Source organism: Candidatus Sulfotelmatobacter sp. (assembly GCA_036500765.1).
Taxonomy (GTDB): Bacteria; Acidobacteriota; Terriglobia; order Terriglobales; family Acidobacteriaceae; genus Sulfotelmatobacter.
The window spans coordinates 57,672-288,357 of the sequence record DASYBM010000002.1; the positions used below are offsets into that span (position 1 = coordinate 57,672).

The 230,686-nt window shown below is 58.1% G+C and carries 172 protein-coding genes and 1 tRNA gene (2 of these 173 only partly in view); 94 read left to right on the top strand and 79 right to left on the bottom strand.

What is annotated here, in order from left to right; genetic code table 11:
• From VGM18_01495 to VGM18_01515, 5 genes are all read right to left on the bottom strand, one after another.
• Positions 1-756 carry the beginning of a tetratricopeptide repeat protein gene (locus VGM18_01495; GenBank protein HEY3971643.1) on the bottom strand. The gene continues 1,875 nt to the left of window position 1, outside the view, so 756 of the gene's 2,631 nt are visible here — the first part of the coding sequence; the start codon lies at positions 754-756; its stop codon lies off the left edge, out of view.
• A gap of 243 nt (positions 757-999) precedes the next feature.
• Positions 1,000-3,360, bottom strand: coding sequence for a response regulator (locus VGM18_01500; GenBank protein ID HEY3971644.1), 2,361 nt, complete (start codon positions 3,358-3,360; stop codon positions 1,000-1,002).
• A gap of 176 nt (positions 3,361-3,536) precedes the next feature.
• Positions 3,537-5,003 (bottom strand): outer membrane protein assembly factor BamD, encoded by a 1,467-nt coding sequence (bamD, locus tag VGM18_01505; protein ID HEY3971645.1) that lies wholly within the window; start codon positions 5,001-5,003, stop codon positions 3,537-3,539.
• Positions 5,004-5,126: 123 nt separating this feature from the next.
• Positions 5,127-5,801 carry a ribulose-phosphate 3-epimerase gene (gene rpe / locus VGM18_01510; protein HEY3971646.1) on the bottom strand — a complete coding sequence of 225 codons (675 nt, stop codon included), beginning with the start codon at positions 5,799-5,801 and terminating at the stop codon, positions 5,127-5,129.
• Between the two features lie 158 nt (positions 5,802-5,959).
• A complete protein-coding gene (locus VGM18_01515; GenBank protein ID HEY3971647.1) occupies positions 5,960-6,502 on the bottom strand; it encodes a DUF2059 domain-containing protein in 543 nt (180 codons plus the stop codon).
• 101 nt (positions 6,503-6,603) lie between these two features.
• On the opposite strand from VGM18_01515, the gene VGM18_01520 reads away from it, so the two are divergent.
• The 3 genes from VGM18_01520 (at position 6,604) to VGM18_01530 (ending at position 9,117) form a co-directional block, all read left to right on the top strand.
• Complete coding sequence (locus tag VGM18_01520) at positions 6,604-7,464, top strand: EamA family transporter (protein HEY3971648.1); 861 nt, start codon at positions 6,604-6,606, stop codon at positions 7,462-7,464.
• Between the two features lie 108 nt (positions 7,465-7,572).
• Positions 7,573-8,334 (top strand): ATP-binding cassette domain-containing protein, encoded by a 762-nt coding sequence (locus VGM18_01525; GenBank protein HEY3971649.1) that lies wholly within the window; start codon positions 7,573-7,575, stop codon positions 8,332-8,334.
• A gap of 108 nt (positions 8,335-8,442) precedes the next feature.
• The gene (locus VGM18_01530; protein ID HEY3971650.1) at positions 8,443-9,117 is read left to right on the top strand and encodes a CPBP family glutamic-type intramembrane protease; all 675 of its coding nucleotides are present in this window, start codon (positions 8,443-8,445) and stop codon (positions 9,115-9,117) included.
• Positions 9,118-9,158: 41 nt separating this feature from the next.
• Here VGM18_01530 and VGM18_01535 read toward each other — a convergent pair whose 3' ends face one another.
• Together VGM18_01535 and VGM18_01540 are read right to left on the bottom strand one after the other, a co-directional pair.
• Positions 9,159-10,037, bottom strand: a complete 879-nt coding sequence (locus tag VGM18_01535; protein ID HEY3971651.1) for a CPBP family intramembrane glutamic endopeptidase — start codon at positions 10,035-10,037, stop codon at positions 9,159-9,161.
• 272 nt (positions 10,038-10,309) lie between these two features.
• Entirely contained in the window at positions 10,310-11,197 is an 888-nt protein-coding gene (locus tag VGM18_01540; protein ID HEY3971652.1) for an alpha/beta hydrolase, read from the bottom strand.
• Between the two features lie 177 nt (positions 11,198-11,374).
• Here VGM18_01540 and VGM18_01545 point away from each other — a divergent pair, with 177 nt between their 5' ends.
• Positions 11,375-12,136 (top strand): YIP1 family protein, encoded by a 762-nt coding sequence (locus VGM18_01545; protein HEY3971653.1) that lies wholly within the window; start codon positions 11,375-11,377, stop codon positions 12,134-12,136.
• A 40-nt stretch (positions 12,137-12,176) separates the two neighbouring features.
• Here VGM18_01545 and VGM18_01550 read toward each other — a convergent pair whose 3' ends face one another.
• Positions 12,177-12,998: an aldo/keto reductase gene (locus VGM18_01550; protein HEY3971654.1), complete on the bottom strand. Its 822-nt coding sequence runs from the start codon at positions 12,996-12,998 to the stop codon at positions 12,177-12,179.
• A 138-nt stretch (positions 12,999-13,136) separates the two neighbouring features.
• Between VGM18_01550 and VGM18_01555 the strand changes: the two genes are divergently transcribed.
• Positions 13,137-13,712: a DinB family protein gene (locus tag VGM18_01555; GenBank protein HEY3971655.1), complete on the top strand. Its 576-nt coding sequence runs from the start codon at positions 13,137-13,139 to the stop codon at positions 13,710-13,712.
• Between the two features lie 79 nt (positions 13,713-13,791).
• Here the strand turns inward: VGM18_01555 and VGM18_01560 are convergent, their stop codons facing one another.
• The 6 genes from VGM18_01560 to add form a co-directional block, all read right to left on the bottom strand.
• Entirely contained in the window at positions 13,792-14,751 is a 960-nt protein-coding gene (locus VGM18_01560) for a radical SAM protein (protein ID HEY3971656.1), read from the bottom strand.
• A gap of 173 nt (positions 14,752-14,924) precedes the next feature.
• On the bottom strand, positions 14,925-15,365 hold the full coding sequence (locus tag VGM18_01565; GenBank protein ID HEY3971657.1) for an ACT domain-containing protein: 441 nt from the start codon (positions 15,363-15,365) through the stop codon (positions 14,925-14,927).
• Between the two features lie 4 nt (positions 15,366-15,369).
• Positions 15,370-16,059, bottom strand: a complete 690-nt coding sequence (locus VGM18_01570; protein HEY3971658.1) for an amino acid racemase — start codon at positions 16,057-16,059, stop codon at positions 15,370-15,372.
• A gap of 42 nt (positions 16,060-16,101) precedes the next feature.
• Positions 16,102-16,659, bottom strand: coding sequence for a peptide deformylase (gene def / locus VGM18_01575; protein ID HEY3971659.1), 558 nt, complete (start codon positions 16,657-16,659; stop codon positions 16,102-16,104).
• Positions 16,660-16,696: 37 nt separating this feature from the next.
• Positions 16,697-16,873 carry a hypothetical protein gene (locus VGM18_01580; protein HEY3971660.1) on the bottom strand — a complete coding sequence of 59 codons (177 nt, stop codon included), beginning with the start codon at positions 16,871-16,873 and terminating at the stop codon, positions 16,697-16,699.
• Between the two features lies 1 nt (position 16,874).
• Positions 16,875-17,885 (bottom strand): adenosine deaminase, encoded by a 1,011-nt coding sequence (add, locus tag VGM18_01585; GenBank protein HEY3971661.1) that lies wholly within the window; start codon positions 17,883-17,885, stop codon positions 16,875-16,877.
• 151 nt (positions 17,886-18,036) lie between these two features.
• Between add and VGM18_01590 the strand changes: the two genes are divergently transcribed.
• On the top strand, positions 18,037-19,632 hold the full coding sequence (locus VGM18_01590; protein ID HEY3971662.1) for a carboxylesterase/lipase family protein: 1,596 nt from the start codon (positions 18,037-18,039) through the stop codon (positions 19,630-19,632).
• 80 nt (positions 19,633-19,712) lie between these two features.
• On the opposite strand, the gene VGM18_01595 is transcribed toward VGM18_01590, so the two are convergent.
• From VGM18_01595 to VGM18_01610, 4 genes are all read right to left on the bottom strand, one after another.
• Complete coding sequence (locus VGM18_01595; GenBank protein ID HEY3971663.1) at positions 19,713-21,296, bottom strand: amino acid permease; 1,584 nt, start codon at positions 21,294-21,296, stop codon at positions 19,713-19,715.
• A gap of 119 nt (positions 21,297-21,415) precedes the next feature.
• Entirely contained in the window at positions 21,416-21,577 is a 162-nt protein-coding gene (locus VGM18_01600; GenBank protein ID HEY3971664.1) for a hypothetical protein, read from the bottom strand.
• 112 nt (positions 21,578-21,689) lie between these two features.
• The gene (locus VGM18_01605; GenBank protein HEY3971665.1) at positions 21,690-24,407 is read right to left on the bottom strand and encodes a UvrD-helicase domain-containing protein; all 2,718 of its coding nucleotides are present in this window, start codon (positions 24,405-24,407) and stop codon (positions 21,690-21,692) included.
• Between the two features lie 339 nt (positions 24,408-24,746).
• The gene (locus tag VGM18_01610) at positions 24,747-25,784 is read right to left on the bottom strand and encodes a HEAT repeat domain-containing protein (protein HEY3971666.1); all 1,038 of its coding nucleotides are present in this window, start codon (positions 25,782-25,784) and stop codon (positions 24,747-24,749) included.
• Positions 25,785-25,955: 171 nt separating this feature from the next.
• On the opposite strand from VGM18_01610, the gene VGM18_01615 reads away from it, so the two are divergent.
• Both VGM18_01615 and VGM18_01620 read left to right on the top strand, forming a co-directional pair.
• Entirely contained in the window at positions 25,956-26,996 is a 1,041-nt protein-coding gene (locus VGM18_01615) for a YncE family protein (GenBank protein HEY3971667.1), read from the top strand.
• Between the two features lie 95 nt (positions 26,997-27,091).
• Complete coding sequence (locus VGM18_01620) at positions 27,092-27,862, top strand: FAD-binding oxidoreductase (protein ID HEY3971668.1); 771 nt, start codon at positions 27,092-27,094, stop codon at positions 27,860-27,862.
• Between the two features lie 30 nt (positions 27,863-27,892).
• Here VGM18_01620 and VGM18_01625 read toward each other — a convergent pair whose 3' ends face one another.
• A complete protein-coding gene (locus VGM18_01625; protein HEY3971669.1) occupies positions 27,893-28,534 on the bottom strand; it encodes a TetR/AcrR family transcriptional regulator in 642 nt (213 codons plus the stop codon).
• A gap of 607 nt (positions 28,535-29,141) precedes the next feature.
• Here VGM18_01625 and VGM18_01630 point away from each other — a divergent pair.
• Positions 29,142-29,579, top strand: a complete 438-nt coding sequence (locus VGM18_01630) for a hypothetical protein (protein HEY3971670.1) — start codon at positions 29,142-29,144, stop codon at positions 29,577-29,579.
• Here VGM18_01630 and VGM18_01635 read toward each other — a convergent pair.
• Positions 29,545-30,024, bottom strand: a complete 480-nt coding sequence (locus VGM18_01635) for a DUF433 domain-containing protein (GenBank protein HEY3971671.1) — start codon at positions 30,022-30,024, stop codon at positions 29,545-29,547. The two genes, VGM18_01630 and VGM18_01635, sit on opposite strands and share 35 nt — an antisense overlap.
• A gap of 481 nt (positions 30,025-30,505) precedes the next feature.
• Between VGM18_01635 and ilvC the strand changes: the two genes are divergently transcribed.
• The 13 genes from ilvC (at position 30,506) to VGM18_01700 (ending at position 50,685) form a co-directional block, all read left to right on the top strand.
• Positions 30,506-31,534, top strand: a complete 1,029-nt coding sequence (ilvC, locus tag VGM18_01640; GenBank protein HEY3971672.1) for a ketol-acid reductoisomerase — start codon at positions 30,506-30,508, stop codon at positions 31,532-31,534.
• Between the two features lie 171 nt (positions 31,535-31,705).
• Positions 31,706-33,415, top strand: a complete 1,710-nt coding sequence (ilvB, locus tag VGM18_01645; GenBank protein HEY3971673.1) for a biosynthetic-type acetolactate synthase large subunit — start codon at positions 31,706-31,708, stop codon at positions 33,413-33,415.
• Positions 33,416-33,529: 114 nt separating this feature from the next.
• Positions 33,530-33,835, top strand: a complete 306-nt coding sequence (locus VGM18_01650) for a hypothetical protein (protein ID HEY3971674.1) — start codon at positions 33,530-33,532, stop codon at positions 33,833-33,835.
• A gap of 291 nt (positions 33,836-34,126) precedes the next feature.
• A complete protein-coding gene (gene ilvD / locus VGM18_01655; GenBank protein HEY3971675.1) occupies positions 34,127-35,800 on the top strand; it encodes a dihydroxy-acid dehydratase in 1,674 nt (557 codons plus the stop codon).
• A 95-nt stretch (positions 35,801-35,895) separates the two neighbouring features.
• Positions 35,896-37,305: a 3-isopropylmalate dehydratase large subunit gene (leuC, locus tag VGM18_01660; protein ID HEY3971676.1), complete on the top strand. Its 1,410-nt coding sequence runs from the start codon at positions 35,896-35,898 to the stop codon at positions 37,303-37,305.
• A gap of 120 nt (positions 37,306-37,425) precedes the next feature.
• Complete coding sequence (gene leuD / locus VGM18_01665) at positions 37,426-38,034, top strand: 3-isopropylmalate dehydratase small subunit (protein HEY3971677.1); 609 nt, start codon at positions 37,426-37,428, stop codon at positions 38,032-38,034.
• 397 nt (positions 38,035-38,431) lie between these two features.
• Positions 38,432-39,814 carry an MdtA/MuxA family multidrug efflux RND transporter periplasmic adaptor subunit gene (locus tag VGM18_01670; GenBank protein ID HEY3971678.1) on the top strand — a complete coding sequence of 461 codons (1,383 nt, stop codon included), beginning with the start codon at positions 38,432-38,434 and terminating at the stop codon, positions 39,812-39,814.
• The gene (locus tag VGM18_01675; protein HEY3971679.1) at positions 39,811-42,978 is read left to right on the top strand and encodes a multidrug efflux RND transporter permease subunit; all 3,168 of its coding nucleotides are present in this window, start codon (positions 39,811-39,813) and stop codon (positions 42,976-42,978) included. Before VGM18_01670 ends, VGM18_01675 begins: the two co-directional genes overlap by 4 nt.
• Positions 42,979-43,109: 131 nt before the next feature.
• The gene (locus tag VGM18_01680; protein HEY3971680.1) at positions 43,110-46,271 is read left to right on the top strand and encodes a multidrug efflux RND transporter permease subunit; all 3,162 of its coding nucleotides are present in this window, start codon (positions 43,110-43,112) and stop codon (positions 46,269-46,271) included.
• A 383-nt stretch (positions 46,272-46,654) separates the two neighbouring features.
• A complete protein-coding gene (locus VGM18_01685) occupies positions 46,655-47,725 on the top strand; it encodes a beta-propeller fold lactonase family protein (GenBank protein ID HEY3971681.1) in 1,071 nt (356 codons plus the stop codon).
• Positions 47,726-47,872: 147 nt separating this feature from the next.
• On the top strand, positions 47,873-48,922 hold the full coding sequence (locus tag VGM18_01690) for a 3-oxoacyl-[acyl-carrier-protein] synthase III C-terminal domain-containing protein (GenBank protein ID HEY3971682.1): 1,050 nt from the start codon (positions 47,873-47,875) through the stop codon (positions 48,920-48,922).
• Between the two features lie 9 nt (positions 48,923-48,931).
• Entirely contained in the window at positions 48,932-50,056 is a 1,125-nt protein-coding gene (locus VGM18_01695; GenBank protein ID HEY3971683.1) for an FAD-dependent monooxygenase, read from the top strand.
• Between the two features lie 2 nt (positions 50,057-50,058).
• Complete coding sequence (locus VGM18_01700; protein ID HEY3971684.1) at positions 50,059-50,685, top strand: YceI family protein; 627 nt, start codon at positions 50,059-50,061, stop codon at positions 50,683-50,685.
• A gap of 83 nt (positions 50,686-50,768) precedes the next feature.
• On the opposite strand, the gene VGM18_01705 is transcribed toward VGM18_01700, so the two are convergent.
• Genes VGM18_01705 through VGM18_01715 form a run of 3 tightly spaced genes read right to left on the bottom strand, consistent with a single transcriptional unit; the run spans position 50,769 to position 54,419 of the window.
• The gene (locus tag VGM18_01705; protein ID HEY3971685.1) at positions 50,769-52,493 is read right to left on the bottom strand and encodes a CRTAC1 family protein; all 1,725 of its coding nucleotides are present in this window, start codon (positions 52,491-52,493) and stop codon (positions 50,769-50,771) included.
• An 8-nt stretch (positions 52,494-52,501) separates the two neighbouring features.
• Positions 52,502-53,131, bottom strand: coding sequence for a response regulator transcription factor (locus VGM18_01710; protein HEY3971686.1), 630 nt, complete (start codon positions 53,129-53,131; stop codon positions 52,502-52,504).
• Positions 53,097-54,419, bottom strand: a complete 1,323-nt coding sequence (locus VGM18_01715; GenBank protein ID HEY3971687.1) for an ATP-binding protein — start codon at positions 54,417-54,419, stop codon at positions 53,097-53,099. Before VGM18_01715 ends, VGM18_01710 begins: the two co-directional genes overlap by 35 nt.
• A 184-nt stretch (positions 54,420-54,603) precedes the next feature.
• On the opposite strand from VGM18_01715, the gene VGM18_01720 reads away from it, so the two are divergent.
• From VGM18_01720 to VGM18_01740, 5 genes are all read left to right on the top strand, one after another.
• Positions 54,604-56,502, top strand: coding sequence for an ABC transporter ATP-binding protein (locus tag VGM18_01720; GenBank protein ID HEY3971688.1), 1,899 nt, complete (start codon positions 54,604-54,606; stop codon positions 56,500-56,502).
• A gap of 15 nt (positions 56,503-56,517) precedes the next feature.
• Positions 56,518-57,297 (top strand): ABC transporter ATP-binding protein, encoded by a 780-nt coding sequence (locus VGM18_01725; GenBank protein ID HEY3971689.1) that lies wholly within the window; start codon positions 56,518-56,520, stop codon positions 57,295-57,297.
• Entirely contained in the window at positions 57,294-58,703 is a 1,410-nt protein-coding gene (locus tag VGM18_01730; GenBank protein HEY3971690.1) for an FtsX-like permease family protein, read from the top strand. Before VGM18_01725 ends, VGM18_01730 begins: the two co-directional genes overlap by 4 nt.
• 10 nt (positions 58,704-58,713) lie before the next feature.
• Positions 58,714-59,628: an alpha/beta hydrolase family protein gene (locus tag VGM18_01735; protein HEY3971691.1), complete on the top strand. Its 915-nt coding sequence runs from the start codon at positions 58,714-58,716 to the stop codon at positions 59,626-59,628.
• A 92-nt stretch (positions 59,629-59,720) separates the two neighbouring features.
• Positions 59,721-59,810: transfer RNA gene (locus tag VGM18_01740), tRNA-Ser, on the top strand.
• A 184-nt stretch (positions 59,811-59,994) separates the two neighbouring features.
• Here the strand turns inward: VGM18_01740 and VGM18_01745 are convergent.
• Positions 59,995-60,549 (bottom strand): dihydrofolate reductase family protein, encoded by a 555-nt coding sequence (locus tag VGM18_01745; protein ID HEY3971692.1) that lies wholly within the window; start codon positions 60,547-60,549, stop codon positions 59,995-59,997.
• A gap of 402 nt (positions 60,550-60,951) precedes the next feature.
• On the opposite strand from VGM18_01745, the gene zwf reads away from it, so the two are divergent.
• From zwf to fucP, 4 genes are all read left to right on the top strand, one after another.
• The gene (gene zwf / locus VGM18_01750) at positions 60,952-62,487 is read left to right on the top strand and encodes a glucose-6-phosphate dehydrogenase (protein ID HEY3971693.1); all 1,536 of its coding nucleotides are present in this window, start codon (positions 60,952-60,954) and stop codon (positions 62,485-62,487) included.
• Positions 62,484-63,491, top strand: a complete 1,008-nt coding sequence (gene glk, locus VGM18_01755) for a glucokinase (GenBank protein HEY3971694.1) — start codon at positions 62,484-62,486, stop codon at positions 63,489-63,491. Before zwf ends, glk begins: the two co-directional genes overlap by 4 nt.
• 186 nt (positions 63,492-63,677) lie before the next feature.
• A complete protein-coding gene (locus VGM18_01760; protein HEY3971695.1) occupies positions 63,678-65,471 on the top strand; it encodes a CocE/NonD family hydrolase in 1,794 nt (597 codons plus the stop codon).
• A 16-nt stretch (positions 65,472-65,487) separates the two neighbouring features.
• Entirely contained in the window at positions 65,488-66,804 is a 1,317-nt protein-coding gene (fucP, locus tag VGM18_01765) for an L-fucose:H+ symporter permease (GenBank protein HEY3971696.1), read from the top strand.
• Here fucP and VGM18_01770 read toward each other — a convergent pair.
• From VGM18_01770 to VGM18_01785, 4 genes are all read right to left on the bottom strand, one after another.
• Positions 66,801-69,953, bottom strand: a complete 3,153-nt coding sequence (locus VGM18_01770; GenBank protein HEY3971697.1) for a CusA/CzcA family heavy metal efflux RND transporter — start codon at positions 69,951-69,953, stop codon at positions 66,801-66,803. The two genes, fucP and VGM18_01770, sit on opposite strands and share 4 nt — an antisense overlap.
• A gap of 12 nt (positions 69,954-69,965) precedes the next feature.
• A complete protein-coding gene (locus tag VGM18_01775; GenBank protein HEY3971698.1) occupies positions 69,966-71,102 on the bottom strand; it encodes an efflux RND transporter periplasmic adaptor subunit in 1,137 nt (378 codons plus the stop codon).
• A complete protein-coding gene (locus VGM18_01780; protein ID HEY3971699.1) occupies positions 71,099-72,310 on the bottom strand; it encodes a TolC family protein in 1,212 nt (403 codons plus the stop codon). Before VGM18_01780 ends, VGM18_01775 begins: the two co-directional genes overlap by 4 nt.
• Before the next feature lie 306 nt (positions 72,311-72,616).
• Positions 72,617-78,835 carry a choice-of-anchor D domain-containing protein gene (locus VGM18_01785; GenBank protein ID HEY3971700.1) on the bottom strand — a complete coding sequence of 2,073 codons (6,219 nt, stop codon included), beginning with the start codon at positions 78,833-78,835 and terminating at the stop codon, positions 72,617-72,619.
• Between the two features lie 857 nt (positions 78,836-79,692).
• Between VGM18_01785 and VGM18_01790 the strand changes: the two genes are divergently transcribed.
• From VGM18_01790 to wecB, 5 genes are all read left to right on the top strand, one after another.
• Positions 79,693-80,307: a sigma-70 family RNA polymerase sigma factor gene (locus VGM18_01790; GenBank protein ID HEY3971701.1), complete on the top strand. Its 615-nt coding sequence runs from the start codon at positions 79,693-79,695 to the stop codon at positions 80,305-80,307.
• Between the two features lie 55 nt (positions 80,308-80,362).
• Positions 80,363-81,052, top strand: a complete 690-nt coding sequence (locus VGM18_01795; protein HEY3971702.1) for a zf-HC2 domain-containing protein — start codon at positions 80,363-80,365, stop codon at positions 81,050-81,052.
• 31 nt (positions 81,053-81,083) lie between these two features.
• Positions 81,084-81,995, top strand: coding sequence for a hypothetical protein (locus VGM18_01800; protein ID HEY3971703.1), 912 nt, complete (start codon positions 81,084-81,086; stop codon positions 81,993-81,995).
• A gap of 281 nt (positions 81,996-82,276) precedes the next feature.
• Positions 82,277-84,523, top strand: coding sequence for a CHAT domain-containing protein (locus VGM18_01805; GenBank protein HEY3971704.1), 2,247 nt, complete (start codon positions 82,277-82,279; stop codon positions 84,521-84,523).
• Positions 84,524-84,653: 130 nt separating this feature from the next.
• A complete protein-coding gene (gene wecB, locus VGM18_01810; GenBank protein ID HEY3971705.1) occupies positions 84,654-85,736 on the top strand; it encodes a UDP-N-acetylglucosamine 2-epimerase (non-hydrolyzing) in 1,083 nt (360 codons plus the stop codon).
• 79 nt (positions 85,737-85,815) lie between these two features.
• On the opposite strand, the gene VGM18_01815 is transcribed toward wecB, so the two are convergent.
• Genes VGM18_01815 through VGM18_01840 form a run of 6 tightly spaced genes read right to left on the bottom strand, consistent with a single transcriptional unit; the run spans position 85,816 to position 93,082 of the window.
• Positions 85,816-86,946: a hypothetical protein gene (locus VGM18_01815; protein HEY3971706.1), complete on the bottom strand. Its 1,131-nt coding sequence runs from the start codon at positions 86,944-86,946 to the stop codon at positions 85,816-85,818.
• Entirely contained in the window at positions 86,943-87,893 is a 951-nt protein-coding gene (locus VGM18_01820) for an ABC transporter ATP-binding protein (GenBank protein ID HEY3971707.1), read from the bottom strand. Before VGM18_01820 ends, VGM18_01815 begins: the two co-directional genes overlap by 4 nt.
• Before the next feature lie 38 nt (positions 87,894-87,931).
• Positions 87,932-88,789, bottom strand: coding sequence for a hypothetical protein (locus VGM18_01825; GenBank protein HEY3971708.1), 858 nt, complete (start codon positions 88,787-88,789; stop codon positions 87,932-87,934).
• 3 nt (positions 88,790-88,792) lie between these two features.
• Entirely contained in the window at positions 88,793-89,776 is a 984-nt protein-coding gene (locus VGM18_01830) for an ABC transporter ATP-binding protein (GenBank protein HEY3971709.1), read from the bottom strand.
• The gene (locus VGM18_01835; GenBank protein HEY3971710.1) at positions 89,773-92,493 is read right to left on the bottom strand and encodes a FecR domain-containing protein; all 2,721 of its coding nucleotides are present in this window, start codon (positions 92,491-92,493) and stop codon (positions 89,773-89,775) included. The genes VGM18_01830 and VGM18_01835 overlap by 4 nt, the downstream gene beginning before the upstream one ends.
• Before the next feature lie 52 nt (positions 92,494-92,545).
• Positions 92,546-93,082 (bottom strand): sigma-70 family RNA polymerase sigma factor, encoded by a 537-nt coding sequence (locus VGM18_01840; protein ID HEY3971711.1) that lies wholly within the window; start codon positions 93,080-93,082, stop codon positions 92,546-92,548.
• 154 nt (positions 93,083-93,236) lie between these two features.
• On the opposite strand from VGM18_01840, the gene VGM18_01845 reads away from it, so the two are divergent.
• Positions 93,237-94,352, top strand: a complete 1,116-nt coding sequence (locus VGM18_01845) for a sugar kinase (GenBank protein HEY3971712.1) — start codon at positions 93,237-93,239, stop codon at positions 94,350-94,352.
• A 22-nt stretch (positions 94,353-94,374) separates the two neighbouring features.
• The gene (gene eda, locus VGM18_01850) at positions 94,375-95,046 is read left to right on the top strand and encodes a bifunctional 4-hydroxy-2-oxoglutarate aldolase/2-dehydro-3-deoxy-phosphogluconate aldolase (GenBank protein HEY3971713.1); all 672 of its coding nucleotides are present in this window, start codon (positions 94,375-94,377) and stop codon (positions 95,044-95,046) included.
• Positions 95,047-95,360: 314 nt separating this feature from the next.
• Here eda and VGM18_01855 read toward each other — a convergent pair whose 3' ends face one another.
• The 5 genes from VGM18_01855 to VGM18_01875 all read right to left on the bottom strand — a co-directional run bounded on the left by VGM18_01855 (position 95,361) and on the right by VGM18_01875 (position 101,153).
• Positions 95,361-96,137 (bottom strand): glucose 1-dehydrogenase, encoded by a 777-nt coding sequence (locus tag VGM18_01855; protein ID HEY3971714.1) that lies wholly within the window; start codon positions 96,135-96,137, stop codon positions 95,361-95,363.
• 103 nt (positions 96,138-96,240) lie between these two features.
• The gene (manD, locus tag VGM18_01860) at positions 96,241-97,449 is read right to left on the bottom strand and encodes a D-mannonate dehydratase ManD (protein ID HEY3971715.1); all 1,209 of its coding nucleotides are present in this window, start codon (positions 97,447-97,449) and stop codon (positions 96,241-96,243) included.
• Between the two features lie 174 nt (positions 97,450-97,623).
• Complete coding sequence (locus tag VGM18_01865; GenBank protein ID HEY3971716.1) at positions 97,624-98,943, bottom strand: MFS transporter; 1,320 nt, start codon at positions 98,941-98,943, stop codon at positions 97,624-97,626.
• Positions 98,944-98,960: 17 nt separating this feature from the next.
• Positions 98,961-99,746 carry a 6-phosphogluconolactonase gene (locus VGM18_01870; GenBank protein HEY3971717.1) on the bottom strand — a complete coding sequence of 262 codons (786 nt, stop codon included), beginning with the start codon at positions 99,744-99,746 and terminating at the stop codon, positions 98,961-98,963.
• A 132-nt stretch (positions 99,747-99,878) separates the two neighbouring features.
• A complete protein-coding gene (locus VGM18_01875) occupies positions 99,879-101,153 on the bottom strand; it encodes an MFS transporter (GenBank protein HEY3971718.1) in 1,275 nt (424 codons plus the stop codon).
• 356 nt (positions 101,154-101,509) lie between these two features.
• On the opposite strand from VGM18_01875, the gene uxaC reads away from it, so the two are divergent.
• The 5 genes from uxaC to VGM18_01900 all read left to right on the top strand — a co-directional run bounded on the left by uxaC (position 101,510) and on the right by VGM18_01900 (position 106,920).
• A complete protein-coding gene (uxaC, locus tag VGM18_01880; protein HEY3971719.1) occupies positions 101,510-102,946 on the top strand; it encodes a glucuronate isomerase in 1,437 nt (478 codons plus the stop codon).
• Positions 102,947-103,056: 110 nt separating this feature from the next.
• Complete coding sequence (locus VGM18_01885; GenBank protein ID HEY3971720.1) at positions 103,057-103,203, top strand: hypothetical protein; 147 nt, start codon at positions 103,057-103,059, stop codon at positions 103,201-103,203.
• Between the two features lie 160 nt (positions 103,204-103,363).
• Entirely contained in the window at positions 103,364-103,741 is a 378-nt protein-coding gene (locus VGM18_01890) for a BlaI/MecI/CopY family transcriptional regulator (protein ID HEY3971721.1), read from the top strand.
• On the top strand, positions 103,738-105,231 hold the full coding sequence (locus VGM18_01895) for a M56 family metallopeptidase (protein ID HEY3971722.1): 1,494 nt from the start codon (positions 103,738-103,740) through the stop codon (positions 105,229-105,231). The genes VGM18_01890 and VGM18_01895 overlap by 4 nt, the downstream gene beginning before the upstream one ends.
• Positions 105,232-105,342: 111 nt before the next feature.
• Positions 105,343-106,920 carry a Do family serine endopeptidase gene (locus VGM18_01900; protein HEY3971723.1) on the top strand — a complete coding sequence of 526 codons (1,578 nt, stop codon included), beginning with the start codon at positions 105,343-105,345 and terminating at the stop codon, positions 106,918-106,920.
• Between the two features lie 99 nt (positions 106,921-107,019).
• Here VGM18_01900 and VGM18_01905 read toward each other — a convergent pair whose 3' ends face one another.
• The 3 genes from VGM18_01905 to VGM18_01915 form a co-directional block, all read right to left on the bottom strand.
• On the bottom strand, positions 107,020-108,975 hold the full coding sequence (locus tag VGM18_01905) for a hypothetical protein (protein HEY3971724.1): 1,956 nt from the start codon (positions 108,973-108,975) through the stop codon (positions 107,020-107,022).
• A gap of 63 nt (positions 108,976-109,038) precedes the next feature.
• Entirely contained in the window at positions 109,039-110,652 is a 1,614-nt protein-coding gene (locus VGM18_01910) for an AsmA-like C-terminal region-containing protein (protein HEY3971725.1), read from the bottom strand.
• 206 nt (positions 110,653-110,858) lie between these two features.
• Positions 110,859-112,106 carry a hypothetical protein gene (locus VGM18_01915; protein HEY3971726.1) on the bottom strand — a complete coding sequence of 416 codons (1,248 nt, stop codon included), beginning with the start codon at positions 112,104-112,106 and terminating at the stop codon, positions 110,859-110,861.
• A gap of 202 nt (positions 112,107-112,308) precedes the next feature.
• Here VGM18_01915 and VGM18_01920 point away from each other — a divergent pair, with 202 nt between their 5' ends.
• The 3 genes from VGM18_01920 to VGM18_01930 all read left to right on the top strand — a co-directional run bounded on the left by VGM18_01920 (position 112,309) and on the right by VGM18_01930 (position 117,207).
• Positions 112,309-113,322 (top strand): type II CAAX endopeptidase family protein, encoded by a 1,014-nt coding sequence (locus tag VGM18_01920; GenBank protein ID HEY3971727.1) that lies wholly within the window; start codon positions 112,309-112,311, stop codon positions 113,320-113,322.
• Positions 113,323-113,396: 74 nt separating this feature from the next.
• Entirely contained in the window at positions 113,397-115,331 is a 1,935-nt protein-coding gene (locus VGM18_01925) for a RecQ family ATP-dependent DNA helicase (protein HEY3971728.1), read from the top strand.
• 304 nt (positions 115,332-115,635) lie between these two features.
• Entirely contained in the window at positions 115,636-117,207 is a 1,572-nt protein-coding gene (locus tag VGM18_01930) for a radical SAM protein (GenBank protein HEY3971729.1), read from the top strand.
• Here the strand turns inward: VGM18_01930 and hemG are convergent.
• Complete coding sequence (gene hemG, locus VGM18_01935) at positions 117,191-118,618, bottom strand: protoporphyrinogen oxidase (GenBank protein HEY3971730.1); 1,428 nt, start codon at positions 118,616-118,618, stop codon at positions 117,191-117,193. The two genes, VGM18_01930 and hemG, sit on opposite strands and share 17 nt — an antisense overlap.
• Positions 118,615-119,706, bottom strand: a complete 1,092-nt coding sequence (gene hemE / locus VGM18_01940) for a uroporphyrinogen decarboxylase (protein HEY3971731.1) — start codon at positions 119,704-119,706, stop codon at positions 118,615-118,617. The genes hemG and hemE overlap by 4 nt, the downstream gene beginning before the upstream one ends.
• Positions 119,707-119,822: 116 nt before the next feature.
• Here hemE and VGM18_01945 point away from each other — a divergent pair, with 116 nt between their 5' ends.
• Positions 119,823-121,142, top strand: a complete 1,320-nt coding sequence (locus VGM18_01945; GenBank protein ID HEY3971732.1) for a thiol-disulfide isomerase — start codon at positions 119,823-119,825, stop codon at positions 121,140-121,142.
• Positions 121,143-121,185: 43 nt separating this feature from the next.
• On the top strand, positions 121,186-122,379 hold the full coding sequence (locus VGM18_01950) for a c-type cytochrome (GenBank protein ID HEY3971733.1): 1,194 nt from the start codon (positions 121,186-121,188) through the stop codon (positions 122,377-122,379).
• A 33-nt stretch (positions 122,380-122,412) separates the two neighbouring features.
• On the opposite strand, the gene VGM18_01955 is transcribed toward VGM18_01950, so the two are convergent.
• Entirely contained in the window at positions 122,413-122,697 is a 285-nt protein-coding gene (locus VGM18_01955; GenBank protein HEY3971734.1) for a hypothetical protein, read from the bottom strand.
• A 422-nt stretch (positions 122,698-123,119) separates the two neighbouring features.
• Here VGM18_01955 and VGM18_01960 point away from each other — a divergent pair, with 422 nt between their 5' ends.
• From VGM18_01960 to VGM18_01970, 3 genes are read left to right on the top strand one after another with little or no spacing between them, the layout of a single operon-like run.
• Positions 123,120-123,458 (top strand): P-II family nitrogen regulator, encoded by a 339-nt coding sequence (locus VGM18_01960; protein HEY3971735.1) that lies wholly within the window; start codon positions 123,120-123,122, stop codon positions 123,456-123,458.
• 33 nt (positions 123,459-123,491) lie between these two features.
• Entirely contained in the window at positions 123,492-126,116 is a 2,625-nt protein-coding gene (gene glnD / locus VGM18_01965) for a [protein-PII] uridylyltransferase (GenBank protein ID HEY3971736.1), read from the top strand.
• Positions 126,117-126,151: 35 nt separating this feature from the next.
• A complete protein-coding gene (locus VGM18_01970; protein HEY3971737.1) occupies positions 126,152-126,322 on the top strand; it encodes a hypothetical protein in 171 nt (56 codons plus the stop codon).
• Between the two features lie 6 nt (positions 126,323-126,328).
• Here the strand turns inward: VGM18_01970 and VGM18_01975 are convergent, their stop codons facing one another.
• Together VGM18_01975 and VGM18_01980 are read right to left on the bottom strand one after the other, a co-directional pair.
• Positions 126,329-127,483: an aldose epimerase family protein gene (locus tag VGM18_01975; protein HEY3971738.1), complete on the bottom strand. Its 1,155-nt coding sequence runs from the start codon at positions 127,481-127,483 to the stop codon at positions 126,329-126,331.
• Between the two features lie 57 nt (positions 127,484-127,540).
• Positions 127,541-128,338: an SDR family NAD(P)-dependent oxidoreductase gene (locus VGM18_01980; GenBank protein HEY3971739.1), complete on the bottom strand. Its 798-nt coding sequence runs from the start codon at positions 128,336-128,338 to the stop codon at positions 127,541-127,543.
• Between the two features lie 167 nt (positions 128,339-128,505).
• Between VGM18_01980 and VGM18_01985 the strand changes: the two genes are divergently transcribed.
• From VGM18_01985 to epsC, 4 genes are all read left to right on the top strand, one after another.
• Entirely contained in the window at positions 128,506-129,807 is a 1,302-nt protein-coding gene (locus tag VGM18_01985) for an amidohydrolase family protein (GenBank protein ID HEY3971740.1), read from the top strand.
• A gap of 261 nt (positions 129,808-130,068) precedes the next feature.
• Positions 130,069-130,494: a hypothetical protein gene (locus VGM18_01990; protein HEY3971741.1), complete on the top strand. Its 426-nt coding sequence runs from the start codon at positions 130,069-130,071 to the stop codon at positions 130,492-130,494.
• Positions 130,495-130,654: 160 nt separating this feature from the next.
• A complete protein-coding gene (gene cysK, locus VGM18_01995; protein HEY3971742.1) occupies positions 130,655-131,629 on the top strand; it encodes a cysteine synthase A in 975 nt (324 codons plus the stop codon).
• Between the two features lie 44 nt (positions 131,630-131,673).
• A complete protein-coding gene (gene epsC, locus VGM18_02000; GenBank protein HEY3971743.1) occupies positions 131,674-132,384 on the top strand; it encodes a serine O-acetyltransferase EpsC in 711 nt (236 codons plus the stop codon).
• 14 nt (positions 132,385-132,398) lie between these two features.
• Here epsC and VGM18_02005 read toward each other — a convergent pair whose 3' ends face one another.
• The 3 genes from VGM18_02005 to VGM18_02015 form a co-directional block, all read right to left on the bottom strand.
• Positions 132,399-133,985: an aldehyde dehydrogenase (NADP(+)) gene (locus VGM18_02005; protein ID HEY3971744.1), complete on the bottom strand. Its 1,587-nt coding sequence runs from the start codon at positions 133,983-133,985 to the stop codon at positions 132,399-132,401.
• Positions 133,986-134,034: 49 nt separating this feature from the next.
• Complete coding sequence (locus VGM18_02010; GenBank protein ID HEY3971745.1) at positions 134,035-134,949, bottom strand: dihydrodipicolinate synthase family protein; 915 nt, start codon at positions 134,947-134,949, stop codon at positions 134,035-134,037.
• Between the two features lie 89 nt (positions 134,950-135,038).
• A complete protein-coding gene (locus VGM18_02015) occupies positions 135,039-136,163 on the bottom strand; it encodes an FAD-dependent oxidoreductase (GenBank protein HEY3971746.1) in 1,125 nt (374 codons plus the stop codon).
• 164 nt (positions 136,164-136,327) lie between these two features.
• Here VGM18_02015 and rsfS point away from each other — a divergent pair, with 164 nt between their 5' ends.
• Both rsfS and VGM18_02025 read left to right on the top strand, forming a co-directional pair.
• Positions 136,328-136,774 (top strand): ribosome silencing factor, encoded by a 447-nt coding sequence (gene rsfS, locus VGM18_02020; GenBank protein ID HEY3971747.1) that lies wholly within the window; start codon positions 136,328-136,330, stop codon positions 136,772-136,774.
• A 157-nt stretch (positions 136,775-136,931) separates the two neighbouring features.
• On the top strand, positions 136,932-137,396 hold the full coding sequence (locus VGM18_02025; GenBank protein ID HEY3971748.1) for a 23S rRNA (pseudouridine(1915)-N(3))-methyltransferase RlmH: 465 nt from the start codon (positions 136,932-136,934) through the stop codon (positions 137,394-137,396).
• 55 nt (positions 137,397-137,451) lie between these two features.
• Here VGM18_02025 and VGM18_02030 read toward each other — a convergent pair whose 3' ends face one another.
• The gene (locus VGM18_02030; GenBank protein HEY3971749.1) at positions 137,452-138,594 is read right to left on the bottom strand and encodes a serine hydrolase domain-containing protein; all 1,143 of its coding nucleotides are present in this window, start codon (positions 138,592-138,594) and stop codon (positions 137,452-137,454) included.
• An 89-nt stretch (positions 138,595-138,683) separates the two neighbouring features.
• Complete coding sequence (locus VGM18_02035; protein HEY3971750.1) at positions 138,684-139,172, bottom strand: nuclear transport factor 2 family protein; 489 nt, start codon at positions 139,170-139,172, stop codon at positions 138,684-138,686.
• 317 nt (positions 139,173-139,489) lie between these two features.
• On the opposite strand from VGM18_02035, the gene cobO reads away from it, so the two are divergent.
• From cobO to VGM18_02055, 4 genes are all read left to right on the top strand, one after another.
• Positions 139,490-140,026: a cob(I)yrinic acid a,c-diamide adenosyltransferase gene (cobO, locus tag VGM18_02040; protein HEY3971751.1), complete on the top strand. Its 537-nt coding sequence runs from the start codon at positions 139,490-139,492 to the stop codon at positions 140,024-140,026.
• Between the two features lie 98 nt (positions 140,027-140,124).
• Positions 140,125-140,964: an acetyl-CoA carboxylase, carboxyltransferase subunit beta gene (gene accD, locus VGM18_02045; GenBank protein HEY3971752.1), complete on the top strand. Its 840-nt coding sequence runs from the start codon at positions 140,125-140,127 to the stop codon at positions 140,962-140,964.
• 158 nt (positions 140,965-141,122) lie between these two features.
• Complete coding sequence (locus tag VGM18_02050; GenBank protein ID HEY3971753.1) at positions 141,123-142,529, top strand: folylpolyglutamate synthase/dihydrofolate synthase family protein; 1,407 nt, start codon at positions 141,123-141,125, stop codon at positions 142,527-142,529.
• A 23-nt stretch (positions 142,530-142,552) separates the two neighbouring features.
• Positions 142,553-143,419: a lysophospholipid acyltransferase family protein gene (locus VGM18_02055; GenBank protein ID HEY3971754.1), complete on the top strand. Its 867-nt coding sequence runs from the start codon at positions 142,553-142,555 to the stop codon at positions 143,417-143,419.
• A 25-nt stretch (positions 143,420-143,444) separates the two neighbouring features.
• Here VGM18_02055 and VGM18_02060 read toward each other — a convergent pair whose 3' ends face one another.
• Positions 143,445-144,245 (bottom strand): hypothetical protein, encoded by an 801-nt coding sequence (locus VGM18_02060; protein ID HEY3971755.1) that lies wholly within the window; start codon positions 144,243-144,245, stop codon positions 143,445-143,447.
• 182 nt (positions 144,246-144,427) lie between these two features.
• Between VGM18_02060 and VGM18_02065 the strand changes: the two genes are divergently transcribed.
• Both VGM18_02065 and VGM18_02070 read left to right on the top strand, forming a co-directional pair.
• Positions 144,428-144,976, top strand: coding sequence for a sigma-70 family RNA polymerase sigma factor (locus VGM18_02065; GenBank protein ID HEY3971756.1), 549 nt, complete (start codon positions 144,428-144,430; stop codon positions 144,974-144,976).
• Positions 144,969-146,516 (top strand): VOC family protein, encoded by a 1,548-nt coding sequence (locus tag VGM18_02070; protein ID HEY3971757.1) that lies wholly within the window; start codon positions 144,969-144,971, stop codon positions 146,514-146,516. The genes VGM18_02065 and VGM18_02070 overlap by 8 nt, the downstream gene beginning before the upstream one ends.
• Positions 146,517-146,628: 112 nt before the next feature.
• On the opposite strand, the gene VGM18_02075 is transcribed toward VGM18_02070, so the two are convergent.
• The 3 genes from VGM18_02075 to VGM18_02085 all read right to left on the bottom strand — a co-directional run bounded on the left by VGM18_02075 (position 146,629) and on the right by VGM18_02085 (position 149,790).
• Entirely contained in the window at positions 146,629-147,573 is a 945-nt protein-coding gene (locus VGM18_02075) for a sigma 54-interacting transcriptional regulator (protein ID HEY3971758.1), read from the bottom strand.
• 126 nt (positions 147,574-147,699) lie between these two features.
• Positions 147,700-148,074: a response regulator gene (locus tag VGM18_02080; GenBank protein HEY3971759.1), complete on the bottom strand. Its 375-nt coding sequence runs from the start codon at positions 148,072-148,074 to the stop codon at positions 147,700-147,702.
• Between the two features lie 288 nt (positions 148,075-148,362).
• Entirely contained in the window at positions 148,363-149,790 is a 1,428-nt protein-coding gene (locus VGM18_02085) for a helix-turn-helix domain-containing protein (protein HEY3971760.1), read from the bottom strand.
• Between the two features lie 73 nt (positions 149,791-149,863).
• On the opposite strand from VGM18_02085, the gene thrS reads away from it, so the two are divergent.
• The gene (thrS, locus tag VGM18_02090; GenBank protein ID HEY3971761.1) at positions 149,864-151,813 is read left to right on the top strand and encodes a threonine--tRNA ligase; all 1,950 of its coding nucleotides are present in this window, start codon (positions 149,864-149,866) and stop codon (positions 151,811-151,813) included.
• A 30-nt stretch (positions 151,814-151,843) separates the two neighbouring features.
• Here the strand turns inward: thrS and VGM18_02095 are convergent, their stop codons facing one another.
• Positions 151,844-152,176: a type II toxin-antitoxin system PemK/MazF family toxin gene (locus VGM18_02095; GenBank protein HEY3971762.1), complete on the bottom strand. Its 333-nt coding sequence runs from the start codon at positions 152,174-152,176 to the stop codon at positions 151,844-151,846.
• A 370-nt stretch (positions 152,177-152,546) separates the two neighbouring features.
• Here VGM18_02095 and tilS point away from each other — a divergent pair, with 370 nt between their 5' ends.
• The 4 genes from tilS (at position 152,547) to gyrB (ending at position 160,077) form a co-directional block, all read left to right on the top strand.
• Positions 152,547-154,244, top strand: a complete 1,698-nt coding sequence (tilS, locus tag VGM18_02100; protein HEY3971763.1) for a tRNA lysidine(34) synthetase TilS — start codon at positions 152,547-152,549, stop codon at positions 154,242-154,244.
• Between the two features lie 120 nt (positions 154,245-154,364).
• A complete protein-coding gene (locus VGM18_02105; protein HEY3971764.1) occupies positions 154,365-154,934 on the top strand; it encodes a phosphoribosyltransferase family protein in 570 nt (189 codons plus the stop codon).
• Positions 154,935-155,102: 168 nt separating this feature from the next.
• Entirely contained in the window at positions 155,103-157,013 is a 1,911-nt protein-coding gene (gene ftsH, locus VGM18_02110; GenBank protein HEY3971765.1) for an ATP-dependent zinc metalloprotease FtsH, read from the top strand.
• 409 nt (positions 157,014-157,422) lie between these two features.
• Entirely contained in the window at positions 157,423-160,077 is a 2,655-nt protein-coding gene (gene gyrB / locus VGM18_02115) for a DNA topoisomerase (ATP-hydrolyzing) subunit B (protein HEY3971766.1), read from the top strand.
• 149 nt (positions 160,078-160,226) lie between these two features.
• On the opposite strand, the gene VGM18_02120 is transcribed toward gyrB, so the two are convergent.
• Complete coding sequence (locus VGM18_02120) at positions 160,227-162,896, bottom strand: protein kinase (GenBank protein HEY3971767.1); 2,670 nt, start codon at positions 162,894-162,896, stop codon at positions 160,227-160,229.
• 201 nt (positions 162,897-163,097) lie between these two features.
• The gene (locus VGM18_02125) at positions 163,098-164,621 is read right to left on the bottom strand and encodes a winged helix-turn-helix domain-containing protein (protein ID HEY3971768.1); all 1,524 of its coding nucleotides are present in this window, start codon (positions 164,619-164,621) and stop codon (positions 163,098-163,100) included.
• 356 nt (positions 164,622-164,977) lie between these two features.
• Here VGM18_02125 and VGM18_02130 point away from each other — a divergent pair, with 356 nt between their 5' ends.
• Complete coding sequence (locus VGM18_02130) at positions 164,978-166,648, top strand: choice-of-anchor tandem repeat GloVer-containing protein (GenBank protein ID HEY3971769.1); 1,671 nt, start codon at positions 164,978-164,980, stop codon at positions 166,646-166,648.
• A 78-nt stretch (positions 166,649-166,726) separates the two neighbouring features.
• Here the strand turns inward: VGM18_02130 and VGM18_02135 are convergent, their stop codons facing one another.
• Together VGM18_02135 and VGM18_02140 are read right to left on the bottom strand one after the other, a co-directional pair.
• Positions 166,727-167,899: a hypothetical protein gene (locus VGM18_02135; GenBank protein HEY3971770.1), complete on the bottom strand. Its 1,173-nt coding sequence runs from the start codon at positions 167,897-167,899 to the stop codon at positions 166,727-166,729.
• Positions 167,900-167,960: 61 nt separating this feature from the next.
• Entirely contained in the window at positions 167,961-168,788 is an 828-nt protein-coding gene (locus VGM18_02140; GenBank protein ID HEY3971771.1) for an ATP-binding protein, read from the bottom strand.
• Between the two features lie 311 nt (positions 168,789-169,099).
• On the opposite strand from VGM18_02140, the gene VGM18_02145 reads away from it, so the two are divergent.
• Both VGM18_02145 and VGM18_02150 read left to right on the top strand, forming a co-directional pair.
• Positions 169,100-169,393 carry an HU family DNA-binding protein gene (locus VGM18_02145; protein ID HEY3971772.1) on the top strand — a complete coding sequence of 98 codons (294 nt, stop codon included), beginning with the start codon at positions 169,100-169,102 and terminating at the stop codon, positions 169,391-169,393.
• 88 nt (positions 169,394-169,481) lie between these two features.
• Positions 169,482-171,227: a CRTAC1 family protein gene (locus tag VGM18_02150; GenBank protein ID HEY3971773.1), complete on the top strand. Its 1,746-nt coding sequence runs from the start codon at positions 169,482-169,484 to the stop codon at positions 171,225-171,227.
• Here the strand turns inward: VGM18_02150 and VGM18_02155 are convergent, their stop codons facing one another.
• Complete coding sequence (locus VGM18_02155) at positions 171,228-172,970, bottom strand: CRTAC1 family protein (GenBank protein HEY3971774.1); 1,743 nt, start codon at positions 172,968-172,970, stop codon at positions 171,228-171,230.
• Between the two features lie 308 nt (positions 172,971-173,278).
• Between VGM18_02155 and VGM18_02160 the strand changes: the two genes are divergently transcribed.
• From VGM18_02160 to VGM18_02190, 7 genes are all read left to right on the top strand, one after another.
• Complete coding sequence (locus VGM18_02160) at positions 173,279-175,795, top strand: amylo-alpha-1,6-glucosidase (protein ID HEY3971775.1); 2,517 nt, start codon at positions 173,279-173,281, stop codon at positions 175,793-175,795.
• A 79-nt stretch (positions 175,796-175,874) separates the two neighbouring features.
• A complete protein-coding gene (locus VGM18_02165; GenBank protein HEY3971776.1) occupies positions 175,875-177,575 on the top strand; it encodes an alpha-glucosidase in 1,701 nt (566 codons plus the stop codon).
• 49 nt (positions 177,576-177,624) lie between these two features.
• Positions 177,625-177,984: a hydrogenase maturation nickel metallochaperone HypA gene (locus tag VGM18_02170; protein ID HEY3971777.1), complete on the top strand. Its 360-nt coding sequence runs from the start codon at positions 177,625-177,627 to the stop codon at positions 177,982-177,984.
• Positions 177,981-178,661 (top strand): hydrogenase nickel incorporation protein HypB, encoded by a 681-nt coding sequence (hypB, locus tag VGM18_02175; GenBank protein HEY3971778.1) that lies wholly within the window; start codon positions 177,981-177,983, stop codon positions 178,659-178,661. The genes VGM18_02170 and hypB overlap by 4 nt, the downstream gene beginning before the upstream one ends.
• A 289-nt stretch (positions 178,662-178,950) precedes the next feature.
• Positions 178,951-180,258: a sugar MFS transporter gene (locus tag VGM18_02180; GenBank protein ID HEY3971779.1), complete on the top strand. Its 1,308-nt coding sequence runs from the start codon at positions 178,951-178,953 to the stop codon at positions 180,256-180,258.
• A gap of 111 nt (positions 180,259-180,369) precedes the next feature.
• Positions 180,370-181,401 carry a LacI family DNA-binding transcriptional regulator gene (locus tag VGM18_02185; protein HEY3971780.1) on the top strand — a complete coding sequence of 344 codons (1,032 nt, stop codon included), beginning with the start codon at positions 180,370-180,372 and terminating at the stop codon, positions 181,399-181,401.
• A 46-nt stretch (positions 181,402-181,447) separates the two neighbouring features.
• Positions 181,448-182,647 (top strand): MFS transporter, encoded by a 1,200-nt coding sequence (locus tag VGM18_02190; GenBank protein HEY3971781.1) that lies wholly within the window; start codon positions 181,448-181,450, stop codon positions 182,645-182,647.
• Between the two features lie 112 nt (positions 182,648-182,759).
• Here the strand turns inward: VGM18_02190 and VGM18_02195 are convergent, their stop codons facing one another.
• Genes VGM18_02195 through VGM18_02210 form a run of 4 tightly spaced genes read right to left on the bottom strand, consistent with a single transcriptional unit; the run spans position 182,760 to position 186,300 of the window.
• Positions 182,760-183,914, bottom strand: a complete 1,155-nt coding sequence (locus tag VGM18_02195; protein ID HEY3971782.1) for a nucleotidyltransferase family protein — start codon at positions 183,912-183,914, stop codon at positions 182,760-182,762.
• Positions 183,915-183,944: 30 nt separating this feature from the next.
• On the bottom strand, positions 183,945-185,105 hold the full coding sequence (locus tag VGM18_02200) for a radical SAM protein (protein ID HEY3971783.1): 1,161 nt from the start codon (positions 185,103-185,105) through the stop codon (positions 183,945-183,947).
• Positions 185,102-185,434, bottom strand: a complete 333-nt coding sequence (locus tag VGM18_02205) for a PqqD family protein (protein ID HEY3971784.1) — start codon at positions 185,432-185,434, stop codon at positions 185,102-185,104. Before VGM18_02205 ends, VGM18_02200 begins: the two co-directional genes overlap by 4 nt.
• Positions 185,431-186,300: a hypothetical protein gene (locus tag VGM18_02210; protein HEY3971785.1), complete on the bottom strand. Its 870-nt coding sequence runs from the start codon at positions 186,298-186,300 to the stop codon at positions 185,431-185,433. Before VGM18_02210 ends, VGM18_02205 begins: the two co-directional genes overlap by 4 nt.
• Before the next feature lie 44 nt (positions 186,301-186,344).
• Between VGM18_02210 and VGM18_02215 the strand changes: the two genes are divergently transcribed.
• Positions 186,345-186,638 (top strand): hypothetical protein, encoded by a 294-nt coding sequence (locus VGM18_02215; GenBank protein HEY3971786.1) that lies wholly within the window; start codon positions 186,345-186,347, stop codon positions 186,636-186,638.
• Positions 186,639-186,811: 173 nt separating this feature from the next.
• Here the strand turns inward: VGM18_02215 and VGM18_02220 are convergent, their stop codons facing one another.
• Both VGM18_02220 and VGM18_02225 read right to left on the bottom strand, forming a co-directional pair.
• Positions 186,812-186,982 (bottom strand): hypothetical protein, encoded by a 171-nt coding sequence (locus VGM18_02220; protein HEY3971787.1) that lies wholly within the window; start codon positions 186,980-186,982, stop codon positions 186,812-186,814.
• A 24-nt stretch (positions 186,983-187,006) separates the two neighbouring features.
• Positions 187,007-189,127: a hypothetical protein gene (locus VGM18_02225; GenBank protein ID HEY3971788.1), complete on the bottom strand. Its 2,121-nt coding sequence runs from the start codon at positions 189,125-189,127 to the stop codon at positions 187,007-187,009.
• A gap of 450 nt (positions 189,128-189,577) precedes the next feature.
• Here VGM18_02225 and glgP point away from each other — a divergent pair, with 450 nt between their 5' ends.
• From glgP to VGM18_02240, 3 genes are read left to right on the top strand one after another with little or no spacing between them, the layout of a single operon-like run.
• The gene (gene glgP / locus VGM18_02230; GenBank protein ID HEY3971789.1) at positions 189,578-192,226 is read left to right on the top strand and encodes an alpha-glucan family phosphorylase; all 2,649 of its coding nucleotides are present in this window, start codon (positions 189,578-189,580) and stop codon (positions 192,224-192,226) included.
• Positions 192,227-192,239: 13 nt separating this feature from the next.
• Entirely contained in the window at positions 192,240-193,319 is a 1,080-nt protein-coding gene (locus VGM18_02235) for an adenosine deaminase (protein ID HEY3971790.1), read from the top strand.
• On the top strand, positions 193,288-193,803 hold the full coding sequence (locus VGM18_02240; GenBank protein ID HEY3971791.1) for a nucleoside deaminase: 516 nt from the start codon (positions 193,288-193,290) through the stop codon (positions 193,801-193,803). Before VGM18_02235 ends, VGM18_02240 begins: the two co-directional genes overlap by 32 nt.
• Positions 193,804-193,838: 35 nt before the next feature.
• Here the strand turns inward: VGM18_02240 and VGM18_02245 are convergent, their stop codons facing one another.
• Positions 193,839-194,822 carry a hypothetical protein gene (locus VGM18_02245; protein HEY3971792.1) on the bottom strand — a complete coding sequence of 328 codons (984 nt, stop codon included), beginning with the start codon at positions 194,820-194,822 and terminating at the stop codon, positions 193,839-193,841.
• A 187-nt stretch (positions 194,823-195,009) separates the two neighbouring features.
• On the opposite strand from VGM18_02245, the gene VGM18_02250 reads away from it, so the two are divergent.
• From VGM18_02250 to VGM18_02275, 6 genes are all read left to right on the top strand, one after another.
• Positions 195,010-196,329 (top strand): glucoamylase family protein, encoded by a 1,320-nt coding sequence (locus tag VGM18_02250; protein HEY3971793.1) that lies wholly within the window; start codon positions 195,010-195,012, stop codon positions 196,327-196,329.
• Positions 196,330-196,616: 287 nt separating this feature from the next.
• Positions 196,617-197,381, top strand: coding sequence for a Crp/Fnr family transcriptional regulator (locus tag VGM18_02255; GenBank protein HEY3971794.1), 765 nt, complete (start codon positions 196,617-196,619; stop codon positions 197,379-197,381).
• A gap of 251 nt (positions 197,382-197,632) precedes the next feature.
• The gene (locus VGM18_02260) at positions 197,633-199,453 is read left to right on the top strand and encodes an ABC transporter ATP-binding protein (protein ID HEY3971795.1); all 1,821 of its coding nucleotides are present in this window, start codon (positions 197,633-197,635) and stop codon (positions 199,451-199,453) included.
• A gap of 8 nt (positions 199,454-199,461) precedes the next feature.
• A complete protein-coding gene (locus VGM18_02265) occupies positions 199,462-203,946 on the top strand; it encodes a glucoamylase family protein (protein ID HEY3971796.1) in 4,485 nt (1,494 codons plus the stop codon).
• A gap of 94 nt (positions 203,947-204,040) precedes the next feature.
• The gene (locus VGM18_02270; GenBank protein ID HEY3971797.1) at positions 204,041-205,558 is read left to right on the top strand and encodes a glycosyl hydrolase family 39; all 1,518 of its coding nucleotides are present in this window, start codon (positions 204,041-204,043) and stop codon (positions 205,556-205,558) included.
• A 208-nt stretch (positions 205,559-205,766) separates the two neighbouring features.
• Positions 205,767-206,789, top strand: coding sequence for a VWA domain-containing protein (locus VGM18_02275; protein ID HEY3971798.1), 1,023 nt, complete (start codon positions 205,767-205,769; stop codon positions 206,787-206,789).
• A gap of 278 nt (positions 206,790-207,067) precedes the next feature.
• Here VGM18_02275 and VGM18_02280 read toward each other — a convergent pair whose 3' ends face one another.
• Positions 207,068-207,274 carry a hypothetical protein gene (locus VGM18_02280; GenBank protein ID HEY3971799.1) on the bottom strand — a complete coding sequence of 69 codons (207 nt, stop codon included), beginning with the start codon at positions 207,272-207,274 and terminating at the stop codon, positions 207,068-207,070.
• A gap of 120 nt (positions 207,275-207,394) precedes the next feature.
• On the bottom strand, positions 207,395-208,690 hold the full coding sequence (locus VGM18_02285) for a zinc dependent phospholipase C family protein (GenBank protein ID HEY3971800.1): 1,296 nt from the start codon (positions 208,688-208,690) through the stop codon (positions 207,395-207,397).
• A 256-nt stretch (positions 208,691-208,946) separates the two neighbouring features.
• Here VGM18_02285 and VGM18_02290 point away from each other — a divergent pair, with 256 nt between their 5' ends.
• The gene (locus tag VGM18_02290) at positions 208,947-209,102 is read left to right on the top strand and encodes a lmo0937 family membrane protein (GenBank protein HEY3971801.1); all 156 of its coding nucleotides are present in this window, start codon (positions 208,947-208,949) and stop codon (positions 209,100-209,102) included.
• A 93-nt stretch (positions 209,103-209,195) separates the two neighbouring features.
• Entirely contained in the window at positions 209,196-209,507 is a 312-nt protein-coding gene (locus VGM18_02295; protein HEY3971802.1) for a YtxH domain-containing protein, read from the top strand.
• 138 nt (positions 209,508-209,645) lie between these two features.
• Here the strand turns inward: VGM18_02295 and VGM18_02300 are convergent, their stop codons facing one another.
• Positions 209,646-209,978, bottom strand: a complete 333-nt coding sequence (locus VGM18_02300) for a hypothetical protein (GenBank protein HEY3971803.1) — start codon at positions 209,976-209,978, stop codon at positions 209,646-209,648.
• Positions 209,979-210,399: 421 nt separating this feature from the next.
• Between VGM18_02300 and VGM18_02305 the strand changes: the two genes are divergently transcribed.
• Positions 210,400-211,563 (top strand): hypothetical protein, encoded by a 1,164-nt coding sequence (locus tag VGM18_02305; GenBank protein HEY3971804.1) that lies wholly within the window; start codon positions 210,400-210,402, stop codon positions 211,561-211,563.
• 70 nt (positions 211,564-211,633) lie between these two features.
• On the opposite strand, the gene VGM18_02310 is transcribed toward VGM18_02305, so the two are convergent.
• From VGM18_02310 to speB, 5 genes are all read right to left on the bottom strand, one after another.
• On the bottom strand, positions 211,634-214,249 hold the full coding sequence (locus VGM18_02310; GenBank protein ID HEY3971805.1) for a PEGA domain-containing protein: 2,616 nt from the start codon (positions 214,247-214,249) through the stop codon (positions 211,634-211,636).
• 258 nt (positions 214,250-214,507) lie between these two features.
• Positions 214,508-217,636 (bottom strand): multidrug efflux RND transporter permease subunit, encoded by a 3,129-nt coding sequence (locus VGM18_02315; protein ID HEY3971806.1) that lies wholly within the window; start codon positions 217,634-217,636, stop codon positions 214,508-214,510.
• A 164-nt stretch (positions 217,637-217,800) separates the two neighbouring features.
• Positions 217,801-218,910 carry an efflux RND transporter periplasmic adaptor subunit gene (locus tag VGM18_02320; protein ID HEY3971807.1) on the bottom strand — a complete coding sequence of 370 codons (1,110 nt, stop codon included), beginning with the start codon at positions 218,908-218,910 and terminating at the stop codon, positions 217,801-217,803.
• Between the two features lie 291 nt (positions 218,911-219,201).
• Positions 219,202-220,710 (bottom strand): glycosyl hydrolase, encoded by a 1,509-nt coding sequence (locus tag VGM18_02325; protein ID HEY3971808.1) that lies wholly within the window; start codon positions 220,708-220,710, stop codon positions 219,202-219,204.
• A gap of 110 nt (positions 220,711-220,820) precedes the next feature.
• Positions 220,821-221,663, bottom strand: a complete 843-nt coding sequence (speB, locus tag VGM18_02330) for an agmatinase (GenBank protein HEY3971809.1) — start codon at positions 221,661-221,663, stop codon at positions 220,821-220,823.
• 250 nt (positions 221,664-221,913) lie between these two features.
• Here speB and VGM18_02335 point away from each other — a divergent pair, with 250 nt between their 5' ends.
• From VGM18_02335 to VGM18_02345, 3 genes are all read left to right on the top strand, one after another.
• Positions 221,914-223,944 carry an alkaline phosphatase family protein gene (locus VGM18_02335; protein HEY3971810.1) on the top strand — a complete coding sequence of 677 codons (2,031 nt, stop codon included), beginning with the start codon at positions 221,914-221,916 and terminating at the stop codon, positions 223,942-223,944.
• Positions 223,945-224,154: 210 nt separating this feature from the next.
• Complete coding sequence (locus VGM18_02340) at positions 224,155-226,668, top strand: choice-of-anchor tandem repeat GloVer-containing protein (protein HEY3971811.1); 2,514 nt, start codon at positions 224,155-224,157, stop codon at positions 226,666-226,668.
• Positions 226,669-226,886: 218 nt separating this feature from the next.
• A complete protein-coding gene (locus VGM18_02345) occupies positions 226,887-229,454 on the top strand; it encodes a 2-oxoglutarate dehydrogenase E1 component (GenBank protein HEY3971812.1) in 2,568 nt (855 codons plus the stop codon).
• A 26-nt stretch (positions 229,455-229,480) separates the two neighbouring features.
• Here the strand turns inward: VGM18_02345 and VGM18_02350 are convergent, their stop codons facing one another.
• Positions 229,481-230,254: a hypothetical protein gene (locus VGM18_02350; protein ID HEY3971813.1), complete on the bottom strand. Its 774-nt coding sequence runs from the start codon at positions 230,252-230,254 to the stop codon at positions 229,481-229,483.
• A 45-nt stretch (positions 230,255-230,299) separates the two neighbouring features.
• On the bottom strand, positions 230,300-230,686 hold the 3' end of the coding sequence (locus tag VGM18_02355) for a DUF5671 domain-containing protein (GenBank protein ID HEY3971814.1). It continues 696 nt past the right edge of the window; 387 of the gene's 1,083 nt are visible here — the last part of the coding sequence; its start codon lies beyond the right edge, outside the window; the stop codon is at positions 230,300-230,302.

Genomic DNA, 230,686 nt, shown 5'->3' on the forward strand with positions numbered 1-230,686 from the left:
CTGAAGTCGCTGCGGCAGTCCGGGGACCGACTCGTTGAGCGAGACCGGAGCCTGGCCAAGAATGGCATGAACTGTCACCGCCCATGTCGGCCCTGAAAAAGCCTGCCTGCCGGTAGCCATTTCGTAGAGCAACACGCCAAAAGAAAATAGATCGGTGCGGGCGTCGAGCTGTTCTCCGCGGGCCTGCTCAGGCGACATGTAGGCGACTGTGCCGATTGCGGCGCCGGTGTGGGTGAGCGGTCCGGTCGCCGACAGAGTGGCGTCGCTCGAACTCATCAGGTCGGGCGCCGTTAGCTTGGCCAGGCCGAAGTCGAGAATCTTGGCCTGTCCGCGTTCCGTGATGAAAATGTTGGCCGGCTTGATGTCGCGATGCATGATGCCCTTGGCATGGGCGGCGTGCAAGGCATCGCTGATCTGCAAGGCCCAATCCAGCAGCGTTCCCAGGGGAACGGGTTGATCGCCGATGCGATCGCGCAGCGTGTGCCCCTCCAGCAACTGCATGGCGATGAAAGGGCGGCCCTGGTCGTCGTCGATCTCGTAAATCGTGCAGATGTTAGGGTGGTCGAGCGCCGAAGCGGTTCGGGCTTCACGCTTGAAGCGATCGAGGGCCCGTGGGTCGCGTACGGAATTATCGGGAAGAAATTTCAGGGCGACCATGCGGCCCAGGCGGATGTCTTCGGCTTTGTAGACCACGCCCATGCCGCCCGCACCAAGCTTCTCCTGGATGCGATAGTGGGAGACGATCTGGTCGTTCATTGTACTGCAACTCCGTACTGCAACTCCGCGGCGCGCGACTCTGGCCAGGGCCCCGATAGCTGGCATGGTACTCAAGTTAGACGGAACGGTGCAATAGCACTTAGGGTTTATGCGGAGGACGATTCCTGTTTTAGCCCGGTGACGGCGTAAGCGATGCGCAACAATGATCGATGATTCAGCGATCATTGATCATTGATCGTAGGCGGTGGGGCGCAGGATGAGACTTGGCTGAACCAGGGCCGGCTATTTCTTCTTGCCCATTTTGCGAGAAATTTCTTCGAAGATCTTGGGGCGCAGGTCGGCGAGGACGCTGTCGACAATGTTGGCGATGCCTTCGGAATCGGGCTCGCTCGCAGATTCGGCGCGATGATTTTCAGCGCCGGCAGCGACGGCCATGGCAGCGGTGTCCTGTGTATGCAGCGTTTCTTCTGCGGCCTTGGGCGACGATTCGAACGATGCGCTCTGAGATGCTGCGGGTGTAGAGGATCCAGATTCGATGATCCCTGAGTCGGGCGCTCCAGATTCGGATGTCCCAGATTCGGATGCCCCAGACTCGCGAATCTGACGCCAACTGGCCCATGCCGCAGCGGTGGTTGCCACTATATCGGAATCTTTTGTGAGATCGGACGCGGCGGGTGCAGGGGCGCTGGTCGCCGGGTTTTCCCAAGCTCGGGTCGCGGGCGCCTCGTGGGCAGAAGTCAATTCCTTAGAATCCGGTTCTGCCGGAACGTTAGTGTCGAGAGTTGGCGCTGCCATCTCCGCGGTCCCGGCCATTGACGGGTCTGGCGGCGCGGGGGCATCGATTTTCGCTTCTGACGTAATGTCTGGCGCCCCCGAAGGTGCTTCCGACGGGGAAATTAACGCCGTCAGTTGTTCGGTTGAGGCGGCTGGAATCTCTTCGAGCTTGGCTTCCGGTTGCGGCAATGCCGACGCGACCTCAGGCTGCGCCGCGATCGCCACTTTACTCGCCGCTGGGGCTGCAACTTCGGCGTTTTCAAGCGGAACAGACTCGGGCTCAGCCGGGGCAGGAGTTTTCGGCGCGAGATAGGATTCGGCGACCGCTTCTAATTCTTTCACGGCAGCGCCGATGGCGGCGGTGGCAGCGCTGGCCATCGCACTCAGCGTGTGCGCCGCTTCAGGCGCGGGCGTCGCGGGAACCGTGAGCGCCGGTGTCGGCGTGGCTGCGGCTGTTGGTTCGGACACCGGCGGCTGGGTTTCCGCGAGCGCCTTGGCCGATCCCCCATGAGCGGTTTCTGCCGCGGCAAAGGCGGCGTAGGCCTTCTGCATTTCGAGCTCGAGAGAAAGCGCAGCTTCTTCGGGGGCAACCGCTACGGAAACAGCCGTCCAGCGCGATGCGAAGGCGGCCGACTCGGCTCCGGCCGCTGCGGCCATGGTTACCGGCTCGTCAGCTACCGGCTCATCGTTTACCGGTACATCCTGAGCACGGCGATCCGCAATGCGGCGGTCTGCCCCGTTTGTCCGTGAACCATTGGCGGAATTCGGGCTGTCCGACGAAACAGAATCGACTTCCAGGCCAGCGATGGCGGCCATTACATCGGCACGACTGGGGGCGATGGCCTCGGCCGTTTGATTTTGCGTTGCAGGCGAGCTCTGGGCCCACTCTTCGATCTTTTTTTCCAGCTTCTCCTCATCCAGCCCTGGCCTGGCATCGATCTCTATATTCTGCCGGGATTCCGGCTCTGTCGGGGACGCTGCCGCGACTACCTGCGCCGGCGCCGCTGGCGAAGTCTCTCTCGTCTCTGGCTTCGGTTCGAGGTTCGGTTCGACGTTCGGTTCGGTCTTGCCGTCGGCTTTGACTTCGGCGCGAGCCCGCTCGGAGGGCTGATTCTCGACCGCCTTGCTTTCCTCGATCTTGCCCTTCACCTGCGCCGCAGCTGCCGCTAATGCGGCGATCTCTTCCGCGGTCACATCCTTGGGCAAGCCCTCCGGGGCCAGCGCACTCACGTCGACTCGGGTTGCTTCTGCCTTGGCCGCGCGCAGCTCGGTAGTGCTTTTGCGCTCGACCACGGTGCGCAAATCCTTATTCATGGCGTTATAAATGTCAGCATCATCGCCATCGTTTTGCGCGGAGTTTTCTTTCTTCTTCGGAAATTGGATGCGGTTCTTCCAGCCTGAATCTTCGTCGATAGCTACGGTCTTGTCATAGCGGCCTTCGTCGAGCGCGGCGGTTACGCGGGCGAAGCGTCCTGGCTTCGCAGTCTCTGCGCGGGGCACAATCTTGTCTTCCAGTTTGCTCAGAGCGCTGAGTAATTCGCTGGCTTCGAAGGGTTTTACGATGAAGGCGTCGGCCCGCACCCGCTTGGCTTCTTCGGGCTTGAAGGGCTCGAGTTTCCCTACTGTAAGCAGAACGGGAACGCGCGAAGTCTCGTTCGCCTCTTTCAGCCGCTGGCAAACTTCGAGTCCGCTGTAGCCGGGCATGTAGACGTCGAGCACGATGAGGTCGGGCTTCTGCTCGGCGATCTTTTTCAGCGCGGCGGAGCCGTTGTTGACCGTAACGACTTCATATCCCGCATCCGCGAGGATCTTCCGCCCCATATTTTGAGCGGTCACACTGTCATCCGCGAGCAATATCTTCCTGGCCAAGGGTTTCCTCTAGTGCGGGGAGATAACGCGAAGGTAACCCGAGCCACACCCTAAGTCAATGATCCAGAAGGGAAGTAACCGGTTACCAGTGGCCAACACCTAGTAGAGCCGTCAGGCGGCAGGCCTGGTCTTCGAGTCTTCGGTCTGGGTTTCTGCCTGACGCCTAGCGCCCGCTTTTAGAATGGAACCAGCTTTTTCAACCCTTTCTTCTTCTTTTTCTTGCTGGTGGAGAGATCTTCGTCGCTGGCCGGAGCCGAGTTGTCGGCGCTGGCCGTGGCCGTGGAGGATGATGACGCTTGGCCTTGTTGAATTTCGTTGACCTGCGGTGGCGGGGGGAGCGCCTGGTCGCTGGCGCTGTCGGTCGGTTTCAGTTCGTTGGGATCGGCAGGGACATTTGGCTTCAGTTCGTTGGGATCAGGAGTTGCCGGAGGAGCGGTTGTGCCTGCCGTTCCAAAGGGCGTTGTATTCGGAGCAGCCGTGTCCGATGGGGGCGCGGTTGCACCACCGTTGGGATTGATGATGTCCACTCCCACGCTTCCCTTTTCCGGCATGCCCATCAGATGTGCCGCTCCCTGGGTCTCATCCTTGATAAGGGTATTTGCAGCCACAGGTTCGGGATCGGCCAACGAGGGTTCGCCCGTCTTGGAGGCCGCAGAAACGTCTGGCCCTTTCTTGACGAGTCCCATTAACATCTGAATTTTGGTGGACTCACTGCGACTCTCGATTTCCTTCCGGTTCTGCGCGACCGCCGCTTTCGTTGGCCGGGGAATCGGCTGGTGCAGCGCGGCGAGACGTTTCCTGGCGTCGTCGGAGCGATCCATTAGCGGATAACGGGTCAGGATGGTCTTGTAATTGGTGGCGGCTTTCTCGGTAAACTCCTGGATGTAGGCGCCCTTTACCTTTTCCCCAGCGCAACCGCGCGGCAGGCCGTGAGCGTCACAAGCGGGAGCATTTCGCAAGCGCGTGATCTGCCCCTCGTAGTCCTGTCCCAGGAGGAACAGCGCCTCATCGGCGCGGCTGTAGAGCGGATACTTTTCCACCAGCGATTGCAGGCGTGCGATCGACGCCGGATAGGACTCGCGGAGATTGTAAAAGCGTCCGATTTCAAATTCGCGTTCGGCCAGCACTTCCTGCACTTCCAGCAGGCGCTGCTTGGCCTCGGGTACGAGTTTGTTGTCGGGATATTGCAGAATCAGCTTACGATATTCATCCTCGGCGCGCTTGGCGTTGGTGTAGTCGCGATCTGCCTTCTCCATCTGCTGGTAATGGATGTTGGCGATTTTGAGCTGCGCTTCGGCCGCTTCCGGCATGTTGGGGAAGAAGATCTGAAAATCGTTGTACTCCTGTTCGGCCTGGGCGAGTGCCGCTGCGCCGCCCTCGGCATACCAGGAGTCGCCGACCGCCAGTTTGGCTCGGGCAATGAATTCGGAATCGGGATAAGTATTGATCAAGGTCTGCAACGTCAGCCGGGCCACATCGAAGCGGTTGTGCCGCATGGCCTCCATGGCTTTGTCGAACAGGACTTTATCGGGCTGCTTGGAGCCCACATTAGCCAGGGGGTTCACGGACTTCTTGTTGGTACAGGCTACGGTGAGCACGAGCAGCATGCTCAGGAACGCGATCGACGGGTTTCTACGTGACATTGGGAGAATCCTAGGGTCTTAAGGTTTCTAAGGTTTCAAGGTTCCACGAATCTCGTAATCCGAACGGTTCAAGGGTTAAACATCGAAACCTTTCAACCTTGAAACGTTGAAACCTTGCCGTTACTACACTTTCTGCATGGCCGCCTCGGTGGCGGCTTTCAAGAGTTGCTGCGCATTCTTGCTTGGATCGCCATTCCCGAACACCGCGTTGCCCGCGACCAGAATTTCTGCACCGGCGCGAACCACGTCGGCGACGGTGTCGAGTGAAACTCCGCCATCGACTTCAATGCGATAGTGGCAACCGCGCTCGCCGCGAATCTCCGCTAACCGCCGCATTTTGTGCAGCGTGGACGGAATGAACTTCTGCGCCCCGAAGCCCGGATTCACTGACATGACAAGCACATAGTCAACAATGTCGAGCACCTCCGACAGCATTTCAACCGGAGTCGCGGGATTAATCACGACGCCGGCCATGCAGTCGTGGCTCTTAATCAGGTGCAGCGTGCGGTTGAGATGGCGGCACGCTTCCTGATGTACTGAGATCCAGTCGGCGCCGGCCTCGGCGAATGCAGGGATGAACTCATCCGGGTTCTCGATCATGAGGTGGCAATCGAGAGGGAGCTTCGTAGCCTTGCGCAGCGACTTCACGACCGGAGGCCCCAGCGTAAGATTGGGGACGAAATGTCCATCCATGATATCGACGTGGATGACAGTTGCGCCACCCTCGCCGGCAGCGCGCACCTGCTCGCCCAGCCGGGCAAAATCAGCCGAAAGAATTGACGGTGCAAGGTCGATCAACCGAAGGCCTCAGAACCTGATTCTCAGAAGCGGGAGCGCGCGCTTGCAAGGATATCGCTGGTCCAAATTCTAACACGCGGAATGCTGTACTAGCTGTCGAATCGCGGGCGATGTAAGTGCTCCAGCCCGCGACACTGGCGAAGGCATTAGGGCTGGGTTCAGTTTTGCGGCGCTGGAGTGTCTGGAGCTTTAGTGGAAGATCCCTTTCGCATTTGAGCGACTTCCTGCTGCGCGCGCGCGTTCATCTTCTCAACACTTCTCTGCATGATCGGCATCATAGACTCCATAGCTTCTCCCATAATTGCCGGCATTTCCTGCAATACTTTTTGTCCGGTAGGCGCGGAATAGAAGGTGATGAGCGCGTCCATGTCGCCCTTAGTGAAGTGCTTTTGGTATGCGGGTACCATCGCCTGCATCATTTCATCGATGGGCAGCGCTTTGAACGTGTCGTCCATCGACTTGTTGATCCGTGCTTCGCAATCCGCAGGAAGCTTCTCTTTATCCTTGGCACACTGGTCGTGCGCCATCTGATGAATAGGCTTCGACATGGCCTCTAATATTTTCATCGTCATTTCATGTGAGTGAACAGCCTCGAAATATTTCTCGACGTCTTCCCTGGTAGCCGGAGAATCGGCTGCGGTTTGCGCCAGGCCAGTACAACTGACAGCACACAAAATAGCAGAGATTAGAAAGTACTTCATGGCGGTACCCCTTCAATTCGATCTAACGGTAGTGCATCGCCGCCCGTTAGTCCAGCGGTTTTACCGGGTCTGAGTGATTCCACGTGCTACTCTCGTGCGGCGTGTCTCCGATCACCCAACTCGCCCCCGCTGTTTGCAGCGTGACCGCGGTATTTCTCTGGGGTGCATCCGACTTTGCGGGAGGCTACGCCTCGCGCCGCGCCAACGCGTTCGTTCTCACCGCTTTCTCGCATGTTTGCGCGTGCGCTCTGATGTTCGGGATCGCATTCGCTGTGCATCCGGCATTTCCGCCGCCCGCCAGCATTCTTTGGGGGCTGGCGGCGGGAGGCATGGGAGGATTCGCTCTGGCTATTTTCTACCGCGCTCTCGCCTCGGGACAAATGGGGCTTACCGCGCCGATCGCGGCATTAATAGGCGCGGCCATCCCGACTATGGCCGACATCGCGATGGAGGGCGCGCCGAGTCGCTGGACCATTGCCGGATTCGCGCTCGCCATAGTTGCCATTTGGTTGATTGCGCGGCCCGAAGGGTCGAGCCAGAGCGACAACGCCAGCCACCCGAAGGGCGTGGCGATGGCGGCTCTCGCGGGCGTGGGATTCGCCGGATTTTATTTGTGTGTGCACCAGGCGACAGGTTCGCCGCTGTGGATTGCGGCGACCTCCCGCGTGGCCTCGTTCACGACCACGGCGGTCGCCGTGCTGGTCACGCGCGCCTCGTGGACGCTGGACCGTCCCCGTGCCCTGCTGGGCATGTTCGCCGGCTTTTTCGACATCTCGGCCAGCGCGCTTTTCATCTTCGCCAGCCAGCGCGGGAGGCTCGATGAGGCCGTCGTGATCACATCGCTCTATCCGGCCGTGACGGTGCTGTTGGCCCGCCTTGTCCTGAAAGAGCATTTCAGCCGCTGGAAATTCATCGGATTGCTGGCGGCACTGGCGGCGGTGCCGATGATTGCGGCGGGGTAGGCACGGATTTGCACGGATCTACACGAATAGATCGAAAACATTTCCCGCCAATTCCCTCTCCGTGAGAATCCGTGCAAATCCGTGGCCCGGTCCTGTTAGCATCGCAGCGTGGCGCTGCTGGAAGTTCGCAATCTGACAAAAGTCTTCCCGCATGGCGTGCGCGCGGTCGACGACGTTTCGCTCGATATTCATGCCGGAGAGACGCTGGGCCTGGTCGGAGAATCGGGTTCGGGCAAGAGCACGCTGGGACGGTTAATTCTGCGGCTGATTGAGCCTACGTCGGGGATGATTCGCCTCGGCGGACAAGATCTGCTCGCTGCGAGCCGCGGGGAAATGCGCGGCCTGCGCCGCGACTTGCAGATCATTTTTCAAGACCCTTTCGCTTCGCTCGACCCACGCTTTCGTGTCGAGGACATCGTTGCCGAGCCGCTTGTTATCCACGGTAACGGTCGGAAGAAGATGGACATACGGCCGCGGGTTGCAGAACTGCTGCGTGCCGTGGGCCTCGATGAATCTGCGCGCTCGCGTTATCCGCACGAGTTTTCCGGGGGACAGCGGCAGCGCATCGGCATCGCCCGCGCGCTGGCGCTGCGGCCGAAGTTCATCGTGTGCGACGAACCGGTCTCCGCGCTCGACGTGAGCGTGGGGGCGCAGATTGTCAACCTGTTGGCACAGTTGCAGCGCGATTTCGGGCTGACCTACCTGTTTATTTCGCACTCGATGCCGGTGGTGCGCTATCTCTCGACGCGCATCGCTGTGATGTATCAAGGAAAGATAGTAGAAGTCGGGGAAACCGACAGTATTACCAGGGCACCGACTCATGCCTATACCCGCAGTCTGTTGCAAGCTACGCCGCAACTTCTGGCATGATGGCTGCGGACTCGTCTTTATTTGGCTCTATTCATTTGCCTCCCGACTAAATTCGTACAACCAATTGGGCAGCGAATTGCTCTTAGATTTTTTGAGGCGAAAAAGGCATTGGCAAGCACAACTCAGACGACTTTCACGTTGGCTGCTCCACCGGTCGGCATTTCCTGCCGCAATCTGGCGGAATTATTTTTCGGCTTCAGTTTGATCATCGTCGTATTGTGGCTGCCCACGAGCGAACAACTGATTGCCGGTCCTTTAGTGCTGTTAGCGCCCTTGGCACTGGAGCTTTCGAAGCGGCCCAGTCTGGACCAACTCGGCCTGGGCTGGCGCGGATTCGTTTCTTCGTTATGGATTCTGCCGGCCGCGGTAGGAGTGACGGTACTAGGCATAGTCCTCGCTCAGACCGCCGGAACCTTCCATGCTCTCTACAAAGGTGACCTCGCCCACGTTGGCGGCTACGTCCTCTGGACGATTTATCAGCAATTTCTAATGCAGGATTTCTTCATGCCACGCCTGACGCGTGTTCTCGCGACCGACACCGCGATTGCCGTGGCAGCCGTGCTGTTCGCAGCGGCGCATTTGCCGAATCTTCCGCTTACTGCCGCGACACTGGTGTGGGGCGTTACTTCGTGCGCCTTGTTCCGCCGTTACCGCAGTCTCTACGTGCTTGGTCTCGCCCAGGGATTGCTGGGTTTATGCTTTGCCGTATGTATTCCGGACGCGCTTCACCACCATATGCGGGTGGGCTTGGGATTTCTCAATTATCACCCGATCCCAAAATGAACCGGATGAAGAATCGGGGATGAAGTGGCAAGCGAAACTGGCTAGAACCACCACGACCACAACCAATCCACGCAACTGTGAGTAATGGTCGAGGCCGCCAGGCGGCGCTGCTCGCGCCAGGCCCGGCCATAGAAAATCCCTGCCACCGTCGCCAGCAATACATATCTCCAGTTGAAAGTTGCCGACCGTTTGTTGAAATGAGACAAGCCGAACAGGACTGAAGCGATTACCAGCGCGGCTCGGCGGCCCACGCGCCGCTCCAACAGATTTTGCACCCAGGCGCGAAAGAATAGTTCTTCCGGGACGGCAACGAATACAAAGATTCCCGCCCACGTTAGAATTGCCTTCCCCGCCGCGGGCAGATTGACATGAGGATGGATGAAGCCGAGCGCCAATCCCAGCGCAAGCACGGCGGGCGCGAAGAACACAAGTTCGCGCAGGCCTGTTTTCCAGTCGCTCCAGCGCAGATGAAAATCAAATCCGGTCCCAGTCAAGCGGCGGATCCCGAGAAAACCGTAGAGCCCGGCATCGACGAGCAGCAGATTCCCTAACCCGCGCAGGCCCGCGGGCCAGGCAACATCGAACCAGCGTAAATCTACCGCCAGGCCAAGCGTGAGAAGAATCACCGCGTCGCGCCAGTTGCCGCGTTGTTCCGGATCGGCCTCACTAGCCCGGGCCAACAGCCATGCCATTACGACCGGCAGTGCGGCATACAGGGCAAACCACGGCCAGAGAAACATGTGATGCGTGGCGGCAAGGATGACGTACGGCGCCACCAACAGTGACGGCAGCGCCAGACGCATTGCCAGTGGCAGACGCGCAATAGCGCGTGCTGTGCGCTCGGTGCCGAATCCGAAGGTGGCCGCGGGCACAAGTTCGGCGACCAGGACTGCAACCACAACCGGCGTTACATTCGACATTCGCACCATCTTAACCGGGTCGCATGACTGCCCGGCAGACGAGCGATGAAGGTGTAACGCCGGCGCCCCCTCAACCGCGACGGGGAACTCTATTTCTCGGAAACATGCTTTCCAGAACTAAAGCACCTCCCGCGACTCCCGAAGCTATTTTTCTAAGCGCTGGCGAGGGGGCTTTGTTCCATCGGATAGTGAAATGGACAGTAACTTCGTTACAGGGATTGCGCGGAGGGCAGATCGCCTGAGCAGTTTACTTCGTCATTTCTGGCCTGCCGCTAATTTGCCGAGGCAAGATAGCGATTGAAGAATGCCAGCGACTCCATCGCCAGTTGACGACGGGCTTCGGGAGTCTGGAAGGTATGGACATCGTCGACTTTGATGAAAGATGCGGGCACTCCCGCCGATTGCAACTTCTCGAATAGTTCCTGGGCCTGCGCGATGGGCACGCTTTGGTCCTTAGTGCCGTGCACGATCAAGAACGGAGCATTGTCTTTTGAAACATGAAACACCGGCGAGGCTTCGCGCCACACCTCAGGATGTTTGGAGAAGTCCGCCCCCAGAAAATTCGTCAGAAATGCGACGTCATCCGGATCGCTGTGCGTAGTGAAGTCCGTCGGCCCGCTGACGTCAACAACCGCCTGCACTTTGCTGGAATACTTCGCGAGGGCGGGATCGGAATTGTCGCGCGTATCTTCCATGCCGAGCAGGGCGGCGAGTTGCGCGCCGGCGGAGTGGCCGAAAGCGCCGATGCGCGCGGGGTTCACGCCATACTTGGCGGCATTCGCCCGCACCCAGCGCACCGCGCGTTGCACATCGTCGAGTTGCGCGGGCCAACGGTTGTCCTTGCCTTTCAGGAGGCGATAGTCCACCGAGAACGCCACGAAGCCGGAGCGCGCCAGAAACTGCCCCATGCCGCGCATGGTGCTCTTATCGAAGCTGCTCCATCCGCCGCCGTGGATGAGTAGCACCGCGGGACGAGTCTGAGGCCCGCGGTCGGCGGGTTGGTAGACGTCGAGACGAAGTTCTGTTCCGTTCACGGTCGCGTACGGAACATTTTCCTCGACAGTCGTTCCAGTGGCTGACGGCGAAGTAAAAGTAGACGTAGGCGCGGTTTGCGTCGCGGCGCCGTGCTCTTGGGGAAGCGCAACGGCGACTGCTGCCACGAGGCACAAGAACCGCAGTAATGCAATTTTCCGGTTCACTTCTGAAATTGTACTACCGCGCGAAAGGCTGGCGCGCGTAGAGGAGTGGCCCTGTCAAGCCTTATCCCTTGTCTGGACGGCCTCGCCCGACTAGAATTCCCTCGAATCTTTGTTGAGTAACTTTCGTAGGAGGCATTCATGGCCGCTGCTCCGGTCCTGCCCACATCGTCTACGCCCGAACCTGCACCAGCGCCGCTTTCCGAAGGCGCGCGCATCGTCAATACATTCATCGCCCCCTCGAAGACTTTCGCCGATTTGCGTCGCAACGCGAGCTGGTGGGGACCGTGGCTTCTGATTTCTATCTTCTCGATTGTGTTCATCTACGCGATTGGGAAGCAAGTGGGCTTCGAGCAGGTCGCCAAGAATCAGGTCGCGCGCTCTTCGCGTGCCGATCAATTCGACAAGCTGCCGCCTGACCAGCAGGCTAAGCAGATTCAGCTTTCCAGCAAGATCATCGGCATCTTTGCTTACGGCAGCCCGCTGATGATTCTGTTCTATGTGCTGATTGAGACGGCGGTGTTATGGGGCACTTTCAAAGTGGCCGCCGGGGCAGAGACCTCATTTAAGCAAGCCTATGCCATCATGTTTTATGCGGGACTTCCGGGCATAATTGGCGCGATTCTGGGTACGATTTCCCTGTTCGCGGGGGTGAATCCCGAAGGCTTCGACATTAATAATCCGGTGGGCACGAACCTGGCGTATTATCTCGATCCGGAAACGACGGGCAAGTTCGTGCGTGCAATGGCATCATCGCTCGACGTGCTGAGCATCTGGTCGATTATTCTCATCGGAATCGGCTTCAGCTGCACCAGCAAGGTGAAACGAACGAATGCCATCGTCATCGTCGCCGTCTGGTTTCTGATCTTTAAACTGGTGACCTCGGGACTCGCAGCGATGTAGTTTGGAGTTAATTCTTAGATGCGAACAGAAATACCTGAGTTCATCCCGCCATCGCTTCGATCGCGCTGATGACTTCTGCCGGGAGCGTAACATTGAGGCTGGCCAGATCTTCTTTCATGTGCTGAGCGTCGGATGTGCCAGTTAGTGGCAGCATTCCGACTGCGCGGGCGAAACTGAATATCAGTTGCGCAGAAGTCGCGTTCAACTGCGCCGCGAGTGCCATGAGCGGCGGATGCTGCACCACCTCAGGATTCGCGGTAAGTAGCGAGAAACCCTGATACGCGATCTGGTGCTGGCGGCAGAATACTCGAATTTCGCGATCCCACCCCAGGCGAGCAAAGCAGCGGTTCTGCACGTAGGCCGGGAGTTCCGCACCGGTGGCCGCCAGTTCTTTCATTTGTTGCAGTGACACATTGCTGATACCGAGCAGGCGCGTGCGGCCGGCATCGCGCTCTTTGTGCATCGCCTCCCACACTTGGCTGTCGGCTTCGGCCCATTCATAACCGGATGACGGTCCATGCAGCACGAAGCTGTCGACGTGGTCGGTGCCAAGATGTTCCAGCGAACTCGTCAAAGACTGAGCGACCTGAACCGCGAGGCGCGCGGCAGGATCGTAGGGCAGGCGATGGTCCTGTCCGCGCTGGTAGGTGAATTTCGTCTGCAGAAAAAGATCGGCGCGCGTCACCACGCCGGCGCGATAGGCTGCGGCAAGTCCCTCGCCGACTCCGGCTTCGAAATAGTGCCGGCGCTGGTTCGCCGTGTCGATGCCGCGAAAACCCGTGCGCAGGGCGAGTTCGGTGAGTGCGGCGGTGCGGTCTTCTTTCCAGGCGGTACCGTACAGAAAATCGGGAGCGGGGAGCATCGCGTTATTGTGTCATGAAAACTCTTCACCACAGAGGACACCGAGGATCGCAGAGTTTGGCTCCGCGTTCCTCTAGCGCCCTTTGTGGTTAAGAATCCTGCTTCCGGTATATGCTGGTAGCTCTCAGGAGGCTTCTCGATGAAACGCATTCTTGCGATCAGCTGTCTTTTCGTTTTCGCGACCCTAAGTTCCGCCTACGCTCAATCCGCGGCTCCCGCCGCAAAAACTCCAGCACCCGCCGCGGGCCCAACCAAAGACCCCGTGACCGCGTCGTTGCGCATGCTGATCCAGCGTTCGCAAAACAATACTGTCGGAGCCATTGAGGCGATGCCCGCCGACAAGTTTTCTTACAAGCCTACTCCGGATCAAATTACTTTCGCGCATCTGGCCGCGCACATCGCCGAGGCCAACAATTTTCTTTGCGCCAAGGCCGCCGACGTTCCCGCGCCCAAAGTGGACGAAGCCAAAGATACCGATTCCAAAGACGTGTTGCTGGCGGCGGTGAAAGCCTCCTACAGCTTTTGCAGCGATGCTCTGAGCAAAATGGACGACTCGAAGCTGGGCGACTCGGTTGAACTCTTCGGTGGCCGCCAGTTCCCGCGCGCCATGGCGGCGCTCGGCCTCGCCAGCGGCTGGGCGGATCATTACGCTGCGGCTGCAATGTATTTGCGGCTGAACAATATTTTGCCGCCTTCGGCGCAACCGAAGAAGTAGCGATCGGCACTCAGCACTTAGCAGTTGGCACTTGGCATTTAGCCGGGATCGACAATCTCATCTGGCCAAATGCTAAATGCTATTTGATTTGCACGAGTTCATCGTTCATCGCAACCGCGGGGGTCGTCTCCGCGGGATGCTGCGGAGCGCGCCAGGAATCGAAGATAGAAACCTGATGCACGCACGAAACCGTGCAGTGCGGCGCGCAGGATTTCTCCGTGAGGTATTCGCGGCGCAGGTCCTCGCGCCTGTAGGTTTCGAGTGGAACGCCCGGATATCCACGCTGCTGCGAGCAGTAGTGCACCAAGCCATTCTCGCAGATGTAGAGATAGCGGCCGCCGGCGCGGCATCGCCAATCATTAGGCAGGCCCTTGGCGATATTGTCTTGAAAGGCATTCACGCGCGTGAAGCTGCTCTTTTCCATCGCCTGCATCTCGTGATAAATGCGGCGCTCTTCGTCATTCAGCGGCTGTAGTTGTCCGCCGCCGTCGTGGATGATGCCGATCGTCGACGTGAAGCCGAGTTCAATCGCACGCTTGCCGATGGTGAGCGCGTCCTGCGGATAGCAAATTCCGCCGCCCACCACGGAATTAATATTCACGTGAAAGTCGGCGTGCTCGGCGAGCAACTGCAATTTCTTGTCGAGAACCTTCAGGCTCTTCTTCGATACTTCGTCCGGGTTCACGTTGTCGATGGAAATTTGGAGCCATTCGAGGCCGGCACGGTTCAAGCGCCGAATGCGCTCGGCCACCAGCAGATAGCCGTTAGTGATGAGTCCCGCGATCATCCCATTGGCGCGAATGCGGCGAATCACATCGTCGAGCTCGGGATGCATGAGCGGCTCGCCGCCCGAAATTGTCACGACCGCGGTGCCCAACGAACCCAGCTTGTCGATGCGGCGATACATTTCCTCGAGCGGCACCGGCTTCGAAAAATCGTCGAACTCGTTGCAATATGTGCAGGCCAGATTGCACCGGCGCATGGGAATAATGTGCGCCAGCAAAGGATGGTCGGTCGAGGCCAGCGCGCGAATGGCCATGTTAGCTCCGCGCAGGTTGCGGTGCAGGGCTTTAGCGCGGCGGCGCAGGGTTGTGAGGAGAGAAGGCATGTGTTCCAGTAACTTCTATTACAACACAGGCGTTCGGCTGGATGCATGCGGCGCGACAGCATTCGGCGAAATTGGCGGCCTGAACGGCTGAAAAAGCGTGGCCGTCAGGCGTCGAGATTCCTGGCAACGGGGCGGAAACCTGCTTCCGAGGCTTCAGGGAGGAGTTCGTGGCCAGCATGCTGCAGCAAGTCGATTGCACGCTCCGCCCATTTTTCCTCGACCAGCACGTAATCTGTGTCATAGGTGGAGATCGCAAAGATCGGAACCGCGTTGTATGAGAGCGGTTCGATGAACGACAGCAGCACCCCGGTCAGCGAGAAGGGAAAGGGGCCTTTGAGTTTCAGGCACACCCAACGGTGCGGAAAGTGCACGTGGCTGGGAACGCTGTCCGCCGGGCAGACGATGGAGAGTTCGTCGGCGGACCGGGTGATCGAAGTGAATTCGCCGCTCGTGGCCCAGGCCGGGACGGGCGCATCCGGGCCTAAACGCACGACGGCATAGGTACCGGGCAACTGGCGGAATTTGAATTCCCGGCGTTGTCCCATCGCATTATCCTTCGATCGCCTTGCGAAGCGCCGCTCCGGCAAGGATGCGCGTCGAGTCTAACATCGGCAAAGGCGATAACTCCGGTGTCATCAGCAACGGTATTTCGGTGCACGCCAATGCCACCGCGTCGCAGCCACCATCTTTCAGGCTGCGAATTACTTCGGTGAAATATGTTTGCGTGCCAGGCCGGAACACTCCCTGCACCAGTTCGTCGAAGATGAGGCGGTGAATGCGCTCGCGCTGCTCCGCCGGCGGCACGCGGTGCTCGATGCCCGCGGCCTTCAGCGTTTCGCGGTAGACGGGGCCATCCATCAACGAGCGCGTGCCCAAAACGCCGATGCGTTTGTAGCCGTGCCGCCGGGCTTCGTTAGCGACCTCGATCGCAATGTGCAGCCAGGGACGCGGCGACCGGTGCTCGACCAAATCGAAAGCCTGATGCACGGTGTTGACGGGTGCAATCAGGAAGTCGGCGCCGGCGCGCGCCAGCTTTTCCGCAGAGGAGAGCATGAGTTCCGCGACACCGACCCAATCATTGGCGTCGATGTAATTCTTGTAGAGAATGAAGGGATGGCCGTGGAGCGACACTTCGGGATGATTGTAAGCGCCGAGCAACTCCGCGCCCTCGACGCAGATGGTGCGATAGCAGAGCGCGGCGCCTTCCGCGCTCGACGCGACGATGCCAATGTGTAACATAGTTGCTGGTAGCCACTCGCCAGTTTCGTTCGGCAACGCGACTCAGGCTTTGTTTGTAGCCGGAGCGGCCGCATACGGGCTCGCGTCGCGATAGCGCATTTCAAATTCTTCTCGCGTACAGATGGTCTTCAAATCCACGACTCGATCGATCGCGAGGATGCCGTTGAGGTGATCGATTTCATGCTGGAGAAGTTCGGAGAGATTGCGATCCTCGCCGGCTTGGAATATAAGAGTCGCGCCCCGGAGATCCTGATAGCGGACCGTGATCTGCCGGTGGCGTTCGACCTGCATGAAGATCGAAAGAAAACTCAGACAGGCATCCCAGACGATAACTTTCTCTTCGCTGTGCTTGATGATCTCGGGATTGATCAGCGGCCAGGGTTTGTTCTCAGGAAGTTTGAGGAAAATTACACGTTGCAACACTCCGACCTGTGGCGCTGCAATGCCGCGTCCGTAGCCCGTGGCGGCCCGCCAATGCGCTAGTGTGTCGGTCATATCCTGGATCAAAGTTTGAATCTCAGGCATCGCGGGATCTTCCACTGCGACCGCCTTTTTCCGGAGGATCGGGTCGCCGAGTTGCAGGATGGGGCGGATGGGCATGAATTGATGCTTTCAATTCTCAGTCAGTAATCAGTGTTCATTTCGCTTCAGGTTTCGGATCTGTCCATACGGATTGCAGCACAAAACACAGAACTAAAGCCATCAGGAAATCCGCGAAATAGGGATGCGCCGGCCAGATTCTGCGCGGAAAACCCAACCACCAGGCCAGCGTGCATGCGACAGTTGCGACCAGGCTGATCTTCAGAGTTTTCATTCTAGCGGGCCGCCGCGGCATCAAACAGACTGAGCAGTTCCAGTTTCTTCTCCGCGGGCAGGAACGACGCCTCGAAAGAATTGCGGGCCAGTTCGCGCAGGTGCTCATCGGTAAATCCGAAAGTATCCTGGGCAAGCTGATATTCGCGCGACAGCGTGGTGCCGAACAGCGCCGGGTCGTCGGTATTCAGCGTGATCATCACGCCCTGATCGAAATAGTTTTTCACGGGATGCTCGGCGATCGTTTTACAGACTCCAGTGCGCAGGTTGCTGGTAATGCAGAGTTCGACCGGAATCTGGCGCTGAGCCAGTTCTTCGACCAGATCCGGATCCTGGGCGGCGGTGAAGCCGTGCCCAATCCGCTCGGCGCGCAAGTTGAGCGCTCCCCAAATCGATTCGGCGGGACCGGTCTCGCCGGCGTGCGCGGTCAGGCGCAAGCCCTCATCGGCCGCGTAAGAATAAACTCCCCGAAAAAGTTCCGGCGGAGCTTTTTGTTCGTCGCCGCCAATACCGACCCCGACGACGTGGCGGTCGCGGAATCGGGCCGCCAGTTCGAAGACTTTTTGCGCTTCCTCGATTCCGAAGTGGCGTGTGGCGTCGAAGATCCACAACAGAGACACACCGAAATCGCGTGCCCCGCGGGCGCGTCCGCGTTCCAGACCTTCGAAGATCGCGGGGAAATCCTGCTTGCGGAATAGGCATACGCCGACCGCGACATAGACTTCCGCGTGCAGCACGTTGTCTTCCTTCAGTCGCTGCATCAAGCGGTACGCGATGAGTTCATAGTCGTCCGGTCCGCGCAGGTGCGCGCTGACCGCCTTGAAAGCCATCAAGAAACTCTGGAAGTCGGTGTAGCCGTAAAGCGACTCGACCTCGGCCAGCGTGGAGTGTTCGCCATGCAATTTCCGCAGTTCGAAAAGCGTGGCTGGATCGACCGCGCCCTCAAGGTGCAGGTGCAGTTCCGCCTTGGGCAATTGACGAATAAAGGAATTGGGCGGGCGGTCCGACGGCATTTTCCGATTGTAGTTTCTTGGGAGAGGATTTGCGAGTGAGCGCCTTCAATGCCCAGACAGGGAAGCAAATCGGAAGCACGGAACTCTGTCATGGATGCACCAACACTTCCGGTACAATTCCCTGTTCTCATCTCAGACTAAGGGACAACGCATGAAGGCGAAGAGCGTCCAGAGCAGGAAACTCCCCAGATCGTTGGTTGCGTGCGCAACGCTGGCTGTGCCGCTGGCCTTGTTCGGCGCGGCTTCCGGACCTCAGGTGCAAACCGGCTCGGGCATCGTCGAGGGCAAAAACGATGGAACGGTGCGCGTGTTTCTAGGAATCCCGTACGCCGCGCCGCCAGTTGGCGATCTGCGCTGGAAGCCGCCTGCACCCGCGGCGAAGTGGAACGGCGTGCGCAAGGCCACTGGGTTCGGTTCGCACTGCATGCAGGGGCGTGTGTATGGCGACATGAACTTTCGCGACGCCGGCGGCGGCGAAGATTGTTTGACGTTGAATGTCTGGGTTCCGGCAAAAGCGGCGACCTCCAACGCGAAGCTGCCGGTCATGGTGTGGATTTATGGCGGAGGATTCGCCGCCGGAACCACTTCCGAGGCGCGTCAGGATGGCGCGCATCTGGCGCAGCAGGGAGTGATCGTAGTTTCCATGAACTATCGTCTCGGCATTTTCGGATTTCTCGTCCATCCCGAACTGGCGAAAGAGTCTGGGCGAAATGCCGCCGGAAATTACGGCTTGCTCGACCAGACCGCCGCGCTGCACTGGGTGCATGACAACATTGCGGCATTCGGCGGAGATCCCGGCAACGTTACTATTTTCGGCGAAAGCGCCGGATCGTTCTCGGTGAGCGCGCAGATAGCTTCGCCATTGGCGAAGGGACTGTTTCAGAAAGCGATCGGCGAAAGCGGTGCAGCATTCTTCAGTGGAGGTTTGTCGTTCGACCCTCGATTGGTACGCGAGGTCCACGATCCGAAAAAGCTGCGCGACAAGTTGGGGGTGGCCACGCTGGCCGAGCTGCGCGCCATCCCGGCGCAGAAATTGCTCGAGGCCTTCTCGCCGCCGCAGTCGGACGGTTTCGATTTCGGTCCCGACGTAGACGGATATTTTCTGCCAGAGTCGGTTCCGTCCATTTTTGCAGCAGGGAAACAGAATGACGTGCCGCTTCTGGCGGGCTGGAACCATGACGAAGGCAGCTACGAGATCGCTTTCAATCCGCAAAAGCCGACCGCTGACACTCTGAAAGCCACCGCACAAAAAGAATTCGGCGACAAGGCTCCGGAGTTTCTGCGGCTTTATCCCTCCACTACGCCCGAGCAGACTCTGCGCTCCGCGCTGGATTTCGCGGGTGACAAGTTCATCGCGTTTTCGACGTGGGAGTGGCTGGAGATGCAATCCAAAACTGGCAAGCAGCCGATCTATCGGTTTCGCTTCGACCTCGGTCCGCCCTCCGATCCCAAGGGCCCGCAGTTGGGCGCATACCACTCGGCCGAGATTGAGTATGTGTTTGGACAACTCGATTCTAAAGCTGGGGTCGCGTGGCGTCCCGAAGACCGTCAGCTCAGCGAAATGATGCAAAAGTATTGGGCGAACTTCGCCCGCAGCGGCGACCCGAATGGCCCGGGATTGCCGAAGTGGCCGGTGTATTCGGCGAGCGATGGCTGGCCGATGATGTTTCTGGATGCGCAATCCGCAGCGCGCAAGGATGATTTGCGGGATCGATATTTATTTCTAGCAGGCGCGTGGGCGAAATAAATTCGCCATACGCAATCGTGAGCATGCCTGCTTCGTTCAGCAAGACAGTGCGGTTTTTACTGAAGGCTGATAGCTGAGAGCTACTTCTTCGCAAACTCGCTGCGATGCCGGCTGTAGAAGACATAAATCAGAAGACCGAGACCGAGCCAAATCACGAAGCGGAGCCAGGTAATCAGCGTCAGGCCGAACATCAGCCCGCCGCATAAAAGCACAGACAGCAGCGGGAACCACGGCACAAAAGGCACGCGGAATGCGCGCTTTCGATGGGGCTGCTTGCGTCGCAACAAAATCACTCCCAGCGAAACCAGCACGAAGGCGAATAGCGTACCAATATTAGCCAGATCCGCGGCATCGCCAATATCCACGAGCCCGGCGGGAATGCCCACGGCAAAGCAGGCGATCCAGGTGGACCAGTGCGGCGTTTTGTATTTCGGGTGTACGGCGGAGAACAGCTTGGGCAACAAGCCGTCGCGGGACATGGCGTACCAGATGCGGGCCTGCCCATACTGAAACACCAGCAACGACGAAATCATGCCCGTCAGCGCGCCGATGACGATCACCGAGCGAAAGAAGGGATGCACCCCCAGATACTTCATGGCGTAGGCGACGGGAGCTTCGGCGGCCGCTCCGGAAACGAACGTGGTGTACTTCATCATGCCAAGCAGCACCACGGCGACCCCGACGTACAGCAAAGTGCAGATGATCAGGGACATGATGATGCCGAAGGGCAAGTCTTTTTGCGGATTGCGCGACTCCTCCGCCGCGGTCGAGACAGAATCGAATCCGATGTAGGTAAAGAAAACGATGGCCCCGCCGGTCACGATTCCACCAAAGCCCGAGGGCGCAAAAGGACTCCAGTTCGCCGGCTTCACCAGCATTCCCCCCACCACCAGGAACGTGAGGATTGCGCCAATCTTGATCGTGACCATAATGTTATTGGTCCCGGCCGATTCCTTTATGCCGCGCACCAGCAGCAGCGTGAGCAAAAACACAATAAGAAATCCAGGCAGGTTGAAATAGGCGCCCGTCCATTGGCCCGAAGCCCATACGGGGCTGGCCCATTTGTCCGGCAAGTTGAGGCCGAACGCCGCCAGTTGAGCTTTCGTATAGCCGGCAAAACCCACGGCCACGGCAACATTACTGACCACGTATTCAAGAATCAGATCCCAGCCAATGATCCAGGCAAAGATTTCGCCGAGCGTTGCGTACGAGTAGGTGTAGGCGCTCCCGGCGATAGGAATCATCGACGCAAGCTCCGCGTAGCACAGGCCGGCGAAACTGCACGCAATCGCAACCAGAAAAAACGAAATGGCTATCGATGGCCCGGCCGGAGGCCGTCCATGCATCAGAGCTCCGGCAACGTGGCCGGTGCGCAGGAGATTTACGATCACGTCGAGCGCCTGCGCGTGCAGGATGGACGGCGCCTGAAAATACTCTCCGGCAGCCGCGGTGCCGGTAAGTACGAAGATCCCAGAGCCGATAATTGCACCAATGCCGAGCGCCGTTAGCGACCAGGGCCCCAGAGTCTTGCTGAGCCGGCTATGCGGATTCTCCGAGTCCGAGATCAGCTTGTCGATCGACTTGCAGCAGAACAGTTGGTTTTCGGAGGTGCGAATCACTTCTCCGGGTTTTGCCGGAGGCTCGGTAGCGGTCGGTTGTGCCAAAGGTTGATTTCTCCTGAACCAGATAGCGCTTAGCGATTGGCACTTAACCTTTAGCCGGCACGCTTCTCAACTCGACAAACGAGTGGCTAACTGCCAAATGCTCAACGCCAAATGCCGCCCTACCGCTTCGCCTGGCCGCGAGCCAGTTTCTTGACCTTGGGCTTCTTCGATCCGCGGGCGTAGTCGCGGGGTTTGAGCGGCTTTTCCGCCTTGCGCTTCTTGCGTGCGGTGCGTTTGGCTTTCTTGCGTTCGTCTTTGCTGAGAGTCGATGTGTTGGCCATGAATCCTTTTGAATTGGGTAATTTTGTAATTGAGTAATTGGGTAATTCAAACCAACGAAAATCCGGCTGGGTAAATTTCCCAATTACGCAATTTCCCAATTACTCAATGCGTTCAGGCCCGTTCCAGCTGGGCGTACTTCTCCACCAGCTTCTTCAAGCCGAAGCGAGGAAATTGTACCGTAATCTTGGCTTCTTCGCCTTCTCCTTCGCGCTGGTAAACGGTTCCCTCGCCATATTTGGGATGGCGAACTTTCTGGCCGGGACGGAATCCGCGCTTCCCGGTGGGTTCCTCGACGGGCGTTTTCGGCAAGGAAAACTTCTTGCCGCGGCTGGCAAAGAACTCGGCGATGTTCTCGATGGAGTTATACTCCCGGGCTGGCGCCGAGGGCTTGGCGGCGCGGCCGGCCTGGGCGCGATCGCCCGAATGCCACGCTGTGCTCTGGTCTTCGTCTTCGTAGGAGTAGTGCGTGCTCTCCGCATAGGCGGGGCTGCGTCCCGCCGGACGGGCGAATGCGCCCGTCCCCACGTGAGCCGTGCTGCTCCGCCGCGTTCCCAATTCTTCCAGCAGCGGAGCCGGGACTTCCTCCAAAAAGCGCGACGGAACGCTGGCTTCTGGCAAATCGGTGCCGTAGCGGCGGCGATAGACGGCGCGCGTCAGGATCAGTTGGTCCATAGCGCGGGTCATCCCCACGTAGCAGAGGCGGCGCTCTTCCTCAATGTCTTCAGGAACGAGCATGGTGCGCGAATGCGGAAACAGTCCCTCTTCCAGGCCGCTGAGAAAGACCAGCGGAAATTCCAGTCCCTTGGCGGCGTGCAGGCTCATCAGTGTGATCTGAGCGCGGGCGTCGTAATCGTCCGCATCGGCCACGAGAGCAGCATGGTCAAGGAACTGATCAAGAGTTTCGCCGCGGTCGCGCGAATCCATGGCGGCGTTCACCAATTCGCGCAGATTCTCAATCCGCGAGAAAGCTTCCGGCGTATCCTCTTCTTCCAGCAGCTTGATATATCCAGTGCGGTCGATGAGAAATTTCAGGATGTCGGCGGTGCTGACGGTGGGGGCCGGAAAAGAATCGGGAACCGATCCAATCTCGGGCTCGGCAGGCCGCTCGCCGTCCGTAGCGCCGGCGTCCCGCCGGCTGTCGTGGAAGCGTCCCGCCTCCACGTCTGAATCACCCTCGGTAGTCGGAGGTTCCGAATCCGCAGCGCCGAAATCAAATGAGAAATTCTCAAATTCATTGGGATCGAAAGCCGTCGCGTCTTCCGGTTGCGACTCGTCTTCGGAGTCCGTGATAGTGTCGGCAGGCACGGGCGAGAGCGCCCGCGCCACACCTTCTTGAAGTCCTTCCTCGAATGTTCCGGCCAGCATGGCGCGGCCGTCGTTGATCAACTGCTGAAAACTTTGCAGCGAGGCCAATGCCCGCTGCGGCAGCAATTGCCTTCGAATCGCCTCGCCAAGCGCGCCCCACAGCGACAGCCCCGTTTCGAGCGCAAGCCGCTCCAGAGTATCGAGCGTCCCTTTGCCAATGCCGCGGGTCGGTGTGTTAATCACGCGCAATAGCGAAATCGAGTCGTCGGGATTCTGGATCGCTTTCAGATACGAGATCATGTCTTTGATCTCGGCGCGCTCGTAGAAAGAGAATCCCCCCACCACGTGATATTTCATCCCGTAACGCCGCATGGCTTCTTCGAACAATCGCGACTGCGAATTCGTGCGATAGAGCACCGCCGCGCGCGGGGTTTCGCCGCGTTCGTTTTCAGTTCGACCGGCTTCCCGCAGATATTTCGCGATGTGATCTGCGATGAACAGCGCCTCGTTCTCCCCATCGGGCGCTTCGTAATAGCCGATTTTTGTGCCGCCTTGGCGCGAAGTCCACAGGTTCTTGCCCTTGCGCCGAACGTTGTTCGCCACCACCGAAGACGCTGCCTCCAAAATATTCTGCGTCGATCGGTAGTTCTGTTCGAGCCGAATAATCTTAGCCTCGGGAAAGTCCTGCTCGAATTCGAGAATGTTGCGAATATCCGCGCCGCGCCAGGAATAAATCGACTGATCTTCATCGCCCACCGCGCACACATTGTGCCGATCTCCGGCCAGCATGCGCATCAGTTCGTACTGCGGACGGTTCGTGTCCTGATACTCGTCAATCAGCACGTATTGAAAGCGCCGATTGTAATATTCACGCACCTGCGCCGCCGATTTCAGCAGCCGCACGGCTTCCAGCAGCAGATCGTCGAAATCGAGCGCGTTCGCCTTGCGTAACTCCTTGCGATACTCCTCATACAAATGTGCAATACGCTCGGTCTTGGGATCGGCCGATTGCAGGTAAAGTTCCTGCGGATCGAGCATGTGATTCTTCGCCCACGAAATGCGCCCCAGCACGGTGCGCGGCGTGAGTTGCTTGTCGTCGAGGCCCAGGCGCCGCATCACACTCTTAACCACGGCCTGCTGGTCGCTCTCGTCGTAGATCACAAAATTTTTCGTGTGCCCAATCGGCGGCTGCCCCGGCGTCGAGGAAAGGATCCGCATCGCCTCAATATCGCGCCGCAGCATGCGCACGCAAAACGAATGAAACGTCGAAATGACCGGCTTCGCTATACTCAGCCCGCCCACTAGTTTTTCAACGCGCTCTCCCATTTCCGCGGCCGCTTTGTTGGTAAAGGTCATCGCCAGAATCGACTCCGGCATCACGCTCTTGTGCTCGATCAGATACGCGATGCGATACGTGATCACACGCGTCTTGCCGCTGCCCGCGCCGGCGAGGATCAGCACCGGCCCCTCGGTAGTTTCGACGGCCTCGCGCTGCTGCGGATTCAGTTGGTCCAGGAAAGACAATGCGGATGAGGCTCCAGTGGCGATAACTCAATTTTACAGGGGAATGAAGAATAGCGGGATTGAGGAATTGCACACTGAGCTTCGAGATTAAGGGCCGATTATTTAAGGGAGTGGAAGTCGGCCCCAGCCAGGCGCAAGCCTTTCTTGCGGACATGGAAGGAGGGCGGGAGACGATTGAAAGCGAACCCGGAGCGTATCGACACGCAGAGACCGCTGGCGATGGATTCAAAGCCTGCGCGCTGACTGCCGCTGCTGCCGAAGACCCGCTTCGAAGTGCATTTGGCGAAGGATGGCAGAGTGGAGGAGAGTGGCCAGTGGCCACTGAACACTGACCTCTAGCTACTCGCCCTTCGTCGAATCGTACCAATTCCGCCAGGCGTTTGAGTCACGGGGTAGCCGCTGATGGGTAATGTCACTGAGGGCTTGAAAAGCCCAATCGTGAGTTTGGGCATCGAGAGCCGGATCGTCGGAGTAGTTTAGCAATTGTGGGATTGCCGTCTGGCGCTGCTCCAGGGTAAACATGCCCGATTCTGCCAGGCTGCACGCCGCTCTCTCGCGCACCAACGCGGAAGGATCGTCGTGCATGGTCTTCAATAGGGGCGCGATCGTTTGCCCAGAGCCGGCCAGCGCAAGGCCTTCGACGGCCCAGCGTCGCGAATCTTCGTCGGAATCCTTCAGGTGCGCGGTTAACTCCTGAACGATTCGTTCCGTCTGGACTCCGCGATTCGCCATCAATCCAAGCGCCCACAGTGCCCAAATCTTGCGCGCATGATCGGAAGATTCCGTGGTCCGCAGCAAATAGTCGAGGCTGGCGGAATTCTTGCCAAGTCCATAGGCGGCGAGTTCCACTTCAATACCCGATTCACGCACCCGCAGGTCGCTGGAGTTCAGCGCAGCGGTCGTGAGCGTGGCGATTTGCGAATCCCACTTCACTTTTCCCTGCCACCGGTTCACCCGAGAGGATATCTGTTCCGCGGCGCCCGCCTGCTGGCCAACCGCCAGTTCAAGCAGCGCCTCGGCCTGCTTCTGCGGCTTCATGCGATCCAGTTGTCGCGCATCTTTGACGGCCGTGGGTTGGTCTCGAGCCGGCGAGGAGGAGGGCGATGGCGATGATACCAAAAAAATTCCGGCCAATTTTGGCCAGGCGGCCCGGGCGCTTCCTATGCCGGCCACCAGCACCGCCGCAAGCACTCCAATCGCCGCGGCAAGAATCGGTGCGAACCGAATCGCGTTCGCCGGCCGCTGCACCGCGTCGGGTGTCTGAGTGTTTACCGCGATATCCGAACCGGGACCCAGCTTTCCATAATCCGGCAAACCAGGATCGACGGATTTTGGCGCCGGAACTTGTCCTCGAAAAGTTTTGGAGAATAAAGCCATATAATGAAGAGTCTAGGATCGTCGGCGAAATAAGGTAAAGTTACTTCGGTTCGAAACCTATCGAGTTTGATGCAGGAGTGCGCTTCCGCGGCCTGGGGAATCGCGTCTGAGGCCCGAAACCGCGCCTCCGAAGTTACCTGGAGTAGCGAGAGAATCGCTAAGGAGAAGAAGATGCGAATGAGATTCACCCGGTTGCTAGCAATCATTAGCGTGTCAATCAGTTTTTCCTTTGCGGGAATAGCGTGGGCAGCGGCGGCTTCGGGATATCACGTAGTCACCACCTATAAAATCGGCGGCGAGGGCGGCTGGGATTATCTGACCGCCGATGCCAACGCGCGCCGCATTTACATCTCACGCGGAACGCACGTCATGGTGCTGGATGCGGATTCGGGCAAAGTTGTCGGCGACATCGCGGATACGCAAGGAGTACACGGCATCGCGTTGGCGCCGGAACTGGGCCGCGGTTTCACCAGCAACGGCCGCGAAGGCACGGTCAGCATTTTCGATCTGAAGTCCCTGGCGACCAGCAGCAAGGTAAAAGTAGGCGATAATCCCGACGCGATTCTCTACGATCCCGCGACCAAACGTGTCTTCACTTTCAACGGGCGCAGCCAGGATTCGACGGCGATTGACGCGGCCAGCGGAAAAGTTCTGGGAACGATCAAACTCGATGGTAAGCCGGAGTTCGCGGCCAGCGACGCCAAGGGCGAAATCTTCGTCAACATCGAAGACAAGAGCGAGTTGGTCGCGATCGATCCCAACAAGCTCGAAGTAAAATCGAAGTGGCCGCTCGCCCCGTGCGAGGAACCGAGCGGGTTGTCGATAGATCGCAAGAAGCGGCGCTTGTTCGTCGGCTGCGGCAATAAGATGATGGCTGTAGTCGACGCAGATAGCGGCAAAGTGTTAGCCACTCCGCCGATCGGCGATGGCGTCGACGCGACTGCGTTCGATGAAGGAACTGGTTTGGCCTTCGCTTCCTGCGGTCAGGACGCGGTGCTCACGGTGGTGAAAGAGGAATCTGCCGGCAAGTTCAGCGCCGAAAACGTTCCCACGCAAAAGGGAGCGCGAACCTTAGCGCTCGACGCCAAGACGCACAACGTATTCGTGGTGACAGCGCAGTTCGGTCCTAAACCCGAACCCACCGCCGACAATCCGCGCGCGCGGCCGCCGATGCTGCCAGACAGTTTCGTGGTGCTGGTGGTCGGAAGATAGAACAAGGCCTTCACAAATCCGCCGATTCCCGCTAGGATAAGCAACTCTCGCGGTCCGTACGACCGTTCGGTAGGACATTGAGGCCCAAGGAAACGATGACTATTGCCGACGAAAAATTCTTCCATGCGGAGATTACCAAGCGCGTGGACTTCGCTCCGGACCTCTGGATGGTCCGCATTCGCAGCGGAGGCGAGTTCAAATTCATCCCCGGTCAGTACGCCACGCTCGGAGTCGAGGCGAATGGCAAGCGCGTCGAGCGGCCGTACTCGATCGTGTCCTCGCCGGCGGAAGAGGAGATTGAATTCTTTTTCGAACTTGTGCCCGAAGGCGCGCTGACTCCTCTGCTGCACAAGCTTCAACCCGGCGATCGCTTGCTCATGCGCAGGGTGCCGAAGGGAAGGTTCACGCTCGACATGCAGAACGTCCGCACGAACCATCTGCTGATCTCAACCGTCACCGGCGTGGCTCCATTTGTCAGCTTCGTGCGCACGCTCTCCAAAGAGTGGAAAGAAGGACGATTCGACGGCAATCACAAACTTTTTCTGCTGAATGGCGCAAGCCGTCCGTGGGAATTTGGATATCTCGACGAACTCAACCAATTCGACCGTGAATTGCCGTGGTTCAAATATGTGCCGACGGTGAGCCGTCCGTGGGATCATGCCGATTGGTCGGGCGAAATCGGACGCGCGGACGATATTCTTCGAAAATACGCTGATCACTGGGAGTTGGAGCCTAGTAATACGCTGGCTTACATCTGCGGACATCCCGAGATGATCGAGCACAGCAAGGCCATCCTGAAGCGGCGCGGATTTACCGATCGAGGCCATGTGAGGGAAGAAGTTTACTGGGTTCCGGCGCACAAATAAATCGGCGGCGCAACTCGCTGAGATTCGCGTTCAGGCCAGAATTCCGCCGAATAAAAGCTCGGTGAACTGCGGGATCAGATTGCTGGCTTGCAGTTCGCCTTCGGGCTTATACCACTGATAAATCCAGTTGATCATGCCGAGCAGGGCGAAGGCGGCGGCGCGCGGGGTGACGGCGGCTTTTGCCGGGCGCGTGCGGTGCGGCTCTTTTTGCGACTCCCTTTTTTGTGCGTCTTTTTTTTGCGCGTCTTTTTGAAACTCGGCGATCAGGCTCTCGACGAAGTGGACGTACTCTTTCTTGCGCTGATTGATGCGCTTGCGCAGGGCGGGCGGCAGGGGATGGTTTTCGTGCAGCATCACCGTGATCTCGCGGTCGCGCGGGCTGAGCACGACTTCCATGTGCAGGCGAATCAGGGCGCGCAGCCGCTCTTCGGGATTGGCGATGCTACGCACCGGAGCCAGAACGCGCTCCTGGGTGATCTCCATGGCGTGGTCCATGATCTCGAACAGGATTTCGTCCTTGCTCTGAAAGTGGTGATAGAGGCCGCCTTTGCTGAGCTTGAGCGCGGCGGCGACATCGTTCATGGAAGTCGCGTCATAGCCGCGCTGCTGAAACAGGCGGGCAGCGGTGCGCAGAATTTCCTGCCGGGAATCGACCACAGTCTCGCGGGCCATCGCGGAGACATGTTAAACACTTGCGGCCGGGAATGCCACTTGGCGAGTCCCGAGTCGCGAGTGGCGAGTCGCGAGTCCGGAGTCCCGAGTCCCAAGTTGCGAGTCCCTGGTTGCGACGGCGTTCCTTTCGTCGCGAAGAATTGTCATCCCGGCCGGAGCATCGCGTTCCCGAAGGGAACGGGATGCGGAGTGGAGAGCCTGCCCTGAGCGAAGTCGAAGGGGACCTGCTGTTTCTTGTGGTCGTTTCCGCTTCTGGATTTCTCACCGAAATAAATTTGCATCGAGCATTTCCTGACGCACGATTACTTGGCTGCCGACCAGCTCTTTGAAGGGGTACCCCCCCTCCCCCTCCCCCCTCTGAAACCCTTGCCTGGCGCGGGTTTTGCAAAACGGCGTGCGCAAAATCCTGATGTCAAAGAACTTAGATACCAAAATCTAGAGAACAAAGAACTTAGAGCCGGGCGATTCGGCCTCTCGGGACCGTTCCGACCTCGGCGATGATTACAGAGTTTTGTGGTTGAAGTAAAGGTTGGATGTCACAAGGTTGGGCTGTGGATTTCTTCGGCGATGTCGACAGGCCGGTCGGCTATCTTGCTTTGCGCCTCTCGTGCGTCGAACCCTTTTCGTCGTAAACAACGGTAATCGCTCCGGAACGCGTTATGCTTCCGACGATAGGCGCGTTGTAACTTCGACAGACATTCTTCATTTCGGGCAGGGCCAGTTGCAAAGCGTGTGCCATTTCGCTTCCGTTGAAGTCTCCGCGGCTAAAATAGAATTCCCGAACCTTGAAGCGCCTAACCGATTCTCGCTCGAACTCGTTATAGCGATTCCTCTTGTCCTTCGTGAGCACGACCCAAGATCGCTCGGCAGCAAAAGTAAGCCAAGCCTCATCAGCAGCGCCACGCTCAAAGTGATCGCGGTGGCGCACAAATCTTACATTGCCATCCGTCAGGGCTTCCACGATTGGTTTGCAGTTGTCCAGGTTCTCATCCAAGAAGAGGATGAAATCGTCAAGCTGCAACTGCTCTGGTTTCCCATCGGATAGCCTCTTCGATTTGTTTCTCTTCGAGGCCATACTCCTGGGCGAGATCAGGGACCGATTCCCGGGCGTTGAATCGCGACGCGATCACTGACGTCGAAATGCCAGTTCCAGCAATCACAGGCTTGCCGAATCCAATAGAGGGATTAATAACGATGTATTTCGGTTCGTCAGCTCTTCGTTCTCGAACGAACGGATAGAACTTGAACTTGCCTTTGTCGTACTCAATTCGTTGAAGATGAACGCCCACGATCTCCGGGATTGCGAACTGACCACCGCGGGATATGTTCAGGATGCTGTCGATCTCTTTCAAAAGAATGTCCGCCCCGTCTGTGTACAGAGGTTGCTCAACAAGGGGGTGACGAAAGGACGATGTCGCCGAAAGATGCGCCACAGCGCGCCGGATTTTTGGGAGGCGCAGATCGTAGATTGTGCGCATGGCGGCGAGCATGTGACACTCCAACAGATTCATGAAGGATAGGGTCCGAGGATGGCTCCCAGCCGCCCTGATCATGGGTCGAATTTTGTTCTGCCCGAACACCCAGTACTCCAGTGTCTTTATCGGTACGCGCAGATAGAGTGCGGCCTCCGAAAGACCATACATCGGGAGTTCAAGGCCAGCGTCTTTTACAAGGGTATTCATTGCCGTAGTAGAAATGGCGGCCCACCACGTCGCCAACAAGCGGCGGGCACTCCCGAGAAACATCATTCCTGTTACTGAATCTTACATGCGTGGCGAAGGAAAAGCGACCTTGCGCCAACAGGGGGAGTGTAACAAGCGTGATCCATGGTCGAAACTCATGGCTTGACGGCGGAATCCCGATCCGATAGCATTGGTGAACCGACCGACCGGTCGGTTTTTTGGATCTGGACTGACGCAATCTTATACTTACGCACTCGAACTATTCTTCCGCACTCTGAGAGGAGCACCGGTGGTCACTATTTTTTATGAACGCGACGCCAAGCCTGAGGTTTTAAAGGGGAAGACGATCGCCGTTATTGGCTACGGCAGCCAGGGGCATGCGCAGGCGCAGAATTTGCGGGACAGCGGGTTCAAGGTGATCGTGGGGCTCGATCCCGCGCGGAAGTCGGCGGTGCAGGCGCGGGCGGACGGGATGGTGGTTGTTGCCCCGGATGAGGCGGCGAAGCGGGCGGACTGGATCCAGATTCTTACTCCAGATGAGACTCAGGCGGAGACTTATGAGCAGTTCATCAAGCCGTATCTGCATCCGGGGAAGGTGCTGGGGGTATCGCACGGGTTCAGCATTCATTTCAAGACGATCGTTCCGCCGACGGATGTTGATGTGGTGATGATTGCGCCGAAGAGTCCGGGGCACCTGGTGCGGCGGGTTTATACGGAAGGGCGGGGGGTGCCGTCGCTGATTGCGATTCAGCAGGATGCCAGCGGGCACGCGCATGAACTGGCGCTGGCTTATGCGGATGGGATTGGGTCGACGCGGGCGGGCGTGCTGCAAACGTCGTTCAAAGAGGAAACGGAATCCGATTTGTTTGGCGAGCAGTCCGTGCTGTGCGGCGGGCTGACGTCGCTGATCAAGAAGGGATTCGAGACGCTGGTCGAGGCCGGGTACGCGCCGGAGATTGCGTATTTTGAATGCCTGCACGAGGTGAAGTTGATTGTCGATTTGATTTATGAAGGCGGGCTGAGTCGGATGCGCGATTCGATTTCGAACACGGCGGAGTATGGCGATCTGACGCGCGGAGAGCAGGTTGTCGGCGATGCGACGCGGGCGGCGATGAAGAAGACGCTGGCGCAGATTCAGAGTGGGGAGTTTGCGCGGGAGTGGATTGCGGAGAACAAGGCCGGGTGTCCGAACTTCAATGCGCTGCGGGATAAAGAGAAGAAGCATCCGATTGAGATTGTGGGGGAGCAGTTGCGGGGGATGATGAGTTGGCTGCCGGGTAAGAAGGCGGAGACGCCGAAGGACGTGGTCAACGCTTAGGCTTCGTGAGAATTCCTTGCGAGGCCGCGGGTGCTTCTGGCTGACATGGGGTCCTTCGACTGCGGTTGTTCTTTGCGCTTTGCGCAAAGAACAATCCTCGCTCAGGATGACAAACTTTATTTACAGCCCGTAATTACAGCCAGGACTATTTAAATAAGGACTGTTTAGAAAATGAATAAGGGAGCGGAGATCGTTTTGCGGTGCTTGCGCGCTGAAGGGGTGGAGTTGGCGTTTGGGTATCCCGGGGGGGCGATCATGCCTCTTTATGACGCGCTGGAGGGCAGTGGCGTGCGGCATATTCTGACGCGGCATGAGCAGGGGGCGGTGTTTGCGGCGGAGGGGTATGCGCGGGTAACCGGCGAAGTGGGCGTCGCGATGGCGACGAGCGGGCCGGGGGCGACGAATCTGGTGACGGGGATTGCCGACGCGAAGATGGATTCGGTGCCGCTGGTGTGCATTACGGGGCAGGTGCGGAGTGCGTTGATTGGGACGGATGCGTTTCAGGAGACGGACGTTTTCGGCGTGACGTTGTCGTTGACGAAATGGAGCCGGCTAGTGCGGACGATTGACGAGATTCCGGAGGCGATCGCCGAGGGATTTTATTGGGCTCGCAGCGGAAGGCCAGGGCCGGTCGTAATTGATATTCCGACCGATTTGCTGAAGGCGAAGAAAGAGTTTGCCGGGGCGGTGAAGTTTACGCCGCATGCGCGGCCTGCCGACGCGAAGGCCGACGGCGGGTTCACGGACACGATTGTGGCGTTGCTGCAACGGGCGTCGAAGCCGGTGGCGCTGGTGGGGGCGGGGGCGAAACTTTCGGGAGCGATTCGGGCGTTGCGGCAGTTGCTCGATGAGCTGAATGTTCCGACATTTGCGACGGTGCATGGGCTGGGCGCGGTTCCGGCCGATGCTTCCTATTATCTGGGCATGGTCGGCATGCATGGGACGCGGGCGGCTAACACGGCTTTGAACGAGACCGATCTGCTGATGGTATTTGGAGCGCGGCTGGACGATCGCGTGACGGGCGAGCCGACGCGGTTTGCGCCGCACGCGAAGATTGTGCACTTTGAAATCGATCCGGCGCAATTGGACCGGGTGCGTCCGTGTGAAGTGGCGGTGATAGGGAATTTGGCGGAGACGATTCCGGCGTTTCAGGCGGAGTTGCGGCGGCATACTTCATCCCTTCCGGATTTTTCTGATTGGCGCGCGGTGGCTTGCGGGGAGGAACGCGCGGAGTTGGATCCGCGAGGGCTGGCGCAGCCGACGATTCGATTTCTGGACGAACTTTTTTCGCGGCTGCCGCAGGATTCGGTCGTGATTGCCGATGTGGGGCAACATCAGATGTGGGCGGCGCAGCGGTATCGGTCATCGTCGCCGCGCGGGTTTATTACATCCGGCGGATTGGGAGCGATGGGCTTCGCTTTGCCGGCGGCGGTGGGCGCGCAGTTGGCCAAGCCGGAGACTTGCGTGCTGTGCGTCTCGGGCGATGGCGGATTCCAGATGAATATTCAGGAACTGGCGACCGTGCATCGGCTGGGGCTGCCGGTGAAGATGGTAATCATCGACAACAAATATCTGGGCATGGTGCGGCAGTGGCAGCAGCTGTTTTATCAGCGGAATTATGCGGAGACGGATTTGAGCGACAATCCGGATTTTGTGGAGATCGCGAAGGCGTACAAGATACATGGCTTTCGGCTGAATGAAGATGCGATGCGGGAGTTTCCGGTGTCGTTGGAGACTGGCGATCAGATCGATCGCTTCTTGCGATCGCCGGAGCCGGAGTTGCTGGTGTTTGATTGTGCGCCGGAGGCGAATGTGTTTCCGATGGTTCCGGCGGGTGCGGCGTTGTCGGAGATGATGTTGGAAGAGGAACCGGCGCTGTAGAAATCCCCGGAATCGTTCTTGCTCGAAGACGCTCATGATGGGATGGAGATCCTTCGCTCCGCCTGAAAAACGGCTGCGCTCAGGATGACAAGTTAGAAATGGGGAGATAGACACATGCAGACGTTTCACATTCGGTATCGCAATACGCAGGGGACGCTGATGCGGATTTTGAATGCGGCTTCGCGGCGGGCGCTGGATTTGCCGGTGGTGCAGGCGGAGGCGGCGGAAGACGATCACCAGGTCACGCTGGCGCTGGATGTGAATCACAAGCAGGTGGGTCAGCTTTATCGCGAGTGGAATTCGATCGCCGATGTGGTCAAAGTCAGCTCGGGCGCGGCGCGGGCGGCGGAGTGGACGGGGCCGCATCCGCCGGCAGGCGCGGCCATTGATGATTCGCGCGCGGCTGCGGCGCGGGCGTAGGGACGAATTTGTGAGTGGGCAAGCATGACGGCTTCCTGGGCAGCGTCATGCAACTTGGGGGAGCTTGCTGCTAGGCGGGCTCCCCGTTTTTAATGGAAAGTTGCGGTATTGGTGCAGTTTGGCTGGCGCGCGAGGCTGGTTCAGCGGGAGATCCTTCCCCTTCGACTGAGCTCAGGGCTGAAAAACGGCTACGCTCAGGATGACATCGCTATTTAGAAAGCCAAAAGCATTTGAAACCTTGAAACTATGAAACTTTGAAACCTCACTTCTCTGTCCTGTAATCTTCTGACTATGGATCTCAAGCACATTAGCCGCGGAATTACTGAGGGGCGCGACCGGGCGGGGGCGCGCTCGATGTTCAAGGCCGTTGGATACACCGATGCGGATCTGGCGCGTCCGCTGATCGGCGTGGCCAATACGTGGATCGAGACTATGCCGTGCAATTTTCATCTGCGGCGGTTGTCGGCGAAGGTGAAGGAAGGGATTCGCGAGGCGGGCGGCACGCCGATGGAGTTCAACACCATTGCGATTTCCGATGGCGAGACGATGGGGACGGAGGGGATGCGGGCGTCGCTGGTGAGCCGCGAGTTGATTGCGGACTCGATTGAGCTGGTCTGCCGCGGGCAGATGTTTGACGCCGTCGTGTGCGTGGTGGGATGCGACAAGACGATTCCGGCGGCGGCGATGGCGCTGGCGCGCATCAATCTGCCGGGGATGGTTCTTTATGGTGGCACGATCGCACCGGGAAGTTATCGCGGGAAAGACGTCACTATACAGGACGTGTACGAGGCGATCGGCGCAAACATGGCTGGCAAGATGAGCGAGACGGAGCTGCGTGAGTTGGAAAATGCGGCGTGTCCGGGCGCGGGTGCGTGTGGTGGGCAGTACACGGCGAATACGATGTCGACGGTGATGGAAGTGATTGGGCTCTCGCCGATGGGATTCAACAGCGTGCCGGCGATGGATCCGCAGAAGGATCAGGTTTCGTTCGCGTGCGGCAAAGTTGTGATGAACGTGCTGCAAAAGGGAATCAAGCCGCGCGACATTCTGACGCGGGAGGCGTTCGAGAATGCGATCGCGTCGGTCGCGGCTTCGGGCGGATCGACGAATGCGGTGCTGCATCTCCTGGCGATTGCGCGCGAGGCCGGGATCGAGTTGGAGATTGACGATTTTCAGACCGTGAGCGAGCGCACTCCGTTGCTTGCCGATCTGAAACCTTCGGGGCGATTTGTGGCCGCAGATATGCATCGCGCAGGAGGCATTGGTTTGCTGGCGCAGCGGTTGCTGAAGGGAAAGAAGCTGCATGCTTCGCCGATCACCGTTACTGGGCTTTCCGTTGGAGCCGAGGCGGAGAAAGCAACAGAGACTCCAGGGCAGGAAGTGATCGTGCCGTTCGACAAGCCTTTGAAGGCGACGGGCGGGCTCGTGATTCTCAAAGGAAATCTTGCGCCGGAGGGATGCGTGGCGAAGATCAGCGGGCATGAACGGCTGGAGCATCGCGGTCCGGCGCGGGTGTTTGACTGCGAGGAAGATGCCATGGCTGCGGTCACGGCGAAGAAGATTCAGGCCGGCGACGTAGTTGTGATTCGCAATGAGGGTCCGAAGGGCGGTCCGGGGATGCGGGAGATGCTGGGCGTGACAGCCGCGATTGTGGGCGAAGGGCTCGGCGGTTCAGTGGCGCTGCTGACTGATGGACGATTCAGCGGGGCGACGCGCGGGCTAATGGCGGGACATGTTTCTCCGGAGGCAGCGCTGGGCGGGCCGATTTGTGCGGTGCGCGATGGCGACATGATTCGCTTCGACGTTGGAGCGCGTGTGCTGGAGGTTGAGATCAGCGTGGCCGAATTGCGGCAGCGGATGGCGGCGTGGAAGGCACCGGCGCCGCGGTATCCGAAGGGCGTGTTTGCGAAGTATGCGGCGCTGGTTTCGTCGGCGTCGCAGGGGGCGATTACGGGGCCGCGGTAAAAATTCGGACAGAGAAAGGCAATCTCGGCGGCGAGGGCGGGACGCCCTCGCGACAGCCGGCAAGATGCCGGCGCTACGGTTCGGGAAGATTTGAAATGGCAGAGAAGAAAACTTTATTCGAGAAGATTTGGAACGCCCACCTGGTGGCGGAGCCGGCGGGGCGGTCGCCTATTCTTTATATCGATTTGCATCTGGTGCATGAGGTGACTTCGCCGCAGGCTTTTGATGGATTACGAGTTGCTGGAAGAAAGGTGCGGCAGCCGGCGCGGACTGTGGCGACGGTGGATCACAATATTCCGACCGAACCGCGTGGAACTCCGATCACCGATTTGATTGCGGCCAGGCAGATTGCGGCGTTGCAGGCGAACTGCCAGGAGTTCGGCATCCGGCTGTTTGATATGGATTCGCCGGAGCAGGGGATCGTGCATGTGATTGGTCCGGAGTTGGGGCTGACGCAGCCGGGGATGACGATTGTTTGCGGGGACAGCCATACCAGCACGCACGGAGCTTTAGGCTCACTGGCTTTCGGGATTGGGACGTCGGAAGTGGAGCATGTTCTGGCGACACAGTGCCTGGCGCAGCAGACGCCGAAGACGATGAAGATCGACGTGCGCGGCAACCTAGCGGACGGAGTAACGGCGAAAGATCTGGCGCTGGGGATCATTGGGCAGATTGGGACCGATGGTGCGACTGGGCACGTGATCGAATACGCTGGGTCGGCGGTGCGTGCACTCTCGATGGAAGGGCGCATGACGCTATGCAATATGAGCATTGAGGCGGGAGCGCGGGCCGGGATGGTGGCGCCGGATGAGACGACCTTCGCGTATGTGAAGGGGAAGCGATTCGCTCCGCGAAATGGGGAGTGGGAAAAGGCCGTCGAATACTGGCATAGTTTGCCGACCGATGAAGGCGCAACTTTCGATAAAGTGGTGGAGATCGATGGGGCGCAGCTTTGTCCGTTTGTGACCTGGGGGACCAATCCCGGGATGGTTGCGCCGGTGACGGGGCGGGTGCCGGACGTGGGGGAATTGGCGGATTCCGAACGGCGGGCTTCGGAATTGGCTTTGCAGTATATGGGGCTGGAACCGGGGCGGCGGATTGCGGATATTGAAATTGACCGGGTGTTTATTGGGTCGTGCACGAATTCTCGGATTGAAGATTTGCGGGCGGCAGCGCGCGTGGCGCGAGGACATCATGTCAGCTCGAAAGTGCGGGCAATGGTGGTGCCGGGATCGCAGGCGGTGAAGCGGACGGCGGAGCAGGAAGGGCTGGATCGGGTTTTTCTCGACGCGGGATTTGAGTGGCGGGAGTCGGGATGCTCGATGTGCCTGGGAATGAATCCGGATATTTTACAGCCGGGGGAACGTTGCGCTTCGACCAGCAACCGGAATTTTGAGGGGCGGCAGGGGCGCGGAGGACGGACGCATCTGGTGAGTCCGATGATGGCGGCGGCGGCGGCGATTGCTGGGCATTTTACGGATATTCGGGAGTGGAAGTTTCGGTGAGGATTTGATTCGTGCTCGAGGCGGGTGTCGGAGCCATTGAGATCCCTCGCTTCGCCTGAAGAACGGCTCCGCTCGGCATGACAACCTCAATGCAACAACGACAATGATTGGGAAATCAAAATGAAGGTATTCACTGTGCATCGCGGGCGCGTGGCGCCGCTGGATCGAGTCAATGTGGACACGGACCAGATCATCCCGAAGCAGTTTTTGAAAAGGATTGAACGGACGGGCTTTGGACAGTTTTTGTTTTACGACTGGCGGTTCGACGCCGATGGCAAGAAGAACGCCGAGTTTGTGCTCGACGATCCGCGCTACGAAGGCGCGAGCATTCTGGTGGCGGGGAAGAATTTCGGGTGCGGGTCGTCGCGCGAGCATGCGGTGTGGGCGCTGGCCGACTTCGGATTCCGGGCGGTGATCTCGTCGTCGTTCGCGGATATTTTCGCCAACAACAGCGCGAAGAATGGATTCCTGGCGGTGCGGGTGGGTGAAGATGAAGTTGCGCAGGTGATGCGGCGGGCGCAGGAGATCGACGACTATCAGATCACGATTGATCTGGAGCAGTGCGAAGTGAGCGACGATAAAGGATTTTGCGCGAAGTTTGCCATCGACGAGTTTGTCCGCCATTGCCTGTTGAACGGGCTCGACGATATTGGGCTCACGCAACAGCATGAAGCGGAGATTGCTGCGTATGAAGCGGGGCATCCGACGCCGGCGGGGCTGAGGTCGTGATTGGCCGTCGTATTACGGGCGTCTCATCAAAGCTCGCCTAAGGCCAAACCGGTCGCGAAAGTTAAGAGCGAAAGTTAAAAGTTGAGAGCGAAAGTTAAAAGAAAGTCATAGCCGGTAAAGATTTGTAAAACCTTCGCCACGGCCTTGACCTCCCGCGGGGCTGCGGTTGATGCTGGTAAGGCGTGCTTTGACGCGGGCAACCGCGTTTCTGGTTCCTACCTCAGCCGACCTATTTTGAGCCAAGCTTCCTCGGTCAACCCCAGGGGCCTCTGGCAGAGAGATTTCCAGTGTGCCGGGGGTAGACTAGCGCAACCGATCTACAATGCTAACGTCTAATACTGCATCCCGGCCAGTGCCAGAAGAGCGGCGGGCAATCCTTTAGAAACACCCTTTGAATATGAATGATCTCTTAGATCGCAAGCGGACTGCCACCAAACGGCGCGTAACCGGAATCTGGGACGCACGCGTTCCTACGATTCTCATCCTGGCGGCAGTTTGCGCTTTTTTCGTTGGCTGTAGCAGCGGCGCGGACCCGAAACAGCAGAAGGCGCAGGCGGCCGGTCCGCACGCCGTCTCGGTGGCGACTGCGCCGGTGCAGCAGAAGGACGTGCCCGTCTACCTGTCGGGGCTGGGAGCGGTGACGGCGTTCAATACCGCCAACATCAAGAGCCGCGTCGACGGGCAGATCATGAAGGTGAATTTCCAGGAGGGGCAAACCGTCAAAGAAGGAGACTTGTTAATCGAGATCGATCCTCGTCCCTACCAGGCGTCGCTGGATCAGATGCAGGCGCAGTTGTTTCGCGACCAGGCGCAACTGCGCGACGCCAAGCTGAATCTGGAGCGTTATACGACGCTGATTCCCTCGGGCAGCATCGCGCAGCAGCAGGTGGATACACAGAAGGCGCTGGTGGACCAACTGGACGGCACGGTGCGGACGGATCAGGCGCAGATTGAAACCGCGAAATTGAATATCGTTTATTGCCACATCACGGCGCCATTCACGGGGCGAGTAGGACTGCGGCAAGTGGATCCGGGAAATATTATTCACGCGACCGACACGAATCCGATGCTGATCCTGACGCAGTTGCAGCCGATTGCCGTGATCTTCACGTTGCCAGAGGACGTGCTCTCGAATGTGTCGAAGAAGATGCATCAGGGAACACTTGAGGTGGATGCGTTCAGCCGCGACGATCAGACCAAGCTGGCCACGGGCAAGTTGTTGACCATCGACAATGAGATCGATCCGACGACGGGCACGGCGAAACTGAAGGCAGTGTTTGACAACAAAGACAACCAGCTCTGGCCGAATCAGTTTGTGAATGCAGATCTGCTTCTCGAGACGCGAAAGAAAAGCACCGTGGTGCCCACGGCTGCGATTCTACGGGGGCCGCAGGGGACATTTGTTTACACGGTGAATCCCGATAAGACAGTGCAGGATAAAGCCGTGACCATATCGCTGACACAGGGCGATACGACGGTGATTACCGAGGGAGTCAATCCCGGCGACATGGTGGTGACCGACGGGCAGGACAAACTGCAACGAGGCAGCAAGATCGAGATGCGGGGTGCGACTCCGAGCGCGCGGCTGAGCGGCGGGCGGGGCGTATCGCCGATTATGCCCCCGACCGTATTTTCGGGCAACAGCGACGAACACGGGGACGCGGAGGAAGGGTCGGAGGTGGGCGCGCCGGATTCAGAAACTCCTTCCAATCATCATGCGGCCGGTCATGGCGACGATCGGCCGGCTACGGGTTCGGCTTCAGGTAGTTCAGGTTCATGAGTCCTTCACGGATATTCATTCTCCGGCCGGTTGCGACGACGCTGCTCATGCTGGGCGTGCTGCTGATCGGCTGGGTTGCGTTCCTTCAGTTGCCGGTGTCGGCTCTGCCCGAGGTCGACTATCCAACCATTCAGGTGGTCACGTTTTATCCGGGGGCCGATCCCGACGTGATGGCGTCGTCGGTGACGTCTCCGCTGGAGCGTCAGTTCGGCCAGGTGCCGGGGCTGAGCCAGATGACCTCGACCAGTTCGTTTGGCAGTTCGGTAATTACGCTGCAATTCGGCCTCGATCAGAACATCGACGTGGAAGAGCAGCAGGTGCAGGCCGCAATCAACTCCGGCTCGACGTATTTGCCGGCGGACCTGCCGAATCCTCCCATCTATAACAAGGTAAATCCTGCCGACGCGCCGATTCTGACGCTGGCGCTGACCTCGGATTCGCTGCCACTATCGAAAGTGGAAGATCTTGCGGACACGTCGCTGGCGCAAAAGATTTCGCAGTTGCCAGGCGTGGGATTGGTTTCGATCAGTGGCGGGCAGAAACCGGCAGTGCGCATTCAGGCGAATCCGACGGCGTTGGCTTCTTATGGTTTGAGCCTGGAAGACCTGCGGGCGGCGCTGGCCCAGGCCAACGTGGATCAAGCCAAGGGCGTGATCGATGGAGCGCGGCAATCGTACACGATTGGGGCCAACGATCAGCTTTTCTCCAGCGGGCAGTACAAGCCCATTGTGATTGCGTATCACAACGGGGCGCCGGTGCGGGTGAGCGATGTCGCGAACGTGATTGACGGGACCGAGAACGTCCGCCTGGCGGCATGGATGAATCTGATGCCGGCGGTCATTGTGAACATCCAGCGCCAGCCGGGCGCCAACATCATCAGCGTGGTGGACCGGATCAAGAAACTCCTGCCCCAGTTGCAGGCGTCGCTGCCGCTGGCGGTCAAAGTGGAGATTCTTACCGACCGGACGAGCACGATTCGGGCTTCCGTCAAAGATGTCGAATTTGAATTGATGCTGTCGATCGGCCTGGTGGTATTGGTGGTGTTCCTATTTCTGAGGAACCTGGCTGCGACATTGATTCCCAGCGTGGCCGTACCGCTATCGCTGATCGGCACGTTCGGCGTGATGTATTTGCTGGGCTACAGCCTGAACAATCTGACGCTGATGGCGCTGACGATCTCCACGGGTTTCGTGGTGGATGACGCCATTGTGATGATCGAAAACATCGACCGCTATCTCGAAGCGGGAGACTCGCCGCTGGATGCGGCGTTGAAGGGCGCGGGGCAGATTGGCTTTACCATCGTTTCGCTGACGGTTTCGCTGATCGCGGTGCTGATTCCGCTGCTGTTCATGGGCGACATTGTGGGTCGGCTGTTCCGCGAGTTTGCGGTGACGCTGGCGGTGACGATTCTGGTTTCGGCGGGAGTTTCGCTGAGCCTGACGCCGATGATGTGCGCCAAGCTGCTGAAACATCGCAAGGAGGGCGAAAAGGGACGCTTCTACGAGGTTACCGAGGATTACTACAACCGCATCATCGCGTTTTACGGGCGCACCGTGAAATTTGTGCTGAAACATCAGACGGCCACTCTGCTGGTTACGGTGGGGACTCTGGCACTGACGTTGTTCTTATATGTCATCGTTCCGAAGGGATTTTTTCCGGTACAGGACACGGGTGTAATTCTGGGAGTTTCGGAAGCTCCCGACTACATTTCGTTCGACGCCATGGCGCAACGCCAGCAGGAACTGGCCAAAGTGATTTTGCAGGACAAAGCGGTCGACAGCCTGTCGTCGTTCATTGGCGTGGATGGCACGAATACCACGCCGAACGAGGGCCGTATCCAGATCAATCTGAAACCGCGGGACGAGCGCGCGGACGACGCCTCGGCGATCATTCGTAGACTGCAACCGCAACTGGAGAAGGTGGACGGCATCACTCTCTACATGCAACCGGTGCAGGATCTCACGGTGGAAGACCGCGTAAGCCGGACCCAATTTCAATATTCGATTGAAGATGCCGACGCGCAGGAACTGGCGCAGTGGACGCCGAAGCTGGTGGCCAAACTGCAAACCTTGCCGGCTTTGCGCGATGTGGCGACGGACCAGCTCAACAATGGGCTCAAGACGAACGTCACGATCGACCGGGACACGGCATCGCGGCTGGGAATTTTCCCGCAAGCCATCGACAACACTTTGTATGACGCCTTCGGGCAGCGGCAAGTCTCGACCATGTTCACGCAGTTGAATCAGTATCACGTGATCCTGGAAGTGCTGCCGAATTTCGCGCAGAGTCCGGATAATTTGAAGGACATTTATATCCGGCCGAGCACGGTCACCGCCAACACGGGCGCGCCGAGCGCCAACGGCGCGAGCGTGGCCACCAGCGGCGCTCCGGTGCCGATCTCGACCTTTACCCACATGCAGCGGACCAGCGCCTCGCTGGCCAACAACCACCAGGGGCAGTTTCCGGTGGTGACGCTGTCGTTCAACCTGGCGCCGGGGGCCTCACTGGGCGATGCCACCAAGCAGATTCAGCAGGCGGAGAAAGACATTCAGTTGCCGCCAAGTATTCACGCCGCCTTTCAGGGGACGGCGGCGGCATTTCAAAACTCGCTGGCGTCGGAACCCTATCTGATTCTGGCCGCGGTCATCACGGTTTACATTGTGCTCGGCGTTTTGTATGAGAGCTACATTCACCCGATCACGATTCTTTCGACGTTGCCATCGGCGGGCGTGGGCGCGATTCTGGCGCTGATGATTACCGGAAACGATTTAACCGTGGTGGCGCTGATTGGCATTATTCTGCTGATCGGAATCGTGAAGAAGAACGCCATCATGATGATCGACTTCGCGCTGGAGGCGGAACGGGTCGAGCATAAGGCGCCAGAGGAAGCGATTTTTCAGGCTTGCCTGTTGCGCTTCCGTCCGATCATGATGACGACCATGGCGGCGCTGCTGGGCGGCTTGCCGCTGGCGTTGGGCTCGGGGACGGGCGCAGAACTGCGACGGCCGCTGGGCATAACCATTGTCGGCGGACTGCTGCTCAGTCAATTGCTTACGCTGTATACGACGCCGGTGGTTTATCTGTGGTTTGACCGGGTCGCGCAGAGACTGTCGCGGTACAGAATCGGAAACCCGATTCCCCAGGAGCCTATGTCGGCAGACTAGAGCGAACCCTTTGGAGGCAAGACAAGCAGGTTTCTCGACTTCGCAAAATGGCGCGACAAACGCGCCCTGTTGCTACGCTCGAAATGACAAGTGTGGGGGAGCAGACCTTCCCCGGATGTGCTGAGAAGAAAATGAGTATTTCGGCTCCCTTCATTCGGCGCCCGATTGGCACGTCGCTGCTGGCGGCGGCGCTGTTGCTGTCGGGAATTCTCGCCTTCAATTTTCTTCCGGTGGCTTCCCTGCCGAAAATGGACTTCCCGGTGATCAGTGTGGGAGCGTCGCTGCCGGGTGCGGACCCGCAGACGATGGCGTCGGCCGTCGCCACGCCGTTGGAACGCCAGTTCGGCCGGATTGCGGCGGTGAATCAGATGACTTCCTCGAGCCAACTGGGAAGCACCGGAATCGCGATGCAATTCGATCTGAACCGGAACATCGACGCTGCGGCTCGCGACGTACAGGCGTCCATCAATGCGGCGCGCAGCCAGCTTCCATCGAACCTGCCGAGCAATCCGACTTACCGCAAAGTAAATCCGGCGGACTCGCCCATTCTTCTGCTGGCTTTGACTTCGGACACGCAGACGGTGCCGCAAATGTACGACGCCGCCGACTCGATCCTGTCACAAAAGCTGGCGCAGGTGAACGGAGTGGGGCAAGTTTTTGTGTGGGGAGCGTCGCAGCCGGCGGTGCGCGCAGAGGTCAATCCAACCCTTCTCAACAAGCTTGGGGTTGGGCTCGACACGGTTCGAAACGCTCTCAATGCCGCGAACGCCAACGCTCCCAAGGGCCAGGTTTCCAACGGCACGACGTCTTCCTCCTTCACCGATACGGACCAACTGTTCACCGCGGACCAGTACCGCCCGCTGATCATGTCTTACAACAATGGAGCGCCGGTGCGACTCGGGGATGTGGCGCAGGTTGAGGACTCGGTGGCGGACGTGCGAAACCTTGCCTTGATCAACGGCAAACCGGGCATCATCATACCTGTGTTCCGGCAGCCAGGCGCCAACATCATCGACACGGTGGACCGGGTGCGGGCATTGATGCCCTATCTGCAATCCTCGATCTCGCCGGCACTCAAACTTTCGATTGCGAGCGACCGAACGATCACGGTGCGAGCCTCGGTAAAGGAAATCGAGCGGACCCTGCTGATTTCGATACTGCTCGTGATTTTGGTCGTATTCGTGTTTCTGCGTACGATACGCTCGACGATCATTCCAAGCATCTCCGTGCCGCTTTCGCTGGTGGGCACCTTCGGCGGGATGTATCTGCTGGGCTACAGCCTGGATAATCTGTCGCTGATGGCGCTGGCGATTTCGACCGGATTCGTGGTGGATGACGCGATCGTGGTGCTGGAGAACATCACACGTTACATCGAGCGCGGCATGGACGTTGTGCAAGCAACGTTCAAAGGGGCGGCGGAGATCGGATTCACGGTGGTCTCGATGAGCACGTCGCTGGTGGCCGTGTTCATTCCGCTGCTGATGATGGGCGGAATTGTAGGACGGCTGTTCCGCGAGTTCGCGGTGACGCTAAGCATGGCCATTGGAGTTTCGCTGGTGGTTTCGCTAACCACCACGCCGACTATGTGTGCGAAGTTCCTGCGGCCATCGAAGTCGGAAAAACACAACGTCTTTTACCGCGCCGGCGAGTGGTTTTTCGACGGGCTTCTGCGAGTCTATTCCCATGCCCTGAGGTGGGTGCTGGCGCACCAGCCGCTAACCGGGGTGGTAACGGTCGGAGTAGCCGTGCTGAGCATTTACCTTTACACCAAGGTGCCCACAGGATTCTTTCCGCAGCAGGACACCGGCCGCATTCAGGGCACGCTGATCGGAGCGCAGGACATTTCGTTCCAGTCCATGAGCGACAAGGTCAAGCGCTACTCCGGCATTGTGCTGAAAGATCCCGCAGTCGACACGATGGCTGGTTTTACGGGTGGGGGGTCCGCTCTGAACCAGGGCCGGTTTTTCATATCGCTGAAACCGCTGGAGCAGCGCGGCCCATGCCATAAGCAACATTTCTGGGAAGCCTGCCACTACGTGACTGCCGACGATGTAATCAATCGCCTGCGCGGTAAACTGGCGGTGGTGCCGGGGGCAACACTAATCTTGCAGTCGCAACAGGAGCTCAGCATTGGCGGACGTTGGGGTAACGCACAGTATCAATACACTCTACAGAGTGCGAACCTCGACGACCTGAACAACTGGGCGCCGCGCTTGCTGCTGAAACTCAAGACCCTGCCGGAACTGCGCGACCAGAATTCAGACCAGCAGGATAAAGGATTGCAGGCTAAGCTGGTGATTGACCGCGACACCGCCAGCCGGCTGGGCATCAACGCTGCAACTCTGGACAATGCGCTCTACGATGCATTCGGACAACGGCAGGTTTCGACCATGTACCGGCCGCTGAATCAGTATCACGTTGTCATGGAGGTTGCACCGCAATTCCAGCAGACTCCCGAGGCGCTGCAGAATATCTATTTGCGGTCGACGGCTGGGACGCCGGTTCCGCTGGCGGCGTTTACACATTACGAGCCGTCGAATACGCCCCTGGCGGTGAATCATCAGGGTCAGCTGCCTTCAGTTACCATCTCGTTCAATCTGGCGCCGGGGATTTCTCTCGGGCAAGCGACGGATGCCATTGAGCAAGCGGAACGCACGATCGGCTTTCCGCCGAGCATCCAAGCTAGTTTTCAAGGAACGGCGGCGGCATTCCAGGATTCGCGCTCCAATATGCTGATCCTGATCCTCACCGCACTGGGCGCCGTCTACATTGTGCTGGGCATGCTTTACGAGAGCTATATTCATCCCATTACGATCCTGTCGACGATACCGTCTGCGGGCGTAGGTGCGCTGCTGGCGCTGCTCTTGACGCATAACGAGCTCAACGTGATTGGCATGATCGGCATCATCCTGCTGATTGGGCTGGTGAAGAAGAACGCCATCATGATGATCGATGTAGCGCTCGATGTGGAGCGCTCGCAGGGAAAAAAACCAGTGGAGGCGATTTATGACGCCTGCATTTTGCGTTTCCGACCGATCATGATGACGACGATGGCAGCGCTGCTGGGCGGGCTGCCGCTGGCTCTGGGCACTGGCACCGGCTCGGAACTGCATCGCCCTTTGGGAATCACGATTGTCGGGGGATTGGCGGTGAGTCAACTGTTGACGTTGTTCACCACGCCGGTGGTTTATGTGTATCTGGACCGGCTCAGATTGGCCTTGCGGGGGGGCAAGGAGAACTTGAGGCCGGAAGCGTCGACGCATGGCGATGTGCATCCCAGTCCGGCGGTTTGAGAGGTGTAGCAGCGGACCCATTCGTCCGCTCGGCGCAGTTGCGGATGGCCCCGGACGAATGCGTCCGGGGCTACGCGTTCGTCCGGGGCTACGGATGCGTCCGGGGCTATGCGTTTAAGCTTCTTCACCCGAAGGAGCAAGTCGATTACACTTGCAGGTTTGTGCAACCTGTATGCGGAAATCATGCATCCCAGCAGCAAAAGAACGCATGCCTGCTGCGCTGGAGACGGCTTGTCCCGTATGATAGGTGTTCAACATAGGTGTTCGACATAGATGTTCACACTCGAGTCAACCTGGTTGAGACTATTGCACCGTCCCGGTGAATGACGGGAGCCGGCGATTTCCCAATTTTCGTTTCGACAAATTTTCCTCAGGAGTCACGGATGCTAAAGAAAGCGGCGGCTGTGCTTGCGATTTGCGCAAGCATGGCCACATGGGTAGGATGTGCTTCGACCAGCAGTCATTACCTGTATGCTTCTTCCCCCACGGCGAATCAGATTTTCGCTTATCGTGAGGATCCGAATGCGGGTGTGCTCACACAGTTAGCGGGAAGTCCCATAAGCGCGGGGCAGTCCGTGTCAGCGCTCGCGATGCATCCCTCGGGAAAATTCCTGTATGCCGTGAATTCAGGCGAGGACGATGTGTCGGTGTACGCAATTTCAGCCAGCGGCGCTTTGACGGAAGCGGCGGGACGCACGCCGGTAGGCACGGCTCCGACGCTGCTGGCCCTGGACGGCGCGAACGGGTTTCTTTACGTAGGCAATTCCGGCTCCTTCAGCATTTCCGTTTTTTCCATCAATTCGAGCACAGGCCTTCTGACCGCCGTGGGCAATCCTTTTCCGATTGGCCTGGTTCCGATTAACATGAAACTGTCGCCTTCGGGCGGAGTTCTCTATGTCGCGGGCGGTGGGAACCCGGGGATCATTGAAGCCTTCGGCCTGAGCCAAGGTGTGCCGTGCACGGTGGGATCAGCTTGTTACGTGCCGAATTCGCCGTTCTATACAGGAAATAGCCCCTACGGAATGGCGGTCTCGGCAAGCGGTGGGTTTCTCTACACTGCCAATAAGGTGGACGCTTCTATTTCGGAATTCGCAATCAACTCCGATGGATCGCTCACTGAAATTTCGGGTTCTCCGATCGGAGAGACTTACGGAGGTCCGATTTCACTTCTCATCGATAAGTCGGGAACGTATCTGTACGTAGCCAATCAGGGATCGACGAACCTTGGAGGCTATTCGATCGGCGCCGATGGCACCATCACCCTGCTGACAACTTCGCCGTTTGGTACGGGGGCGAGTCCGAGTGTATTGGCCACCGACCCAGGCGGGAAATTCCTGTTTGTCGGTAGCGGCTCGTCAATTCAATCGTTTAGTCTCGATACCAGCGACGGAGTGCTGACTTCGGTGGAAACCTATTCGGTGACGAGTCCGAATTCCATTGCGATTACGCCTTAGTCAGGAGGCGGCATTCTTGGCTTCAGCTTTCGATTTAACATGCGGGTGACAATTTAAGGCACCGGCATTGGAACAATAGGCTCGACGGCGCACGATATGCGGAGCGCAACCAGTTGATCGGGTGCCGGGACCAGGAACTTCACATCGATGAAAATTGCCAGCGCCGCGAGCGCCTTCCCTAAACATTATTTTTCCCAGAAATTCCTGCTGGAAAAGCTACAGGAGTACTGGGGCGAGCAACTGAAAAGTCCGCAACTGCTGGCGCGGTTGCATCGCAACGTCACGGTGGAAGGCCGCTATCTCGCGATGCTTCCCGAGAAATATTACGAGATCACCAATTGGGGACGGGCGAATGACATCTGGATCGAGGTGGCGCAGGAGTTGGGAGAGCAGGCGCTCTGCCGCGCTCTGCACCATGCGGGGCTGGATGCAAGCGCGCTGGGCGCGCTCTTTTTTACCTCCGTCACGGGAATCTCGAGCCCCTCGATTGACGCGTTGCTCATCAATCGCATGGGGCTGCCGGCAAATATCAAGCGGGTGCCGATTTTTGGATTGGGTTGCGTGGCCGGGGCGGCGGGAATTGCCCGCGCGGCGGATTATGTGCGCGCTTATCCCTCGCAGGCGGCGGCACTGGTTTCGGTCGAACTGTGCTCCCTCACCATTCAACGCGACGATCTCTCGGTGGCGAACCTGATTTCTTCGGGACTGTTCGCCGACGGCTCGGCGGCGGTGATTGTTACGGGGGACGATCTGAAGGCGACCGGACCGGAGATTGTGGCGACGCGATCGGTTTTTTACCCCGGCACCGAAGAAATGATGGGATGGAAAGTGACTGAGAAGGGATTTCGCATCACGCTCTCGCCGGAAGTGCCGACGCTGATTCGCGAACACCTCGGGCATGACATGGACGCATTTCTTGCCGACCACGGCCACCAGCGCGCCGACATTGGAAGCTGGGTGCTGCACACGGGGGGGCCGAAGGTGCTGGAAGCGACAGCTGCAGCGCTCGATCTGCATGACGGGCAACTCGATGCTTCCTGGGATTGTCTGAAGAGAGTCGGGAACCTGTCGTCGGCGTCGGTGCTGGTGGTGCTGGAAGATGTGATGAAGAACCGGCGTCCGGAACCGGGGACGCTGGGCGTGTTGGCGGCAATGGGTCCGGGATTCTGCTCGGAGCTGGTACTTTTGCGATGGTGAGGCAGGCTGGTGCTGGAATCGACTGAAGAAAATTCGACCGATGTATTCGTGATTGGCGGCGGACCGGCGGGACTGGCCGCGGCAATCGCGGCGCGACAGCAGGGATTTCGCGTGATGGTTGCCGATGGCGCGCAGCCGCCGATCGATAAGGCATGCGGCGAAGGCCTGATGCCGGACGGATTGGCGGCACTGGAGCGACTGGGGGTCCGGTTGCCGATGAGCGACGCCTTTCCATTTCGCGGCATTCGATTTCTAAATGCGAGACTGTCGGCGGATGCGGCCTTCCCTGCCGGTGAGCGCGGTCTGGCGGTGCGCCGCACTTCCCTGCATCGCGTGATGATCGAACGTGCGGAACAGATGGGCGCCGAGTTGCTGTGGCGAACGGCGGTGACTGGAATCCCGCCGCATGGAGTTCAGCTCGGGAAGAGGATCGTGCGCGCGCGCTGGATCGTGGGAGCGGATGGGAGCAATTCGCGAGTGCGGCGCTGGGCGGGCCTTGACCGTTTTTCTGGGCCTCGACTTCGATATGCATTTCGACGGCATTATCGCGTGGCACCGTGGAGCGATCACATGGAGGTCTATTGGGGCGATCGCTGCCAGGGATACGCCACGGGTGTGGGCCCGGAGCAGGTCTGCGTGGCGCTGGCTTCGCACGATCCGAGTCTGCGCATGGAGGAGGGTCTGCGGGGGCTGCCGGAACTCGGTGCGCGGTTGCGCGGAGCTGAGACCGTTTCTGCCGAGCAAGGCGCCATCACGGGAAACCGCCGGCTGAAGCGCATCTGGAGAGGCAACGTCGCGCTGATTGGAGATGCGTCGGGGACGGTGGATGCGATTGCCGGCGAGGGGCTCGGATTGGCGTTCACTCAGGCCGTTGTGCTGACGGAATCTTTACGGAGTGGAAATTTGGCGAGCTACGAGAGTGCGCATCGCCGGCTGGCATTGCGGCCGCGAATCATGGCGCGACTGATGCTTACGCTGGATGGGCGTCCGTGGCTCCAGCAGCGCACGCTGCGGGTATTCCAGAAGCATCCGGAGACCTTTCAGCGGTTGGTGGCGATGCATGTGGGGGCCTTGCCACCCCGGCAACTGGTCTGGGACGGGCTGACACTGGGGTGGGGGCTATTGTCGGCATAGCCATGAAGGCGACCACTGGCTTGAACGTGCGCGGGTTCATGGCTGCGCTTCTGCTCAGCGTCAGCGTGATTTCGGCAACTGGCAGTTTAGCCGCGGCGCAGGACGCCGGGTTTCAGTTTGATCCCGCTCAAAGTTCAGTCAAGTTTACCCTGGGGGATGTGCTGCACACTGTGCGGGGAAATTTTCATTTGAAACGTGGAGCATTGCAACTCGATTCGGTTTCGGGAAAAATCTCCGGCGAGATTGTAGTCGACGCCGCCAGCGGCGAGAGTGGCAGCGGCATGCGCGACCGGAAGATGCACAAAGAAGTCTTGGAGAGCGAACGCTACCCCGATATTTCCTTTCGGCCCGATAAGATTGAAGGCGCCGTCGCGAACCCGGGAAAGTCTGCGGTGAGAGTGCACGGCGTGTTCAACATTCACGGGATGGATCGCGAGATTACGGTGCCGGCTGAGGTGGAAATGTCTGGCGATCATTGGGCAGCCAACGTTCACTTCACCGTTCCGTACGAAAAGTGGGGGATGAAAAATCCCAGCACGTTGTTTTTGCGAGTCAGCGACTCCGTGGAAATCGATCTGCACGCTGCGGGAGATGTCGTGAAGCCGGGCGTCGCCAAGCCGCCGCAGTAATCGCCTCGGTCGCTATTCATCGGAATTCATCGCCTTCAATATCCGTCCTCCTTAATATTGATCATGCTTAATATTGATTATCCTTAATATCCATCCTGCGGGACGATTCCCTTGCCTTCGGTACACTCGTAGGTGCGGCCAGCAGCGAGATTCTTGTACTCTTCGGTTCGCCCGCTGGGCCAGTCGATGACGACGCGCTCAACTCGATCGCGCTTTTCGAGGCCAAAGGTCACGGGAAGTTCGGATTGCGACAAGTAGCTGGAACCGCCCTTCACCATTCGAGACTGCGTCAAACCGCCCGCAAAAACGCGCACCATCGCGCCGATGCCGTCGCGGTTGGATTTGGTTCCGGCCAAACGGAAACGGATGCTGCGATTCCCGCTCCGCTGATCGTTGCGATACAGGTAAGCCGGACCGTTATTGGTAGTAAGAAGAAGGTCGAGATCGCCGTCGCGGTCGAAGTCGGCGTAGGCCAGGCCGCGGCCGACTTTCGGCTGCTCGAAGCCTCCGCCAACTTGCGCCGCAACCTCGCGAAAGGTTCCTTTACCGCTGTTGAGAAAAAGCTGGGGCGGTTGCGCGTAGCCGACGTTGCCGCGAATGTTGCGCACGGTGTCGTCGATGTGGCCATTGGCCACGGCGAAGTCGAGCCAGCCGTCGAGATTGACGTCGAGAAATGCGCAGCCGAAACCGAGACTGTTTCTGGAAGCCATGCCTACTCCGGATTGCGGGGCGATGTCTTCGAAAGCCTTGCCGCTCGAACGATAGAGACCGATCATTTCATTGTCGAAGTTGGTGATGGCGACGCCCGGTGCGCCGGAATTATCGAAATCGGCCACGTCGACACCCATGCCCGCGCGGGCTTTGCCTTCGCTGCTGAAGGCGAGTCCGGCCTCGACCGCGGAATCTTTGAAAGTGCCGTTGTGCTGGTTGCGATACAGCTTGTTGGGCTGCGTATCGTTGGCCACGAGCAGATCGGGCCAGCCGTCGTTCCTGTCTTCAAACAGCGCGACTCCGAGCGATTTCGAACTGCTGTCGAAAATTCCGCTGGCCGCGGTGACATCTTCAAAGGTTCCGTCGCCGCGATTGTGAAAAAGCCAGCAAGTCGCGCCGCGATAGGCTTCGGGGGTGCAATACGATTTATGTTTGCCGTCGAGGCTGCAAAATACGTCGTGCTGGGGCGACCATTTCACGTAGTTGCAAACGAAGAGGTCGAGCAGGCCGTCGCGGTCGTAGTCGAACCATAATGCGGATGTGCTGAATCCCTCACGTTTCCCGAGGCCGCAGGTTGCCGTCACGTCCACGAACTTGCCTTTGCCGGTGTTGCGAAACAGGCGATTTTGTCCGACGCAGGTAATCAGTATGTCGGGAAAACCGTCATTGTTGTAATCGCCCACGGCCACGCCCATACCATACATTTCGATGTCGAGTCCGGCACGGGTTGTGACGTCGGTGAACGTGCCGTTGCCGTTGTTGCGATAGAGGCGCAAGGTGGAACGTTGTTTCTTGTGCCCTGGCCAATCGGCGCCATTGATCAGGAGAATGTCCTGCCATCCGTCATGATCGTAATCGAGAAAGGCGCAGCCGGAGCCGAGAGTTTCGGGCAGAAACTTTCCGCCGAAGGCTCCGCTGTTGTGCTGGAAATGAATTCCCGCCTGGATGGTCACGTCGCTGAAACGAAAGCCGGCGACCGGGGCTTCCGCCTGCGCTTGCGGCGTTATAGCCTGCAACCAAGGCAACTGCGATGACGAGGTCAGCCCGGCCGCGCCCGCCATGATCGCCATTCTTGCCAGAAATGCCCGACGATTCACGGAAGATGTCACCGAACGTTCACCAGCCCGGCGCGAATCGCGTATACGACCAACTCCGCAGTTTTATGGATTCCCAGCGAGTTCATAATGTTCGCGCGATGAACCGCGATGGTGTTGGCGCTGAGATCGAGCGCGGTCGCAATTTCTTTGTTGGACTTGCCGTCGACGATCATCTGCAAGACTTCCAGTTCGCGCTGCGTCAGGGCCGCGCTGCGCTCGCCTCTGAGCGTTTCTCGCTGCTCAACCTGAGGATCGAATACTGTTTCTCCGGCGGCAACCTTGCGGATTGCCGCGCCCAGTTCGAGGTCCATGGCGTTTTTCAGAATGTAGCCTTTGGCGCCGGCTTCAACGGCCTGTCGCACCCACGTGCTTTCGCTATGCATGCTGAGCATGAGAACGGCGGTGGCGGGTGAATCCTGGATGATCTGGCGCGTCGCGTCCAGGCCGTTCATGCCGGGCAGCGCGCAATCCATTACGACGACGCGAGGACGAAGTTGTTTCGCCAGTTGAACGGAATCTTCGCCATTGCCGGCTTCGCCGACGACTTCCATGTCGGCCTCATCTTCGAGCATGCGGCGGAAACCGCGCCGCACCAGGCTGTGATCATCCACCAGCAACACTGTGATCTTCTTTTCCATAAGACTCCGCTTTTTCCCTGGGGACGGCGAGATGCACGCGGGTTCCGCCTTCGGCGGGGCGCGAAAAAATAATTTGTCCGCCCATCAGTTCGGAACGCTCGCGCATCGCGACCAGCCCGATGCCGTGTTTCCCTGGCCGCTCGGCAAATCCGACGCCATGATCTTCGACTTCCAGTTCCAGCGCATCCGGCAAGAAACGCAGGCGCACCCACGCGGTTTTAGCGCCGGAGTGCCGCGCCACATTATTCAAAGCTTCCTGCACGACACGGTAAACGTGCACGCCAGCCGCCCCATCCACGGGGAACGCCGCGCCCTGCTTGTCATAGGATATGGCAATTCCGGTTTGTCGTTCCACAGTGGGGATATACCAATCGAGCGTACTCTCCAGGCCGGCTTCATCGAGCATTACCGGATGCAGGGCCTGCGAGAGGCTGCGAACACTGTCAAGCGTGGTCTGCACAATCTGGAGCACCTCTTTCAAATCCGCTCGCAGCGGCGATCCTTCGGGCGCGTGAGTTCCGGCGCGGCGGAGCATGGAGCCCACCGCGGTAAGGATCTGACCGAACTCATCATGGAGTTCGCGTGAAATATAGCGCAGCGTGGATTCCTGTGTGGCGATCAGCTTCTGCGCCAGTTCGCTGCGCCGCTCCGAAACCTCGGCCAGACGCGCGAACAGCCGCCGGTTCCGGCGGATCACGGAAAGGCCGCTCAGCAGGACGGCCAGGAGGGTTGCCGCAAGAAAAACATAGACCTGCTTCTGCACGCGATCGTAGATCTGCACGATGCGTTGTCCGGCCTGCTCTTCGTTTTCGCTGTTCTGCACCAGCAATCGGGCCACGGCCGTGCTCAGCGCGGCTTGCCGTTCCTGCAATGAGAGCTGGGTTTGCTCGCGCGCATCCTTGTCTTTGCCGGCGCGGGCAAGCTCGAACACGCGATCGACGGCATCCCAGAACTGGTTAAAATTTGCGGTCAGAAAGGCGCTCTGCTCGGGAGTGCGGCTGGTGGCGGCGAAGCCCGCTTCCAGGCGCATCGCATCGTCGAGATCGGTTCGAATTCGCCGGAACTGCGCCGACCATGCCGTCAAAGGATAATTTTCGTCTCCGCTCACCATGTCCCGCATGGCGACGGCGAGCACATTGAGGTCGTTCTGAATTCTGAGCAATTGCAGGGAATCCTTGCGGTTGCGGTCAACCAATCCAGTCTGCAGACTGCGCAGGCCATTCACCTGCCAGGTGATGTAGGCGGAGTAGGCCACAACCGCCGACAGCGTAATCAGCAGTCCGAGCAATAAGCCCAGGGTCGGGGAACGGTCCGGCGATCGGTTCGATGATCGTTCCGGGGATGACGGGCGGGACACGCCCCGAGCATACAACGTTGACTGGCCGCCTGTCACAGTCGGCACGGGCACGCAGGATGTGTGACAATGCGGTATTAATGAAGCGAATCCGGGCCTAAGTGAGTCAAAGAATAGATTGAGTTCTCCATCCAAAGATGGCGTGAAGCCCCCAAAGATCCAACGACTGAAGGCCATTTGGCCGGAAGTCTGGAAATTGATGCGCCCCCGCCGCGGGTTGCTGGCGCTGGGTTTTGTGCTGATGGTCATCAACAAAATCGCGGGCTTCGTGCTGCCGTATTCCTCGAAATTTCTGATCGATAACGTCGTTGGCAAACATCAGACGGGACTGCTGCGGCCTCTGGTTTTTTCCGTTTTGCTGGCTACGGTGGTACAGGGAATAACTTCGTTTTCGCTGACCCAGTTGCTGTCAAAAGCGGCGCAGCGGCTGATCGCCGATCTGCGCGAAGAGGTGCAATCGCACATCTCCCGTTTGCCTGTAGCCTTTTACGATACCAATAAGACCGGCGCGCTGGTCTCGCGCATCATGAGCGATGTGGAGGGGGTGCGCAATCTGCTGGGAACCGGGCTGGTGGATTTTGCCGGAGGCCTGGTCGCCGCGAGCATCGCACTGGTGCTGCTGCTTCGAATCAGCGCGCCCCTCACGCTGATTGCGGTGGGATCACTTGGTTGTTTTGCTTTTGCCTTGAACCGGGCGTTCTCGGTGATTCGCCCGATTTTTCGCGAGCGCGGCAAGATTAACGCGGAGGTGACCGGGCGACTGACGGAGTCTCTGGGCGGCGTGCGAGTGGTCAAGGGCTATCACGCGGAAGAGCGCGAAGAAAAGATTTTCGCGGCTGGCGTGCGACGACTGCTCGATAACGTCATGCGCACGCTGACGGCGACGTCGCTGATGGGACTTTCCGCCAGCGTGCTGCTGGGCGTGGTGGGCGCGGCCACGATGTTCATTGGCGGCCGACAGATGGTGGCGCACACTCTAAGTCCCGGAAGTTATTTTTCCTACAATTTCCTGCTGGTTTTTCTGGTTGCCCCAGTCATGCAGGTAGTGCAAATCGGCACGCAACTGACCGAGGCGATTGCCGGCTTGGAGCGGACGCAGGAAATCATGCGCGAACACCAGGAGGATCGGGACCCGAAACGTTCCGTGCAACTGCGCGACATCGTCGGCACGGTCGAGTTTCAAAACGTGACGTTCAGCTACGACGGAGTCCACGACGTTCTGCGGAATATTTCGTTCCGCTCGGAGCCGGGAACGGTGACGGCGCTTGTGGGGTCTTCGGGATCTGGAAAGTCGACGACGATCGGACTAATCTCGGCATTTTACGTGCCCTCGAAGGGCGCGGTACGCGTCGACGGCGCGGACTTGAGCGAGGTGCGGCTCGATTCTTTCCGCACGCGGCTGGGCGTAGTGCTGCAAGAATCGTTTCTGTTCGATGGAACGATCCGGCAGAACGTTGCGTTCTCGCGCCCGAACGCGACCGATGAGGAAGTGTTGCGCGCGTGCCGCATCGCGCGCGTGGACGAGTTCGCCGAGTCGTTTGCCGACAAGTACGAAACCATCGTAGGGGAGCGCGGCGTTAAACTCTCGGGCGGGCAGCGGCAACGAATTTCGATTGCCCGCGCGATTCTGGCGGAGCCGCGCATCCTGATTCTGGATGAGGCAACTTCCAGCCTCGACTCGGAATCGGAACAGATGATTCAGCAGGGGCTCTCCTATCTGATGCAGGGGCGGACGACGTTCGTGATCGCGCACCGGCTTTCGACGATTCGCCGGGCCGACCAAATCATGGTGATGGAACAGGGGCAGATTGTGGAGCGCGGGACGCACGCGCAACTCTATGCCGCACGCGGGCGCTACTACGACCTGTATACGCGGCAACACGGGGTGGAAGAAAATCTATTTCTCGCTCCGGGCGAGGGCGATGCCGTCACGGTGACTGGGAACGGCAAGGACTCGAAAAACGGTGACGTAAGAGCAGCGGATGCTTTGCGCGTGCTGCGGGGAGAGATGCGCTAGCGACTTAGCGAAATTATGACGAGTGCTCCTGTAATTGCGGAGGCGCGTGGAACCATCGCGATCCGCAGTGAAAACCTTTGCCGCCATTACCGCATGGGCGAAGCTGTGATTCGCGCTGTCGATGGCGTCTCGCTTGAAGTTCGCGCCGGAGAGTTCGTTGCGCTGCTCGGCAGCTCCGGCTCGGGGAAGTCTTCTGTATTGAATTTGATCGCCGGGCTGGATCGACCGACCTCGGGCAGCGTAGTCGTGCAGGATCGCAACTTGGCCAAGCTCTCGCGCGAGGAACTGGCCAAGTATCGATTGCATGTCGTGGGAATGGTGTTTCAGTCGTTCAATCTGATCGCCAGCATGACGCTCGCGGAGAACGTGGAACTTCCTTTGCGCTTTGCCGAGATCGATCGCAGCAATCGTGCCGCGTTGGCGCGCGAAGCTTTGGAGCGGGTTGGATTGCGGGCGCGCATGGATCATCGTCCCAGCGAACTTTCGGGCGGGGAGCAGCAGCGGGCGGCGCTGGCCCGCGCGCTCATCAACCGGCCGAAGTTGCTATTGGCTGATGAGCCAACCGGAAATCTCGACAGCCACACGGGAACCGGGATCATGAATATGATTCGCGACTTCAATCGGGAGTTAGGAATGACTGTGGTGATGGTCACGCACGAGCGGGCGCTGGCAGAGCGTTACGCGCAACGCATGATCTTTCTGGCGGACGGAAAACTGGTCGATGATCGTATGAACGGCGATCGGACTAATGACGACCGGCCAAATACGAGGGATCTGCCGGGAGGTCTGTCGTGAAACTTCCCGATCTGGCAGAACTCGCCTTGCGGAATCTGCGCGAGTCGCTGTTGCGAAACTCGCTGACCACAGTCGGAATCTCGGTGGGCGTGGCCTCGCTGGTGGCGATGCTCTCGCTGGGAATCGGGCTGCAACAGTTGTTTTCGCGGCGGCTGGCGAAATCGGGCTTATTTGATACTGTTCTGGTCACATCTCACCGCGATTTGCGCGGGATGGGGCGCGAAGATGAACGCAATGCGCCGGCGCCGGGCGAAAGCCGCGTGCTGGACGAACCTGCGCGGCAGGAAATCGAGCGACTGCCAAATGTCGTCGAGGCGTATCCGGATATTCGTTTCATCACCGAACTGCGATTCGACGACAAGCCTCATCTGACCATGATCTCAGCCCTGCCCGACTCGGCAAAATCCAATGATGCGTTCGATGGCATGCAGGGCAGCTTTTTCTCTTCGGACACCGCTCCAGAAGTGATCCTGCAAAAATCGTTCGCCGAGGAGTTACTGGGAAAGACTCCGGCGCGCGGAGCGGATGAGCCGAATGTCGCCGAGCTGGCGAAGCCTTTGCTCGGCAAAGAATTGATCATGCGGTACGCGCAGCGCGATGCCAGCCCCGCAGCGGCTCCCGCGCCCAGCACCGATACGGCAAAGTTCGCCGACAGCAGTCTGGCGGCAGCCGCATATTCCGTGGTTTCGCGAGAGCAGAAACTTAAAATTGTCGGCGTCGCCGATCTCGATCTGGAAAGCATGCGCGGTCCGACGCGAGCGAAAGTGTTCCTGCCGTTAATGCTGGCGGAAAGTCTCCACGTGATGCAGCCCACCGATCTGCGTGAAATTTCTCAGGCGGCCAGCGGCCAGCCGGTTTATTCCTCAATCAGCGTGCGCGTGAAAGATCCGGCGAAAGTGCAAATGGTCGAAGACGCGGTCAAGAAAAAGGGGTTCGGCACGTTCTCGATTCTCGACGCCAGCCGCGGCCTGCAACAAGTGTTCAAAATCTTATACGCATTCCTGGGAATTTTCGGGAGCTTAGCATTGATCGTGTCGTCGATTGGAATTGTAAATACGCTGGTGATGGCGATTCTGGAACGGCGCCGAGAAATCGGCATCATGAAGGCCATCGGCGCCAGCGACGTCGACATCATGAAGCTTTTCTTCGCGGAAGCCGGCGGCATGGGAATTCTCGGCGGGATGGTGGGCGTGGCGCTCGGGTGGACGATCGGCCAGTTGATCAACTTCGGCACCAATATCTATCTCAAGAGCCAGTCGTTTCCGCCTGAACATTTCTGGGCGGTACCATGGTGGCTGGTAGTGGGAGCCATTGTATTTTCGTTCGCCGTCAGCATGGTTTCGGGCTTATACCCCGCGGGACGAGCCGCCCGGCTTGATCCTGTGCAGGCGCTGCGCTACGAGTAAACTGATTTGCATGATCGGGGCCGCAATCCTGCGCCGCACCTCCGGTGTCGTTTGTTTGTTCGTATTGATCGTTGGCAGTTTGGCCACCGCGCAGAGCCGCATCGACTGCAACGCGATGAAGAGCCGTATCCTGCAGCAGGTGGTTCATTACTGCGTCTATTTGCCGCCAGGCTACGATGCGGGCGGGACGCAGCATGCTCCTGCGCGATATCCTGTGCTCTATTTTCTGCATGGCCTCGGCGACAACGAACGAACTTTGTTCAATAGCGGCGGCTGGACTCTGCTCGACGATCTGCGCAACCAGCACAAGATGGGAGATTTTCTCATCGTCGCGCCCGAGGGCCGCCGCAGCTTCTACATCAACTCCGCCGACGGCGCCGTGCGTTACAACGACTTCTTTTTGCAGGAATTTATGACCCGCATCGAGAGCGCGTACCGAATTCGGCCAGGCCGCTCCGGACGCGCGCTTGCCGGAATTTCCATGGGTGGTTATGGGGCGCTGCGGCTCGCGTTCGCGCATCCTGAATTGTTCTCCGCCGTCAGCGCACAGAGTGCCGCGCTCATTACTGAGTCGCCGCATGATCTGGACTCCGCTTCGCGAACCGGCGCGCCGCTTGCCGGCGTGCTTGCTCCAGTCTTCGGAAATCCGATTAACGTTGTCCACTGGAATGAAAACAGTCCGTTCGTGCTGGCGAAGAAAAATGCCGCCGCGCTGCGCAAGGTCGCCATCTATTTCAACTGCGGCCAGGATGACAATTACGGTTTTGAAAAAGGGGCCGCGGCACTGCACGAGGAACTGCAAAAAGAAGGGGTAAAACACGAATATCACGCCTATCCCGGCGATCACAGCCTGACCTATTTCATTTCTCACTTCGACGAAGTGATGGAGTTTCATTCGAGGGCCTTCGGCCTGCTCGATCGTTGACTGACGAATAGCACTAGTCTTTGAGTTCAGTGTCGCTGTTGTAAACTAGTGAAGCGGCTGGATCACGCACCGTACGTAAGCTTTTAGAAGCCGGAGAGTTGGCCGAGCGGTTGATGGCACCGGTCTTGAAAACCGGCATACCTTAACGGGTATCGGGGGTTCGAATCCCTCACTCTCCGCCAGAAATCTAAACCCATCGTAAATAGGGAGCATTTCTTCCGGCTACCCTGATGTCGGCATATCCGGCCACCTAATAGAAGCGGCATATTGAACCCCACCAAAACCACCCGGCATGGCGAAGATTCTGCTTCAAGCCGTGGTCGCCCGATATGGCGACTTCGATGTCGTCATCGGCTGAGTTTTCGGTCACTGTTTCAAGTAACGGAGCGCAACGCATCCTGATTCGAAAGTCTTGGACTCAACGAGTTTTAGTTGGAATTTCTCCGGCAGGCTGACGCCTTCCAACAACCTTGTTCCTTCTCCTGCAATGATAGGCCCAACGACAAAAATAAATTCATCGACCAGGCCCAGCTCTATGAGTTGTGAAGGAACACTTACACCGCCGACTAAAATATTCTTACCTTGTTCTTGTTTCAGCTTCAGTATTTCGTCGCGCAGGTCGGTACGAACGATTGTTGTGTTTGTATCTTCAGCGCTGCCTAGCGATCGCGAAAAAACAATTTTGTGCGTGGAGATAAAGGCGCGAGCAAATTCGATCGAGGCTTTTGTCTCAGAATGGTTTTTTGCGACATCAGGCCAATAGGGAACCATCAATTGATAAGTCTTACGCCCAAAGACCTGCACGTCAACCTCTCGCAAAAGGTGCGTAAAATATTCGAGGATTTCGTCATCGGCTAATTGTTTGGTGTGGTCGACGCAGCCATCCAGCGTGATGTTGATTGCGTAGATTACGTTTCTCATTGGATTATTCTGTCGCCTTTAATGTACCAAAGCTTGTGTGAGAGGCTGGGGCTTTGCGGGCGGTCTTTCGATCCCGCCCGGCCGCAGGCTCTCATCTACGAGCCAGACGACGGCAGGATGACCCTCGTCGGCGTCGAGTTCATCCTCGACTCGGCGAGTTGGCTAGCTGCCAACAATAACACTGCTCCGGCGCTCGATGGGCAGGTTGTCAACTTCGTTCCCGCGCCGAATCGGTTCGCCATCACGTCGTTCTTCGAGCTCCACGTCTGGGCCTGGCGCGACAATCCGCAAGGCTCCAGACTCTTGCGCCACCCGCCGTCACGGTTTGGGAAATCACTCCCTCGTAGCCTAAAATGCTGGCACCCTCCCATTGCATTGGGGATCCATCATTGAGAGTGAAGTATGTCGAGTGCGACTCCAGCCATCTCCGATCCTGACATTCCGTTCGCCGGAAAAACCGCCGCGCCTTGTGTGTTCGTGCTGTTCGGGGCGGCGGGCGATCTCACCAAACGCAAGCTGGTTCCCGCCCTGTTTAATCTGGTGAAAGCGAAATTGCTGCCGGACAATTTCGCCATCTTGGGCGTGTCCGTCGATGACTTGAGTGTGGATGCGTTTCGCAATCAGGTCGGCGAATTTCTTCCCAACGGCGATGGCGACGCTGAGCATCTGAAGTGGCTGCGGGAGCGGCTGTCGTACGAGCGCGGCGACTTTGGCGATCCCGCGACATTCTCTAAACTTCACGAGCGGCTGGCGGCGATCGACATCGAACGCCAGACTCAGGCCAACTATCTTTTTTATCTGGCGACGGCTCCCAAGTTTTTCGCATCGATTGTTCAGCAGTTGGGCCGGGCCGGCTTATTGAAGCAAGAAAATCAATTCTGGCGGCGGGTTGTGATCGAGAAGCCGTTCGGGCAGGATCTGGAGTCGGCGAAGGCTTTGAATCGCGATATCAAGAGCGTGTTGCAAGAAAACCAGATCTATCGCATCGACCATTATCTGGGCAAAGAGACGGTGCAGAACATCATGGTGTTTCGGTTCGATAACGCCATCTTCGAGCCGATCTGGAATCGCCGCTATATCGACCATGTGCAGATCACGAATGCCGAGACGGTTGGAGTGGAGCGCCGCGGACCGTATTTCGACAATGCGGGAACGCTGCGCGACATGGTGCCCAATCATGTGATGCAGTTGCTGAGCCTGACCGCCATGGAATCTCCGGTGTCGTTTCAAGCCGATGCGGTGCGGAATGAGCAGGCCAAAGTCTTGCATTCGCTTCTGCCGCTCGACTCCGAACTGGTGTTGCAGCGCAGCGTGCGGGGACAGTATGGCGAGGGGACGCTGGGCGAAGAAAAAGTTCCGCGTTACCGATCGGAGGCTGGAGTCGCTCCCGAGTCGCGCACCGAAACCTTCGTGGCGCTCAAGCTCAACATCGACAACTGGCGTTGGGCGGGCGTGCCTTTTTATTTGCGCACCGGAAAGCGGCTGGCCAAACGCCACACCGAGATCGCGATCCGTTTCAAGCGCACGCCGTTCGAATTATTCCGCAATGCACCCCTTCACAAACTGCATACCAACACGCTCGTGATACAGATCCAACCTGTGGAAGGAATCTCGTTGAGCTTCGGCGCGAAGATTCCCGGCCCTGTGCTGCGCGTGGGATCGGTCGACATGAGTTTCGAGTACTCGAAATATTTTGGAGCCGATGCCTACACCGGCTACGAAGTTCTGCTGTACGACTGCATGATGGGGGACGCGACTTTGTTCCAACGGGCGGACATGGTCGAAGCGGGATGGAGCGTGGTCGATCCGGTGCTGGATGTGTGGCGCGCCTTGCCTCCGCGCAAGTTTCCCAATTACGCATCCGGTAGCTGGGGCCCCGCGGAGGCCGACCAATTACTGGAACTCGACGACCGGCAATGGAGGAAGATTGAGCCATGATTCTTGCAGGCGACATCGGCGCAACTCGTACGCGGCTGGCGGCCTTCGACACCGAAGGGAGCCGGCTGCAACGCGTGGTCGAGAAAACTTACATGAGCCAGGAACACGACGGCTTGCCGGAAATCCTTACGCAGTTCGTCCGAACTGAAGGCATTCCCGTGCATAGCGCATGCTTTGGTGTGGCCGGGCCAGTGCGCTCGGGACGAAGCAAGATTTCCAATCTTCCGTGGACCATCGATTCGCGCGAACTGGCGAAACAACTCAAACTCAATTCCGTCGGACTGCTTAACGATCTGGAAGCCTACGCCTATGGAATCGATGCGCTCGACTCCAAGGATTTCGTTACGTTGAGTGAAGGCTCGGAAGACGCCGAAGGCAACCGCGCCGTCATCTCCGCCCGCACCGGCCTCGGCGTTGCCGGACTCTATTGGGACGGTTTTCGGCATCATCCCTTTGCGTGCGAGGGCGGCCACGCCGACTTCGCTCCCAGGAATGAGCTCCAGATGGAATTGCTGGCTTATCTTCTGAAAAAATATGGACGCATCAGTTGTGAGCGCATTCTTTCCGGCCCCGGGATCAGGAACATCTATGAATTCCTGCGCGATAGCAAGAGGGCAGAGGAGCCTGCCTGGCTCGGAGAACAGATCAATACTGCGCCGGACGTACCAGCGTTGATTTCGCAGATTGCTCTGGAAGGCACCGCCGCGATCTGCAATGAAGCGCTGACCATCTTCGTGAGCGCCTTTGGAGCGGAGACGGGCAACTGCGCCCTGCACTACATGACACTGGGCGGCATTTTCATCGGCGGGAGCATCGCGGCAAAGATCGTCCCTAGAATGAAAGATCCTGTGTTCATGCAGTCGTTTCTCGACAAAGGACGCCTGGAGACGGTTCTGCGCGACATGCCGGTGAAGATCATTTTGAACGACGACTGCGGACTGATCGGCGCGGCGCGCTACACGCTGGTGCAAAAGGCATTCCGCAGCCGTACGAACGAATCCTGAAATCGAGAAGACAAAATCTTTAACCACAGAGGGCACCGAGAATCACAGAGTCTTGGGATTTTCTCTGTAATCCTCGGTATCCTCTGTGGTTAAGGGTTTTGAGCTGCCTCTGCCCCGCTTCCCTATCGTGCTCTCGCCGCGTATGATTTCGCTCCAAGACACTCTACTCTCAGTCACCGAGGCCAAATGATCCGCAGGCTGAACTTCGAAAAACTAATCGCGTCCGCCGTAATCCTCTGCGCCTTTCTTACCAGCGGCATCGTCCACGCTGCCGACATGTATGAAGTAACGATCGAGCGCAATGTCGCTGCCAAGATGCGCGATGGCGTCATCCTGCGGGCGGACGTTTACCGCCCGAAAGCGGACGGCAAGTTCCCCGTGCTGTTGCAGCGAACTCCATACAACAAGAGTAATGGAGTGAACTTCGGCGTGCGGGCTGCGGCCCGCGGATTCGTTGTGATCTTTCAGGATGTGCGCGGACGCTATTCCTCGGAAGGCGAATGGTACACATTCAAACATGAATCCGACGATGGCTACGATTCAGTGGAGTGGGCCGCCGCGTTGCCGTATTCCAACGGCAAGGTCGGAATGTTTGGCGGCTCCTATGTCGGCGCAACTCAGATGCTGGCAGCGATCATGCATCCGCCGCATCTGGCAGGCATTTGTCCCGTCGTCACCGCCAGCAATTATCACGATGGATGGACGTATCAGGGCGGAGCCTTTGAGCAATGGTTCGATGAATCGTGGACGTCCGGCCTGGCTGAGGACACGCTCGATCGCGAGATGGGAAAGAATGTCAATGCGCTGCAAGGAATTTGGAAGCTGCCGCTAACGACCTATCCTTTGTTCAATGTGTCTGACCCGCCCGCGGAACTAACTGCGACCAGCGAACTCGCGCCTTACTTCCTCGACTGGCTGGCTCATCCCAGCTATGACGACTACTGGAAAAAAGTATCGATCGAGGAGCACTATGCCGACATTCAGGTTCCTGCGCTACACGTGGCGGCATGGTATGACATTTTTCAGGGTGGATCGCTGCGCAACTTTTCCGGAATCCGCGCTCACGGCGGCGATGGAGCTCGCGCGGGCCAGCGCCTGCTGGTGATCATCGGCGGCCACGCCGGTGACGGACAGAAGATCGGCGACGTCGACTTCGGACCAGCCGCGGCGCAATGGAATGAAGACGACGTCACTCTAAGCTGGTACGAGTTCCTGCTGAAAGGAATCCAGAACGATTTCGCGAAGCAGAAGCCGGTCAGGATTTTCGTGATGGGGCGAAACGAATGGCGCGAAGAGGACGATTGGCCACTGGCGCGGGCTCAGAGCGTGAAGTACTATTTGCATTCGGCGGGAGCCGCGAATTCGCTGCGTGGGAACGGCGGTTTATCCACAACGGTGCCGCGCGCGGAAGCGCCCGATCATTACCTCTACGATCCTTCGAATCCCGCGCCGACCGTCGGAGGGCCTTTGTGCTGCGATAGCTGGCACCTTCCGCCCGGACCCCGCGATCAGCGAGCAGTAGAAAATCGGGACGACGTTTTGATCTATTCCACTCCTGCGTTCACGCAGGACACCGAAGTGACCGGCCCCGTCAGCCTGGAACTGTTCGCCAAGTCCTCGGCGGTGGACACCGACTTTACCGCCAAACTGGTCGACGTTGCGCCCGACGGTTTTGCTCAGAATCTTACCGAGGGGATTTTGCGGGCACGCTATCGCGACTCGCAAGCGAAGCCGTCGCTGATGAATCCCGGGCAGATTTACAAATTCATGATTGATCTTTGGTCGACGAGCAATCTGTTTCTCAAAGGGCACGTGTTGCGGCTGGAGGTTTCCAGCAGCAACTTTCCGCGCTTCGACCGAAATCTGAATACCGGGGAGGCGGCGGGTGCGGCGCGGAACTATGTGTCCACCACCAACACCATCTATCACGATGTCGAGCATCCTTCAGCTCTGATTCTGCCGATGGTGGGAGCGCACTAGATAGAAGCGCGCAATTATGAATGTCTTGAGCTCAACACAACCTGCCGTTTCAAATCCCGGCCCGCGCCATCCCCTTTTTCCTTCCGGCCATCTGGTCCCCTTCATTCTCGTGACGGCCTTATTTTTTCTCTGGGGAATTCCGAACAACCTGAACGACGTTCTGATTCGTCAGTTCATGAAATCGTTTACTCTGACGCGCACACAGGCCGGATTGGTGCAGTCTGCGTTTTATATGGGCTACTTCCTGCTGGCCATGCCCGCCGCGTTGCTGATGAGAAAAGCCGGCTACAAAGCCGGATTCGTAATCGGCCTCTTGCTATATGGCAGCGGCTGCTTTCTATTCTGGCCCGCCGCCGTGGCGGGAAGCTATGGCTTCTTTCTGTTCGCGCTGTTTGTGATTGCCAGCGGATTATCGTTTCTGGAGACGGCCTCCAATCCCTTCATCGCACAACTGGGCGATCCGGATACGTCGGAGAGACGGTTGAATTTTTCGCAGGCGTTTAATCCTCTGGGGGCAATCTCGGGCGCGCTGATCGGAACCGTATTTATTTTCTCCGGCGTGGAACTCTCCCCGCAGGAAGTCGCGTCACGCAAGGCCCAGGGACTCTACGAAGCTTACCTGCGAATGGAAACCCTGCGCGTGATCAAGCCTTATCTCGTGATTGGCGCAGTCGCAATTTTCTGGGCGCTGCTTATCCTGCGCACGAAGTTTCCCGCCATTCAGAGCGAGCACGAGAGCAGCCGGGGCGACCACGGCCACTTCAGAGAACTCCTGCACTATCCGCATTTCTTGTGGGCTGTTGCCGCACAATTTCTATATGTCGGCGCACAGGTCGGCACCTGGAGCTACTTCATCCAGTACGTTCAGGAATCCACTCATCAAACCGAAAAAATTGCCGGCTATTTTTTGACCGGGACGCTCGCGGCCTTCGGGCTGGGCCGATTCGCCTCGGCTTACCTGATGCGCACGATCGCTCCGAACAAGCTGATGGGAGCGTATAGCATTGCGAACATCGTCCTGGTTTCTTTGGGCGTGCTGTTTCCGGGATGGTTCGGTTTGTGGTGCGTATTTCTTACCAGCTTTTTCATGTCGCTGATGTTCCCGACAATATTTGCCCTTGGATTAAAAGGATTGGGTCCGAACACAAAAATCGGCGGATCGCTGCTGGTGATGGCGATCGTGGGCGGCGCAGCTTTGACGCCGATGATGGGATTCATTTCCGAAGCAGCCCACAGCATTGCCGTGGCCTATCTGGTTCCGCTCGTCTCTTATATCTTTATCGCGATTTATTCTTTCTTCGGGTCAAAGCCGCGAACAGCGTCGGCGAGTTAATCGACGTGCTCGCCCTCTTCGAACTGTCCCTCGGCGGCCGGCAGCACGTCGCGCTCCCCGGCGATCCAGACGTAGAGCGTGGGCAGAAGGAAGATACTCATCACCAGGGCCGCGATCAGGCCGCCGACGATCACAATGGCAAAGGGACGTTGAGAATCCGAACCGATGGCGTGCGAGAGCGCGGCGGGCAGCAGTCCTAAAGTCGCCACCAGCATGGTCATCATGATCGGGCGCAGTCGCAACACCGCGCCTTCGACCGCAGCATCTTCGATGGTGTAGCGGCGCACGCGCAACTGATTGATGTATTCCAGCATGATCACGCCGGTTTGTACCGACACGCCGAACAGCGCCAGGAACCCGACTCCCGAAGAGACGCTGAAGTTCGTGCCCGTGAAAAGAAGCGCCAGCAGGCCGCCGACGGGAGCGATCGCGATATTCGCCATGATCAGCATCGCCCACTTAAATGACTTGAACATCGTATAAAGAATGATAAAGATGATGAGGATCGTGATGGGCAGCACGATCAGCAGGCGCGCATTGGCTCGCTTCTGGCTGGCATATTCGCCCTCCCATTTCAGGTGATAGCCGATGGGCAGTTTCACCTGTTGCGTCACTTTGGCGATGGCTTCTTCGACCGCGCTCCCCAGATCGCGCCCGCGGACGCTGTATTTGATGGCGATATAGCGCTCGTTGCCCTCGCGATAGATTTCACTGCCGCCGTCCTCCACCTGAATCCGGCAGAGTTGCGCTAGCGAAACGCGCTCTCCCGTGGGCGATAGCAGCCGAATATTTTCGATGGCTTCTTTGGTGTCGCGGAACTGCGGGAGATAGCGCAGGACGAGATCAAAGCGCGCTTCGCCTTGCAGCACCTGGGTAAGGGCATTGCCGCCGACGGCAGTCTGGACCGCGTCCTGCACGTCGGCCACGTTGATCTGATGGCGGGCCGCGGCACTGCGGTCCACCGTTACATTCAGGTTCGGCTGGCCGAGTACTCGAAAGACTCCGAGATCTTCAATTCCCTTGACGCCGCGCATGACGGCCACAATCTCATCCGCTTTGCCTTCGAGCGTTTTCAAATCATCGCCATAGATCTTAGTGGCCAGTTCGCCCTTTACGCCGCTGACGGCTTCTTCCATGTTGTCTTCGATGGGTTGCGAAAAGCCCCAGAGGACGCCGGGAATTTTGTCGAGTTCGCGCTGCATGGCGGCGATCAGTTCATCTTTGTCTTCGTGGAATACCGGACGCCAGTCTTCTTTAGGCTTGAGATCGACGAAGAACTCGGTATTGAAAAAACCGGTATTGTCGGTTCCGTCGTCGGGACGGCCCACCTGGCTGGTGCATTGCGGGACTTCCGGAAAGGAGCAGAGTACGATGCGAGCCTGGTTGGCGACGCGAATGCCTTCGTCCGGCCCAGTGCTGGGAGCAAGCGTGCCCCGGACCCAAAGCGCTCCCTCGTCGAGGTGCGGCAGAAATTCGGAGCCAATCGCGCCGCCGAAGGCCAGATAACCTCCCACAGCCAACGCAAACACGCACGCGCCAACCGTGATTACGCGATGATGAATGGCCCACCGAAGGGCGCTCCGGTAATATTTTGCTATGGCGGTCATTACCGGGTTGTGCCATTCTTTCGCTCCTTTGGCGAAGGCGAAGCTGGCCAGAACCGGCGCAATCACGATCGAAAAAAGCAGCGCCCCCAGCAGCGCAAAGGCGACGGTCCAGGCCATGGGCTTGAACAAACGGCCTTCCACCCGCTGGAGCGTGAAGATCGGCAAAAATGCGGTGATCGTGATGATAATGGCGTAGAACACCGGACGCTGCACTTCATGCGAGGCATCGCTGATTTTTTCGATGGAGGTCTTGGTGCCGCTGCCGACGCCACTGAGACTACGCACAATATTTTCCAGCAACACAATCGCGCCTTCCACCAGTACGCCAAAATCCAATGCGCCGATGGACAAAAGGTTGGCGGGAATGCGGCTCAGATCCAGGCAAATCGACGCAAAAAGCAGCGAGAACGGAATGGTCGCGGCGACGATGAGCGCGCCTCGCACATTCCCCAGAAACAGGAATAGGACGATTGAGACCAGGATCATGCCTTCGGTCAGGTTGTGCAGCACGGTGTGGCTGGTCAGCTTCACGAGAACGGTGCGATCGAGGAAAGGGACGATCTTCACTCCGGGCGGCAGGATGTGATCGTTCATCTCCTGGATTTTCTCGTGGAGATTTTTCAAGGCCGTATCCGCGGCCGCGCCTTTCCGCAGCAGGACGATGCCGGAGATCACATCGTCGTTGTCAATGATCTTTCCGTCGTCGCGGTGAATCGCGCGCGCAAATTGACCCAGCCTGATTTTCGGGCCCTGCGACACGACCGCAATATCTTTCACGCGCAGCGGCGTGCCGTTCCTGGTCAGGATGACCGTCTGTTCAATGTCGCGAACATGACCGACCAGGCCAACCTCGCGAACGTTAATCTGTTGCAGACCCTCTTGAATGAAACTGCCGCCCGCATTGGCGTTATTGTTGGTCAGTTGCTGCTCGACCTGAGCCAGACTCAGGCCATAGGCGATCAACTTATTGGGATCGACGCGAACCTGGTACTCGCGCGTTTGGCCGCCGAAGCTGGCGACGTCGACGATGTCGGGAACCGACTTGAGGTTCTTCTCGATGACCCAGTCCTCGAGGTACTTCAGTTCCATCGGGTCGTACCTGGGATTGGTACTGCGCAGGGTGAAGAAATAAATCTGGCCGACCGGACTCCAGTCTGTGCCCATCTGCGGCACCACGCCAGTCGGCAACGTCACTTGGGCAAGGCGCTCGAGCACCCGCTCGCGATTCCAGGCGTTGTCGGTTCCGTCCTCGAATATGAGCTTCAGGTCGGACAGGCCGAACAAGGAAAAGGATCGCAGATGAACGATTCCGGGAATGCCGTTCATCGCCGTTTCCAGCGGAATTGTGACCTGCTGCTCGATTTGTTCCGCAGAAATTCCCGGCCACTGCGTGATGATTTCGACGTAATTGTCGGCAACATCTGGATAAGCTTCGATCGGCAGGTTTCGAAATGAAAGAATGCCCCAGGCAAATAACAAAAGTGCCATGCCCAGGACGAGCAGGCGGTTATCGAGCGCGAAATCGACGACGCGGCGGATCATCTATCGCTGCACCTATTGTTCCACCGTGTTTTGCAGATCGAGCGCGTTCGACACGACCTGATCGCCGGGCTTGATACCGGAAACGACCTCCTGCTGCTTATCGGGCAGCATGTTTCCGGTTACCACTTCGAGGCGTTTGAAGCGCCCGTTGCCCAGCGGGGCATAAACCCACTCGCGGTCGTGCAAGTGCAGGATCGCCGACGCCGGAATCGTGGAATGGGTTTCGGCTTGCTTGCCGTAGAACGTGGCCGTAACGAACATTCCGACCCGCATCTGTCCTGGATTCTTTACCTCCAGCCGAACTTTTGCGGTACGCAGGTTGGGGTCGAGGATGGGCAGAATGTTATCCACGCGGGCTTTGAATACTTCCTTGGGATAGGCGTTCAGATGGATGTCGGCCGTATCGCCGACTTTCACTGCGTCCAGATCGTTCTCGTAAACGTCACAGAGAATCCAGACGTACGATAGATCGGAAATCGTAAACGGATTCGGTCCCGAGAGACCCTGAACTCCCGAAGCATTCGTAATCTGTTGGTCGGTGATAACTCCCGAGATGGGCGCGGCGATGTCGACGATGCCCGAGGGATGGTCTTTGTCGATGCCGAGAACACGCAACTGTTCAGTGGCGGCGTTCAGGTCGGTCTTGGCATCGGCTGCCGTCGCCTGAGCGATCTCCAGGGCACTTTTGGCGATCGCTCCTTTTTCGTAGAGCAACTGGGAGCGATCCAACTGCAAGCGAGCCAGGCGCTCCCCATTTTCGGCCTTCAGATAAGTCTGGTAGGCGCCGGAAACATCGTTGCTGCGGACTCTCAACAGCACCTGGCCCTTTTCCACGACATCGCCGAGCCTGGCCTTAACTTCAACGACACGTCCGGCAGCCAACGAAATCACCGGCACGGCGCGCGAGATGTCGGGTTGCACGACGCCGGTTGCGTTGAGCGCCGGGACCGCTTTGTGCTCGACCGCCGCCACCAGGGGGAACTGCTCCGGATGATCGACTTTGAAGTTGTTGGCATCGAGATCCGGCTGAACGACTGCCTTGGGTGGCGCCTCCGATTTGGGGTCCCCCTTGCTTTCGCTGCAACCGGTGAACCCAAGGGTCACCACGATGCAAAGAATAGTTTCTAAGAGGACCAAGCGTCGTTTCACTGAATGACCTCGCGACCCACGGCAAGATTGAGCTGGCTGGCCGCGTTCAGATAAGAACCTACCAGGTTCAGATAATTGAGCTGCACCGAGCGGTAATCGCTTTGCGCGTTCAAAAGATCAAGCAACGAAGCCCCGCCGTGCTGATATGAAAACGTTACGGTGTCCCGCACGTGTACCGCCTGTTGCAGATATTTCTGTTTGTAGGGCTGCAAGAGGAGCACATTACTGTTCAGGGTTGCGTAGGCGGAATCCACATCGCTGAAAACCTGTGCCTGGGCGGCGTCCAGGAGCCGCTGGTTGCGTTCGATGTCGAGTTGGGTGCGCTTCTTTTCACCTTGATTTCGGTCGAAAATCCGGAGCGGAATGCTTACATTCACCCCGAAATAAAGGTCGATCGGAGGATTGCGCGCTACGTCCAACCCAAAAGTTGGATCCGTCGACCCGTTCGCGACTGCCAGTTTATAGTCGGTCTTGGCTTTATCCAGGGATTGCGTTGCCGCTTTCAGATCCGGCCGGGTGTCGAGCGCCGTCTGCCGCACATCGTCCAAAGCCGGAAGCTGATCCTTGAAATCGAATTCGCCGGTAACGTCAAATTTCTCGATCGGGGTGCGGTCGTTCAACAGCATCAGCAGCTGAATTTTCGCCGTGCGCAGGTTCACATCCGCGGTCTGCACATCCGATTGGTATTGCACTCGCTGCAACTCCAGACGGTCGAGATCGATCTCTGCAATGTCCCCCGCCTTGAATCGTTCGCGACTCACATCGAGCAAATGGTCGTAGTAGGTTAGATTCTCCTTGGCCAGGTCGAACACGGCCTTGGCTTGCATGATATTCACAAAGGCCGTGCGGAGATTGAACAGCAAGGTCCGTTCCAGATCGGCCTGGGTTGAAATTGCGATCCCCGTTGCCTTCCTGGCGCTTTCGTAGCGGAGATCGCGTTTGTGATCGCGCTCATACAGGTAACTGAACGAGGCGGATGGAAAGAAATAGGCTAAGGGACCGTGATTCGGGCCGGCACCGAAGGGATCGATCTGGTCGCCGGAGAGCGTCAGTCCCGGATTCGGCCGCAGGTGAGCCGTGATTTCCTGTGCCTTGGACTCGTCTATGTTTAAGGCGCCGGCTCGGAGAGTAGGGTTACTTGCCTCAAACCGCTGTTGGACTTTCTGCCAGGTCCAGGGCTCCTGGGCCTGAGCGGCAAGGCAAAGCATGAGGAGGAGACCGAAAATCCGGCCCGTGCCGTTCCCGGTGGACAATCCGGGCGGTCGCCGGTCGCAGCTCCGCCGTCGCCCAGACAGGCCTGCGCTTATATCCCACAAGTGCGAAAAGATGGCTGGCATTAAAGCAGACTCATCGACCGCCGGTCGGACTAAGCATGCCAGCGGCACAACAACCCTAAATGAGGATTGTACGGAATTGAGGAGATCGCCGGGAACTATCTTTCGAGTATAGCCCGCCAATCTTCCGATTACCAAGGGCTATTGATTCACGGAAGCTTAAATCGACTCACTCGAAAACTAGGGCAGCAAGCCGTAAACATCAAGTTCGGTCGCGGTCCCGACGTACACCTTTCCGTTGGCCACGGTGGGGACGGCAAACTTCACTGCCAAGCCGGCTTGATCGCGGGTTGCGTTTTGGCCTGTGTTGTAAAGTTCCCGCGCAAGGTTCGTAGCGTCGTAGGCATGCAGAACGGCATTGGTGCTTTTTACCGTCGCCAACACCCACAGCACTCCGTTGGTTGACCCATTGGCCGAGATGACCGGTGTCGCGCCCGGATAAGCATAGAGGAGTGACGACTTTGACGTGGGCGAGGTCGACAGCTGCGCGTTGAAGAGCAAGTAAGACTTGGCATAATCCCCGACGCCACAGAAATACACGTTGTTCTGCCAATACGCGGGCATACTATGCGCCGTGGGGACTGTTCCGGCCGGCAAGACTTGCAGCACCTGATTGCCGTTCGCGTTGTACTGGCCGAGATTGGTGCGATCGATAAGATACACCATTCCCTGTTTGCCCGCGGCGACCAGCATTTGGGTCGGCGGCGTGGGTTGGTCCGGAATCAAAAGAGGCCCGCCCGATCCCAGGTCGAGATCCGAGCTGTTGAGCACACTGAAATTCGAGGGCAGAAAATAATCTGCAACCGATAAATCGCCGGCGTTGGCCTTCACCAGAGCTTCGCCGTAATCGCTGCCGTCGGCATTCACGTCGGTCGTCCCGTTGCCGATCGCGAAATAAATATATCCATTCTCGTCGACGGCCGGGGCGCCACCGCTCTGCCAGATTCCGGCTTGCAGGCCGTTGGGAGTGGAGACGTAGGTCGCTGTCTGCTGCAAGGTGCTTTCCGAATAGCCCATCAGCCAGCCGTGGTAAGGCAGAATGTCGCAGTGGGAACCAAACCCAATGTAAACGACGCCGTTATCCAGGAACAAGCCGGCGCGCTGGTTTTGCATCTGGGGATTGAACTTCACGGTTCCGTTGTTGGAGTTGGACGAACCTTGAATGGCCACCGGGCTGCCGGCCCGTTCCATCCCGGAGGTAATGTCAATCGCATGCAGATATTGATAATACGTAGTCACTCCGCCGTTGACGATCTTGCTGCGGGCGACTACGAACAATGTATTGGTTGCCGGATCGATGACGGGGGTCCCAGTGATGCCGATCAGCGGCGAAATGTTCGAGCAGCCCCCGATGTCCGCCGCACTCAGCACCTGGCCGCCGGCAGGAATAAGGCTCACTTGCCACAGCGGTGCGGTCGTACTTCCATCGGCGTCGAAGGCATAGAGGCTGTCATTTTCAGTGGCCGCATACACCACGTTGCGCACGCCCGCGCCGGCGACGTTGACGCCTTGCACATAGAGCGGCTCGGCGTAAAGCTGACCGTCAACGGGATAACTGACGAGCTTGCCGAATTGGGTTGAGTTCACATTGCCAGTGGTGAGAACGGTTTCCGATAGATTTTGACCTGTACGCCCGTTGTCATTGTGATAGACCAGAGTGCCTGCAAAGCTGGTGATCACGACGGGCACCGTTGCACTCTGCGTCGTTTTTGCGGTGCTGGTGGCCGTGACCTGGTGTGAGCCCGCCATGGCCGGTCCCGTGTAAAGACCGGAAGTCGAAATCGTCCCAGTCGTAGTGTTGCCGCCGGCAATTCCGTCCACGGCCCACGTAACATTCGAACTGGCCACGCCGCTGATGTAGGCCTGGAACTGCGCGCTCTGTCCGGCAGTCATAGAGGCCTGCACGGGCGTAATCGAAACCGTGGTGGTCGGCGAGGAGCCCGTGCCAGTCAGGGATACAGTTTGCACCGTCGTAGGATCGGTATCGCTGAAGGTAATATAGCCGGCGCGAGTGCCGGTCGCCGACGGAGAGAACGTGACGTGAACCGTGCAACTCGCCGCCGCGGACAGGGACGAGCCGCAGTTGTTGGTCTCAGCATAATCGCCGCTGGCGACGATGCCGATCACGCTCAAAGAGGAAGCCCCGCTGTTGGTCAACGTGATCGCTTGAGCTGCGCTCGTAGTCAGCACGTTCTGCGAAGCGAAGGTCAGAGTCGTGGGCGAGATCGACGCTAAGGGTCCGCCGGTCGTTCCAGTTCCATTCAGCGTGATGGACTGGGGAGTTCCAGCCACATTGTCTGAGACCGAGATTGTCGCTGTCCGCGCGCCGGCAACCGTGGGGCTGAATACTGCGTTGATATTGCAATTCCCTCCGGCAGGCACCGTAAGACCGCAATTGTTCGACTGGGAAAAGTCGCCGGAATTCGCGCCCATGATCGTCACGCTCGAAATGGTCAAGGTGGCATTTCCGGTATTGAACAACGTCACTCCACCGGTGGCGCTGGAGGACCCAACCGCGGTGTTGGCAAATGCGATCGTGGACGAACTGAAGCTCACTACGGGCGCGGTTCCCACGCCGGTAAGGGGCGCGGTGTGCGGGCTGCCGGCGGCATTATCGATGACCGACACGCTGGCCTGGCGCGTGCCTACTGCGCTGGGGACAAAAGTCACGCTGATGGCACAACTCGTTCCCTCAGCCAGTGAGGGCCCGCAGTTGTTGGTCTGCGAGAAATCTGTGCTATTGGTTCCCGTGATGCCGATTGAAGTAATCGTCAAAGCAGCGTTGCCCGAATTGCTGAACGTGAGCACGCTTGCGGAACTGGTCGTGCCCACGGCTCGGTTGGCAAACGTGAGGCTGCTGGGGGAAAGGCCGACAACCGGTGCGATCCCTGTTCCCGTCAGAGCCGTGCTCTGAGGGCTGCCACTGGCGCTATCGCTGACCGAGATGCTGGCCGTGCGCAGGCCTGAGGCAGTGGGCGTGAAGGTCGCAGTAATGGAGCAAAACGCCCCCGCCGCGAGCGAGGTGCCGCAGCTATTTGTCTGGGCGAAATCGCCGCTGTTGCTTCCGGTAATACTCATGCCAGTAATGGTCAGCGTCGCCGTGCCCGAATTGGTCAGCGTAACGGCAGTCGACGGACTGGTTGTGCCAACCGTCTGATCGGCAAAAGTAACGCCGGCGGGCGAGAATACGACCGCAGCCGCGATGCCCGTCCCCGTGAGCGGCACAGTCTGAACCGTTGAGTTGCTGTCAGCAATGGTCACGACTCCCGGGATCGAGCCGGCAGAAGTTGGAGTAAATGTGACGCTGATCGTGCACGACCTTCCGGCAGCGACACTGGCGCCACAACTATTCGTCTCAGAATAATTGGCGGAAGCTGCGATGCTTGAAATGCCGAGTGCCGCCCCGCTGTTGTTCGTAAGCGTGATGGCCTTGGCCGCACTGCTTGTATTGACCGCTTGGTTGGCGAAGGCCACACCAGTCGGTGAAAACGCGATTGTCTGAGTAACTCCCGTGCCCGTTAGATTCTCGATCTGCGGACTGTTGGTCGCGTCGTCGGTCACTACAACCGTGCCGTGGCGGCTGCCGGTGACCGTGGGCGTGAAGAATACAGTGATGATGCAATTTGCTCCCGCAGGTACCGAAGTGCCGCAAGTGTTGGTCTCGGTGTAATTCCCAGTGGCCGTCAGGCTGCTGATGGTAAGCGGGCCGCTGCCGGTATTGGTGAGCGTAATTGTTTTCGGCGCGCTGGTGGAATCAAGGGCCTGGCTGCCAAAGGTGAGCGAGATGGGCGACAAACTGACCGTCGGCGCGCCCGCGCCAGTCCCCGACAAACTGACCGTCTGCGAACCAGCGGCGGCGCTGTCCGCGATTGTGATGGTTCCAGTCTGCGTGCCGGTTGAGGTGGGCGTGAAACTGACGGTAATGCTGCACGCGGCGCCGGCGGCAACCGACGATCCGCAGTTATTCGTCTGCGCGTACTCGGCGCTGGCGGTGATCGAAGTAACCGCCAGCGCCTCGCTCCCCAGGTTGGTCAGCGTAACCAGCTGGGCCGCGCTGGTCGTGTTCACGGTCTGAGTCGCAAACGTCAAGCTTGCCGGCGAGAGAACTACTGAAGCCGCGATGCCGGCTCCGAGCAGAGAGACGGTTTGCGGGCTGCCTGGGGCGCTATCGGTAATCGTGACGTTGGCCGAGTCGGAGCCTGCGACGGTCGGGATAAACGTCACGTTGATGGTGCAATTCGCTCCCGCCGCAAGCGTGCTCGGACTCGTAGGACAATTGTTGGTCTGGCTGAATTGCGAGCTGTTCACCCCACCGACGGCAATACTGCCGATGGCCAGAGTTGCGCTTCCTGAGTTCGTCACTACCACCGATTGGGAAGCACTTGAACTGCCCGCGTTTTCTGCGCCGAACGACAGACTAGAGTTGGAAAGCGTGACGGCCGGCGCCTGCAACAATATCGAGACAGTATCGTCATCGGCATTTGAAACCACCAGGTCGGCTCTGCCATCGCCGTTAAAATCGCCCACGGCCATCGCCAGACTTTCGTCGCCGATACTGAATGTTAAGGCTCCTGCGGTATTGAATGTGCCGTCGCCATTGCCTGGCAGAATGGAAACTGTATTGTCGCCGGAGTTGACGACCGCCACATCGATTTGTCCGTTGCCATAAAAGTCGCCCGCGCTAATGGCGAAGGGCAGAGTCCCCACCGCATAAGGAACCCCGGTGGCAAACGTTCCCGCGCCGCTGTTCATCAGCACGGCAATGTTGTTGCCCCCATTGTTCGCGGCTATCAGGTCAAGCTTTCCATCCCCGTTCAGATCGGCGGCAACCAATCCGTCGGGATCGGCGGGGGTCGCGTAATAGGCTGTGCTTATAAACGTGCCATCCCCTTTGCCAAAGAGCACGGCGATATTGTTGGATCCAGAATCGGCTACAGCGAGATCAAGGTTTCCGTCAGCGTTGAAGTCGCCGCTGACCACCGCGATCGGACCGGCTCCCACCGAGTAACTCACGGGAGTTTGAAATGTGCCGTTGCCCAGGCCCAGATAAATGGAGACCGTATCGTCGGCGTTATTGGCCTCGACCACGTCCAGAAAACCGTCGGCGTTGAAGTCTCCGACCGCGACCGCCATGGGTTCGGTACCGGTGGCGTAGTCCACGTGGCTGCCGAATGTGCCGTCGCCGTTGCCCAGGAGAATCGAAATCGTATACGCCGCCCGATTGGCGGTGACCAGATCAAGTTTGCCGTCGCCATTAAAGTCCCCGACAGCGATAGCGATGGGATCGAAGCCGGTGGCGTAGATGACTGGCGCGGCGAATGTGCCGTCGCCATTGCCCAGAAGAATCGAAATCGTATTGTCAGCCCGGTTCACCACGGCGACATCGGGTTTGCCGTCGCGATTGAAGTCGGCAATCACAATGCCCCGCGGATCGGTACCCACGCCAAGATCGGTTCTTCCAAGCGAAACCGTTGCCGTCGGATTCGTAATCTGGAATGTCTGCGGATTGGAAGTCCCGCCTCCGGGAGTGGGATTGGTGACGACGACTTGCGCTGTACCCGCCGCAACCAGACTGGCAGACGGAACCGCGGCGCTCAACTGCGTTGAACTGACGAAGGTCGTCACCAGGCCACTGCCGTTCCACAGCACCGATGACGCGGAGCCGAAACCGGTGCCGTGCAAGGTCAGCGTAGAGCCCGATCCTCCCGGAACCGCCGTCATAGGGCTTAGCGGTTGCTGAACCGAAGGGATGGGCAATGCCGCACTCACCCCCGTACCACTCAGTGTGGCCGGTATGGGCGCGACCGAAGATGCGAAGGTTACGTTGACTGTGGCTGTGAAATTTCCCAGGGCAGCCGGGGTGAAGCTAATGTTGATCGTGCAGTTTCCGCCGGCGGTGATTGTTCCGCAGGCATTGCTCTGGGAAAAATCTGCCGAACTCGCGCCCTGGATGGTCACTGCCGAAACCTGCGCGCTGTAAGAGCCGAGGTTCGAAAGGGTCAGGACCTGGGATGAACTGGTTGTTCCGATCGCCTGCCCGGCGAAAGTCAGCGTGCCGGGAGAGAAACTGGCAACCGTCCCCGCGCCCGTGAGGGCAACGGTTTGCGGGCTTCCAGTCGCATTGTCGGTCAGAGAGATCGTCCCCGTGACCATGCCGTTCGCAACCGGAGTGAAGGTCACAGAGATCGTACAACTCGCTCCCGCGGCGATGGTGGCGGTACAGTTATTGGTCTCAGCAAAATGTAAACTCGGTTTAATACTGGAAATATTAAGGGTGGCGGTTCCAGTGTTCGTCAGAGTAATGTTCTGAGCCGGGCTGGTGGTATTGCGAAGTTGCGTGCCGAAGGTAAGGCTGGTTGGTGACAGCGTAACTGCCGGACTCCCCGCGAGCGCGGGCACACAATATACGGGAATAACACTGAGTGCTGCGCACACACCAACGAGCGCGCGCAACGGTGCAGCACACCGACGCAAGCGGTTGGGCCAGACGCAGCCTAGCCTTGGAATACCAGGCACCAGCCTTCTCCTTACTGATGATCAGCGATGATGTTGATTCGAACCTGAGGGGGGAGCGCTATTATCTCACGAAACAAACTTCACGCAACGAGACTATTCTCAACTTGGCGAGGTTGCAGATTCTTGCATACCAACTTATTGCATGCCGTGTCTGATGACGCTTCGTATCAGGGCATGTCTTTAGACATGCCGTGAGCGGGCGCGCAACGCCCAGGCTTTAGCCGCTGGCCCTTGTCGGGCCCCGCCCAGCGGCTGAAGCCGATCCCTGGGGACGCTGTCGGACGGCATCGCTGAAGCGACGCCCTGATACGAATCGTAAAACCACCGATACGAATCGCTAAAACCGCCGAGACCAATCGCTAAAACCGCGGATAAGAACCCTGAACCCCTATGAAACGTTTCGAGCCCTGACTGCACTATCTCTATACGTGGAAGACATTGGCTCGTAGAGCCGATGGGCCACAGTTCAGAGGCTCGGCTTGGCAAACACCGGCCGCAGTTCTCGTAAGCGCCGGAGTCGAATCCGGGGGGAAGCGGCTCCGGCGCTTCTGAATTCAGGCTTCCCCAGCCGGCTGAAGGTATTTCGAGTTCGCAGGAGATTGTTCCTCCCCGTGCAGAACGCTCGTCCCAATCCGCCCGCAGTTTGCCGTCGTCCTGGTCCCTCGCTCGTAAAGCGCCTCGCGTCATCCGCCCCGGCTTCCAAAGGCGGCAGCGCTGCGCCAGCCCCGGTGCTAAACTTTGTGACACTTCACAACGTGCGGGGCAAGTTTTTGCAATTCCAGTCTTTTGATGAAGCCTATCTCAGCCGCTTGCGGTCGGGTGACTACCGCACGCAGGAGCACTTTTCCGCCTATTTCAGCGCGCTCATCAAAATCAAGTTAGGTTCCAGGCTCAACGCGCCCGAAGCCATCGAAGATGTGCGCCAGGAGACATTCGCCCGGTTTTTTGTGGCTTTACGCGACGGCAAGATTCTGCAACCCGACCGCCTGGGCGCTTTCGTAAATTCCATTTGTAACAACGTCCTGCTGGAGCACTATCGGTCCTCGACTCGCAGCACTTCGCTGGACGAGGATGAAGAGAAGAATTTTCCGGCCCTGAACGTCGACTTCGTGGGCGCCCTCAGCGCCAAAGAACGAGAAAAGAAAGTCCGCGAAATCCTGGAGAAACTGTCAGAACGCGACCGCCGCCTGTTGCGCGAAGTCTTCCTCGAAGAGCGAGACAAGGATCAAGTGTGCCGCGACTTCGGCGTCGATCGCGAATATTTACGCGTGCTGTTACACCGTGCCAAGCAAGCTTTCAAGTCATCGTATCTGAAGCATTCGGGAGAGAATCCCCCAGATTTTGCTCCAGCTTAGGAATACGCAGACCAGAAGCGGCCAGGCGCCTAACTTTTTACGAGGGGGAACGGCCATGGACCACACAGACGTGGTTCGAGACAAAACGACGGAACGATATCTGCTCAACGAACTTTCTCCCGACATTCGGGATGAATTTGAAGAGCACTACTTCGACTGCCCGGAATGCGCGCAGGATGTGAGCGCGGCGGCTCAGTTTGTGAAGCATAGCAAGAGCGTCCTGGCGGAAAAGACCGAGACTGTTTCTCTCCCGACCACGGCTGATCGGGGAGTGGCGCGGGGACCGTGGTCCTTCTGGTTCCGGCCCGCATTTGCCGCTCCGGCTCTCGCCCTGCTGTTAGCCATCGTCGGTTATCAGAACTTCGTGACGTACCCGAGGTTGCGGTCAGAGCTCAGGCAGCCTCAGATTTTGCCGGCGGTTTCAGTCAACCTGGGAACTTACGGCGCGCGTGAGACTTCTGTACCGGAGGGCAAAGGTCTGCTTCTATTCGTGCGAATCCCGCCGGACCCCATTTTTGCGCGCTACACGGGCGAGTTATATAATCCCGCGGGAAAGCCGGAGGGCTCGTTCACGATCGACCCGGCAGCCGGTCAAGATCAGTGGCCGGTGACGGTTCCAGCCGTCTCTCGCGAAGCCGGAACCTACACCCTGGCAGTGCACGGCGTCACCGCGACCGGCGAGACCAAAGACCTGGGCAGTACGTCCTTCGAATTACAAATTCGTGAAACACAAAATTCTAAATGAAAGATGAGCTCTGACCGAGCGGAGGTACACGATGGCCACTATGACAGAAACACCCAACACCACCAGCACCACCACGCCCTCGCACGAGTATCACGCTGAGGCGCACGTGCTCAGCGGCGAGCTGCAACGCCCCATCGAACAGAAAATCGAACGTCAGGCCCCGGCCAAATTAATCGGCCGCAGAGGCGGTCATTTCACGCGTTCTCTGCAAGAATCCAGCATCGAAGGTCTGGTTTCCTTTGCCAAAGGCGAGACTCGCGTCTCCGGATCGCGCAGCCTGAAAAATAACGGCTGGGTCACGCTCTCCACCTCGATTCTGGAACGCCTCAACCTGTTCGAAGTGATTACCATTGACCGCCTGGTCTCGCAGGTCTCCACCGATCACGCTTACAAAGATGGCCACATTCCGCATGTCACCTTTCTCGGCACGCAGTTTACGAACTTCCGCGTGAGCGGCTTTCCGGTCGAACTTACCCTCGATCTCGGCATCTGCGGCGACATCCCCGCCGGAGGCCAGACGTATCTCCAGGACCGCGCATTCCTGGCGCGGGCGGCAGCGCAGACCCAGGCCATTGCGAATGCGACCGGCCTTCCCAAAGAGATCAAGGATGACTACGATAAGAAGCTCGCCCACATCAACGGGCTCATGCGCACGAGCGATTCGGTCGACACAAGCGCCCGCGCTCCCATCACATGTTCCCTGATTCAGAGCATCGGCCCGATTCCCATCCCCGGGGTGCAGATCTTCGGGCACATCCTGGTGATTCCGGAATTTGGCTCCGTTGCCCTGGGCGAAGTCGAAGTGGGCGAAAAACTGTACGAAGGCGAGACCCGTCCGAGCCCCTACTTCGAAGTCACCGGCATCAAGAGCAAGATGGGCTGCCTGGCCGAGGGAACCACGAACGCCGGAACCGCCACTGCCAACGGCGCTCACAAACCCTAGGGTTTACTCTGCTCCTGGCTGCGCTTGCGAGCACGCTGTCGTGTGCTCGTAGAGATGAGTCGCCGCAAGCCGCGTTCGAAAACGCGAATCAGGCGTTCATTCACGGCGAACTGCAGGAGACCAAGAGCGAGGCGAAAAGAAGATACGAAGAGCTTCGAGATTCCAGCCCCCTTTGGGCCTGGAAATTTAAGATCCTTGAAGCCAAGGCGGCCTTGTGGCAAGGCCTTTTCGAAGAAGCGCTCACGGACCTCAAGTCAGATCCGCAGCCCAGCCGGGCGGACATGGCTATTCCCGTGCTCACAGTTCGCGGCGTTGCCCACACGCATCTCCGAGAATACCCGGAAGCCGAACAAGCCCTGAAGGAAGCCACCGAACTGTGCGGCGCTCACCTCGACTCCGGATGTGGAGAAGTTCTCCAGGCACGCGGCCTGCTGGCAAGCGAGCAAGGCGATTCCATTTCGGCGGAAGAGCTATACAAGCGAACTCTTGCCTTCGCTCGCGGCCACGACGATCACCTCCTGGAGTCCACTGCTCTCCTCAACTTGGGTGCTGAATTACTCGCGGAAGGCCGCTTCGATGAGGCATTCGATCAGTCGGAGGCCTCATATCGGGCTGCAAAATCGATAGACGCCCGAGTCGTCGAACCCATTGCCCAAGGCAACACAGGTTGGTCCTCTTACCGCTTGGGAGATTCGGACAAAGCTCTTGAAATATTTCTCGCGGCCGAGCGGCGCGCCAGCGACCTGCAAGACTACGTAGACCAGGGAATCTGGCTCACCGACGCCGGCTACGTTTACATGGATAAGCGCAACTTCCCGCTTGCTGAACAAGTGTTTCAGCGAGCGCTGCTATTGGAGAAGCAGGTCGAGAGCAAAGAAAACATTTATAACGCTCTGCGGGTCTTGGCGCGTCTCTCCGTCCAAACTGGCAACCTCGATAATGCAAGCGCTTACGCCGAGCAAGCTCTAACCGTCGCGCGCGAAAGCCATAACCACGTCGACGAACTTTATCCCATGCTGGTTCAGGGACAGATCGCAGCCCATCGAGGCGACGCCGTAAAAGCGCGACAGATTCTGGAAACCGTCGAGCGCGATCCACTCTCCCCCGTATTTCTGAAGTGGGAGGCCCAGCACTCGCTGGCGCGTCTCTACGAAGAGGAAAAGCAGACAGATGCGGCAGATCGCGAATACCGCAGTGCGCTGGCCACATTCGAAGCCGCTCGCGCTTCCGTGCAGCGTGAGGACTTCCAGCTTTCGTTCCTGACCAACGCCGCCCGCATCTACGACGACTACGTACACTTTCTGGTAGCCCAAGGAAAAATCGACGAAGCCCTGCGCTGGGCCGATTACAGCCGCGCTCGAACTCTGGCGGAAGGACTGGGCCTGTTGTCGAAAAGCTCTCGTGCCGACATTCACGCCGCGCCTTCAGCCCTGAATCCGCGCGAGATTTCCCGCAAAGCGAAGAGCACGCTGTTGTTTTACTGGCTGGGCGAGAAGCAGTCGTACCTGTGGACGATCACTCCGCAGAAGGCCAGCCTGTTCCCATTGCCGCCCGGCCCGGATGTCGATTCACTGGTTGAACGATATCGCAGAGCACTGGGCAGTCCGCAGGATGTTCTCGAATCCCAAAATGAAGAGGGGCGCGCGCTCTATCGCACCCTCATCGCCCCGGCGAAAGAGTTGTTAGCCAGCGACGCGAAAGTAATCATCATCCCCGACGGCAGCCTGAATAATCTGAACTTCGAAACGCTGGTCGTCGCCGAACCCCTGCCCCACTTCTGGATCGAAGACGCCGATGTTGCGAACGCCAGCTCACTGCGCGTACTGGCCGCATCTTTGTCGCGCTACGATGCGCGCGGCAAAGCTCAAGACCATGCCCGAGAGAATGTCCAAGTAAAGAAACGCCGGCTGCTCTTGATCGGCGACAGCGTCGCCCCCAGCCGGGAATATCCCGAACTGCCGCGCGCGGCGCAACAAATGGCCAACGTCGCGAAACATTTCCCATCTGCCCAGGAACAGGTTTATCGGCGGGACCAAGCAAACCCGGCGGCATATGCGGCCAGCGATCCCGGCAAGTTTTCTCACATCCATTTTGTCGCGCATGGCACTGCCAGCCGTCTCAGTCCGCTCGACTCCGCGATTGTGTTGTCCAAGATTGTGTTGTCGAAGGAAGATGCCGGCGACGACTCATTCAAACTTTATGCCCGCGACATTATTCGGCATCCCCTGCACGCCGATCTGGTGACCATCTCCGCATGTTACGGCGCGGGCGAGCGCGCCTACTCGGGCGAAGGCTTGGTCGGCCTGGCCTGGGCCTTTCTGCGAGCCGGGGCCCACAACGTGATCGCCGGTCTCTGGGAAGTTACCGACGCGTCCACCGAACAATTGATGGATCGCTTCTACGACGAACTCGACAAGGGCGCCGCTCCCGATGCCGCCCTGCGCGCGGCGAAGCTTTCGCTGCTGCACGGCGGCCAATTCCGCAACCCTTTTTACTGGGCACCCTTTCAACTCTATACCGGCTCTTGACGCGCGCCGATTTTCTCCTAACGGCGTCATCCCGAGCGGAGCCGTTCTTCAGGCGAAGCGAGGGATCTCCCAGCATAGGAATCGGAGCCCCTATCCTGCACGCCGGGAACTGCTAAGCTCATTCAAAGCCATGCAGATTCTCCACGTGGTCGGTGCACGACCAAATTTTATGAAAGCCGCACCAGTCCTGCATGCGCTGCGCGAGCGGCCCGGCATGCGGCAAACACTCGTGCATACCGGCCAGCACTACGACAAAAATCTCTCGGACATTTTCTTCTCCCAACTCGAAATGCCGCTTCCCGACGTGAATCTCGGCGTGGGCTCCGCCTCGCACGCGCGCCAGACCGCGGAAATCATGACCGGTCTTGAGCCCGTCCTGCTCGAGCGTAAACCGGACGTTGTACTTGTCTACGGGGATGTGAACTCAACCGTCGCCGCTGCCCTGGTGTGCGCTAAATTGCTGATTCCGATTGCGCACGTCGAAGCCGGACTGCGCTCCTTCGATCGCACCATGCCCGAGGAAGTAAATCGTATCGTCACCGACCGCCTGGCCGACTTGCTGTTCACGCCCTCAGAAGACGGCGACGAAAATCTGCTGCGCGAAGGCATCTCGCCGGAAAAGATTCATCGCGTTGGGAATGTCATGATCGACTCGCTCGTGCGCCTGCTCCCGGCCGCGGCCAACTGTCCAGCCAACGGCCTTCCCAACCGCTTCGCGCTGGTCACGCTGCACCGCCCCTCCAATGTGGATGACGGCGAAACCTTGAAGAACATTCTGCAATCCCTGCTCGCCGTGAGCGAGCAACTGGATGTCGTGTTCCCAGTCCATCCCCGCACGCGCTCCCGCATTAAACAGTTTGACCAGTTCAGCACCAGCCTCGATCGTATCCGCCTGCTCGAACCCGTACCCTATATCGAATTCCTTGCCATGCAGAAGCGCGCCACCGCCGTCATCACCGATTCGGGCGGCATCCAGGAAGAGACGACGTACCTGCAAGTGCCGTGCCTGACGCTGCGTGAGAACACCGAACGGCCAATCACGGTCACCATGGGAACGAATACCCTGGTGGGTCAGGACAGCCGGAAGCTTTCGTCAGAATTGTCGGCGATTCTCGCAGGCCGAGCGAAACGTGGCGCCATTCCGCCGCTTTGGGATGGCCACGCCGCCGATCGCATCGCGGATATCCTTCAGAGATTCTCCGATCAACCCTAGCCATGTCATTTCGAGCGCAGCAGAGTGGCGCGGTTACGCGCGCCATTTTTGTTGAAGTCGAGAAACCTGCTGTCCGCCCCTACTCGGTGGTGTAGTTGATCTCCATCCGCCGTACCTGCACGCTTGAAGCGTAGAGCGCGATCATCGCCACGATCACAATTCCCAGCACTGCCACTGGAGCCGACACCGGATCCGAGTTCGAGATCAATAAGGCCAGCAAAGGCGGCGTCCCCGCCGCACTTGGAAGATCCACCGGGCACAGCGACTTAAGATAGTAGATTACGCTGAACTGCTTGAGCATCCCCGGCAGAAATGGATTGATCGCTTCCCATATCAAGATCGCCGCCGCCGGCAGAATCGGATTCCGGAACATCATCCCCGCAACCAGAAAGAACGCTCCGTATCCCACGCAGGCGAGCATGGTCACTCCCACATACACCGCCGCATTCTCCAGGCCGTGATTGTGATAGAGGTAGAGATCCCGAGTACTGGGAGGAAAGTGCCACAAGAAAGCAACGGTCTGCAATATTTCGCTGGTCACAAAAATCGTGCACGTCGCCAGCAACCCCGCGAGAAACTTGCCCACCATCAGAACTTCGCGCCGGATCGGCGCCAGAAAATAAAAATGCAGGCTGCGGTCGAGGATCTCTCCGCGGAACAGGTTCATGAAAATCCCCAGGCATCCGAAAAAAATCGCCAGCCGCAGAAAGAAGAATTGAAACACGCCGGCGAACATGATCGAATCCTGCCCGAGATTGTTGCCTTCCTGAAGATTGATGAAATCGACTTTCCCGTCCGTCAGGTTTATGTACAGATCGTTCTGTCCATCGGAGTAGTGATAGTTCTCATGAGCAACATGAACCGTCGCCTGGCTCTCGGTCGGCCGATTTTCGTTCCAATGAAATTGGACTGGCGGCTTTCCCAGGATTGCCATTACTTCCGCGCGCGTCATGCCCGGCTTCACCGCCCGCAAGTCGTGGTAGCTCAGCGGCCGCTCGCCGCGCCGCGCGATGCCCTCGCGCCCATGCTGCTGGTTCGACATGGCCGCGGCATATGCCATGAACAGCACCACCGGCAGCGCGGCCAGCACGTAAATCCAAAGCCCGCGTCTGGCGAAAAATGTTTTCTTCATTTCCAGGCGAATGACGGCCCTGATCTGCGCCCACCACAGCCTGGTCGTCGCTACGTTCATCATTGCGTCCGTCGTCATCGCACGACCTCTTCATTCCCGATCAAATATTCGTAAACGGACAATACGTCGTCATCCGCCGGCGCGATGGACTCAATGTCGATCCCGTTTTCATTTCCGTTCAATGCCATCTGATTCAAAGCCAGATAAAAGCCATCGGCATCCCGCGTTTTCACCAGCAGGCCGCGCTCATCTTTATGAATGGAAATTTCAATGGTGTGATCGTCCTCAATCAACCTTGCGGCCAGTTCCCGCGGCCGCGTGCAGCGAATCAAAATCTGCGTGGGATGTTCCTGAATCTCGCTGCGCACGGTCGAGATCTGTCCCTCCGCAACAACGTAGCCGTTGCTGAGCAAAATCACCTGATCGGAAATTACATCCACTTCATGCAGAATGTGGCTGGAAATGATCACCGAACAACCTTGCTCCGCCGTAGCGCGAAACAACGCGATCATTTCCGAGCGCGCCAGCGGGTCCAACCCGTTCAGCGGCTCATCGAGCACCAGCACCTTCGGATCGTGCGCCAAAGCCTGCGCCAGCCGAATGCGCTGCCGCATTCCCTTGCTGTAAGCGGCGACGTTGCGCTTGCCGTCCTCGACCAGATTCACGCGTTCGAGCGCGCGCCAAGCCAGTCGTTCCGCGGTCTCTGTATCGCGCCCGGCCAACCGCAGATAGGAATTCACAAACTGAAATCCAGTCAGGCCTTTGGGAAATGCGTCGAATTGCGTGCTGTATCCCAAAATCCTGAAAAGGTTTTCCGGATCGTCAGTCTTATATCCGAGCACTTCGACCCGCCCGCGTGTGGGACGGATCAATCCCGTCATCAGGTTCATCAGCGTCGTCTTGCCCGAACCATTCGGGCCCACCAGGCTGGTAATCCCCGGCGGAATCGAGAGATTCACCCGGTTCACGCCCAGGATTTCTCCGTAGAACTTCGACACATCTTCGAAGACGACGCGGTCTTTCATTCGATGGCGCTCATCCGATCACCCACATCTCGTAAGGCTCATTTGATCACTTCATACGCGCGCACCTTGCGCAGCAGCAGCCACAGGCAGATCGCGCAATAGACGAGCAGCGCGATCCACGCTTGCTCGACCGGGATCGCATGCTCCGTATCCACGCGGAACAGCGAGTTCCATACTGTGCCCATGAGGTAAGCCACGTTGAAAAAATGTCCCGCCTCAGTTCGCATCACGGCATTGATGGCTTGTGCGAAGCCGGCGCCAAAGAACATTACGGCGAGCAGCAGCGCGCCCGCCACGATTCTCCACTTCACCCACGCCGAGAGCGCCATAGCCAGCAGCGACAGAATCGCGATCCAAATCAGTGAAGAAAGCACAAGGCTGCCGGCAATCCACAAATTCTCCCAGGCCCAGGTTGGCCCCGCGAGACTGGCCTGCATCGCGAAAAGAACTAATCCCGGAATCCAGGTGATTTGCGAAAGCAAAATTGCCAGCACCGACGACTTGCCCAGCACATAATCCGCTCGCGAAAACGGGCGGCAGAAATATAGCGGCAGCGCGCCGTTGGCGAGGTCGGGCGAAATCAATCCCGGCCCAGCAAATGCGGTCAGAAGAAACGCGAACACTCCCTGCGCGCTGATAAACTTGAAAAAGAATGTGTTATCGATTGAGATGAATCCTCGCGGCAGGCCGATCTGCTGAAGAAAACTCGCGCTGTGCGCTACGTAGATCATCAACAGGAAGGCCAGCGGAGAAAAGAAGCAGACCACAAAAAACCCGAGCATGAACCTGGAACTGAACAACCGGCGCCGCGAGTAACGAAAAAGCACAAACCACCGCGACCACGCCGGCGTCAACGCCCCTGCATACGGTTTGTAGTTGCGCCGGTACACCGCCATTCGTCAGCTCTCCATCGCCTTCAGGAAAATATCTTCCAGCGTGTCCCGCCGGAAATTCATGCGCCGGATGCGAACCTGCCGCTCCGCCGCTATACGAAAGATGTCGCGGGTCTCGACCCCCTCCGCCAGAACCATCTTCATGCGGTTCGCCGTCACCGCGCATTCGCAGCCGAGTTTTTCAATCGCCTCGGTGAAATCGCCGTTCGCGCCGTAGGTTTCGAGCTCTAGAAATCGCTTGTTCGCGCGGCGCTCTTCATCCAGATTCGAGTAATGCGCGATCCGCCCCTGCTTCAGAATCAACACTTCATCGCAGGTGTCTTCCACATCGCGCAGCAAATGCGAGCACAACACGATCCGCATCTCTTTCCCATCGCGAATCTCGCGGATCATGCGAATCATGCGTTGCCGCGCCGAAGGATCCAGGCCGTTGGTCGGCTCATCGAGAATCAACAGCTTCGGTCCATGCACAATCGCCTGCGCCAGCTTCGCCAGTTGCTTCATGCCCAGCGAATACGTTCCCAATTGCCGATAACGCGCCTCCGCCAGGCCAACATAGAACAGCGCCTCGTGCGCCCGTTCCAGAGCCATGTCTGCGGGCAAGCCCGAGAGTTCTCCCATCATCTGCACAAAAGAAACCGCGCTCATCTTCGAGATGAACGCGTCGTTCTCGGGCATGTAGCCCACCAGCCCGCGAATTTTCTGGATGTCGGTGGCGACGTCGTAGCCAAACACCCGAGCCGAGCCGGCGGAGGATTTGTAGAAGCCGAGAAGAGTATTGATCAGCGTCGATTTGCCCGCGCCATTCGGTCCCAGCAATCCAATCGAGCACCCGCGCAACGTGGTCGTAAGCCCGCGCAGGATCTCCCGATTTCCGAAACGAACCGAGAGACCCTGGAGTTCCACCAGCGGCGGAAGCGGAGCGGCGGGCGGCGCCGGCGCCAATTCGCGCTCGCCGTCTGCCGCCCCGCGTTGAACGGTTGTGCTCACTCAGTTTGAAGTGCTGGGTGACTCGAATCTCCACCCACGAACATATCCCCGCCGATAAACATCTGCGGCAGGAACGGCCCCCGGTGGCCCATCGTCAAAAGCGTGCCCAGGTCAAACCCCATGAAGCCGGTGTTGCTCGCCACTGTAATCCGATCGCTCTCGCCATAGGCGTAAATCAAGCCCGGCGCGGAGTTGGCCTTGAGCGCATCCACCGACGCCTGTTGCTGCCGGTTGAGCGCTCCACTGGATTTCAGTTGATCGGCCAGCGGACCCACGACCGGGCCGATGTTGTGATAAAAGATCCCCGAAAAATTCGTATAGCCATCGCTCGGCAACAGCGCCTGAAAGGTCGGCGAATGCGTCAGCGTATATCCTGCCGCGCGAGATTGAATCGCTCGCGACAGAGTAGCCGCATCGGGCGCGGCGATCAGATAGTTGTCGACGAAAGTGTAATCGATTTCAGGATTCACCCTGCTGGTGCCGCTGATCACGTAGTAAGTCCTGGAGTTGACCTGCCGCTGCGTCAATTGCACAGCATGCCCCTGCGCGCCGGGCTCCCGATTGTAGCTGTCGACGAGCTTCGCGAGGGTCGACTGCAACGTTGCCGGATCGTAGACTTCGACGATCAGTTTCCACCGCGGCGTGGGCAGCATCGGCCCGTCGAAGGCCATGGTAAATTCCCCGCCCAGCGGCGCGGCCAGGTCGTTCAGCACATTCACGCCCGTCTTCGATTCGAATTCGTTCAGGTGCTGCTGAAAGTTCACATCCCCGGCGCCGATCATCTTGAAGATTTCTTCCATGATGGTTTTCGGATTCTTGATGACCGCCGAGGTCACCATGCTGGCCTCGGGCGAAACGAATTCCAGCGATCCCATCGGCGCAGGCGCGGCCAGCCACGATGCCACGCCTTGCCGCTCCGCCGCAAACATCAGATCGGCGCGGCTCTCGGTCTTACCGGCAACGTAGCGGTGTTCCATGGTCAGGTAGCGCACGTCGCCAATCCCCGGCGGCAGGGCATTGGCCGGCTTGTTATTCGCGCTGCCACTAGCTGGTACGTTGTGCACGATAATTTGTTCCATGTCGGCGCAGAAAAGCCACTCTGCCCCTTGCTCGTAAGACCGCGCGATCTGCTGATAAAAGGGCGTGCCGGAAAATGTACTCGGGCTCTGCTGCTGGGCCCGCGTCGCCGCCTGCTGTAGTTCCGTCAGATCGGGACTGGCGATCATCATATTGTCGCTCACATAAACCAGCAGCGGCCGCCCGGCGATCGGCGTCGCCGTCCACGGATTATGTACGGTCTGCAAGGCAGCTGGCGAAGAATTCGAACTCAATTTGCGATTCGCCTTTTGCAGGAAGCCCTCCAGTCCGCCCTGCTTCACCTTCGCCAGCACCACCGGAGCGCCGTATTCCGTTCCGTTTTTAGACACCGCAAATACAATCTCGTCGCCCAGATAGCCGCTAAAAGTCTGCACCTGGTTCAGCACGTCCTGCAACTTCGGTCCGCTGCCTTTTTGCTGCTGCTTCCACCAATCGCGCAGTTCCGGGCTCTGTTGCAGCCGGTCCCGGAATAACTGGCTCGCCTCGGCCAAAGTATCGGCAAGATTGGGAATCGCCGCGTAAATCACGGTGTGATCCGGAACGTAGGGCAGAAGTTCGGAGCTGTAGCGTAATCCCGGCCCCGGAATCGCCGCAAACTGCTTCTGCAACACGGCAAAGTCGCCCAGCAGCGCCAAATATTTTGCGGAATCTTTGCTCCACGCGATGTCGTTTTGAATCGGAACTTTCGATACCGTGGAGTTCGAGGTCGCTTCCTCGCCGGCGCTCAGATCCGTCGTGCGATCGCCGTAGTCAACGCGGACCACGCCTTCGATCACAGCCACGCGCGAGCCTTTGGTTCCATGATTCACGGAAAAAATAGTTCCCTTCACCGAAACCAGCCCGTCGTCGGTCGCGAGATACAACCGGCCCGACTTCTGCTTCGCCGCTTGCACGATCACCCTTCCGCCGTCCAGATGAATAGTGGTGCCCCGCCACTCCCGCGATACCGAAAGATCGGAGCGTTCGCCCATCTCAAGCAAAGATCCATCGAGCAAGCGCACCACCGCCCGCGAGCCTTTTGCGGTGCGCACCTGGTCTCCATTTCGAATTTCATAACCCGCCGGGATCAATCGCATCTCGGCGCCCGATCCCGTATAGAGCGCGCCGTCTACCGTTTGAACCGACGCGCGCACGACGTGCTGGCCGGGCAGCACTCCGAGGTTGAACGCGACGGTAGCGACTGCCACGGCGGCGACCGCGGCTGCGCTCAGCGCCCATCGCCAGGCCACCGAAGCCGATGCGCTTGGCCTTGAACCGGCGCGCGAACGAATGCTCCTGGATTCCACTCGCAGAACCATTTGCGATTCGCCTGCCCGGGCGCGGTCGACTGCGTGACGGCACTCCACGCAGGCATGCACGTGATCCTCAAACAGCATCGTCCGCGCCGGAGCCAATTGCTTGCCCAGATATGCCGGGATGAGCGCCTGAAAATCCGCGCAGCCGCGCAAGGTGGACGTTCGCGAGCCGATTTCCAAAGTGGGGGCCGACCCGGCAATCGACTTCCAGACCCGTTCGCCGGCCTGCGCGACTGCCTGGCCGTCGATCTGCTCACTTCGAATCTCCGAGATCATCCGGTCAAAGATCATGCGGTCGAACTTTTCATTCTTTTCATTCTTCATGGCCTGCCTCCTGATTATGCGGCTGCTTCGCGAGCATGCTTTGCGCCCGGTTTTATGCTTTAAGATATGCGCCCAATTCCTTGCGGAGTTGTTGTCTGCTGCGATGGACAATCACCGCCACGAACACCTGGGAAATTCCAAGCATCCGCGCCACTTCCGGATTACTGAAGCCCTCGATAAATCGCAATACGAAAATCTCCGCCCAGCGCGGCTTGAGTTGAGCCATTGCTCGCCCCAGCGCCTGGCGCAACTCGCGAGAGTCGCGATGGGAGGACTCGGGCATGTCTGTAAGTTCTACGGTTCGGTCGCTCTGTCGCGACCGAATGACGTCAAGAGCCGCGTTGATGGCCGCGCGCCGTAAATAACTCTCTTCGTTTTCCAGGGCATCCGCTCCGGCCTCGCGCCGGAACAGCCGCAGAAACACGGTCTGCGATACATCCTCGGCATCCGCGGCATTGCCGGTAATCCGGTAGGCCGTGCGGAAAACCAAGGCGTGATGCGCCCGAAAGACCCGGTCGAATTCGTCCGGAATTACGATTGCCGATTCCTCTGCCAATGCGCTTTGCAGGGTACGCCTCCCGTTGCTCACTCTTCTTACGCAAGTAAAGACGGCCTTGGGAAACGGTTCTTACAGCTTTGCCATTTATATTTTTGAGCGCTCATTTTCGAACCGTAGGATTCCGTTCCTGCAGCCCGGCCCGCAACCTGTATCATATTCGGGTTTAACGGGTTAGCCGGAAATCATGCCGAAACTCAACATTAGGCCAACGTCCGACTGCAAGTGGGATCTGGTGAGCCTGGGCGAAGTCATGCTGCGGCTCGATCCCGGCGACGAGCGCATTTCGACCACGCGCCATTTTCGCGCCTGGGAGGGCGGTGGTGAATATAACGTGGCTCGCGGCCTCCGGCGTTGTTTTGGCATGGATACGGCAATCGTCACCGCGCTCGCCGACAATCCGGTAGGCCGGCTCGTCGAAGACCTCATGTTGCAAGGCGGCGTCAGTCAGGAATACGTCCGCTGGTCGCCGTATGACGGAGTCGGCCGCACCGTGCGCAACGGATTGAATTTTACCGAGCGCGGCTTCGGCATCCGCGCCGCTGTGGGCTGTTCCGATCGCGGGCATACTGCCGCGGCGCAGCTGAAACCGGGCGAGATTGATTGGGACCGGATCTTTTCGAAGGATGGCGCGCGCTGGTTTCATACCGGCGGAATTTTCTCTGCGCTGTCAGAAACCACTCCGCTGGTCGCGCAGGAAGCGATGGAGGCCGCCCGGCGCGCCGGAACCATTGTCTCTTACGATCTGAATTACCGCGCGTCGCTGTGGAAGTCGATCGGCGGAAAAGCGAAAGCCCAGGAAGTGAACCGCCGATTAGCCCCGCTGGTTGACGTCATGCTCGGCAATGAAGAAGATTTCACCGCCGCTTTAGGATTTCCTGTCGCCGGACTTGACCTCGCAGGGAACGATGCGCAACATTCCAAGCTTGAGTCCGCCGGCTTTAAGCAGATGATTAAAACCGTGGTGACGGAATATCCGAAGCTTGCCGTGATTGCGACGACGCTGCGCCACGCCACGACCGCGACCCGGAATGATTGGGGCGCGCTGTGCTATTGCCATGGCGATTTCTACGAAGCGCCCGTGCGCGAGAATCTGGAAATCTACGACCGCGTCGGCGGCGGCGATTCATTCGCTTCGGGCTTGATCTATGGATTTCTGTCCGGCAAAGATCCGCAGTGGTGCGTCGAATGCGGCGCGGCGCACGGCGCACTGGCGATGACCACGCCCGGCGATACTACGATGGCGACGCTGGCGGAGGTGATGCAAGCGATGTCGTCGCGCACCGCCCGCATCGAACGATAAAATTTCACGCCGGCACGAAATTATGACCATTGACGATGTCATCCGCAGAATCGAAGAAGTTGGAATTGTCCCGGTCGTGCGCGCGGCGTCGGTGAAAGAGGCCACTCGCGCGGTAGAAGCCATCTGCGCCGGCGGCATTCCGGTGATTGAAATCACGATGACCGTTCCCAATGCCGTGTCTGTTATTCGGGAAGTTGCACAGCAATACCGCGACCAAGTGCTTATCGGAGCAGGCACCGTGACGACCGCCGATCAGGCCGAAGAGTGCATTCACGCGGGAGCGGAATTCTTAGTCAGCCCGGGATTTGCCGCGCCCGTGCTTGCCGTAGCGCACGCCGGCAAAATATTGGCGATCCCCGGCGCGCTCACTCCGACTGAACTGATGACCGCGCAGGCGCACGGCGCGCAACTGATTAAGATTTTTCCGTGCGGGAATGTCGGTGGAGCAAAATATCTGCGTTCGCTCAAAGCGCCGTTCCCCCACGCCCGATTGATTCCCACTGGCGGAGTCAACGCCGCGAACGCGGCGGAGTTCATCGTGGCGGGGGCCTTTGCCTTGGGTGTAGGAGCGGATTTGGTCGACGCGGCTGCCTTGCGGGAAGGGAATCTGGAGAAAATTACAAGAGCTGCCCAAGAATTGGTGCAAGCCGTATCTTCTGCCCGCGCCGCGCTTGGCGAGAAGCAAGGGCGCTGAAGCATGTTCTGTGCTAAGTCATTGAACTTCCGTGCAAGTCGTTGAGTTCCGGTGGAAGTGATTGAAACGTCGTACAGCGCACCACGGAGCCGGTACGCGAGGAATTTTGCGTGCGGTAATGCTTCCCCCGCCCGAACATCCGATCGTCGATGCTGGGGCCCTTTCCGGCTCCGCAAATGGCATTCGAGAGAAGGGCCGGAATGCCCTCATTCCCTCCTGCGCCTTTGGATTTGTCATACGTACAAATATGGATACGTTTATGTACGTACATTCTGGTATGTTATATGTAATTCCGTAGACTCCCGGCGTTAGTCCTATTGATTCGCGCCGCTCGCCAGAACTCCACCGTCCACGGGCAGCACGATCCCGGTTACGAAGCTGGCCGCATCCGAGGCCAGGAACACCGCGGCGCCTACGAGTTCTTCCAGTTCGCCGAAGCGCTTCATGGGCGTCCGCATCATGACTTCCGCCCCACGGCCCGTCCCTACCAGCAGCTTTTCGCTGAGCGGAGTGCGGAAGTAGCCGGGCGCAATCGCGTTCACGCAAATTCCGTGCTGCGCCCATTCGATGGCGAGCGATTTGGTCAGCGACGCCAGCGCCGCCTTGCTGGCCGAGTACGCCGCCACTTCGAATAGCGCCAGAAACGTCCCCATGGATGCGATGTTGATGATGCGTCCGTATTTGCGCTCGATCATATGGCGTCCGAAGACCTGGCAGGCGCGCAGCGTGCCGGTGAGATTCGTGTCCATGATGCGATTCCAGTCGGCTTCGGGAAAATCCAGCGTGGGGGCGCGTTTGGTAATTCCCGCGGCATTGACCATGATGTCCACTTTCCCGAATGCATCCACGCAAGCCTTCAGCAGCGCCTCTAAAGAGGCACGGTCAGCTACGTCGCACGTCACGCGCAACGAGCGCCGGTCCAAGGCTTCGATCTCTTCGGCCAGCGTCTTGACCAGTTCCATTCGCCTCGCACTTGCTACTACGTCGGCGCCCGCCTGTGCCAGACCGAGGGCGAGCGTCTTGCCAATTCCGGAGCTGCCGCCGACGACGACCGCGACTTTGCCCGCAAGATCAAGCTGCTTATAAGCCATAGTTCCTCGAAGTGTGAACACGTGGCGGCGGACGCATTCGTCCGCGCGCGCCAAATTCTATTGCATGGGCCCCGGACGAATGCGTCCGGGGCTACGCGATTTGCTACCAGTTAAACATCGTGCCGTCGAGTTTGCGGTTTACTGGCAGGTAGGCCCGTTCGTAGGGAAACTTCTCCGCCAACTTCTCGTCATAGTCCACGCCCAATCCTGCCGCGTCGCCCGGATGCAAATATCCATTCTTGAATGAATACGCGTGCGGGAAGACTTCGTCGGTTTCTTTCGTATGCCGCATATATTCCTGGATGCCGAAATTGTTGATGGAAATATCGAAGTGCAGCGCTGCTGCCATCGCCACGGGAGAAAGATCGGTGGCGCCGTGGCATCCCGTGCGCACGTGATAGATCTCCGCCAGGGCGGCGATTTTCTTGAGATGCGTCAACCCGCCACCATGCACCACCGTCATGCGCAGATAGTCGATCAATTGTTCCTGAATCAGAATATGCGCATCCCAAATCGAATTGAAAATTTCGCCAACCGCCAGCGGCGTAGTGGTGTGCTGGCGGATGATGCGGAAGCCCTCCTGCAACTCGGCCGTGACCGCATCTTCGAGCCAGAACAGGTGATACGGTTCCAGGCTTTTTCCCAGCCGCCCCGCTTCGATCGGAGTGAGCCGGTGATGCACGTCGTGCAGCAGGTGCAGATCCTCGCCAAATTTTAGCCGCAGCGCTTCGAAGAGTTTAGGCACATGCAGAAGATATTTTTCCGTCGACCACACATTTTCAGGCGGCAAACCTTTTTCCGCCGGCTCGTAGTACAACTTGTCGCGGGCCACGCCGTAAGTCGAAGGCAGCCCCGGGATGCCCGACTGCGCCCGCACCGCCAGATATCCCATGTCTTGATATCTCGCAACTTCGTCCGACGTCTCTTCAATGTCGCGACCGTTGGCGTGGCCGTAGACCATCACGCCGGTGCGGCTCTGGCCGCCGAGCAGATTGTAGACGGGCGTATTCAGCGCTTTGCCTTTGATGTCCCATAGCGCCATATCGACGGCGGCGATCGCGGTCATGGTCACGGGGCCGCGACGCCAGTAGGCTCCGCGGTATAGGTATTGCCAGACATCTTCAGTCTGAAAGGGATCGCGCCCAACTAGGCAGGGAACCAGGTGGTCCGAAAGATACGAAGCCACCGCCAACTCGCGGCCATTGAGCGTGGCATCGCCCAGCCCATAAATTCCTTCGTCCGTGGAGATTTTTAGTGTGACGAAGTTTCGTCCCGGGCAGGTGACGAATATTTTGGCATCCGTGATCTTCACCGGTGTCTCCTCGTAGTGCGATCCAAACTCAATCCAGAGAGTGTATCGAAAGCTTCGGTAGTGTGGCAGTTTGGCTTACCCGTCACTCCGGTCGAGCGTGAGATCCTTCGCTTCGCCTGAAAAACGGCTACGCTCAGGATGACAATCCTGGTCTAAACTGCACCACCACCAGCTTCAGATTCTGCGCACGAGTCCTTGATCGGTCGCCGCTGTGTTGCGCACCAACAGCAGCACTAGAACCATGCCCACCAGCGGGACCAGTCCCGCCAGAATGATGATGGGATCGAACGAATGCGTGCCCGTTGCCTGCCGGGCGTCGGAAAAATATCCGATAAGCTTGAATGCGACGATCGTGCCGATGCCCGCGCCGGTCCCGCTCAGTCCGCTGACGGACGCGACTGACTCGCTGCCGAACAGGTCCGACGGCAACACGTTGGCCATGGTCGTGAAACCTGCGTAGGTGAACGTCACGAGGCCGAATAAGAATGCGATGAGGTAAAGATTCGTTGTGAAGATGGTGGGGATGATCAGCGTCATGCCGATACCGCCGTAAATAATCGGCGCCTTGCGGGCGGCTCCCAGAGACCATCCGCGCTTGATCAGGTAACCGGAAAGGCCGCCCGCGAAGAAGCTTCCCACATCGGCGGCGATGAACGGAATCCATACGGCGATCAGCCCGCTGCGTAGTTCAATACCCTTCGCGACCAGATAGATCGGAAACCATTCTGCAATGAAGAAAAAGACCGGGTCGGTAAAGGCGCGGGCGATGATCGCTCCCCAGGTCTGCGGGAGTTTTAAGAGTTCGCTCCAGCGCGGGCGAGTTTCACTTCGAGCTTGGCCGTCTTGTGATGCGTTCGACTCGCGCTTGTCGGCGACAATCATTGCGAGTTCAGACTGACTGAGGCGGCGGTGGGATTCCGGCGGATAGTACAGCCAGCGCCAGAACATCAGCCAGATAAAGCCAAGTGCGCCGGGAACCATGAAGGCAGGCCGCCATCCCCAGCGAAAGTAAATCCACAACACGATGAAGGGAGCGACTGCGCCGCCGATAGAAGAACCGCTGTCGAAGAGCGCCGTCGCCAATGCGCGCTCGCGCTTGGGAAACCATTCCGAGACTGCTTTCGTCGCAGCGGGCCAGTTCGCGGATTCGCCCGTGCCCAGCAGAAAGCGAAATGTAGCGAAGCTGTAGAAGCCGCCGGCCAGCGATGTGAGCATGGAGATCAGCGAATACCAGATCACGCTGAGGGTGAGGCCGCGCCGCGTGCCGATGCGGTCCATCAGGCGGCCAAAGGCGCTTTGCCCGATCGAATACGCGACGCGGAAGGCGATGGCGATATTCGCGTAATCGGAATTGGTCCAGTGATATTGGAGTTTGAGATAAGGCGCCAGCAGGGAAAGCGTTTGCCGGTCGATGTAGTTGATGACTGTGGAAGCGAACAGCAGACCGCCAATCCACCAACGCAACGACGGAATCGGCTTCCGGGCGATCGCCATGGGGGATGTTCAGATGATTAAGAGCTCACCGTAATCTGCGAGTCGGCCGCGAGCGCGCGTTGCAGTGCGGGACTTAGCAACGACGCCGAGCCCGCATCCAGATAAACGGTCGCATGGGGATGCTGGCGCAGAATCGACGCCGGCGCCATCGGGCTGATCTCGCCTTCGAGGCAAGCCTTCACGGCTCGGGCCTTGCGTTCCTCGGGAACGACTACGAGAAGTTCTCTGGCTTTGAGAATTTGCCGCGGCGACATGGAGATGGCTCGCGTGGGGACTTTGGAAATGTCGGCGAACCAGCCTTCGCCCACTTGCTGCCTGCGACAGGCTTCGTCGAGTTCCACGATGATGTACGGATCTTCCGTGGTGAAATCGGCGGGCGGATCGTTGAAGGCGATGTGGGCGTTTTCACCGATGCCGAGGAAGGCAACATCGATCGGCGCGGAGGCAAGTTGCATGCCCACCTCGCGAATGACCGAAGCTACGTCGGCGGCATCGCCCTCGAGGGCATGAAAGCGAACGATGTCCGTCTTCCTCACCAGGCGTTCGATCAGGATCTTGCGGAAGCTGGCCGGATGCGCGATGGGCAGGCTGATGTATTCGTCGAGGTGAAAGGCTTCGACTTTGGTCCAATCGATATCCGGCGTACTGGTCAGAGCATTCAGGAATTCGAACTGCGAAGTGCCGGTGGCGGCGATGATGCGCGCGCGACCTCGCTCGGCAAGCGCGCGCCGGATCGCTGCGGCAGCCTGAACGGCGGCGGCGCGGCCTAGCGAGATTTTGTCGTCGAAGAGTCTGATGAGCAAGGCATCACTCCGTTCAAGCATGATCGGGCCGGCAGATTATACGAAATCACGTAGCCCCGGACGCATTCGTCCGGGGGCGGCATCCCGAATCCAGCGCGGGCGGACGAATGCGTCCGCCGCCACGTGGTTTTATCAGACCTGCGCCGGTTGGAGGCGGGGGGCCAGCAGGTGTACGAAGGCGAATGCCACCAGATACGCAAGGCCTGCCATGATGAATATCGGAACGTACGATCCGGTGCGTTCTAAAATGTATCCCACAATCTTGGCGACGAACATTCCGCTGATCGATCCGGCCATGGTGGCGAAGCCCACGACCGACCCAACGGCGCTGCGCGGAAGCATATCGGAAGTCAGGGTGTAGATATTGGCCGACCAGCCCTGATGCGCGCCCGCGGCGAGCGCAATGAGGAAGACGGCCAGCCAGGCATCGTTGGTGCGCGCCGCAATCATGATGGGCGTCACCGCCAGGGCGCAGGCCAGCAGCGCCGTTTTGCGGCTGGCGTTCACCGACCATCCTCGTTTTAAGAGCCAAGACGAGAGGCTGCCGCCGCTGACACTGCCGATGCTGGCTCCGGTATAAATCACAAACAGGGGCAGGGCCATGCCGCGCAAATTTAGGCCGAGATTGCGGCTCAGAAAGTCCGGCATCCAGAAAAGATAGACCCACCAGATTGGGTCGGTGAAGAACTTGCCCATCGTCACCGCCCACACCTGGCGGTGCCTGAGCAGAGTTCTCAACGGAATTCGCGCGGACTCTTCTTCGCGATCACTCTGGATGTGGGCGAGTTCAGCTGGCGAAACGCGATTACTTTCTTCCGGCCTGCGATATATTGCAAGCCAAGACGAGATCCAGACGAATCCCATTGCGCCGGTGGCGATGAAAGCCATGCGCCAGCCAAAGCGATAGGTCAGCCAGGGAACCACCAGCGGGGTCACAATCGCGCCGACGTTGGCCCCGGAATTGAACAGGCCGGTGGCGAGCGCGCGCTCCCGTTTGGGAAACCACTCGGCGACTGCCTTGATTGATGCCGGGAAGCTGCCCGCTTCGCCGATCCCGAGGCTGAAGCGCGCCACTGCGAATTGAAATACGGAACCGGCGGCGGCATGGGCCATGGCGGCCAGGCTCCATACGAACACCGCCAGGGAGAACCCGCGGCGTGTTCCCAGCCAGTCGATCAACTTGCCGACGAAGAGCGAGCCTGCGGCGTAGGCCAACTGAAAGGCGAAGACGATGTTGCTGTATCCGATCTCGGTCCAACCGAATTGAAGTTGCAGGGTCGGTTTCAGCAGAGCGATGACCTGGCGATCCATGTAGTTGACGGTCGCGGCAAAGAACAGAAGGCCGCAGATGAGCCAGCGCCGGCCTCCGATGTGAGTCACCGGCGTGTTTTCCGAAACTGATGGCATGGGACGTAGGTTCATCGGATTGGGAGTACGCGACGTGCACCGCTGCACGTGGTTCACTAGACATGCAGCAAGGCCTCTGCGTCAAGGCGCGGATGACAAGGGTCGTGGTCGTTTTGCAGGTTCGTATCAGGGCACGCCTTCAGGCGTGCCGCAGTGGTGCCACTCCGTGTCGGCTTTAGCCGCTGGGATTCTGCGACGGGCCCAGCGGCTAAAGCCGTTCAAAATTTCGGATGCGAACAACGGCATCGCTGAAGCGATGCCCTAATACGAATCGTTGTTCTGACAGAACCGCCTCGATGAACTGATATCATTCAGGCTTTACTGACTGATGTCATCCGTGGCTTGAATCAGCGCTCATGACCGGCTTTCTTAGCGAAGACTTTCTGCTGTCGAATGCAGTTGCCCGGCGTCTGTACTCGGAATTTGCCGCGGCGCAGCCCATTCTTGATTACCACTGCCATCTCTCGCCGCGGGATATTGCGGAAAATCGACGGTTCGGCAATCTCTTTGAAATCTGGCTGGAAGGGGACCATTACAAGTGGCGGGCCATGCGAGCCAACGGCATTGCCGAAAAATACATTACTGGCGACGCGGCTCCTTACGAGAAATTTCTGGCCTGGGCGCGAACCGTTCCCTTTACGCTGCGCAATCCGCTCTATCATTGGACGCATCTCGAACTGCAACGCTATTTCGGCACCACGGAGTTGCTGGATGAGCGCTCAGCTGCGGCAATCTGGGAGCGGGCGAATGCGGCGCTTGAGGATTTGACCGCGCATGCAATTCTGCAAAAATTTCGCGTCGAGGTAGTATGCACCACGGACGATCCGGTCGATGATCTCCGGCATCATCAGGCCATAGCGGAATCGAATCTGACAACGAAGGTATTTCCCGCCTTTCGTCCCGACAAGGCGCTGGCGATCGACTACGCGGGGTTTCTGCCTTGGGTCGAGCAGCTTGCGCAGGCTGCGAATGTCGACATCCGGGATTTGAGCAGCTTTTTAGAAGCGCTGAAGAAACGTCACGACTATTTTCATTCGCTGGGCTGCCGGCTCTCCGATCACGGACTGGAGCGTTGCTATGCGACTCCTTGTTCCGAACGGGAGGCTGCGGCGATCTTCTTGAAAGTAATCTCGGCCGCGGCGATCTCTGCGAAAGCGCGCGAAGGCCACAGCATTAGCTCGGATGAGCGCGAACGTTTCGCTTCGTTCCTGATGCTTTTCTTCGGCCGCCTCGATGCCGAAAAAGGATGGACCAAGCAACTGCATCTGGGAGCGCTGCGCAACGTGAATACGGCGGCACGCGCGAAATTTGGCGCGGATGCCGGCTTCGATTCTATCGGCGATTTCTCGCAGAGCGGGCCGCTGGCGGCTTACCTTGATCTGCTGGCGCGGGAAAACGCGCTGCCGAAGATGATTCTGTATAACGTCAATCCCGCGGACACGTTCCAGTTCGCCACTCTGATCGGCAGCTTTCAAGATGGCGAGACGCCGGGAAAAATCCAGTATGGCAGCGCCTGGTGGTTCCTCGATCAGAAGCAGGGGATCACGGCGCAGCTCGATGCCTTATCTAACGTGGGGCTGCTGTCACGGTTTATTGGCATGGTTACGGACTCGCGGTCGTTTATGTCGTATCCGCGACACGAATATTTCCGGCGTGTGCTTTGCGATGTCGTCGGACAAGATGTGATGCGCGGGGAACTGCCGGAAGACGATGCGCTGCTGGGGAGACTCATTCAGGACATCTGCTACCGGAACGCCAAAGAGTATTTGCAGTTGCCGGCGAGCCATACCTAAGCCTCGCCGGAAGCGGCAAGCACAGATAATCGCCTGATAACAACTTCCCGCTTCACTGACTTGCGTAATATTGCGCCTCCTCGGCGGAAGTGTTCTCCTAAACACTCCCAATGCAGAAAAAAATATTCTGGATGGTCTTCACGATCCTCGGCCTCTTGGCCGATTTTCTGCTCCCGCTGTGGTGGGCCGTCGCCGCCACCATCCCCATACTCTTTTTTGCTTGGTGGGTAGCCTACCGCAGTGACTGGTTCTACTGACCCTTAACTCGCCTTTAGGTATCAATGCTTTAGAGAGGCAGCCCGCGCGTTGGTTAGGTCAGGCATCTTAACGCAGGCTTTGCGCAACTAACAAATTAGTTGACCTTTTTCACCCACATCCGTCTGAATCATTGACGGCGAGGTATCCGAGGAGAAAGCATTGGCGCGTAGCAAGTCCACAACCTTGACGGAAGCTGAGTTGCGCATCATGAATGTGCTGTGGGATCGGCACGCGGCGACCGTCCATGAGGTGCTGGAGGCTCTCCCGGCCAAGCCTGCGCTGGCTTACAACTCGGTGCTGACGATCATCCGCATCCTTGAGAAAAAGGGATACGTCAAACATGTCAAAGATAAGCGCGCGCATGTCTACACCCCGCAAGTTGATCGCAAGGATGCGACGCGCTTTGAAGTGAGGCACCTGGTCAGCCGGTTCTTTGGCAACTCGCATGAAATGCTTGCGCTGAACGTTCTCGAGGAGACCAGCATCGACGCGGAAGAACTCAGCCGGCTGCGTCAGTTATTGGAGAGGAGCAAGTGACCGAAATTTTTACGATGGCGATGAAGGCGATCCTGGCGATGGCGGCAATTCCAATGACGCTCGCAACTTTCGACCTGAATGCGGTCGCGCGCATTGCAACCCTGCGGAGTATCGACTGCCTCATCGAAGGCACGCTGATCGCGATGTTTGCGGTTGTGGTTTTGCGGGTGGCGCGGCGGCAGAGTTCGGCCACGCGATTCGCAGTGTGGTTTGCTGCGCTGGTGGCGATAGCGGCGTTGCCGCTGGTCGGTGGGGCCGGTTGGTTGTCATCGTTGCAAGCTGGGCAGCAGGCTGGCATTTCCAGCGGGGCCCTGAACAAAGCCGCTATCGTCCTGCCGGCTTCGTGGCCGCTTTACTTGTTGGTGGCATGGGCAGGGATCGCGGGATTCTTGCTGCTCCGGGTCGCGCGAGGAGTCTGGCATCTGCATGTGCTGCGTAAGAGCTGCGTTCCCGTCGATGTGGCAGCGTTGGATGAGCGCGTGAAGGAAACTCTGGCTCGTAGTCAGGCAGCGCGGCGCGTGGATTTTTGCACGTCTGACCGTGTGCAGGTTCCCACTGCCATCGGTTTGGTGAAGCCGGCAGTGGTGGTGCCAACGTGGGTGATGCAGGAATTATCCTCCGAGGAACTGAATCAGATCGTGCTGCATGAACTCGCCCACCTGAATCGGTGGGACGATTGGACGAATCTTGCCCAGAAAATCGTGGGTGCGCTTTTCTTTTTTCATCCGGCAGTGTGGTGGATCGAGAAGCAGGTTTCGCTGGAGCGGGAAATGGCCTGCGACGACGCGGTAGTGGAAGCGACCGCCAGTCCGCGGGCCTATGCCGAGTGCCTGGCGCATCTGGCGGAAAAAACTCTGATTCAGCGCAGCGTGGCTTTGGCGCAAGCTGCTCTGGGACGCGTTCGGCAGACTTCGTTGCGGGTGGCGCAGATTCTGGATGCAAATCGGAACGCGAATCGGTCGTTGGGAACGGGACGCGGCTGGAGGCCCGCTGTAGCGATGGTCGGAGCTTTCGCGCTGGCGTGTGTGGTTGGTGTTTCGAGGGCGCCGCGACTGGTGGCGTTTAGCGATAGCGTGCCGGATCGTCCGGCTATTTCTGCGAACGCAGTGGCGGTTTCCGACTTCGGCATCAGCCCAGGCTCGACCCAGATGCATCTCGTAAAGGCTAGCGCATCGCAGGCGGGGGCGGACGAATGCGTCCGCCGCCACGTGGGTCCGGTCTCTCGCGGACAGCAGAATTTCGTACGTGCTGAGGCGAAGCGGGCACGCACTTCGATCATTCAGGCGAATCTTCGCCGAAGTCAAGCCAGTGAAGAGATTCCTGTTGCTATCCCCGTTACTTTTACGACCGAAACGCTTTTTGTTGTCGTTCAAGGCAATGAGAATGGTTCCCCCAGCCGTCCTTTGTTTCAGATCGAAATGTGGCGGGTAATGGTTCTTCATTCTGTCGTAAATGCCGACAGCAACCGAATTCCAGCAAAACAAACATAAAAACATTTCATGAAAAGCAGCAGGCAGAGTCGAGAAAGTGCAGTCGTAATAACTAACGAATTAGTTGGAAATCAAAACTCTAATCAAAACTCTCGAAAGGAAGTTAACTCAATGAACTTTGACAACGATACTCGCACGAAACCCTTAACCAAATGGATGCGGCGGCTTGCTATGCCAGTGCTGGCTCTGGCGCTGGTCGCCTCGTTCGTAACCTACGAAGTTGCGAAGCCGGCAACGGCACGAGCCGCAGCTGCGGCTCCCGCGGTCGCGCCGCTCGATACCGATAGCGTCGGCGCTTTGCTGGCGCTCGACAAGGCGATGGAGACCCTGGCGGCGCGGGTTACACCGGCGGTCGTCAACGTAACCGTTACGTCTCGCACGAAGGCGGATAATGCTGGCAATCAGCAAATGCCGGATGGCATGCAGCAGTTCTTTGGCCAGCAAGGGGGCCAGCAGGGCCCGTTCGGGCAATTTTTCGGTCCGGGAGGCCCCGGCATGCGGCAGCGCCAGCCCGAGATTGAACACGGCATGGGCAGCGGTGTGGTCATCTCGCCGGACGGCTATATCGTCACCAACAACCACGTCATCGATGGCGCGGTCGACATTCGCGTTACGACCAGCAATCGACGCGTGCTCAAAGCCAAGCTCGTGGGCGCCGACCCGCTCACCGATCTGGCAGTACTCAAGGTGAACGCGACCGATCTCGCCAGCGCTCCGTGGGGCGATTCGAAAGAAGTGCGGCCGGGCCAGACCGTGCTTGCATTCGGGAATCCTTATGGATTTCGCTTCACCGTAACCCGCGGCATCGTCAGCGCGATCAACCGCGCCAATCCCGATGCTTCGGACCGCAGCAAGCCGGGTGAGTTCATCCAGACGGATGCGGCCATTAATCCGGGCAACTCGGGCGGACCGCTGGTGGATGCGCGGGGCGAAGTTGTGGGCATTAACACGTTCCTGATTTCATCTTCTGGCAGCTTCTCGGGGATGGGATTTGCGATCCCCTCGCAGATCGTCAGGCCAACGGTTGAAACCTTGATCCGCGACGGGAAAGTCAGTCATGGCCATATCGGAATCGGAATCGCCGACGTTACGCCGGAGAATGCCAAGTTCTTCGACGAATCGAATGCGACGGGCGGCGTGGTCACGCAAGTCGACCCCGGTTCGCCGGGAGCCAAAGCTGGTCTGGAAATTGGCGATGTCATTACGGAAATCGATGGCCAGAAGGTCAGCGATGCGGGCGAACTTCAGGTGCTAGTGGGGCAGAAACAGCCGGGATCGAAGATCACGCTTAAAGTTTTCCGTGACGGAAAGAGCATGAGCGTTCCGGTGACTCTTGAGGCGCTGGGCGCTCACGGTGCCGAAGCCGGCGATCAATCCGGCAACGGCCAGGGGAAGATGCGCTGGGGCATTGGCCTGAGTAATCTGACTCCGGACCTGCGCGAGCAGATTCAGGCCCCGAAAGACATCCACGGGGCCGTGATTCAGCAGGTGCAGCCGGGCAGCTCGGCGGATAATGCCGGACTGCAACAAGGCGACATCATCCTCGAAGTGAATCGCCACAAAGTGCAGTCGGCGGCGGATGTGCAGCAGGCTCTGTCGAATGTGGCCAAGGGGCAAGATGCGCTGCTGCTGGTGTGGTCGAACGGCGGGAACAGCTTCCGGGTGCTGCATGCGCCTGAAGGCGCCTGAGTGCTTCAATCAATCGCGTGGCCCCGGACGCATTCGGTCCGGGGCTATGCGTTCAGGTTCTTGGTACGGGTACTGCTTGGCGGACGAATGCGTCCGCCGCTACGTGGGCGGAGGTGAAAAATAGCGCTTTGCGAACTCGAGGAACGTGGGCCAGTTCGGGGCGGGCGTATGGCCGCCGCTGTGTTGGCGGAAGGCGATGTCGCCGCCGATCAGCGCAGTTTCGATCGGCGGAAATTCGGTGGTTCCGAGATCTTTCTTTCCTAAGAGGTTGTACACGGGGCCCGCGCCGACTGCGGCGAGGAACATGCCCTTGGCGTCGACCCAGCCGTCGCCTTTAGCGATTGCTCCGGCGCCGATGAATACCGGACGCGGGGCGCATAGTGCGATTAGCTCATGAGCGTCGATGGGTAAATCATTCTCCGTCAGCGGCCCGGCATATTTTAGGAAGTTGCCGGCCATCCAGTGATACTCGCCGGTGCCTGCGATGTTTCCGATCTGCTCGCCGAAGTTGCGGCGGAAGAGCTTCGCTCCAGCTTCTCCGGAGGAACTGATATAGGCAATAGCAAATCGCGCATCATTGGCCATTGCGACCAGCGCCGCTTTCCCGTAACGAGAGTGGCCTTCGATTCCGACGCGCTTCGCGTCCACCGCCGGGTCGGTTTCAAAGTAATCGAGGGCGCGGCTCGCGCCCCAGGCCCATGCTCGCAGTGCGCCCCAGTCGTCGAGTTGGCGCGGCTGGCCTTTATTCACCAGGCCGATCACGCCCTGCGTCAGTCCTTCGCCATTGTCGGGCTGGACGGTTGTGGGAATGTAAATCGCATAGCCCCAACCCTGCGCGAGCACTTGCTGCCGCCAGGTGGGTCCGGCGGGCGGGCGCATCATCTCCGGATAACGCTTGATCAACATTGCCAGGACTTCCGGGCTCAACCCTAATTCCATCATCATCGGCACCGGACCGGGCGCGGTCGCCGGCGTGGTCAGGGTTAGATCGATGTCGACCTTCACCTGCGGGCAGGCCGAGTTGTCGACGTGGCCGGTTAACTTCTTCGTGATGACGGGAACGTCTCCGACCATCTCTTTGGTCGTGCTCACGACGTCCCAACGGACGCTGGGTGTTTTTCGGGGTACGCGGCCGTAGATTTCCCGGTCGAAGTCTTCTACGATCTCGGGGCGTCGATCATGCCACCACATTTTCGCCGTCGTAACTTTGTTCCCGCTTTTTGTGAGCAGGGGATCGGGAAGTTTGGGATACGGATTGGCCTTGGACTCATCGTAATTGGCGGCGTTCGGAGATTTCGGATCTCCGTCGGCGCCGCGTCGCAGGGCGGTGATGTGCAGCAGATCCATGATGCGCTGATGGTCCTGCTCGGCAGTCAGCGGCCCCGGAGCTGGGGCTGTCGCGGCGGCGGGCATCTCTTCAATCTTGACATTTGAAAAGATCGCCGTCTCCAAAGTGGTAGCCACATGCGAACAGACGCCCAGGCCCACGTAGACGGGATCCTGCAATCCCACATATTCCACCGGACCCACGATCTTCAGTTCCTCGCTGGGTTTCCCGGCGTACATCGTGAACCGGCTGCCTTTTCTCTCGAGACGCAGCCGCACCGTACCCTCGACCTGCGTCGGGAGTTGATAAGTCTGTTCATTCGCCGCCCCTCGAAACTGCAACGAGGTTAGTCCGTTGCCATGCGATACCGCGTCGGCATACGCCGATCCGGGGTCGAGGCCCTGACGGATCATCAGCAGTGCCTTACGATGCTCGGCGTCGCTGGCGCCCACCCATTGCACGTCGGCACTGAGTGTCATATCTCCGGATGCCTTTTTCCACACAAAGTAGAATGCATCGGCAGTGCCCCACACGTTGGCGCCGCCCCCGGTAATCCGGTACTCGCCCGTCGCGGCGTCGTAATGGGCGGTGCTTCCGGCCGGCGTCTGCCCCACACTGCTTTGATTCGTGAAGATGCCGAGAGCGCTGGTCTGGGCCAGGCTCATGCCGGCGCCGACGATGAGACAGATTGCGAACCTGAACACCGTGATTTCGAGTCTCGCGAACATGGCTCTCTCCCGGGAATATCGGCTATCACTGTATCGCAGCGCCGCGGAGGGTTCGCTCTATTTTTACAACGGGGCTGGGTGTTCGCCCGGCGCTTTCGCGGGAGGCTTGTTTTTGTGGTCGAAGTCCAGTCCGAAGTGGGGTTCGTCGCGCGTGCCACTAATCTTGAAAGGAATTTCAGCTCCCGCCCCATGCTTTTCGAAGAACGGATCGATGGGCTTCAGCAAAATGGACTTCCAACCGGTCGTCATCTGCGAGAGCCTGGCAGTCAGTCTGAGCACTCCATGAAAATCGAAGGTATTGCCGTCCAGGCTGTACTGCCCGATTGCGTCGGCATGGGTTCCCGGAATCTGGAAATGCAGGAACGAGAAAGAAAGCACTCCCTGGTCGAGCTTGAAGGTGCCTTGTAAATCGGAAGTGACCAGCGCCGCGCTTTGACCTTTGGGCGCAGAGCCTTGCCCGAGACTGCGCATGCTCAACGAGTCGATCCGGTTCTGAACTTTGTCGTTCGTGAAGTGAGCCTCAGGAATGTGGAAGTTGCCGGCGAGCTTGAGTCGATTGGCAACATCCGCTGTTCCGGCGGGAATACTCAGCTTGGTCTTCATGGAGACGGTTCCGGTCATGATCGGGGGGTCGGTCTTGACGCCGAGTTTCAGCAGGTCTTCGATGTGGGCGCGGCCCAGATTAACGTCGAGTTCCACATCGTGACCCTGCGGATTGTTCATGCGCACGACCTTGCCCCGGGCCGTAAAAGTGGAGTTCAGCACTTTGGCATTGACTGGGTCAAGATAGGTATCGCCGTCGGTGCCATCCACGATCGCATGAAAATCGGTGTGGAGAGGGACGCGGTGACCGCTGACGGCAATCTGAAAGTCCGGTGTGTCCGTCTGACCCTGGACTTCGATGTGGCCCAGCGTCCCAGAGTATTTCCCCGTGGACGTCAGAATGCCGCCGATCCCGGCGATCGTCCCGAGGTCAGCGTGGGTGAAGTCATAGCTTCCCCCGACGGCGGTGTCGCGTGGGCTTTCTTCATGCAGCGGTCCGAACACGCCCGTAGATTGGATATTGCCGGTCGGCTTGGGATTGGTCAGCGTTGCCTCAAAGCGCAGTGGCTGGCCGGGACCAATATCCTTCATTTTCAAACTGCCAATGTCGAACTCGAGCGGCGGCTTGCCTGGCTTGGTGGTGTTGATAATCAATTTTGCGTTGGCGCAAACGAAGTGGTCGACGGCAATGCTTATTTTCCCGCCGCGCCGGCGCATGTTGCTCATCTGCTGACGATCGTTTTTTGGCGGGATGTTCATGGTCAAGCCGCTCACGTAGACAGTGTCGACGTGCATGGGAACTCGAAACAAGCTGCGGACGGCGGTTTGGAAGCGGAATTCTTCAATCTCCAGTAAGGGCTGCACTCCGGCTTGCCACGGATTGGGATCGGTGGCGCCGAAAATCTTCAGGCCTTTGCCGTCCACGTGTATTCCGTTCGCGATCCACACGTGAAGGTCCGCGAGTTCGACCCGGCTCTTGAAACGTGTCGCGAGTGTTTCGATCACGCGGGCGCGCAGAATGGGTTGCGCCCGCGCAATCACGATACGGATAGAGATGCCCGCCACAATCAGAAGTGCGAGGAAGAATCCGGCGATCCAGCGCCATCGGTGCGGGTGCCGACGACGCGTGGGCACGACCCCAGCGGAATGGTTGTTGACTGGAGCTGGAGGGGATATAGGGGCGCTCACGCTATATTGTTATGCCGCGAAGGCAAGTAATAAAATCAGGGCTTTCCCTCAGAAGTGTAGTTTGGCTTACGCAGTCGCCGGAAGATCCTTCGGTCCGGCTGAAGTACGGCTGCGCTCAGCATGACAGTTTCTGTCTGGGAGACTGCACCCGTTTACCCCTGGGGCACTTGCGCCAGATTTACGAGGCTCCAAACCACATAGGCTGCCATCATTCCGACGAGGCAGGCCGTTACCAGCGGGCGATAAGCGGTTTCCAGCAAGTCCGCGAGCACGCCCGAGACGAAAATAAATAGAAACGGGACCGCGGCGAGCAGAAAGCCCTCGCCCGCGGCGTGGGGATGCGCCATCCCCAAGACGAGAAACGCAACCGAAACCAGCAGAGGAGCCGTATTGCCAAAGTAACGCGTGCGCGGCCAGGCAGCATAAGTTGCCAGGGCGACCGGGAGCGCCAACGCCAGCGCGGGACAGGCGCGGCCGATCCTCACCGCGACTTGCTTGTAGACTCCGGGCACGGTGAATCCGCGCCACGTCGCTGCCCAGAACATAGCGCGGCGCATGCTTTCCGCGAAGGCTTGGGCGTGAAAGAAGTAAAACGCGAAGAGCAGAATAAACCCTACCAGGCACGCTGCGATCCAGATGACAAACCCTGCCTCTCGTCTCACAGGAGCGACGTACAACAGAAATCCTAAAGCCATGGGAAGAAGCACGATTAGAGAGAACTGCGATCCCACGGCTATGCCAAGCGACACGCCTAACAGTACGATGCGCCGCCAGTTCCACAGTATGACTTCGCGCGGAGCGTATAGCGTGTGGGCGACGGCGATGGCAGTGAAAATGGCGCCAAAGGCTCCCCAAACCGCGACAATCTCCGGTTCGGTATGCCACACGGCGCTGGCCTGGATGAGCGAGGGAGAGAAACAGTAGAACGTGAGCGCGACGAATCCTCCGGTGTTGCCGCAAAGACGTCTGGCCACGTACCACAACGATGCGCCCAGGAATAGACCGCAAGCGAGGAAGGGGATTCGCGGAAGCCAGCCCCAATAGGCGACTGAGCCGCCGTCGAAGCCGCGCGGCCAGGCAAGCAGCGGAGCCGCCGATACGATGGAAAGCAATGGCGAGTGCTCGGCGTCAAAACCGCCGTTGTCGGCGCGGAACAATTCTTGAGGAGGCACAAGGGAGTCGAGGAAGGGAGCTCCGGCAACGCCTCGGCCATGCCATTGTTTCCATCCTTCGCTGATTCGCGCCGCTTCAGCATCGCCGATCTCGTGAGTGCCGCGTAATTCGGAGTGCATCAGTTCCGAATGAACCAGCCATAGAGCCTGCGTCAGAAAGGCGAGCAGCAGCAGTCCGGCGAGAAACTGCGGACGTCCGAAGCGTTCGCGCGTGAAATATGGCCCCATAAGGTCGAGCCGAGTGTTTTACCATGTCGGAGACGGTTTGCGGGATATTTGCAGGAAACGGCACGGATGCGGTTTCGCTGGCGCGCCGGGCCGGTTGAGCGGGAGATCCTTCGCTCCGCCTGAAGTACGGCTACGCTCAGGATGACATTGGCAATTAATTTAATAGCCCAAAACCGAGACGTTTCTGCGAGAAAGTTACGGAATGAGTGAACTCGATACCAACTCGGAAGCGAGTCCGGCGGTGAATCCCATGCCCACGCCGTCAGGGCCGGGGTTTGCTGCCGCAAACCAGCCATCGTATGCCCACACGCTATTTATGTCCGTGGACGGGCTGCGTCCGGGGTGGGGATTGCTTTTTTATGTGCTGATGTTTCTTCCGTTACAGTGGCTGGCCGCGGAGTTAGCGGGATCGCGCGATTGGGGGGGGAGTGGGTTATGGGCGCTGATGCTGCAAGAGGCAGGAAGCCTGGCGGCAGCGGCGATTCCCGCCGTGGCGCTGATGCGAATCGAGCGTCGGCTCTGGAGTATCTACGGATTGCCCGGAAGGCAAGCCTTCGGGCGGCTGTTCTGGGTGGGGGCGCTGTGGGGATTCGCCGCGATCAGCCTGCTGATGGCCGCGCTCTACGGCATTCACCTGTTTTCGCTGGGTCATATTGTTCTGCATGGAGCGCGGGTGGCCAGGTTCGCGGCGTTCTGGGCGGCGATGTTTGTCTTGGTCGGATTGTTCGAGGAGTTCCTGCTGCGCGGCTACTCGCAGTTCACCTTATCGCGCGGCATTGGATTCTGGCCGGCGGCCTTGGTGCTGTCATGCGTGTTCGGCCTGATTCATCTTCGGAATGGCGGCGAGCAGTGGAGAGGCCTGCTGGCCGCGGCGTTTATCGGCTTTTTCTTCTGTTTGACGCTGCGCCGCACCGGCAGTCTTTGGTTTGCCGTGGGCTTTCATGCCGCATGGGATTGGGGCGAGACTTTTTTCTACTCCGTGCCCGACAGCGGCATGCTCGCTCCCGGACATTTGCTGAGTTCGTCATTGCGTGGATCGGAGTGGCTCAGTGGGGGATCGGTGGGACCGGAGGGCAGCGTGCTGTGTCTGGTGGTGATTGCGGTGGTGTGGGTGGCATTCGACCGGATCTATCCGCGGGCCGTTGTGCGCGGCGGCCATGCGACATCGGCGCTGCCGGCGACAGCAGGTTCCTCGTCGCGGCGCTCCTCGGAATGACAAAAGCTGTGGAGCGTAGCGTGAGCATCACGCTACCATTCGCCTTCCTCGCCGCACGTCCTATACTGACTGCTATGTCCTCAGAAGCTGACCTGCTGACCCCGTTGCGGCGCTACTGGGGATACAGCTCGTTCCGGCCTTTGCAGGAGCGGATCGTACGCAGCTTGCTGGTCGGACATGACACGTGCGTCGTCATGCCCACCGGCGGGGGCAAGTCCCTGTGCTACCAGTTGCCCGCGGTGATCTCGGAGCGAACCACGGTGGTGATTTCTCCGCTGATTGCGCTGATGCAGGATCAGGCGGCGCAACTGAAGCAGATGGGGATTCCGGCGGCGGTTCTGAATAGCTCAGTCAGCAATGAAGAACAGCGGCAGATTATTCGGCAAGTGCAACAAGGCGCGTTCCGGTTGCTCTATCTTTCGCCGGAGCGGCTGCAACGCGGCGATACGCTGGGCTGGCTGCAGCAGGCGCCGATTTCGTTTTTTGCTATTGACGAGGCCCACTGCATTTCCGAGTGGGGACATGAATTCCGTCCGGAGTATCGGCAATTGAGCAGCCTGCGCGGGAAGTTTCCCGATCGTCCGATAGCGGCGTTTACGGCGAGCGCCACGCGCCACGTGCGGCACGACATTCTGGCGCAGTTGCAGTTGCGCAATCCCGACAAGTACATTGCCAGCTTCCATCGCCCCAATCTTCGATACCTGGTGCGCGAGTGCGACAGCATGGAGCACATCGCATTGCTGGTGGCCGCGTTGCGGCATTACAACGAAGGGAATGTGATCGTCTACTCGCCTACCATCAAGGAAGTGGAGTGGACGGTGGATGCCCTGCAAAACCAGGACATCGCAGCGGTGGGTTATCACGCCAAGATGGATAATGGCGACCGGCGGCGCAATCAGGAACGATGGATGTCGGATGAAGTTCGCGTGCTGGTGGGGACGATTGCGTTTGGGCTGGGGATCAATAAAGCGAATGTGCGGGCGGTGATTCACATGGCGCTGCCGAAATCGATTGAGCAGTACTACCAGGAGGCGGGACGGGCGGGGCGCGACGGAAAACCCGCGGATTGCGTGATGCTGTGGCAGCAGAAAGATGCGGGGTTGCTGGCATATTTCGCGAACAATATCCTCGATGCGGCGGAACGGGAGCGGGCGTGGCAGCGCTACCACGTCGTTCGCGATTTCGTGGAATCCAAGGCGTGCCGGCATCGCAGGATTTGTACACATTTCGGGGAAACGCCGAAGTGGACGGCGTGCGGGGCGTGCGATGTTTGTAGTCAGGTTCCGGCGTGGATGGTCGAGGAGTTCTTCCCGGAGCCAAGGAAGCGGCGTAAGTCAGTCGAGAGTGTGGCCCGGCAGCTGGCAGCGCCGGCCTCCGGCAGAGAGGGTTCCGGGAGCGAACCGGTGGTTACGCTGGCGGGCGAGGACGCCGAGTTACGCGAGTACTTACGGGAATGGCGGCGGACGGAGGCGAAAGAGCGGGGAATGGCGGCGTTCGTGGTGATGCACGATACAACTCTGGAAGAGATTTGCCGGAGGAAGCCGAAGTTCTTCGCCGAGCTGTTGCAGATCACGGGAATTGGCGAGCGCAAGGCGGAAATGTTCGGGCAAAAATTATTGGAAGCGCTGGCCCGCTTCCGGGGCGGGGCGCGGGCGGCCGCGCCGGCGCAGATGAAGACTTCTCCCGCGCTGGAGACGTTGCAGCTTCTGGCGGAGGGCAAGAGTTTCGAGGAGATTGCGAAGATACGCGGGCGACAGATTTCAACCGTGGTGAATGCGGTGGCCGGGCTGGTAGAACTGGGGCAAGTGGAATTTCGTCCGGAATGGATCGAGCGAAATAAGCTGGCGGTGATCGAGGCGGCATTGACTGGTCTGGATTTGGAGAAGCTGGAACGTCTCAAGCCGGTGAAGGAAGCGCTGCCGCCCGAGGTCACGTACGATGAAATCAGGCTGGTGGTGGCGCGGCTTCGGCGCGAGGGGAGCCGAAATAAAACCGAAATCTCAGCATAGCTGCGGTCGTCGATTGAGCCAGGTGTGCCTTCGCTGTCGATTAAGGCGAGTGCCAATATGGCGCTTGAGGTATGAACTTCCGATGCACCAAAGGATACTCTTAAGCCTTAGCACCCGGGCTTCAGGTGTACAATCTGTTGGGTTCAAATTCCCATCAATCTTCATCACGAAATATAAGTAAGAATTCCAGTAAGAAGTTGCCATTTTTGGCATCGCTCGTGACGCTTCCGTGCGGTGAAGCACGTTGGTACGTACGGTCATGGACTGTACGGTCCGGTACGTTCGCCCCGAGGAGGGAGCAGTCATGAAAATTCTTTTGTATAACCCCGACAATGGTGTCACCCGCAACTTCATGCCGCACCTGTGGATGTTTCTACTCCAGTCGCTGACTCCGCCTGGGCATGAGGTGGTGCTGATCGACGGCAATGCCAAGCCGATGGACGAAGTTCAGATCGCGCAATATGTCCGCGACGAGAAAATCGATCTGGTCGGCATTGGCGCGATGACTCGCATGATCGCCAAGGCCTACAGGATCGCCGACGCGATTCGCGCTACGGGAGTGAAAGTGGTGATGGGCGGGCCGCATGTTACCGAGTTGGCCGATGAAGCGTTGGGACGTGACGGCGGTCCGCGTCATGCCGATGCTGTGGCTCTGGGCGAAGCCGACGATACCTGGCCGCAGATCGTGAATGACGCCGCGCGCGGCGAACTCAAGGAAATCTATACGCCGGTCGACGAGACAGGCAAAGAGCGCAAGCCTTCGCTCAAGCAATATCCGGTGATTCCGTGGCAGTCGATTGACCTGGCTCAATTCAATCTGGTGCCGAGCGTATTCACGTCGACTCTGCAAAAGGTCGGAGAAGGTTGGGGAACGTTTCGCATTATCCCGGTCGAGTCGGGAAGAGGGTGTCCCTATGGCTGCGAGTTCTGCACGGTGACGGGATTTTTCGGCGACTCGATTCGCTTTCGTACTAATGAGAGCGTGGTCAATGAGTTGCTGCTGTTGAAGGCGCGCGCGCGGAAGGAAAAAGGGCAGATCGCGGTATTTTTCATCGACGATAATTTCGCCATCAATGTGAAGCGGACGAAGTCGCTGTTGAAGGACATTATTGCGGCCGGGGCGCAGGTGCATTGGGTAGCGCAAATCAGCGCCAATCTTTTGCGCGATGAAGAACTGGTCGACCTGATCGCGGCTTCCGGCGGGAAGTGGGTGTTTATCGGCATGGAGTCGATTGATCCGACGAATCTGAAAGACGTGAACAAGGGATTCAACAAGCCCGGCGAGTATGCCGAGGTGCTGGAGCGTCTGGCGAAGCGTAACGTGTATGCGATTACGTCGTTTATTTTCGGCATGGATAACGACACGGTTGGCGTGGGGGAGCGGACGCTGTCGCAAGTGCGCACTTGGCCGCCGGGGTTGCCGATTTTCGGGTTGCTGACCCCGTTGCCGGCGACGCCGCTGTACAAACGGCTCGAAACGGCGGGTCGGCTGACGCGGGCGAAACATTGGCAGGAGTTTATCCCGTTTGCTATGGCGCATACGCCGCTGAAGATGAGTATCGACGAGGCCCACGCCGAAGTGAAATATGGATGGGCGCACGCCTATAGCGCGGAAGCTGTGGCTCATGCCGTCGATTCGCTCGACGATCAACCGCTGGGATATCGCATCAACATCTTGATTGCGCGGCTCTGCTTCCGTGGGATTTATTTCCCCATGATGGGCAAGTTTGCGTGGGTCAGAGTTGTGGCGGAGAATCGGCGCACGATTTTCAAGCTGGTGAAGGAAGCGGTGTTTGGGCGCAAGGCGCGGCCGCGGAGGCCTGAGGGTGCGTATGTTGAGGCGGCTACGGAGACGCAGGTCAGCGCTGGTGATTGAGGTTGATGGTCTCCGCTAACAGGTTTTTGACCGCTTCGCTGCCCGAGCGGATACAATCTGGCACGCCGATGCCGCGGAACGCGTTTCCCGCTAGCGCGATGCCGGGCAACTGCTGGCGGAGGTTTTCGATGCGGTCGAGGCGATCGAGATGGCCTACGCCGTATTGCGCCATGGCGGACTTCCATTTGTAAACGCGAGCGAAGAGCGGCTCGGCGCGCAGGCCGAGAATTTGTTGCAGTTCGTTGCGAACAATGCCGACGATCCGATCGTCGGGGAGCGCCCAAACGTTCTCGGCATTTTTCCCCGCGAAAAAACAACGCAGCAGAGCGCGGTCGTCGGGAGCGCGATGGGGAAATTTTTTGTGGACGAAAGTTGCGGCCAGCAGGCGTTTGCCTTCGCTGCGCGGCACGAGGAATCCAAAGCCGGGCGGCAGCGTCTGGCGGACCTGGTGATCGTAGCCGAGGGCCACCGTGATCGATGAAGTGTATTGGATGGCGTCGAGTTCGGCGGAGAGCTCGGGACTGGCAATGCGCAGCACCTGGGCCGCTGCGGGCGCGGGAAGCGCGATGATGATGGCGTCGAATTGGTCTGATTTCATTCCCGCGGAAACGACCCAACTGTCGGCCTCGCGTTGAATGGTTTCTACCGGAGCGCTGGTGAATAGGGAGTCCGGCGTCAGGCGCGACACTACCGTCTCCGGCAGTTGCTGCATGCCGTTCTTGAGTGACGTGAAGAGCGGCGGAGTTGGCTTGCCCGGTCGGTTCGACATTTTCTTTCGTGCGGCGAGAATGGCGCGGCCGAGACTTCCGTGGGTGCGCTCCATCTCAACGAATCGCGGGAGAACGGCGCGCACGCTGAGGTTGGCGGCTTCTCCGCCGTAGATGCCGGAGAGCAGCGGGTCGGCGAGGCGGTCGATCATTTCAGAACCATAGTGGCGCTCGACAAAGGCGGCGACGGATTCATCATGATCTTCCTTGCGCATTCCGCCGCGCGGCGGGTGGAACAGCTCTTGCGCCATGCGCAGCTTGGTCTTCCACGAAAAAAGAGGAGAGAGACCGGTCGGCAGAATTTTCGTGGGGACCATAAACATCAGCCCATCGGGCATTACGACGAGGCGACCATTGGTCAGAATGTATGTCTTACGGTCGGCATCGTTGGAGGCGATGAGTTGCTCGCCCAAGCCTAACGCGCGGCAGAGATCGCTGGCCCAAGGCTTTTCGGTGAGGAAGGAATCGGGACCGGCCTCGACGATGCATCTGTCAACGTAGTCGCTGCGCAGCACGCCGCCGAGACGCGGGGAAGATTCGTAGAGAATGTATTCGACATCGGCACCGGCGCGGCGTCGCTCTTCAAGGGCGTATGCGGCGGCGAGGCCGGAGATGCCTCCGCCGATGATGGCGATGCGGGTCACGGCTTCCGGCTTCCGGCTTTCGGCTCTCGGCTTCGGGAAATCGGATTGTGGGGGCTGGACGCCGCATAATCCTGCACGAAGCGCGCGAGATTTCTCACATTCTCTACCGGCGTTTCGGGCAGGATGCCGTGGCCGAGGTTGAAGATGTGCCCAGGGCGTCCGGCGGCGCGGCGGAGAATGTTTTCCGCCCGCGATTTCAATTCCTTCCAGCCGGCGAAGAGCAGCACGGGATCGAGGTTGCCCTGCACGGCGCATTGATGATCAAGGCGCGCCCAGCCTTCGTCGAGCGGAATGCGCCAGTCGAGTCCGATGACGTCGGCTCCGGTTTCTTTCATGGCTGGCAGCAGGGTAGCGCTGTCGGTGCCGAAATAAATAATCGGCGCGCCGGTTGTCTGCAACTGCTTCACCATGCCGGTGACGTGGGGAAGAACGTAGCGGCGATAGTCTTCCACGCTCAGGCATCCAACCCAGCTATCGAAAATCTGGATGACGTCGGCGCCAGCACGCACTTGCTCGGAGGCGTAAGTTGTCGTCACCGCGACCAGTTTTGCCATCAAGACATCCCAGTCGGCGGGGGAGTTGTACATCATTTTCTTGGCGTGAATATAGTTGCGCGAGCTGCCGCCTTCGATCATGTAGCTGGCGAGAGTGAAGGGAGCGCCGCAGAATCCGATCACGGGCAGGCGGTCGCCGAAATGTTTCGCGACCAGGCCTACAGCTTCGGAAACATAACCCAACTCGGCAGCACGATCGGTGCGCAGATTCGCGATGTGTTCCATTGTGCGAACCGGCTTCTCGATGATCGGACCCTCGCCGGCGGAAAAATGAAAAGGCAGGCCCATGACTTCGAGGGGAAGCAGGAGGTCGGCGAAAATAATGGCGGCGTCGACTCTGAGGAATTCCGCGGCGGCGATGGTGACTTCGGCGGCGAGCGCGGGCTTCTTGCAGATTTCGAGCAGCGAATGTTGCTTGCGAACCGCACGATACTCGGGCATGTAGCGCCCCGCCTGGCGCATGAACCACACCGGTGTGCGGTCAACAGGTTGGGACTTGCAGGCGCGCACGAAATTGGAATTGGGAGCCGACATGAACGTTTGAATTTAGCATCTTTTGGCCGGGAACGCTGTGATCGAGAACTTCAACGGCTTAACCACAGAGAACACGGGAGGACACAGAGGCAAAACTGGGCTTGTAAAATCTCGATATGGGCTACAGAGCGTTTGTGTTGGCTAGTCAGGCGGGACTGGCGATCATTCTTTTCGGGGCTGCATTTCAGAATCCGGGAACATCTGCGCCGCCTACATTTTATAAAGACGTGTTGCCAATTTTGCAGAATCATTGCCAGAGTTGTCATCGTCCGGGCGAAGTCGCGCCCATGCCGCTGGTGACTTATGAGCAGACGCGGCCGTGGGCTGCGGCGATGGCGCATGCGGTCGAGATGAAGATGATGCCGCCCTGGTTTGCCGATCCGCGGTACGGGCACTTTGCCAATGATGCATCGTTGACTGAACGGCAGATTGCGACGATGGTCGCGTGGTCCGCGGCGGGAGCGCCGGCGGGCGATCCGCACGATGCGCCTGGGGCGCGAAATTGGGTTGAGGGATGGAATATCCCGCGGCCCGATGTCGTGGTGAAGATGCCGAAGGCGGTTGAAATTCCGTCGCGCGGTGAGATCGAATATACGTACGAAATTGTGCCGACGCATTTTGCCCAGGACCGTTGGGTGCAGATGTCGGAATTCCGGCCGGGGAGTCCGGCGCATGTGCATCACGCGGTGGTTTATATTCGTCCGCCGAACTCGGAATGGTTGCGGCATGCGCCGATAGGCGAGCCTTTCACGGCGTCGACGCTGGGCGATCCGCTGGAGCGGCGCGAGGCGCATGAGACCACCAGCGACCTGTTGCTGGTATATGCGCCGGGAAGTTCGCCAGACGAGTGGCCGGACGGGATGGCGAAGTTCGTGCCTGCGGGAGCGGACTTAGTATTCCAGATGCACTACACAACCAATGGATCGGCAGATAAGGACCAGACCAGCATCGGGCTGGTGTTTGCGAAGGTACCCCCAAAGCAGAAGGTAATCACGCTGCAATTAAATAATCATGCGCTGATCATTCCGCCCGGAGCGGACGACTTTCGCGTGGACGTGCAAGGCACGCTGCCGAACGATGCGACTTTGCTAAGCCTGTTTCCGCATATGCATCTGCGCGGGAAGCGCTTCGAATACGATATTGTGCACGATGACGGCAGCGTGGAGGTTTTGCTGCGAGTGAATTATCACTTTCACTGGCAGTTGAGTTACAAACTGGCCGAGCCGCGGTTTTTGAAAGCGGGTACGAAGCTGCGGGCGATTGCGTGGTACGACAATTCGAAAAATAATCCGCACAATCCCGATCCGGAGAAAACGGTGACGTGGGGCGATCAGACTTCCGATGAGATGATGGTGGGATTTTTCGACGTGGCGATACCGGCAGGGATGGATAAATGGAAATTCTTCGAGCGGCATCAGGAAGCGAAATCGCAATAGAATCGCGGTACTCTAGGGCTGTAATTCCAATTGAGGGGAATTGATGAACGCAAAACAAATCGTTCTGGCGTGTAGTGTGCTTCTTGTGGCAACTGGATTCGCAACATTGGGGACTCGGGCTCAATCGGCGCACGACGCCACTCAGGGCCAGGCTCCCACTCAAGCTGCGGCGCCGAAGAAGGCTGAGGAGCAGTTCAAGAATATTCAGGTGCTGAAGGGAATTCCTGCGGATCAACTCATTCCTACGATGGAGTTCATCCGGGCGTCACTGGGCGTCGGCTGCGAGTATTGCCACGAGCATGACGCGTTCGATAAGGACGACAAGAAGCCCAAGCAGATTGCGCGCAAAATGATGGAGATGATGATTGCCATCAATGCGGATAATTTCGACGGGCATCGCATGGTTACTTGCAATTCCTGTCACAACGGTAATGCGAAACCGCAGTCGATTCCGGCAGTGATGGGCGAGGAGCCGAAAGAATCGGCGGGCGGAGGCATGATGAATGCGCCCCCAATGGGCGGGCCCGGCGGGTCAGCCCCCGCCGATGCGAAAGGAAATACCGCTGTGTCAGCCGACCAACTGCTCGATAAATATGTGCAGGCTGCGGGCGGAGCGGCGGCGATCGACAAGGTTACCAGCCGCATCATGAAGGGTACGATCGACTTTGGCGGAAAGTCGTTCCCCATAGATATTTATGGGAAGGATCCGGACGAGCGGATATCGTTCACTCACATGCCTGAAGGCGACAGTATCACTGCCTTTAACGGGCGCGAGGGATGGCTGGCGTCGCCGGGGCGTCCAGGGATCCGCGAAATGCACGGAAGCGAACTAGACGCGGCGTCGATGGACGCCGACGTGCAGTTGGCGACGCACCTGAAGGGGATGTTCAGCGAATTGCAGGCGCAAGGGACGGAGAAAGTTGGCGACCGCAAAGCCTACGTGGTGGTCGGCATGCGCACCGGGAATACTCCGATCCGGTTGTATTTCGACGAACAATCGGGATTGCTGGTGCGGCTGGTGCGGTTCGCGGACACCGCGCTGGGCTGGCTACCGACGCAGATCGATTACGCCGATTACCGCGACGCGAATGGCGTGAAGATTCCCTATCGCTGGACGCTGGCGCGGCCGAGTGGACGATTCACGATCCAAGTGAGCGACGTGAAGCAGAATGTTCCCGTGGAGGACGCAAAATTCGTCAAGCCTGCCGCGGAGCAGCCCAAAGCGCCCAGCAAGTAACAGTTGTACCGAAAGAATGAGGCGGAGATCGAATCAGGGAGTCGACGGGCGACTGATGCCGGCAGAATGGTGAGCCCCCGTCGTTACAACCGCGTCAGCTTCGATTTTAACGTCGACCTCAGCGCCCTCTTTGAGCTTCACTTTCCGGCCATGATCATCGGTGAGAGTGTTGGGCACGCGAATTTCGCGGTAGAGATGGTCGGCGCCGTCTACCGCGATCTGAGCCTTTTCAGGTTCGCCCGATTCGGGATGGGAATTAATAATCTTTTCGACCTTGCCTGGGAGTGTAGTGGTTGCTTTGGCTTTTTCGTTCGACACGACTAGCCCTCGCTTTCTGAAACTCGACAGGTTAGATCATCTGCATAAAACCCTCTACCGGCCATCGGGGAAACACCGTATGCCTTGTCCTGACTTCTTTCACCGGGGTGATCCGCGGGATGCCGCAGCTTCTCTTCACGATCTGAACCGACTTCAATAACAAAACCTGATAGAGACGATAAATAGTTTCGATTTCCGCCAAGCTGCCGGGGACGGTAGAGTGAGGCCGGTCTGACGCGGCGAAAAACCGATGGGAAAAGACCGAACAGTTTTGACGAGGACAAAGTTCAAGGACTGGATCACTCTCAAGTGGAAACAGAGATACTATTTAGGAGGTCTTTGCGCAGGGGGCAGATCAGGATTCGCTGAAGCTTCCTGGCGGGCGATCGTGTGAAGAATGCAAAACAGGACTTGACGACATTATGACGAAGATTGAGGCGGTCATTCAAAACTCCAAGCTGGAAGCGGTGAAAACTGCACTGCACGAAATCGGGGTCGAAGGCATGACGGTGCTTGAGGTACGCGGCCACGGCCGGCAGAAGGGGCACACCGAGGTCTATCGCGGCCGCGAGTATAGCGTGGATCTTATTCCGAAGACGAAGATCGAGATGGTGCTGCCGGACAATATGGTCGAGAAAGCGGAGCAGGCGATTCTGAACGCGGCACGCACTGGGAAAATCGGCGACGGAAAAATCTTTCGTTCCCGGGTGGATGAGGCGATCCGCATTCGCAATGACGAGCGCGGAGAGGGAGCGCTGTAAAGCAGGACGATTCCCGCTGGTGAATGAACTTTCATGAATGCAGCGTCCTCATTGATCAGTGAGCTGCGGAGTTCTCTGAGCGACGAATCGGCACGCATTCAACAAGAGTTCGAGACAAGCGGGAACGGCCGCGCGGCCGTGGCGCAACGCACGCGGCTGGTAGAAGAAATTCTGGGCCGGCTGTGGCGCGACATTGTTGCTTCGGAACAAACCAAGCCCGCCAACTTCGCGCTGGTCGCCACCGGTGGGTTCGGGCGGGGATGGATGTTCCCCTATTCCGATATCGACCTGTTATTTCTTTTTGGGGATCGCAACGCGGAGCAGGTGTTCAAAGAACCCGTCCGCCGCTTTTCGCAGGAGTTGTGGGATCTGCGGCTGAAGCTCAGTCCGGCGTCGCGAACACTGGGCGAGTGCGATCGCTACGATCCGAACAATACCGAGTTCACGATTTCTCTTCTCGACAGCCGCTTTCTTGCCGGCGACCACGATCTGTTCCGGCGGCTGCACGATAAGGTGATCCCCAAGCTGCTGATGCGCGAGTCGAAGGGCCTGCTTCAGGGCCTGGCGGAAGTTACGCGCGAACGGCACGCGAAGTATGGGATGACGCTGTATCATCTCGAGCCCAATTTGAAAGAGTCGCCGGGCGGCTTGCGGGACTGCAACGTCGCGTCGTGGCTGGCGCTGATTTCAGCGATGGACAAGCTGCACGACTGGCCCGATGCGAGTTCGTTGCGGGCTCCGGTGCGCCGGCAGCTCGACGCAGCGCTGGAGTTTCTGATGTCGGCGCGCTGCTTTCTTCACTTTCGGCATGGGCGCGACGACAATACGCTGAGCTGGGAGGCACAAGACGAAGCGGCGGCGCGCAAAGTCGGAACTCAGATGAGCGAATCGCCGGCGGAGGATCGAGTCGAGATCTCAGCCGCCGACTGGATGCGGATTTATTTTGGGCACGCCCGCGCGGTGCAGCGCACCGTGACGCAATTGCTCGAGGAGATTCCGGAAGCATGGTCCGCGCTGTACCGGCAGGTGCAAAGCTGGCGTTCGCGGCTGACCACACCCGATTTTTCGGTGGTCGATGGTCTTATTTTCTTGCAGCAGCCCTCGGCCTTGCAGGATCCGGAAGTGTTGTTGCGCCTGTTCCATTTCATGGCGCACCACGGACTGAGGTTGAGCGCCACCACGGAGTACCGCATTGAGCAGGCGCTTCCGGCACTGGCGTCGATGCCGCCCCGCGGCGCGGAACTCTGGCTCTATTTGCAGGAGACGCTGCTGCAACCCCATGCCGCTGACGCGCTGCGCGCCATGCACTCACTGCGTTTGCTGACTTTGCTGTTGCCTGAGCTGAAAGTCATCGACTCGCTGGTGGTGCGGGATTTCTATCACCGCTTCACGGTGGACGAACATTCTTTTCTGGCGATCGAGAGCCTGCACCGGCTGAAGCAGTCGCAGTCGGAGTGGGACAAGCGCTATGCCGAGTTGCTCGGCGAGTTGGAAAACCCGGAATTGTTGTACCTGGCGTTGCTGCTGCACGACACGGGCAAAGGCGTGCCCGGCGGCAATCATGTGGTCGCAAGCCTGGAGATTGCCGGCCGCGCCATGGATCGGCTGGACGTGGACCCGAGGGAAAGAGCGGAGGTGCTGTTCTTGATCGGCAGTCATCTGGAACTTTCGGCGGCGTTGCGGCGCGACATTTTCAATCCGGACACGGTCGCGGCGTTTGCAGAAAAGATGGGAACTCCGGAGCGGCTGAAGATGCTCGCGCTGCTGACTTATGCCGACATTAAGGCGGTGAATCCTGAGGCGCTTACACCGTGGAAGGCAGAGAACGTCTGGCAACTCTACATGGGAGCCGATAATTATCTGAATCGGAGCGCCGATCGCCGCCTGCATACCAGCGTGCATGCGGACGTGAATGATGAAAAGCTGGCCCGACTGCGGTCTTTGGCGCCGGTAACCCGCAGCAAGTTCAAAGGTTTTCTGGAAGGATTCCCGCAACGCTATTTGTTAGTGCATTCCGCCGAGGAAGTGATGCGTCACATGGCGATGGCGGAGGAACTGGGCAACAATCCGGTACAGGTGGACTTGAAGCGCGGGCGGCATTGGTACGAGTTGGCGCTGGTCACGCGCGATCGTCCATTTCTGTTCGCAAGATTGTCAGGCGTGCTGGCGGCGTGGGGGATGAATATTGTGAAGGCGAACGCGTTTTCGAACCAGGCCGGCACGGTCGTCGACACACTTTACTTCACCGATCGATTCCGCACTCTCGAGCTGAATCTTTCCGAGTGGGAGCGCTTCAAGCGCAGCGTGGCGGATGTGCTGCTGGGCCATGCCGATCTCGACAAAATGCTGCGTGACCGGCAGCGGGCGGAGAAGGGCGCCATTGCGAAAGTCAAAGTTGAAACGAAAATTGAGTTCGACGACTCGTGTTCATCGACGAGCACGCTGGTGCAAGTCATCGCGCAGGATCGTCCCCGGCTGCTGCATCGGATTGCTTCGTGCCTTTCGCATCAGGAATGCAACATTGAAATCGCATTGATCGATACCGAGGGACAGATGGCGATTGATACGTTTTATCTGACGTCGGGTGGAAAGAAACTCAAACCGGAACATTTCCGGCGGGTGGAGAAGGCGTTGGTGGAGGAGTTGCGCGGGGAATAGGATGAAGATCCTAACGCTTGAAAATGAGGGAATCGATGAACTGGAAAAGTAGATTTGCTTTAGGAGTGCTCACCGCCCTAGCCATGATGCTGGCGACGTATGCGCTTCCACGAGGCGGCGCGATGCGCGATGCTTCGCTGGTGCAGTTTCCCATGACGGCCGGAATATGGGCGATTTTCGTGCTGCTCTTCGTGAAGCTGAAATAACCCTTCTTACTTCGCCGAGAACCTGAACACCGTCTCGGATCTGAACGTCTCGCCAGGCCTCAGGATCGTGCTGGGGAAGTCTGGATGGTTCGGTGAATCCGGAAAATGCTGCGTCTCCAGGCAGAAGCCGTAGCGGCGCTTATAGACGTGGCCTTTTTTCCCAGTGACGGTGCCGTCGAGAAAATTTCCGGTGTAGAACTGAACGCCGGGCTGCGTGGTCGAAACTTCCAGCACGCGACCGCTCGTGGGTTCGTACATGCGCGCGGCCAACACCAGGCCGTTGTCGCCATCCCTACGATTGATGACCCAGTTGTGATCGTACCCGTGGCCGAGGACTAGCTGATCGTAGTTGTCGTCGATGCGGGCGCCAACCTTCGTCGACGTGGTGAAATCCATCGGCGTGCCTTTCACCGGACGAAGTTCGCCGGTGGGGATCAGATTCTTGTCGACGGGCGTGAAGCGGTCAGCATTCAGTGTAAGTTCGTGATTCAGGATGTCACCTGTTCCCTCTCCGGCCAGATTGAAATAACTGTGCTGGCTGAGATTGATCGGCGTGGCCTTGTCGGTGGTGGCTTCGTAATCGATAACGAGTTCGTTCTCGTTGGTCAAGGTGTACGTAACTCGCACCTTCAGATTGCCGGGGAAGCCGTCGTCGCCATCATGGCTGAGGTAGGTGTAAGTAATGCCCGCCTTGCCTTTCAGCGGCTCGCCGTCCCACACGACTTTGTTGAAAGTCTTGTCGGTGCCGCCATGCAGAGTGTTGGGGCCGTCGTTCTTGGGCAACGTGTAGGTCTTGCCGTCGAGGGTGAAAGTGCCGTTGGCGATGCGGTTGGCGTAACGTCCGACGACCGCGCCGATATACGGAGGATTCGGAATGTAGCCCTTGAGATCTTCGTGGCCGAGAACGATGTCGGCGAATTGACCTTTGCGGTCGGGAACGCGAATAGAAGTGATGATGCCGCCGTAATTCATGGTGTCGATCTCAACGCCGTTTGCATTGGTGAGCGTGTACAAGGTGACGGGCCTCCCATCCTGCGTGCCAAAGGGCTTTTGCTGAACCGGTTGCTCATGTCTCTTGCCAGCCTGTGCTAAGGCAAGGCCGCCGATACACAAGCCGATCAGAAACCTACCGCATACATTCACGAGTTGTCTTGGAATCATGCGGGAGAGTTTACTACGCGCGGCAAATTCGTGCCGGAATCGCGCGGATAAGACTTTTCATTTCCGATACGGCCACTGTGCTTTGGTGAACAGGGCGCCGTCGATCCAGATGGTCTGCCCGCTGATAAAGGCCGCTCCCTTACTGGCGAGAAAAACTACCGTTGGTGCAATGTCGGCGGCCGTACCGACGCGGCCTAATGGGGTCAGTTTCGACCACGTTCCGGCGTAGTCCGGATCTTCGGTTCGAGTGCGTTCCGATTCGATCGAGCCGGGAGCGATGCAGTTCACGCGAATTCCGTAGCGACCCAGCTCTACCGCCGCTTCTTTGGTGAACATTTCGATTCCGCCTTTGCTCGCGGTGTAGGCGACTAGCGAAGGAAACGCGAGCTTGTTGCAACCCGAGCCGAGATTGACAATGGCGCCTCCGCCATGATCTTTCATGTAACGCGCGGCTTGCTGCGTGCACAGGAAGCAGCCTTTCAGATTCGTGTCGATGACCAGATCCCATTCCTCTTCGGTCACATCGAGCAGAGGCTTCCAGGTCTGCACGCCGGCATTGTTGACCAGCAGGTCGAGGCGGCCGAAGGTGGCGATTACGCGTTCGAACATGGCGGTGACCTGACTGCTGGAACGGATATCGGCTTTGATGGGCAATACGTTATTTTCCGCAGGAGCCTGGTTATCTGCCGGAGCCTGGAGCGCGCGAATCTCCGCTACGGTCGCATCGACCAAAGGCGCTGGATCGTTGTAGTAATTCACCGCGACGCGATATCCGTTTCGCGCCAGCTCAAGAGCGATTTCTTTCCCGATCCCGCGACTGGCGCCTGTGACCAGAGCTACGTGGCTGTGTCGCATAGTTACCTCTAGCACATTCACCTCGACAGAGAGATTGATTGGAAGATTACAGCGAAGCGATCATAACGAAACGCGGGCGGGGATGTCCGCACCCATGTGATTCGCAGCACAAAATTGCGGTTGCGATCTGGCTGCAATCGATTCGGAGTGTTACTATCGCGGGCGATATGACTACGCGATGTCTTGCTCTCGCCTATATATCCTTCCTGTTCGCTTTGGTGGTGAATGTCGCGGGCCAGTCTCAGCCCGCAGCACCTGAGTCGCACCCGATCGTGCTGCGCGCAGCGCGGCTGCTGGATGTTAAGGCTGGCCGCATTGTGAAACCCGGCGAAATTCTTGTCCAGGGCGATCGCATCGCAGAAGTAGGCAGTTCGGTCAGGCGTCCGGCGGGAGCGGAGGTGATCGACGTGGGCGATTGCACGCTACTTCCAGGACTCATCGATGCGCACGTCCATCTTTTTCTTCATCCCGGCGCGGCGGAAGACCTGCAGACGGTGCAGGAATCGGTGCCGCAACGCACCATCACGGCGACGCTCCAGGCCCGCGACGACCTGATGGCGGGATTCACTGCCGAGCGCGACATGGGAACCGAAGGCGCCGGCTCCGCCGATACGGCGGTGCGCAACGCGATCAATGAAGGCGCTATTCCCGGCCCTCGCCTGCGCATCAGCGGCAATGCGATCAACATCGTCGGCGGACATGAGGACGCGATTGGCTACAACCCTGCGCAGCATGTTCTTCCGAATGCCGACTACGCCAACAACGCCGACGAACTAGTGGCTGTGATGCGGCAGCAATACAAGGAAGGCGCGGATTTCACCAAGATTTACGAGACCGGGCAGGATTCGATTCGAGACGGAATGCTGGCGACTCCGTATCAATACAACGAAGCTCAACTGGAAGCCGCCGTCAAGGAGGCGGCGCGGGTTGGCAAACATGTCGCCGTGCATGCCACGGGAGAACCAGGAACGCTTTTCGCCGCGCAGGCGGGCGTGGTTTCTATCGATCATGCCAATCAACTCAGCGACGAGACGATGCGCCTGATGCGGGAGAAGCAGATTTTCGCGGTGCCGACACTTACGGTCTTCGAATATTTCGGTGAACACGCGGCCACTCCGGAGCAAGCCGCGCGCGAGCATCAGTTGCTAGATGCAAAAGTGCACGAGTTCAAAAAGCAGATCGCGGCGGGAGTGCCGATGGCGGTCGGCTCTGACGTGGGTCCATTTCCCCACGGCACGCAGGCGCGGGAGTTCGTGCTGATGGTGAAGTTTGGCATGTCGCCGCTAGCGGTGTTACAGGCCGATCTCTTGAACGGAGCAAAATTGCTGGGCTGGGATGGACAGATCGGTTCTTTAGAGCCGGGATATTTTGCGGACGTGGTCGCCGTCCCCGGCGATCCCTTGCAGGATATTGGCGCGCTGCGAAATGTCGCCTTCGTGATGAAAGGGGGCGTCATTTATAAGAAATAAAAGGCGAAAATAAGACGGCGCGACTGCAAAAGAATGCACAGCGGCCTGCCGATTCTCATTCGGATTACTAACGTCACCTGCACGAAACAGCTGATTGCAAGCCGCTTGCCGCCCTTCTAATGCTGGCTGCCTGGTCTGCCGATTGCCCCTCCGTCAGTGCTACGTCGCACGCGGCGGGCGCCTATGACTTTCCGCAGGGTCCTTCGCTTCATCACTTTATGTACCATCGCAATAGTCTTGAGCGCCGCTTTGTGTACCAGTTTGCGAGCCCAAGTTCAGCAGGCGCAGGCTCTGGTCGCGGACGCTCCTCTTCCGGACGCGCCGATTCCGTTTGTCGAGGCGGCGCCGCCGGTTGCGATCGTTCGGCCGCACGGGAGCTCCGAACACAAGTTCTGGGATCGGCAGAATTGCGTGTTGTTAGTCGCCGCTGCCGCATCGAATGGCGCTGACTTTGTCGTGACTCGCGCTAATCTGCAAAGCGGGGGGCAAGAACTGAATCCAGTGGTCCGCATGTTCGGGCGCTCCACGCCGGGATTGGCGGCGAATTTCATCGGAGAAACCGCGGGAGTGGTCAGCCTTTCCTACTTCTTTCACAGGACCGGCCATCACAGGCTGGAACGTGCCGTCCTGATGTTCAACCTCGCAGGCTCCATGGGCGCAGTGGCCTTTGGCTTGATGCATCGCTAAGGTATCGTCCCGCTCGGATAACCGTGTCCGCTGGCGACGAAACCGCACATCCAACTCTTCCTAGCAGTCCAACGCGCATGTACTCTGGATGTTGGTACTATTACTGGATTCATGGGCGCCGGGCTATCGCGGCCCAGGTCGCGGGAAGGAAAGGTTCGCGATGAAGATCGCCAAAGACGTCACCGAATTGATCGGCCACACGCCGCTGGTGCGGCTGAACAAAGTCACCGAAGGCTGCGTCGCCGAAGTGGTTGCGAAACTGGAGAGCCAGAATCCTCTGGCCAGCGTGAAGGATCGCATCGGCGTCAGCATGATTGCCGAGGCGGAGCGGCAGGGAAAAATTCATCCCGGCAAAACCGTGCTCATCGAGCCGACCAGCGGGAACACTGGAATCGGCCTGGCTTTTGTCGCCGCAGTAAAGGGGTACAAGCTGATTCTCACCATGCCCGAAACCATGAGCCTGGAGCGGCGTGTGCTGCTGCTGGCCTTTGGCGCGGAGATCGTGCTCACCCCAGGGCCACGCGGGATGCCGGGCGCCATCCTCAAGGCCAAAGAAATTCTGGCCGGCAATCCCAACGGCTATATGCTCCAACAGTTCGACAATCCTGCGAATCCGAAAATTCATTTCGAGACCACGGGCCCGGAGATTTGGAACGATACCGATGGCCGCGCCGATATTCTGATTTCGGGCGTTGGCACCGGCGGCACGCTGACCGGAGTCTGCGAGTACATCAAGCCGAAGAAGCCCTCCTTCAAAGCCGTGGCGGTCGAGCCCGCGGACAGCGCGGTGCTCTCTGGCGGCAAGCCCGCACCGCACAAGATTCAAGGCATCGGGGGCGGATTTATTCCTAGCATTCTGCGTCGCGACTACATCGACGAAGTCATCACGGTCACCAACGACGAGGCCATCGCGATGGCGCGGCGGCTTCCGCTGGAAGAAGGACTGTTTGTCGGGATTTCTTCGGGAGCGGCCATGGTTGCGGCACTAAAGGTGGCGAAGCGGCAGGAAAATGCCGGCAAGCTGATCGTCGTGATCATGCCCTCGTTCGGCGAACGTTATTTGAGCAGCGTCCTGTTTCAGGAACTGCGAGACCAGGCCCTCAAGATTCCTACGGTAGAGCTGCCGCCGGCCTGATCGTTATTCGCGATATTAGTAATCATATTGCGCTCCAGATCTTTATGCCGCAGCTGTTCTCGCTAATTCGCGAAGACGTGGCCAATGTGGCGGAACACGATCCCGCGGCCAAGTCCCGCCTGGAAGTATTTCTCTGTTACGCGGGCCTGCATGCCGTCTGGTTCTACCGCTTGAATCATTGGATGTGGAATCATGGCCTGCTCTTGCTGGCGCGAATGTCGTCGCAGTTCGCTCGCTTCCTGACCGGAATTGAAATCCATCCGGGCGCGGAAATTGGCCGGCGGCTCTTTATCGATCACGGCCTCGGCGTGGTCATCGGTGAGACGGCAGTGGTTGGGGACGACGTGACCCTCTATCAGGATGTGACCCTTGGAGGCACCGGCAAAGATCGCGGAAAGCGCCATCCCACCATTGAAGACGGCGTAGTGGTTGGAGGCGGGGCGAGGATCCTGGGCAACATTACGATTGGAAAAAACTGCCGTATCGGCGCCGGTTCGGTCGTTCTCCGCAATGTTCCTGAAGACTCCACGGTGGTAGGCGTACCCGGGCATATTATTTTCCGCGAAGGCAAGCGCGTGGTGATTACCGATCCCAAGCAGATCAACGACCCGCTGTCGGAAGCGCTGGCAGCGGTGGCGAACGAAGTACACAAACTTCAAGAGCGAGTGCGGCAACTGGAAGGAGCAGAGGCGGTGCACGAACCTGCGTCTGCTTCACTTCAGAGAATTATGGACGATATCGATTATCAGATTTAGCGTTGCTTCGGTCATTACTCGCGCGACATTTTCCCATCGACCATCCGCCAGATGCCAAGCGGGTTGCCGTTCTTGAGCGCGTCGGGCAGAGCGCTATCTGGAAATCCCTGATAACAGACCGGCCGCGCGAAGCGGAAAATCGCCTGACTTCCGACTGACGTGGAGCGTCCATCGGAGGTTGCGGGATACGGGCCCCCATGGACCATGGCGTGAGTAACTTCGACGCCGGTCGGAAAGCCGTTGAAGACGATTCGGCCAACTTTGTTCTCGAGAATTGCGATCAAGTCCGCAAAGTGGAGCAGATCTTCTTCAGTGCCGTGAATCGTCGCGGTTAAGTGTCCTTCGAGGGCGCGGGCGATGGCCAGAAGCCGATCGCGGCTGGAATGTTGCACGAGCAGAGTCGTGGGGCCGAAGATTTCCGCACCCAGACCGGATGAAAGAAATGAATCGGCGTCGGTTTCAAAAAGGGCGACGTGCGCTGCGAAACCCGCATCTGCTTTTCCTGGCTTACCCAAGGCCGCCTGCACGACAGATGCGTCCGCCTTGCGCGCGGTAATCGCCTGGTCATACGAAGACTGGATGGTTTTCGTCAAGAGATGGAAGGGAGCCGATTCGGCAACGAGCCGTTGCAGCTTTTGTGAGAACGCCGTTGCCTCGGCAGCCTCCGGCAGGAACACTAATCCAGGCTTGGTACAGAATTGGCCCGCGCCCATAGTGAACGAGGCGTGCAGTCCGGCGGCAATATTTTCGCCGCGCTCGTGCAAGGCGCCGGGCAAAATGAATACGGGATTCGTGCTGCTCATCTCCGCGTAAAAGGGAATCGGCTCGGGCCGCGCTGCCGCCAAGTCCATCAAAGTTCGCCCCGCCGAGCGCGAGCCCGTGAACCCACCGGCTTTCACTAGCGGATGTTTCACCAGTTCGGTGCCGACTCCTGTGCCCGCGTCGAACAGAAGCGAAAAAATTCCTTCGGGAAGATTGCACTCTCGCAGACTTTGTTGGATCGCTCGTCCGACTAACTCGCTTGTGCCGGGATGAGCCGGATGCGCCTTGAAGATCACGGTATTGCCGCCAGCGAGCGCGGAGGCGGTGTCACCTCCAGCGACCGAAAAGGCCAACGGAAAATTGCTGGCGCCGAAAACTACCACTGGCCCCAGCGGGCGCAACATGGATCGAATGTCTTGCTTGGGGGCGGGCTGGCGCTCGGGATTGCCGGGGTCGATGCGCGCCTGCACCCACGATCCCTCTTCCGCGACCTCCGCAAACAATCGAAGCTGGGCGCAGGTGCGCAGGGTTTCGGCTTGCAGTCGCGCCGGCGGCAGAGCCGTTTCCAGGCCGGCGCGCTCAATCAGATCGGCGCCAATCGATTCGATCTTCGCAGCAATCGTGCGTAAGAACTCGCCACGCTTACGGCCCGACACGCGCCGATAGGAATCGAACGCTTCTGCCGACAATCGCGCTGCGAGTTCCACTTCTTCCGTGGTTGCCGAAATGAAGGCGGGCTGCAGGCGTTGGCCGGTCGCGGGATTGGTGGCGTAAATCGGCTCTCCCGCGCCGATGCCTTCTCGAAATCCGATCAACGAGCGCCCTGAGAGCTTTTCCATAAATTAACGACGTGAAGACGAAGGTGGAAGAGTGCCGACGGTCCTGATTTTATTGGCGATGCCGCGCGGCTACCGGTTCCGGCCGGGACTGCAACGCTTCACGAATAATCCTGCGAGCCTGCTCGAGTTCTTCTCCCACCAACTCGAGCCGAGGCGGCCGCACTCGCGAGTTCCCTTTTCCCACTTCCGTCTGCACTAACTTAATCAGTTGAACGAATTTTGGAACCGTATCCAGGCGGAGCAGCGGCAGAAACCAGCGGTACAACTCGAAGGCTTTTTCACTATCTCCGCTTAAACCAGCGTGAAACAGTTCAACAGATTCGCCCGGCAGAGCGTTGGCCAGGCCGGCGATCCATCCCGTTGCGCCAACTGAAATAGCTTCCAGCACCGCGTCATCGACGCCCACGCAAATCTCCAGCCGCCGATCAAGCAGTGCACGAATCGCGGAAACTCGCCGAACATCGGCGCTCGATTCCTTCACCGCCGCAAGGTTAAGGTGTTCCTCCGCCAACTCGCGAATTTGTTCCGGCAAGAAATCGGTTTCGTAGGCCACGGGATTGTTATAGAGCATGCAGGGCAGCGGCGTCGCTTGGAATACGGCCGCGACGTGCGCTTTCATCTCGCGCCAGTCCCCTTTGTATACATAAGGAGGCAGAAGCATCAACCCATCGCAGCCCAGGTTCGCGGCGGCCTTCGCCAGCAGCACAGCGTCGGACGTCGAAAGCGCCGAGACCGCGGCCACGACCGGACCGCGCCCGTGCACCGCTTTCACGCATGTGCGCAGGATTGCAAGCTTCTCTTCATGCGACAATGTCGCGCCTTCGCCCAGCGACCCGAGCGCAACAATGCCGGTGCATCCATTGTCGAGAAGTCGGCGGCAGTGCTCCACCATGAAGGCGTAATCAATGCTGAGGTCGAGATTGAAGCACGTGGTGATTGCGGGCATTACGCCCTTCCAGTTCATCGAAGCCCTCCTGTCTTTCGGTGGTCGGTGGCCGGTGGCTAGTCGCCAGCGATCAATTCTATGGTCGACATTTTACGGACCACTCGCCACTAACTGCCGATGGTCGACGGTCGGGCCGGAGAGTACGGCTCAATCGGAATCTCAGGCTCCGCCCCGGTGATTGAGTCCGCCAGAATTCTCGCCGTCCCCAGTGATGTTGTGATGCCCAACCCTTCGTGTCCCGTCGCTAGAAAAACGGATTTATCCGTCGCACTGGGACCGATCAGCGGCAACTTGTCGGGCGTGGCTGGACGAAACCCAGTCCACATGCGTAACGCGGGCATTGCAGCCAGTCCCGGCATATATTCGTACGCGCGCTGCAACATCCGCTGGAGAATTTTCCGATCCACATCGTTGTGCTCCGCGCCGTATTGTCGCGAAGAGCCGATCAAAATCTGTCCTGACCGCCGCGGCTGCACATTGAATGCGACCGAATCGCTCTCGACCGAGTGCGCGCTCTTCAGGTAGCCCAGTTCCACTACCTCATGCCGCACGAACCCAGGATGGCGGTCGGTAAGGACCAGGTGTCCTTTGCGCTTCCTGACTTCAATTCCGCTTGTCAGTTCCGGCGACCGGACTCCGGCGGCGTTCACAATAATCTTACTGGCAATCTCGACTCCATCCGTCAACCGGACTCGACCCTGCCCGAGGTGGACAACGGCGGCGCCGGGCCGAAGTTGCGCTCCATTTTTCTGCGCGCGCTGCATCAGATATTGTGCCGCACGCGGCGGATAGAGCACCGCATCCTCAGGTACGAGCAGGCCGCCTGCCAGCCCGTCTCGCAGATTTGGTTCCAATTGGCGCAATGCTTTCGGGTCGAGTACGGTCGCGGGCACTCCGCGTTGCGAATAGTAGCCGTGCTTGCGATGAACCTCGGCCATTTCCTCGTCGTCAGCCGCGATCCAGATTGTTCCGCACTGCTCATATTCACAGTCGTCGGGCAATTCCGGCCGCAGCGCGTGCCACAATTGTTGCGAATAGCGGGTCAAGGCAAACTGCGCCTCGGAATCATCCATCACAACGATGTGGCCCATGCCGGTGGCAGTGGCGCCGCTTCCCACCGACTCGCGTTCGGCGACCAGCACGCGCATGCCGCCGCGAGTAAATTCGTCGGCGCAGGCCGCGCCCACTATTCCAGCGCCGACAATGACCACATCATAGGATTCAATGCTCATGCGGTTGGGCAAATTCGACGATTAGTGTAGAACAAAATCGCGATTGCGCCAGCGAGCACCCGCGCGCCCGAGAGCAGATGGTATAGGTCGCCATTCGGTTACAATGGAGCCGCCAACACTGCCTCGAATAATTTAATAGTCGACGACGAACGATCTAGATACGAATGACCAAGAAGAGCGAACTCAAACAGCAAGTTTCCGCCGCTATCCAGGCTTGCCTCGAAAAAAAGGCAGAAGAACTAAGCATTCTCGAAATGGAAAAAGGGTCGGGAGCGTTCACCGACTACTTTGTGCTGTGCAGCGGGACGAATCCGCGGCAAGTGCAGGCGATCGCCGACGAAGTGGAGATGCGCCTGAAGGCCGCGAACATCCGACCCGCACATGTCGAGGGCTATAAGCAGGCCGAATGGGTATTGCTGGACTACACGGACTTTGTTGTGCACGTGTTCTCGGAGAAGGCGCGTAAGTTTTATGATTTGGAGCGCCTGTGGAAGACGGCCAAGCGCCTGGAAGTCGGCGAGTTGAAGGCGGCTCCGAAGAAGCACAAGGCCGCGGCCAAGCAGGCCTCCTCCAAGACCAGCGCGCCCAAGAAGACTAAAAAAAAGGCATAAGGTCTGCGGAAAGCCTTGGCTGCATCGCAAGTTTGCGGCGGCTGCTATAAAGCGGCCGGCGGGTTGCGGAGTCGCGGCGCGGCTGGAAACCGCGCTCTTTCAAACGCGGATCAAGTCGATCCCGGAAATTCCGAACCCTTCCGCAAAGATCAAGCCCTTGAAGATAAAGATTGCATGGATCGGGAAGACGAAAGCGCCTGCAATGCAGGAGCTGACCGAGGAATATCTCAAGCGCATTTCCCGTTATGTGCAGATCGAAGGTATTGCGCTGCGCGACGAAGCCGCGTTACTCGAAATGAGCGGATGCCCGCAGGGAAAGAATACGAGAGCGAAGGCGGCGTCGAAATCGACGCTGGTTCTGATGGATTCCCGGGGCAAGGAATTCTCCTCAGAACAGTTTGCCAAGTTTCTGGGAGATTATCAGGACCGCAATCCTTTGCCGCTGATCTTGGCCATCGGCAGCGCTGACGGCTTCACGCAACAGGCCAAAGCCGCCGCGCAGCAGACGATCTCACTGGGGAAGATGACTCTTGCGCATGAACTGGCGCGGGTGGTTCTGCTGGAGCAGGTCTACCGAGGGTTTGCGATTCTTAAAGGGCATCCGTATCACTCGGGACATTAGGTGCGCTTTCAGACTGTTGGATTTCCGATTGCTACGTCGAAAACCTGCTCGGCGGTTACTTCTTCGGCGCGTTTGCCGGGGCTTCCACCAGCGCCTTCAGAATCTCGTGTGCGAGTTTGTTCGGATCGATACCTTCCATGTTGCTCAGCACAACCACTCCAGCGCGCCGGGCGGGCGCGATCAGGAAGGAAGTGCTCGTGCCCTGTTGTCCACCATCGTGTCCGACCGTAACCCAGCCTGCTTCAGTACCTACGCCCCAACCCAGGCCGTAATCGTCCTTCGAGCCGTCGGAGGGTTTCAACGGAGTCCACATCAGGTCGCGCGTGGCGGGCTTGATGAGCTTGTCGTTCAGAATCGCAACTTCGAAGCGCGCCATGTCTTCGGCCGACGACAACCAGCCGCCACCGGGAATCTTGTAACTGGAGTCGAGGAAGTCGGCGTTCTGCACCGTGCCTGACTCCGTCTTCCGATAGAAGCGGGTTCGGTAGGGAATGATCGCGAAGCGATCATCAGCCTGAGTGTGCTCCATATCGGCCGGCGCGAAGACATTCTGCCGCATGAAGTCGACGTACCTGGCCTGGGAAGCTGCTTCGATGACGCAGCCCACCAGCGTGTACCCTTGGGTCGAGTAATGAAAGTGTGTTCCCGGCGGCGCCACGAGGGGATCGTTCTTAAAGAAATCGAGCCCAGCCTGGATGGGGTTTTCGAAGTGCTTCGTATTACCGGTTTCCTGCTCGTCCGGACCGCTGGGTTTGTAGTGGCGAATTCCGCCGAGATGACCCATCACCTCGCGGGTCGTAATCGGCCAGGGCTTCGGTGGAAAAGCCGGGCAGTATTTCTGGACGGGAGCGTCCAGATCGAGTTGTCCCCGCTCCCAAAGCTCCATCGCGCCAACCGCCGTCAAAGACTTGGAAATCGAGGCGAGGCGAAACAGAGTGTGTTCGCTGGCAGGGGCATTGTTTTCCACGTCGGCCAGGCCGAAGCCATCTCCCCACTCGTATTCCCCATTTTCAACCACCGCAACGGAGACACCGGGAACGTGGGTGTCGGCCATGAACCTGGCGACGGCTGCCTCGATTTGCGCGCGCTTCTCCGGAGCCAGCTGGCGTTCCTGGGCTGGCGAATACGACGTTAAGATTGCGCACCACAGGACTGTGGCAACTACGCGAAGATGCGGACTCCTTTCAGTCGAGTTCATGAAGTACCTTTCAGGGCTTACGGCTTGCAGGCTGGTATTGAACAGACTCGATTTAACTACACAAGAAGCTCAGAATAACACTGCGACATCTACTGCGTGACTGTGGCCTGGTAGCTAACGGCCTGCCAATGGCCAGTACGGCGAACCCAGACTCGGGTATAGCGGTAGGGACCGCTGAAATCTTCCCCAAGCTGGTGGCCCTTCACGTCGGCGCGGGCCGTGACCACGGCCGTATCGCCGTAAACGCGCACAACCATGTCACTGACATTGATGGTGTCATAACGAAGCTGACCGCTCTTGCGAGTCGAGACTGTATCTTGTTTCGTGGTCACCTGCCCAAGAGGCGTAATGGCGACGTAATCCTCGGCGAGGGTGCGCTGGGAAAACTCGGCGTCGCGGCGGATTTGAGCCTCGCGGGCCTGCCGCTCCATTTCAACGATTTCTCGAATCGTCGATTCTTCGCCCGACTCAATGGACGATCGCGGATGCACCGCGACATGCTGGGCTGAAAAGGCAGGTAGAGCTACGAGCAGCGACAATAAAAACACTGCACATTTGTAGACACATCCATTGATCACGATGAGACCTCCGCAGTTTGCGAGGGGGACAGAGATCCGCCTGACCGAGCTACGCAACGTAGGATGCTAGAGTTCCGTGAAAAAGTTAGCTATTGCAAAGATTTCCCGAGACCCACTTTCAGGATGCCATAAGCAGTGGCAAAGCCTGCTGAAATATATGACGGATCAGAAACGCGATTCATTACACTTTTCTTTTGCATTCAGTGTTCTTTCGCGTCCGGTCGTCTCATATTGAGTCACTGAGCAATGGTTTCACGCGAGCTGCGCGGCGCTTCTAGTAGAATCAAACGTCCGGATTTGAAGCTTCGATCGAAGGCATGGCCGACATCCGACGTGGTCTGATCATCGTGAACACGGGGCCGGGCAAAGGCAAGACCACCGCGGCCATGGGAACGGCCTTGCGAGCGGTCGGCCAAGGCATGCGTGTGCTGATGCTCCAGTTCCTGAAAGGTTCGTGGCACTACGGCGAGCTCGATGCCGTAAAGGCCTTCGGCGACAGGTTTGTGATGAAGCAAATGGGCCGCGGATTCGTAAAGGTTGGCGCCGAGAAGCCTGACCCGGAAGATGTACGCATGGTCGAAGAAGCCTGGGTCGAAGCCGGCCGGGCGATTCAGTCCGGAGAGTGGGACCTGATCGTTCTCGATGAGATTAATTACGCGATCAGCTACGGGATGCTCGATCCGGCGATAGTGGTTGAGAGCCTGAAGAAGAAGCCGGAGATGGTTCACGTCATCTTGACGGGCAGGAATGCGCACCCCACAATTGTCGAGGCCGCCGACACGGTGACCGAGATGCGCCAGGTCAAGCACGCGTACGAGAAAGGCGTAATGGCGCAGAGGGGGATTGAGTACTGAATCGAGCAATTGGGAAATTTAGTAATTGAGTAATTTGAAGAGGCGGCTCTGGTTTCCAATTACACAATTACAAAATTGCTCAATTACCAATTTCCTTTATGGCTTGGTTTAAGCGCGAATCCGGTGAGCTCGACAACTCGGGGGAGAAAACCGTCCGGACCGAGGGGTTGTGGGTGAAGTGTGAGGGCTGCCGCCAGATTATCTGGAAAAAAGATCTGGCGGAGAACATGAACGTGTGTCCCAAATGCGACAAGCATTTCCGCATCGATGCTCGGACCCGGCTGTCTCTGCTGCTCGACGATAATCAATATGAAACCTTTGACGGCGACATCGGCTCGACCGATCCCTTGAAGTTCGTCGATCTCAAGCCCTATTCCTCGCGCCTGAAGCAGGCGCAGGAGGATACGGGCCTGAAAGACGCCATCATCAACGCGCAGGGCAAACTGATGGGGCGGCCCGTAGTGGCCAGCGTGATGGAGTATGCGTTCATCGGCGGCAGCATGGGAGCGGTAGTGGGTGAGGCGATTACGCGCGCGATCGAGCGCGCGGCTGAAACGCGTACGCCATTGATTATTGTGTCGGCCTCGGGCGGCGCCCGCATGATGGAAGGCGTGATCAGCCTGATGCAGCTGGCCAAGATCTCCGCCGCGCTGGCGCTTCTCGACAAAGCCAAAGTTCCCTACATCTCGCTGCTCACCGATCCGACCACCGGAGGCGTGACGGCCTCCTTCGCGATGCTGGGCGATTTGAACATCGCCGAACCGGGGGCCCTGATCGGCTTTGCCGGCCCACGGGTGATCGAACAGACCATCCGCCAGAAGCTTCCGCCCGGCTTCCAGCGAAGCGAATTCCTGCTGGAACATGGCATGCTCGACGCCGTCGTCCCGCGCAAGGAACTGAAGCCGTACATCGCAAGGGCGCTGGAGTTTATGGCGTAGGACAGCTTCTAGCTACTAGCTTCTAGCTAAAGCCCGTCTCGATGCCGCCACATCTCAATCTCGAACCTCAAAAATCCTTCCCGCTGCTACGCTCGAATACCCGAAAGAGATGTTGGTAAGCTAAGAGCTAGGAGCTAGAAGCTAGAAGCTGCTTCCCCATGTCTTACGAAACCGCCCTAACTCGCATGTACGCGCTTGGCCACGAACTTGCGAACACGCCCTCGCACAAGTTTGATCTGGAGCACATGCGGGTATTGCTGGGGGCGATGAATCATCCTGAGCGGGCATTTCCCTCCGTGCTCATTGCAGGGACCAACGGAAAGGGCTCGACGGCGGCCACTGTGGCGTCGATTTTGCGCGCCTCTGGCTTGAAAACTGGACTGTACACATCGCCACATCTAGTGAGCATCAACGAACGCATTCGTGTCGACGGAGAGGAAATCAGTGACGACGATTTCGCCGGCTTGCATGGAAAAGTGGATCGAGTCGCCGAGGACCTGGTCGAGCAGCGAGAGCTGCCCTGGCATCCCAGCTTCTTCGAAATGATGACGGCGATCGCCTTCGCCCACTTCGCGCGGCAGCAGGTGGAGATTGCTGTCCTCGAAGTTGGCATGGGCGGCCGCCTTGATGCGACGAACGTCGTAGAACCACTGGTCAGCGTGATTGCCGACATCTCGCTCGACCATCAGAAATTTCTGGGCAACACGGTCGGCGAAATTGCGCGCGAAAAGGTGGGAATAATTCGTCCTGGCGGCGTGGTCGTGACGCTGCCGCAGCAACCTGAGGCTAACGACGTCATCGGGAACACGATTCTCGATCTCGGAGCGCGAGGGGTTAGCGCGGTACAGTATGTGCCACCGGTGTCGCCTGGTAGCAGTCGGTACCTGGTTTCGACCGAGTACCGGGTACCGAGTACTGAGAAAAATTCATCTAACTCCGAGCCCGGCGAGACCAATAACGCCACGCCTCGGTATCGGTATCCTTTGCAAGTTATGGGCAAGCAGATTCTGGTAGAGACGCCGCTCGTGGGCCGACATCAGTTGCGCAATGTGGCGCTGGCAATCGCAACGGCGGAGAAATTGAACCAACAAGGATTCACGGGAATCACCGCGTCTACAATTGAGCGCGGCATCCGAGAGACGAAGTGGCCGGGACGATTCCAGGTGTTACCTGCGCATGCCGGGTGGCCCGAGATGGTGCTCGATGTGGCGCACAACCCGGCGGGAGCGTGGGCCCTCCGCTCTGCCCTTTCGGAGCACTATGACGACCGTCCGCTGATTTTCGTTTTCGGAGCGATGCGTGACAAGGCAATCTCAGAGATGACTGAGATCCTGTTTCCTTTGGCGCACCAAGTGATTGCGACGCGGCCGCAGAATCCGAGGTCCGCATCGCCGCAGGAGATTCAGCAGGCCGCCAGCCGAACCGGCGCAGAAATTGAACCGATCGACGATGTGGCTGAGGCTCTGGAGCGGGCTGGTGTTGGTTCCGCATCGGGCGCCGTCATCGTTGTGACGGGGTCGATGTATCTGGTTGGCGAAGTGATGCGTATTCTCGGAGCCGTTTAGCCTAGAATGAAAGAGTGCATTCAGTGAAGTCATCCGTTGATCATTCATCCATCGATCATTCATCCGTCGATCAGGCGGAGAGCAGCCACGTGGCAAGCGGCGCTGTCTTTAGCGGGCAGCAAGTTGCCCTGCTGCGGCGAAGTCCCCACGCCATTGCGGGTCTCGAATATGGCTGGCTGAGCCGGCTGCGATCATATCTCATTCTCGATCCCTTGATATGGTTCTACACGCTGGTGATGGGACTGCTTGCCATCCCCGGAGGCCTTTTCGACCGTAGTGGACGCCGGCTGCACTGGTTCTCCCATGCATGGTCGTGGCTGATCATGAAGACGATTGCGTCGCCCGTGAGAGTTACGGGGCTCGACAAAATCGACAATTCCAAGCCGCACGTCTATGCGGTTAATCACGCATCGGCGCTCGATATTCCCGTTCTGTACACATATCTTCCTTTCCAGTTCCGGATTGCGTTCAAGAAAGAGCTGTTGTCGTATCCGGTGGTAGGCTGGCAGCTTAAGAGGTCGGGGCAGGTGTGCATCGATCAGCAGAATCCGGCGCGCTCCATCAGCAGCATTCGCGCGGCGTTAAAGGGACTGAAGGCAGGGCTGCCGCTGGTGATCTATCCCGAAGGCGGACGCACGCCGGATGGAGAAATCAAGCCGTTCCTGGCCGGAGCGTTTTTTCTCGCCATCAAGGCTCAGGTCGACATCGTTCCAGTCGCGCTCGTCGGAACCTATGAACTGCTGCCCATGAACACTTACCACATCAAGTGCCGTCCACTGGAAATGCGGGTAGGCGAGCCGATCTCGACCTCAGGGCTGACTCTGCGCGACTTGGAAGGGCTGTCGGGCAAGGTGCAGAGGGCCGTTGAGGACTTGTACTATAAGACTTAGTTTCCCGTGCCCGCCACCCGCGCGGTTAGGCGGCCTTGCCGTTCTCGTCGCAAAGATGCTGATAATACTCGCGCCCGCGCTGGTAGCCGCGGGTAAACGCTGCTTCAACCTGCGCCCCGGGGTGTTCCCGCTGCAAGTCTTCGAGCGCAGCAGTCATCGCGGCCGAAACCTGGTCGAACTCCATGCAGCGCGTTCGCGCATGCAATGCGGCTTCGAAGCCGCGGCGAAAATACTCTTCGTCCTCGGCGAAGCTTCCGCCCGATTTTGAATAATGGCCTTCTTCGGCGCTGCGCAAGCCGGTCCACCACTGCTCGCGGGCCGCGTCGACGGACTCGGCGCCCTGCATCTTGAGCATCTCCCGCAGCAGCGATGCCTGATCTTCATCCTGGGCCAGGATGATCACCACGCTTCGGCCCTGGCGCAGAGCGTCTTCATAAACAAAGATTTCGTCTTCGGGCAATCCTTCGACGGTAGAATTTTCCAACTCGCCGCCGGCGGTCGCGCCAATGGTGGCGCCAGCCGCACCCAGAATCGCGGCTCCCAGCAGACCGATCGCGGTGATGGGGCCCAGGCCAGGCACCAGCGCCATCAGAATTGCGCCTCCCGTCAACCCGAGGCCTCCGCCCGCCAGCGCGCCAATCGCCCTGCCCATGCCCGGCTGCTCCGTCGCGTCTGTGGGTACAGCCAGGATTTCCTTGTTGACTTGGTCGACGGTTCCCGGTGTCAGCAGCGTGACTCTGTCTGAAGAAATGCCGGCTTTGAAGGCTTCTTTGACTGCGTTTTCCGCCCGGTCCCGCGCTTTGAACACTCCGCTAATGGCTTCCATAGGCATTCACCTGGCACGTGTGAAATGTTGCGGCGCACAATTGTCCCCCCGCCGCCAAAGACTCTGATGCAGGAAATCTGCCCAAGGACGCCGAAAATTATCCGGATTCAAATTTCTTCCGCCCGTAACCTTTTGAAGCTTCCCGGCGTTACCCTTACGTAAGACAAACCGCGGAGAATTCGTTGAAGGCTCTTAAGAAAGAAGCGGACGAGCGGCTTCTGGTCGAGGCTGCGCAGCAGGACCCCGCCCGCTTTGCCGAGCTTTACGAAATCAACTTTGAGCGCGTGTACGCCTACGTTTGCAAGCGGGTGGGAAACCGCACGGAAACCGAAGACCTGACGGCGGAGACGTTTCATCAGGCGCTGGCGAATTTGAAGCGGTTCGAATGGCGAGGGATTCCGTTTGCGGCGTGGTTATTCCGGATTGCAGCGAATTTGATTTCCGATCGTTGGCAGCGATCGGGTCGCGAGGTGGCGGACGATGCCGGTCATATCGAGTCGGCGGCGGTGAGTCCGGCGGAGATTGAAGAAGTTGAGCGGCGAGCCACCTTATTTCGCCTGGTGGACACGCTTCCGGCCGAGCAGCGGAACGTGGTAGTGCTGCGATTTGTGGAACAGAAAAGCATTAAAGAAGTGGCGAAGGAGATTTGTAAGACTGAGGGTGCGGTGAAGCAGCTACAGTTTCGCGCGCTGACCAGTTTGCGCGCGCGCATGGAGGGTGCCGATGCCTAAGCGCTCTCTGAATCCGGGAAGTGGCGACAGCAAGCGGGTCGAAAAGAAAAAGATCGACCAGCTGAACAAAGCGGTCGAGACGATGCTGTCTCGGGCCGACGGCAAGGCTCCGAAGGTAGACGCGGGCATCGCGCCCCTGGTGCGCATCGCGGCGGAATTGCGCAATCTGCCGAATGCACGTTTCAAGGCACGATTGATGTCCGAACTAAAGCAGTCCGACTTAAGAAAATCTGAATTCGGAGGAAGAAATCGTATGTCTACCGTAGCCGAACCCGTTACTGCCGTCCGCACCACTGCGTCGCCACGGCTGGCGTTCCGAGATCCAGCCAAAGCGATTGAGTTCTACAAGAAGGCCCTGGGCGCGAAGGAGGTTTTCCGTTTCGAAGTCGGAGGGGATATCCCGCACGCTGAATTGAAGATCGGCGACTCGTCCATCAACGTGACTGGAGAATGGCCTGAAGGCGGCCGCTTCAGCGCCGAAACCCTGGGCCACTCTCCCATCTCGCTCGTGATCAACATTCCAGACGTGGATGCGTTCGCCGAGCGCGCGACCGCCGCCGGGATGAAAATTGTCCTTCCTCCTAAAGACCAGTTTTACGGCCACCGCGACGTGACTATGGCCGATCCGTTCGGCTACACCTGGAATGCATTTACGGTGACCGAAGAAATGTCGGTTGAAGAGATGCGTCGCCGGATGAAGGGCCTGCACGAAGGACCTGAAGGCGGACAGATGCCTGCGCAAGGCGAAGCGCGAAAGGGCGTGAACCCGGTTCCGCGCGGCTTCCGCAGGGTCACACCGTATCTGGTCGCCCAGGATGGCCCGGCGCTGCTCGACTTCGCTAAGCAAGCGCTCGGCGCGGAAGAGATGATGCGGGCGATGACCGGAACCGGAGTGCACGGCGAAGTCCGCATCGGCGATTCCATGCTGATGATCGGCGGGGGCATTCCGGGCGTAGAGTTTCCCGCAACGCTTCATCCTAATGCGCTGCACGTTTACGTCAAAGATGTGGATGCGGTCTACAAGAGCGCGCTGGCGGCGGGGGCGACGAAGCTGCAAGAACCGGCGGACCAGGAGTATGGCGAACGTTCGGGCAGCGTGAAGGACCGGGCGGGCAATCACTGGTACCTGGCCACGCGCTTGAAGGGAAACTACAAGTGGGAAGGCGCCCCTGACGTGCAGCCGTATTTGCATCCGCTGCGCGCCGAGCCGGTAATCAACTTCCTGAAGCGCGCCTTCGAAGCCGAGGAGGTCGGGCCGCGCCATGCGTCACCCGACGGCGTGGTACACCACATGATGTTCAAGATCGGCGATTCGTTCATGGAGATGGGCGAGGCGCAGGGACCGTACCAGCCTCTGAAGGCGATGTTCTATCTCTACGTACCCGATTGCGATGCGCTCTATCGCCGCGCGCTCGCGGCGGGAGCGAAATCCCTCCACGAGCCCACCGATCAGCCCTACGGCGACCGCAACTCGGCAGTGACGGACGCGTTCGGGAACACGTGGTACATCGCGACGCACGTGAAAGACGTGAATATGTAAAGTCGATGGCGATGATCAGTCCCACCCAACGGAATACGTTGGGTGGAACCGCCATGAAAGTTGGGCTAAGGCATGTCGTATGCCGGCTGGCCAGCGCTCCAAAGCCAAAACATCAATCCTGGTAATCCTTGGGAGTGATGGCTAACCGCTGCATAATCGATTGCAGCGTTGTCCGCTTCAATCCCAGGCGCACAGCCGCGCCCCGAGGTCCGGAGATCACTCCACCGGTTTCCCGCAGTACTTTGATAATGTACTCGCGTCGCACCGACCTCAAGCTGGTGGGTTCTCTATCCAAGGCAGAGAACCCGCCTAACTCCTCGATCGGCGCACTGAGTACAGAACTATCGCTCAGTATCACGGAGCGTTCAATGAAGTGCTCGAGTTCCCTTACATTTCCGGGCCATTTCCACTTCGTTATAGCATTCATCTGTTCGTCGGGAATGGTTTCGATCTTCCTGTTCATTTGCCGCGAAAACTTCTTCACAAAATGCTTTACGAGAAGTGGAATATCTTCGGGGCGTTCGCGCAGGGCGGGTATGCGGATGGGGAATACGCTCAGACGATAAAACAGGTCGCTGCGAAAACGTTCCTGGGCAGCTCTTTTTGCTAAATCCCAGTTGGTGGCGGCAATCAGTCGTACATCCACGTGAATGGTGCGCGTGGCCCCGAGGCGTTCGAACTCCCGATCCTGCAAGACGCGGAGTAGCTTGGGCTGGAGTTCCAGTGGAAGATCTCCAATCTCATCCAGGAAAAGAGTTCCGTTGTTGGCTAATTCGAGGCGGCCGATCTTCCGGTTGACGGCGTGGGTGAAAGCTCCCTTCTCATAGCCGAACAATTCACTTTCGAGCAGGCCGGCGGGGAGAGCCGCACAATTAAGCTTTATGAAGCTTGCGGCTTTGCGCAAACTCATCCGGTGAATCGCCTGGGCGATTAGCTCCTTGCCGGTTCCCGTTTCTCCGAGGATCAAAACGGTCGAGTCGGTCGTGGCGACCTTTTGCGCATCAGTTAGTACCCGGTGCAGCGCGGGGCTTTCGCCCACAATTTCTTCGAAACTCATGGGTGGCCTCGTTCGGCCTTCCTCCCCTCGTCGAGAGCAATTTTTTGGCTGGCTATCGCTGTCTTCGTTTTCCTCGCCGAGTATCTGGCCGCGCTTTCTTTGCAGAATATGGAACGCCGCTGTGGCTCATTTCTTCGTATCGCTGGCTCCGGGTCTCAACGCTGAGGCAAGCTCTCGTATGAAGGCGCTCTCCCCATCGGGCTTCCGCAGGATGTCCAGCGCACCCGAACGCAGCGCCTCTTCCCGAGCTTTCAGATCTTTGGTGGAAGTGATGAAAATCATGGGAATGTACCGGCCGGAGGAAGCCAGATGGCTCTGGAGTTGACGACCTCCCATCCCCGAGATGTGTGCATCCACAACAATGCACCTCGCGTCCCGCATACGACCCGAACTGATAAATTCGCCGGAGGATCTGAAATACACGGCTTCCAGCGCCAGCGCTTTCACCAGCGGCTCGAGCCTGGAACGGACCGATTGGTCCACGCCGATTACTGCGATCATGGAGGTCTTATCCAAGCCTGCCTGCTGCGTTTGCATACACTTATTTCGCCAAAGGATGGGGAAACTTGTCTTGGACAAACAGGCCGTGCAGGGTATGTTCTTGCTAAATTGTTAGTTTTCTAAGATCTGGTGGATCGAATAGCCGGGGGAAAGGAGTCAACATCCGGCTGGCTTGCAGAGGTAGGATCGGGGCTTTCTTCGCTCTAGGTTTCTGGAATAATCTCTGGAACAATCGAAGAGAGCTGGAAACCGGGAGCCTTTGCCGTCATTCGCGTGGAAAACGCCAACTCAATTATTTTTACCATTGTGCCGTCGCGCCAAGCCAGGAGAGATGCCAGTCAGTCTTCGAAAGTGGCGCGTAAAGTGACTTTGATCTGCGAAGCCTGACGCATTCGCAATTTCCGACAGTGAAAGATCTGTGGTGCGTAACAGTTCCTTGGCGCGCTCGACCCGTCTTCGCACGATATAACTGTGAGGCGATACTCCAACCGATTGTCGAAACTCACGAGCAAAATGATGAACTGACAACTGCGCGATTCCGGCCAGCACTTCGAGAGCTATATTTTCCTGCAAATGGGAATCGATGTATTCGCGGATGCGATTGGCAGTCGCGGGTGAGAGGCCCCCGTAGTTCTTCGGAGTAATTGGGGCCGGCAGGTTTGCCAGCATGTCGATCCTTGGCCGAAAATGAATCAACGCCTCCGTCTGAGACCACCAGCCCGCAACCGGACGCGTGATCAAGACGTTCCACGGCTCAATAGTTCCCGTATTGAGATCATTAGCTCCTGTTTTAAGTAGACGAGCCGGAATATCTCGCATCCATTTGGCGCGAAAAAGCGAGGGATTGTACTCGAATACGGACGATAGAGCCTTACCTCTGTTCAATGCTTCATCGTTGAGACCCAGGAGACGGCGAGCCATCTGATCCGCGCCCAGGATTCGTTGGTCATTGTCCACCGCGAGCAGCACAGCGGAATCGGTGACTCCGCTAGGCGCGGCGGCGACGTTCCACGCGGACCGAAAATGTTCGCGAAACATGCGTTCCTCGATTCCGCGAGCGGATACTTTTGTGGCAGCCATGACTAGAGAAAGCGACTGCTCGCTAGTCTTCGGGTCCATCGAGGAAGTATCGAGGACCGCGGTTAGTCTGCCGAGAGGATCGAAAATCGGGGCGCCAGCACAGCTCAGTTCGGTATGCCGAGTCCGAAAATGTTGACCTCGATGCACCATCTCAGGGCGCTGCTCGGCAATGCAGGTTCCAATGCCGTTGGTCCCTTCAACTTCCTCCGACCAGACTCCACCCAGCCAGATTCCCCAATATTTGAAAGCTTCAGCCTTGGACTCATCCCCGCGGTGGTGAATCGCGACGCCGTCCCGGTTGCATAACAGGACGACATAGTCTTGTGGTCCAACGATGGCGTAAAGCCGATCGATTTCGTCCTGAGCATGGAAAATAAGATTGTGCAGGGGCTCTGTTGAAACTTTGATTTCATTCTCTGTGATGATTTCGGGGGCGAGGGAATTGTTGGGATCAAGATGATTCGCGGTCAGACAACGGCGCCAGGAATCGGCTACATCCTCGGTACCAGGAATCATCTGGCCTTCGCGAACGACGTAGTCGATGCAATCGACGTGTAACGGTCCAAGGCAATCGACGTAGGACAGTTCTTCCGAGGAGGAACCCACGCGGTTCCCCGCGGCATCGGCCAAACTCACGTTGACCTCCCTGATACCGTTCTCTAAACTAAAGGATTCGATATCCTTGCTGAAAGATTCAGAATACATCCAAATGGCTGAAAGCATTCATGTGAAGCTCCCGGATGGGAGCGTGAAAGAAGTTCCCAAGGGCACGACTGCGCTCGAGATTGCGAAGTCGATTAGTCCGCGGCTGGCGGATGCGGCGCTGGCGGCCAAAACCAACGGCGATCTCATCGATCTGACCCGGCCTCTGGAGAAAGATACCGATCTGCGCCTGCTCACCGAAAAAGATCCCGAGGCGCTGGAAGTGTTTCGGCATTCGTCGGCGCATCTGCTGGCGGCGGCGGTGCTCGAACTTTTTCCTGAGACCAAGCTCGGCCACGGACCTGCAACGGAATCCGGATTCTTCTACGACTTCTACCGGCCGACTCCATTCACGCCGGAAGATCTGGAAAAGATCGAAAAGAAGATGCAGGAACTGGTGCAGCAGAACCTGCCTTATGCGCGCGAGTTTCTGCCTCGCGACCAAGGGCTGGCCGAATTCAAAAAAGAAGGCGACTTCATGAAATGCCATTTCATCGAGCAATTCACCAGGCCCGATGAAAAGATTTCTATTTATCGCACCGGCAAGTTCACCGACTTCTGCCGCGGGCCGCACATTCCGTCGACGGGAAAGATCAAGGCGTTCAAGCTGTTTAACATTGCCGGCGCGTACTGGCTGGGGGACGAGAAGAATCAGCAGTTGCAGCGCATTTACGGGACTTCGTTTTATTCCAAGAAAGATCTCGACGAATATTTGAAGCACCTCGAAGAGACCAAGAAGCGCGACCATCGCGTGATTGGGCAGCAGCTTGATTTGTTTTCGATTCAGGAGCTGGCCGGGCCGGGCCTGATTTTCTGGCATCCCAAGGGCGGGATTATTCGCAAAGAGATGGAAGACTGGATGCGCGAGCAGTATTTGAAGCGCGGTTATTCACTGGTCTACACGCCGCATGTGGCGCGGCGGCAGCTGTTCTATACGTCAGGGCATGAGGGTTATTACTCGCAGAATATGTTTTCCGCCATGGAACTCGACGACGCCGAATACCGGCTGAAGCCGATGAACTGTCCGGGACACATCCTGATTTACAAAGATTCGCTGAAATCGTATCGCGACCTGCCGGTGCGGCTGGGCGAACTGGGAACGGTGTATCGCTACGAGCGTTCCGGCGTGATGCACGGGTTGTTACGGGTTCGAGGTTTTACCCAAGATGATTCGCACATTTTCTGCGCTCCGGAGCAGACGGAAGATGAGGTTGGCAACTGTCTCGATTTTGCGCTTGATGTGTTGAAGGATTACGGCTTCGAGAAATATCAGACCGAGCTTTCCACGTGGAATCCGGAGGACCGCAAGAATTTTGTGGGCAGCGAAGAACAATGGATCCATGCGACGCAATCGCTCGAGACGGTGCTTAAGAAACGGAATATCGAATACAAAACTATTCCGGGGGAAGCGGCGTTTTACGGGCCGAAGATTGACATTAAGCTGGTGGACGCGCTCGGCCGGCTCTGGCAGCTTTCGACAGTGCAGGTGGACTTCAATTTGCCGCAGCGATTCGGCCTGGAATATGTGGCCGAAGATGGATCGCGCAAGCAGCCGGTGATGGTGCATCGCGCGCTGTACGGCTCGATCGAGCGCTTCTTCGGCGTGTTGATCGAGCACTACGCGGGCGCGTTTCCGGTATGGCTATCGCCGGTGCAGGCGGTGATGATCCCCATCAGCGAACGTCATGCGGAGTATGCGCACAAAGTCGCAGCGCAGCTGAAAGCGATCGGCGTGCGCGTCGAGGTCGACGCCCGCAACGAAAAGATGAATGCCAAGATCCGCGAACACGCGATGCAGAAAGTGCCGTTCTTACTTGTGGTCGGTGATAAAGAGGCCGAGGCGGGGAAGGTGAACGTGCGGACGCGCGGGAAAGAGAAGACCGAGGACATGGCGGCGGCGGAGTTCGTGGAGAAGATTCGGAAGCTGATTGCGGAGAAGAGCGCGGGGGGCGATTGAGCGTTCAGCCGCTCGCCCACTACTCAAGTATTAACTGAGATCGCAGCCGAGGGAGAATCTCAAGGCAGCGCAGATTTCGATCATTCTCAACGACCTGAGCTGAGCGACGCGCTTTCCCAGGCGCTCCTGAGAAACCGTGATCGCATTGTGCAAGTTCACCGCGCAAGGCGCCTTCATGCCGTCCTCCTCATCCAGTACTACTTCAGACGGGACGCCACGAATCGAGGAGGTAATCGGGGCGACGGTGACGGTCGACAAATACCCGATTGCACTACCACGAGTAAGAACGACCACGGGTCTTTTCTTGTCAGGCGGAGCAAACTGAAAGAGGCGAATATCCCCTCGCGCTATTCTTGCGGCCATGCCGCCTCCGCTTCCCATGCAATCGTTTCCTCTCGCGACTGAGGCTTTCGCAAGTAACCGTGGCGGTCACATTCTTCTCTGTCGCGGATTTCAAGTCTACGAAGGTGCTCTCGCAATGCATCCCGCACCAATGCTGAACGATTGCTGCGCGCGCGCCGCGCAGCCTGATCGGCTGCCTGCAAAAGCCTCTTGTCGAGAACGATCTGGACGATTTCCATATATGTGGAGTTTACTCCACATGCAATTCCACATCAAGCCACGAACCATTTCAGCGAAGAAAAGCTCCACGTTGGATTAGCAATTGAGAAGGATCGCGCGGGAACGGCCGAGGGCGCTGTCCCCACATAAATCACTGCTGTACCATGTTTCCGTGCATACCCTGGCGGAACGCGTGCTTTCCCACATTCGCCGGCAGGAATTGCTGGGGGCTGGGGATCGCGTGGGAGTGGCGGTTTCCGGTGGGATCGACTCAGTTGCGCTCTTGCGGTTACTGTGGGAGTTGCGGGACGAACTCGGGATTGTGCTTTCCGTCGTTCATTTCAATCATCGGCTGCGTGGAGCGGAGTCGGATGCGGATGAGGAGTTTGTCGCGAATCTGGCGCGGGCATACGATCTGGAGTTTTATTCCGATAGCGACGATGTGGCGCAGCAAGCGGCGGAGGAGCATGTCAGCGTGGAGGCGGCTGCACGGGAGTTGCGATATGGATTCTTCCGCAGCCTGCTTGGCGAGGACGGCGGCCCTCAGGGGCTACAGCCCGGCGGTGACGTGAACACCTCTCTACGCGGCCCTGAAGGGCCGCTCTTCCACGAACTCGATAAAATCGCGACCGGGCACACTCTCGACGATCAGGCTGAGACTGTGCTCATGCGGATGATTCGCGGGACGGGGCCGCGAGGGCTAGGCGGGATTCATCCTCGGCTTTTCGTGGAAGACGACGACGGAGAAATTTCCGGCGAGATCGTTCGGCCGCTGCTTGCGATTCGCCATCGAGAACTGGAGCAATATCTTAAGGACATCGGGCAACCGTGGCGGGAAGATTCCACCAACACAGACGAGCGGTTCACGCGCAATCGCGTGCGCCAACGGCTCGTCCCGCTGCTGGAGCGGGAATTTAATCCTTCCGTCGCTGAGAATCTGGCTGAGTTGGCTGAGATTGCGCGCGGGGAAGAGGACTACTGGGAGAACGAAATCTCGGGCTGGCTGGGGACGATCGTGCAATGGGCGCCGCCGGACTGGGCGCGGGATGCGGCGAGCGAGGCGGGCGCAACTCGCGGTGCATTAAAACAGAATCTCGTTCAGATCGAACTGTCGGGCAATCCGTCGACGGGAAACGAGCCGCCGCTGTCTTTCTCAATCGATTCCGGGTCAACGGATACCGATCTGCAAGCGCGCATTGACGGTGCCCCGTGGTTGGCCGCGAACGCGTCGGTGAGCCGGATGTGGTTTCTTGGTGAGCCGCTTGCCGTGCAGCGCAGGCTGGCGAAGGCGATTGGCGAACGCGCTGGAATTCCGTTGGAATTCAAGCATGTGGAAGAGATCCTGCGCCTGGCCTCTGACGGCGGCGCCCACGGGGAATTGTCGCTGCCGCTTGGATGGAAGATGGTTTTAGAACCTGCGATGATGATTTTCCAGACTCCGGATTTGCGCAATCCTGCGCCTTCGCGCGATTACGAATATGAACTTCCGATTCCCAGTCGAATCATTGTTGGCGAATCAGGCTCATGGATTGAGGTACGATGTGTTTCAGAGGCAGGGCAAGCGGCGTATAATCCTGATCACCTCCTGGATGCGGATTCCTTGCCTGAACCGTTAAGAGTGCGGAACTGGCGTCCCGGAGACCGATACTGGCCGGCCCATACCAAGTCCCCCAAGAAGATCAAGGAACTGCTGCAGGAGCGTCGCGTAGCGCAGCAGGAACGTCGATCGTGGCCGGTGGTCGTGGGTGGCGATGAGATCGTGTGGATGCGCGGCTTTCCAGTACCGGCAAAATTTCGAGCGAAGCCAGGCAGAGACGCAATTGCGATCATAGACGAGCCCTTCGCCGCCCGGCACGCGAATGAAGATTGAAAAGGCATGATTGAACGGGCAGGTTTCGGCACAAAGATTAAGCAGAAAGATTAACCAGAAAAAGATTAACCAGAAAAGCCTAAGCTGAAACAAACGCCGCGCCGGGAGGCGCGCAACTTCATGAACGCTCTTAATCAGGCGAGCCCGCGAATCGAGCCCCTTCGCCCGGTCATAACTACCGAGCAGATTCAGAAGCGCGTCAAGGAGCTGGGCCGACAAATTTCCGACGACTATAAAGGCCAAACTGTCCAGATGTTGGCCGTGCTGGAAAACGCGTTCATGTTTCAGGCGGATTTAGTGCGCGCGCTGGACGTGCCGGTCGTGTGCCAGTTCATCAAGCCGCGTTACACGCGGCCGGAAAGTGGCGCGGTTCATGATGTGATGGAGATTTTTTTCAGCCACGAGCCGGACATTCGCGGGCAACATATTCTCCTCGTCGAAGGGTTGGTGCATTCGGGAGTGACCAGCGAGTTTCTGATGAGCGACCTGCGGTCGCGGGGCGCGGCTTCAGTCAAACTGGTGACGCTGCTCGACCGGCAGGCGGCGCGCCGGGTTCCGCTACAGCCCGATTATTTCGGATTCCTGGTCGATGAAACATTTCTGGTTGGATATGGATTGGGCCAGGCTGAGCAAACCAGCCGCAATCTGCCCTATCTAGCGGCGGCAAGCTCAAGAGCCCCTATGACTTAAGTTATGCAAGAGCGGACGCGCCTTTTTGCGTGGGACAAGGTAGAATAGGCCTTAAAGGATTTCACTGGATTTCACAATCGAAAGTACGCGCTTGGGCATCTAATCCGCTGTAGGAGCCTCGGGGGTTGGTCCACTCAACTTCCCGTGTTGCATTCAGGAGTCTTCTAGGTGAATTCAACTGTAAAGACCGTGCTGTTCTGGTTGCTGATTGGGATTTCAGCGTTGTTACTCTACACCGTTGTAAGAAGCGCCCAAAACAGCCAGAAAGACAAAGAACCGAACGCCACGCAGTTCATGGCCGATGTCGACCAGAACACGGTGCGCGAGCTCACCGTCAACGGAATGGAAGTCCGCGGCAAGTATCGCGATGGCTCTGCGTTTCACACCATTCTCGAGACGAATTACTTTACTCCGGAAGTGCTGAAGGACCTGAAAGCAAAGGGCGTCAATGTCAGCTTCCGCGATGCGAATAGCTCGAGCCTGCCGTTGCAGCTGTTGGGCACCTGGGCTCCTCTGATTTTGCTGGGAGCGCTCTGGTTCTTCATGATCCGGCAGATGCAAACCGGCGGTAACAAGGCGCTGTCGTTTGGCAAGAGCCGGGCGCGCCTGCTCTCCATGCAGCAAAAGAAAGTCACGTTCAAAGACGTCGCCGGTGTGGATGAAGCCAAAGAGGAATTGCGCGAGATTATTGAATTTCTCCGCGAGGCCCAGAAATTCCAGAAACTGGGCGGACGCATTCCAAAAGGCGTGCTCCTGGTTGGTTCTCCGGGAACCGGCAAGACGCTGCTGGCCCGTGCGGTTGCGGGCGAAGCCAATGTTCCTTTCTTCTCGATCTCGGGCTCCGATTTTGTGGAGATGTTCGTCGGCGTCGGAGCGAGCCGAGTGCGCGACTTGTTTGAGCAGGGCAAGAAAAATGCTCCGTGCATTATTTTCATCGACGAAATCGACGCGGTCGGGCGCCATCGCGGTGCTGGCCTGGGTGGTGGACACGACGAGCGCGAGCAGACTTTGAATCAGTTACTGGTCGAGATGGACGGTTTCGAATCGAACGAAGGCGTCATTCTGATGGCCGCGACGAACCGGCCGGATGTCCTCGATCCCGCGCTGCTGCGGCCCGGTCGCTTTGACCGGCGTGTAGTGGTGAATCGTCCCGACGTTCGGGGACGCGAAGAGATTCTGCGCGTCCACACTCGTAAGATCCCGATGGCGGAGGACGTGGATCTTTCCGTGCTCGCCCGTGGCACGCCTGGATTCTCCGGCGCGGATCTGGCCAACATGGTGAACGAGGCGGCGCTGGCGGCCGCGCGGCAGAATCGCAAAGCCGTCCTACAATATGACTTCGAACTCGCCAAGGATAAGGTCCTGATGGGTGTGGAGCGCAAGTCCTTGCTGCTTACGGCGGAAGAAAAAAAGAACACGGCATATCACGAGGCGGGCCATGCTTTAGTCGGTGTGATGGTTCCCAACTCCGATCCTGTGCACAAGGTCACGATCATTCCCCGCGGCATGTCGCTGGGTCTGACTCAATATCTCCCCATCGACGACCGCCACAGCTATTACCGCGACTATCTGCAAGCCCGGCTCGCCATCCTGATGGGTGGGCGTGTGGCGGAGGAGCTGTTTCTGAATCAAGTGTCCACGGGGGCGGGCAACGACATTGAGCGGGCTACGGATCTGGCTCGTCAAATGGTCTGCGAGTGGGGCATGAGCGATCTTGGACCTCTGACCTTCGGCAAGAAAGAAGAGCAAATCTTCCTGGGCCGAGAAATCGCGCAGCACCGCGATTACAGCGAGGATACGGCCATCAAGATCGATCAGGAAGTGCGCAAGCTGGTCACGTCCGGCTACAATACCGCGAAGCAGATCATCTCGGATCATCGGGACGTTCTTGAGCGTATCGCCAGGGCATTAATCGAACGCGAAGTCCTCGACGCCACCGAACTCAAAATGGTTGTTGACGGGCAGAATCTGCCGCCGGTGCCACCACTGCCCTCAAAAGATGACGGCGTGCAGCAGGTGTTGAAGCCCGATCCCGGTCGCGTTCCGTCGAAGGGCGGCGAGCGTCCCGCAACGGCGTAAGGACAAATTCATTCGCTTTTCGCAAGGGCGGCTCAAGGGCCGCCCTGTTATTTTGCAGCGGTTTCTCGTAGCGCAGGCGTCCCGCCGGCTGTCGGGAGGGCGTGCTCTCCCTCTCTTGGCGAAGCCAGCTTCCTGCCGAAGTTTTTTTGATAACTCTTTGGGTTAGGCGTTCTCGAAAAGCGCTATTACTCACTCGATTCAAGGCCCTCGAGCGCGCTCTTAAAATCTCGTTTTGTGGTATAATTTTAACAGTCGCAACATAACCCTAAGTATTATGAATTTCAATAACTTGAAGTCCTTTTTGAGGGGCTTTTAAGGCGGGTTGTAACGAGCGGAATTTCCAGCCGGATTCCAGAAATTCGCGACACAGTTTTCAAAGAAAAAAATCGGGACATTTTCGCGGAGCGGAATGGCCACCAAAGAGATTAATACCCCCATCGTCGACACTAAGACAAAAAACGGCAAAGTAACTCCGATCAGTAATCCGAACGGCGACGCACCCAGCAGTGGGAACGGCGACGGCGGCTATAACGCCGATTCCATTAAAGTGCTGGGCGGCATGGAGGCAGTGCGCAAGCGTCCGGCCATGTACATCGGATCGACGGGCGAACTCGGCCTGCATCATCTCGTTTACGAAGTTGTCGACAACTCGGTCGACGAAGCGCTAGCCGGTTTCGCCACCAAGATTGAAGTCACGATCCATCTCGATAATTCGATCACGGTCATCGACGACGGGCGCGGCATTCCTGTCGATGACATGGTGATTGATGGAGAGAAAGTTTCCGCAGCGCAGGTGGTGATGACCACGCTGCATGCGGGCGGAAAATTCGATTCCTCAACTTACAAGGTTTCCGGCGGATTGCACGGCGTGGGCGTCTCGTGCGTGAACGCGTTGAGTGAATATCTGGAGCTGGAAATCTGGCGCGACGGCGCAACCTGGCAACAAAATTATTCCAAGGGCGACCCGACCAACAAACTGCACAAGACTGGCGTCGCCAAAGTGAAGACCGGGACCAAGGTTCACTTCCTGCCCGACCGCACCATTTTCACCGAGACACAATACAACTACGACACGCTGGCGCAACGCCTGCGCGAACTCGCGTTTCTAAATAAGGGATTGCTGATCACGCTCACCGACGAGCGCAATACCGACACAAAATCCGGCGAGGCCAAGAGCACGGAGTTCAAGTACAACGGCGGCATCGCGGAGTTCATCAAGCATCTCAATCGCGGCAAACAGGTGCTCCACGACAAGCCGATCTACATGGAAGACGACCGCAACGGCGTTCACATGGAGATTGGCCTGCAATACAACGACGCCTATTCCGAATCGGTCTTCAGCTTCGCCAACAATATCAACACCGTCGACGGCGGCACGCATCTTTCCGGATTCCGCACCGCCCTGACTCGCACGATCAATTACGCGGGGCAGCAGATGGGATTATTCAAGGACGTAAAAGAAAATCTCACCGGCGACGATGTGCGCGAGGGTCTGGTTGCGGTCATCAGCGTGAAGTTGCCGCAGCCGCAGTTCGAAGGCCAGACCAAGGGCAAGCTCAACTCCGACATCGCGGGAACGGTCACGCAGTTCGTGAACGAGCGCTTGGGAGCGTTCTTCGAACAAAACTCTGCGGTAGCGAAGAGAATCATCAACAAGGCGGTCGACGCCGCACGCGCTCGCGAGGCCGCGCGCAAAGCGCGCGATCTTACGCGCCGCAAGGGTGCGCTCGATTCCGGCGGCTTGCCCGGCAAGCTGGCGGATTGTTCCGAGCGCGATCCGAATCGTTGCGAATTATTCCTGGTCGAAGGCGAGTCCGCCGGTGGCACCGCGAAGCAAGGCCGCGATCGCCGCTTTCAGGCGATTCTGCCGCTCAAAGGAAAAATTCTAAATGTCGAGAAGGCACGCTACGACAAGATGCTGGCGCACGAAGAGATTCGCGCCATGATCACCGCGCTCGGCACCGGCATTTCGAAGGAGGATTTCGATCCGACGAAAGTGCGCTATGGCAAAGTCATTCTGATGACCGACGCCGACGTTGACGGCAGCCACATCCGCACACTCTTACTGACGTTCTTCTTCCGCCACATGCAGGAGTTGATCAAGCGGAACAATGTGTTCATTGCGCAGCCCCCGCTGTTCTCGCTGAAAAAAGGTAAGTCGCAGCAGTACATCAAAGACGAGCGCGAGTTCGTCAAAGTGATGGTTAAACGCGCGGCCGACGGATTGAGCGTACGCTATGGCGAAGGCGCTGCAAAAATCGAAGGCAAAGATTTGGCGCGCTTCATGACCGTGTTGGACGAGTATCTGGGGTTCTTCGAAAAACTGGACAAGCGCGTGCGCAACGAACGCGTCACCGAACTGATTCCAAAACTCGATCTGGCCAAGCGCGTCGATTTTGAAGGCGACAAGAAAACCCAGTCCAGAAAAATCGAGCGCCTGGAAAAAGAGTTGAAAAAACTCCAGAAAGACGAAGGCTTCAAGAGCGTCGAGGCGCGCTTCGACGAAGAGCACAATCTTTGGGAAGTAAGCTTCGTCAATAAGCATGGCGCCGAACACGTCATCAATTGGGTGCTGGCCTCCAGCGCCGAAAGCCGTCAACTGATCTCGAAGTACAAACTGATCGAGCCTTATATGGAGCCGCCATTCGTGGTCGAGAAGGTGGCGAAGGCCGCGGCTGCGGCCAGTGACGAGGAGGAAGAACCGGCGGACGAAGGTGCATCCGACGGCGGCGAAAAAGCTGAGAAGAAAGCCGCCAAGCCGATTAAGCGCAAAGCTGAACCCGAAGTGGTGGAGAAGACCAACGTCCGCGACCTGCGCGACTACGTCATCAATGAAGGGCGCAAGGATTTCACCATCCAGCGCTACAAAGGTCTCGGCGAGATGACCGCGCCGCAGTTGTGGGAGACCACGATGGATCCTGAGCGCCGAACTTTGCTGTCAGTGCGGCTCGAAGATATCGCCGAGTGCGAGACCATCTTCACCACGCTGATGGGCGAGGACGTCGAATCGCGGCGTAAGTTCATTGAAGAGAATGCGCTCGATGTCAAGAATTTGGATATCTAGGCGGTGTTACAGTTTAGCGTACGCGCGGGGCCGGATCAGCCTGAGATCCTTCGCTCCGCCTGTAGAACGGCTGCGCTCAGGATGACAGCGCAGTTGAAAACGAACCGAGACTCCGACATGGCCGGCGGAGGTTAGCGATTCGCTTCCGCCTACTTCAACCCTTCCACCAGATACAAATCCGCGAGCATGCGGTGATATCCGAAGATGCAGGTCTTGGCGTCGGGCGTAATCATGATGGGGCCGATCGTCTCGACGCCGGCGGGATCGGAGGGAATCAATTCCCTCCACAGGGTTCGCTTTCCAGTTTGCAGATCGAGGCGGTCGACTCGCGCCGGCAACTCGCCCGGCTGATAAAGGTAGAGCGAATGGCTGTCGCTGCTGAAAGTGATCGGTTGCTCTCCTGAGTTGAATCCCGGAATCAAACGCGGCTCGCCACCAGCCGCCGGATACAAATAACCCTTCTCATCGGGGCCGATTCCCGCCACCCACTGCGAGTCCGGCGAAATCACAAACGCCGTCCCATTCACGCCTTCCGCGGAGATCGGCTGATTCTTTCCCGATGCCACATCCAGAACGTATAGCCGCACACCCTTGCCTGGCTCGTTCCCTGTAAAGAGGATGCGCTTGCCATCGGGAAACCAGTGGGCCCACGCGTGGTTAATGTTGTCGTTAGTAAGCGGCTTGGCCTCTCCGGCGCCGGTGGTGAGCAGCTTCAGTTGAGAGGGCGACGCCTGGCTCTGAGCAACAACCCATTTTCCATCTGGAGAAAGCGTAACGGCCCCGCCTTCGCCCAGCAGAACCGCCGGAGAACCGTCGGTCTTGCGAATGTAAACTGCATAGGACAGGCCGCCGGATTTGGAATAATCGAGGGAACCGCCTCCGCCCTCTTCATCAAACAGCAGGGTCTTGCCGTCGGCCGAGATATCCGCCGGATAGGTATAGTCGAGCCAGGAGAGGTCGTGCTGCTTAGTATCGTCGGCGGTCATTCCGACCAGTTCGCGCCGCCAACTGGCACGCATGAGGAGGACGCGGCCGTCTTTGAAAATGTCGAAGATCATGACCGCGCCGGGCAGGCGCAGGACCATGCGCTCTTTGCCATCGAGAGTGGTCGCATAAAGTGTGCGATCCACGCCCGACTTGCTGGCCGTGAACCAGATTTCTTTTCCGTCTGGCGACCACGCCAGGCCTTGAATCGTGAACCATTCACCGGATAGCGTCTTCTTGTTACCCGCCAGATCGATGACGGCGAGTGAGCCGCTATCATCGCCCTGCACAGGATGGTCGATGAAGGCGATCAGATCTCCCTTGGGAGAAAAACGCGGATGCCCGATCCAGCCTCCGGTCTCGTAGAGTGGCTTGCCGACCGGATATTCCAGCCGATTGCGCCCGCCGAAGTCGCGCACGACTACCAGGTTGCTGCCGTCAGCCGACCAGTCAGCCCACTGCACATGCTCCAACACTTCGCGCGGCGCACCGCCCACCAGCGGGGCTCGGGCCAGAGTCCCCATGTTGACCCAGGTACCGATGGCTTTGCTGTTGAGCAGGACAGCCATTTCCGAAGCGGAAGAAACTGAAACGAGTTGCGTGCGGCTCAGCCCCATGGAGCGAGCTTCGGGAGCTTCCGGACGTGCGGTAAATACGTCGACCGGAGTGCCCTGCCATGCCGCGCTGTAAAGAATGGTTTGTCCATCGGGCGCGAAGCGCGCAGAGCGAATGCTGCCGCGACGGAATGTCAGCTGGCGGTAGGTTGGGGGCGGTAGCGGCGCGGAGGAGAACAATTGTTTCCCTGCATATAGTCCTGCTGCCGCTGCTAACAGCACGCCGACTGCGAGCAGCGGCCAGAAGGAATTCTTTCGCTCCGTAACCACGGTCTTCAGGCCCGAGGACTTCGTGCCGGGGATGCTCGCGACGGTGACCGGGGTCGAATCCTCGGCCATCACCCCTGTGCGCGAGGAATCGATGGAGCGCTTGATGCGCTTCAGGTCGGCGCGCATTTCGGCGGCGGTCTGGCAACGCATCTCGCGATCTTTTTCCAGGGCCTTGCTGATGGTTTCTTCCAGCTTGGGCGGAAGCTCGGGGTTCAGCCGATTGGCGGCTGTTGGCATGCGATTCAGAATGGCTTCCGTAATGACCGCCGATGTTTCTCCGCGGAAGGGCAGGACACCGGTGGCCATCTCGTACAGAACCACGCCGAAGGAGTACAAGTCGGTGCGGCCATCCAGATCTTTACCGCGCAGCTGCTCAGGCGACATGTAAGCGACCGTGCCAACGGCGGTTCCGGGATTCGTCAGGTCGAGGCTGGTGGCATCGGCGATGGTCTGCGAATCGCCACTCGTCGGGCGAGCGGCTTTCGAAATTTTCGCCAATCCGAAATCGAGAATCTTGGCGTGGCCGCGGTCGGTTACGAAAATATTCGCCGGCTTGATATCGCGATGCACAATCCCTTTGCTGTGTGCCGCGTCCAGCGCGTCGGCCACTTCAATCGCGAGCGTGAGCAGTCGCTCCTGCTCCATCGGCCGGCCTTCGACGGTGTGCTTCAAAGTCTGGCCGGTCAGGCACTCCATCACGATAAAGAGATGCCCCTCGTGCTCGCCGATCTCATGAATCGTGCAAATGTTGGGATGGTTCAGGGAAGAAGCCGCGCGCGCCTCGCGGCGAAAGCGTTCCAGAGCCTGAGGATCCTCCGACGCGTCATCCGGAAGAAATTTAAGCGCGACAAAGCGGCCGAGCAGAGTGTCTTCCGCTTTGTAGACCACTCCCATTCCGCCGCCGCCAAGGAGTTCGGTGATCCGGTAGTGGGAGACGGTTGTGCCGATCATGGCTTGCCCATATTCTGCTGGCGACGATTTTCCGCCCAGAGTTGCGCTTCCGCAAGGACTGAGGGCCGAGTCATCTTAGGAGGAATTGTCGCCATCCGTCAATGGCGGCGCTCTTTCCCCCCGCCCACTAACGCCGGTATTGGTGCTTCACTCCAGCGATCGGCGCAATCGAAGAATTAATCTCTCGTGCCCTTTGTGCCCTTATTTCACCGCTGGCAGGCCAACGCTTGCGAGAAGTTCTTGAAACGCCGGAACCGAATGCAGATTGTCGAAGGCGGCGTCCACTGCTATGTTAACGGTCTCGTCGCTGTGCCGCTCGTAACACGCTTGCAGATACTTGAGCGACTCTTCCGTGTTTCCCAGGCGGGCATAGGTTTCAGCGAGAAAGAAGGGTGAAAGTTTTCCCTGAGCGTAAGCTCTCTTCTGCTGGTTGAGTTGGCCTTCGAACAATCCCTGTGCGCCATGGGCGGCAAAGCCTTTTTGTGCGGCTTCGGCAATCGCCGAAAGAGAGGCGTCGTGCAGCAGACGCGCTTCCTTTTTCATTTCCGACAGATAGCCGGGGTAGTCGCCAATTTCTGTATACGCAGCCCTTAAATAGCGGTGGGGAGAAACCGAGTCCGGATCGGCTTGTTCGAGCTGCCGCAGGAGGTGGAGAGCCTCGCCGTGACGCCCGGCATTCCAAAGCAGGATGCCCTTATCCGCGAGAATGGAAGAAGAATTCGGATCGAGCGCCTGGGCACGGTCGATCTCATTCAGCGATTCGTCGAAACGGCGGACGGACTGTAGATACGTCGCGTACCAGTGATGAGCGTTGGCGTTGTTGGGGTCGAGGTCGATGGCGCGGCGAAATTCCTCGTCAGCCGTGCCCGCATCCCACATCCCGAAGTAGGAGACGAAGGCCAGCGAAGCGTGGGCAGCCGAGGAATGGTCGTCGAGTTCCACCGCTTTTTTGGCCGCCGCCAGAGCGCGCGGATAGGCTTCAGTGGCGGGCATCATGGTGTATTCGCGCAGCAGGTTGTAGCAGTCGGCCAGACCGACGTATGCGTCGGAATAATTAGGGTCGTGAACTATGGCCTGAGTAAACGAATCTACGGCCTGGTTCAGACTCTCGGGCGTGCGCTTGTTCCAGTAGAAGCGGCCTTTGAGGTAGTAATCTTCGGCCTCGCGATTGGCGGCGTGATGCTGCACTCCGCCTGCCGGAATTGGCGATCCGGATTTCGCGCCAGCCTTCGCGTCTCGATAACCGGGGCGGTAAATCCAAACCGCGAAGACAAGCGCCACGACCGGGAGGGCGAAAACTAGTCCGCGCCAAGAAGAGAGACTTGGCGGCTGCGGAACTTGCGGCGGAGTTTTCGTCTGCTTATCGTTCTTTGATTCCGACTTTGATTCCGAAACCGCGTCGGGGCGATGCATGGGCGCGATCCAGCGATAACCGCGGCGCTCAACCGTCTCGATGAATACCGGGTTGTCGGCAGAGTCTCCCAGTGCGTCGCGCAGCCGCCGAATCGCGCTGCTGATCCCCTGATCAAAATCCACGAAGACGTCTTCCGGCCACAGGGATTGGCGAAGCTCATCGCGGCTAACGATTTCGCCCGGACGGCTTATCAGCAAAGTCATGGCGCGAAAAGGCATCTCCTGGATGCGGACCTTAACGCCGTTCCTGAGCAGTTCGCCACCGCGGAGGTCGGCCTCGAACACGCCAAACCGAACCTTCGCGGAAGACACTTGTGAGAAACCCATAGAAGAATGAGTGCGTGGGGGAGTTTTCAGTCTAGCATCCAATCGCTGGCCGGAAACTGGCCCGTTCGGGCCCTGCCGGAAGGTGCCTCCGTCGCGCATTCGGTCCCCGCAACTCGCTACAAACAAATCTCTTATCTCGTCATCCCCGCGTCAACCACGCGTGATCTCTAGACCATTGACCAGGCACCCAGGTTAGGCGAGAGTCGGCGTGCGTTCGCAGTCGTCTCTGCCACGTTAGCTGTAGGGTGAGCGCTCTACGAACCTCGAGCAGTTCCTCCAAGACTTACGAGATGAAACACAGCTCAGGACGACAACCAGCATTACTCCCAAGGAGAGAGTCGATGAATTCGCTTTACCGCAGAGTCAAGAGGAACTTCCGCAGAAGCGCGATTGCGATCACCGTGCTCATGATCGCCGCTCTCTTCGTTGCCGTGGCCATTCCGGCGCAGGCGCAAACCGTCAGCACGCTCTACAACTTCGCCCCCAATAACAACTCGGAGCCCACCTTTCCGCAGGGAACCATGGCGCAGGGACGGGACGGGAATTTCTATGGAATTTCCTCATCAGGAAACGGTTGCTGTCAGGGGATCGTCTACAAAATATCTTCCGCTGGAGTGCAAACCCCGCTATACGTAATGGCGCCGAGCGACGGAACCAATTGCAACGGGCTGACCCTTGGCACCGACGGCAATTTCTATGGCACCTGTTACAGCGATCCCACGAACAACGGCACCTTGATCAAAGTGACGCCCACGGGCACCTTTACCGTGTTGCACACTTTCACGGGGTCGACTACCGACGGATGCGATCCGCTCGCGCCCCCGATCCAGGGAACTGACGGGAACTTCTACGGAACCACGGGCTTTTGCGGGGCAAACGGTCTCGGCACGCTGTACAAGCTAACGCCCGCGGGGGCCTACAGCCTGCTGTATAGCTTTCAAGGTCCGCCGAATGACACGGCGCTGCCTCTGGGCCTGATTCAAGGTAGCGACGCAAATTTCTGGGGTATGGGCAACGGCTGGATCATTAGCGAAGGTGGGGTTTTCCAGATTTCGGCCGCCGGTAAGGAGAGTCTGGTCTATACGTTCAAGGGCGGACCCACTGACGGCCAGAATCCCTATACCAGCCTGACCCAAGGCTCCGACGGCAACTACTACGGGACCACGGAGTCTGGTGGCACGGCACAACTCGGCACCATATTCAAATTGACGCCGACCGGCGTGGAGACGGTCCTTTACAACTTCCCGAATCAAACGGACGGCGCGTATCCGCGGCTGCCGTTAACGCAGGGTCCGGATGGCCTTTTGTATGGCATGGCAACGGATTGCGCCGCCGGAGGCTGCTCCCAGGCCGGGCTATTCGACATCACGACGAAGGGCGCATACGACACCCTCTACCTTTATCCGCTAGGCGGATCGAACAGCGTCCAGCCCTTCGCTCCGCTGTTGCTTGCCACCAATGGCACGCTTTACAGCACGACCGCCCAGGGCGGCACCGCAAGCAGCGGGTCGTTCTACAGTGTGAGCACGAAGTACAGCCCGTTCATTTCGCTGGTCAACGTCAGAAGCGGCAAAGAGGGAGCTCAGGTCGGGATTCTGGGCCAGGGCTTCACCAAAGCGTCCGTAGTGAAATTCGGGGGGGTCGTGGCCACCACGGTCAAGCTGAGCGGCAGCACGTTCATTCAGGCCACGGTTCCCGCCGGGGCACTGACTGGGGATGTAACGGTGACGACCGGCAAGACCACACTATCTACGCTGGCAGCTTACAAGATCACTCCGACGATCCTCAGCTTCACTCCCCCAAGCGGGCCGGTTGGCACGTCGGTGACGATCACCGGCACTGGCCTCACGCAAACCACGAAGGTGACATTCAACAAAGTGTCGGCCACGTTCACTGTGAACTCGGACACACAAATCACGGCAACTGTTCCGACAGGAGCCACCACAGGCAAGATCGCGGTGACCACCAAGGGCGGCAGCGCCACCAGCTCCACAAGCTTCACCGTTAACTAGCGGTGTAGATCCGAGGTTGTGTAGGACTCCGGAGCGCGATCCTTTGGGGGGACCGCGCTCCGGAATCTCGGTGAGTTCTCAGGTTGCGGCATTTGGGGTCTCCGGAAGTTTGGTGGCTTCCGGTTCCGGCTTTTCTCCCCGAAACACGCGCGAGATTCCACGCACGATACGGCGCATGGGCAGTTCCCCTTTCGCGTCGGCGAAAAAGATTTCTCCGGTCCGGCTTCCACGGTAGTACCAGCGCTTGAGCAGGGCCAGGTGTTCCATCGTTTCAAGCGCGGCCCTTCCTTCTATCGGCGGAAGGGAATCCAATGCCTGCTGCACTCGCGATTCCATGGATTGAGATTTCGCATGCTCCGCGGATTGGATCGCGAAAGGAACGGGGCCAACGATGCGGCCGCAGTCAATGCGAAAGAACGTGACCGTCCCTGCGGGTTGACTTGGCTGAATCATTAAAGCCGATAGGCGGTCGAGCCGGTGCACGATTTCGGGAAGCTGACTCAGGATTGGCTTCAGTTTTTCCGCCCGCGCATGAATCGCCGCCGCGTCTTCAAACGCGAGCCGCGCAGAGGCAGCCTCCCGCTCCGCTGCGAGTTCGCGGGTCAGAGATTCTCCCGACGAATCGAAATAAGCGTGTACTCGGTTTACTTCCGCCGCATATTCCTCGTCGCTGCATCCCTTGAAGCAGGGCGCGAGGCACATTTTCATCTCGGAATAAATACAGCCGGGGAATTTGGGGTCAGGATGCAGATCGTCGACGCAGCGCCGCATCTTGAAGAAGTCCAGCGAATCGTTCATGAATTTCTCGGCCGCAACGCGCGATACGAACGGGCCGTAATAAAGCGAATCACCGCCGGGCCGACCAAGTCGCGTTGTAATCGAAGCTCGCGGGTACTCGTTTTCCAGGTGCAGTTTCACCAGCGGGGCGAAGCGAAAGCGCATGCGATTGGAATAGGTCTTGGGAAACACCGCGCGCAGGACGGAATAAAGCAGGAATCCCGATTCGAAATCGGATCCAGTGGGCGCGTATTCGATCGATCGCACCCGGTCGCGGAGGTTGAGTTTCTTCGTGCGCTCCTCGACTGGCCCGAGCAGCCGTTGTAAGCGCCGCCGCAGGTTCGCGGTCTTGCTGACATAGGGCTCGGCCTGCGCATCCGCTCCCCGCAGCAGGAATACAGCCGGAGCCGCAGGGACCGCGGTAAAGACAGCCGCATCCAGTTCCGGCGCAAATTCCAGCCGCTCAGTCAGCACAAAATCATTTTAGTGGATTCGTCCGTGGAGAAAGGAGTTCGTGTTGGTAACGAGCCTCGGGTTACCGAAAGCTCGCGCTCTTAACCCGCTCCCGGTAATCCGCGCCTTCCATGGTAACGATGCGGCACATCTCAAGAAGTCGGGACCTCATGCGATCTCCAATTCGATCGCCCAAGGTCTCTCGCTCCGCAGCATACTTTGCGGCCTCTTTGCTCTGACTGCTAACGTGGCTTCCCAAGCGATCTCGTTCGGGCAGATTGGGATAATTCGTCGTAATAATTGTGGTACGGTTGTCGTTGTATCGGGTGTTCAGGATCAGGCTTACCGTGTCCCAGACCCACTCGGTGGGTCTGACGGCGCCCAGTTCGTCCAGCACCAGGACTTCAGTTTCAAACACGGGTCGAAGTACATCCAGCTCTGTCGTTTTGACCGAGGCATTGTAGGAGTTTTGAATCTCCTTCAACAATTCGCGGTAGTCGTAGAAGAGGCAGGCAATGCCCTTGCCCACAATAAGCTCTTTAATCATTCCAACCGCTAAGTGGGTTTTGCCAACCCCGATCGTTCCGATCACCAGCAGGCCAGCATTCTCGATCGGATATTCCTCTACGAACTTGCAAGCCGCCATTCGAGCCGGAGCCAGACAACGATACGGGCCATCAAAGTCAAAATTGGACAACTCGCAATGCTCGTATCGCCGCGGAATTCGCGCAGCTGTCAACAAGGTTTCCCCCCGCGCCCGTAACTGGCAATCGCAGCGCGTGACGCGGCGATCATTCTTGCTTCCAGCCGCTCCGCCTGTCACAGTTTTCCACCCTGTACCCTCGCAAAGCGGGCATACAGCAGCGGGAGCTTTCATCACCTTCATCCCCTGAGTCTCTTCGAGCTTCATTCCGGCAATTTCCCTCTGTTTCGACTTTGCACCCAAGGGCACCCGGTGCGCAAGCCGCAAAACCTGTCTGCCTGTGTACATCCTGTGAACCGGGACGCTGGCCTGTGGAGGGCTTCGGAAAACCATACCCGATGGCTGCGAAATGCCGCTTCCCTTGCCCCAATTCGGGCCCAGGGAGTGCGAAACAGGCTTCCCGAGCGGATTTTCACAGTTGACATTTCTTGCAGAGGGAGCACAATACTTAGCGGTCAGGTTTCCCAACCCAGCCAAAGCGAGCATCTGTCCCGGTTTCGGCTGGGCACCAAAGAGACCTGCGAGGAGAGACTATGAATAAGGCTGATCTGGTTGACAAGATCGCAGGCGCATGTGAAATCAGCAAGGCGCAAGCCACGACCGCCATTGATACGGCCGTGGACAGCATCACCTCCGCCCTTCGCAAGGGCGATCGCGTGGCTCTGATAGGCTTCGGCACCTTCTCGGTATCGCAGAGAAAAGCGCGCAACGGCCGCAATCCCCAAACTGGCGCCACGATCAAGATTGCTGCCCGCAAAGTCGCGAAGTTTAGTCCAGGAGCCGAACTCAAGAAGTCGGTGAACAAGAAGTAGGTGGCGGCAGGTGTGCAGATCGTACGATTCAGATCGCACGATAGACGATCGCAGAACGGCAGGGGATCGGCCCTGCCGTTTTTTCTTTGTGATCGACTGGTTGTGCCGCGCTCTAATCTCGGGTTTCCTGCTCCTCTCCTCGCCGCTATGGGCGCAAAGCCCCAAGGCGCCTGCGACATCCTCCGCGCCCATCGCCACATTCGTCGACATCGCCGAAGAAGCCGGACTCACGGCGCAGAACGTTTTTGGCGGTCTCGACACCAAGAAATACATTATTGAAACCACTGGAACTGGCGTCGCAATCTTCGACTACGACAATGACGGCTGGCCCGACATCCTGCTGGTGAATGGCACGCGACTTGGAGCAGCGAAGCTCGGAGGCTTTCCCGCTGGACAGAGTCCCACGAATCATCTCTATCGCAATAATCATGACGGAACTTTCAGCGATGTGACCGCCCAATCCGGTTTAGCCGGCAGCGGCTGGGGCCAGGGCGTGTGCGTCGGCGACTACGACAATGACGGGTGGGAGGATGTCTACATCACCTACTACGGCAAGAACCGCCTCTACCACAATCAGCATGGAGTGTTCACCGATGTTGCCGAGAAGTCCGGAGTCGTGGGATCGGGCAAGGCGTGGGGAACGGGTTGTGCGTTTGTTGATTATGATCGCGATGGGCATCTTGACTTAATCGTCGCGAATTACGTGGACTTCGACCTGGCCACCGCGCCGGCGCCCGGAGAGCGCTCCACCTGCATCTGGAAGGGCGTTCCGGTAATGTGCGGCCCGCGCGGCCTGCCCGGCGGTAAAAACATCCTCTACCACAACCGCGGCAACGGCACGTTTGAAGATGTCAGCGTCAAAGCCCGCATCGACCGCACTGACGGACACTATGCCTTTAGCGTTTCGACGTTCGATTTCGACGAGGACGGATGGCCCGATATTTACATCGCCTGCGACAGCACCCCCAGCATTCTCTATCGCAACAATCACGACGGCACTTTTACTGATTTGGCAGTCACGGCGGGCGCGGCATTCAATGAAGATGGCCGCGAACAGGCCGGCATGGGCTCGACAATTGGCGATTACAACGGCGACGGCCACCTCGACATTTTCAAAACCAATTTTTCCGATGACACGTCGACCCTTTACAAGAACGGCGGCGACGGAACCTTCACGGACTCCACCGCTGCAGCGGGCCTGGGCCTCTACACGCAATATCTGGGCTGGGGAACTATGTTTCTCGATTTCGACAACGATGGCTGGCCCGACTTGATTCTCGTAAACGGCCACGTCTATCCGGAAGTCGACAGTCAGCACCTGGGCAGCAGCTATAAAGAGCCGCGCATTCTTTTTCACAACAATGGCGACGGTACTTTCACCGACATCTCTGCCGCGGCCGGAGCAGGAATCACCGCGGTTGCTTCGTCCCGCGGCTTGGCGGTCGGCGATCTGTGGAACGACGGTCGAGAATCGGTCATCATCAGTAACATGAACGCCGTGCCTAGCTTACTCGTCAATCACGTGCACAATGTGAATCACTGGGTGGCGATTCACACCGTGGGCACGAAATCGAATCGCGATGGCATCGGCGCTCGTATTCGCGTGAAAACCGCAGCCCGCATCCTGGTCGATGAAGTGCGCAGCGGCTCGAGCTACATCTCGAACAGCGACATGCGCGTCCACTTTGGCTTGGGAAAGGCCGACAAGATCGAATGGATTGAGATTCGCTGGCCCAGCGGATTGACCGAGCGATTCCCGAATCTTCCGGCAGATCAAATTTACACGCTCAAAGAAGGTTCGGGCACCGCCGAAGCGGAGACGAAGAAGCAATGACTACTTCTTGGCTTTAGGATCTTTCGTGAATTGCATGGTGCGTGTAATCCCCTCGCCTTCCTTTACGTAAATCACCTGATTCACTTTGACGTCTTTGAGCACATCCACCCGCCCGCTCGGCCAGTGAACTTCGAGCGCATCAACCTTCTCAGCCTTCCCCAATCCGAAGTGAACCCGCAGATCATTCTGCGAGAAGTATCCGCCGCCACTGCGCACTTCGTCGATCTGCTGATGAGGTTTTGTTTCGCCGGCGACATGAGTCACGCATTTCAGACGAGCGCCAATTCCGCTCCGATTCGATTTCGTTCCGATCGTGCGAATCTTGATCCAGTTGTGCTCGAGCTTTGTGTCGCAGCGCAGCAATTGCGGGTAGTCGTTTACGGTGTTGATAACGACATCGATGTCCCCATCATTGTCGAAATCGCCAAATGCCGCGCCCCGTGACGGACTCGGTTCAGAAATTCCCGGCCCGGCCTGCAAGGACACGTCTGCGAAATGGCCGTTGTGCAGATTCTGATAGAGCAACTTGCGCTGCGCGTAACCCGCCTCAGTTTTGAGTTGCTCGACTTCAGGATACACATGCCCGTTGCAGATCAGAATATCGGCCCAGCCATCGTTGTCCATATCAAAGAAACCGCATCCCCAGCCGAGATATTGCGTATGTGTGCCGAGTCCGGCGGTGAACGTTGCATCTTCGAAACTGGCGCCACCCACATTGTGATAAAGCGACGGCGTGTCGCCGGCGAAGTTGGTTTTGACCAGATCGAGATTCCCGTCAAGATCGTAGTCGGCGGCAGAAATACCCATACCGGCTTGCGGCTTGCCGTCGGGACTGAGTGCGCATCCGGCTTCAATGGCGATGTCCTGGAATTTCCCATTTTTCTTGTTTTGGTAAAGCGCACTCGCGGTCGAGTCGTTGGCCACATAAATATCGGGCCAACCGTCATTATCCAGGTCTGCCGTCAGCACGCCCAGGCCGTAGGTTCCATTCGCGTTCAGAATGCCTGCCGCTTCCGAGACATCGCTGAACGTTCCATCGCCGTTGTTGTGGTAAAGAATGTTCTTGCCGCCCTGGAGTCCGGGCGGTCCGCACGCCACCATCACGCTTTTATAGAGGCACGGACCCGACTCGGGCACGGGGGCCGTTGCCAAATCCAGGTCGATATAGTTCGCTACGAACAGATCAAGCCGGCCATCGCGATCGTAATCGACGAAGGCGCAGCCCGTATTCCATCGCGTGCCTTTGCCCGCCACGCCGGCCTTCTGGCTGACATCGCTGAATGTGCCATCGCCATTGTTGTGATACAAAACGTTCTTTCCGAAGTAGGTGACAAATAGATCGTCCCAGCCATCATTGTCATAGTCGCCGATGCAAACGCCTTGTCCCCAGCCAGAGTGCGCGACTCCGGCCTTCATGGTGACGTCGGTGAATGTCCCATCGCGATTGTTGCGAAACAAATGCGAAGTGGGTTCGGCACCAACCGGAAAACCCTCCAGCCGCGAGCCATTCACCAGAAAAATGTCGAGCCAGCCATCGTTATCGTAGTCGTAAAAAGCGACACCGCAGCCCGTGGTTTCCAGCAGGTATTTGTTTTTATGCTCACCGCCGAAAATCGTTTTGGCATTCAGTCCAGATTCGCGACCAACATTGACAAAGCTGATCCCGAGATCTTGCTCTTCTTTCATCGAAGCAGTCTTATCCTGCGCGGGCGCACCGGCGTGCAGCCAGCGCGGACGCGCCATCGCCAAGACGCTTTCCAGGGAAAGCACCAAGGCCGAACGGCTCAGAGATTTTAAAAAAATGCGACGTGAAGGGAACAAGAGGTCGCTACCTGCCCACTCGGCTCGTGCTAGAATTCGCCCCTACTTCTTATATTCAGGGAACCGCGACTTTGCAAGCTCCGGCGAAGCCGAATCCCGCTTCGAAAGAGAAGGTCGCGATGGATTCTCACCCAAGAAACATTCCGCGTTCCGCCTTGTCCGGCAAACTTTCGTCCAACAAGAGTTTGTTCGCAGGAATTTCATTTTCGAGCATTTCAAAGATCTCCATTTTGTTGCGAACTTGGCTGATCCTTGCCACTCTTTCGGCCGCCCAGTCCCCAACGCAAGAACTCGTGCGCACGGTTCGCTCCTGGGAGTTTCTTCCAGTGCTTGGCACTCGCGCAGGATTATTCGGCAGTGAAACGGGACAATTCGAAGCCTGGGTCTATCCCCTAAAGATTTTCCGTGACTTTCATCTGACCTTCCACGTTGGCGATCGCGCACTTCCAGCGGAGAGCCTGGCTCGGACGCTCACGGTCCGCCCCGAGTCGGCCTCGATCCTCTACGCCGGCGATTCCTTCCGTGTGCGCGAAACTCTGTGCGTTCCGGTGCACGAGTCTGGGGCCGTCATCCTCCTCGATATCGAGACCGAGCAGCCGCTGGAGGTGGAAGCCGCATTCACCGCGGACTTCCAACTGGAATGGCCCGCGGCGCTGGGCGGAACGTATGTGAATTGGAATGCGAAGCAGCAAGCTTTCGTGTTCGGTGAAGAAGCGAAGAAGTTCTTCGCCCTGGTTGGCTCACCCACGGGCGGGAATGCGAGACTCGCCTATGAAACGAATTATTCTTCATCCGACCAGGACTCGCTGCGGCTCGGCGTCACGCAAAAAGGAAAAGACACAAAAGTATTGGTGATCGCGGCCTCCGTTGGCGGCCGAGCGGATGCCGAGAAAACCTACCAGCAACTGTTGACTTCCTATGCCGACTTGGTGCGCCAGTCCGCGGAGTACTATCGCGCCTATCTCGACAATACCGTGAGCCTCGAACTACCCGATGATGCGTTGCAACAGGCCTACGACTGGGCACGGATCAGCACGATTCAAGGGATGGTGGCGAATCCTTATCTTGGGACTGGGCTCGTCGCGGGCTACCGAACCTCAGGAGCCGGACAGCGACCCGGCTTCGCGTGGTTCTTTGGACGAGATTCCCTATGGACGTCGTTCGCCCTGAACGCCGAAGGAGATTATTCCAGCACTCGAACCGCGCTGGAGTTCATCAGCAAGTATCAGCGCGAAGACGGAAAAGTGCCGCATGAGATCTCGCAGAGCGCAAACCTGGTGCCGTGGTTCAAGGACTATCCTTACGCGTATGTTTCCGCCGATGCGACTCCGTTGTTCATCATCGCAATGAATGACTATGCGTCGCAGAGCGGTGACGTTGCATTCGCACGCGACAAGTGGGACAACGTCTGGCGCGCGTACCAGTTTTTGCGTTCCACTTACGATGGGCAAGGCTTCGCCCAGAACGCGGGCGTTGGCCACGGGTGGGTCGAAGGCGGGCCGCTGCTTCCCGTCAAGAATGAGTATTATCAGGCCGGACTTGCCGTCGAAGCATTGCGGGCGCTATCCAATTTAGCGCGCCTCGTCGGGAAGGACGACATCAGCAATCGGCTCGCCGCAGAGTTCGAGCATAGCAAGCCCGCGCTCGATGAAGCATTCTGGTCCCCCGAGAAGAAGAGCTACGCATTCGCTTTGAAGCCCGACGATCAGCGCTCCGATGAAACCAGCGTGCTGGCGATGGTTCCGATGTGGTTTGGATTGGCCGAAGCCGACCGGGCGGACCAGACGATCACGCAACTCGCCCGGGAGGATCACCAGACGGACTGGGGCATGCGCATCATCTCGAAGCGGTCAAGCGTCTATAACGGATCGGGTTACCATTACGGCTCGGTGTGGCCACTGTTTACGGGATGGGCTTCGGTGGCCGAATACCGCTACCATCGCGCCTTCCCGGCATATTCCAACCTGCGGTCCAACGCTCTGCTCGGTGTTGACGGCGCGCTCGGCCACTTCACCGAAGTGCTGTCGGGAGATTACTACCAGTCATTTTCAACGAGTTCGCCGCATCAGATCTGGTCCGCCGCAATGGTGATCAGTCCAATCTTGCGGGGCATGTTTGGCCTGCAGACCGACGCCGAGAAGCATGAGATTATCCTTGCTCCGCATGTGCCGTCCGACTGGACATCGTTCGCCATCCGCCATGTGCACGTCGGGAAGATCGGCGCTGACTTTCAATATCGCAAGACGGCTGATCGGGTGACCCTCGAGATCAAACGCACTGGGACAGGCGATTGTTGGGTGGAATTTTCTCCAGCGTTCAGTCTGCGCACGCAAGTTGTGAGCGTTCAGTTGAACGGACGCCCTTTGCCCTTCAAGATGCTGCCCAACAAAAATGATGAGCACTTATCCCTTCGTTTTCCCATAAAGGATGGCTCCAATGAAGTGGCGATTCGAGTAAGAAACGACTTCGGATTGGCCTACTCGAACGAACTCCCGCACTTGGGGAGTGCGAGTCGCGGACTTCGAGTCCTCGCCGAATCCTGGAATGCATCGAAGACTGAGTTAACCGTGGAAGTCTCGGGAGTCGTGGGAAGCCGCTACGAGTTCGATGTTTGGAATCCAGCTCAGATCTCTTCTGTTCAAGGGGCGACCCTCACCAAGAGTGGGAAGCTGGAAATCCAGATGCCGCAAGGCGCGTCGGAAACCTACTTGCAGCAAAGAGTCGTAATTCGGTTTGGGCGGGCTTAACCCAACCTCGCAGGCGTTCCAGGAAAGGATTACACTCTGCGCAACCCACTTCGTGATAACTCGCCCAAGGAGTCGCGGTATGCAATCTAAGTCCTCATGGATTTTGGCTGGTTCTTTATTGTATCTCCCCTTGCTTGCGGTCTCGGCTCAGAATGCGGGCACCAAACCGGTCGACGCCGAAGGCCACCAGTGGTGGCAGCACGCCGTTTTTTATGAAATTTATCCGCGTAGCTTTGCGGATAGCAACAATGACGGCGTCGGCGACCTGAAAGGCATAACCTCCAGGCTAGATTATTTGAAGGATCTCGGCGTCGATGCAATTTGGATCACTCCCTGCTTTCCTTCGCCGCACATAGACTTCGGATACGACGTCTCTGACTACGAAGATATCGATCCCATGTATGGTTCGCTCTCGGATTTCGAAACGCTGGCCACTGAGGCCAAAAAGCACGGCATTCGTATCATCCTCGATTTCGTGGTGAATCACACGTCCGATCAGCACAAGTGGTTTCTGGATTCGAAATCATCGAAGACGTCGGAGCATCGCGACTGGTATATCTGGCGCGATGGCAAAACATCCGGGCAGCCGCCCAATAACTGGACTTCAACATTCGGCGGTTCGGCATGGAAGTTCGATCCCACGACCAACCAGTACTACTACCATTACTTCTATGCCGAGCAGCCCGACCTGAACTGGCGCAACCCGGCAGTGAAGGATGCGATGTTTGATGTGACGCGTTGGTGGTACAAGCGCGGCGTCTCGGGCTTTCGTTTGGACGCCGTGGACACATTATTCGAAGATCCGAATCTGCGCGACAACCCGGTTCTACCAGGCAAGAATGCATTCGGCGATCCCAAGCAGCAGGAGATTTACAACAAGAAACTTCCCGAGGTCCATGATGCACTGCGCGGATTGCGCAAAGTCGCGGATGAAAACAACGCAGTCCTCATTGGAGAAACCTGGACCGCCGACATTCACGAACTGAACAAATATTACGGCCAAGACAACAATGAATTGCAGTTGCCCATGGACTTTCTTTTCACCAGAGTCGACAAACTTTCGCCCGCCGAATTCCGCAAGCAGATCGCTGAGATCGACGCTGCCTCCGGATGGCCGACGTTCGTCATCGGCAGCCACGACATTCCCCGCTCCTACGACCGTTATGGCGACGGCGCGCATAACGATCAGATTGCAAAGCTTATGGCTGGACTGTATCTCACGCTGCGCGGCACACCGATCATGTACTACGGAGAAGAGATTGGAATGAAGACGACTCCCCCGACCCGCAAGGAAGATGTGAAAGATCCGATTGGCCGCACGGGATGGCCCAAGGAAAAAGGGCGGGACGGCGAGCGCACACCGATGCAGTGGGACGGGAGTGAAAACGCCGGCTTCTCCCAGGCAACCCCGTGGCTCCCCGTCCCGGCGACGGCCAGGACTCACAACGTAGCTGACGAGTCGAAAGATCCTGACTCGGTACTGAGCTTTTACAAAAACTTGATCAAAGTACGCCGTACAAATAGAGCGCTACTCGACGGGAGCTATACACCGCTTAACGAGAACGATCAGAATGTCCTGTCTTACTTGCGTTCGTATAAAGATCAAGTTGTCCTGGTCGCGCTGAACATGTCAGGAGCGGAGCGGAAGGTGAGTTTCGACATTAGCAAGAATGGATTCTCTTCGGCAAAGGCTCTTGTGGCAACGGGAAAGTCATCGGCCAAAGGCGATGTGGTGATCCTGGAACCTTACGGCGTTTTTATCGGCCAGCTCATAAAGTGAGTAAAATAGGCATTAGCCGTGAGGCCTTCGTTTCGACGACACGACGAGGATGCACGAACTGTCCATTGCGATGAGCATTGTGGACGCAGCGCTCGAAGAGGCGCAGCGTCGCGGGATCCAGGTCAGTGCGGTGCATCTCAGGCTAGGCGCGCTTTCCGGCGTGGTCAAAGATGCGCTTTTGTTTTCCTATGAAGTGGCATGCCAGGATACGCCGCTGCAAGGGTCGCAATTGATCGTGGAAGATGTTCCGGTGATCGTGTTTTGCCTGCAATGCCAGAAGGAACAATTGCTGCAGTCGGTGCAGTTGTTTGCGTGTCCGGAGTGCGGCGCGCCGACCATGAATGTGCGCCAGGGCAAGGAGCTTGAAGTGTTTGCGCTGGAGGTCAAAGAAGAAGAGGTGCGGCGGTGAGCGAGCCCCGTCTGGTAGAAGTGCGCCGGAATGTCTTAAAGCAGAACGACGTGATCGCGCGCGCGCTGCGCGAACAGTTCCGCGCAACAGGAGTATTCGTGGTAAGCCTGGTTTCAAGTCCGGGCTCGGGTAAGACTGCATTCCTCGAAAAGACGCTGACGCAAATGCAGCCTCGTTATCGCGTCGCGGCGCTGGTGGGAGATCTGGCGACAGAAAATGATGCGACACGATTGGCGCGGAGCAAGGCTCCAGTCAAGCAGATTACGACCGGGACGCTTTGCCATCTGGAGGCGGCGATGGTGCAGAATGCGCTGGCTGATTGGGATCTAAATAAACTGGATTTATTGTTTATCGAAAACGTCGGGAACCTGGTTTGCCCATCTTCCTATGATCTGGGGGAAAATCTTCGGCTAGTATTGATGTCGGTGACCGAGGGCGAAGATAAGCCGCTGAAGTATCCGACGATATTCAACAGCGCCGACGTCGCGATCATAACCAAGAACGAACTTGCAGCCGCGGTGGAGTTTGACTGGGAATCAGCTCGGAAGAGCATTCAGTCGGTGCGACCGGGAATGCAGATCTTCCGGCTATCGGCGAAAACCGGCGAAGGGATGGAAGAGTACTTCGACTTTCTCTCGCGGCAGTTTGCGGAGCAGAGGGCTGTCGCAAAGATTTAGACTTTCGCTTCGCCCTACTCTTCCTCTTTCACATTCCGAGTCGCGGTTCGATAAATCGGAAGCCCTACTTGGCGACGGCATTGTTTTGCTTCTCCCCTAAGACAACAATTGCGGCGCGCACCACGGGCGGACTGAAGGCGAATCGGCGTGCCCGTGGACTGATCGCGCAGATTGATGGCTGTGTCGTTCGGGCCGCGGCGAAGAAAAATGCGCGAAAGCGCGCTCCGGCGATGCTATGATGGCGCGTTCTTAAGATTCAGAGAGCCCCTGGAAGGCGGTTACCGCACTCATGGCAATGGCGACCTCCAACGCTTCTACAAACACAACTACCGCACCGGGCAGCGGACAAAGTTACGGCGCTGCGCTGGCTGTGGTGACCACGCTCTTCTTCATGTGGGGATTTCTTACCTGCTTGAACGACATCTTAGTTCCTCATCTGAAGTCGATTTTCGACCTCACTTATGCGGAGGTCATGCTGATCCAGTTCGCTTTCTTCGGCTCATATTTCCTCTTCTCGATCCCATCGGCTAAGCTGATAGATTGGATTGGATATCAGAAATCGATGGTGGTTGGCCTGCTCACCATGGGACTCGGCGCATTTCTGTTTGTACCGGCCGCGAGCGTTCCGTCGTTTCCTTTATTCCTGGGCGCGCTCATCGTTCTCGCAGCAGGGATTACGTGCCTGCAAGTGGCCGCGAATCCTTACGTCACGGTTCTGGGAAAACCAGAGACGGCTTCGAGCCGACTAAATCTCACGCAGGCATTTAATTCGCTGGGCACATTTCTGGCGCCGTTTTTCGGCGGGATGCTGATTCTAAGTGCTGCGCCGAAAACTATGGATCAAATCCGCGCGATGACGCCCGATGTCTTGCAGGCGTACCGTGTCCATGAGGCCGCGACGGTCAAAACGCCGTATGTCGGACTTGGAATTGCGCTGGTATTGCTCGCTGTGGCGATCGGGAGTTTCAAACTGCCGACCATCGCGCATGCGCAGCACAAAGTCGGCGAGAAAGTGAACGACTCGATCTGGCGGCATCCGAATTTAATTTTCGGCGCTCTCGCCATCTTCGTCTACGTTGGCGGCGAAGTCTCCATTGGGAGCTTTCTAGTGAACTATTTCGGCCAGCCGGAGATTGGCGGCCTGACGGAAAAGGTTGCGGCGAGCTACGTGGCTTTCTATTGGGGCGGCGCCATGGTTGGGCGTTTCATCGGCTCGGGGTTGTTGCAAAAGATGAGCACGCGACAACTCCTGGGAATCTGCGCGGTGTGCGCGGGCGCGCTGGTTGCCATCTCGATGCTTACGACCGGACCCACCGCGATGTATAGCATCATCCTGGTAGGGTTCTTCAACTCGATCATGTTCCCGAGCATCTTTACTCTGGGCGTGGCCGAATTGGGTCCGCTGACGGGGGACGGGTCGGGAGTCATGATTATGGCCATTGTTGGCGGGGCGATTCTTCCCGTAGCACAGGGCGCGATTGCCGATCGCATTGGCATACATCACGCATTCTTCCTTCCGGTATTGTGTTACCTGTACATCTTGTTCTTTGCCTTGAACGGATCGAAACCCAACAGCGAGCGTTATGCGAAGGCGTGAGTCGCGGCCTGCAAGGGTACGGTGGAGAACACAGACCAGGCCCTGCATAAGTTTGATAATATGTTGCGGCGCTGAGTTGTCATATCCTTGACTAAAACGATTTAGTTCAATATGGGGCAAATTAAGAAGCCGGGCCAACCGGAGGTCATCACTCTTAAGGCCGTCGCCCAACATATAGGACTCACGCCAGGCACAGTCTCGGCAGTTCTGAACGATTCGCCGTCGGCGCGGTCCATTCCGCAGGAGACCAAGAATCGGATCCACGCAGCCGCCAAGGAACTCAATTACCGTCCTAACTTTTTTGCGCGCACGTTGCGCAACAAGCGCACCTACACCATTGGAGTGATTGCGGAAGAGATTGGCGACTCGTACAGCTCGCCGATCATCAGCGGCATCGAGCAATACTTGCGGCAGCGCGATTATTTTTTTCTGACCGTAGTGCACCGGCACGATGCCGGTTTGCTGAATCGATATTCACAGCTGCTCTCGGAACGGGGAGTTGAGGGTATTATCACCGTAGACACGACGGTGCAGGAAGCTCCCGCTCTGCCTACCGTGGCTGTGGCCGGCCACAAGATCTTAAGGGGCGTCACCAACATTACGCTCGACCACATCAAAGCGGCGATTCTGGCTTTGAACCATTTGGCGGAACTCGGCCACGAGCGGATCGCTTTCATGAAGGGAAATCCCGTAAGCTCCGATGCGAAGGACCGCTGGGACGCGATCCGCCAAGTGGCCGCAGAAATTGGATTGAAGATCGATCCCGAACTGACGGTGCAGATCGATACCGACGACCCGACGCCGAAGTTGGGCTATCCTTTTGCCAAACAACTCTTGGCCCGCAAAGTGCCATTCACCGCGTTGTTCGCTTACAACGATATTTCTGCCATTGGCGCAATTCGGGCGTTACAAGAACATGGACTGCGGGTTCCGCAGGACGTTTCGGTGATGGGGTTCGATGACATTCCTGGAGCCGCCTACCACACGCCCAGTTTAACCACGGTGCAACAGCCGCTAAACCGAATGGGGGAAGTGGCGGCGCAGGTGCTGCTGGAACGGATTGAGGGGAAGAAAGAATATCCCTCCGAAATTGCGATTGAGCCTGCGTTGGTGGTGCGGGAATCGACGGCTAAGACCGCTTAATAGTCCGATATAGTAATCCGAGGGCGGGCCGCCGCCAATTCCCACCATGCCTTTTTCTGACGCAGCAACTGCTACAGCATCCTCAGCAAAATCCGCCAAAGCTCTTACGCTGGCGGCCTACGCTTCGTTCGTGCCGATCGGAATCGCGACCGTGCTATTGGGTCCGATGCTGCCAATATTGTCGACCCGATGGTCGCTGAACTATTCGCAAGCGGGCCGGCTATTTCCTACACAGTACATAGCGTCGACCGTGGCAGTCGCTTTGTCTGGAGTGCTGGTTTCGCGTTGGGGATTTCGATTTGCCATCAAGGCCGGACTGGTGCTGGCGACTGCGGGAGTGGGCCTGCTGCTGGCCGGTCCGGAAACCCTCGGCATGGCATGTATTGCGGCATACGGAGGCGGCCTGGGGCTTGCGGTTCCGGCGGCCAATCTGTTGGTGGCGGAGGTCAATCCGGGACGGCGTAGCGCTACCTTGAATCTGCTGAATTTCTGCTGGAGTGCGGGCTCAGTGGCTTCGCCCTTTCTGGTCGCAGCCGCGGCCAAACGAGACGAGATTCCGCTCTTGCTGGCTTGCATTGCGGGATTTCTGCTGCTGGTTGCGCTGGGCATCGCGGCCATGCCCTCTTCCATCATCGAACCATCGGTCGCGCGAGAGGCCAAACCGAGCCGAGGGCTCGGGATCGATTGGAAGAATCCAGCGTTGCCGAACCTAGCGGCACTTTTTTTCATTTACGTCGGCACGGAAAATGGATTCGGATTGTGGGTAGCCACCTATGCGAAGAGCCTGGGCAGTTTGAGCATAACCACGGCGTTGATGACGCCCTCGTTTTTCTACTCGGCGCTGCTGGCTGGACGTTTGCTGGCCCCGCTCCTGCTGCGGTTGACGAACGAGGTGCGCCTGGCGCAGGCGGGATTGCTGGTGGCATGCGCGGGGATGGGCGGGCTGCTGTTCTCGCACGCCCTGCCCGGGGTATTGTTGAGCGCCTGCCTGGCTGGATTCGGTCTCTCCATTGTCTACCCGATCGCGGTCGCGCTTTTGTCGCTGGAGTTTGGGGCGTCGGCAGCGCGTGTGGGATCGCTGCTGTTTACGCTTTCGAATTTGGGGGGCGGATTACTGCCGTGGATTGTCGGTGTTTCATCGACGCGATTCGGGACGCTCAGGGCGGGATTGATTATGCCCTTGATCGGAAGCGGGCTGATGTATGTGCTCTATCTGCGGAAATGGAAGACGGAGCCGGGTGTCTAGCCGACCATACCAAGCAAGTGGCGTCCCTGCGGGACTCCTTCTTTTTGTTCGCTCCTTTCCGGGCACTCCCGTGCCGGCTTTGGCATGCCGCCTCGCGGCTGTAGTTGATCGGCTAGGTGCGTACGAATCTGGCGGCGAGACGACTGAGTCGCACCAGGCGATATATCGGGAAAAGCGGTGGAGGTAAATGGACTGCCTGCCAGTCGCTGGGGCCAGAAGTAAAAGCCAGACGCTTCAGGAATCGTAGGCGATCGGCGGGGCGTTCGCGGAGACGCATCATCAACCGGAAGTACGCCACCGATTCCACGTTGTAGGAGGACTGGGTGGCAAGATGAGTTTGAATCTCGTCTGCCAGAGCCGGCGTTACCGGATCTTCGGGAAGACAGGTTTGCGCGGCAGAAGGCATGACCGCATTCAAAAGCCGATTCGCGAGCACCATCGTGACCCGAACGATACGGACAATGCCCAAGGCTTGCGCCTGAGAGCCGATCCAATTCCAATCCAACGTTGGGAGCGCCATGATGCGGGCAATATCACAAAGCCAGATCAAACGTCCCCACACATGTTTGGCTGCGTGCGCCGATAGTAATAGGACCAAGTCTTCCGGCGCAGGAGTTGGCATCGGACGACCAGCAACCGGCACAGTAATAGCGCGCTGGAACAAGCAGTTCATTTCAAAATCGATGGCATAAAACCGCGGCTGCATCGCCCATTGCACCTCAAGAAGATTGGGACCGGCGGGGCCGTCGAAGGCGCATTCGTATCCTGACTTCAGGTAGGCACGCTCCTCAGCTGGAGAAAAATCCAGGTGCGGCATGTAACCGAGATCGCGGACCGCGTCCCGGATGTGAGGGAAGTCCTGGGGATGGATGAGCAGATCGATATCGCCGGACTGACGAAGCGCGATGTCGCCGTAGATTGTTTCAGCCAGCGCCAGCCCCTTGTAAGGCATCGCCTGAAGACCGAGCCCAGACAAGTGGTCAAGGATTCGAATCAACTCACAGGACAGCAATAACGTCTTGTGGAGATTGGTTTGGAACCGCTGCTTCAGCGAAGACAGTTCCTTGCGACGAACGTCTTCTACTTCGACAACAGCTTGATGAAGAAGTGGAAGAGTACCGTGGCGTTCGGCGAGATCGAAAAGAACTTCCCAGCGGATGGACTCGCGTGACAAAGACCGAATGTGGAAAATCTGTTCCTTGCGTGAAACTTCAGAACACGCCGCTAGGAGAAGGGACCACTCGGCTTCGAGTGTAGCGGAAGGCATGTGTTCGTTCGGACCGCGAAACGGTCCGGATCACCCGATCGTGCCGTGCGCCGAAGTGACAACGGCTGACGCAAGGGGACGAATCTGCACCAGAGTCGCGTGTCCCATCGCCTTATCCATCCAATCCAGATTCACGCCAGCCGCTTGCTTGGCTAGCATATTGGCCGAGGGAATCCCGGTCCGAGCGTAGGACTTCTGACAATCCTGCGACGAAGGCCCCCGCATGTTGCCTTCCATGTAGGCGAGACCGGGGCAGCGTGTGCAGGTTGTGGCGTGACTACATGAGGAGCACGTCGGCAAATGCTTGGTGCGGATCGAGCGCACTTCATTCATTTGGTCGGAATAGCGCCAAATGTCGACGAAGCGCTGCTGGCGTACGTTCCCAGTCGGCAGCGGAAACTGCACGCACGGGAATACGTCGCCGTACGGTGAAACGTAACACGCCGTGTGGCCGGCACTGCACGGCACGGATTCGAGGTCGCTTTCGCCCGGCGGCGGGGGGATCGCGCAATATTCGTCAGTGTCGCCCACCAGGGCTGTATCGCGGAAAACCTGCCGCAACGCGGTCGTGTCAACGCCAAGATCGAGAGTGGAGCGGTTGCCGTCCATCATGGGCGTGACAGTGGGATCGAGAGTACATTCGACGCCAAGTTCAGCGGCGAGCGCGCGCACGCCGGAATAATCCTGCATGTTCTGCGTCATCAGAACGTTGGCGATGATGACTTTTAATCCCTGCGATTTCAGAAAGCGGATGGCAGCAAGGGAACGCTTGAGCGAGCCAGGAATCAGCGTGATGGCGTCGTGAACTTCGGGGCGGTGCGAGTAAATGCTGACCTGAATCGATTCGACATGAAGATCGCGGAGGCGGGCGGCCTCATGCTCGCGGATGAGGACAGCGTTGGTCTTGAGCTTCACGCAGAACATGAGACGGCGGGCGTGTTCGAGAAGCTCGAAGAAATCCTTGCGCAGAAAAATCTCGCCGCCGCTGAGCGTGAGAATGAACACCCCGGCGTCGGCCATTTGATCGAACAAGTGCTTGATTTCCGTTGTGGTCATCTCACCGTGATCGTCATGATCGAGATAACAGTGAACACAGCGCTCATTGCAGCGATAAGTGAGATCGACCTGGACGCTGAGGGGAATGTTGAGTTTCAGCGCTTTCTCGGACATTTCCTGTAGAAGCGCGCTCATCGGGATTCTCCAAGGGCCGAGTTTGGCGTCCTGATCGGTCTGTCTACAATTGGGTGATCTGAGATTTGCAATATCTCATGCGTGGCTAGTTCCCGCGCCAGGGTTTCGGCGTCGTGCAATGCCTCAGAGGGCTCCACTTCGAACTCAGAGCAGATGCGGTGCTCAACGATTTCGTCGAGCGGAGTGCTGCCGTCGGCGGATTGCCACAGAATGGTCGCGGTCTTGTTCAGAGTAAAGAGCGTGGAATCACGGCCCGACATGATCATCATTTCGCCGTCGAGACTGCGGGCTGCGACTCGCGGATTGCGGGCAAGGTAAAGTCGGCTCATCCGATCAACTCCCAGACCCGGGCATCGGGTACAAAAGTGAGGCGCGACACCGGGACCCGGCTCACGAACTCGAAGGCGGAATGAAATGTGGCTTGCACCAGTTCCTCATCCTGCGCGAAAAACAGAAGATTAGCAAGTAGCGATCGAGTCGCTTCCCCGGGCGCCAGGGGATCGATGCGATTCACCGGGCCTTTGGCGAGCAAGTAGAGGGCGGCGATCGGAGCCGAAACATTTTCGCCGAGCTTGGCTAGTTCGCCGGTAAACGGCGTACCGTACGCCATGTAGCCGCCATCGTGCTTGCGCACGCCTTCCCTGCGCAGATCTTCCTTTCGGGCGCTTTCTTTTCGAACGTAGGAAATTTCGTCGGTCAACAATGTTGCGTCGGGCGGGGCCAGCCGGGAGATCGTGGTTTTACCGGCCTCCGAAACGCCGGCGAATAAGAAAGCCCTGCCATTGCGTATGGCGCTGGCGGAGTGCAGAAGGAATCCGCCCTGACGGGCAAGCACGAGCGTGTGGACAATGCGCAGCACGGCGTCGATCGAATAAGGATTGGCCGACTGGCGAATCCACCCACGACGCGAAGCGGGCTCCCACTCGGCGCGAAAATCTCCTCGCTCCATGGTCCAGCGGCCCTCATGTTGAGTAACGCTTACTACGGCATAAGGATCGGCGAAGGTGGCGGGTCTGAGGTCAACATCGAATTCAATTTCCACGGGTCTGTCCGCCCGCTCCGAGACCACGAATCCGGCATAGCGGTCTTGCAGCATCGCCAGAAAGCCCGCATCTGTGGCCAGGACGCGGACGGGCATGCCTCCGATTTCAATCACGAGGCTGAGGCGGTCGACTTCAGTGGTTAGCTCGGGCAAACGACGTCTCGATCCTGATTGCGGCTCGGAGTCTGGCGCATGCCATGAATGCCTGCGACTACACGGGCAGCGAACTTAGAACGCTGAATCATGGCCGCTACTGCGTGCTCGAAGAAGCTCTGATTCTGGCGCGGGCGAATGAATTTGCCGTTACGCTCGATCAGGGAAACTCTCCCCATGACTTCGCCTTCCGGCACTGGCGGATCCGCGGCAGCCATCGCATCCCCGCGGGTCACGATTTCGAAAGCTGGTCGGTGGCCTGGGGCGACCGTGCGACGCACAACTCTATGTACTACGAGTCGCCGGTCGCGGCCGTACAAGACGATGTCGCCTTCTGAAATGCAACCGGTGGAGATGCGCTCGATCGTGAGCATGTCTCCAGGCATGATGGCTGGCAGCATGCTCCATCCTGTAACACACAGACGCAAAGTACCGGACGAGCGCAAGACTTCACTCGCCAGTTCGCACTTCAACGCGTGCACGGCATTGGCGGCGGGACTCACACGTGGTTCTAGGAAACCTTGGAACTCGTACAGCCCCCTTGGGTCGCGCTTATCTTGCCGCACGAAAGCGCGCTGGTTACAAACACCTGTTCGAAGCGAAAAGCGGGCTTTTCGTACGGTTTCTTGTTGGTCTCCGAGGTGCGCGGAGCGTCATCGGAAGAAAAGTTGTTCATCGCCATAAAGGACCTTGCCTACAGCAGAATTCACTGAGGCTCCTGCATCGCGCAGGCGCCCGTGCCGGATGTTCCACAAACCTGACTGCCCAGAGTAAAAAAGTATACCTGAGAAGCGCCCGTTAAAGTGCCGCTGTTCACAGCGTTGTCGATAATAATCCCGCCCGTGCCGGAGGCTGCGGGAATGGCCGCGTTGGGCCAAGGGCCGGCATTGGTCCAAATCGCCGTGCCATCTGTAGTCGTGCCGCCAACGTTTGTGTTCCATGTGGGAACAGCGCCGCCAGACCTCCCGCTCAAAGGCAATACCTCAACGTTGTTGTTGCTGTCAATAATACGGGAGACGTTGCCGTAGATATGGTTGGCGGTCCATCCCGTCAATGTGTTAACCGTTGTCGCTCCCTGGTTCACCCAAGTGACGCCGCCGTCCACCGTCTGGTTACTGGGATTGGTAGGCCACACGGGTTCGGATGTGCTCGTTGTACCGGCCGTAATAGCCGTATTGAGGTACAACGTGTTGTTCGCGGTTCGGAGAACTAATATCTGCTGACCCACGTTAAAGTGAGTGGAAGCGCGCCACGGCATGCTGATGAAATTCATCATGCAGCCCCTGTTGGCGCACGGCGTCGGCCGGGCGCTGTTGGCAACGCTAAAGAAAATCCGTTCGGTCGTGCCTACGCTGGTATTCGGGTTCGAAAAGTCTGTTACGGGAGAACAGGCGGGCTTTTGCGCGGCGGGAGTCAGTGGCGCTATCGCAGCGGCTGCGCCGAAAACGCCGCTGTTAATCGGCACCCGGTACAAATTAGGGTCTCCTCCCGTGTTGCCGCAAACGTAGAGGTTTCCCGTGGCCCCCGCAGATCCATAATAGGTACTGTCAAAGCCGCCAATGTATAGCGGGTTCGGAGTATTGCCGCTCGCGACGCTGGTCCCGACGAGCACATTGGATCCCTTGGAACCGGACGCGAATGTCGTGGAAAGTTGGAAGACAGCGCTACAGGCGACGCCGCCGCAGCTCGTGCTGCCATCGCTCGAAGAGAACACATAGATCAAGCTGTTGGTGACATCGAGGATTGGACTCTCCACCAGACCGGTGCCGAAATCCAATTTTCCGGACGCGGTGGCCGTGGTGCCGGTCGCCGAAGGCACTCGATAAAAGAACCCGCCCGCATCGCCCACAAATACGTTCCTGGATATGTGGTCATAGACGGGATTGGAAAGTGCGCTGGGATTGGTCGTATTAACCTGAACTGGGAAACCGCCCGCGCTGACTTCGCCCGGAGGGTTTAGGGCGGTGCCCTTGAATACTCCGGTAATTTTATGAAGCCAGCCGATAGCGCCACCAGTCCAGGCTATGTCATTCGTGTAATCGTAATATGCCGATGAAGTTCTGTCGTCGACAGCGACCCCGTGCCCGTCGTGCAGGAAAACCTCGGTCATGCAAGGGGCGACACAAGTCGGATAGAGCGCATTGGATACGGATGTCGGTACACCCGGCGCGCCAACGGTTTCGGTAGCTGATGCCTTCCATTTCAGAATCACCAGTCCGGCTAGGCCCGTAGGGCTGCCCGAAGTCTGTACGAACGCGACCTGTGTGCCATCCAGAGACAGCACTGGAGAGGTGAGAATGAGACCGCCAGTGTTGTAGGCCCAATAGACCGAAGGCACAGTGCCTCCGCATCCGGAGTAGAGATTGTCGAATGCGACCACGCTGGCTTGCGTTCCAGATCCAATTACCCCAGTAGTGTAGACGACATAATCCGGGGTGGCGGCGGCGCCGCAGTTCGCGATACTGGTGTTAAACGAAAATTTGGCGGGATAGTTAGTCGCACCCGGCGCGGCCGCACCGCCGAGCGTCTGCGGCCAGACGTTGCTGGGAGTATTCCCCGGGTTCAAATCGGCCGCTTCCGGCTTCAGCACCTGAGACTGTCCGCGGCGATACAGCTGTTGCCAATAACGCGGATCGTCGTTGAGCAGGCGAGCTTGTTCCTCCGATGCGGGCGCAGTGAAGATAACGTGACTGTGACTCCAGTCGGTAGGCAGAGGGATTCCGCGGCCAGCGGGCTTAGCCGCCTGGCCGGTTAACACCCATCCCAAGACCGCCAATCCAGACAAGCTCACACCCAGCCGGAGAAATCGTGCGGAGGTACCGTTCATTTGTGCAGACTCCATGGGTCTCGCGAGATGCAAAAGGCTTGCGGGCCGTGCTCAAAAATGCGCCGTCTTGCAAATAGTTTCTAACGTTGTGCCTGTTCGTGCAGAGCCGCAGTTGGGCGATCGACCGAAATGTGCAATCTCTCGATCGCGTTCCAATCTCGCAGACTCGAAACTCCAACGCAAAGTGGACTCACGTCTTCCATCGGGAGGCTGGATTGGCGAGGATTCTACCCTGTATGCAGGGCGCAACGCAAACCTGTTTTCCCGCCCCAGTGCGCGATATCATTCACAGACCTTACAATAGAAAACGTAGAACTTATTCCCCGAGAATGTCATCGAAGTAGTTCGCCTGATGCCGGGCCTAAAACCCTAGAAAACGGACTGGAGAAACAAATTTTGGACGGATACGAGAATGCGACGGAAAAGCTAGCAGAAGGTACGGAGCAAACCGTGGATTCGAGCAAGGTCACGAATGCGCTGACGCGGGGTGACATTGCGAATCTTACGGCGGACGGCAGCCAGCCCGCAGAAACGCTGATGAACGTGGTGGCCCTGATCGCCAAGAGGTTCCGAACCGACGTGTGCTCGGCATATTTGCTGGAGCCGGATCGCGCCAACCTCGTGCTGGCGGCAACCGTGGGCCTGCGTCGGGAGTGCATCGGCGTTCTCCGGATGGCTGTGAATGAAGGGCTCACCGGCCTGGTCGCGGAACTCGTACGGCCGGTGGCGGTCGAGCAGGTAAAGAATCATCCCCGGTTCAAATACTTTCGAGATGCAGGCGAGGATGCCTACCAGTCGTTTCTTGGCGTTCCGTTGGTTGAACGGGGAGTTCTACAGGGAGTACTGGTGGTGCAAACCGTCGAAGCGCGCGTTTTCAGCGACGACGAAATTCGGATGCTCACGGAAGCGGCCACCCAGGTCGCACCCGTGGTCAGTGAAGCGCGCACACTCGACCGCTTCATTGCCCCGCTGCAAGAGAGGCTGTGGGCGCTGGCCCGCAATCTGTGGTGGAGCTGGGACCACAATTCCTCGAGCCTGTTCCTGGATCTGGATCCCGCACGCTGGAACGAACTCAACCACAATCCGGTGGCACTGTTGGCGGAACTTCCGCTGGCCAAGCTCGAAGCGCGTGCGGCGGAAATCATGCTGCACAGTCGCGTGAATTACGCGTACCGGCGAATGCTCGAGTATCTGGAAGCGGATCTGACCTGGGGCGCGAAGAACGCCGGCGTCCTGCGTCCGCATCCTGTCGCTTATTTTTCCGCCGAGTTCGGCTTGCATGAATCGCTGCCGGTATATTCCGGCGGGCTCGGTGTTTTGGCAGGAGATCACATCAAAAGTGCGTCTGACCTGGATATTCCTCTGGTCGGGATCGGTTTGTTTTATGGCCAGGGATATTTTCGGCAACGGCTCGATCTCAACGGATGGCAGCGCGAAGAATATCTCAAGACCGATGTCAATCAGATGGCGATGGAGGTGGCGATCGGCAAGGATGGCCTGCCGGTCATGGTGGAGATCGAGACGCGTAGCGGGCGCATTCACGCAAAGGTTTGGCGGGTGAAGGTGGGACGGCGCGACCTGTTGCTGCTTGACTCCGACGTGGAAGGCAATGCTCCCGAGGACCGCGAATTGACCTCGCGGTTGTACGGGGGAGATCTGCGCATTCGCATCCGGCAGGAGTTGCTGCTGGGCGTGGGCGGATTGCGCGCTCTCAAGGCGCTGGGGATTTCTCCCGGCGTTCTTCACTTGAACGAAGGCCATAGTGCTTTTGCCGTGCTGGAAGCGGTTCGGCAGCGGATGGAAGATGAAGGTATCGGGTTTGACGCCGCGGTGCCGCGCGTCTCACGTGAGGTTGTGTTCACCACGCATACTCCGGTACCGGCGGGACATGACCGGTTCGATGCCGGCCTGGTCGAAGAGCACATCGGACCGCTTCGCGAGGCGCTTGGGCTTTCGCCGGAAACCCTGCTGGGGCTGGGCCGCGAGAATTCCAGCAACGGCGACGAATTATTTTGTATGACCGTGCTGGCGTTGCGGCTTTCGCGCCGTGCCAATGCCGTTTCGGCGCTCCATGCGGAAGTCTCGCGCGCGATGTGGACGAAGCTGTTTCGCAACAAACTGGAAGACGATGTTCCGATTGGACACATCACCAACGGCGTGCACGTTCCATCCTGGCTGGCTCCGGAGATGTTTCGACTCTACGATCGCCACCTGGGAAGGGACTGGAACCAGCGCAGCAGTGAAGCGAAAATCTGGCTAGGGATTGAGGATGTGGACGATGGCGAACTGTGGGAGACGCACCTTAACCTGAAATCGCAGCTCATCGAATTTGTGCGGCGGCGAGCGGTGGAGCAGGCGCAGCGTCGCGGTGAACCCCAGGAAACCCTCCAGCGTCTGGAGCGTGTCTTGAGTCCGGATGCGCTCACCATCGGATTCGCGCGGCGTTTTGCCACATACAAGCGGGCTAATCTGATTCTGGCCAATATCGAGCGGCTGGCTTCCATGGTGAACGATCCCAATCGGCCGGTGCAGTTTGTGTTTTCGGGCAAGGCTCATCCCCTCGATGAGCCCGGCAAGCGGTTGTTGCAGCAAATCGCCGAATTGATGCGCGATCCTAAATTCCGGGACAAGTTTGTATTCGTTGAGGACTATGACATCAACGTAGGACGCCACTTTGTGCAGGGCGTCGATGTCTGGCTCAACAATCCGCGCCGTCCGCTGGAGGCCTCCGGCACGAGTGGACAGAAAGTGGTTCTGAACGGTGGCCTGAATCTTTCCATCCTGGATGGCTGGTGGGCTGAGGCATTCGATGGCATGAATGGATTTGCCATCGGAACGGGAAGAACGCATTCCAATATGGCAGTTCACGATGCCCGCGATGGAGAAGACCTGATGCGGACGCTTCGTGAAGAAGTGATTCCGCTTTATTACCAGCGCGATCGCGATGGACTTCCGCGGGGCTGGATCAAACGCATGAAACGCACGATCCGTACTCTGGGCTGGAGATTCAATGCCGACCGCATGGTGATGGATTACACGCAGAAGTGCTACGTGCCGGCGGCCGGAGGAACATCGAGCGATATGAGATCAAACTCGTAGCTTTGAGCCTGGAATGACAACTAGAAAAGTCGACCTGAAGACTTTGCCGAAAGTTCTGCTCCACGAGCACCTGGACGGGGTTCTACGCCCGCGGACCGTGATCGAGTTGGCCGCCAGCGGAAATTATTCGGAGTTACCCACCAAAGATCCTGAGGCGCTGGCCACCTGGTTCTATCAGGGCGCGAACCAGGGAAGCCTGGCCAAGTATCTCGAAGGTTTCAAGCATACGATTGCCGTTACACAGACGGAGGAAGCGCTCGAGCGAGTCGCGTACGAGCAAGCCGAAGATCTGAGTAAAGACAGCGTGATTTATTACGAAACCCGCTTCGCGCCTATTTTTCACACGACCAAAGGATTGACGCACCAGCAGGTGGTCTCCGCCGTACTCAAAGGCATGGCCCGCGGGACGCAGGACTTTGGCATCCGGTCGGGGCTCATCATTTGCGCGATGCGCAATATGAACGTGTCTCTCGAAATGGCGGAATTGGCAGTCGACTTTCGCCAACGTGGTGTAGTTGGATTCGATCTCGCGGGCGAGGAGGGGGGCTATCCCCCAAAAAAGCATGTGGACGCATTTCATTACATTCAGCGCGAGAACTTCAACATCACGGTCCATGCCGGCGAGGGCTACGGAAAAGAATCGATTTGGCAGGCGATTCAATACTGCGGCGCCCACCGCATCGGTCACGGCACGCGTCTGATTGATGACATCGCCGTTGCCGATGGCAAGGCGGTCAAGTTGGGCGACTTGGCGCAATACGTTCTCGACAAAAGAATTCCGTTGGAAATCTGCCTTCTCAGCAATGTCCATACCGGGGCTACGCCCGCCCTCAATCAACATCCGTTCAAGATTTTCTATGAGCAGGGATTTCGAGTGACGCTCAACACCGATAATCGACTCATGAGCAACACTTCGATGACAAGGGAATTTGAAGCTGCATCGGAAACTTTCGGCCTCACCCTGAAGGATTTCGAGAAGATCACGATCAATGCGATGAAGAGTGCATTCCTACCCTACGATCGGCGTTGCGACTTCATCTACAAAACGATTAAGCCAGGCTATGCGCGAATTCGCGAACAGATTGCAGGATGACGAACTGGCCCATCGCATGGACAATCCTTTCATGGCGCGCGCCATTCAACTCTCCATCGACAATGTAGTTTCCGTCAGAGGTGGCCCCTTCGGGGCCGTGATCGTCAAAAACGGCAGCGTCGTGGCCGAGGGCGCGAATCGCGTCACTACCACCAATGATCCAACGGCGCACGCCGAAATCGTCGCCATCCGGGAAGCCTGTGCCAAGGTTGGCGGCTTCGAGCTTCGGGATTGCGAAATTTACACCTCGTGCGAGCCATGCCCTATGTGCCTGGGTGCGATCTACTGGGCGCGGATCGCGCGGGTTTATTTCGGCAATTTAGCCGCCGACGCTTCCAGGATCGGATTCGACGATTCCTTCATCTATGCCGAGCTGGCCCAGCCTTTGCCGCAGCGCTCGATTCCCATGATCCAAATGATGCGCGAACAGGCCTTGGCCGCGTTTCGCGCATGGCAGGAAAGGCTAGACAAGATCCCTTATTGAAAGCTCAAAGTAACTGTGGCGGCGCAGCTGCGACCTCACTGAAAGCGGTATCCCGGCTTAAGCGCGCAGCGATAAACGCGGCCGTGGTCAGGATTGACAATCCCGGTGCAGTTGGCCCAACTCAGCAAAAGTGCGGGGCCGAGCGGGAAAATGGTGGTCTGGCCATTCAGGTCAGCTTCAATGCTCACGCTTTCTGCGGCGGATGGCAGAGTGAAGCTCATGTCCTGCCCAAAGATGACAGGATAGGACCAATGTTCGCTTTGGCTTTCCATGGGATGAAAAACTTCGGCCTCCAAAAGGAAAGTTGCGGTGTCGGACCAGTCGCGAGCTGAAACCGTCACGATCTGGCCCCCCTGCGAGGTATGGTCGCCTTCAATTTTTGTGAAAGGACAGGGTCCGGCAATGCAGGACGCTCGGGCATCTCGGAATTCATTTCCCGCTCCTGCGTCTAAGGACGCCGACCCGACTACCGCCTTCCATTTTCCATCAGGTGAGCAAGGATGCTGACCATTACAGGGCACGTTGCCTTTGTTCTCGATCTGGAAGGTTCGAACCTCACTCCCAACGTTGAGCGTCGTGAGGCCTTTGACCGTATATCTCGCGCGGATATTGGCCACTTTGACCTCCGGTTGACTAGCCGCAGCGGGCGTGCTGGATAGCGGAACGAGATGGATGATGTAAAGCTTGTCGCCGACGTAATCGTCGAGGTCAAGCGGACGATAGCGCGCGTGACGGAAGTGGAGCGTGATAGCGTGTCCTCGCCGGATCGGTGTGCGCAGGGTGAGGGTGAAGAAACCCGAGGAGTCCGAGGCGCAGTCGGATGTAGCCAGATTGCCGCCAGAAACAATAACTCCCGCGATGGGAGACTCTTTTCTCGGATCGGTATCCTGTACTATCACGGCCCCTTTCAGGGAAATCGGCTTGCGTCTTCCCCACTGGAGCAACGCCAGAGCGCCCGCAATAATTACGAAGGACACCAGCAAGGCGATCCAAAGCTCTATTTTGTGTGCGCGAGTCATATTCGAAAATCCTTTGCAAAATCTATTATGATGATGAGTGTAGGGCGAACGGTTTCTCCATGACAACGATGCGGGCCCTTTCTGCATCTTTTAACGATTGGCGGGAGTCCAGCCAGAGTTTCTCATTCCTTTTTGCTTGCGTTTCCATTTGACGGGAGGGTCTCAAGATTAACGTTGGCGGAAATACATGATCGAAGCAAGGCCTAATCTGCTTTCACGCCGGCAGGTTTTGCGTCTGTTCCTGGGCGCCGGCTCTTGTGCGCCGTTTGCGACGGTTCTCTCCAGCGTGCGCCTGGAGGCGCAGTCCAAAACAGGGACGCCGGCTTTATCGCCAGAGGATGACAAGTTCCTAAATGATGTAGAGCAGGCTAGTTTTCTCTTCTTCTGGGAACAAGGCAACCCTAAGACGGGGATGGTCAAGGATCGCTGTGACGTTCACAAACCCGCTCGAAAGGATGCCGCCAGTATCGCGGCCACCGGCTTTGGCCTGACGGCTCTCTGCATCGGAGATCAGCGTGGTTTTATCTCCCGTACAGACGCGCTGGAACGAGTGTTCGCGACCCTGCGTTTTTTGTGGAGGAAGCTGCCCAACCACCGCGGATTTTTTTATCACTTCGCCAACCCCGAAACCGGCGAGCGCATGTTCGACTCCGAAGTATCTTCCGTGGATACGACAATTCTGCTGTGTGGAATTGTGACCTGCCGCGAACACTTCCATCATCCCGCGGTTGCTGAACTGGCGAATCTCATCCTAAACCGCGTGGATTGGAGCTGGCTCTCGGAAGACACAGCCCTACTCACGCACGGATGGACGCCGGAGGTCGGATTCCTCCCATCGCGATGGGATCATTACAGCGAACTGATGATGGTGTATCTACTGGGCATGGGGGCTTCGGTGCATCCTCTGCAACAGGAAACCTGGAACGCATGGAAGCGTTTGACATTTGACTACGAGGGCATGAGGTATATCGGTTCCTTCGCGCCGCTGTTTGTGCATCAATACTCGCAGGCGTGGTTCGATTTTCGCGGCCGTCGCGACAAATATGCGGATTACTTCCAGAATTCCGTGACTGCAACGGAAGTGCATCGGCGTTTTTGTATAGAGCTGGGCAAGCAGTTCCCGGATTACAGCGACGACCTTTGGGGGATTACCGCTTCCGATTCGCAGAACGGTTACGTTGTTTGGGGTGGGCCTCCCGCAATGGGTCCAATCGACGGTAGCGTGGTGCCGAGCGCGGCCGCGGGATCGCTACCGTTCCTACCCGCGGCCACGCTGCGCGTTTTGAAAACGATCCAAAGCCGATATCCCTCCGCCTGGGGCAAATACGGCTTTGTCAATGCCTTCAATCCCCTTAAAAATTGGTATGACACCGACGTGATCGGGATCGATACAGGGATCACGATGTTGATGGCGGAAAATCTGCGAACCGGATTCGTGTGGGACACCTTTATGAAGTCGCCGGAGGCGCAGCGTGGAATTGAACGCGCCGGCCTACAAAAATACTAGCCGAGAGGAACGCTTAGTTCCGTCAGATGTGAACCAAAACGCCGCCACGCCGAAAGGCGCAGACGGGGAATTATTTCAAGATGATGGTTCAAAACGGTTTCGAACTACCATCCGTAGGGTATCGAACGGATGAAACTGGCAAGCGAACAGAACTGAAATTACTGGAAAGACAGCATAACCACCACGAACGCCGACTCTACTCTGAAGGAATCTTCGCACTGCGGATGTGTATTCGGCAGCATCAAAGGAACTACCGGCTAGAGTCCGGCTCCGGGAGGTGAATTCCTATGTCGAATGAGATCGGGGCGATCAGCGAACTCCAGACTCTACACGCTGGAGAACGAACGAATGCGGAAGGCAAGCCGGTGATGAACACGATTCTTTTATCAATCCCCGATGAGGAGTTTGACCTGATCCGCCCGCACCTGCGGTTTCTGGTGTTGCCGCACCACCGTACGCTGCACGAGCCCAATCGCAAGGCGGAGTTCGCCTATTTCCTGAACCGAGGCATGGTTTCTCTGGTGGTGACTGCGGGCCGGGGACAAAGTGTGGAAGCGGGCGTCGTCGGGAACGAGGGATTTTCGCCGATCCCATTGGCGGCCGGCATCAGGAGAATTCCGCACCGCGCCGTGATGCAGGTTGGCGGAGAAGGGTTCAAGGTTAACGCCGATGCCATGGAGACAGCTCTACAATCCAGCCCACAGTTCCAGCGACTGCTGAATCGGTATGCGGCAGTTCACGGCATGCAAGTCGCCCAGACTGCCGGCTGCAATCGGCTCCATAATCTCGAGCAACGTTTTTCCCGATGGCTGCTCCTGATTCAGGATCGTGTTGAGTCCGGTCTGCTGCGCATCACCCACGATTTTCTGGCGACTATGCTTGGAACCGATCGCCCCAGTGTGTCTTTGGTAGCGGGCGGACTGCAACGGAAACGCATTATCGAGTACACGCATGGCTCGGTGAAAATTCTGAATCGCAAGAAACTCGAAGCTTCGGCTTGCGAATGCTACGGAATTACGCAGCTGTTCAACGCGGAAATGGGTCTTCGGTAGGAAGCGCCGCTGCGCGCTTATGAGAGTACTGCGGCCTTATTGGATTTTCGGCGATTTCGGACGACGGAAGGCCGTCCCCGTTTTTCCTCAACCAGCCTGCCCTTGTCACTGGGGCATTGATCCAACCTATTGAAACGATTCGTCATCGAAGCTGAGTCCGATCGAGCAAGCCATGGCTTTCAGTAGATTCGATGGTCATCCGGGAACGGAACCCATGGGGTGGCCGTCCCTTCGGCAGATATAGGTGCGTAATGTCGAGTCGGCAAAACTTGTGGAGCAGTTGGCATGACCGTCTGGCCGCGCTTCGCAATATTCCCGTCGTCCTGCGTATCGTTTGGGAATCCGGCGGGACAGTCGTAGCGCTCGGTCTGATATTTCGCTTAGTGGCTTCGCTATTGCCCATCGCCCTACTGTGGGTAACCAAGCTGATCATCGACAGCGTGGTGCATGCCGTAAACGCCCATCAACCCGTGCCGCGACATCTTTGGCACTTGGTGGAAATCGAATTTGGACTGGCGGTTTTCGCCAGCGTTCTGAGTCGCACGGTCGATTACCTCGACCAACTGCTCGCCGACAACTACACGCGCCACGTCAGCATTCAAGTCATGAAGCATGCAGCAGAGCTCGACCTGCTGGCCTATGAAGATCCTGTCTTTTATGATCGCTTGGAACGAGCGCGGGTACAGGCCACAGACCGTCTGGGCATGATTCAATCGATGGGGCGACTGGTGCAGCAGGTTGTCACGACGGTTTCGCTTTCCGTTTCCATCATGGTCTTTTCCCCGTGGCTGCTGCTGCTTTTGATTGCAGGAGTGGTTCCGGCATTCCTCGGAGAGAGTCACTTCGCATTCTTGAGCTATGCCAAAAATTTCCGGCAAACACCGATTCGCCGACAACTCGACTATTTGCGCGTATTAGGAGGCAGCAAAGAAGCGGCCAAAGAACTGAAGCTCTTTGGGTTGAAAGATTTCCTGACGGAACGGTTCACCAAGCTCTCCGATCAAATCTATTTTGAAGATGTGGCCCTGGCCCGCCGCCGCTTGGTGGCCGGGGCGCTATTGTCAATTGTTGGCGCGGCCGGTTATTACGGCGCCTACGTACTGGTGATTTGGCGGACAGTCACGGGAGTGCTGAGCATTGGAACGCTGACATTTCTGGCGGGCGCGATTCTGCAAGCCAGCACTAATATTCAACAGATTTTTTCGACGGTGTCGAGCATCGCCGATCAGGCTTTGTTTCTTACCGATCTGATTGCGTTTCTCCAGATGAAGCCGACAATCCGCTCGAAACCCCAAGCCCTGCCCGCGCCCAAGCCCATCCGTCAGGGATTCGAGTTCCGCAACGTTTCCTTCCGCTATCCCGGCGGAGTGCATCTGATTCTTAACCATTTCAATTTTCGCATTCACCCTGGAGAGCGGGTCGCACTGATCGGCGAGAACGGTCAGGGAAAGACCACCATCGTCAAACTGCTCACCCGCCTTTACGATCCGGTCGAGGGACAGATCCTGCTCGATGGCATCGACCTTCGCGAATACAGCCTTGAGAGTCTGTACCGAGAGATTGGCGTGATTTTCCAGGATTTCATGCGCTTTGAAATGACGGCTAGCGAGAACATTTCTGTGGGACGAATCGAGGAACTCGACAACCTTCCTCTGGTACAGGTTTCGGCGGAGAAAAGTCTGGCCGATGAAGTGGTCCGCAAACTTCCCCGCGGGTACGAGCAAATGCTGGGCCGCCGTTTCGAGGGCGGCGTGGATCTTTCCGGAGGCGAGTGGCAAAAAGTTGCGCTCGCTCGCGCCTATCTGCGGGATGCGCAAGTTCTCATTCTGGACGAGCCCACCGCCGCGCTCGACGCCCGCAGCGAATTCGAGGTATTTCAGCGCTTTGCCGAACTCACGCGAGGCAAGATGGCGCTCTTTATTTCGCACCGATTTTCGACGGTACGAATGGCCGACCGCATCGTCGTAATCGAAGACGGCCGCGTCGCCGAAGAGGGCAGACATGACGAGTTGACTCACCTCGGTGGCCGATATGCCGAGATGTTTGAAATGCAAGCTGCGAGTTATCGCTAGGTGCTTTTATGCCGCTGAATCGTCGCATTCAAGCCGTCATCGCGGAAGAAGCGACCCACGCTTCAACTACGGTCGACGACCAAATGGAGTTCCAGGCCCTGCGCGCGAAAGGCGAACGGCTGGCTTCGGAACTGGCGTGGATGCCGCGCATAAAATCCTCCAATACCTTCTCAGCCCGTTGTCGTCAACTGAAAATCCATCTGGCTTCAGTGATTGCGGCGGTAAATTCCTTAACCACTCGTTCCCGTCTTTCAGCCGATGCCCGCTTGATTCGGGAGAACGAATCTCTGATCTATTCGGAGTTGCTGAGTGTCAGCTCGGATCTGAAATTACGCAGGCGTTTGCCGCACGTTCACACCCGCAACGCCGAAAATATTCCTCGTATACTCGCTTTTGCGCAAGGCTTCTTCACGGCCACCGAATACCGCTTCTGTGAGCAGAGACTGACCTCGTTCTGCCTGGGCTTCCAGGAGATGGCCCCCCTGGAATTGCGTGAAATCAACGCCTTGGTTCCGGCCTTGAAGCTAGTACTGCTTGAGGAGATAGCAACATGCGCCCGGCGCGCGTTCAATGGTAATAGCGAAGAGCGCGGCTTGCCCGATTTAGATGTCTGCATTCGGAGCCTTCGTGAAGTCGTGCAAATTTCCTGGGAAGACGTGCTTGGGCCGCTCATCTTGTTCGACGATGTTCTGCGGAAAGATCCGGTTGGCTGCTATGCCAACATGGACCCTGAGAGCTGGCGCCTTTATCGCAATCACCTGGCAAGAATTGCGGTGCAGTCCGACCTTACCGAGAGGCAAGTAGCCGAGGAGGCGCTGGCACTTGCGCGCGAAGCTCAAGCTCGAAGCTACGAAGATCCCCGGATCGCGCTGCGAGAATCGCATATTGGCTATTACATTGTGGGCGAAGGTGCCGAACGCCTGGTCGAGCGGGTTGGCAGCAGGCGAACCGTGATGCAGAAGCTGCGCGCCTGGCTGCGCCGGTATCCTGACGAGGTCTTCTTCCCCGGGATTGTCCTCATCACCTGCTCTCTGGTCGCCGCATGCCTGTTTATGGTGACTTCGCCGGATAGTTCGCTCGGGTTCATATTCGTCTCGGCGCTGTTGTTGCTATTGCCAAGTTCCCAGAGCGCAGTGCAAATCACCGACTACATCATCACGGCGCTGCTACCACCGGAAATTCTTCCCAAGCTTGACTTTTCCAAAGCGGTCCCCGCCGATTGCCTGACGCTCGTCGTGATTCCGACTTTGTTGTTGAATGAAAAACAAGTGCGTGCGCTGGCAGAGGACCTGGAGGTGCGGTTTCTGGGAAACCACGATCCCAATATCCATTTCGCGATCCTCTCCGACCTGCCGGATTCTTATCATCTGGACCGCGAAGACAGCCCGCTGATTGATCTTTGTTCTTCTTTGATCAGGGAACTGAATGAGAAATATAAAGGGCAAGGGAAAGGTGCCTTCTTGATGTTCCATCGGCACCGCGTTTACAACCCGCGGGAAAGAGGCTGGATGGGATGGGAACGAAAACGAGGCAAGCTGCTCGACCTGAATAAGCTGTTGCGTGGACAATACGACAGCTTCCCGATCAAAGTCGGTGACTTGTCGATTCTTCCCAAAGTCCGCTACGTGATAACACTGGATACGGACACAGAATTGCCGCGCGGAGCGGCGCAGCGCATGATCGGCACCCTGGCTCATCCCTTGAATCGGGCGATTGTCGATCCCGAACGGAACATCGTGGTCGCAGGCTACGGAATCTTGCAGCCCCGGGTTGGGGTAAGTGTACAAAGCACCGTCCGCTCCCGACTGGCTGCCATCTATGCCGGTGAAACCGGGTTGGACATTTATACGAGGGCGGTTTCCGACGCCTATCAGGACCTTTACGGCGAAGGCAGCTTTACCGGCAAAGGAATTTACGATGTCGACGCGGTGCACCGGGTGCTCGATAGCCGGTTTCCGCGCAATGCGCTTCTCAGTCACGATCTGATCGAGGGCGCCTACGCGCGCGCGGGTTTAGCCAGCGACATCGAGTTGATCGAGGATTATCCCTCGCACTATAGCGCCTATAACCGTCGCAAACACCGCTGGCTACGCGGCGACTGGCAGATTGCCGGATGGCTTTCGTCGGAAGTGCCGGATGAATCGGGTGCGCGGGTTCCGAACCCAATCTCCAGGATCTCCCGCTGGAAGATCCTGGACAACTTGCGGCGCAGCCTGGTCGAACCTGGCACGTTCCTGCTGCTTCTTTTCGGCTGGCTCGTGCCCGGCGGCCGGCACGTGGCCTGGACCGTAGCTGCCTTTTTTCTTTTGTCTCTTCCGATATTCTTTCAGCTCGTCTTTAGCCTGGTGCGGGCGGCGGTCAAGCGCAAGAGCACGATCGCACGCGAAGCCGTCAGCACATTTCTTACGGGCAGCTTCACCACCTTGCTCACGCTCGTTTTTCTTGGCCACCAGACTCTGCTCTCGGTCGATGCCGTAGTCCGCGCGATATTTCGCCGCACGGTTTCGCGCGAACGCCTTCTGGAGTGGGAAACAGCGGCCGAGTCGGAAGCCGCCATTCGCCTTACTCCGGTCGACCGATATCTCAATTGGATGCCGGCCATCGCAGTAGTCATCGCTCTGGTCGTATGGCGTGCGCAGCCCAGCGCTCTCGTTGCCGCTCTGCCGGTCCTGATGTTGTGGGCTTCCAGCAAGTTCATTTCGGTCTGGTTGAACCGGTCGCCAATCGCTCCCCGGGCTGAGTTACCCCGGAAAGACTTGCGGTTTCTGCGCCGATCGGCATTGCGTATCTGGCGCTACTTTTCCGAGTTTTGCACGGCGGAACATAACTGGCTAATTCCAGATAATGTTCAGGAAAAACCGCCTGCGGTCGCGGCCCGGGTTTCGCCCACCAATCTTGGTTTGCTCTTGAACGCACAACAGGTGGCCTGTGAATTTGGCTATCTCACCGTTCCCGAATTGGCGGCGCAAACCCGGCGGACTCTTGATACGCTCGCACGTCTCCCGAAATATCGCGGCCATCTTCTGAACTGGTACGACACGCACACCCTGGAAGCGCTTCCGCCGCAGTTCGTCTCTTCGGTCGATAGCGGAAACCTGTTGGCCTCACTTTGGACTTTGCAGCAGGGATGTCTGGCTTGCCTCCAAGAACCGCTTTTCCAGCCATCTCTGGCTGAGGGACTTCTCGATTGTTTAAGAGAACTGGCCACGCTGCGAGTACTCCCTCGCAAAGTGCTTTCTCGCTGCGAAAAGGATCTTCAAGGGGGAGATTGGCTTTCTGCAGCACAAGCACTCTGCGGAACCGCTGCCGACGAAATGCGGCCGCGTCCCAAGTCCCGGCACGCCGCGGAGATTCAATGGTTTCGAGAGCAGACGCTCACCCGGCTCCAGGCGATTTACAGCTTAGTCCAATCCTATGCCCCGTGGGATCTGGCGGAATTCCAGCCTCTCCAAACCGATGGTCTTGTGAGCGCCACAGTGCCGCCGTCTTTGCAGCTATTACCGCAGTTCATTGACGACTTGCAGCATCGCCTCGATCAAGCGGTGATCTCCGCTTCGGGCGAGCAAAAGAAACTTATTGAGGATTTGCTGCGGCTTCTCCCCCAGGCTGCGGCAAATGCCAGCCAACTGGCCGATACTCTTCGAACGGTCGCGTCCGACGCCAGGAAGCTGGCCGATGCCATGGATTTCGGTTTCCTTTTTAACCGTCGCCGTAAACTGATGTCGGTGGGATTCAATGTCCAGACTCAGCAACTTGAGCTGGCATGTTACGATCTGCTCGCGACCGAGTCCCGCACCGCAGTATTCGTCGCTATCGCCAAAGACGATATTCCTCAGGAATGCTGGTTCCGGATGGGTCGCGCCCACACCGTGGAACAAGGGCACCCTATCCTACTTTCCTGGACGGGGACGATGTTCGAATACTTAATGCCGACCCTGTGGATGCGTTCGTACGCGAACACGCTGCTCGACCGAAGTCGCCTTGCGGTAGTGAGTTGCCAACGGGAGTATGGAACCAGGAAAGGCGTGCCGTGGGGGATTTCCGAATCGGCATACTATAAGCTCGACGAAGCCGGCAATTATCAGTATCTCGCGATGGGAGTTCCACAACTCGGACTGATGAAACGGGAGTCTTGTCCTCTCGTTATCTCTCCGTACTCTACCTTTCTTGCAGTGACGGTAGATTCGACGGAGGCATTGCGAAATCTTCGCCGCATGGAGAAGCTGGGATGGTTCGGTCCGTACGGTTTTTATGAGGCCGCCGATTATTCCGCCTCAAGTCGCTTTGGCTGGCGCCGCCAGCAGATCGTCTATAGCTGGATGGCGCACCACCAAGGAATGAGTTTGCTCTCGATCGCCAATCTGCTCTGCGACAATGTAGTGCAACGCTGGTTCCACAGTAATCGCCGCGTCCAGGCGACCGATCTCCTGTTACATGAAAAGCCAGTTTCGCATGTATCGCCGACGCGGCTGCCGCGCATGACGGTCGCTTAGTTTTGAAGCCGATTTTCATTGCGCCACAAATTGCTGTGGCGCTTGATTGCTGTTTGTTTTTGTGGGCTCCGTTTTTTCTGTAAAGTAACGCGGCATGAAAAAAATCTTCAGATACGAATCCCTGCTCGTCGTTGTTATTGCCCTGCTTATTTCGTGCACCCTTCCGAATATGTATGGGCAAACTCCGGCAGCTTCGGATACCCTACTCGTCGACGGCGCCGCCCCGACACACCCATTCCCCCACTTTTGGGAACAAATGTTTGGCTCCGGTCGAGCCATTCTCGTGCTCCGCGACAGCTACCGTCAGGATTTGCGTGCGGTTCACCAGATTACCGACTTCGAATATGTGCGATTTCATGCCATTTTTGACGATGAAGTCGGTATCTACGATGAGGATGGCGAGGGAAAACCGGTTTACGACTTTTCCTATGTCGATCAGATCTACGATGGGTTATTGGCCGACGGAGTCAAGCCTTTTGTAGAAATCAGCTTCATGCCTAACAAGCTCGCAGCGGCTGCGAAGTTGCAGCCTTTTTGGTATAAACCGAACGTATCGCCGCCTAAAGATTGGGCAAAATGGGATGCGCTCATCGCCGCTTTCGTGGGCCATCTGATCGACCGCTATGGAATCGACGAAGTTGCCGCGTGGTATTTCGAAGTCTGGAATGAGCCAAATCTTGACTTCTGGGCCGGCGAACCAAAGCAATCCACGTACTGGGAACTGTATGACCACACGGTTCTCGCCATCAAGAAGGTGAACGCGCGGCTTCGTGTAGGAGGACCGGCTACGGCTCAGGCCGCATGGGTCAGCCCATTCCTCCAGCATTGCACACAAAACAACATCCCCGTAGATTTCGTTTCTACTCACGTCTACGGAAACGACAGTTCGACCGACGTGTTCGGCACGACCGAAGATATACCGCGCAACCAAATGGTGTGCCGCGCCGTTCAGAAAGTTCACCAGCAAATCCGCGATTCCGCTAAACCAGGCCTGCCGCTCATCTGGAGTGAATTCAACGCCAGTTACAAGAACGAGACCGACGTCACCGATGCTGTATATATGGGTCCATGGCTGGCCGAGACGATTCAGCAATGCGACGGGCTGGTGAATATCATGTCCTATTGGACGTTTTCCGATGTCTTCGAAGAACAAGGCGTAGTGAAGAAGCCGTTCTACGGAGGATATGGTTTGCTGGCGGAAGATTCTATCCCGAAGCCGGCATTCGAAGCTTTCCGGTTGCTGCACAAGCTGGGAAACGAGCGGCTCACTTTGGACTCCGATTCCGCGCTGGTCACCCGGCGTGAGAATGGCTCAATCGTAATCGCCGTATGGAATTACCAGCCGCCCGAGCATTCCGGGCGAAGCAGGAACGTTGCTCTCCGTTTCAAGAATATAAATGCGAGCCATGCGTCCGTATGGCGGGTGGATGTGAATCATGGCGACTTCCACGAATCGTACAAGAAAATGCATGAACCCCGCTATCCGACGCCGGCCCAGATTCGACAGCTTCGCGCCTCCTCAGAGATCGAGCCGGTGGTGCGGGACATTACAAATAGTGAACTCGAGTTGGACGTGCCGGCTTCGGGCTTGGCCTTGATTGAGCTGAAATGAGCTCTTCGGGGCAATGAACCGGGACGAGGCTGCGGTTTGCACCAGCGCAATACTTCGGTAGAGGAAAGTGCGGAGGATTCTGCAGGAAACTATGGCGGCGTTTACAGGTTCAAAATGATGGTTCCTCCCGGCGAATTGCCGTAAGAACTAAGGTGGCGATGGCAAGCCATGGCGTCGTTGAAAGCGGCTTGCGGCCAGGCGGTGAACCATGCCGGTCCTTCGGAACGCGAGTCACGTTTTCGCGGCCGCTCTTCAGATCACACTAAGTGTTTTTCTTCTTCTCGGTGTGCTCGATACCGCGCTTCCCGCCCAAACTGACGTGAACGATGTTCACGTTGTACCCAGAAGGAGCCCTATCGCGCTGTCCGATGCTCTAGTGTCCAGCGTCGGCGGTCTTCACTTAATCAAGTCGGATGTGAATCTGGTGCTGGTTCCGGTGAGCGTGACCGATCCCCTGGAGCGCCTGGTGACCGGTCTGAATCAGGAGAACTTTCAGCTTTTCGAGGGCAAAAAGCCGCAGGAAATCCGCCACTTTTCCAGTGAAGACGTGCCCATTTCCGTGGGCATCATTCTGGATGCGAGCGGCAGCATGGGCAACAAGATGGATCGCGTGCGCGAAGCCGTAAGTCAATTCTGCGACGCCGCAAATCCTCGGGATGAGTTCTTCATGGTGATGTTTTCCGACGAGCCTCGCGTGGCGACAGACTTTACCTTCTCCCCCGAAGATCTCGAAAGAGACTTGCTGTTCACGAAACCGAAAGGGCGAACAGCCCTGCTCGACGCCATCTACCTTGGCTTGCATATGATGGACAATGCCACATATGCCAAGAAGGCCCTGCTCATCATCTCGGACGGCGGCGACAACCATAGTCGCTATACCGAAAAGGAAATCAAAACGGCGGCGAGGGAATCGGACGTAATGGTTTACGCCGTTGGAACCTTTGACCGGTATGCGCCGACGCAGGAAGAGATGCTCGGCCCCGGCCTGCTGTCGCAAATCGCGAGTTCTACGGGAGGCCGGTCCTTCGTGGTCGAGAACGCGGTCGCATTGCCGGAGATTACGCGGCGGATCGGAGCAGAGCTTCGAACCCAATACGTTCTGGGTTATCGTCCGCAGGACGTCGCGCCAGACGGGAAATGGCACAAGATTCAAGTGAAATTAAGATTGCCAAAAAAGTTTTCTTTCCTGCGCGCCCATGCCAGGTCTGGATATTACGCGGCCAGCAGGTAGGCCCAGCACGGCGAAGCCGGAATCGTAAGGACTCGCAAATGATTCGAAAACTACGAACAGGCCAATACCGTTTGTACTCGCGCAAGAAGAACCCTAAGACAGGCAAGCGCCGAAATCTCGGCACGTTCGCTACTCGACGTGCCGCAGAAGCGCACGAACGAGCGGTTCAATATTTCAAGCGTAGTTGAAGGTTGGGTTCAGGCGCTACATAAAGGCGGGAAGAAAAAAAGTCCCGACCCATGAGGTCGGGACTTCAAGAGTAGATGAAGCGTCACCAACTAGGAGGCGCGCCGCTGGCGGTCCTGATTTTCGTTGTCCAATTCATTCTCGCCTTGGCCGCTCTTCTTTTGCTGCCCGGGCTGGTTCTGTTGACCACCCTGACCGGTCTGCCCTTTCTGGCCCTGCTGTCCAGGTTGATTGCCCGACTGTCCACCTTGCTGACCAGTCTGGCCCTGCTGTCGGTTCTTCTCCATGTCGTCTGCCATGAAATAGTCCTCCTTTTAGAATGCGCGACTGGGCGCATCTGCACTCAATTCACTGCCTCAACTTAGTTGCCGAAGAATCAGCGAAGGTTGGGGGGAAACGGATGGGGGCGGCGCGCATGGCTAGTGCAGCGTATCAACTTGTGGCGACGGTATTTGCGGAAGAGGGAAGGCTCTTAACTGATGCAGCTCATCCTGCGTTTTCTGCCACGCCACTGCATTCCGTTTGGTGGCAATGGGAGCATTCGGGTCGCTATAGAAAGTCAAAATGTTCTGCTGCAACTCTGGGGTGAGCTGATCGAAATTGTGCTGCACCAATTGATCCAACAGGCGCGCGTAGGCCTTGTCTGTGAGTACATACTCGCCGGCGTGTGTAATTCGCCCGGTGTCGAAGTCGGTGTTGGGAAGCTGAAGATGTCGTGCCCGAACTTCGATCAGAAGGCTCCGGTAGTTATCCAGGGTGCGATTAACGCTGGCAATGTAAAGATCCTCGGTTTTTTGAGTTGGAATCTTGAAGTCGAGTGCTTTAAACGGTCCGACCTTGGGCACAAAATTGAGAAAGAAGGCCAGCACTCGCGTGCCGAATCCGGGCCGCCGGTATCCTTTGCCCCACTCGCGCTGATAGTTCGCGCGCGAAAGGTAATATCGAAACTTGCGGGCGTTGAAATTTGGGGTCTCGGCCACCAGTTCTTTTTTTCGCGACAGCAACGCCACCCTTGTCATCTCGGGAAGTATTGAGCTGATCGCACGCCGGAAGGTGCCAATTGCCAAATCCTCTTTCGTCAGCACCTCCGTCAGCGGAATGTCGTATGTATCCTGAAAAGCGCGCTCCAGCACGGGCTTGGAGATTTCAAATCCGATGAAGTCATGGTACCGGTCCGAAGTGTAGCGATTCTTGGCCACCTGAGTCACATCGAAGCCAAATTCCGTGCGGATATGAGCCTTGGGGTTATCCTCATACGTCACTTCGGGCCCAAATTTTTTCCGTAGCTTGGGAAATTCCAGCGCCACCGCCTGATTCACCACAGGATGGCCTAAATTGTCCGCCGAATAGTGCGACAACGCGCCCAGGGCAAAAGCGTATTCATCGACATCTGAAGATTCGTTGATCAGGTTGACGATGAAGTCTCCGCTACGCACGTAGTGAGTGAGGTCGCTGAAGTATTTGTTGCCGAAGGGATAGTAGCCCATGTCCTGAATGAGCGAACCGCCGTAGGCGAAGGCATGCGCCTTCTTTAGGTCTTCGGCGCTCGCGTGGGGGAAACGCTTGAGCAGCAGAGGCTGAATGTCGTCCTTCCATAACAGATCTACGACTTCTTCATGGGTTAGCACGGAGTACCCGCCGCAAACGCCTGACAATGAAAAAACCAGAGTCAAGCCCAGCAATAGTTGCCAAACACCGCGGAATTGATCTGTCAAGCCAGTCCTTTCCAGGTCGCCTTTTGCGGGTGGATGAGCATGGTTTGCCGTCGTCGTAACAACAACGCCGCATCTGTTAGTTGCCGAAAGCAGGTCGGGGTTGACGGAAAATCAAAATCCCTGAGCTCAGTGTACAGGCATATTGCCTTCCTGTTACCAGATGTTCCGTAATGACAGGTGGCCTGTTGGGGAATTACCGTGGGTTTGCGTCATTGGACTTCGGGCTTCTACAAATTCGAAAGCGGAGGAAACGCACATGAGTATCTGGGCAATATTATTCGTCGTCCTGTTAATTGCATGGCTGGGCGGATTCACGGTTTTCCATGTAGCTGGTGGACTGATTCACCTGCTGTTGGTCTTCGCGGTCATTTCCCTGATTTTGCATTTTGTGATGGGAAGCCGCACCGCATAGCCACGCTAGCATCGTACTCGCACACGGGAGTGTGGCTCAGCAAAAACGCGACTAACAACATGAACTAACTTATCAATTTAAGGAGTGTGAAGTATGAGCAAGTTACTCAATTCGCTGTTAAAAACCGCGGTCTTCGTCGCGAACCAATATTATGAGCAAGTCGACCGAGCTGCCGACCGTGTTACCGATCGCGTTTCCGATATCGTAGACCGTAGCAAAGAGATCGTGCGCGGGTCTGAGAACCATACGCTGCGCAACGTGTTAAGCTTTGCGGCCGGTATGGGCGTCGGGGTGGGTGCGGGGATACTGCTCGCGCCGGCCAGCGGAAGCGAAATTCGCAGCTCGATCAAAGGAAAGGTTCGCAATATCAGGAGCCAGGCGAGCCAAGCGACTCAAGCGAGCTGAGGTGGCACAGGCAGCGAACCGATTCGGGGAAAGCCTTAGTGATCTTCTCGAGAAGCGAACCAAGGCTCCGCGTCGGCAACCTGTTCAAATATGAAAGGCCAGCATTTCTGCTGGCCTCGGGGAGCGCTTCTACGCTGGTTATTGCGGTTGCGAACTGTCTTTCTTCATGTTGTCTCCTGCCATTTTGAGGGAGACCACATCAACGGAGCTGGCGTCGGCGGAAACGCGCGCTTTCAGGGTAACATGATGTCCCTCATGCCCCTTCACCGCGTCGGGATTTGTAATCGTCAAAGTCTTCCCGTCCTTGTCACTTGTGAACGTCTTGCCGTCATCGCTGATTTTTCCGGTGAGGTGGGTAGCCTTCGCCGAAGTGTCGTTCTTCATTGTGCCCTGGCTCATAGTGTCTTGAGCGAGCAGGCTGAGTGACGTCAGCACGCTCAATGCGAAGACAATCGTCATCAGTTTCCTCATTGCGATCTCCTTTGCGAAACTATTCCGGGACGGTGCCAATCCAGCCAGGCGACCTACTCCGGGGAAGAAGGATAGTCGTGAGGGTCCGAATGCCGGCCACAAGCAGGTCGACGCTAACCCATGACTATCCTGAATCGAGTCCTGAGCTTAACGAACCGACGAACCTCTATCAATACTGTGAATGCCTTAGCCGCTTGGGCTGAAGATAATGCCACCGATTCGTTCCGGCCCTCACAAACGCCCAGCTTTGCCAACCAAGCTGCTTTAGCATGGATGAGCTGCCGATTTACTAGATAACTCAATACTTTCCGCGCAACCTCCCAAGAGAGTTCTACTTCTAAGCATTCCGGCTAGGTCTTCAGAACCCATTGGAGAACTTGGCCGGTTCGGCGTTTGAACCGGCCAGGAGAAAGAACGCACAATGAGAAACTTCTTCGTTCGAGCCGGATTGCTGTTGGCCGCGGTGACGATAGCGATGTCATTGGCATCGTTCGGGCAGGTCCGCATATCAGTGTCGTTTGGTCCGCCGGCGCTCCCTGTCTATGACCAGCCGCTCTGTCCGGGCGACGGCTATATCTGGACGCCCGGTTATTGGGCTTGGGACGACGATGACGGCGATTACTACTGGGTGCCGGGCACCTGGGTGTTGGCGCCCGAGGTTGGTTTCCTCTGGACTCCGCCCTACTGGGCGTGGGCTGATGGCGGATTTATGTTTTACGACGGTTACTGGGGACCGCACGTCGGTTTCTATGGCGGCATCAATTACGGCTTCGGCTATTTTGGCGAAGGTTTTGTGGGCGGACGCTGGGACGGTGGACACTTCTTCTACAACCGCGCCGTGATGAATGTAAATGTCACCAACGTTCACAACGTCTATAACGAGACTGTCGTCAACAGGAATGTAACGGTAAATCGGGTGAGCTATAACGGCGGTAATGGCGGTATTAATGCTCGTCCGACTCCGCAGGAGGAAGCTGTCGCTCATGAGCGGCACATTCCGCCCGCGGCCACGCAGGTTCAGCACATGCAGGCTGCCCGCGGCAATCCGGAATTTCGAGCTTCGACAAATCATGGCAAGCCCGCTGTGGCCGCAACCGCCAGGCCAGGGGTATTCACCGGCCGCGAAGCCGTTCCGGCGCGAGAAGCCGGCGCGCCGTATAACCATCCGCCAGCTCGTGGAGCCGCTCAACCAAGACCAGAAAATGCTGGCCGCCCGGCGACTGAAGGGCGTCCCGCGGAGAATGGCGGACGGCCTGCAACTGCAGTTCATCCCAACGACCTCCCACCCATGGAGCGTCCGGCCGCACCGAACACAGGGAACGACAAGCTCGATCAGAAATATGCGCAGCAGCAGCAAAAGCTTCAGCAGAAGCAAACTCAGGAACGGCAGAAGCTGCAACAGCAGCAGGAAAACGAACATCAGCAATTAGCCAAGCAGAATGCGGATGATGCCAGAAAGCAGCAAGTCGAGCAGAAGCATCAGCAGCAGACGCAGCAATTGCAGCAGAGGCACGTGCTTCAACAACAGCAACTACAGCAGAGGCAGGCGCCACGAGGCCCAGCGCCATCGAGGCCTAAGAAGTAAATTGAACAGGGCGCAAAAGCTCACGTCAGTGAAGATTTGCCGATCTAACCTGCCACATCGCACAGCAAACTCACTGCGGCTGCATCGCTTCGTCAACCACCACTTTGCCGCCCTTGTCGGCGGTAACGATTTTGTGCACCGGCGCATACCCGCTCAGAGTAATGTCGACCACGTAGTTGCCGGGATCGAGCGCCACGTCCACCGGCGACATTTTGTCGAGCATGTGCTGGTTGATCGCCACCTGCGCGCCCTTGGGCGTGGTGTGAATGCTGACCAATGCCTGTCCCGCGGGTGCGCCCTTCCCGCCAAATAACTTGAACTTGCCGACTGTCTTGATATTCTCCGTGTTGCCCAGCGAGCGCAACGTGGGAGAGAAGTTAAACGTCTGCCCCAGCACGAACTGGGCGTTCATGGTTTCGTCAATGTAACCCGGCATCCGCACCAGCACCACATGCTGACCTTTGTCCACGCTGACCTGCGCCGGTGTTTTCGTGCCCACGTCGCGGCCGTCAACGTAGATGTTGGCTCCCGGCGGATCGCTTTTCACCACCAGTGTGGCCATCAATTGCGCCAGATGGATGGTGGCCGTCGCCCGGTTCGCGGAAACGACATTCACCGTCCGCGTATCGGTGGCGTAACCCGGCTTGCTGATCGTGATCGAGTGCACCCCTGGTTGCAGATTGCTCAAGGCAAACGGGGTGACCCAGCTCGGGTCCGTCTGCCCATCCACCTGCACTTGAGCGCCCTGCGGTGTGGAATCAACTGCTAAGCCTCCTGGAATCGCGGCGGGAGCGGGAGCGGACTTCTTCTTGGCACTTCGTGGCGCTTTCGAATTCGCAGCGGGCCGGGTCTCAACAGGTTCGGGCTCAGCCGCCGCGGGCGGTTCGGGATTGCTAGGTTGAGCCACGGGCTGGGCTGGGACAGGTTGCGGCGGGGGGGCCGACTGGATTGCCTGCGGCTGCGCGGGCGCTTGCGTCACCGCGGCAGAATGGTCCGAGCCGGAGTCATCGTCGCTGTTCAGCCCGTGCACATACATCGTCACGGCAATGCCGATCACCAGAATCAGCGCGACCGCTCCGCCAATGGCATAAAGCATGAGCTTGGGCGGAACATTCTTGATCTCTTTAATCGCTTTTTCGGCGACTTCCCGCGGCTGAACCCTGGGCTTCTCCTCGGCCTTCCGGTTGCCCGAGTAGACGCTTGTTGTTGCCGGGGCTGCGGACTGCATCTGCGGAAGCGGAGGCGGAGGCGGCGGTGGCGGAATATATACTTCCTTCAGGGGAGGCAACTCCGTCATCTCCGAAAAGCTCACACCAGCGCTGCCCTTCGACCCTCCCCCGGCCATCATCGGATCGACCGCGATCTTGGGAGAGTCGTTGGAAACTTCTTCGGAAACCTGCGGTTCGAAAGCCTCGATTTCCGGCTCATCGGCTACGGACGAGGACATGGATGCGCGGGGCGTGGTTGTGCTTGATAGCATTTCCGGCGCGTCGTTCTCGCTGGACTCGTTCGATTCGACGGAAGTCGAAAGATCCGCCTGCGCTGGCTCGTATTCCGAAACCTCCCGCGGCGATGCCGCGCTCTGGCCACTCCCCGCCCCGGCCGCCGCCGCAGCGGTTTTCGGAGCAGCGAGCCGCGAAACTGGCTTGGCCAATTTCGACTTCGTCTCAGCTGCGATCGCGGGGACGGTAAGCTTGGAAGCTGATGGAGTTGCAGGCCGCGCCATTGCTGCTGGAGTCGGCACCGGTGTCGCCTGCTTGGCCGCCGAAGGCGCCACAGATTTCGCCTGCGCCACCGGACTCGGCCTGGGCGCCACCGGCGCAGCCTTCGGCGCAACCGCCGCCTTGGGCGCTTCCGTTTTCTTCGCCGGCCTCGATTCTTTACAATTTTCCAGATCGTCGAGCAACTCGCGCGCGCTCTGATAACGCTGCGCGGGATCCTTCGCGAGCGCCTTGATGATGAGATTGCTCAGAACCGGATGCACTTTAGGATTCACCTGAATCGGCGCAGTCGGTGTGGTGTCGAGGATGCATTGCCGCAAACTCTCGGTGTCCTCGCCATCAAAGGCCTTCCGCTCCGTCACCATTTCATAGAGCATCGCGCCCAGACTGAACAGGTTCGATCGCGAATCGCACACATCGCTCAGCACTTGCTCCGGCGACATGTAATGCAGAATGGACGGAACTCCGTCGGGAACAAGCTGAACCATGTTCCCCACCTGCGAAACCCCGTACCCCAGAATCTTGACCGTCCCATCCCAGCCACACATGATTTTGGCCGGCTCCAGGCTGTAATGAACGATGTTGCTCGCCTTGGCGTGTTCCAGTCCGGTGGTCAACTGCCGGCCAATATCGAGCAGATCCCAAATCGAAAATCCTTCGTTGCGCGCCAGCATCGTGGCAATGCTGTTGCCTTGTATGTATTCCATGGCGGCGCAGAACTGGCCGTCGATGACGCTGGCACTGGATACTTTGGTGATATTAGAGATGCTCAAAACCTTGCAGGCTTCCACTTCGGCCAGCAGCACCTGTTCCAGCGCCGCCGCGCCATCGCCAAACGCGCTCAACTGGATCGCCTTCAACGCGATCGTCTGCCCACTCTCCGTATCGTTGACTTTGTACACCACGCCCGTAGGCGATTTCGACAGCTCGCTCAAAATTTCGAAGTGGCCGATTTTCGTAGGCATTGTCGTTTTTCCAGAACCCCGTTCCCCCGCGGGCACTCGCCTTGGTGCGCCAATCGTTGGCGGCGGATTCCCCGGGGGAAATGTACGGTTAGAATATCGCCGCTGGAGTTAGTCTTCGAGTTACCAAGGTAAGCAAGGAAAGACGGGAGTGAATGTCCTGTGGGGGAGCAGCGGGTGAACGGAAGATGGAGTGGAGGCGGGTCTTTGACCCGGGTCAAAAGCCCGGTCCTATACCATCACAGGCCACACGAAACTAATTTACGATGCAGGTTCAGGCTCAACCCGGGCGACCGGACCCTTACCGCGCTCCCGCCAGCCCTCAATAATCAGATACAGCACGGGGATGAAGAATAAATTCAGGATGGTCGACATGATCATTCCCCCAAACACGGTCGTGCCCACGGAATGCCGACCGTTTTCTCCTGCGCCCGTAGCCAGCACCAGCGGTACCACGCCGAGAATGAACGCCAGCGACGTCATTACGATTGGACGCAGCCGAATCGTGGCCGCCTGCACCGCGGATTCCAATAGAGGCGTGCCGCGCTCGCGCAACTGTTCGGCAAATTCCACGATCAGAATCGCATTCTTGCTCGATAACCCGACCAGCATTACCAATCCGACCTGACAGAAGACATCATTCTGTAGCCCGCGCAGCGCTTGCGCCCCCAGGGCTCCCAGCAGCGCCATGGGCACCGCCAGCAATACAATAAAGGGCAGCACGTAGCTTTCATACAGGGCTGCCAGAGTCAGATAGACGACCAGAGTGCCCAGCCCGAACAATATCAGCGAGGTCCCGCCCGCAGCCAATTCTTCCAGCGACAACCCCGTCCAGCTGTAGGTGAATCCCTGGGGCATCTTCGAAGCGAGCTGCTCCATCGTCGCGATCGCCTGCCCGGAGCTGTATCCCGGAGCCGGTGAGCCGTCGATTTCCGCGGAGCGGAATAGATTGTAGTGGTTGATGACCTGCGGGGTCGTTGTCTGCGTGACGCTAATCAGGTTCTCCAGCGGCACCATCGCCCCACTGTCGGAGCGAACGTAAAATTGGTTCATCTCTTGCGCGGTGGCGCGGAATTCTTTATCCGCCTGGACGTAAACCCGATACGAGCGGTTGGCGAAATCGAAATCGTTCACATAGGACGAGCCCATGTAGACACCCAGGGCATCGGTGATTTGCGACAGGGGCACGTGCAGGCTCTTCGCCTTCTCGCGATCAATCGTCACCAGATATTGCGGATCATTTGCGGTAAATTGGGTGAATAGACGAGTCAAGCCCTTCTGTTGCGCCGCTTGCTGCATTATGCCTTGAGTCGCGGCGGCTAGTTGGTCGAGTGTGTGCGCCCCCTGATCCTGCACCACAAACTGAAAGCCGCCGAATTGTCCCAGTCCCTGAATCGGAGGCGGCAGCGTGGGAAACACAATTGCTCCAGAAACGCCAAACATTCGGGGGCGAATGCGGTTCAAGATCGCGGTTGCGGAATGTTCCTCGCCCTTGCGCCGCGAATACCGTTTCAGCGGAACGAAAATGATACCCTGATTCGCCGCCGATCCCGCAAAACTGAAGCCGGCGACCACGAACGTTCCGTTCGATTCCGGCACATCCGCCAGCAAATCTGAGACCTGCTTCCCGATCGCCTTGGTGTATTCGAGCGATGCCCCCGACGGCGCTTGAATCACGACGATGAAATACCCCTGGTCTTCATCCGGGACAAAGCCGGTGGGCACGAGCCTAAACACGTAGTAAGTAAGCCCGAGTCCGGCAAGGAAGAGCAGCGAGGCCACCAGCCGGTAGTTCAGCAGGAATCTCAGCGCTTGCTGGTAAGCATTCGTCACCCCGCCCATCAACTTGTCAAACTGGCGGAAAATCCACAGCTTCTCGTGATGCCCGCCGCTCAAGAAAATTGCCGCCAGAGAGGGCGCCAGCGTCAGTGCGTTGAACGCCGAAATGGAGATAGAGAACGCAATCGTCAGCGCGAACTGCCGGAACAGGATACCCGTCGTCCCGGGGAAGAACGCCACCGGCACAAACACGGCCACCAGCACCAGCGAGGTCGCGATCACAGCCCCTGTGATTTCCCCGGTCGCCGCCGACGCCGCTTTGTGCGAGTCGTGCTCGCCCCCTTGAATGTGGCGCTCGATGTTTTCAATCACCACGATGGCATCGTCCACCACCAGCCCGGTCGCCAGCGTGATGCCGAACAACGTAAGCGTATTGATCGAGAAACCGAGCAACTTCACGAACACGAACGTGCCGATCAGCGAAACCGGAGTGGCGATGAAGTGAATCATCGTGGTTCGCCAGTCGCCAAGGAAAATGAAGATCACCAGGATGACCAGCACAATCGCCGTGCCCACTGTGTAGGTGACGTCGCGAATGGATTCGCCAACCGCGTCAGTGGTATCGAAGGCGACGTTGTAGTGCATGCCCGGCGGGAAATTCTTCGATAGCCGGTCGAGTTCGGCAATCGCCCGGCGGTCGACATCGAGCGCATTCGCCGTGGAAAGCTGCGTGACGGCAATGCCGATCGCGGGCTGGCCGTTGAATAGCACATCGTTGGCGTAGCTTTCGGCGCCCAGTTCGGCACGCCCCACATCTTTTAGGCGAACCAGCGTGCCATCGGAATTTGTTTTCAGGATGATGTTGTCGAACTGCGCCGGCTCGCTCAACCGCCCCACCGCGCGCACGCTAACCTGGTACTGCTGGCCCGGGATCGCCGGCTGCTGGCCGACTTGCCCTGCCGCCACTTCCACGTTCTGCTCTGCGAGCGCGTTCACTACGTCGGTCGCGGTGAGCGCGCGGCCTGCCATGCGCACCGGGTCGAGCCACAACCGCATGGAGTATTTGCGTTCGCCGAAGATGATCACGTCGGCGACACCGGGAATGCGTTTGAGCGAATCCCGCACATAAATATCGAGATAGTTGCTGATGAAGAGCGTGGAGTATCGGTTGTTGTCGGAGAAAACCGCGCCGCCAAAGACAAAGTTCTGCGAGGTTTTCGCGGTCGTGATGCCGACGGCCTTGACCGCAGCGGGAAGCCGGCCCTGCGCCGTGTTCACACGATTCTGGATATCGACGGTAGCGAGGTCGGGATCGCGGGTCAGATCGAAGGTCGCGATCACGCTGCTGGTGCCGTCATTGCCGCTGGTCGAGGTGACGTACTTCATCCCCTCGGCGCCGTTGACTTGCTGTTCGATGGGAATCGTGACCGCGCTCTCTACGGTCTGCGCGCTGGCTCCAATGTAGACGCTGGTGACGCCCACCTGCGGCGGTGCGAGATTGGGAAATTGCGCAATGGGCAGAGTCGGCAGCACCGCCAGCCCTGCCAGAACAATCAGCAGCGCGCATACCGTGGCAAACACCGGACGTCGAATAAAGAAGTCGACAAACATGAAGAAATCAGCCCTCAGCAGACTTTAGACTTTGCTGCTCAATGACGACTCATATCTAGATTGGAAATCGGCTTCCGGCTTTTCGCCTGGATGCAAAAAATCAGTATTGCCAAGTTTCAACGTCTGAATCGAGAATTCCGGAAGCCTGAAGCCGAGAGCGCCCGTCAACTCATGGGTATTACCGGCGCCCCATCCAGCAGAAACTGCGTCCCGGAAACGATCACCTTGTCGCCGGGCTTGATGCCATCCTGCACTTCGTAGTCGTTGCCGACGGTTTGGCCGATTTTCAGCGGCTTTTGCCGGGCCACGAAGGCTCCGCCATTTTGCGCTTCGGCTACGAATGCAAAATACTGGCCCGCCAGCCGCGACACGGCGAGAATCGGAACTTCGGGATTTTTGTGCGTCCCCCAGATCACACGGGCGCGAATGAACTGGGATTGCCGCAGGGCGTCGTTCCCATTCGTGATGCGGGCCTTCACCAGCACGGTCTGCGTCGTATTATCCACCTGTGGAGAAATGAAGCTAATTCGCGAATCGGCCAGCACTTTGCCCTCGCCGTCAACCACCTGCACTGGCAGATTCATCCTGAGCTGCGAGGAATGTTCGATTGGCACGTACACATAGGCTTCCAGGCTTCCTGGTTGGTCGACCGTCGTCAACTGCGTCGATACGGTTACGCGGTCCCCCACGCGCACCGGAATATCGCCGATGATTCCGCTGCGCGGCGCGACCACCTTGTAATAGTGAAGCTGCACTTCCTGCTCGCGCACTTGCGAGTCCAGCGCGTCCATTTGGGCCTGGGCCGAATCCAGCGTGGCCTTGGCCTGGTCCAGGTCCTGCTTGCTAACGACGCCGGCCGCGGCTAGACCCTGCGTCCGCTGAAACTGCTGCTTGGCCCAACTCAGGTTTGCCTCTTGCGCCGCCCGCGAACTCTCCAGGCCCTTGACCGTGGCCTGCTGTTTCAGCGGATCGATTTCCATCAGAGCCGCTCCCGCCTCAACCCGGTCGCCGGAGTGGACGAAAATCTGCGTGATCTGCCCCTCGACCTGGGGCATGATCACGGCTGAATCCCGCGATTTCAGGGTGGCGACGTACTCGGTCGCGTCGCTGACCGGCACCGCTTTCGCTTCCAGCACCTTCACCGGCATCCCGCCCCCGCCTCCAGCCTGAGGATTCTGCGCTGCTTTGCCGGAACAACCAATGGTGATCGAGCTGGCCGCTAAAGCGGCGACCAGCAAGGCGTTTGCCGTGAATTTGCGAAACTGATTTGCCATAAGTCAGAAGATGTTGAAGAAATGCCCCAAAAACTGCCCCACACGACGTGTTCCACCTACAGATTACCCAGGCCTGGTGAAGGACGCAAAAAATCGTCGCCGCCGATTTCAAGTCTTTCCTGGCGTGCTTTGCGTTTTAAAGCTTTTGACTTGGTCGCCGGCGAAGACAAAATCCTAGATCGCAAAGAAATGCCGCAAAGAACGCAAAGATCTAACGCAAAGATCTATGAATATAAAAGATCTATGAATATAGAAGATCGACGGTCTCGCCGTTTGAGACACCTCCCAAACTCATGGATTCAGCGCCAGAAACGCCACGCTATAGCCGTTGAGGGTGAGCGTCATCTGAGCCGCGGGCGCCACCGCCGCCGGCACTGGTCCGCTGCTGGCGCCGGTTGTACTGTCAATCGTCACCAGCGTGCCGCTGGAGAACGATCCCAGCGCGGAAATGTCCACCAGTACGCTCAGCGACACGCCCGGCCCATTATTGTCGGTTGGCGAGTTCACCGCATGATTCGCCAGCATAATCACTACGCTTCCGTCGCTATTGATGACCGGCAAGGTTTCCAGTTCTGCGTCGTCGGTCGCGGTGTACGAAAGCAATTGCGAACCCGCAGTCGCAGGAAACTCCTGCCCCAGCCAATAATCGACCCAGTAGCCAAGTTGCAGCGTTCCGGTATTATAATCAACCTCTCCGAACTGTTGGTCGGCGTCGTAATCCCAATGGTAGAGCATCGGCACGATGCCCCTCTTGCCGAACTGCGAGAATACATACGGCCGCCACGCCGCGAAAAACGGACTCGATCCGCGTAGGTCGGTCACAAACGTCTGTCCCGGATTGCAAGCGCTCATGCCGTTGTCGCTGTAATCGGCATTGACGTTATTTTCCGTCACCCAGATGGGAACGTTCGCGAATTTCGGCGAGAGATTAGAATGGATCGTCTGCACACTGCGGACAAATCCCGGAATCGTAGCCATCACCATCGCATCGGGGTCTGTTTGATCGCACGACGAATAGTAATGCGAGGCCACCACATCGACCTGCGCAGTTACGTTCTGCGCGAAGGTCAGCGCCCAGTCCTCGGAGCCACAGCACATTTCCAGTCCCACGAACTTCAGCGCCGGATCGACCGACTGCATCGCCGGAACCAGTGCGTTGTACATCGTGACGTACTCGCTCGCGTCGAGATTGTTATTGATGCTGGGCTCGTTATAGATGCCCCAGTAGGTGATGGGCTGCCCGCCGGGAGAGGAATAGGTGTTCCCGTTGGCCGTGAATCCGCCGGGAATGTTGTAATACTGGACCAGATTGGCCGCGTAGCCAGCGAACTGCGCGAAGGTCAGGTCCGTAAAAGCGTTCGCGCCGTTGCTGTCGTTTCCCGTGTACATGAACGGCGGCGCCTTCGCGATCTGAAACTCGGGACTGTGATCGCCGACTCCGAGCACCGGCTGCGCGATTGCGTCGAGCACCGAGAAATTCCACGCCGTCGAAAAGTTGTCGGCCGCGCCCTGCGGCACCCCCTGCGAAACGCCCTGGAGCCGAATGTGGTGCGGTCCCAGTTTTCCCAGCGTCATGGTTGCGTCGGGATTGTTGCCGAAGAATTGGTAGTCCCACTCCGCCGGCTGAAATGCAGTCGACATCGCCATGTTAAAGGGCGCAGTCGTGGTCTTGGAAATTACGACTGACTCCTGCGGCGTCGTCGATCCCCCGCCGCCCGAACTCATCCCGCCCCCACCGCATCCGCAAGCCAATGCCAGCACCGCCCACAGTGCAGCAATCTTCAATGCAGCGGTTTTCATGCCTGCCGATTCTACTCCACCCAATCCGATGTTCCTGACCGATTCGGGCACTACATGAAAAACCTTCAACCACGAAGGCCGCGAAGTGTCAGAAGGAAACCGGTTGTCCTTCATGGTTGAAGATTTGCCTGTGCGTTACCCGTAATCATCTTTCCCAAAATTTCCTTCACAATTTTCGCAGCCACGGTTGCGGTCATTCCCGCAATGTCCTGCACCGGGTTGTATTCGACCACATCTGCTCCCACAATCTTTCCTTCAATGGCATGGAGATGCGCAATTGCCTCGCGCACCGACATCCCGCCCGACTCGCGGTGCGAGACACCCGGCGCGAACGCCGGATCGAGCACATCCATATCGAATGTGATATACACCGGCGTTTCGGCCTTCAAGGTCCCGGCCGTCAACTTCTCGTAAGCCGGCAGGCCCTGCATCTCGACAACTTCCACGCCAAACTTCTGCGCTTGCTCCCGCTGATGCCGGTTGATCGTGCGAATGCCTAGTTGCACCAATCTCTTGGCCAGTCCGGCCTCCATGATTCGCGCGAACGGGCAAGCATGCGACAGCCGATTTCCTTCGAACTCGTCGTACAAATCGGGATGCGCGTCGAAATGAAAAATCGTCAACTCGGGATAGTGCCGCGCAAATGCCTTGACGATCGGAAAAGTAATCGAATGATCCCCGCCCAGCAACATCGGACGCTTTCCCTGCTCGAGCAACTTGCCAACTCCTCCTTCAATCGTCGCGAAAGCATCCTCTTCGAGAAATTCCAGATCGCCCGCATCCTCATACGCTCCCGGAGAACCCAGGTCGACGCCCAACTCAGTCCACGAGTTCGAGGCATCACAGCGCAACGCCTCGCGGATCTTTGGCGGAGCTTCGCCCGCCCCTCGCAAATAGGACGAGTACCCGTCGAAGGGAATTCCCAGCAGGGCAGGCATGTCGAGAGGGCGCATGGTTATTGTTGGCTGTGCTGAGAACTCGTTAGTTCTACGGTATTCACTTTAGAAAGTTTGGCAATCGGTGCGAAATTTGTAACCTGGGCTTCATATTCGCGACCATGCTTTCCAGTCTTTTCAGTGAGATGGCTCTCCGACAGCTCGATTCAATTTCGAACGGGTGTGGATTTATTTTAATCTGGATTTCATAGTTGCATTGTCCCGCTCCGGCTAACGTCACCTGAGTAGTTCTTTCAGGAGGAAATACATGCCTACACCAGGTTTCCTGGCGAAAGCCAGGCAGCACCTCGCCGTTGCCACCAGCCTATTTGCCATCGTCGCGAATCTCGGAGCGCCGCTTCCCGCCGCCGCTCAAGATCCCGCGTACGATGTGACCACGACTACACCCATCAAACACGTGATCGTAATCATCGGAGAAAACCGCACTTTCGACCATGTGTTCGCCACTTACCAACCGGTTGGCAGCGACACCGTCTCGAACCTCTTCTCCAAGGGCATCGTCAATGCAGACGGGACGCCCGGGCCCAATTTCTCGCTGGCCAGCCAATCGGCGGCGGTTGATAACAGCGCCGACGGTTATCAACTTAGCCCATCGGATAATACCGCGTACCCAGTGCTGCCCCCGGTGCTCGCGGGAGGTTACACCACGCCGCCATTTGCGACCGTCGCGGATGCCAAGAAGTACGAGTATGGCCTTCCCGAAAACTACTACGTTTACCTCACCAGCGGCGGCACGGGTTTGGCGCATGGAGTTGTCGATACTCGCATCCCCAACGCGACTACGCTGCCCAGCGGCCCATTCCAGCTAACCTCTGCGACCCACCCCTACGATGTGTATGACAACAGCCCGGTGCATCGCTTTTACCAGATGTGGCAACAACTGGACTGCAACACGTCGAAAGCGGTCTCAGCCAATCCCAGCGGTTGCAGCGCCGACCTCTTCCCTTGGGTCGAAACCACGGTGGGCGCCGGCACCAACGGACTGCCCCAGTCCGCCACCTTCAACGACACCACGACCGGAGAAGGCTCGACTTCGATGGGCTTTTACAACATGCAACAGGGCGATGCCCCTTACCTGAAGTATCTTGCCGATCACTACGCGATCAGTGACAACTATCACCAGGCCGTGCTGGGTGGAACAGGCGCCAACCATGTCATGCTGGGGTTGGCTGACGCGATTTGGTTTAGCTCATCCAACGGCGACCCGGCCATGCCTCCTCACAACGAGCTTGTTGCCGCCGGCAGCCCGAACGCCGGCGTCGTGGACGAGATCGAAAATCCCAACGCTCAGGTCGGCACCAATAACTGGTACACGGAAGATGGTTACGGCGGCGGCTCGTATGGTTCCCCGTCCTATGGCGGAGGCACCTATACGAATTGCTCCGATACCAGCCAGCCCGGAGTTTCGGTGATCACCAGCTACCTGGGCGCGCTTTCGAATCCCATCGCTCCCAACTGCGACTCGGACCACTACTACCTGCTGAACAACTACAATCCCGGCTACTATGGGGACGGGACCAACGCCTACCTCGACATCGACAATCCGAACTCGACGGTCTTCACCATTCCTCCGTCGCCCATGCGGTCTCTGGGCGATGCGTTGAATGAAAAGAACATCACCTGGGCGTACTTCGGCGAACAATGGGATGCCTATCTGGCAAATCCCTATAACAATTACGTGACCCCCGATAACCAATATTGCAATATCTGCAATCCATTCCAGTACGTCAACTCGATCATGACGAGTGCAACGAACCGGAAGCACTTGCAGGACACGCTGAATCTCTATAAGTCGATTCAGGCCGGGAAACTGCCGGCAGTGTCGTACGTGAAACCCGATGGATGGCTCGACGGCCACCCGTCCTCTTCGAAGCTCGATCTGTTCGAGGGCTTCGTGAAGAAGATCGTCGACATGGTTCAGGCCCAACCGGACCTGTGGGCGACCACCGCGATCTTCGTCACCTTTGACGAAGGCGGTGGCTACTACGACTCCGGCTACGTTCAGCCTCTGGATTACTTTGGCGACGGCACCCGGATTCCCGTGCTGGCCATTTCTCCCTTCACCAAAGCCGGCCACATCTCGCACGTGTATGCCGATCACGTTTCAATCGTGAAATTCATTGAAGCGAACTGGGGAGTGACTCCGCTCACCTCTCGCAGCCGCGATAACTACCCCAATCCAGTAACCAGCACGAGCGATCCCTACGTCCCGTTGAATAGCCCAGCGATCGGCAATTTAATGGACCTGTTCGACTTCAGCGGCGGGCATAAGAAATAACGAACCGTTGCAGTCAATTAGTACGCCTCATGAAGCGGATGTCCCGTTAATATCGGGACATCCGCTTCGGCTGGCGCGATTTTTTAACACCGCTCGTCTTTACGCCTCCTTATGGCTGTGATAGAGTGTTCGCCTCTGTCGGAGAAGCCCCGGCAGATCTCCTCCCCTTCGATTCGAACTTCGATCTGAACTTCCCGAGAGGTGATCTCAATGAAGCGCAAATCCCTGCCCGCTATCTTCGTCCACAGTCTGCTCGCAGCCGTTGTTCTCTTTGCCTGCCAAACGTTCGCGACGGCCGGAACGGAAACCGTGCTCCACCAGTTCGTCAATGTGGGACAAGGCGCTTTCCCAGGCGCTAACCTGGTTCAGGACGCACAAGGCAACGTCTACGGCACGACTTCCAGTGGCGGCACGTACGGCTTCGGAGTGGTGTTCAAGCTCAGTCGCAACTCCTCCGGCAAGTGGCAGCAGAAAGTTCTTCACAACTTCACGGGCCTCACCGACGGCTTCCAGCCCAATAGTCTCGCGATCGATGCAGAAGGCAATCTGTTTGGCGCCACCACGGCCGGCGGCTCGACTTCCTATAGCACCTACGGCTACGGCGTCGTGTTCGAACTTTCGCCCGAGACAAACGGCTCTTGGGCTTTCATCGTTCTCCACGACTTCGCGGGTGGAACGACGGATGGCTCTGCCCCGGCGGGCATCCTGCTCGACTCCCTGGGGAACGTCTACGGCGTCGCTACCGGCGGCATTGAAAACACCTCGGCATGCGGAGGACCATGTGGGCTGGTTTTTCGGCTTAGTCCATCCAACAGTGGTTGGACTGAATCGTTCATATACAAATTCCAGGGTCAGGCGGACGGGGGCATTCCGGCTGCATCTTTGGCCATTGACTCGGCCGGCAATCTTTATGGCGCGACCACGGCAGAAACGCTGCCCTGGACTGTATTCAAACTAACCCCGGCGTCCTCCCACTGGACCGAGACGACCCTGTTCACCATGGCTGATTCACAGACGCAGGGCGGCCGTCCCAACGGCGTTACCCTCGACTCGGCTGGAAATATTTACGGCACATCGGCGCAGGGCGGCGTCAATAACGACGGCGTTGTGTTCGAGTTGGTCCGCGGCTCCGGTTCGCAGTACACCGAGAGCGTCCTGCACGTCTTTGCCGGCGGCAACGACGGCAACTCTCCGTACGGAACCGTCAGTATCGACAGCGCGGGCAATTTGTACGGCACCACGTATGGAGGAGGATCCGGTTCAACCACCTGCGCCAGTTGCGGCACGGTGTACAGACTTTCTCCGAGCCTCAGTACCTGGAAGGAAACGATTCTTCACGACTTCGTTGGCGAAACCGATGGAGCCAATCCACAAGGTGCGGTTCTCATCGATCCTTCCGGCGACCTCATCGGCACGACTCGTCTGGGCACCGAGGCCAATTTCGGCACCGTATTTGAGCTGGCCGGCGGCTCCTATAACGAGACTCAGGTTTACGGTTTTCCCGCTACTGACGGCGCCCAAATTCGGGGCGGCCTTGTGGAGGACGCCGCCGGAAACTTTTATGGCGTTGCGGCCACGGGCGGCGTTAATCAGTGTCCCCTTTCCAACTTTGGCTGTGGTTTGATCTTTAAACTCTCGCGCCAATCCAATGGAACCTGGGCGCGGACAATCATTCACAACTTCACGGGAACCCAAAACGGCGACGGCGACTATCCTCAGGGTAGTCTCATCTTCGACTCCGCCGGAAATCTTTACGGTACGACCTCGAACAGTGTCTACGGAGGAGGCACTGTCTTCAAGCTGACGCCAACGGCCTCCGGTGGATGGAGTTTCCGAACCATCTATGAATTCGGCCGTCACAATCACAGCGATGGAGCCAGTCCGTGGGGGACTTTGGTTATGGATAAGGCCGGCAATCTCTACGGCACGACCGTCAGTGGTGGAACTGGTTCGTACCTGAACTGCAACTACTGCGGCACCGTGTTCAAGCTCGCTCCCACCTCCAACCACGAATGGACGGAGAGCGTCATCTACAATTTCCAGGGCTTGCAAGACGGATCTTTCCCCATCGCCGGCCTCAGTATCGACGCTGCCGGCAATCTGTATGGCACGACTGCCGAAGGCGGTATCGGGACGGGCGACCAGGGTCTAGGCGTCGTCTTCAAGCTTTCACCGAACTCCACGGGAACCTGGACGCAAAGCGTTCTCTACACTTTCACCGGCGGCCTTGACGGTGCCGGACCAAACGGCGGCGTGATTCTCGATTCCGCGGGCAATCTTTACGGCACCACGCCAACCGGGGGCCCCGTTGGCTGCGGTTACGGCTGCGGCGTCGTCTACAAGTTGACACCCACAACCAGCGGTCCGTGGACGGAAACCGTGATCTACCCGTTTGCCGGAGTTCCCGACGGCACCATTCCACTCTCCACGCTGACCTGGGACGCGGCGGGCAACTTATATGGAACGACTGAGGAAGGTGGAAGCGCGTCCAACATCTTCTGCTTCGGCGGCGGCTGCGGCACCGTCTTCAAACTCGCTCCTTCGGCGGGCGGCTGGACAGAGAGCGTGCTGTATAGCTTCAACGGCCCGGCCTCGGATGGAGCCGATCCCTTTGCCGGCGTCATTCTCGACTCTGCGGGAAAAATCTACGGCACCACCAGCGTCGGCGGCATCAACGGCTACACCTACGAAAACGGGGGGACGGTCTTCGAGATCACGCCGTAGCCTGACGTGATTGTGTGGGGCGGACACTCCTGTCCGCCTGCGTGCAGTGACCGGACTCTTGGAACGCGCGTATTTCATGCGACCGCCGACGCGCGCACCAGGCTTCGATGGACAAGCGTGTCCGCCCCACACAGTCCGCCCCTCCCACACCATGTTTCTCCGCTTGACGAATCCCCCAACTTACCTCTCGCATCCTTTATCCTAGTAGCTGCATTCTTATGACCCCGAAATCCAAAGCTTCCAATGGCGGCGCTCGTGCCGCTGTCGTCGAATCTGCCGCTATCGAACCTGCCGTTATGGAATCGGCCGTTCCCGAATCTACGAATGGCTCCAATCCCGAGCGCGAACGCGTTTTCAACGCTTACCGCCAATGGGGATATCTCGAGGGCGATCTTGACCCGCTCGGTTTTCTACGTCCGCGGGAGACGCCGGAACTCGAGCGCGACGGCGAGTACGCGCGCGAGGCGCAGGCAATTTATTCTTCGACCATCGGCATCGAGATCAATCACCTCTATCGACCGGAGCGGCGGCGCTGGGTTTATGAGCGCATGGAGTCGCCGTCGCAAGGTTTCGAGGTCACAGAAAAAGATCAGGCGCGCATCCTCGAATTGCTGACTCGGGCCGACGTGTTCGAGCAGGTCATGCAGCAGCGTTATCTCGGCAGCAAGCGGTTTTCGCTCGAAGGCGTGACCGCGCTCATTCCGCTGGTGGATGAAGTTCTCGATACAGCCGCACAGCGCGGAGCGATCGAGTTGGTCATGGGCATGAGCCACCGCGGCCGCCTCAATGTGATTGCGCATGTGGCGCAGCGTCCGGCACAGGAAATTTTCGCGGGGTTTGAAGATGTCGACCCGCGCAGCGTGCTCGGCTCCGGCGACGTGAAATATCACATGGGAGCGACTGGCGAATACTTGACGCGCAGCGGCGCCAGGGTTCACATCCATCTGGTTTCAAATCCCAGTCATCTTGAAGCCGTCGATCCCGTCACCGTCGGCCGCACCCGCGCTAAGCAGGACCGCACCGGCGAAGGCGGAAGCGAAAAATATCTTCCGCTCATCGTGCATGGCGACGCGGCGTTTGCCGGACAAGGCATTCTCGCCGAGACCATGAACTATGCCGACCTTCCCGGCTTCACCGTGGGCGGCACCATTCATGTGATCGTCAATAATCTGCTCGGCTTCACGACAAGCTATACCGAGGAGCACTCGACGCGCTTTGCCGCGTGCATCGCTCGACGACAGTCGATTCCCATCTTCCACGTTAATGGCGAAGATGTGGACGCCGTGGTGCGCGTCGCGCGCATGGCCACCGAGTATCGCTACAAGTTCGGCACCGATGTCGTGATCGATCTCATCGGCTATCGCCGCCACGGGCACAGCGAGGTCGACGATCCGACGATCACGCAGCCGCTGCTCTATAAGAAGATCAAAGAGCATCCGCCGCTGTGGGAGATTTACGCCGATGATACGGGCGCGACTGGCGCGCCGGAACAGGCGGCGGCCGTTCGAGCCGAATTCGAAGCCGCGCAGAAAGACGCGGGCAGCATCAAGCACAAACCCCTGATGCGCGATCTGCCGAAATATTGGAATAACTATTTCGGCGGCGCTTACCGGCCGGAATACGAAGTCGAAACCGGATTGTCGTCGGAGGCATTATCCGAGCTCACGACTCGTCTCACTACGTATCCCGACGGCTTCCATATTCATCCCAAAGTAAAGAAGCTTCTCGAACAGCGCGCGGAAATGGGGACGGGGCAGCGCCCCGTCGATTACGGCATGGCCGAAGCGCTTGCTTTCGCGAGTCTGGTAAAGGCAGGAACGCATGTGCGTTTCAGCGGGCAGGATTCGCGGCGTGGCACTTTTAATCAGCGGCATTCGGTTCTGATCGACATCGAAAACGAAGACGAATACGTTCCACTCGAAAATATCGCGCCCGGTCAGGCGCGCTGCGAGATTTATAATTCAACGCTCTCCGAAGCCGGAGTGCTCGGCTTCGAATACGGCTACAGCCGCGACTATCCCGAATCGCTTGTGCTGTGGGAGGCGCAGTTTGGGGACTTCGTCAACGTGGCGCAAGCGATCATCGACCAGTTCATCAGCGCCGGAGAAGCTAAGTGGAATCTACTCTCCGGCGTGGTAATGCTGCTGCCGCACGGCTACGAAGGCCAGGGACCGGAACATTCGAGCGCCCGCATCGAGCGCTTCATTCAGCTCGCGGCAAAACATAATATTCAAATCGCGCAACCGTCGAACGCTGCGCAATATTTCCATTTGCTGCGCCGGCAGGCGCTACGGCACTGGCGCAAGCCGCTGGTCGTCTTCACGCCCAAGAGCATGCTGCGCCATGCTGACGCGAGTTCGCCGATTGAAGACTTCACGCACAAGAATTTTCTGAATGTGATTCCCGACACGCAAGTTGGCGAGGCCGACCGCATCCTCGTCTGCACGGGAAAAATCGGTCACGAACTTCAGGCCGAGCGCAAGAAGAGAAAAGATACGAGCACTGCGATCATTTTTCTGGAGCAGCTTTACCCGTTTCCCGACCAGGAATTGGTTGCCGAATTCGATCGCCATGGTAAGCAGGCCGACATCGTCTGGGTGCAGGAAGAGCCCGCCAACATGGGAGCGCTCTTCAACATGCTCCCGCGCCTGAAGCGCATCGCCGGTGATCGCCCGGTGCTGAGCGTTAAGCGAAGCTCCGGCGCCAGCCCTGCGACGGGGAGTTCGAAGGCGCATGAAGTGGAACAGAAAACGCTGCTGACGCTGGCCTTCACCACGAAGGGTTAGCGCCATTACTGATGTGGGACAGCGCATTACGGGGCCGGTGGACAACGCTCATAGTGGATGGAATTGACGATGTCGATCGCTTCTCCGATCATCTTCTTCAGGTTGGGATCTCGATCGTCAGGAAGCCGTTCGGGGTGCCTCGCCTGAAAAGTTAAGGTGTATAGCTTCTGACCGCACCCCTCCCCCAGCGAATCGAGGAACAGGCCGGCGTCAGCTGTGGCGAAATTTCCTCCAAACCATCTTCGCTTCATTCCATTTTCATCGCTCCAGGCCTTTAGGTTTTGGTCGAGGCCACAACTCTCCCGCGCCTTGGGATCGGCAGGGTCGACAATCAGGTTGTTAAAGATGAAGATTCGGCTGGCTGGCTGGGTATGCGACCGCAAGTATGCGCCGCACTCCGCAACATCCTCGACGCCAGGCCATGGAATGTTGAAGGCCTCGTTAAGCCTTCCGCCTTCGATCCCGCTGGCGTGGCCTGTGCGATAGGCGAGTCCCAAGGTATAGCCGTTTTTCTCCAAGATGAGCTTCCCTTCGGCTTGACTGACGGAACTGGCCAAAGAGATCGCCAGCCCGTCTGGATCCTTCAGCGCTGCGTCGGGCACGATACGCCAGCCAGCAGGAATAACGACGTTAATCTCACGATCTTCGTAAATCTTTGCTGGCGTGGCCTTGTGGCGCGAGCTCTGGGGCCGTTTCGACACCGGGGTCGGTGTCTGCGCCGGCGCCTGGGCAGTGAAGCCGCAGGCCGCTGCTGTTCCCATCGCTAGAGCTGTAACGAACTTGAGAAGACGAAACGACATGGAATTTCCCCTCATGAGCTTCTGCAGAGCACATCTTGGGCCAAATCAGTTCGGAAAGTAAATGTTCGGATTGTTCGGTACTTGGGCAGCATCGATTGCGAAGCAGTGGCGTCCGGCGGAATGAGACCAAGCCTTTGAACGTGGAATGGATTCGTTCTGCTCGCTGGTTGCTGCAAATGTCGCACACAGCTCGTAGTGGCTTCCTTCTGCGACGCGGTACTCATACGCCACGCGAGTGATGGGATCAGCGAATACCATATCCGGTAACTCGTCAAGATGCCCAGGGAGCTTTTGATTCGAGTTCCAGATGGTATGGATTTTGTCACTCAGCTGATATAAATCCTGCACGCGCTTTGCGTCGGCGCGCAGTAGTCGTTGACTACGTGGTGATCCAATGTACGAAAATCCAAAGATCAGCATAACCACCACCGC

What these genes read in the sequence shown, in the direction of transcription:
- VGM18_02075 (HEY3971758.1), bottom strand. Translation starts at nt 147,573, where the DNA reads ATGAGTTTCGAAGAAATTGTGGGCGAAAGCCCCGCGCTGCACCGGGTA.
- VGM18_01770 (HEY3971697.1), bottom strand. Translation starts at nt 69,953, where the DNA reads ATGATCCGCCGCGTCGTCGATTTCGCGCTCGATAACCGCCTGCTCGTC.
- VGM18_01805 (HEY3971704.1), top strand. Translation starts at nt 82,277, where the DNA reads ATGGCTATTCCCGTGCTCACAGTTCGCGGCGTTGCCCACACGCATCTC.
- VGM18_01650 (HEY3971674.1), top strand. Translation starts at nt 33,530, where the DNA reads ATGCAGACGTTTCACATTCGGTATCGCAATACGCAGGGGACGCTGATG.
- gyrB (HEY3971766.1), top strand. Translation starts at nt 157,423, where the DNA reads ATGGCCACCAAAGAGATTAATACCCCCATCGTCGACACTAAGACAAAA.
- VGM18_02200 (HEY3971783.1), bottom strand. Translation starts at nt 185,105, where the DNA reads ATGAGCGCGCTTCTACAGGAAATGTCCGAGAAAGCGCTGAAACTCAAC.
- VGM18_02205 (HEY3971784.1), bottom strand. Translation starts at nt 185,434, where the DNA reads ATGAGCCGACTTTACCTTGCCCGCAATCCGCGAGTCGCAGCCCGCAGT.
- VGM18_01545 (HEY3971653.1), top strand. Translation starts at nt 11,375, where the DNA reads ATGGCCGCTGCTCCGGTCCTGCCCACATCGTCTACGCCCGAACCTGCA.
- VGM18_01610 (HEY3971666.1), bottom strand. Translation starts at nt 25,784, where the DNA reads ATGGCTTTATTCTCCAAAACTTTTCGAGGACAAGTTCCGGCGCCAAAA.
- VGM18_01635 (HEY3971671.1), bottom strand. Translation starts at nt 30,024, where the DNA reads ATGCTCGCCGCCATGCGCACAATCTACGATCTGCGCCTCCCAAAAATC.
- VGM18_01915 (HEY3971726.1), bottom strand. Translation starts at nt 112,106, where the DNA reads ATGGGGCCATATTTCACGCGCGAACGCTTCGGACGTCCGCAGTTTCTC.
- VGM18_01590 (HEY3971662.1), top strand. Translation starts at nt 18,037, where the DNA reads ATGAAGGCGAAGAGCGTCCAGAGCAGGAAACTCCCCAGATCGTTGGTT.
- VGM18_01980 (HEY3971739.1), bottom strand. Translation starts at nt 128,338, where the DNA reads ATGCGACACAGCCACGTAGCTCTGGTCACAGGCGCCAGTCGCGGGATC.
- VGM18_02030 (HEY3971749.1), bottom strand. Translation starts at nt 138,594, where the DNA reads ATGAACTCGACTGAAAGGAGTCCGCATCTTCGCGTAGTTGCCACAGTC.
- uxaC (HEY3971719.1), top strand. Translation starts at nt 101,510, where the DNA reads ATGACCGGCTTTCTTAGCGAAGACTTTCTGCTGTCGAATGCAGTTGCC.
- VGM18_02170 (HEY3971777.1), top strand. Translation starts at nt 177,625, where the DNA reads ATGCACGAACTGTCCATTGCGATGAGCATTGTGGACGCAGCGCTCGAA.
- VGM18_01550 (HEY3971654.1), bottom strand. Translation starts at nt 12,998, where the DNA reads ATGCTCCCCGCTCCCGATTTTCTGTACGGTACCGCCTGGAAAGAAGAC.
- VGM18_01760 (HEY3971695.1), top strand. Translation starts at nt 63,678, where the DNA reads ATGATCCGCAGGCTGAACTTCGAAAAACTAATCGCGTCCGCCGTAATC.
- VGM18_02350 (HEY3971813.1), bottom strand. Translation starts at nt 230,254, where the DNA reads ATGTCGTTTCGTCTTCTCAAGTTCGTTACAGCTCTAGCGATGGGAACA.
- VGM18_02345 (HEY3971812.1), top strand. Translation starts at nt 226,887, where the DNA reads ATGACCCCGAAATCCAAAGCTTCCAATGGCGGCGCTCGTGCCGCTGTC.
- VGM18_01825 (HEY3971708.1), bottom strand. Translation starts at nt 88,789, where the DNA reads ATGGCGGTGTACCGGCGCAACTACAAACCGTATGCAGGGGCGTTGACG.
- VGM18_02080 (HEY3971759.1), bottom strand. Translation starts at nt 148,074, where the DNA reads ATGATCGCAGTAATCGGCGTGGACCAATCGGTCCGTTCCAGGCTCGAG.
- VGM18_01600 (HEY3971664.1), bottom strand. Translation starts at nt 21,577, where the DNA reads ATGGCCAACACATCGACTCTCAGCAAAGACGAACGCAAGAAAGCCAAA.
- VGM18_01625 (HEY3971669.1), bottom strand. Translation starts at nt 28,534, where the DNA reads ATGGCCCGCGAGACTGTGGTCGATTCCCGGCAGGAAATTCTGCGCACC.
- VGM18_01725 (HEY3971689.1), top strand. Translation starts at nt 56,518, where the DNA reads ATGACGAGTGCTCCTGTAATTGCGGAGGCGCGTGGAACCATCGCGATC.
- VGM18_01970 (HEY3971737.1), top strand. Translation starts at nt 126,152, where the DNA reads ATGAACTGGAAAAGTAGATTTGCTTTAGGAGTGCTCACCGCCCTAGCC.
- VGM18_02010 (HEY3971745.1), bottom strand. Translation starts at nt 134,949, where the DNA reads ATGAACTGGAAGGGCGTAATGCCCGCAATCACCACGTGCTTCAATCTC.
- fucP (HEY3971696.1), top strand. Translation starts at nt 65,488, where the DNA reads ATGAATGTCTTGAGCTCAACACAACCTGCCGTTTCAAATCCCGGCCCG.
- VGM18_01905 (HEY3971724.1), bottom strand. Translation starts at nt 108,975, where the DNA reads ATGTTCGCGAGACTCGAAATCACGGTGTTCAGGTTCGCAATCTGTCTC.
- VGM18_01745 (HEY3971692.1), bottom strand. Translation starts at nt 60,549, where the DNA reads ATGAGAAACGTAATCTACGCAATCAACATCACGCTGGATGGCTGCGTC.
- VGM18_02070 (HEY3971757.1), top strand. Translation starts at nt 144,969, where the DNA reads ATGCCTAAGCGCTCTCTGAATCCGGGAAGTGGCGACAGCAAGCGGGTC.
- VGM18_02340 (HEY3971811.1), top strand. Translation starts at nt 224,155, where the DNA reads ATGAAGCGCAAATCCCTGCCCGCTATCTTCGTCCACAGTCTGCTCGCA.
- VGM18_01620 (HEY3971668.1), top strand. Translation starts at nt 27,092, where the DNA reads ATGACTATTGCCGACGAAAAATTCTTCCATGCGGAGATTACCAAGCGC.
- cysK (HEY3971742.1), top strand. Translation starts at nt 130,655, where the DNA reads ATGAAGATCGCCAAAGACGTCACCGAATTGATCGGCCACACGCCGCTG.
- VGM18_02005 (HEY3971744.1), bottom strand. Translation starts at nt 133,985, where the DNA reads ATGGAAAAGCTCTCAGGGCGCTCGTTGATCGGATTTCGAGAAGGCATC.
- thrS (HEY3971761.1), top strand. Translation starts at nt 149,864, where the DNA reads ATGGCTGAAAGCATTCATGTGAAGCTCCCGGATGGGAGCGTGAAAGAA.
- VGM18_02140 (HEY3971771.1), bottom strand. Translation starts at nt 168,788, where the DNA reads ATGAAGCTCGAAGAGACTCAGGGGATGAAGGTGATGAAAGCTCCCGCT.
- VGM18_02130 (HEY3971769.1), top strand. Translation starts at nt 164,978, where the DNA reads ATGAATTCGCTTTACCGCAGAGTCAAGAGGAACTTCCGCAGAAGCGCG.
- VGM18_01845 (HEY3971712.1), top strand. Translation starts at nt 93,237, where the DNA reads ATGCCGAAACTCAACATTAGGCCAACGTCCGACTGCAAGTGGGATCTG.
- VGM18_02165 (HEY3971776.1), top strand. Translation starts at nt 175,875, where the DNA reads ATGCAATCTAAGTCCTCATGGATTTTGGCTGGTTCTTTATTGTATCTC.
- speB (HEY3971809.1), bottom strand. Translation starts at nt 221,663, where the DNA reads ATGCGCCCTCTCGACATGCCTGCCCTGCTGGGAATTCCCTTCGACGGG.
- VGM18_01690 (HEY3971682.1), top strand. Translation starts at nt 47,873, where the DNA reads ATGAAAATTGCCAGCGCCGCGAGCGCCTTCCCTAAACATTATTTTTCC.
- VGM18_01670 (HEY3971678.1), top strand. Translation starts at nt 38,432, where the DNA reads ATGAATGATCTCTTAGATCGCAAGCGGACTGCCACCAAACGGCGCGTA.
- VGM18_02255 (HEY3971794.1), top strand. Translation starts at nt 196,617, where the DNA reads ATGTCGAATGAGATCGGGGCGATCAGCGAACTCCAGACTCTACACGCT.
- VGM18_01580 (HEY3971660.1), bottom strand. Translation starts at nt 16,873, where the DNA reads ATGAAAACTCTGAAGATCAGCCTGGTCGCAACTGTCGCATGCACGCTG.
- VGM18_02275 (HEY3971798.1), top strand. Translation starts at nt 205,767, where the DNA reads ATGCCGGTCCTTCGGAACGCGAGTCACGTTTTCGCGGCCGCTCTTCAG.
- VGM18_01950 (HEY3971733.1), top strand. Translation starts at nt 121,186, where the DNA reads ATGAACGCAAAACAAATCGTTCTGGCGTGTAGTGTGCTTCTTGTGGCA.
- VGM18_02305 (HEY3971804.1), top strand. Translation starts at nt 210,400, where the DNA reads ATGAGAAACTTCTTCGTTCGAGCCGGATTGCTGTTGGCCGCGGTGACG.
- VGM18_01560 (HEY3971656.1), bottom strand. Translation starts at nt 14,751, where the DNA reads ATGGCCATTCGCGCGCTGGCCTCGACCGACCATCCTTTGCTGGCGCAC.
- VGM18_01985 (HEY3971740.1), top strand. Translation starts at nt 128,506, where the DNA reads ATGACTACGCGATGTCTTGCTCTCGCCTATATATCCTTCCTGTTCGCT.
- VGM18_01920 (HEY3971727.1), top strand. Translation starts at nt 112,309, where the DNA reads ATGAGTGAACTCGATACCAACTCGGAAGCGAGTCCGGCGGTGAATCCC.
- VGM18_02220 (HEY3971787.1), bottom strand. Translation starts at nt 186,982, where the DNA reads ATGGCGATGAACAACTTTTCTTCCGATGACGCTCCGCGCACCTCGGAG.
- VGM18_01535 (HEY3971651.1), bottom strand. Translation starts at nt 10,037, where the DNA reads ATGTCGAATGTAACGCCGGTTGTGGTTGCAGTCCTGGTCGCCGAACTT.
- cobO (HEY3971751.1), top strand. Translation starts at nt 139,490, where the DNA reads ATGGCCGACATCCGACGTGGTCTGATCATCGTGAACACGGGGCCGGGC.
- VGM18_02290 (HEY3971801.1), top strand. Translation starts at nt 208,947, where the DNA reads ATGAGTATCTGGGCAATATTATTCGTCGTCCTGTTAATTGCATGGCTG.
- VGM18_02295 (HEY3971802.1), top strand. Translation starts at nt 209,196, where the DNA reads ATGAGCAAGTTACTCAATTCGCTGTTAAAAACCGCGGTCTTCGTCGCG.
- VGM18_02315 (HEY3971806.1), bottom strand. Translation starts at nt 217,636, where the DNA reads ATGTTTGTCGACTTCTTTATTCGACGTCCGGTGTTTGCCACGGTATGC.
- VGM18_02155 (HEY3971774.1), bottom strand. Translation starts at nt 172,970, where the DNA reads ATGGCGCGTCCGCGCTGGCTGCACGCCGGTGCGCCCGCGCAGGATAAG.
- VGM18_01975 (HEY3971738.1), bottom strand. Translation starts at nt 127,483, where the DNA reads ATGATTCCAAGACAACTCGTGAATGTATGCGGTAGGTTTCTGATCGGC.
- VGM18_01820 (HEY3971707.1), bottom strand. Translation starts at nt 87,893, where the DNA reads ATGAAAGACCGCGTCGTCTTCGAAGATGTGTCGAAGTTCTACGGAGAA.
- glk (HEY3971694.1), top strand. Translation starts at nt 62,484, where the DNA reads ATGATTCTTGCAGGCGACATCGGCGCAACTCGTACGCGGCTGGCGGCC.
- VGM18_01885 (HEY3971720.1), top strand. Translation starts at nt 103,057, where the DNA reads ATGCAGAAAAAAATATTCTGGATGGTCTTCACGATCCTCGGCCTCTTG.
- VGM18_01685 (HEY3971681.1), top strand. Translation starts at nt 46,655, where the DNA reads ATGCTAAAGAAAGCGGCGGCTGTGCTTGCGATTTGCGCAAGCATGGCC.
- VGM18_02180 (HEY3971779.1), top strand. Translation starts at nt 178,951, where the DNA reads ATGGCAATGGCGACCTCCAACGCTTCTACAAACACAACTACCGCACCG.
- VGM18_01945 (HEY3971732.1), top strand. Translation starts at nt 119,823, where the DNA reads ATGGGCTACAGAGCGTTTGTGTTGGCTAGTCAGGCGGGACTGGCGATC.
- VGM18_01700 (HEY3971684.1), top strand. Translation starts at nt 50,059, where the DNA reads ATGAAGGCGACCACTGGCTTGAACGTGCGCGGGTTCATGGCTGCGCTT.
- VGM18_02250 (HEY3971793.1), top strand. Translation starts at nt 195,010, where the DNA reads ATGATCGAAGCAAGGCCTAATCTGCTTTCACGCCGGCAGGTTTTGCGT.
- VGM18_01925 (HEY3971728.1), top strand. Translation starts at nt 113,397, where the DNA reads ATGTCCTCAGAAGCTGACCTGCTGACCCCGTTGCGGCGCTACTGGGGA.
- VGM18_02280 (HEY3971799.1), bottom strand. Translation starts at nt 207,274, where the DNA reads ATGGCAGACGACATGGAGAAGAACCGACAGCAGGGCCAGACTGGTCAG.
- VGM18_02190 (HEY3971781.1), top strand. Translation starts at nt 181,448, where the DNA reads ATGCCTTTTTCTGACGCAGCAACTGCTACAGCATCCTCAGCAAAATCC.
- leuC (HEY3971676.1), top strand. Translation starts at nt 35,896, where the DNA reads ATGGCAGAGAAGAAAACTTTATTCGAGAAGATTTGGAACGCCCACCTG.
- VGM18_01900 (HEY3971723.1), top strand. Translation starts at nt 105,343, where the DNA reads ATGAACTTTGACAACGATACTCGCACGAAACCCTTAACCAAATGGATG.
- VGM18_02225 (HEY3971788.1), bottom strand. Translation starts at nt 189,127, where the DNA reads ATGAACGGTACCTCCGCACGATTTCTCCGGCTGGGTGTGAGCTTGTCT.
- VGM18_02335 (HEY3971810.1), top strand. Translation starts at nt 221,914, where the DNA reads ATGCCTACACCAGGTTTCCTGGCGAAAGCCAGGCAGCACCTCGCCGTT.
- wecB (HEY3971705.1), top strand. Translation starts at nt 84,654, where the DNA reads ATGCAGATTCTCCACGTGGTCGGTGCACGACCAAATTTTATGAAAGCC.
- VGM18_02320 (HEY3971807.1), bottom strand. Translation starts at nt 218,910, where the DNA reads ATGGCAAATCAGTTTCGCAAATTCACGGCAAACGCCTTGCTGGTCGCC.
- VGM18_01960 (HEY3971735.1), top strand. Translation starts at nt 123,120, where the DNA reads ATGACGAAGATTGAGGCGGTCATTCAAAACTCCAAGCTGGAAGCGGTG.
- VGM18_01565 (HEY3971657.1), bottom strand. Translation starts at nt 15,365, where the DNA reads ATGGGACAACGCCGGGAATTCAAATTCCGCCAGTTGCCCGGTACCTAT.
- bamD (HEY3971645.1), bottom strand. Translation starts at nt 5,003, where the DNA reads ATGTCACGTAGAAACCCGTCGATCGCGTTCCTGAGCATGCTGCTCGTG.
- ilvD (HEY3971675.1), top strand. Translation starts at nt 34,127, where the DNA reads ATGGATCTCAAGCACATTAGCCGCGGAATTACTGAGGGGCGCGACCGG.
- VGM18_01875 (HEY3971718.1), bottom strand. Translation starts at nt 101,153, where the DNA reads ATGCCATCAGTTTCGGAAAACACGCCGGTGACTCACATCGGAGGCCGG.
- hemE (HEY3971731.1), bottom strand. Translation starts at nt 119,706, where the DNA reads ATGTCGGCTCCCAATTCCAATTTCGTGCGCGCCTGCAAGTCCCAACCT.
- zwf (HEY3971693.1), top strand. Translation starts at nt 60,952, where the DNA reads ATGTCGAGTGCGACTCCAGCCATCTCCGATCCTGACATTCCGTTCGCC.
- VGM18_02325 (HEY3971808.1), bottom strand. Translation starts at nt 220,710, where the DNA reads ATGAAAACCGCTGCATTGAAGATTGCTGCACTGTGGGCGGTGCTGGCA.
- VGM18_01735 (HEY3971691.1), top strand. Translation starts at nt 58,714, where the DNA reads ATGATCGGGGCCGCAATCCTGCGCCGCACCTCCGGTGTCGTTTGTTTG.
- VGM18_02240 (HEY3971791.1), top strand. Translation starts at nt 193,288, where the DNA reads ATGCGCGAATTCGCGAACAGATTGCAGGATGACGAACTGGCCCATCGC.
- VGM18_01555 (HEY3971655.1), top strand. Translation starts at nt 13,137, where the DNA reads ATGAAACGCATTCTTGCGATCAGCTGTCTTTTCGTTTTCGCGACCCTA.
- VGM18_01835 (HEY3971710.1), bottom strand. Translation starts at nt 92,493, where the DNA reads ATGAAGAATGAAAAGAATGAAAAGTTCGACCGCATGATCTTTGACCGG.
- VGM18_02120 (HEY3971767.1), bottom strand. Translation starts at nt 162,896, where the DNA reads ATGATCGGCACAACCGTCTCCCACTACCGGATCACCGAACTCCTTGGC.
- VGM18_01865 (HEY3971716.1), bottom strand. Translation starts at nt 98,943, where the DNA reads ATGGCGATCGCCCGGAAGCCGATTCCGTCGTTGCGTTGGTGGATTGGC.
- VGM18_02215 (HEY3971786.1), top strand. Translation starts at nt 186,345, where the DNA reads ATGAATGCCTGCGACTACACGGGCAGCGAACTTAGAACGCTGAATCAT.
- VGM18_01615 (HEY3971667.1), top strand. Translation starts at nt 25,956, where the DNA reads ATGCGAATGAGATTCACCCGGTTGCTAGCAATCATTAGCGTGTCAATC.
- VGM18_02265 (HEY3971796.1), top strand. Translation starts at nt 199,462, where the DNA reads ATGCCGCTGAATCGTCGCATTCAAGCCGTCATCGCGGAAGAAGCGACC.
- VGM18_01780 (HEY3971699.1), bottom strand. Translation starts at nt 72,310, where the DNA reads ATGCTTTGCCTTGCCGCTCAGGCCCAGGAGCCCTGGACCTGGCAGAAA.
- glnD (HEY3971736.1), top strand. Translation starts at nt 123,492, where the DNA reads ATGAATGCAGCGTCCTCATTGATCAGTGAGCTGCGGAGTTCTCTGAGC.
- accD (HEY3971752.1), top strand. Translation starts at nt 140,125, where the DNA reads ATGGCTTGGTTTAAGCGCGAATCCGGTGAGCTCGACAACTCGGGGGAG.
- VGM18_01815 (HEY3971706.1), bottom strand. Translation starts at nt 86,946, where the DNA reads ATGACGACGGACGCAATGATGAACGTAGCGACGACCAGGCTGTGGTGG.
- eda (HEY3971713.1), top strand. Translation starts at nt 94,375, where the DNA reads ATGACCATTGACGATGTCATCCGCAGAATCGAAGAAGTTGGAATTGTC.
- VGM18_01680 (HEY3971680.1), top strand. Translation starts at nt 43,110, where the DNA reads ATGAGTATTTCGGCTCCCTTCATTCGGCGCCCGATTGGCACGTCGCTG.
- VGM18_01515 (HEY3971647.1), bottom strand. Translation starts at nt 6,502, where the DNA reads ATGAAGTACTTTCTAATCTCTGCTATTTTGTGTGCTGTCAGTTGTACT.
- VGM18_02270 (HEY3971797.1), top strand. Translation starts at nt 204,041, where the DNA reads ATGAAAAAAATCTTCAGATACGAATCCCTGCTCGTCGTTGTTATTGCC.
- VGM18_02260 (HEY3971795.1), top strand. Translation starts at nt 197,633, where the DNA reads ATGTCGAGTCGGCAAAACTTGTGGAGCAGTTGGCATGACCGTCTGGCC.
- leuD (HEY3971677.1), top strand. Translation starts at nt 37,426, where the DNA reads ATGAAGGTATTCACTGTGCATCGCGGGCGCGTGGCGCCGCTGGATCGA.
- epsC (HEY3971743.1), top strand. Translation starts at nt 131,674, where the DNA reads ATGCCGCAGCTGTTCTCGCTAATTCGCGAAGACGTGGCCAATGTGGCG.
- VGM18_02300 (HEY3971803.1), bottom strand. Translation starts at nt 209,978, where the DNA reads ATGAGGAAACTGATGACGATTGTCTTCGCATTGAGCGTGCTGACGTCA.
- VGM18_02095 (HEY3971762.1), bottom strand. Translation starts at nt 152,176, where the DNA reads ATGGCCGCAAGAATAGCGCGAGGGGATATTCGCCTCTTTCAGTTTGCT.
- VGM18_01930 (HEY3971729.1), top strand. Translation starts at nt 115,636, where the DNA reads ATGAAAATTCTTTTGTATAACCCCGACAATGGTGTCACCCGCAACTTC.
- rsfS (HEY3971747.1), top strand. Translation starts at nt 136,328, where the DNA reads ATGACCAAGAAGAGCGAACTCAAACAGCAAGTTTCCGCCGCTATCCAG.
- VGM18_02185 (HEY3971780.1), top strand. Translation starts at nt 180,370, where the DNA reads ATGGGGCAAATTAAGAAGCCGGGCCAACCGGAGGTCATCACTCTTAAG.
- VGM18_02105 (HEY3971764.1), top strand. Translation starts at nt 154,365, where the DNA reads ATGAACGCTCTTAATCAGGCGAGCCCGCGAATCGAGCCCCTTCGCCCG.
- VGM18_02310 (HEY3971805.1), bottom strand. Translation starts at nt 214,249, where the DNA reads ATGCCTACGAAAATCGGCCACTTCGAAATTTTGAGCGAGCTGTCGAAA.
- VGM18_01570 (HEY3971658.1), bottom strand. Translation starts at nt 16,059, where the DNA reads ATGTTACACATTGGCATCGTCGCGTCGAGCGCGGAAGGCGCCGCGCTC.
- VGM18_01795 (HEY3971702.1), top strand. Translation starts at nt 80,363, where the DNA reads ATGGACCACACAGACGTGGTTCGAGACAAAACGACGGAACGATATCTG.
- def (HEY3971659.1), bottom strand. Translation starts at nt 16,659, where the DNA reads ATGCCCATCCGCCCCATCCTGCAACTCGGCGACCCGATCCTCCGGAAA.
- VGM18_01800 (HEY3971703.1), top strand. Translation starts at nt 81,084, where the DNA reads ATGGCCACTATGACAGAAACACCCAACACCACCAGCACCACCACGCCC.
- VGM18_02050 (HEY3971753.1), top strand. Translation starts at nt 141,123, where the DNA reads ATGTCTTACGAAACCGCCCTAACTCGCATGTACGCGCTTGGCCACGAA.
- VGM18_01675 (HEY3971679.1), top strand. Translation starts at nt 39,811, where the DNA reads ATGAGTCCTTCACGGATATTCATTCTCCGGCCGGTTGCGACGACGCTG.
- VGM18_01855 (HEY3971714.1), bottom strand. Translation starts at nt 96,137, where the DNA reads ATGGCTTATAAGCAGCTTGATCTTGCGGGCAAAGTCGCGGTCGTCGTC.
- VGM18_02245 (HEY3971792.1), bottom strand. Translation starts at nt 194,822, where the DNA reads ATGACTCGCGCACACAAAATAGAGCTTTGGATCGCCTTGCTGGTGTCC.
- VGM18_01710 (HEY3971686.1), bottom strand. Translation starts at nt 53,131, where the DNA reads ATGGAAAAGAAGATCACAGTGTTGCTGGTGGATGATCACAGCCTGGTG.
- VGM18_02235 (HEY3971790.1), top strand. Translation starts at nt 192,240, where the DNA reads ATGACAACTAGAAAAGTCGACCTGAAGACTTTGCCGAAAGTTCTGCTC.
- VGM18_02015 (HEY3971746.1), bottom strand. Translation starts at nt 136,163, where the DNA reads ATGAGCATTGAATCCTATGATGTGGTCATTGTCGGCGCTGGAATAGTG.
- ilvB (HEY3971673.1), top strand. Translation starts at nt 31,706, where the DNA reads ATGAATAAGGGAGCGGAGATCGTTTTGCGGTGCTTGCGCGCTGAAGGG.
- VGM18_02195 (HEY3971782.1), bottom strand. Translation starts at nt 183,914, where the DNA reads ATGCCTTCCGCTACACTCGAAGCCGAGTGGTCCCTTCTCCTAGCGGCG.
- VGM18_02060 (HEY3971755.1), bottom strand. Translation starts at nt 144,245, where the DNA reads ATGGAAGCCATTAGCGGAGTGTTCAAAGCGCGGGACCGGGCGGAAAAC.
- add (HEY3971661.1), bottom strand. Translation starts at nt 17,885, where the DNA reads ATGCCGTCGGACCGCCCGCCCAATTCCTTTATTCGTCAATTGCCCAAG.